General features: G+C 55.6%; 183 protein-coding genes and 2 tRNA genes (2 of these 185 running past the window's edge). 89 read left to right on the top strand and 96 right to left on the bottom strand.

From position 1 onward, the window contains the following. Nucleotides 1-922, bottom strand: the 5' portion of a protein-coding gene (locus PSR63_RS09010) for an arylsulfatase (protein ID WP_274332573.1). It extends 647 nt beyond the left edge of the window; 922 of the gene's 1,569 nt are visible here — the first part of the coding sequence; its start codon is at nt 920-922; its stop codon lies off the left edge, out of view. Nucleotides 923-1,250: 328 nt separating this feature from the next. On the opposite strand from PSR63_RS09010, the gene PSR63_RS09005 reads away from it, so the two are divergent. Then, nucleotides 1,251-1,880, top strand: coding sequence for a hypothetical protein (locus PSR63_RS09005; RefSeq protein ID WP_274332572.1), 630 nt, complete (start codon nt 1,251-1,253; stop codon nt 1,878-1,880). 56 nt (nt 1,881-1,936) lie between these two features. Further along, nucleotides 1,937-2,743, top strand: a complete 807-nt coding sequence (locus PSR63_RS09000; protein ID WP_274332571.1) for a hypothetical protein — start codon at nt 1,937-1,939, stop codon at nt 2,741-2,743. 3 nt (nt 2,744-2,746) lie between these two features. Here the strand turns inward: PSR63_RS09000 and PSR63_RS08995 are convergent, their stop codons facing one another. Then, nucleotides 2,747-3,097, bottom strand: a complete 351-nt coding sequence (locus PSR63_RS08995) for a hypothetical protein (protein WP_274332569.1) — start codon at nt 3,095-3,097, stop codon at nt 2,747-2,749. Between the two features lie 118 nt (nt 3,098-3,215). On the opposite strand from PSR63_RS08995, the gene PSR63_RS08990 reads away from it, so the two are divergent. Both PSR63_RS08990 and PSR63_RS08985 read left to right on the top strand, forming a co-directional pair. Next, complete coding sequence (locus PSR63_RS08990; protein ID WP_274332567.1) at nt 3,216-3,488, top strand: hypothetical protein; 273 nt, start codon at nt 3,216-3,218, stop codon at nt 3,486-3,488. A 174-nt stretch (nt 3,489-3,662) separates the two neighbouring features. Then, entirely contained in the window at nt 3,663-4,766 is a 1,104-nt protein-coding gene (locus PSR63_RS08985) for an alkene reductase (protein WP_274332565.1), read from the top strand. A gap of 82 nt (nt 4,767-4,848) precedes the next feature. On the opposite strand, the gene PSR63_RS08980 is transcribed toward PSR63_RS08985, so the two are convergent. The 3 genes from PSR63_RS08980 to PSR63_RS08970 form a co-directional block, all read right to left on the bottom strand. Further along, entirely contained in the window at nt 4,849-5,772 is a 924-nt protein-coding gene (locus tag PSR63_RS08980; protein WP_274332564.1) for a DUF1559 domain-containing protein, read from the bottom strand. Nucleotides 5,773-6,040: 268 nt separating this feature from the next. Beyond that, a complete protein-coding gene (locus PSR63_RS08975) occupies nt 6,041-6,421 on the bottom strand; it encodes a carboxypeptidase regulatory-like domain-containing protein (RefSeq protein WP_274332562.1) in 381 nt (126 codons plus the stop codon). 124 nt (nt 6,422-6,545) lie between these two features. Beyond that, nucleotides 6,546-7,463, bottom strand: coding sequence for a DUF1559 domain-containing protein (locus PSR63_RS08970; protein ID WP_274332560.1), 918 nt, complete (start codon nt 7,461-7,463; stop codon nt 6,546-6,548). Nucleotides 7,464-7,846: 383 nt separating this feature from the next. On the opposite strand from PSR63_RS08970, the gene PSR63_RS08965 reads away from it, so the two are divergent. From PSR63_RS08965 to PSR63_RS08955, 3 genes are all read left to right on the top strand, one after another. Next, nucleotides 7,847-8,359 (top strand): RNA polymerase sigma factor, encoded by a 513-nt coding sequence (locus PSR63_RS08965; RefSeq protein WP_274332558.1) that lies wholly within the window; start codon nt 7,847-7,849, stop codon nt 8,357-8,359. Between the two features lie 31 nt (nt 8,360-8,390). Further along, the gene (locus PSR63_RS08960) at nt 8,391-9,746 is read left to right on the top strand and encodes a FecR family protein (protein ID WP_274332556.1); all 1,356 of its coding nucleotides are present in this window, start codon (nt 8,391-8,393) and stop codon (nt 9,744-9,746) included. Between the two features lie 202 nt (nt 9,747-9,948). After that, nucleotides 9,949-10,179, top strand: coding sequence for a hypothetical protein (locus tag PSR63_RS08955; RefSeq protein ID WP_274332554.1), 231 nt, complete (start codon nt 9,949-9,951; stop codon nt 10,177-10,179). A gap of 82 nt (nt 10,180-10,261) precedes the next feature. Here PSR63_RS08955 and PSR63_RS08950 read toward each other — a convergent pair whose 3' ends face one another. The 3 genes from PSR63_RS08950 to PSR63_RS08940 all read right to left on the bottom strand — a co-directional run bounded on the left by PSR63_RS08950 (nt 10,262) and on the right by PSR63_RS08940 (nt 12,382). Continuing rightward, on the bottom strand, nt 10,262-10,705 hold the full coding sequence (locus PSR63_RS08950) for a hypothetical protein (RefSeq protein WP_274332552.1): 444 nt from the start codon (nt 10,703-10,705) through the stop codon (nt 10,262-10,264). A gap of 187 nt (nt 10,706-10,892) precedes the next feature. After that, a complete protein-coding gene (locus PSR63_RS08945; RefSeq protein WP_274332550.1) occupies nt 10,893-11,345 on the bottom strand; it encodes a hypothetical protein in 453 nt (150 codons plus the stop codon). A gap of 77 nt (nt 11,346-11,422) precedes the next feature. Next, a complete protein-coding gene (locus tag PSR63_RS08940; RefSeq protein WP_274332548.1) occupies nt 11,423-12,382 on the bottom strand; it encodes a DUF1559 domain-containing protein in 960 nt (319 codons plus the stop codon). Nucleotides 12,383-13,194: 812 nt separating this feature from the next. Between PSR63_RS08940 and PSR63_RS08935 the strand changes: the two genes are divergently transcribed. The 7 genes from PSR63_RS08935 (at nt 13,195) to PSR63_RS08905 (ending at nt 25,653) form a co-directional block, all read left to right on the top strand. Then, nucleotides 13,195-15,552, top strand: coding sequence for a methyl-accepting chemotaxis protein (locus tag PSR63_RS08935; RefSeq protein WP_274332546.1), 2,358 nt, complete (start codon nt 13,195-13,197; stop codon nt 15,550-15,552). A 211-nt stretch (nt 15,553-15,763) separates the two neighbouring features. Next, a complete protein-coding gene (locus PSR63_RS08930; RefSeq protein ID WP_274332544.1) occupies nt 15,764-16,882 on the top strand; it encodes a GTP-binding protein in 1,119 nt (372 codons plus the stop codon). Between the two features lie 300 nt (nt 16,883-17,182). Then, on the top strand, nt 17,183-17,383 hold the full coding sequence (locus PSR63_RS08925) for a hemin uptake protein HemP (RefSeq protein ID WP_274332542.1): 201 nt from the start codon (nt 17,183-17,185) through the stop codon (nt 17,381-17,383). A 77-nt stretch (nt 17,384-17,460) separates the two neighbouring features. Beyond that, a complete protein-coding gene (locus tag PSR63_RS08920; protein WP_274332540.1) occupies nt 17,461-18,201 on the top strand; it encodes an energy transducer TonB in 741 nt (246 codons plus the stop codon). A 158-nt stretch (nt 18,202-18,359) separates the two neighbouring features. Continuing rightward, the gene (locus tag PSR63_RS08915) at nt 18,360-21,335 is read left to right on the top strand and encodes a CHASE domain-containing protein (RefSeq protein ID WP_274332539.1); all 2,976 of its coding nucleotides are present in this window, start codon (nt 18,360-18,362) and stop codon (nt 21,333-21,335) included. A 322-nt stretch (nt 21,336-21,657) separates the two neighbouring features. Then, entirely contained in the window at nt 21,658-24,375 is a 2,718-nt protein-coding gene (locus PSR63_RS08910) for a phosphoenolpyruvate carboxylase (RefSeq protein ID WP_274332538.1), read from the top strand. Between the two features lie 195 nt (nt 24,376-24,570). After that, entirely contained in the window at nt 24,571-25,653 is a 1,083-nt protein-coding gene (locus PSR63_RS08905) for a TPR end-of-group domain-containing protein (RefSeq protein ID WP_274332536.1), read from the top strand. Between the two features lie 5 nt (nt 25,654-25,658). Here the strand turns inward: PSR63_RS08905 and PSR63_RS08900 are convergent, their stop codons facing one another. Both PSR63_RS08900 and PSR63_RS08895 read right to left on the bottom strand, forming a co-directional pair. Beyond that, nucleotides 25,659-27,407 (bottom strand): sulfatase-like hydrolase/transferase, encoded by a 1,749-nt coding sequence (locus tag PSR63_RS08900; RefSeq protein WP_274332534.1) that lies wholly within the window; start codon nt 27,405-27,407, stop codon nt 25,659-25,661. A gap of 43 nt (nt 27,408-27,450) precedes the next feature. Beyond that, on the bottom strand, nt 27,451-29,178 hold the full coding sequence (locus PSR63_RS08895) for a sulfatase-like hydrolase/transferase (protein ID WP_443111088.1): 1,728 nt from the start codon (nt 29,176-29,178) through the stop codon (nt 27,451-27,453). Between the two features lie 222 nt (nt 29,179-29,400). Between PSR63_RS08895 and PSR63_RS08890 the strand changes: the two genes are divergently transcribed. The 4 genes from PSR63_RS08890 (at nt 29,401) to PSR63_RS08875 (ending at nt 33,845) form a co-directional block, all read left to right on the top strand. Further along, nucleotides 29,401-30,858, top strand: coding sequence for an arylsulfatase (locus PSR63_RS08890; protein WP_274332532.1), 1,458 nt, complete (start codon nt 29,401-29,403; stop codon nt 30,856-30,858). Between the two features lie 462 nt (nt 30,859-31,320). After that, nucleotides 31,321-32,457, top strand: a complete 1,137-nt coding sequence (locus tag PSR63_RS08885; RefSeq protein ID WP_274332530.1) for a hypothetical protein — start codon at nt 31,321-31,323, stop codon at nt 32,455-32,457. Between the two features lie 188 nt (nt 32,458-32,645). Beyond that, nucleotides 32,646-33,401 carry a hypothetical protein gene (locus tag PSR63_RS08880; protein WP_274332528.1) on the top strand — a complete coding sequence of 252 codons (756 nt, stop codon included), beginning with the start codon at nt 32,646-32,648 and terminating at the stop codon, nt 33,399-33,401. Nucleotides 33,402-33,539: 138 nt separating this feature from the next. Continuing rightward, nucleotides 33,540-33,845 (top strand): hypothetical protein, encoded by a 306-nt coding sequence (locus PSR63_RS08875; protein ID WP_274332526.1) that lies wholly within the window; start codon nt 33,540-33,542, stop codon nt 33,843-33,845. A 28-nt stretch (nt 33,846-33,873) separates the two neighbouring features. Here PSR63_RS08875 and PSR63_RS08870 read toward each other — a convergent pair whose 3' ends face one another. Continuing rightward, nucleotides 33,874-34,806 (bottom strand): histone deacetylase family protein, encoded by a 933-nt coding sequence (locus PSR63_RS08870; RefSeq protein ID WP_274332524.1) that lies wholly within the window; start codon nt 34,804-34,806, stop codon nt 33,874-33,876. A gap of 264 nt (nt 34,807-35,070) precedes the next feature. Between PSR63_RS08870 and PSR63_RS08865 the strand changes: the two genes are divergently transcribed. Next, nucleotides 35,071-35,508, top strand: coding sequence for a hypothetical protein (locus tag PSR63_RS08865; RefSeq protein ID WP_274332522.1), 438 nt, complete (start codon nt 35,071-35,073; stop codon nt 35,506-35,508). A 56-nt stretch (nt 35,509-35,564) separates the two neighbouring features. On the opposite strand, the gene PSR63_RS08860 is transcribed toward PSR63_RS08865, so the two are convergent. Then, the gene (locus PSR63_RS08860; RefSeq protein ID WP_274332520.1) at nt 35,565-35,909 is read right to left on the bottom strand and encodes a histidine triad nucleotide-binding protein; all 345 of its coding nucleotides are present in this window, start codon (nt 35,907-35,909) and stop codon (nt 35,565-35,567) included. Nucleotides 35,910-36,299: 390 nt separating this feature from the next. On the opposite strand from PSR63_RS08860, the gene PSR63_RS08855 reads away from it, so the two are divergent. Further along, nucleotides 36,300-36,881, top strand: a complete 582-nt coding sequence (locus PSR63_RS08855; RefSeq protein ID WP_274332518.1) for a hypothetical protein — start codon at nt 36,300-36,302, stop codon at nt 36,879-36,881. On the opposite strand, the gene PSR63_RS08850 is transcribed toward PSR63_RS08855, so the two are convergent. Then, a complete protein-coding gene (locus tag PSR63_RS08850; RefSeq protein ID WP_274332516.1) occupies nt 36,878-37,240 on the bottom strand; it encodes a hypothetical protein in 363 nt (120 codons plus the stop codon). The genes PSR63_RS08855 and PSR63_RS08850 overlap by 4 nt on opposite strands. Nucleotides 37,241-37,361: 121 nt before the next feature. Continuing rightward, nucleotides 37,362-38,318 (bottom strand): DUF1559 domain-containing protein, encoded by a 957-nt coding sequence (locus PSR63_RS08845; protein ID WP_274332514.1) that lies wholly within the window; start codon nt 38,316-38,318, stop codon nt 37,362-37,364. A 499-nt stretch (nt 38,319-38,817) separates the two neighbouring features. Here PSR63_RS08845 and PSR63_RS08840 point away from each other — a divergent pair, with 499 nt between their 5' ends. After that, on the top strand, nt 38,818-39,132 hold the full coding sequence (locus PSR63_RS08840; RefSeq protein ID WP_274332512.1) for a hypothetical protein: 315 nt from the start codon (nt 38,818-38,820) through the stop codon (nt 39,130-39,132). A gap of 367 nt (nt 39,133-39,499) precedes the next feature. Further along, nucleotides 39,500-43,429 carry a family 10 glycosylhydrolase gene (locus tag PSR63_RS08835; protein WP_274332510.1) on the top strand — a complete coding sequence of 1,310 codons (3,930 nt, stop codon included), beginning with the start codon at nt 39,500-39,502 and terminating at the stop codon, nt 43,427-43,429. A 3-nt stretch (nt 43,430-43,432) separates the two neighbouring features. Here PSR63_RS08835 and PSR63_RS08830 read toward each other — a convergent pair whose 3' ends face one another. From PSR63_RS08830 to PSR63_RS08815, 4 genes are all read right to left on the bottom strand, one after another. Then, a complete protein-coding gene (locus PSR63_RS08830; RefSeq protein ID WP_274332508.1) occupies nt 43,433-44,668 on the bottom strand; it encodes a sulfatase-like hydrolase/transferase in 1,236 nt (411 codons plus the stop codon). 100 nt (nt 44,669-44,768) lie between these two features. After that, entirely contained in the window at nt 44,769-45,560 is a 792-nt protein-coding gene (locus PSR63_RS08825; RefSeq protein WP_274332506.1) for a WecB/TagA/CpsF family glycosyltransferase, read from the bottom strand. 7 nt (nt 45,561-45,567) lie between these two features. After that, the gene (locus PSR63_RS08820; protein ID WP_274332504.1) at nt 45,568-46,968 is read right to left on the bottom strand and encodes an O-antigen ligase family protein; all 1,401 of its coding nucleotides are present in this window, start codon (nt 46,966-46,968) and stop codon (nt 45,568-45,570) included. 62 nt (nt 46,969-47,030) lie between these two features. Further along, entirely contained in the window at nt 47,031-48,500 is a 1,470-nt protein-coding gene (locus PSR63_RS08815) for a GumC family protein (RefSeq protein WP_274332502.1), read from the bottom strand. Nucleotides 48,501-48,941: 441 nt separating this feature from the next. Here PSR63_RS08815 and PSR63_RS08810 point away from each other — a divergent pair, with 441 nt between their 5' ends. The 6 genes from PSR63_RS08810 to PSR63_RS08785 all read left to right on the top strand — a co-directional run bounded on the left by PSR63_RS08810 (nt 48,942) and on the right by PSR63_RS08785 (nt 55,476). Then, nucleotides 48,942-50,045, top strand: a complete 1,104-nt coding sequence (locus PSR63_RS08810) for a GNAT family N-acetyltransferase (protein ID WP_274332500.1) — start codon at nt 48,942-48,944, stop codon at nt 50,043-50,045. 7 nt (nt 50,046-50,052) lie between these two features. Then, the gene (locus tag PSR63_RS08805) at nt 50,053-50,922 is read left to right on the top strand and encodes a polysaccharide deacetylase family protein (RefSeq protein ID WP_274332498.1); all 870 of its coding nucleotides are present in this window, start codon (nt 50,053-50,055) and stop codon (nt 50,920-50,922) included. After that, nucleotides 50,919-52,445 (top strand): lipopolysaccharide biosynthesis protein, encoded by a 1,527-nt coding sequence (locus PSR63_RS08800; RefSeq protein ID WP_274332496.1) that lies wholly within the window; start codon nt 50,919-50,921, stop codon nt 52,443-52,445. Before PSR63_RS08805 ends, PSR63_RS08800 begins: the two co-directional genes overlap by 4 nt. 15 nt (nt 52,446-52,460) lie before the next feature. Further along, nucleotides 52,461-53,690 (top strand): glycosyltransferase, encoded by a 1,230-nt coding sequence (locus tag PSR63_RS08795; RefSeq protein ID WP_274332494.1) that lies wholly within the window; start codon nt 52,461-52,463, stop codon nt 53,688-53,690. 112 nt (nt 53,691-53,802) lie between these two features. Continuing rightward, nucleotides 53,803-54,414, top strand: a complete 612-nt coding sequence (locus PSR63_RS08790; RefSeq protein WP_196782251.1) for a lysophospholipid acyltransferase family protein — start codon at nt 53,803-53,805, stop codon at nt 54,412-54,414. 15 nt (nt 54,415-54,429) lie between these two features. Next, nucleotides 54,430-55,476 (top strand): phosphatidate cytidylyltransferase, encoded by a 1,047-nt coding sequence (locus tag PSR63_RS08785; protein WP_144970369.1) that lies wholly within the window; start codon nt 54,430-54,432, stop codon nt 55,474-55,476. Nucleotides 55,477-55,617: 141 nt separating this feature from the next. Here the strand turns inward: PSR63_RS08785 and PSR63_RS08780 are convergent, their stop codons facing one another. Continuing rightward, nucleotides 55,618-57,477 carry a pyruvate kinase gene (locus tag PSR63_RS08780; protein ID WP_274332490.1) on the bottom strand — a complete coding sequence of 620 codons (1,860 nt, stop codon included), beginning with the start codon at nt 57,475-57,477 and terminating at the stop codon, nt 55,618-55,620. Between the two features lie 258 nt (nt 57,478-57,735). Here PSR63_RS08780 and PSR63_RS08775 point away from each other — a divergent pair. The 3 genes from PSR63_RS08775 (at nt 57,736) to PSR63_RS08765 (ending at nt 62,103) form a co-directional block, all read left to right on the top strand. Next, nucleotides 57,736-57,818: transfer RNA gene (locus PSR63_RS08775), tRNA-Ser, on the top strand. A gap of 522 nt (nt 57,819-58,340) precedes the next feature. Then, nucleotides 58,341-59,642: an ABC transporter substrate-binding protein gene (locus PSR63_RS08770; RefSeq protein WP_274332489.1), complete on the top strand. Its 1,302-nt coding sequence runs from the start codon at nt 58,341-58,343 to the stop codon at nt 59,640-59,642. 22 nt (nt 59,643-59,664) lie between these two features. Continuing rightward, nucleotides 59,665-62,103, top strand: a complete 2,439-nt coding sequence (locus tag PSR63_RS08765) for a response regulator (RefSeq protein ID WP_274332487.1) — start codon at nt 59,665-59,667, stop codon at nt 62,101-62,103. Nucleotides 62,104-62,123: 20 nt separating this feature from the next. Here the strand turns inward: PSR63_RS08765 and PSR63_RS08760 are convergent, their stop codons facing one another. Then, complete coding sequence (locus PSR63_RS08760) at nt 62,124-62,633, bottom strand: DinB family protein (protein WP_274332486.1); 510 nt, start codon at nt 62,631-62,633, stop codon at nt 62,124-62,126. Nucleotides 62,634-62,655: 22 nt separating this feature from the next. Next, nucleotides 62,656-63,291 (bottom strand): molybdenum cofactor guanylyltransferase, encoded by a 636-nt coding sequence (gene mobA / locus PSR63_RS08755; protein WP_274332484.1) that lies wholly within the window; start codon nt 63,289-63,291, stop codon nt 62,656-62,658. A gap of 68 nt (nt 63,292-63,359) precedes the next feature. Here mobA and PSR63_RS08750 point away from each other — a divergent pair, with 68 nt between their 5' ends. The 3 genes from PSR63_RS08750 (at nt 63,360) to PSR63_RS08740 (ending at nt 66,854) form a co-directional block, all read left to right on the top strand. Further along, nucleotides 63,360-64,175: a formylmethanofuran dehydrogenase subunit C gene (locus PSR63_RS08750; protein ID WP_274332482.1), complete on the top strand. Its 816-nt coding sequence runs from the start codon at nt 63,360-63,362 to the stop codon at nt 64,173-64,175. 543 nt (nt 64,176-64,718) lie between these two features. Then, the gene (locus PSR63_RS08745) at nt 64,719-64,994 is read left to right on the top strand and encodes a DUF4212 domain-containing protein (protein WP_274332480.1); all 276 of its coding nucleotides are present in this window, start codon (nt 64,719-64,721) and stop codon (nt 64,992-64,994) included. A 3-nt stretch (nt 64,995-64,997) separates the two neighbouring features. Beyond that, nucleotides 64,998-66,854, top strand: coding sequence for a sodium:solute symporter family protein (locus PSR63_RS08740; protein ID WP_274332478.1), 1,857 nt, complete (start codon nt 64,998-65,000; stop codon nt 66,852-66,854). Nucleotides 66,855-67,005: 151 nt separating this feature from the next. Here PSR63_RS08740 and PSR63_RS08735 read toward each other — a convergent pair whose 3' ends face one another. The 12 genes from PSR63_RS08735 to PSR63_RS08680 form a co-directional block, all read right to left on the bottom strand. Continuing rightward, complete coding sequence (locus tag PSR63_RS08735; protein ID WP_274332476.1) at nt 67,006-67,284, bottom strand: hypothetical protein; 279 nt, start codon at nt 67,282-67,284, stop codon at nt 67,006-67,008. A 360-nt stretch (nt 67,285-67,644) separates the two neighbouring features. Continuing rightward, entirely contained in the window at nt 67,645-68,379 is a 735-nt protein-coding gene (locus PSR63_RS08730) for a winged helix family transcriptional regulator (RefSeq protein ID WP_274332474.1), read from the bottom strand. Nucleotides 68,380-68,473: 94 nt separating this feature from the next. Beyond that, nucleotides 68,474-69,169 carry a phosphate signaling complex protein PhoU gene (gene phoU, locus PSR63_RS08725; protein WP_274332472.1) on the bottom strand — a complete coding sequence of 232 codons (696 nt, stop codon included), beginning with the start codon at nt 69,167-69,169 and terminating at the stop codon, nt 68,474-68,476. A 20-nt stretch (nt 69,170-69,189) separates the two neighbouring features. Further along, on the bottom strand, nt 69,190-69,921 hold the full coding sequence (locus tag PSR63_RS08720) for a hypothetical protein (protein ID WP_274332471.1): 732 nt from the start codon (nt 69,919-69,921) through the stop codon (nt 69,190-69,192). Between the two features lie 140 nt (nt 69,922-70,061). Then, the gene (gene pstB / locus PSR63_RS08715) at nt 70,062-70,916 is read right to left on the bottom strand and encodes a phosphate ABC transporter ATP-binding protein PstB (RefSeq protein ID WP_274332470.1); all 855 of its coding nucleotides are present in this window, start codon (nt 70,914-70,916) and stop codon (nt 70,062-70,064) included. Nucleotides 70,917-70,968: 52 nt separating this feature from the next. Beyond that, complete coding sequence (locus PSR63_RS08710; RefSeq protein ID WP_274332468.1) at nt 70,969-73,479, bottom strand: phosphate ABC transporter permease PstA; 2,511 nt, start codon at nt 73,477-73,479, stop codon at nt 70,969-70,971. Then, nucleotides 73,476-76,190 carry an ABC transporter permease subunit gene (locus PSR63_RS08705; RefSeq protein ID WP_274332467.1) on the bottom strand — a complete coding sequence of 905 codons (2,715 nt, stop codon included), beginning with the start codon at nt 76,188-76,190 and terminating at the stop codon, nt 73,476-73,478. The genes PSR63_RS08710 and PSR63_RS08705 overlap by 4 nt, the downstream gene beginning before the upstream one ends. Nucleotides 76,191-76,326: 136 nt before the next feature. After that, complete coding sequence (locus PSR63_RS08700; protein WP_274332466.1) at nt 76,327-77,298, bottom strand: PstS family phosphate ABC transporter substrate-binding protein; 972 nt, start codon at nt 77,296-77,298, stop codon at nt 76,327-76,329. Between the two features lie 336 nt (nt 77,299-77,634). Next, nucleotides 77,635-79,386, bottom strand: a complete 1,752-nt coding sequence (locus PSR63_RS08695; protein ID WP_274332465.1) for a hypothetical protein — start codon at nt 79,384-79,386, stop codon at nt 77,635-77,637. 1 nt (nt 79,387) lies between these two features. Continuing rightward, the gene (locus PSR63_RS08690; RefSeq protein WP_274332463.1) at nt 79,388-80,707 is read right to left on the bottom strand and encodes a DUF1501 domain-containing protein; all 1,320 of its coding nucleotides are present in this window, start codon (nt 80,705-80,707) and stop codon (nt 79,388-79,390) included. A gap of 10 nt (nt 80,708-80,717) precedes the next feature. Then, entirely contained in the window at nt 80,718-82,361 is a 1,644-nt protein-coding gene (locus PSR63_RS08685; protein WP_274332461.1) for a DUF1549 and DUF1553 domain-containing protein, read from the bottom strand. A gap of 115 nt (nt 82,362-82,476) precedes the next feature. Next, a complete protein-coding gene (locus PSR63_RS08680) occupies nt 82,477-83,163 on the bottom strand; it encodes a hypothetical protein (RefSeq protein ID WP_274332459.1) in 687 nt (228 codons plus the stop codon). A 316-nt stretch (nt 83,164-83,479) separates the two neighbouring features. On the opposite strand from PSR63_RS08680, the gene PSR63_RS08675 reads away from it, so the two are divergent. From PSR63_RS08675 to PSR63_RS08665, 3 genes are all read left to right on the top strand, one after another. Then, nucleotides 83,480-84,961, top strand: coding sequence for a Gfo/Idh/MocA family oxidoreductase (locus PSR63_RS08675; RefSeq protein ID WP_274332457.1), 1,482 nt, complete (start codon nt 83,480-83,482; stop codon nt 84,959-84,961). Between the two features lie 206 nt (nt 84,962-85,167). Beyond that, complete coding sequence (locus PSR63_RS08670) at nt 85,168-85,824, top strand: SDR family oxidoreductase (RefSeq protein ID WP_274332456.1); 657 nt, start codon at nt 85,168-85,170, stop codon at nt 85,822-85,824. 153 nt (nt 85,825-85,977) lie between these two features. Then, entirely contained in the window at nt 85,978-87,840 is a 1,863-nt protein-coding gene (locus tag PSR63_RS08665; RefSeq protein ID WP_274332455.1) for a hypothetical protein, read from the top strand. A 17-nt stretch (nt 87,841-87,857) separates the two neighbouring features. Here PSR63_RS08665 and PSR63_RS08660 read toward each other — a convergent pair whose 3' ends face one another. Next, nucleotides 87,858-88,775 (bottom strand): cation diffusion facilitator family transporter, encoded by a 918-nt coding sequence (locus PSR63_RS08660; protein ID WP_274332454.1) that lies wholly within the window; start codon nt 88,773-88,775, stop codon nt 87,858-87,860. Between the two features lie 186 nt (nt 88,776-88,961). Between PSR63_RS08660 and PSR63_RS08655 the strand changes: the two genes are divergently transcribed. Continuing rightward, entirely contained in the window at nt 88,962-89,348 is a 387-nt protein-coding gene (locus PSR63_RS08655) for a hypothetical protein (RefSeq protein ID WP_274332452.1), read from the top strand. A 111-nt stretch (nt 89,349-89,459) separates the two neighbouring features. Further along, nucleotides 89,460-89,939 carry a hypothetical protein gene (locus PSR63_RS08650; protein ID WP_274332450.1) on the top strand — a complete coding sequence of 160 codons (480 nt, stop codon included), beginning with the start codon at nt 89,460-89,462 and terminating at the stop codon, nt 89,937-89,939. A 60-nt stretch (nt 89,940-89,999) separates the two neighbouring features. Here the strand turns inward: PSR63_RS08650 and PSR63_RS08645 are convergent, their stop codons facing one another. Then, nucleotides 90,000-91,796: an ABC-F family ATP-binding cassette domain-containing protein gene (locus PSR63_RS08645; RefSeq protein ID WP_274332448.1), complete on the bottom strand. Its 1,797-nt coding sequence runs from the start codon at nt 91,794-91,796 to the stop codon at nt 90,000-90,002. Nucleotides 91,797-91,954: 158 nt separating this feature from the next. Here PSR63_RS08645 and PSR63_RS08640 point away from each other — a divergent pair, with 158 nt between their 5' ends. The 4 genes from PSR63_RS08640 to PSR63_RS08625 all read left to right on the top strand — a co-directional run bounded on the left by PSR63_RS08640 (nt 91,955) and on the right by PSR63_RS08625 (nt 96,082). Beyond that, the gene (locus tag PSR63_RS08640) at nt 91,955-93,679 is read left to right on the top strand and encodes a pentapeptide repeat-containing protein (protein ID WP_274332446.1); all 1,725 of its coding nucleotides are present in this window, start codon (nt 91,955-91,957) and stop codon (nt 93,677-93,679) included. Nucleotides 93,680-93,951: 272 nt separating this feature from the next. Beyond that, nucleotides 93,952-94,929, top strand: a complete 978-nt coding sequence (locus tag PSR63_RS08635) for an HD-GYP domain-containing protein (RefSeq protein WP_274332444.1) — start codon at nt 93,952-93,954, stop codon at nt 94,927-94,929. Next, a complete protein-coding gene (locus PSR63_RS08630) occupies nt 94,899-95,378 on the top strand; it encodes a PilZ domain-containing protein (protein WP_274332442.1) in 480 nt (159 codons plus the stop codon). Before PSR63_RS08635 ends, PSR63_RS08630 begins: the two co-directional genes overlap by 31 nt. A 104-nt stretch (nt 95,379-95,482) precedes the next feature. Then, complete coding sequence (locus tag PSR63_RS08625) at nt 95,483-96,082, top strand: HD domain-containing protein (RefSeq protein ID WP_274332440.1); 600 nt, start codon at nt 95,483-95,485, stop codon at nt 96,080-96,082. 49 nt (nt 96,083-96,131) lie between these two features. Here PSR63_RS08625 and PSR63_RS08620 read toward each other — a convergent pair whose 3' ends face one another. The 8 genes from PSR63_RS08620 to PSR63_RS08585 all read right to left on the bottom strand — a co-directional run bounded on the left by PSR63_RS08620 (nt 96,132) and on the right by PSR63_RS08585 (nt 110,264). Next, the gene (locus tag PSR63_RS08620; RefSeq protein ID WP_274332438.1) at nt 96,132-98,081 is read right to left on the bottom strand and encodes a prolyl oligopeptidase family serine peptidase; all 1,950 of its coding nucleotides are present in this window, start codon (nt 98,079-98,081) and stop codon (nt 96,132-96,134) included. 28 nt (nt 98,082-98,109) lie between these two features. Then, nucleotides 98,110-98,478, bottom strand: coding sequence for a DUF1801 domain-containing protein (locus tag PSR63_RS08615; RefSeq protein WP_274332437.1), 369 nt, complete (start codon nt 98,476-98,478; stop codon nt 98,110-98,112). A gap of 31 nt (nt 98,479-98,509) precedes the next feature. Continuing rightward, nucleotides 98,510-99,505, bottom strand: coding sequence for a 3-keto-disaccharide hydrolase (locus PSR63_RS08610; RefSeq protein WP_274332435.1), 996 nt, complete (start codon nt 99,503-99,505; stop codon nt 98,510-98,512). A 101-nt stretch (nt 99,506-99,606) separates the two neighbouring features. Beyond that, nucleotides 99,607-104,016, bottom strand: a complete 4,410-nt coding sequence (locus tag PSR63_RS08605; RefSeq protein ID WP_274332434.1) for a DEAD/DEAH box helicase — start codon at nt 104,014-104,016, stop codon at nt 99,607-99,609. Nucleotides 104,017-104,096: 80 nt separating this feature from the next. Then, nucleotides 104,097-104,750 carry a 3-keto-disaccharide hydrolase gene (locus PSR63_RS08600; protein WP_274332433.1) on the bottom strand — a complete coding sequence of 218 codons (654 nt, stop codon included), beginning with the start codon at nt 104,748-104,750 and terminating at the stop codon, nt 104,097-104,099. A 79-nt stretch (nt 104,751-104,829) separates the two neighbouring features. Beyond that, complete coding sequence (locus tag PSR63_RS08595) at nt 104,830-106,812, bottom strand: hybrid sensor histidine kinase/response regulator (RefSeq protein WP_274332432.1); 1,983 nt, start codon at nt 106,810-106,812, stop codon at nt 104,830-104,832. A 238-nt stretch (nt 106,813-107,050) separates the two neighbouring features. After that, a complete protein-coding gene (locus tag PSR63_RS08590) occupies nt 107,051-108,961 on the bottom strand; it encodes a chloride channel protein (RefSeq protein ID WP_274332430.1) in 1,911 nt (636 codons plus the stop codon). Between the two features lie 175 nt (nt 108,962-109,136). Beyond that, nucleotides 109,137-110,264 carry a type I restriction enzyme HsdR N-terminal domain-containing protein gene (locus PSR63_RS08585; protein ID WP_274332428.1) on the bottom strand — a complete coding sequence of 376 codons (1,128 nt, stop codon included), beginning with the start codon at nt 110,262-110,264 and terminating at the stop codon, nt 109,137-109,139. A 185-nt stretch (nt 110,265-110,449) separates the two neighbouring features. Here PSR63_RS08585 and PSR63_RS08580 point away from each other — a divergent pair, with 185 nt between their 5' ends. Next, a complete protein-coding gene (locus PSR63_RS08580) occupies nt 110,450-110,923 on the top strand; it encodes a hypothetical protein (protein ID WP_274332426.1) in 474 nt (157 codons plus the stop codon). Nucleotides 110,924-110,975: 52 nt separating this feature from the next. On the opposite strand, the gene PSR63_RS08575 is transcribed toward PSR63_RS08580, so the two are convergent. Further along, on the bottom strand, nt 110,976-111,563 hold the full coding sequence (locus PSR63_RS08575) for a hypothetical protein (protein WP_274332424.1): 588 nt from the start codon (nt 111,561-111,563) through the stop codon (nt 110,976-110,978). A 354-nt stretch (nt 111,564-111,917) separates the two neighbouring features. On the opposite strand from PSR63_RS08575, the gene PSR63_RS08570 reads away from it, so the two are divergent. Further along, a complete protein-coding gene (locus PSR63_RS08570) occupies nt 111,918-112,760 on the top strand; it encodes a hypothetical protein (RefSeq protein WP_274332422.1) in 843 nt (280 codons plus the stop codon). A 116-nt stretch (nt 112,761-112,876) separates the two neighbouring features. On the opposite strand, the gene PSR63_RS08565 is transcribed toward PSR63_RS08570, so the two are convergent. Then, nucleotides 112,877-113,284, bottom strand: a complete 408-nt coding sequence (locus PSR63_RS08565) for a hypothetical protein (protein WP_274332420.1) — start codon at nt 113,282-113,284, stop codon at nt 112,877-112,879. Nucleotides 113,285-113,286: 2 nt separating this feature from the next. Then, complete coding sequence (locus tag PSR63_RS08560; protein WP_274332418.1) at nt 113,287-114,240, bottom strand: DUF1559 domain-containing protein; 954 nt, start codon at nt 114,238-114,240, stop codon at nt 113,287-113,289. 332 nt (nt 114,241-114,572) lie between these two features. On the opposite strand from PSR63_RS08560, the gene PSR63_RS08555 reads away from it, so the two are divergent. Beyond that, the gene (locus PSR63_RS08555; RefSeq protein ID WP_274332416.1) at nt 114,573-115,400 is read left to right on the top strand and encodes a c-type cytochrome; all 828 of its coding nucleotides are present in this window, start codon (nt 114,573-114,575) and stop codon (nt 115,398-115,400) included. Here PSR63_RS08555 and ilvA read toward each other — a convergent pair. The 3 genes from ilvA to PSR63_RS08540 all read right to left on the bottom strand — a co-directional run bounded on the left by ilvA (nt 115,397) and on the right by PSR63_RS08540 (nt 118,786). Beyond that, nucleotides 115,397-116,986: a threonine ammonia-lyase, biosynthetic gene (gene ilvA, locus PSR63_RS08550; protein WP_338000667.1), complete on the bottom strand. Its 1,590-nt coding sequence runs from the start codon at nt 116,984-116,986 to the stop codon at nt 115,397-115,399. The genes PSR63_RS08555 and ilvA overlap by 4 nt on opposite strands. A 43-nt stretch (nt 116,987-117,029) precedes the next feature. After that, nucleotides 117,030-118,103 (bottom strand): bifunctional transcriptional activator/DNA repair enzyme AdaA, encoded by a 1,074-nt coding sequence (locus PSR63_RS08545; protein WP_274332414.1) that lies wholly within the window; start codon nt 118,101-118,103, stop codon nt 117,030-117,032. Nucleotides 118,104-118,177: 74 nt separating this feature from the next. Beyond that, a complete protein-coding gene (locus PSR63_RS08540) occupies nt 118,178-118,786 on the bottom strand; it encodes a hypothetical protein (RefSeq protein WP_274332412.1) in 609 nt (202 codons plus the stop codon). Nucleotides 118,787-119,074: 288 nt separating this feature from the next. Here PSR63_RS08540 and PSR63_RS08535 point away from each other — a divergent pair, with 288 nt between their 5' ends. Further along, on the top strand, nt 119,075-119,467 hold the full coding sequence (locus PSR63_RS08535) for a GlsB/YeaQ/YmgE family stress response membrane protein (protein ID WP_274332410.1): 393 nt from the start codon (nt 119,075-119,077) through the stop codon (nt 119,465-119,467). A gap of 123 nt (nt 119,468-119,590) precedes the next feature. Here the strand turns inward: PSR63_RS08535 and PSR63_RS08530 are convergent, their stop codons facing one another. After that, nucleotides 119,591-119,929, bottom strand: a complete 339-nt coding sequence (locus PSR63_RS08530) for a P-II family nitrogen regulator (protein WP_105349883.1) — start codon at nt 119,927-119,929, stop codon at nt 119,591-119,593. 1,000 nt (nt 119,930-120,929) lie between these two features. On the opposite strand from PSR63_RS08530, the gene PSR63_RS08525 reads away from it, so the two are divergent. Then, a complete protein-coding gene (locus tag PSR63_RS08525; protein ID WP_274332407.1) occupies nt 120,930-121,511 on the top strand; it encodes a thioredoxin family protein in 582 nt (193 codons plus the stop codon). 39 nt (nt 121,512-121,550) lie between these two features. After that, nucleotides 121,551-122,000, top strand: coding sequence for a SufE family protein (locus PSR63_RS08520; RefSeq protein WP_274332406.1), 450 nt, complete (start codon nt 121,551-121,553; stop codon nt 121,998-122,000). A 19-nt stretch (nt 122,001-122,019) separates the two neighbouring features. On the opposite strand, the gene PSR63_RS08515 is transcribed toward PSR63_RS08520, so the two are convergent. Next, nucleotides 122,020-124,461, bottom strand: coding sequence for a serine/threonine-protein kinase (locus PSR63_RS08515; RefSeq protein WP_274332405.1), 2,442 nt, complete (start codon nt 124,459-124,461; stop codon nt 122,020-122,022). Nucleotides 124,462-124,669: 208 nt separating this feature from the next. Next, nucleotides 124,670-125,713, bottom strand: coding sequence for an aldose epimerase family protein (locus tag PSR63_RS08510; RefSeq protein ID WP_274332403.1), 1,044 nt, complete (start codon nt 125,711-125,713; stop codon nt 124,670-124,672). Between the two features lie 378 nt (nt 125,714-126,091). On the opposite strand from PSR63_RS08510, the gene PSR63_RS08505 reads away from it, so the two are divergent. From PSR63_RS08505 to PSR63_RS08485, 5 genes are all read left to right on the top strand, one after another. Then, the gene (locus tag PSR63_RS08505) at nt 126,092-126,646 is read left to right on the top strand and encodes an RNA polymerase sigma factor (protein ID WP_274332401.1); all 555 of its coding nucleotides are present in this window, start codon (nt 126,092-126,094) and stop codon (nt 126,644-126,646) included. A gap of 18 nt (nt 126,647-126,664) precedes the next feature. Next, nucleotides 126,665-127,375, top strand: coding sequence for a hypothetical protein (locus tag PSR63_RS08500; RefSeq protein ID WP_274332399.1), 711 nt, complete (start codon nt 126,665-126,667; stop codon nt 127,373-127,375). Between the two features lie 87 nt (nt 127,376-127,462). Next, complete coding sequence (locus tag PSR63_RS08495; RefSeq protein WP_274332397.1) at nt 127,463-128,428, top strand: PDZ domain-containing protein; 966 nt, start codon at nt 127,463-127,465, stop codon at nt 128,426-128,428. Nucleotides 128,429-128,583: 155 nt separating this feature from the next. Beyond that, nucleotides 128,584-130,512 (top strand): sigma-54-dependent Fis family transcriptional regulator, encoded by a 1,929-nt coding sequence (locus PSR63_RS08490; RefSeq protein ID WP_274332396.1) that lies wholly within the window; start codon nt 128,584-128,586, stop codon nt 130,510-130,512. A gap of 198 nt (nt 130,513-130,710) precedes the next feature. Continuing rightward, nucleotides 130,711-130,783: transfer RNA gene (locus PSR63_RS08485), tRNA-Lys, on the top strand. 1,448 nt (nt 130,784-132,231) lie between these two features. Here PSR63_RS08485 and PSR63_RS08480 read toward each other — a convergent pair. From PSR63_RS08480 to PSR63_RS08460, 5 genes are all read right to left on the bottom strand, one after another. Continuing rightward, nucleotides 132,232-133,377 carry a tyrosine-type recombinase/integrase gene (locus tag PSR63_RS08480; RefSeq protein ID WP_274332394.1) on the bottom strand — a complete coding sequence of 382 codons (1,146 nt, stop codon included), beginning with the start codon at nt 133,375-133,377 and terminating at the stop codon, nt 132,232-132,234. A gap of 13 nt (nt 133,378-133,390) precedes the next feature. Continuing rightward, nucleotides 133,391-134,245, bottom strand: a complete 855-nt coding sequence (locus PSR63_RS08475; RefSeq protein ID WP_274332392.1) for a rolling circle replication-associated protein — start codon at nt 134,243-134,245, stop codon at nt 133,391-133,393. Nucleotides 134,246-134,675: 430 nt separating this feature from the next. Continuing rightward, nucleotides 134,676-134,924: a hypothetical protein gene (locus tag PSR63_RS08470; RefSeq protein WP_274332391.1), complete on the bottom strand. Its 249-nt coding sequence runs from the start codon at nt 134,922-134,924 to the stop codon at nt 134,676-134,678. 127 nt (nt 134,925-135,051) lie between these two features. Further along, entirely contained in the window at nt 135,052-135,342 is a 291-nt protein-coding gene (locus PSR63_RS08465) for a hypothetical protein (RefSeq protein WP_274332389.1), read from the bottom strand. A 22-nt stretch (nt 135,343-135,364) separates the two neighbouring features. Continuing rightward, nucleotides 135,365-135,640, bottom strand: a complete 276-nt coding sequence (locus PSR63_RS08460) for a hypothetical protein (protein WP_274332388.1) — start codon at nt 135,638-135,640, stop codon at nt 135,365-135,367. Between the two features lie 637 nt (nt 135,641-136,277). Here PSR63_RS08460 and PSR63_RS08455 point away from each other — a divergent pair. From PSR63_RS08455 to PSR63_RS08445, 3 genes are all read left to right on the top strand, one after another. Beyond that, entirely contained in the window at nt 136,278-137,198 is a 921-nt protein-coding gene (locus PSR63_RS08455; RefSeq protein WP_274332376.1) for a hypothetical protein, read from the top strand. 70 nt (nt 137,199-137,268) lie between these two features. Next, nucleotides 137,269-137,892 carry a CDP-alcohol phosphatidyltransferase family protein gene (locus PSR63_RS08450; protein WP_274332375.1) on the top strand — a complete coding sequence of 208 codons (624 nt, stop codon included), beginning with the start codon at nt 137,269-137,271 and terminating at the stop codon, nt 137,890-137,892. 168 nt (nt 137,893-138,060) lie between these two features. Further along, on the top strand, nt 138,061-138,795 hold the full coding sequence (locus tag PSR63_RS08445) for a family 16 glycoside hydrolase (protein ID WP_274332373.1): 735 nt from the start codon (nt 138,061-138,063) through the stop codon (nt 138,793-138,795). 44 nt (nt 138,796-138,839) lie between these two features. On the opposite strand, the gene PSR63_RS08440 is transcribed toward PSR63_RS08445, so the two are convergent. Further along, nucleotides 138,840-139,505, bottom strand: coding sequence for a toxin-antitoxin system YwqK family antitoxin (locus PSR63_RS08440; protein WP_274332371.1), 666 nt, complete (start codon nt 139,503-139,505; stop codon nt 138,840-138,842). Nucleotides 139,506-139,933: 428 nt separating this feature from the next. Between PSR63_RS08440 and PSR63_RS08435 the strand changes: the two genes are divergently transcribed. After that, entirely contained in the window at nt 139,934-142,729 is a 2,796-nt protein-coding gene (locus PSR63_RS08435) for a hybrid sensor histidine kinase/response regulator (RefSeq protein WP_274332369.1), read from the top strand. Nucleotides 142,730-142,956: 227 nt separating this feature from the next. Here PSR63_RS08435 and PSR63_RS08430 read toward each other — a convergent pair whose 3' ends face one another. After that, nucleotides 142,957-144,618, bottom strand: coding sequence for a CRTAC1 family protein (locus PSR63_RS08430; protein ID WP_274332367.1), 1,662 nt, complete (start codon nt 144,616-144,618; stop codon nt 142,957-142,959). A gap of 39 nt (nt 144,619-144,657) precedes the next feature. After that, entirely contained in the window at nt 144,658-146,010 is a 1,353-nt protein-coding gene (locus tag PSR63_RS08425; RefSeq protein WP_274332365.1) for a hypothetical protein, read from the bottom strand. Between the two features lie 195 nt (nt 146,011-146,205). Here PSR63_RS08425 and PSR63_RS08420 point away from each other — a divergent pair, with 195 nt between their 5' ends. Further along, the gene (locus PSR63_RS08420; protein WP_274332363.1) at nt 146,206-147,651 is read left to right on the top strand and encodes a sulfatase; all 1,446 of its coding nucleotides are present in this window, start codon (nt 146,206-146,208) and stop codon (nt 147,649-147,651) included. Here the strand turns inward: PSR63_RS08420 and PSR63_RS08415 are convergent. The 3 genes from PSR63_RS08415 to PSR63_RS08405 form a co-directional block, all read right to left on the bottom strand. Beyond that, nucleotides 147,640-148,170: a hypothetical protein gene (locus PSR63_RS08415; RefSeq protein WP_274332361.1), complete on the bottom strand. Its 531-nt coding sequence runs from the start codon at nt 148,168-148,170 to the stop codon at nt 147,640-147,642. The two genes, PSR63_RS08420 and PSR63_RS08415, sit on opposite strands and share 12 nt — an antisense overlap. A 73-nt stretch (nt 148,171-148,243) precedes the next feature. Continuing rightward, nucleotides 148,244-149,089: a sugar phosphate isomerase/epimerase family protein gene (locus PSR63_RS08410; protein WP_274332359.1), complete on the bottom strand. Its 846-nt coding sequence runs from the start codon at nt 149,087-149,089 to the stop codon at nt 148,244-148,246. A gap of 697 nt (nt 149,090-149,786) precedes the next feature. Next, nucleotides 149,787-151,085 carry a hypothetical protein gene (locus PSR63_RS08405; protein ID WP_274332357.1) on the bottom strand — a complete coding sequence of 433 codons (1,299 nt, stop codon included), beginning with the start codon at nt 151,083-151,085 and terminating at the stop codon, nt 149,787-149,789. A 176-nt stretch (nt 151,086-151,261) separates the two neighbouring features. Between PSR63_RS08405 and PSR63_RS08400 the strand changes: the two genes are divergently transcribed. The 3 genes from PSR63_RS08400 to PSR63_RS08390 all read left to right on the top strand — a co-directional run bounded on the left by PSR63_RS08400 (nt 151,262) and on the right by PSR63_RS08390 (nt 153,703). Then, complete coding sequence (locus tag PSR63_RS08400) at nt 151,262-151,906, top strand: DUF2500 family protein (protein WP_274332355.1); 645 nt, start codon at nt 151,262-151,264, stop codon at nt 151,904-151,906. A gap of 105 nt (nt 151,907-152,011) precedes the next feature. After that, nucleotides 152,012-152,842: a purine-nucleoside phosphorylase gene (locus tag PSR63_RS08395; protein ID WP_274332353.1), complete on the top strand. Its 831-nt coding sequence runs from the start codon at nt 152,012-152,014 to the stop codon at nt 152,840-152,842. 18 nt (nt 152,843-152,860) lie between these two features. After that, on the top strand, nt 152,861-153,703 hold the full coding sequence (locus tag PSR63_RS08390; RefSeq protein WP_274332351.1) for a purine-nucleoside phosphorylase: 843 nt from the start codon (nt 152,861-152,863) through the stop codon (nt 153,701-153,703). Here PSR63_RS08390 and PSR63_RS08385 read toward each other — a convergent pair. The 3 genes from PSR63_RS08385 to PSR63_RS08375 are packed head-to-tail and all read right to left on the bottom strand — an operon-like array spanning nt 153,700 to nt 156,104. Beyond that, the gene (locus PSR63_RS08385; RefSeq protein ID WP_274332349.1) at nt 153,700-155,163 is read right to left on the bottom strand and encodes an ArnT family glycosyltransferase; all 1,464 of its coding nucleotides are present in this window, start codon (nt 155,161-155,163) and stop codon (nt 153,700-153,702) included. The genes PSR63_RS08390 and PSR63_RS08385 overlap by 4 nt on opposite strands. Nucleotides 155,164-155,178: 15 nt before the next feature. Continuing rightward, nucleotides 155,179-155,565, bottom strand: coding sequence for a VOC family protein (locus PSR63_RS08380; protein ID WP_274332347.1), 387 nt, complete (start codon nt 155,563-155,565; stop codon nt 155,179-155,181). Beyond that, nucleotides 155,565-156,104, bottom strand: coding sequence for a type 1 glutamine amidotransferase domain-containing protein (locus tag PSR63_RS08375; RefSeq protein WP_274332345.1), 540 nt, complete (start codon nt 156,102-156,104; stop codon nt 155,565-155,567). The genes PSR63_RS08380 and PSR63_RS08375 overlap by 1 nt, the downstream gene beginning before the upstream one ends. 197 nt (nt 156,105-156,301) lie before the next feature. Between PSR63_RS08375 and PSR63_RS08370 the strand changes: the two genes are divergently transcribed. Beyond that, nucleotides 156,302-157,951, top strand: a complete 1,650-nt coding sequence (locus PSR63_RS08370; protein WP_274332343.1) for a vWA domain-containing protein — start codon at nt 156,302-156,304, stop codon at nt 157,949-157,951. 243 nt (nt 157,952-158,194) lie between these two features. Here the strand turns inward: PSR63_RS08370 and PSR63_RS08365 are convergent, their stop codons facing one another. The 5 genes from PSR63_RS08365 to hemB all read right to left on the bottom strand — a co-directional run bounded on the left by PSR63_RS08365 (nt 158,195) and on the right by hemB (nt 162,852). Then, the gene (locus tag PSR63_RS08365; RefSeq protein WP_274332341.1) at nt 158,195-158,971 is read right to left on the bottom strand and encodes a DUF480 domain-containing protein; all 777 of its coding nucleotides are present in this window, start codon (nt 158,969-158,971) and stop codon (nt 158,195-158,197) included. A 174-nt stretch (nt 158,972-159,145) separates the two neighbouring features. Continuing rightward, the gene (locus PSR63_RS08360; protein ID WP_274332339.1) at nt 159,146-159,652 is read right to left on the bottom strand and encodes a DUF1569 domain-containing protein; all 507 of its coding nucleotides are present in this window, start codon (nt 159,650-159,652) and stop codon (nt 159,146-159,148) included. A 197-nt stretch (nt 159,653-159,849) separates the two neighbouring features. Next, nucleotides 159,850-160,761 (bottom strand): TatD family hydrolase, encoded by a 912-nt coding sequence (locus PSR63_RS08355; protein ID WP_274332338.1) that lies wholly within the window; start codon nt 160,759-160,761, stop codon nt 159,850-159,852. 68 nt (nt 160,762-160,829) lie between these two features. Beyond that, the gene (locus tag PSR63_RS08350; protein WP_274332336.1) at nt 160,830-161,699 is read right to left on the bottom strand and encodes an EboA domain-containing protein; all 870 of its coding nucleotides are present in this window, start codon (nt 161,697-161,699) and stop codon (nt 160,830-160,832) included. 142 nt (nt 161,700-161,841) lie between these two features. Beyond that, on the bottom strand, nt 161,842-162,852 hold the full coding sequence (gene hemB / locus PSR63_RS08345; protein ID WP_274332335.1) for a porphobilinogen synthase: 1,011 nt from the start codon (nt 162,850-162,852) through the stop codon (nt 161,842-161,844). Between the two features lie 403 nt (nt 162,853-163,255). Here hemB and folE2 point away from each other — a divergent pair, with 403 nt between their 5' ends. The 4 genes from folE2 (at nt 163,256) to PSR63_RS08325 (ending at nt 166,066) form a co-directional block, all read left to right on the top strand. After that, a complete protein-coding gene (folE2, locus tag PSR63_RS08340) occupies nt 163,256-164,266 on the top strand; it encodes a GTP cyclohydrolase FolE2 (RefSeq protein ID WP_274332334.1) in 1,011 nt (336 codons plus the stop codon). 36 nt (nt 164,267-164,302) lie between these two features. Beyond that, on the top strand, nt 164,303-165,241 hold the full coding sequence (locus PSR63_RS08335; protein ID WP_274332332.1) for a sugar phosphate isomerase/epimerase family protein: 939 nt from the start codon (nt 164,303-164,305) through the stop codon (nt 165,239-165,241). Continuing rightward, nucleotides 165,238-165,585, top strand: a complete 348-nt coding sequence (locus tag PSR63_RS08330; RefSeq protein WP_274332331.1) for a nucleotide pyrophosphohydrolase — start codon at nt 165,238-165,240, stop codon at nt 165,583-165,585. Before PSR63_RS08335 ends, PSR63_RS08330 begins: the two co-directional genes overlap by 4 nt. A gap of 268 nt (nt 165,586-165,853) precedes the next feature. After that, a complete protein-coding gene (locus PSR63_RS08325; protein WP_274332330.1) occupies nt 165,854-166,066 on the top strand; it encodes a hypothetical protein in 213 nt (70 codons plus the stop codon). A 208-nt stretch (nt 166,067-166,274) separates the two neighbouring features. On the opposite strand, the gene PSR63_RS08320 is transcribed toward PSR63_RS08325, so the two are convergent. Then, the gene (locus PSR63_RS08320; RefSeq protein WP_274332329.1) at nt 166,275-166,880 is read right to left on the bottom strand and encodes a hypothetical protein; all 606 of its coding nucleotides are present in this window, start codon (nt 166,878-166,880) and stop codon (nt 166,275-166,277) included. Nucleotides 166,881-167,042: 162 nt separating this feature from the next. On the opposite strand from PSR63_RS08320, the gene PSR63_RS08315 reads away from it, so the two are divergent. The 11 genes from PSR63_RS08315 to PSR63_RS08265 all read left to right on the top strand — a co-directional run bounded on the left by PSR63_RS08315 (nt 167,043) and on the right by PSR63_RS08265 (nt 177,641). Further along, nucleotides 167,043-168,476 carry a sulfatase-like hydrolase/transferase gene (locus PSR63_RS08315; RefSeq protein ID WP_274332327.1) on the top strand — a complete coding sequence of 478 codons (1,434 nt, stop codon included), beginning with the start codon at nt 167,043-167,045 and terminating at the stop codon, nt 168,474-168,476. A 615-nt stretch (nt 168,477-169,091) separates the two neighbouring features. Further along, nucleotides 169,092-170,048 (top strand): DUF1559 domain-containing protein, encoded by a 957-nt coding sequence (locus tag PSR63_RS08310; protein ID WP_274332325.1) that lies wholly within the window; start codon nt 169,092-169,094, stop codon nt 170,046-170,048. Nucleotides 170,049-170,158: 110 nt separating this feature from the next. Continuing rightward, a complete protein-coding gene (locus PSR63_RS08305; RefSeq protein ID WP_274332323.1) occupies nt 170,159-170,569 on the top strand; it encodes a hypothetical protein in 411 nt (136 codons plus the stop codon). Nucleotides 170,570-170,827: 258 nt separating this feature from the next. Next, nucleotides 170,828-171,466: a DUF4272 domain-containing protein gene (locus PSR63_RS08300; RefSeq protein WP_274332321.1), complete on the top strand. Its 639-nt coding sequence runs from the start codon at nt 170,828-170,830 to the stop codon at nt 171,464-171,466. Between the two features lie 181 nt (nt 171,467-171,647). Then, complete coding sequence (locus tag PSR63_RS08295; protein ID WP_274332319.1) at nt 171,648-172,388, top strand: SDR family oxidoreductase; 741 nt, start codon at nt 171,648-171,650, stop codon at nt 172,386-172,388. A 487-nt stretch (nt 172,389-172,875) separates the two neighbouring features. Continuing rightward, nucleotides 172,876-173,856 carry a DUF1559 domain-containing protein gene (locus PSR63_RS08290; protein ID WP_274332317.1) on the top strand — a complete coding sequence of 327 codons (981 nt, stop codon included), beginning with the start codon at nt 172,876-172,878 and terminating at the stop codon, nt 173,854-173,856. A gap of 23 nt (nt 173,857-173,879) precedes the next feature. After that, complete coding sequence (locus PSR63_RS08285; RefSeq protein WP_274332315.1) at nt 173,880-174,305, top strand: carboxypeptidase-like regulatory domain-containing protein; 426 nt, start codon at nt 173,880-173,882, stop codon at nt 174,303-174,305. 122 nt (nt 174,306-174,427) lie between these two features. Next, nucleotides 174,428-174,841: a hypothetical protein gene (locus tag PSR63_RS08280; protein WP_274332313.1), complete on the top strand. Its 414-nt coding sequence runs from the start codon at nt 174,428-174,430 to the stop codon at nt 174,839-174,841. 593 nt (nt 174,842-175,434) lie between these two features. Next, entirely contained in the window at nt 175,435-176,448 is a 1,014-nt protein-coding gene (locus tag PSR63_RS08275) for a DUF1559 domain-containing protein (protein WP_274332311.1), read from the top strand. Between the two features lie 171 nt (nt 176,449-176,619). Continuing rightward, nucleotides 176,620-177,033, top strand: a complete 414-nt coding sequence (locus PSR63_RS08270; protein ID WP_274332309.1) for a hypothetical protein — start codon at nt 176,620-176,622, stop codon at nt 177,031-177,033. 116 nt (nt 177,034-177,149) lie between these two features. Beyond that, nucleotides 177,150-177,641 (top strand): DUF1569 domain-containing protein, encoded by a 492-nt coding sequence (locus PSR63_RS08265; RefSeq protein WP_274332307.1) that lies wholly within the window; start codon nt 177,150-177,152, stop codon nt 177,639-177,641. Between the two features lie 5 nt (nt 177,642-177,646). Here the strand turns inward: PSR63_RS08265 and PSR63_RS08260 are convergent, their stop codons facing one another. The 4 genes from PSR63_RS08260 to PSR63_RS08245 all read right to left on the bottom strand — a co-directional run bounded on the left by PSR63_RS08260 (nt 177,647) and on the right by PSR63_RS08245 (nt 184,472). Beyond that, nucleotides 177,647-179,560, bottom strand: coding sequence for a M48 family metalloprotease (locus tag PSR63_RS08260; protein ID WP_274332305.1), 1,914 nt, complete (start codon nt 179,558-179,560; stop codon nt 177,647-177,649). A 117-nt stretch (nt 179,561-179,677) separates the two neighbouring features. Then, entirely contained in the window at nt 179,678-181,267 is a 1,590-nt protein-coding gene (locus PSR63_RS08255) for a methyl-accepting chemotaxis protein (RefSeq protein WP_274332303.1), read from the bottom strand. Then, on the bottom strand, nt 181,260-181,943 hold the full coding sequence (locus tag PSR63_RS08250; RefSeq protein WP_274332301.1) for a hypothetical protein: 684 nt from the start codon (nt 181,941-181,943) through the stop codon (nt 181,260-181,262). Before PSR63_RS08250 ends, PSR63_RS08255 begins: the two co-directional genes overlap by 8 nt. 276 nt (nt 181,944-182,219) lie before the next feature. Next, nucleotides 182,220-184,472: a glutamine synthetase III family protein gene (locus PSR63_RS08245; protein ID WP_274332299.1), complete on the bottom strand. Its 2,253-nt coding sequence runs from the start codon at nt 184,470-184,472 to the stop codon at nt 182,220-182,222. Nucleotides 184,473-184,973: 501 nt separating this feature from the next. Here PSR63_RS08245 and PSR63_RS08240 point away from each other — a divergent pair. Next, entirely contained in the window at nt 184,974-186,638 is a 1,665-nt protein-coding gene (locus tag PSR63_RS08240; protein ID WP_274332297.1) for a tetratricopeptide repeat protein, read from the top strand. 38 nt (nt 186,639-186,676) lie between these two features. Here PSR63_RS08240 and PSR63_RS08235 read toward each other — a convergent pair whose 3' ends face one another. Next, nucleotides 186,677-187,867, bottom strand: coding sequence for an FAD-dependent oxidoreductase (locus PSR63_RS08235; protein WP_274332296.1), 1,191 nt, complete (start codon nt 187,865-187,867; stop codon nt 186,677-186,679). Between the two features lie 183 nt (nt 187,868-188,050). Between PSR63_RS08235 and PSR63_RS08230 the strand changes: the two genes are divergently transcribed. Continuing rightward, nucleotides 188,051-189,295, top strand: a complete 1,245-nt coding sequence (locus tag PSR63_RS08230) for a PQQ-binding-like beta-propeller repeat protein (protein WP_274332294.1) — start codon at nt 188,051-188,053, stop codon at nt 189,293-189,295. A 93-nt stretch (nt 189,296-189,388) separates the two neighbouring features. Here the strand turns inward: PSR63_RS08230 and PSR63_RS08225 are convergent, their stop codons facing one another. The 4 genes from PSR63_RS08225 to PSR63_RS08210 all read right to left on the bottom strand — a co-directional run bounded on the left by PSR63_RS08225 (nt 189,389) and on the right by PSR63_RS08210 (nt 192,726). Next, nucleotides 189,389-189,931 (bottom strand): rhodanese-like domain-containing protein, encoded by a 543-nt coding sequence (locus tag PSR63_RS08225; RefSeq protein WP_274332292.1) that lies wholly within the window; start codon nt 189,929-189,931, stop codon nt 189,389-189,391. 69 nt (nt 189,932-190,000) lie between these two features. After that, nucleotides 190,001-190,324 carry an ArsR/SmtB family transcription factor gene (locus PSR63_RS08220; protein WP_274332290.1) on the bottom strand — a complete coding sequence of 108 codons (324 nt, stop codon included), beginning with the start codon at nt 190,322-190,324 and terminating at the stop codon, nt 190,001-190,003. Nucleotides 190,325-190,445: 121 nt separating this feature from the next. Then, nucleotides 190,446-191,828: a sulfatase-like hydrolase/transferase gene (locus PSR63_RS08215; RefSeq protein ID WP_274332288.1), complete on the bottom strand. Its 1,383-nt coding sequence runs from the start codon at nt 191,826-191,828 to the stop codon at nt 190,446-190,448. A gap of 85 nt (nt 191,829-191,913) precedes the next feature. Beyond that, entirely contained in the window at nt 191,914-192,726 is an 813-nt protein-coding gene (locus PSR63_RS08210; protein ID WP_274332286.1) for a hypothetical protein, read from the bottom strand. 223 nt (nt 192,727-192,949) lie between these two features. Between PSR63_RS08210 and PSR63_RS08205 the strand changes: the two genes are divergently transcribed. The 5 genes from PSR63_RS08205 to PSR63_RS08185 all read left to right on the top strand — a co-directional run bounded on the left by PSR63_RS08205 (nt 192,950) and on the right by PSR63_RS08185 (nt 200,428). Further along, a complete protein-coding gene (locus PSR63_RS08205) occupies nt 192,950-194,461 on the top strand; it encodes an aldehyde dehydrogenase family protein (RefSeq protein WP_274332285.1) in 1,512 nt (503 codons plus the stop codon). Between the two features lie 114 nt (nt 194,462-194,575). Continuing rightward, the gene (locus tag PSR63_RS08200; RefSeq protein WP_274332284.1) at nt 194,576-196,042 is read left to right on the top strand and encodes a sulfatase-like hydrolase/transferase; all 1,467 of its coding nucleotides are present in this window, start codon (nt 194,576-194,578) and stop codon (nt 196,040-196,042) included. A gap of 106 nt (nt 196,043-196,148) precedes the next feature. After that, the gene (locus PSR63_RS08195) at nt 196,149-197,684 is read left to right on the top strand and encodes a hypothetical protein (protein ID WP_274332282.1); all 1,536 of its coding nucleotides are present in this window, start codon (nt 196,149-196,151) and stop codon (nt 197,682-197,684) included. A 132-nt stretch (nt 197,685-197,816) separates the two neighbouring features. Beyond that, entirely contained in the window at nt 197,817-199,163 is a 1,347-nt protein-coding gene (locus tag PSR63_RS08190; protein ID WP_274332280.1) for an AAA family ATPase, read from the top strand. Then, nucleotides 199,160-200,428, top strand: coding sequence for a tetratricopeptide repeat protein (locus PSR63_RS08185; RefSeq protein ID WP_274332278.1), 1,269 nt, complete (start codon nt 199,160-199,162; stop codon nt 200,426-200,428). The genes PSR63_RS08190 and PSR63_RS08185 overlap by 4 nt, the downstream gene beginning before the upstream one ends. Before the next feature lie 86 nt (nt 200,429-200,514). Here PSR63_RS08185 and PSR63_RS08180 read toward each other — a convergent pair whose 3' ends face one another. The 3 genes from PSR63_RS08180 to PSR63_RS08170 are packed head-to-tail and all read right to left on the bottom strand — an operon-like array spanning nt 200,515 to nt 205,273. After that, nucleotides 200,515-201,861, bottom strand: coding sequence for a sulfatase family protein (locus tag PSR63_RS08180; protein ID WP_274332277.1), 1,347 nt, complete (start codon nt 201,859-201,861; stop codon nt 200,515-200,517). 44 nt (nt 201,862-201,905) lie between these two features. After that, complete coding sequence (locus tag PSR63_RS08175) at nt 201,906-203,528, bottom strand: arylsulfatase (protein ID WP_274332275.1); 1,623 nt, start codon at nt 203,526-203,528, stop codon at nt 201,906-201,908. 20 nt (nt 203,529-203,548) lie between these two features. Beyond that, nucleotides 203,549-205,273, bottom strand: a complete 1,725-nt coding sequence (locus PSR63_RS08170) for an arylsulfatase (protein WP_274332273.1) — start codon at nt 205,271-205,273, stop codon at nt 203,549-203,551. A 187-nt stretch (nt 205,274-205,460) separates the two neighbouring features. On the opposite strand from PSR63_RS08170, the gene treZ reads away from it, so the two are divergent. Further along, nucleotides 205,461-207,266 carry a malto-oligosyltrehalose trehalohydrolase gene (treZ, locus tag PSR63_RS08165; protein ID WP_274332271.1) on the top strand — a complete coding sequence of 602 codons (1,806 nt, stop codon included), beginning with the start codon at nt 205,461-205,463 and terminating at the stop codon, nt 207,264-207,266. A gap of 96 nt (nt 207,267-207,362) precedes the next feature. Here the strand turns inward: treZ and PSR63_RS08160 are convergent, their stop codons facing one another. Then, nucleotides 207,363-209,225, bottom strand: a complete 1,863-nt coding sequence (locus tag PSR63_RS08160) for a methyl-accepting chemotaxis protein (protein WP_274332270.1) — start codon at nt 209,223-209,225, stop codon at nt 207,363-207,365. Nucleotides 209,226-209,675: 450 nt separating this feature from the next. On the opposite strand from PSR63_RS08160, the gene PSR63_RS08155 reads away from it, so the two are divergent. Together PSR63_RS08155 and PSR63_RS08150 are read left to right on the top strand one after the other, a co-directional pair. Next, a complete protein-coding gene (locus PSR63_RS08155; RefSeq protein ID WP_274332268.1) occupies nt 209,676-211,145 on the top strand; it encodes an OprO/OprP family phosphate-selective porin in 1,470 nt (489 codons plus the stop codon). 73 nt (nt 211,146-211,218) lie between these two features. Then, the gene (locus PSR63_RS08150; RefSeq protein ID WP_274332266.1) at nt 211,219-211,833 is read left to right on the top strand and encodes a hypothetical protein; all 615 of its coding nucleotides are present in this window, start codon (nt 211,219-211,221) and stop codon (nt 211,831-211,833) included. Between the two features lie 161 nt (nt 211,834-211,994). Here the strand turns inward: PSR63_RS08150 and PSR63_RS08145 are convergent, their stop codons facing one another. The 11 genes from PSR63_RS08145 to PSR63_RS08095 form a co-directional block, all read right to left on the bottom strand. After that, nucleotides 211,995-212,237 (bottom strand): hypothetical protein, encoded by a 243-nt coding sequence (locus PSR63_RS08145; RefSeq protein WP_274332264.1) that lies wholly within the window; start codon nt 212,235-212,237, stop codon nt 211,995-211,997. A 361-nt stretch (nt 212,238-212,598) separates the two neighbouring features. Next, the gene (locus PSR63_RS08140) at nt 212,599-212,799 is read right to left on the bottom strand and encodes a hypothetical protein (RefSeq protein WP_274332262.1); all 201 of its coding nucleotides are present in this window, start codon (nt 212,797-212,799) and stop codon (nt 212,599-212,601) included. A gap of 353 nt (nt 212,800-213,152) precedes the next feature. Further along, on the bottom strand, nt 213,153-214,580 hold the full coding sequence (locus PSR63_RS08135) for a DUF1501 domain-containing protein (RefSeq protein WP_274332260.1): 1,428 nt from the start codon (nt 214,578-214,580) through the stop codon (nt 213,153-213,155). 48 nt (nt 214,581-214,628) lie between these two features. Further along, nucleotides 214,629-217,859, bottom strand: a complete 3,231-nt coding sequence (locus PSR63_RS08130; RefSeq protein WP_274332259.1) for a DUF1553 domain-containing protein — start codon at nt 217,857-217,859, stop codon at nt 214,629-214,631. A gap of 3 nt (nt 217,860-217,862) precedes the next feature. Continuing rightward, entirely contained in the window at nt 217,863-219,593 is a 1,731-nt protein-coding gene (locus PSR63_RS08125) for a FecR domain-containing protein (protein ID WP_274332258.1), read from the bottom strand. Then, entirely contained in the window at nt 219,590-220,159 is a 570-nt protein-coding gene (locus PSR63_RS08120) for a sigma-70 family RNA polymerase sigma factor (RefSeq protein ID WP_274332257.1), read from the bottom strand. Before PSR63_RS08120 ends, PSR63_RS08125 begins: the two co-directional genes overlap by 4 nt. 430 nt (nt 220,160-220,589) lie before the next feature. Continuing rightward, nucleotides 220,590-222,035, bottom strand: coding sequence for a sulfatase-like hydrolase/transferase (locus PSR63_RS08115; RefSeq protein WP_274332255.1), 1,446 nt, complete (start codon nt 222,033-222,035; stop codon nt 220,590-220,592). A gap of 37 nt (nt 222,036-222,072) precedes the next feature. Beyond that, nucleotides 222,073-223,566: a sulfatase-like hydrolase/transferase gene (locus PSR63_RS08110; RefSeq protein ID WP_274332253.1), complete on the bottom strand. Its 1,494-nt coding sequence runs from the start codon at nt 223,564-223,566 to the stop codon at nt 222,073-222,075. A 1-nt stretch (nt 223,567) separates the two neighbouring features. Continuing rightward, nucleotides 223,568-225,364 (bottom strand): arylsulfatase, encoded by a 1,797-nt coding sequence (locus PSR63_RS08105; RefSeq protein ID WP_274332251.1) that lies wholly within the window; start codon nt 225,362-225,364, stop codon nt 223,568-223,570. 34 nt (nt 225,365-225,398) lie between these two features. Continuing rightward, on the bottom strand, nt 225,399-227,003 hold the full coding sequence (locus PSR63_RS08100) for an arylsulfatase (RefSeq protein ID WP_274332250.1): 1,605 nt from the start codon (nt 227,001-227,003) through the stop codon (nt 225,399-225,401). Nucleotides 227,004-227,149: 146 nt separating this feature from the next. After that, a complete protein-coding gene (locus tag PSR63_RS08095) occupies nt 227,150-227,974 on the bottom strand; it encodes an alpha/beta hydrolase family protein (RefSeq protein ID WP_274332248.1) in 825 nt (274 codons plus the stop codon). Between the two features lie 484 nt (nt 227,975-228,458). On the opposite strand from PSR63_RS08095, the gene PSR63_RS08090 reads away from it, so the two are divergent. Then, nucleotides 228,459-230,686, top strand: the 5' portion of a protein-coding gene (locus PSR63_RS08090) for a DUF1592 domain-containing protein (RefSeq protein ID WP_274332246.1). The gene runs 199 nt beyond the window's last position; only the first 2,228 of its 2,427 coding nucleotides appear in the window; the start codon lies at nt 228,459-228,461; its stop codon lies off the right edge, out of view.

Genomic DNA, 230,686 nt, shown 5'->3' with positions numbered 1-230,686 from the left:
GCCAGGTGTTGTAGTGAGGGCCATTGTCGGTCGAGTAGAAGACGATTGTGTTGTCGGCGATCTTGAGTTCATCCAGCAGATCCAAGAGCTGGCCAACGTGCATGTCGTGCTCGACCATGCCGTCGTGGTACTCATCGCCGCTCTTGCCAGAGATGCCGGTGTGCTCTTCTTTGACATGCGTGCGGAAGTGCATGCGCGTAGCATTCCACCAGCAGAAGAATGGCTTGTCGTCCTTAGCTTGACGCTTGATGTAGTCCTTGGCGGCACCCAGCGTTTCTTCGTCGATCGTTTCCATCCGCTTCTTGGTGAGCGGACCCGTGTTCTCGATTGACTGTGTTCCGTCCGCGTTCACCTTGCACTTCAGGACGCCGCGTGGACCGTACGTTTCCAGGAAGGTCTTGCCACTTGGCAGAACGAGGTCTGCCGGGTAGTCACGGTTTTCCGGTTCTTCTTCAGCATTCAAGTGATACAGGTTGCCGAAGAACTCGTCGAAGCCATGCATGGTTGGCAAGTGTTCATCGCGATCACCAAAGTGGTTCTTGCCGAACTGAGCCGTACCGTAGCCTTGGCTCTTCATGATGGTGGCAATCGTACAGTCGGTCTTTTGCCAGCCTTCTTTGGCACCCGGCAAACCGACCTTGGTCATCCCGGTACGTACCGGCACGGTTCCGCCCATGAAGGCCGCACGACCAGCGGTGCAGCTTTGCTGTCCGTAGTAGTCGGTGAAGTAGAGGCCTTCCTTGGCAATGCGATCAATGTTGGGTGTTTGATAACCCATCATGCCGCGGCTGATATAGCTAACATTCCAGGTGCCAATGTCGTCACCCCAGATCACCAGGATGTTGGGCTTGTCGGCGGCTTGGGTAACGCTCGCTAACAACAGTAAGCTTAACGTCGTAGGCAGAGAGCGATGCAGATTCATGGGGACAGCCTTTCGTGGCAAAGAAAGAAACATGGTCTAGGTTCGATGGAGCGTCTGCTGGCTGTTGGAGATTTGCCTTTCGACTCGAGAGCGTTCAGCATGTACGGAAAAGTTAGGTCGAGTGACAGCGTGTCAGCGAAAAGCAACTGACATTCGAATCTAGGAAATGCCAAGCACGCATGCAACGCAATTCAGAGGAAATTCATGAAAGCATTGAATGAAGAAAAGCATCTGCGTTCCCGCGTGAATTTCCAAGTATTAACCCATAAATTGTCTATAATGAAAATGGCTTTGAATCTTGTCTCAATCCGTATTCGGGAGACCAGCCATGCGACGTGCCACGCTCCTTCTTATTGCCGTGCTATTTCTCGTTTCGGGCTGCAAACAGTATGCAACCCTATCTCCCCTGGCTGATCCAGACGCCCCTGTCTACGACGACCAACTGTTAGGGCAGTGGTATGGTACGAAGGACATTCAAGACCCGCAGACGGGCGAAAAGAAGAAGGTGCCCAACACCGATAGCCACCTAACCTTCAGCAAGTACGGTATCACGGGGTATAAGTTGTCGGTGGTGAACAAGAAGATGGACGCGACGATCGAGTTCGCGGTCTACCCGTTTCAGGTAGGCCAGCGCAAGTTCATGCAGCTTCAACGCCCCAAGTTTGAAACCAACGAGCAGAACGCCGGGATTCTGCGACTCTACTATTTCGCCCCGTACAAGGTCGAGGACGACAAGCTGTACATGCAGTTCACCAATGACGACAAGCTGAAAGGCTTGGCAATCGACGCGGGGATTCCCGTTGCCGAGACAGAGCAGACGGTTCTCTTTACCGGGACTCGCCAGCAAATGCTGGACTTGTTGGAAAAGCACATGGAGGAGCTTTTTCCGTCTGACAAAGAGCTGACACCGCTATTTCGTGCCGAGTCATTGGATCTGGATATGGCGGACGAAACCTGAATCTCGTAAGGTAGCACCATCTTGCGTTGACCACTTCAGGGATGAGGAGTCTCGCCATGTTTCGTTGCTATACACGCTCGGTTTGCGCGGTATTGCTCACGTGCTCTTGGGTCGCCTTTCTGCAAGCAGGCGAAACGTCGATCGAACGCTGGGACCGGGCAGTTTGCCTGGTCGAGAGACAAGTCGATAAGGAAAACAACAAGCAGCAGCATGATTGGTCGACGGCCTTCCTGGTCTCGGACGGGGAGCATATCACGCTGGTTGCCACGGCCCACGGAGCCCGCCTGACCAGTCGCGAAACGGCGGTCGTGTTCCGTCGACCTGGCGGCGAATCAGGCTCGGTGGTGCTGGGAGATCTCTATGCGGAAGAAGGGAACCCTTGGCGGTTCCAAGCCAACGCGGATGTCGCCGTGATGCGTATCGAGTCTCCTAAAGACCCCAGCGAAGTGATCACCGACCTTTTGAAGTTGGCCATTCCGCTGGAAAGCATTCAGACCACCTTGCCCATGCGTACCACCGGCGTCGAACTGACTGGCTTTCCCATGGGGTTGGGCGTCAAGGGTTTAGGAGTTCAGCCAGAGGTTTCGCCGATTGTGATTTGCGGAAAGATTGCTTCCCGAGAGATGCCAGTGCCGGCTAAGTGGGGGAATGAAATGGTCTTTCTAATTCAGCTCGCCGGAGCTGGCGGCATCAGCGGCAGTCCCGTCTTTTTAGAAGAGGAGTCGCCGCAGTCGGTTCAGGTCGTTGGCATGGTCATGGGGTATGTCCGCGAAGATAAGTCCGGTTTGATGATGAGCCGGATCATCCCTGGCCGCATTCTGGCCGATGCCGTGAGTAACTCTTACTCGCGGTTTTCAAAGTGAAGGCTAGTCGTCCTCTTGGCGTGGTTTCTCGATGAGCACTCGCCCCTGGTAGACGACTTCAAAGTCACGGGCAAATTCCATCTCAGGCAAGGCGAGCACACGCTCCATTAAAAGATGTACCCGCTCGTCTCCAAAGCCATTGTGATGCCGCAGTTCGATGTGTCCTGGTTTGACCACGCCGGCCAGAGCGTTACCGACTGAGTCTGGCTCGTAGCGGATCTCAGGTTCCGAGATCTGTTCATGTTCAATATCACGGGAAAAGAGCAGCACGCCATGGTCGTTTACCAGTAGCTTGAAGACGAAGCTTTCTTCTTCAAGAATCGTTTCGATGGAATCGCGGCCGTAAACGTGCATGGTGGGTCCTCCAGTGGTGCTGTTCAGCAAATCGCAGGACATAATTCTAGCGAATTGTTAAGCTTGATTCGGCCAGCCAGCGATCGCTTTGTCCTAATTTCTGTCAGGAAAATGTCCGATGGCCGACCTCAAGTCTCCCACGCTCATCTATCTCAAGGGCGTGCTGTTTGTCGTGCTGGGTGTATTCGCCGCCGGGATCTTGCTGGTGAGAGCTGGTGATTGGCAGATCGCGCTGCTTTTGGGGCTCGCGATCTGGGCTTTCTGCCGGGCCTATTACTTCGCGTTTTACGTGATCGAGCACTATGTCGACCCAGGCTACAAGTTCGCCGGACTAGGAGATTTCGCTGGGTATCTCTGGTCGAAGGGAAGGTGTGTGCGCCCTAAGTCTTGATATGTATATGGGTTATGTATGATTCTGGCTGGTGTATGGTAGAATTTAGTCCGTTGAACAACTTTTTACATATAATCTGAAACGCCCAGGTGTTCGGCGGCATCTACGAAGGAGATTGGGACGCTTTGCGATCGCCGCGGCACGTTTTCTTCCGACAAACCCAAGGACTCGACCATGAGCCAATATGATTCGCCACTCTTTCAGTCTTACGACTTACGAGGACTGACCCTTAGCAACCGAATTACCATGGCTCCACTTACCCGGGCACGGGCAGGCAAGGATCGGATTGCCAACCAGTTGATGGCCGAGTACTACCGGCAACGGGCTTCCGCCGGGCTGATCATCACCGAAGCAACGACGATCTCGCCTCAGGCCAACGGCTGGGTTCAGTCCCCAGGGATCTACACCGGCGAAATGGTCGATGGTTGGAAGCAGGTCACCGGCGCCGTCCATGAAGAAGGTGGCAAGATCTTTATGCAGCTTTGGCATACCGGTCGAGCTTCGCATAGTAGCTTCCATGGCGGCGAGCCAGCCGTCGCTCCGTCGGCGATCATGATCGACGATGGCGAATTGCAGCACACTCCCAACGGGAAGGAACCCCGTGAAGTTCCGCGAGCCTTGGAGACGGACGAAATTCCGGGCATCGTCTCCGACTACGCCAAAGCTGCGGCAGGCGCGAAAGAGGCAGGCTTCGATGGGGTCGAAATCCATTCGGCAAATGGCTATCTCTTGGATACCTTCTTGCAGTCGAAGACCAATCACCGCAACGATCAGTATGGCGGAAGCATCGAGAATCGATACCGCATCCTCGACGAAGTCGTTCAAGCGATCAGCCAGGTTTGGCCGCAAGAAAGAATTGGTCTGCGGCTGGCACCCAACGGAGCGTTCAACGGGATGGGGTCGCCTGATTACCGCGAGCAGTTCACGTACGTCGCCCAGCAATTGAACCAATATCAATTGGCTTATTTGCATGTGATGGATGGGACGGGCTTTGGGTTCCACGGATTGGGTGAACCCATGACGCTTTCTGAGTTCCGCAAAGTGTTTGACGGACCATTGATGGGGAACGTGGGTTATACACGCGAGTCTGGTGAGCAGACGATTGAACGAGGTGACGCTGACTTGATCGCCTACGGTCGCCCCTTCATCAGCAATCCCGATCTGGTCCAGCGATTCGCCGAAGAGGCCCCGCTCAACCCGGAAGCGGATATGAGCACCTGGTATTCGCCGACGGGAGCAGAAGGGTACATCGACTTCCCTACGCTCGACGCGGTTTAGTCGATATTCCAATAGAAAAGGTCCGCCAATGGCTAACCGTTGGCGGATCTTTTTTGTTTCTATTAGGAATGTGAACCGAACATTAATATTCGGGAATCACTTCACCACCGTCGATCGTACCCAAAGCGGCCTGGGTACGCAGGTTGATGGTCTCTGGCAGGAAGACCACACTGGCGTCGCCGTTTAGGAACTGAGCACCGCCTGGGTGGTTGCTGCTGGGGTTGTAGACCGAGTTACCGTTGATGTTGTAGTCGGTGTCGTTGGAAGCACGTTCCATTCGCAGACGAATCTGAAATTCGTACACGGTGATCGCACCACCAAAGTCATAGTGGTTGCCAACCCACAGCGAGCCAGCCGGGCCGGACGATCGACCGGTGCGGCGTTCAGCAACGATCACCGTGTTGCTCAAGCCGTCGGTAATGTCCGCAAACCTGACCTTCGAGTTGTCGTAGAAGGTCGCGTTGCGATCGGTACCACCGGCATTGTTGGTGGCGGTCGGATCGGTCGGATTGTGATATGCGGAGAAGACACCCACGTAGTTCGACTTGCCGAATTGGTTGGGCGAGGTGCCCAGTCGCTCGTTGATGCCGTCACCGGTGTCCGAGGGGCAAAGGTAGGCATCGACAACCGTTTTTGCCAGCGGAGGTGTGCCGGTATTAGTCATCGCGGCGACGTCTTCCCAAGGCTGATTGAATGCTCCGACGGTGGCAATCGCTTCGAACAGCGAGTTTTGCTCCAACTGCGGAAGAATCTGAACCTGCCAGCTGATCTGGTTGGTCGTCACGCGTCCCGGAGGCAGTTTTCCGTAGGTGTCGTGATAGTTGTGAAGTGCAATGCCGACTTGACGCATCTTGTTGCTACAGGACATTCGACGAGCCGCTTCGCGAGCTTGCTGAACGGCAGGGAGAAGTAACGCAATCAAAACGCCAATGATGGCAATTACCACCAGCAGTTCCACGAGGGTGAAACCAGGTTGGGGCGAACGGGACTGCGCAGCACGGACCATAGAGGCTCCTTGGAAACAATGTTCCGGAAATGGGGAGAAAGTAGAAAGGAAGTCGTTAGGAGGCAGTGATAACTTCAGAAAGAAACCTGTTCTTGTGTTTCCTGCCAATTGGTAACTTGTAGAAACCCGGAATGCGTAGGAAAGTTTCGCGGTTCTCCGAATATTTCGATTGCGGTCGGCTGGGCCGACCGAGCTGGCAAGAACGTATCAGCCCCCAGCCGATTTGGGGCAAACCGACTGGGGACTAACAAACGTCTTACCGGATTTCCTACTTCGATTGCAGGTCGAAGTTGGTGCTGCTTGAGCTGGAGGTTATGTCGACGGTCAATTCGGACGCGTCGTTGTACTTCGCAGGCAGCTTTTCTTTGGGAGCCCTAGCGGGTCCACCTTCACCTTGAACGGTAGCCGTGGTGATTTTTACGGTGTGTTTGCCGGTGGCCGCCCCTTTTTGGTCGTTGGTGTAGACCAATTCGTAATGGCCGCTGGCATCGGTCGTGCCGGTCGAGAATCGCTTTCCTTCTTCTTGCGGATAGAAAGAAACCAAGGCGCCGGCCAACGGTTCTCCATCCAGCGTCACCGTGCCGGAGACAGGAACGACGCCTGACCCGGAGCCGCAACCAACCAGCCCGATCAATGCGATCGCGGCCATGGTGGTCGCTGCAAGGCGACTAGATAATGCATAGGGGAGTTTCATCGAAGCGCTCATGACATAAATGGGAATGGGTAGCGAGCAGCCCGCTTCCACCCGAAGCGGGCTGTCGCTGTTGAAGAACTTAGTACTCGCCAATCACTTCGCCGCCATCAATCGTTCCCAGAGCTGCCTGGGTACGCAGATTGATGGTTTCCGGCAGGAAGACGACACTGGCATCGCCGCGGAGGAACTGAGCCCCACCGGGGTGATTGCTACTGGGGTTGTAGTTGCTGTTGCCGTTGATGTTGTAGTCGGTATCGTTCGACGATCGTTCCATTCGCAAACGGACTTGGAACTGCGAGATACCGCCCGAGATCGAACCACCAAAGTCATTGTGGTAACCAATCCACAGCGAGCCGGTTGGGCCGGAACCCTTTCTCTCAGCACGTTCGGCGACGATGATCGTGTTGCTCAGGCCATCGGTAATGTCGCTGAACTCGGTCGACGAGTTGTCGAAGAAAGTCGCATTTCGGTCACTGCCCCCGCTACCGTTGGTCGCGGTCGCGTTGGTTGGGTTGTAGTAGGCCGTGTAGACACCGATGTAGTTCGATTTGCCGAACCGATTAGGCGAAGTCCCCAGACGCTGGTTGATACCGTCGCCTGTATCGGAAGGGCAGATATAGCCTTCGATGATGGTCTTGGCCAGCGGCGTGCTGCCAGTGCTTACCATGGCTGGGACATCTTCCCAAGGCTCGTCAAAGCCACCCACCGCCCCGATTTGGTCGAAAAGTGCGTTCTGTTCAATTTGCGGTAGGATTTGGGTCAGCCAGCAAATCTGGTTGCTGGTCACGATGCCCGGCGGAAGTGTGCCGAAGGTATCGTGATAGTTGTGCAGGGCAATGCCAAGCTGCTTGAAGTTGTTACTGCACGTCATTCGGCGAGCTGCTTCGCGGGCCTGTTGGACAGCTGGCAACAAAAGAGCAATCAAGACGCCAATAATAGCAATCACAACCAACAATTCGACGAGGGTGAAGCCGCGCGGCCTCTGGAGATTTTTCATAGAAGAGGCACCTCTAACTAGATCAACAACGAAACGAGAAATAAAGATAAGTGCGAACCAGGCACCCTCCGACTTCTCCCAAGCCGAAAGGCCGTTCCACCCAACTCTCACGGACGACTTTTCGTTTCCTGACATGCCCGAAAGAAAAAAAAGGAAGAAATCGGGCATTTCGCATTGGAGGTCCTTTATTGTTGATACTTTTTTGTCAGGTTATGGGGCGCTGTTCGTTTCTAAGACTGAACGCAGACCCTATCCCTGTTGCACGCAGACTTCCGGTGTACTACGAATGGAGTTAATGCTTTTGGCCCTTTGGGGGGAGTGTGTTCGTCGACGACGTTTGGCGGCAAAACACATTTCCAGCCGTGCCACAAGGCAGTAAAGATATGCAAGAGAGCGATGTAGTACGTGTCTTGCTTGAGGCACGCATTCGATTGACCGTTCCGATCTGGTCAATCGTCCGTGAGTCTCAGGCCGTTGAGGACATCTTCCAGGAGGTCGTTCTGCGCGCACTGCGTCAGCGGGAACAAATCAACGACGAAGGGCACCTTTTGGCTTGGTCTCGCACCACGGCCAAAAATCTGGCGGTCGACTGGCTGCGGCAGCGCGGCAAGTCGCAAGTAATGGATGGCGGAGCGATGGACCGCATTTGGTCGATCTCGGACGAACAGGCCAAGGGCTTGTCCGACCGGAAGGATGCCTTGCGGTTGTGCTTGAAGAAGATGCCAGAACGCAATCGAGAGATGATTCAGTTGCGGTATGGAGAAGGGTTGAGCTGTATCGAAGTGGCCAAGCAAATCGGAGCTTCACTCGACGCAGTTTATAAACGCCTGTCGCGTGCTCATCGGGACCTTCGTCGCTGTGTCGAGGGAACGCTGCACGGGGAGGTAACGCAGTGACAGGTGAGAGCGCCCGCCGGGGGATCACGGCATGAACGATAACACGCCAACACATGATGAGCAGTCGATGTCGGATGACGACTTGATCGAATTGATCGTTCGCTACAACGACGGTGATCTCGACGAATATGAAATGACGGCACTTTCGGCTGCGCTGGAAGGGGATGACCGCGCACTGGAACTTTTCCACAGTATCTCGCTGCAGTCGCTGACCATTGCCGAAGTCACCTCACCGCGGAACAAGCCGACGCCATTTCCACGTCAAACGATCTTCTGGTGGTCGGCCGCAATGGCACTGGCCGCTAGTGTCGCGTTCGCTGTCTTTCTCGACCTGCGAGCCGGTCAGCTGCCGACGGTTGCCAAGTTAGTGCAAGTAACGGGGAAAGTAACGGTAACCATGCCTGACGGTGAAGCACGCGAGCTTGCCGTCGGAGACGATATTCCGGTAGGAATGCAGATCACGACCGATGCGATCGGAAGCTCGGCAACGCTCGAGTTTCCCGATGAAACACGCGTCAGCCTGCATGGAGCCACTGAGGCTGCTTTTCGGGAAGAAGATCATAAGCAAGTCGATCTGTTTGTCGGCAACGTCGTGGCAGACGTTCAGCCACAACTACCCGGCAAGCCGATGCAAATCATTACTTCACAGGCGGTCACCGAAGTTCTTGGGACTGTGCTTTCCGTTCAGGCTTCGCATCTGCGAACCGATGTGGATGTCGTCGAAGGCAAGGTCCGCGTTCATCGTACAGGCGACGAGAGTGCCGTCGATGTCGCAGCAGGGGAAAAGGCTACTGTGGCGCGTGATCTTCCTCTGAAGAGCCAGCTCCGTTCGCCGACCCCCAATCACTGGAAGATTGATTTCGAAGAGGAACTCCCCACCGATTGGCGAAAAGGTATTTGGGCCCAGGAGAAGCTCCCGCTTGGTTCAGCCGGCGCGGTGATGACCGAGACACGACCAGGATTCTTGGATCCGACTCATACGACCTGGTATCAGATCGAATCGTACAACCGCTGGAGTGAAGGCCTGTTTACGGTTGTCGAAGATACGCACATGAAAGTCACCTTCCGTGTGAATCGCTCGGATGATGTACAGGTCTTGCTGCTTTCTCGCGGGGCCGATTTCCATGGTTCCGATAGTGTCTATGAATATATGATCCATGACTTCGATCCAAAGAAGTCTAGCGACTGGCACACGCTGGATATTCCTGTTGCCAAATTCAAGAAGGTGGCCGCGGACTCGAAGGTTGGCTCAGAAGAGGCCCCGGCCGGCGCACCTCGCTTTGGGCAAGTGATCTACAAAGTGGTTCTCTCGACCCAGGAACGCGACGTCGACCTGATTGTCGACCAACTCGAATTCGTTCCGCAGCCGGTTGCCAGTCAGGACTAGGCCCGGTTCCTATAGGGCGTGGTCGTTGATTCGCCTCGCCCATCCCCGAGATAGCTTTTCTAGCTAACTTTCGGGAATTCACGCAACTTCTGGCGTTGTCGATCGATGATCTTATTGTCTGGAGGGAAACAAAACTAAAGGCAATGAGGGCCTGGTTTTAAGCGTGCTTCCGAGAAAGCACATCTTTACAAGGTTCCGAGCGATGATGACGTTCGACGTATTACAATGGGAAGAAGCGGTACGAACCGCATTGGGAAGAGGAGGGCACCTGGTTGCCTTCATAGTTGCGTTGTTTTTGATTGCTACTTACATGGGTGGCGGTCAACTTTTGGAAAACCCAGCCAAGTTGGTGATTGGCGGTTTCTTCATCGGTTTCACGATGGATATGGTTATCAGTATTTGCTGGCACCAGATGGTAGGTTCCAAGGCCTAAGCTCTCACCGTTTTCCCCGCCGATTTCCCACCCCGCCGCCCACCTACAAAAGCCGTCACTCTCGATACTGTTATAACGAGATCTAAGGCTCTAACTTACTGAGATCACGACGCCAACGCAGATGGTCTTCGTCGAGACTTTCACGAGCGTACCCTTGGTCGCCCAAAGTCATCCGGCTTAAGAACCACTTGTGATCGTTGAATTCTTTGCTGCGAAAGTACATTGCGCTAACGGTCACCTTGCCCGGAGTCCACTTCGTTTTTATTTCGTGGGAACCGTCTTTTCGGTAGCTGTTGCGGAACATGCCAACGCTTTGTCCCGACCAAGAACTAAGGCCGCAGCCTTGGCCGGCAAGCTCAAGTGTATGGAAGAACTTCTCAGCCTCTTTGATGTCGATCTGATCTGGATAGCCACTGGGCCGCATCGCTAGATCCAACGGGACATCATCATGTGCCGGTTCCTGGGCGAGAGCATCGGCCCCTAGGAGGCAACTCAGGGCGACAACGAAAAAGAATAACGGCTTCATCGGCACTACATTGAGATGAGATACAACAAGTGAGTAGCCGTATAGTAGAAGGCTTCTCCGCGCACGTCGAGCTATCGGCAATTTAGTCCGCGCTTCTGGCGTCTTCTTCAAGACAGTGCGCATAAAAATAGGTGGCTGACCCTGCCAAGTCAGCCACCTGTTCCGTTCGGGAAACGAACACAAGACGTTACATCTTGGCCGCCATACCGTCAGGAATCTTGCCGTCTTTCGTCAAATTGAACTCGAAGTTCTTTTGATCGGGAGCCACAGTAATGCGTAGCTTTGACTGGCGGTTGTACACGTTCGGAATGATCGAAACGCTGTCTTCGGTCAGTCCACGTTCGACTTCTTCCCGCGTAGGGTTCTTCTTTGTGACCATCTTGTGGGCGTGGATCTGGACCGCCATTTCGCCAGGGGACGACTTGGCCGTGTAGTACCCGTTCTCGATCAGGCCTCCGCCCATGCTTCCACCGTTGATTGGCATCAGCGAGATCGAGCCATCTTCGACCGGCTCGCCATCGAGGGTGACGCTACCAGAGATCGTGATCATGCCGTCACCGGCGCCGCAACCAGCCAGGAAGCTAAGCGAAGCCAACAAGACGACGAAACTGCTCAAGGAGATAAGGTGTTTTTTGTTCATGGTATGAATGCTCCATCAGGAGGTTCAGGGGAAGACTTGCCTTCGTAGCAAGTCTTCCCGGCACCTGCCAGATTTGGTTACTGACCGATGACCTCGCCACCTTGGGTCGACGTCCGGGCACGCCATGCCCAGATATCGATCGTTTCTGGAACGAAGCTTACCGAACCGTCGAAGTTACAGGCGTTGACACCGCCTGGGTGCATACTGAACGCGGCGAACGTCGCGGCCCACCAGTTATCGCCACCATTGTGACAAGGGATCTTCTGCAGATAGTCATCTGGATTCCAGCAGCGACGACCACCATCGATCGAGGCCTTGGTGTTCGGGGTCAGGTAACCAGTGAAACCGGCACCCGAAGCGTAGATGCCAGCGGCGTACATGCCTTGCCAGCCTTGATCGTTCTGGTTCATCGGAACTTCCGAAACCATCACGGTATTGCTGGTTCCGTCAGTAATCGAGGCCATGCTGCGAATGTGATCGCCCATCTTGAAGGCCGAACCGCCGTTGTCGTAGGTCCAGACACCATCCCAATTGTTGGCGTTGTGCTGATCGTAGTTCGTGTTACCAACGCAGACCGCGTAGCTGTAGCGTTGATGCGACCAATGATTGTTTCCGCTATTCGATTCGCCCAAGGTCACGTTTTCAGAAGGGCACGAGTAAACGTCGATCGGCGTCGTGCGATACAGTTTGTTGTTGCCGTCGTTGGCTCGCACGTTGAAGTTCAACGTTTCGTACATGGCCGTTTGTTCAATGAAGGGAAGCAGGCGACCAAACACTGAAATCGTGTCGCCATTCCAACCGGTGAAACCGAGGTATGGGAAGTTGCGGTAGGTGTCGTGATAGTTGTGCATCGCTAACCCAATGTTCTTGAGGTTATTGACGCATTGGGCACGTCGTGCGGCTTCACGGGCTTGCTGCACGGCAGGCAGAAGCAGAGCCACCAACACGCCAATGATGGCGATCACAACAAGCAGTTCGACGAGGGTAAACCCGCGCTTTGCTCGAGAGTATTCGGGAGATGACGAAATCAAGTTCATGAGTAATGACCTTTCACCGCCAAGCGGCAGAACAAGGGGATGAGTAAGGATGAGTTTGGTGTGTGGATGAAATCAATGAGATAAGTCCACCTGAGAGGCTCATCGGGTAAAGACTATTTTCAGTCTTTTTTGCCGAAAGTGAATGAGAAGCGACGTTTAATTTTTGAGAAGTATTACGCCTATTGGATCCGTGTTTGGCAGTGCTTGAGAGGTGATCTCCTGCCTAGACGGCGATTTGTGGGGCCTGGTCTTTCGTAACTCTTTGAGTGGTAAAAGAATTGCCACCTGGATTGTGATACTTATTTCGGGTGGTTCCGTGGGAAAGGAGTATGGGTGACTCTGAGAAGCTTGCGCAATATATCCCTCGCTAGGGGCGATAATGTTTCACCGTTGATGTGGAGTTTCTAATGTTTTAAACGATGCAATTGAGGATTTTTGCCTTTCAGGCAGGCTGCCTGGCGAGGTGCGTTGGCTCACGTGGCTTTTTGCCTGCGTTGGGGATGCTTCAAGGAGCCTCAGGGCTTCCGGTGCGAGAACTCGCCGGGCTCATTCACGAGAATCTTCAAGAACCCTTGTTCCTGTCCAGGAATATCCCTGATGTAAGCGTAAGTCGTTCTAGTGACACGACGTACGATCGTGATCAGTCGATCGTATGGGGAAATGCCCTGCTTATTTGGGGGACGAGATATTTGACTTCAGTGGGTTGAAACGTAGATAGCTTGGACGCCAAATGCGATCCACTGCGGCAGCAACCGCGATCGAGTTTACGTCTGAAGCTTTAAAAACCGCAATTCCTAGGGCAGGAGATCACGATGCCGACCAGTGCAACACTCGAGGCTACTCAACCATCGACGAAACCTTCCACGCGTAAAGCCAAGACGAACTCACGCTCTCGATCGGTGGAAGCTCAGCTTCGAAGCGAAATTGCGCTGCTGAAGGCCGAGAACGCCGCGATCCATAAGTCGCAAGCCGTGATCGAGTTCCAACCCGACGGAACGATCCTGACCGCCAACGACAATTTCCTGGGTGCCGTGGGCTATACGCTGGAAGAGATTCAGGGACAACATCATCGTTTGTTCGTAGATCCCGCCTACGCCCAAAGTATCGAGTACCGTGACTTTTGGACCAAGCTTGGCCAAGGGAACTTCGACGCCGGCCAGTACAAACGCGTCGGCAAAGGTGGCCGCGAAATCTGGATCCAGGCTTCCTATAACCCGATTCTCGACGAAGACGGAAATACGATCAAAGTGATCAAGTACGCCGTCGACATTACCGCACAAAAGATGCAGGATGCCGACTTCCAAGGTCAGATCAACGCGGTAAGCAAAGCTCAGGCCGTCATCGAGTTCAACATGGATGGCACCATCATCACGGCCAATGAAAACTTCCTGAGCACGGTTGGTTACTCGCTGGGCGAAATCCAGGGGCAGCACCACCGGATGTTCGTCGGTAACGAGTACGGCAACAGTGCTGAGTACCGTGAGTTCTGGGCCAAGCTGAATCGTGGTCAGTATGAAGCCGCCGAGTACAAACGTTTTGGCAAAGATGGTAAGGAGATCTGGATCCAGGCTTCGTACAATCCGATCTTCGACGCCAGTGGCAAGCCTTACAAAGTGGTGAAGTACGCCACCGACATCACCGATCAAAAGTTGCAGTTCGCAGACTTCTCGGGTCAGTTGGAAGCGATCAGCAAAGCCCAAGCCGTCATCGAATTCAACCTGGACGGCACCATTATCACGGCCAACGAAAACTTCCTGAGCACGGTTGGCTATTCGCTCGGCGAGATTCAGGGACAGCATCATCAGATGTTCGTCGAACCGGAATACGCTCGTAGCGGCGAGTATAAGAAGTTTTGGGATAAGCTGCGTCGTGGTGAATACGAATCGGCTGAGTACAAGCGTCTTGGCAAGGGAGGGAAGGAGATCTGGATTCAGGCTTCCTATAACCCGATTTTCGACGCCAGTGGCAAACCTTACAAAGTGGTGAAGTACGCGACCAACGTTACCGAGCAGAAATTGGCTACGGCGAATTACTCGGGGCAGATGGACGCGATCAGCAAATCGCAGGCGGTGATCGAGTTCAACATGGACGGCACCATTATCACGGCCAATGAAAACTTCCTGGGTGCGGTCGGTTATAGCCTGAGCGAAATCCAAGGACGCCATCACCAGATCTTTGTCGACAAGGAATTGGCTGCCAGCGGCGAGTACAAAGTGTTCTGGGAGAAGCTGAATCAGGGTGAGTTCGACGCCGGTCAGTACAAGCGATTCGGCAAGGGCGGCAACGAGATCTGGATTCAGGCTTCCTACAACCCGATCTTCGATCTCAATGGCAAGCCGTTCAAGGTCGTCAAATATGCCACGGACATTACCAAGCAAGTCCACATGCGTTTGGCCATGGCCGAGTTGATTGCCAACGTGAACGAGAGTGCCAACCAGTTCACCGAAAGTGCCGCGACCGTCAGCGAAGCGTCGCAGTCGGTTGCTGAAGGGGCTCAAACCCAAAGTGCTGCTGTCGAGCAGATCAGCGCTTCGGCTCAAGAGCTGACTCGCAGCATCCAAGGTGTCCGTGATCGTGCCAACGAAACCGATAAGCTGGCCAACGAAACGAACGTGATCGCTGTCGAAGGCGGCCAGGCTGTCACCAAGAGTGGTGAAGCGATGGACCTGATCAAGGCTTCGTCCGAACAGATCAGTGAAATCATTCAGGTCATCAGCGAAATCGCCAGCCAGACGAATCTCCTGGCACTCAACGCTGCCATCGAAGCGGCTCGTGCCGGGGAACATGGTTTAGGGTTCGCCGTGGTGGCCGACGAAGTTCGCAAGTTGGCCGAACGTGCCAGCAACGCCGCCAAGGACGTTTCGGCTCTGATCAAGGAATCGACGGCTCGTGTTGCCAACGGTGTCGAACTGAGTGCTCAGGCCGGTAGTGCCTTGGAAAAGATCGTTGCCGCGGTCGAAGCCACGTCGGGCAAGATCGCCGAAATCGCTTCGGCCACCGACGAGCAGATGAGCATGTCGCAAGAAGTCTACGGTACCGTTCAGCAAGTTGCCTCGGTGACCGAACAGTCGACCGCTTCCAGCGAAGAAATGGCGGCCAGTGCCGAAGAACTCGGTGCCCAAGCTAAGTCGCTCCGGGACCTGGTCGAAAGCTTCGACATGAGCGAGTAACTCGCTTCTCGAAAAACATGGGGAGGCTGAATGCAAGGGAATATTCAGCCTTGGGTGACAGGGGCTTGCCAGAAAACGGTAGCCCCTTTCGCCGATTCTTGGGGGCAGGCCTTGTGCTTATGCCCCATAGGCTCCATGTTGAAGCCTGGCATCTAATGCGATAATCTCAACTCGGTAAGAACGTTCTCCCCTTCCTGAAAGATCCCCTCCTATGTCATCTGAACCCCACAAAATCCGTTTCGTGATGTTGGGCGGCTTTCTGGGGGCAGGAAAGACGACAGCTATTGGCCGCTTGGCCAAGCAGTACCAGGATCAAGGGCTGAAGGTTGGTGTCGTCACCAATGATCAAGCGGCCGACTTGGTCGATACGAACTTGCTTCGTTCGCAAGGATTGAATGTAGGCGAGGTCGCCGGGGCTTGCTTCTGCTGTAACTTCAACGAACTGACGTCAACGGTCGAAACGCTGGCCGTCGACGAGCGTCCTGACGTGGTCATCGCCGAACCGGTAGGTAGCTGCACCGATCTGGTCGCTACGGTGGTTCAGCCACTGGTACAGCTATTTGATGCCCAGTTTGATGTGGCGCCGTACGGCGTGATTCTGAAGCCTTCGCACGGGCTACGGATCTTACGCAAAGAAGCCCAGGCAGGCTTCTCGCCCAAGGCGGCGTACATCTTCGAGAAGCAGTTGGAAGAGGCCGACTTCTTGATCATCAACCGCATTGATGAGTTGAGTACGGAACAAGTCGAGGAACTCGCGACACTATTGAGTGATTTTGCTCCGGAAACGCCCGTTCTGCGGATGTCGGCTAAGACCGGTGAAGGAATGGAAGCGTTCAGCGAAATGCTTGATCAGCGCGGTGCGTTCGGGCAAAAGATTCTTGAGCTGGACTACGAGCTCTACGCCGAAGGGGAAGCCGAACTGGGTTGGCTAAACAGCAGCTTGGATGCGACCTGCGACGAGCCGTTCGTGATGGATGATTTGCTGCTGGGAATCGTGGAACGACTGCGTGAACGCCTGGCAGCTATCCAAGCCGAGACCGCCCACCTGAAGACCATCGGTTTGTGGGAAGGAGCATACGGAGTCGCTAACCTGGTCAGCAGTGACACGCCGGCCGTGCTTTCGTTGCCTTCGCACTGCCAGACGAAACTGGCTCATGTGGTGGTGAATGCCCGAGTAGCCGTCGACCCGCAGTTGCTTCGCACCCACGTGGAAGAAGTGGTTCAGGAGGTCGCCGGCCAGCTGGGTGTCACGGTCACACTTCATCAAACCCAAAGCTTCCGTCCTGGTCGTCCTGTGCCAACGCACCGGTTTGCCAAGCCAAACGGTTAAGCGACATTGTTTGCGAATGCCCGCAAAGTCTTCCCTGCTGCTCGGCTTGCACTTATCGAGCTTCTAGGGGCTTCTCAGTGGATTGGTATGTTGCCGAGCGCGACATGCGTGTCACCTGGCGCGACAGTATCTTTCCCTAAATGGGCAAAAACCGCAGGAAAAGCGATCGGCGCGGTAGTTGCATTTACTGTTGAGGACTTTTTTCACGCGAATGTGAGGAAAGTTTTTCACAAAAAGAAGTTATCCGAACGCTCGTCAGGGCGTTCATCCGATTCCCTTAGCAGTGAAGTGTTCATCACCATGCATCGTAGCTATGATGACATGGGCGGTACCCAGGTAACGGACCGCCCCCAAACTAGCCCAAACGTAGACCAGCATCATCAATCGGCGATTGCCTCAGGCGATCTGCTTCAAGGCCGTCGCCAGGTATGGATTGATCATGACGGGACGCTCTATTGTTTGAAAGCGACCTCGAATGGTCGCTTGTATTTGACGAAATAAGAGCTCCGTGAGGTTCAGGGGCTCGCTTTTATGTGCCTGCCCCTGCGGTTGTTGTCAGCCGTATTGCGGCTGATTTCATGCGACGACTCACGACGACTCAGTTTGCCATCCATTTCTCGGTCTGGAGCCACGTGGCTTTGGTGACGGTTCTTGCATGGCAAAGCATGTCGTTGTTTCAGTCAGTTGACTTTGCAGGCCAACGCGAGGCCGTGGCCCTTTCGGCCACGTTTGCTCCTCCGGTTGTTTTAAGCGAACCGGAACCTGTCGAGCTACTTCAAAGCGAGATGAACGCCAGCGAGTCGACTGTCGACATTGAGCCGGATGATACGATCGCAAAAGAATCTCTGCGGATCATGCCAACTCGGCAATCGGCTGAGCTACTGGTCGAAGCGGTGCAGGCCACACCCAAGGTTCAGGTCGCCGAGCGTCGGCAGTTCAAACGGCAGCTGAAAGAGGCCGAGCCACAAGTGAAACCATTGCCTCGGCATTCGCGGCCGATTCCTGTAGCGGCGATGGCGATGTCTGTTCCAGTACCGGTGGGTACGACTGAAGAGACGCCGCCCGACTTCTCGATGAATTCGCCTCCCAGGTACCCGCCCGAAGCCGTTCGCAATGGCTGGGAAGGGGAAGTCCTGTTGCGGATTGCGGTGGCCCCTGATGGACAGGTCAGCCGAGTAAGCGTCGAGAAAAGCAGCGGATACGAAGTTCTCGATCAGGCGGCACTCAAAGCGGTACGTCTTTGGAAGGGAGTTCCTGCCACCCAGGCTGGCCAGCCGGTCGCGGTTGTTCGCCTGATGCCTGTCCGGTTCCTGCGCTAGGGCGGGCATGGCCCCATCTCTCATTACACCGAGATAATCGACACATTCGATACATCGCTTGTAAGCGCACTGCGTTAAGGCGAATTGCTGGCAGATAATTTGCGTTCTGGGCACCAAGTGCCTTCTGGGTAACCGATAACGATTCCGGCGGCTGGGCAATGGGTGCCCGGCGGAACGAATTGATGGTTGTCCGGGGCGGGGCAAACGTGCAGGCAAACAAACACCTCCTTCGAAGCACCGCAGAAGTTGTTGCTACGGTTGTGCTGGCAGAAGTCGTCTCGACGCTTCTGTTACCGCTGGTGATTCCCCAGTTGCCGACGTTCGCTACGCATCTGCTGGGTATGGCCGTTACGCTGCTCATCGCTGCTCCGCTGATCATCTACCGCTTGATGACCATCTGGGGCATGAAGTTTGCGCCAGTAAACCCGAACGTCTCGACCGGCGTCATGCGGCCGGTGATCCTGGTCCTTGTTTGCGGTGTTACCCTGACAGGGGCTTCTGCCTACTGGATGACGCGTGAATCACACCGTCAGTCCGAGGAAGCATTTGATGCGTTGAGTGAGCGGGTAAAAACCGAAGTCGCTCGGCGAATGAAAGAGTTCGAAGATGGCTTGAAGGCGCTCCGCGGTCTGCATGAGGTAAGCGAGGAACTTACGCTGGCTGAGTTCCGTGACTACTGCAAAGTGGTGGATCCCCAACTCTGCTTTCAAGGAGCTATGGGGCAGGGCTTCATCCGAAGAGTCCCCAAAGATAACGTTGGCCCGTTCATGTCTTGGGCCAAGAAGAAGCTCGGCGAAGACTTTCAGATCAAGACCGCAGGCAGTCTTGATCAGTACGACGACTATTTTGTGATCTGTCACATCGAGCCGATTGCTGACAACCGAGCTGCCTGGGGGCTGGATGTCGGGTCAGAAACTAACCGTCGTGTGGCTGCGGAGAAAGCGCGGGCCAATGGCGTACCGACGTTGACGGCGAAAATTAACCTGGTTCAGGATCAACTGAATCACAACGGCTTTCTGTACTACCTGGCCGTTTACAAGACCGGCGTTCCGCTCGAAACGGTGCAAGAGCGCGAGGACGCTTTCCTGGGTTGGGTCTACATGCCGATTACCTCGGAGTTGGCCTTGGACGGCATCCTCACTTCTGGTGACGGAAAGGTAGATGTCATGGTTTACGATACAATGGCCATCGACCCTTCCAACAAGCTGTTTTGCGACCATGGTTATCCATTCAGCAGCGAAGATGAGAAACACAGCTACCAGCCGGTCTTTTCCAAGTCTTACACGATGACTTTTGGTGGTCGGCAGTGGACCGTGCAGATCAGTAGTAACCCGAACTTCGATACCAGTAGCCTTTTCATGCGGCCATTTATTACGACGGCGATCGGCGCGACGCTGACTGTTCTCCTGGCGACAATGGTATGGAACCTGGGAACATCGCGATTGCGAGCCATGCAGTTGGCCGAGTCAATGACCGCCGATCTCAAGACGGCAAAAGAGGAAGCCGAAGAAGGCTTTCGCCGGTTTACGACCATTTTTGAGAACGTGCCGGTGGGCGTGAATGTGCTGGATGAAGATGGACTAGTTGTGGAAACCAATCCGGCTGGTCTCCGATTGTGGGAAGCTCAGGCCGAGGAAGAGATTCAAGGCATATCGCTCCTCGAGCAATTGCCCAAACAATCGCACAGCAAGGTCATTCGAAGTCTATGTGACGCCATGGCAGGACATCCGTGTTGCGTTGAATTTCAAATGACGGGACTTCGCGGAACCGATCGCCTAATCGAGTTGCACGCCGTTGTGTTCGAGAATCCTACGCTCGAATACAAAAGGCCATATTTGTTGGCTGCGATGCGTGATGTCACCGCCCAGCGCAAAGCCGAGGCTGATCTCCGCGAGGCTCGTGAAAAGGCAGAAGAGGCCAACCAAAGTAAGAGCGAATTCCTCGCCAACATGAGTCATGAAATCCGTACGCCGATGACGGCCATCCTGGGCTACACCGATCTTTTGGCAGAGCAGGGGCAACCTGATGACGAGCAGTCGGAGCGGAAGGAATACATCGATACGATTCGCCGCAACGGCGAGCACCTGTTAGCGATCATCAACGACATTCTCGACTTGTCGAAGATCGAAGCCGGCAAGATGACGGTTGAGTCGGTGCCGATGCGTCTTGATTCGCTTGTTCGCGATGTGATGGACCTCATGCATGTTAAAGCGGCGGCCAAGGGGTTGGCGCTTGATTCGATCGTGGAGAACAAGATCCCCATGATCATCGATAGCGACCCGATCCGCTTGCGGCAGATTCTGGTCAACCTGCTTGGGAACGCGATCAAGTTCACCGAGATCGGTCGAGTTCGACTTCGTGTGTGCTACGTGAAATCCGAGAACAGCCTGAGACTCTCCGTCGAAGATACGGGCATCGGGATGACCGAGAAGCAGATCGAGCGTTTGTTTCAGGCGTTCGTGCAAGCCGACAATTCGATGGCGAGACGTTTTGGCGGTACAGGGCTTGGTTTGCGGATCAGCAAGCGTCTGGCCCAGATGCTCGGAGGAGATATCAGCGTTACGAGCGAGCCGGACGTGGGTAGTGTCTTCTGCCTGTCGTTGTCGCTGGAAAAGATCAACGAGAACAACTGGTTGACCCCAGATGAAGCTTGCGCGACGACGACCAATCAGAAAAAGGAGGTCGAGGATTCGCCAAAATTGCCGAGCCATCCTCTCAAGGGGATGCGAATCTTATTGGCCGAAGACGGCCCAGATAATATCCGTCTGATTTCATTCCACCTTCGTAAGGCCGGCGCGGAAGTTGAGACTGTCGAGAACGGTAAGCTAACCGTCGAGCAGATGACCCAGGACGGAACGGTTGATGGTCCGTTGGAAGAGCCCGTTCGGTTCGACGTCATTCTCACCGACATGCAAATGCCCGAGATGGATGGTTATCAATCGACTCGGCTCTTACGCGAGAAAGGATGCACGCTGCCGATTGTCGCCCTGACAGCCCACGCTATGGCCGGTGACCTGCAAAAGTGCCTCGACGCTGGCTGCACGGACTACACCACGAAACCGATCGACCGCAAACGGCTGATTGAATTGCTGCAGCAGTACCACCCCGAGTCGATGGAGTCGGCGGTGATCTAAGCGGTCGTCGTCCAAGTCATTGAATTAAAAGTCTATTCTCTCTCGGGCTGTTTCATCTTCTTGACTGGATGAACCGAAGTGTCGTATCCGCCTGCCAGAATTGCCCAGCTTGTATCCAGCACGGTAATTGCCCGTTATCCATAATCTCTCCCCCCTACGGCACCACCTCTGGGGGCTTTTCTCTCGATGCTTCTTTCTGGGTTGTTTCGCGGGCCGTAAACCGGTTATCGGCAGAAAGCTCCCCCTACGAATCGCAACCGATTCGCGTTAACCTATTACCTAGGCGAAGATTAGGCATCCAAGAAGCGAGACGAGTACTGACATGTATCACGAAGAGCATGTGCCAGGATTGAATCTGTTGGTTGAACTGCTCGACCAGGTTGTCCGCGAGCAAGTTGGCGATTCGCTGGCCGAGACGATGAGTCGCATCCGCCGGATGTCGCTCGAACGTCGGTCTGGCTTGCCGGATGCCGAAGAACGCTTGCTGGCGGAAATCGGCCGCATCCCCAAGCAGCAACTTCGCAGCGTGATTCGCTGGTTGAGTCTCTATTTCGACTTGGCGAACCTGGCGGAAGATTACCATCGCGTGCGGATTCTCGATCAACGTGCCGAGGAAGCCGAATCGGATGGCTTGCCACGTAGTGAATCAATCGCCGATGCGATTCGCCAGTTGTGTGAGAGTGGCTGTACGGCTGCCGAGATGCAAGATTGGCTCGACCGACTGGCAATCACCCCGGTCTTCACCGCCCACCCCAGTGAAGCCAAGCGGCGGACAACGCGTGAACTGCTGCGGCGGCTGCGCGATCACTTGCCCTACTTGGAAGTCCACCCGCACGATGACGACTTCCAGGCAGCGTTGAGCGATCTGACCCTGTTGTGGCAAACTGACTCGCTTCGTCCGCAACGACCTGGCGTGATGGGAGAGGTCGAGCGTGGTCTGTTCTTCGCCGAGGCCCTGTGGGATGTCGCTCCGCAAATCTATCATGAAATGCGGATGGCTTTGGCCCGCTACTACCCCACGCACCAGTTCGAGATCAAACCGTTTCTTACGTTCGGCAGTTGGATCGGTGGCGACCGTGACGGACACCCGTTTGTCACGGCTAAGGTTACTAAGGCGACCCTGGGCCTTTTGCGTAAGACAGCGCTCGAACGGCATCTCTCTTTCTGCCGCGAACTAAAGAAGACACTGGTCACCTCCGACCGGCAGGCCGCCGTTAGCGATGAGATTCGCGAACGTCTGGCGACCGCAGCCGAACATTGGACCGAATTGGCCGAACGCCTGGGAGAGGTTTCGCCCAACGAAGTCTATCGTTGCTACTTGAAGATGATCGAGTTCCGGCTTGAGGTTTCGCTGGGCCTGGCAAGCGTCGATGGGGACGATCAAGTCGCCTACCATCAGCCAGAAGAGCTGATGGAAGAGGTCGAGATGTTGCGTGAAAGCATGCTCGAGCATCAAGGTCGCCGCGTTGTCCAGCGCTATCTGGACCCCTGGAAGGATCGCCTGCAAACATTTGGCTTCCACTTCTTCTCGCTCGATATCCGCCAAGACTCGGACATCCATCGCAATGCTCTACGCGAGCTGTTGTACGCAGATCTTCCGGAAGATCAAAAGATTGAAGAATCGGACTGGCTCAAGCGACTTTGCCAGCTCGAGCAGCCGGAGGTCGATGCGTCCCAGCTTAGCGAAATGACGCAGGAAGTGTTGGCAACCTTTGGTGTGCTGGCCGATACGATGGCTACCGGCGGACCGAAGCCATTTGGCGGTTACGTGATCAGCATGACGCATCAGCCGGCCGACGTAGTTGCCGTGCTGTGGTTGTGGAACTATGTCTGGAATCAGAAGTATCCCGGCAAGCCGCGTCCTTACCTGCCGATCTCGCCACTGTTTGAAACAATCGATGACTTGGAGCGAGCTCCGATCATCTTCGAGGCGATGCTCAAGCAGCCGGTCTACCGCGAGTACCTGGGACAGCAAGCACGGCTGGAACAGATGATCATGGTCGGCTACTCCGACAGTACGAAGGATGGTGGTTACCTGACCGCTTCCTGGAACTTGCACCAGGCTCAGGAACGTTTGGCCGAGGTCGCCGAGAAACATCATGTCGAGATGACGATCTTCCACGGTCGTGGTGGTAGCCTGGGTCGCGGTGGCGGTCCGGCTGCTCGTGGTATTCAGTCGTTGCCGCCGCAAGCCGTCGATGGCAAGCTGCGACTGACCGAGCAGGGTGAAGTATTAGCCGAACGATACGATAACGCCGTGATCGCCCACCGGCATATCGAACAGCTGACCAACGCGACGCTGTTGGTTAGCGCGTCGACTCCTTCGCCTGAGATGGAAAATTGGAAGGAGATGAGCGAGTCGATGAGCCAAGCCGCGCTCACGAAGTATCGCGAGTTGGTTTCGCACGAAGACTTCCTGCGTTACTTCGATCAGGCAACCCCAATTAGCGAGATCGAAGGCCTGCCGATTGGTTCGCGTCCAGCACGCCGTCGGGCTCGTAAATCGCTTAAGGACTTGCGGGCCATTCCTTGGACGTTTGCCTGGACGCAATCACGCCAACTGCTGCCGGCATGGTATGGCATGGGGACTGGTATTCGCACGCTAGTCGATGCCCAAGGCGGAGACTGGGAGCCACTGCAAGAGATGTATCAGGAGTGGCCCGTCTTTCAGGCCACGATCGACAACGCCGAACTTGCGCTGGCCAAGGCCGACATGGACATTGCTCGCGACTATGCCGAGCTGGCTGGCACGGCTCAGGAAAGCATCTGGCGGATGATCGACGAAGAGTATCGATTGTCTTGCGGCGTGATCTGTCTCATTCGCCAACAACATGAACTGTTGGAGAAGATTGGTTGGCTCAATCGCAGCATTCGCAGTCGTAACCCTTACGTCGATCCGTTGAACTTGATCCAGATTCAACTGATCAAGCAAAGCCGCGAGAGTGGCGAGGCTCCCAACGAAGAAGAAACCGATGGGTTAGCCCAGATGGTTCGTCTTACTATTCAGGGTATCGCTGCCGGCCTACGTTCGACGGGCTAATCAGAACGCGATATGTATCTCTTACCAAAGGGTGCGATGCGCTTCGTCGCCGCACCCTTTCAGGGGGGCCCTCTCTTATCGTTGGGTGTCGATTTAGCTTTGGTGTATTGGGAAGAAATGCTATGAATTTTATCGCAAAACGGTAGACTTACATTCCTAGCCAAATCCCTTATCCAAATCCCTCCGACAATTGCCATGAAATGCATCCACCCATTGCTGCTGTGGGGATGGTTCGTCCTTGCCGTTGGTTGTGGGCCTACAGCTGATTTGTCGATGCCTCGATTCGAGCCGAAGCCGGTCGTCTGGCTGAACAACTGGGAGCCAGTGGAATCGACGGAGTCTCGCAACGAGGCGGAACAGCTTTTGCAAAAGGGAGACGCCCTCAAGGCCCTCGGCATGTATGACGCGGCCGAAGAGATGTACGTCCGCGCGGCGAACGCCGATCTCCATTTCGCTTTTCCGATGTATCAGCTGGCCTGCAACTATGAGTTGGCTGGCAAACATGAAGAAGCGCTCGAAGCGTTCGACGAGGCCATGCAACGTGGTTTCGACGACTTCCCAACGGCGCTGCATGATGACGAACTTGGCAAGATTCGTCGCGAAGAGGATTTTATCGACTCGTTAGCAACGATCCGTACCCGGTACATCATCGTTGCTTCCGATCACGTAGGGCAACCGATTGCCGTGCGGCCAGAAACGGACAAGCCTCCGCAGGGATGGCCCATCATCTTGCTGATGCACGGCTATGGCGACAGCCACCTGAACTATCTCGACGAAGCACAACTGTGGGCTGAACAAGGATTCGTTGCCGTCGTGGTGCCCGGCAGCATCCCCACGCATGGCAGCTACTATCAGTGGTCCAATGACTCGATCGAGCCAACGCACGAAGACCTGCAACAGATTGTGAACTCGTCGTTGTTTGATGGCGTGATCGACATGGAACGCGTCTACTTGCTGGGGTTCTCGCAGGGAGCACTTCACGCGATGCTTGTGACCGAGGAGCACCCCAATCTGTACGCTGGCTGCGTGTCTCTTTCCCCCGGCGGAAGCTTGGTCAGCGATCTTGCGAGCCCGTCCCTTGATCCTGAAAAGGGGACGGCGCGGATTGTCTTAATTCATGGTGACGAAGAACCCCATGGCCCGCTGGTCAACATCTGGGCCCGCGAGTGCGGCAAGGCGAAGTGGATGTTCGCGAGTGAAACGCACCCGGGCGGTCATCACTTTCCCGATGATTGGGGACAACGTGTTCCGACCATTGCGACCTTCTTGCTGAAATAGCTGCGTTACTTGTCGGCAGCCATGGGACGATCGCCCAGGCGAAGGATCTCGTCATTTCGGCCGATCGTGATCAGTTCGTGATAACGTCCGTCTAAGCTTTCGATCGAGAAGACGTGACCGACGAACGTATTGAGTGGACGCTTCTCTTTCGCAGGGATATCAAACGTATTGCGACGTTGTCCCAATGGATTAATCCAGGTGACGCGGACTTTGCCGTCGTAGCCGTTGTTGAGCGTTACGTTGGTGCGCTGGGTGCCCCTGGCAGAGTGAATCCGGGGGCGAAGGACAATCTTGTGTGGGACGAGCACCTTTTGCACGCGGATATGCAGGTCGTCTTCTACCTCGGGATGCTGACCGAAGACGTTGACGTTCTCGTCAGGATCGTTTTTGTGATCGTATAGCTCCTGATGCTTGATCGTCGCATCATCCATGTCACGCCACTCGACGTAGCGCCAGCGATCGGTACGAATGCTGTTGCCGATCAACGGTCGCCAGATGTATTGGCTGTAAGCAACACCCGTATGTGGTGCTGCCGGGTCGTTGAGCAAAGACGCGGCACTATGACCGTCCAAGAATTCAGGAATAGGCAGGCCGGTCAAGTCACATAGGGTCGGAAATAGGTCGAGTGACTCGACGATGCGATTGGTATGCTGGCCGTTGGCCTTGGCTTCCGGAGCGCGGATGATCATCGGAATACGCGTGTCGATTTCCAGATTGGTCATCTTGCTCCATCCGTTGTGTTCGCCCAGCTTCCAACCGTGATCGCTCCAGAGCACCACGATCGTATTGTCCGCTAGTTGTTGCTCGTCGAGAGCATCTAGTAGCTTGCCAACCTGAGCATCGATGAACGAAACTGAAGCGAAGTAGGCATGGCGGTACCTGCGTGCATCGGCGTCGCTCACGCTTCCTTCGTGCGGTTTGGGGACGTCAATCGCGTCGGCATAGTGGGTCATTTCGTAATTCGTTCCGACCGAGACCTCCGGCGCGTTCTTGGGTGGATAGGGATTGTCCGCCAGCGGAAGAGAATCGCGATCGTACTTGTCCCACCATCGCTTGGGTGGGCACCACGGCAGGTGAGGCTGGATATAGCCCACGGCTAACAGGAAGGGCTGTTCGCTTTGCGAAAGCTCTTTCAGGCGATCGACCGCCATCACGGTCATCGCGCCATCCATGTGTTCTACGTCGTCAATATCGGGAGCATTCGCGATCACACCTCGCAAGTTGTTATGACGCCAATCATCTTCTTCAATAGTCTCGGCGACTTTGGCACGAAATGCCTTTTGTTCGGGCGAGTAGTGCGTTAGCTTCGCATCGGGCCACTGGTGAGGGCGACTCCACGAGCGTGGATCTTGCCATGGGTTGTGGAAGATCTTGCCGATGCCTTCGCACGTGTAGCCATGCTGACGAAAGTATTGCGGTAGCGTCACGGCGTCGGGCATCGATTCTCGAAAGTGAACCGGAAGCGTCCAGCATCCCAGTCGATCAGGCCGAAGGCCGGTGAAGGTGCTTGCCCGAGATGGATTGCAGACGGCAACCTGCACGTAGCAGCGATCAAAAACCACACCACTTTCCGCCAAACGATCGATGTTTGGGGAAAGGATGTGGCCTGCCCCGTAGCACTTCAGTTCCGGGCGAAGGTCATCGATGGAGATCAGCAGCACGTTGGGGCGTTCAGCCGCGTCGCACACCGCAACCACGAAGGGTGCTGCAAGAGTGCCAGCAAGCAGCATGCATTGAAAGAGTCGGCCGAACATACGCTAACCTTCGACTGGGGTGATCTTGTGGGGAGCTATAGAACTACTTCGTGGGAATGATTGCCTGGGCCGAGCGATCGTCGACCTTGAAATAGCCCAGTGGCTTATCCTGGAGATCCGATATCTGCCAGACGGCCCCGGGCCGTGTGGCTTGGCGAACCATCTTGGTCGGCTGGATTTCCTCATAGAATTTCGGTTCGCCTTGCCGATCAACCCAGGACAGCTTGACCGGATCTTCCGTTTCATTGATGAAGAAGACCGGGAACTGAGAACCATCTGGTTGCGACGGAGGAGCCTTATCTTTGCCAAGTCTTACCCACTTCAACTTGTTGAGCGACTGAATGCTAGGCTCAGGCTTATCAGCGAACTTGGTGGGACCTTTAGCGCGAAGTTCAGCCAACTTTTCGGCGTACTTGGGATCGCCGGCCAGGTTGGTCCATTCGTACGGGTCGGCTTCGATATCGTATAGTTCTTCATCGCCGTTGGCATAGTGAATGTATCGCCAGTGATTGTCACTCAGGCCGTAGTCGCCAACCCTATGTAAGCAGGTCACCGAAACATGAGGCCACTCGCCGTCGACATCTTGCAGCAGAGGCTTCAAACTTGGGCCGTCGTGCGCTTTGCTCGCTGGCAGGCCGCACAGGTCGAACAGGGTCGGAGCAAGACTCACCAGGTTGACCGGCTGGTCGCAAACGCCGGGCTCGGTTCCTTCCTGCAGGCCAGGGCAGTTCTTGGGAACGCGGATCATTAGAGGAACCCGCGTACATCTCCGCCAGGCGGTGTACTTCTGCCAATGCTCTTTCTCGCCCAGGTGCCAGCCATGATCGGACCACAGCACCACGATCGTGTTGTCGGCGTACTCGCTGTTGTCTAATGCATCGAGCACGCGGCCGAGCATCGCATCGGCGAAGTGAATCGAAGCGAGGTACGACTGGATCGCGTGTTTCCACTCGCCATGCTTGCGAATGTGGGCGAAGTAACGATTCGGGCCTTGGCGTTTTCCTTCAGGCGGCAGATCGGCCAGGTCATCTTTCTTGTACCCAGGCGGAATCTGAATCGACTCGAGAGGGAAGGGCTCGAAGTACTTCTCTGGCACAAACCATGGTTCGTGAGGACGATAGATGCCGCAGGCCAAGAAGAAAGGTCTGTCATGCTTCTTGCTCAGTTGCTCAGAGACCCACTGGCTGACCTTGTAGTCGCCGCCAAACTCTTCGTCCGTGGCATCGAGCCCGCCCCAGTCGGTTTCGATGTATTGCCATGGACCTCCTCGCGGCAAGCTGAGCGGTCGCTTATCGGGGTAAAGCGTGTCCGGAATCGGCATCTCCGAGGAAGGCTCTGGGAAGTAGTCGTCCCACGATCGGGCATCAATGATGTAGTGCAGCATCTTGCCGGAACCAGTGGAACGGTAGCCGTTTTTCGAGAAGGTCTTGGGAAGCAACTCGGCATCGGGCAGAACTTCTCTCAGGACCTGGTTGTTGGCGTAGACGCCGGAGACATTCGGAGCGATACCCGAGAAGATGGCGATCCGAGACGGATTGCAGGCCGGTGCCGCACAGTGAGCGTTGGTAAACAAAACGCCGGACTTGGCCAGCCGATCGAGGTTGGGTGTGATCGTCTGCGGATGTCCACCCATGCACCCAATCCAGTCGTTCAGGTCATCCATGGCGATGAACAAGACGTTCGGTTTGTTCTCTTCGGCGGCACTTGCTTGGCCGCGAAGGAGGAAGACGACAAGAATAATTGCAGCGGTTTTCAATAGATGGTATTTCATAGTTTCGATTGAACTTCGTTTCTGCGGCAGTATCAATGAACAAATCGCTAACGTTCACGCCGAAAAAGTACAAAAACACTAGCGAGGGGATGATCAAGTCACGTTAGACGCTGAAAGCGGGCTAACTTGTGGCTTTTCGTTGACGACTCGCGCGTAGTGGTCCATACTGAGATTTCCCCGGATATCTACTTCATTTACAAGTCACTTGACTGGTACCAGCTGATGAATCGTTTCTTGATTGCTTCCCTATCGACCGTGGTCTTGTTCGTTGTTTTTGCGGCCACGGCCAGCGCCGCTGACCGCGCGCCGAACATCGTCTTCATCCTGGCCGACGACCTGGGCTACTCCGAACTGGGCAGCTATGGACAGGAAAAAATCAAGACGCCGAATTTGGACCAACTGGCCAAGGACGGGATGCGGTTCACGGACTTCTATTGTGGAAATGCAGTGTGTGCTCCTTCGCGTTGCGTTCTGTTGACCGGCAAGCATGGCGGTCATGCCTACGTCCGCGACAATGGCGACCCCGGCAAGATGCTGCCAGAAACAAAAGCACTAGGTGCCGAGTTCCCTGGTCAGAATCCGATCCCCGACGAGGAAGTCACTATTGCCGAAATGCTCAAGCAAAAGGGATACGCGACCGCCGCGATTGGCAAGTGGGGACTGGGGCACTTTGGCTCGACCGGCGATCCTAACAAGCAAGGCTTCGACCTGTTCTATGGATTCAACTGCCAACGCCACGCCCACAATCACTATCCCAAGTACCTGTGGCGCAATCGTGAGAAAGAAGTGCAGCCGGGCAACGATCGCACACTGCATGGCGAGACCTATTCGCAAAGCCAATTCCGTGACGTAGCGATCGAGTTCATCGAAGCCAATGCCGACAAGCCGTTCTTCCTTTATCTTCCGTTCGCCGTACCACATCTCTCGATTCAAGTCCCCAACGAAGACTTGGACGAGTACGCCGACATGAAGGAAGACGATTACGTTCATCGCGGCTACCTAAAGCACCCCAAGCCGCACGCCGGCTACGCAGCCATGATCACGCACATGGACCGCGACATCGGTGCGATCCTTGATACGATTGAAAAGAAGGGGCTGACCGACAACACCGTGGTCATGTTCAGCTCGGACAATGGGCCAACCTACGATCGACTCGGTGGTAGCGACTCGGACTTCTTTGCTTCGGCAGACGGCTTTAAAGGATTGAAGGGCAGTCTGTACGAAGGGGGCATTCGCGTGCCGCTGATCGTGAAGTGGCCAGGGCACGTAAAGCCAGACACAGTTTCGCATCATCTGGCAGCCTTCTACGATTTGATGCCAACCTTCGCTGATATCGCAGGCGTGAAGACCCCCGAAGGAATCGATGGCATCAGCTTTCTACCAGAGTTGCTCGGCGAAGAGCAAAAGGAGCCTGAGTATCTCTACTGGGAGTTCCGCTCTTACGGTGGTCAGCAGGCAGTCCGTATGGGTGACTGGAAAGCAATTCGCCAAAACATGATGCGTCCGAAGGTGGCCAATGCCGGCAAGCTGGAACTGTACAATCTGAAGAGCGACCCAGGCGAATCGAAAGATGTTGCCGCGGAATATCCAGAAATCGTTGCCAAGGCGGAAGCGGCCATGAAGCAGTCCCACACCACCTCCGAATTGTTCCGCATTCCGATGCTGGACGGAAAGAAGTAATAGGTCATGCAGGGACCGATGTTTGGAATTGGGATAATGGAACTCTTGATCCTGGCCGTCATGGGAGGCGGCTGTGTGATCGGAGTGGGAGGCCTGATTGCGTTCGTTGTGCTCTCGGCAAAGAAGTCGAATGACGAGAAATAAGGTTTCGCCATCTACCGCCGTAGCAACGCTTTACTGCTACGGCTTTAGTTAAAATGGGCAGCTAGCGTGATTTTTGCGGGATTTTGCCCTAGGAACGTTACGTCCATTTGGTTAGCCTTTGAAAACTTTACAAGTCGGCGATACGCATTCCTGAGGCTGAACGGATTGATGCCGGGACTCGTATCGAATTGGGCTGTCTGTGCTCCGATGACCCCAACAACCCACGGGATGCACAGCAGCGAAGCCTGAATATGTTGCCGCCAACCACCGCATGATGCGACGGAGTGGACGGGAACCCATTTGCTTGGAGCCTGCTATATGAGCATGGATGCTCGCGTGACTCGTCACGCTTTGGTGACGATGTGCGTCTGGACCTTCCTGGTCGCCGTCGCTTCTGCCGCCAGTGTTCGCGGAACCAACTTCCTGGTAACCGCTCAAGACCCACAACTGGCCAAACAAGTTCTGGAACTCGCTGAAGTCTATCGTCGTGACCTGGCCACCGAGTGGCTCGGTCGTGAACTGCCTCCCTGGTCGCAGCCCTGTCCGATTTCCGTGAAGGTGGGCGGTGGTGCTGGCGGCCAAACGAGCTTCGCCTTCCATCAAGGTGTGCCGTTCAACTGGACCATGGAAATCTTCGGCCCGCGTGAACGCATCCTCGATAGCGTTCTGCCGCACGAGATACTGCATACGATCTTCGCTACGCACTTTGGCGGTCCGCTGCCTCGCTGGGCGGATGAAGGGGCGTGCACCACGGTCGAGCACACTTCCGAAAAAGATAAGAACACGACGCTGCTGTACCGCTTTTTGAAGAGCGACCGTGGCATCGCATTTAACCAGATGTTTGCCATGAGAGAGTACCCGGCCGACATCCTGCCGCTGTACGCTCAAGGTTACTCGCTGGCTCGCTTCCTGATCGCCCAAGGGGGTAAGCAGAAGTACGTGCAGTACGTCGGTGAAGGCATGCAAACCAACAACTGGACCGCGACCACCAACAAGTTCTACGGGCACCCCAGCCTGAGCAGCCTGCAGGTTGCCTGGTTGGATTGGGTTCGCGATGGCTCGAACGAAGGAATGATCGACAGCTACACACCCGCTCAGCTGGTCGCTAATCAGCAGCAGCCTGACAACGGTGTGGGACTGGTCCGTGGTCAAAGTCCTCAAGCTCAGGGTAACGAAATCGCTTCGGCCCGTGATGAGCAGGGCCGACCATCGCCACTAACCGGACCAATCATGCCAGTTGGCCATCAGGAAGACATCACGCCGCGTGAAGATGGTGTCAGCGGAGGTTTCTATTCCAATGGAGGCCGCGTGGCTTCGCAGGAATCGGAACCACGCACATCGTCGATCCCCAATGATCGCCGCGAGATCCGCCAGATCGACGCGATGCCAATCTCCAGCAGCAGCAAGAGTGCTCCGACGTTCTACCTGCCAGGCGGGACTTCGCTGTACCGCTAACTGCGAAGCAACAATCCACACGTGATGCTGGCGGCCGCTTGGGGTGACTCAAGCGGCCGTTTTGCGTTTTGACACGCGCCGGGTAATATGGAACGCGTCACTATAATGAGCCTGGGCGTTAGACTGCTGGCGTCCTACGCAGTTCAGATTTCTAAGTTCATCCTTCGAGCAGGTTCGTCACGAGCGAAATGATTACGCGTCGAAAGTTTCTCGCTAGTTCCGTAGCTGTGACCGCTCTTGCCGCAGGCTGCTCGAAGCGTGCCGAACCGACCGCGGCAACTTCCCTGTCACCGGAAACAACGCCCGACAGCGCCGATGTGGATGCGCTGTACTATGAAGCGTTTCAGGCTGACGCGCCGAAGATCGACGTGAACCTGCCGCTGATTGACGCTCTCTGGGAGCTTGATCCAATCATTCGCGAGCGGTTTCCCGAGGAGTTTGACGACGGCATCGCGGCGCTCGGAATTACCTTCTTAAAACCAAAGCATTTCGTCAACGGCGACTACTCCTGCACACCCAAGAACTCCGCTGCGTTTGCCTGGTCTGGTGGCGACGGAGAGCACTACAGTTTCATCGTTCGCGATTATCGAGTGGATGAAACCTCGCCCGTCATACTGACGGCACCTTCAAATTCTAACGACGAGAACCACTTGCTTGCGGAGAACTTCCGCGACTTTCTGCGACTTGGTCTTCGTCGTGGTTTTTTTGGGCTGGGGCAGTTCGCTTATGCTCCTGAGGTAGCGTTGGCCGCCTACGGGGATCCTGATTGGAAGCCGACCAATAGAGATCACTATAGTGTCGGCTTCGTTCCCGATGAGCGGCAACGCAAGATCCTGGCTTTCGTCGCTGAGTCACTTGAACTAGAACCGTTAAGCTACACAGCAGAAGAATATAACAAGCTACAGGAACGCCTCGAAGACTTGATCGAAATTGAATACGAATAGGCCGCTAAACAGCGGTAAGCGACTGATTGACATGCATGTTGTGCAGCGAACCATGACTAAGGCGAATTACAATAAGAATTTCGCTTCTGGGGGAATCTGAGACATATGCCAGCGAATGCCAGGACCAGCCTTCTCGCCGTGGCAAGCCTTAGCATCATTGCGATTTGGTATCTGCTCTGGCTGGCCTGTGTGATCTACGTCTACGTTATGCGAGGAGCGACGGGGCAGAGGTGGGATATGATTCCCATCATGTGGGCCTGTTGGGCAGGCTGGTATCCGTTCTGCGTTCTGGCGACTGTACTGGGGATTCAGTCCCTGCTACGTATCCACTCCTCGAATGGTCTGCTCCGAGGCAGCGGCATAGCGATCACCAGTATTGCATTGAGTCAGGCAAGCTTTGTTGTTGGGTTGGTCGGTCCATACCTTCCCGACTTCCTGCCGTAGCTAAAGCAGTCGCATTGTACGGTAACGTTCAGCCTGGCGACCAACTCTTCAGCATCGCTTCAGTTGTGTCGCAATGGATAGTCGCAATGTCTTCCAAGTTGTCGGCGTAGCCGCCGGCCATGGCCAGGGCGACGGGTAAATGATGCGTCTGACAAGCTTGAAAAACCATTTCGTCTCTTTGCAGCAGGCCTGCCTGGGTTAGCTTGAGCGTCCCAAGTCGGTCATGCTCGTAGCAATCCGCGCCAGCGAGGTAAAAGGCGATATCGACATCCGAGAGAGGCAAACGGGCGAGTGCCTCGGACAGGAGTTCCAAGTAGGTGCTGTCCGACGTTCCTTTGGGCAAGGCAATATCGAGGTCACCGTTGCATTTCGAGAAGGGAAAGTTCTTGTCTCCATGCATTGAAAAAGTGAATACACTCGGGTCTGCCAAGAATATCGACGCCGTGCCGTTTCCTTGGTGGACATCAAGATCGATCACAACGGCCGAACGAATCCGTTGCTCGGCTTGCAAGACGCGCACGGTGACCGCGACATCGTTGAAGACACAGAAGCCTTGCCCATGATCGGCAAAAGCGTGATGAGTGCCACCGGCCAGGTGCGCGCCAGCACCTTCAGTAAGAGCAGCCCTGGCAGCCCCCAGCGTTCCACCGGTCGACCGGCGAGAGCGTTCTACCATTTCTGGCGACCAGGGAAATCCAATTCGTCGCTGCTCAAGCGAGGAAAGCGTTCCGTGTTGAAGCTTTTCAAGATATTCGTTGGTGTGGACCAACAACAGTTCATCGTCGGTAACCGCGCTAGGGATGCAAAACTCTAATCGATCTTTCATCCCTCCACTTTGCAGCCGTTCTCGCAGCATGGCGTATTTGTCGATGGGGAATCGATGGCCACTGGGTAGCGGAAGTGGGAAGCTGTCACTATGGAATACCTTGAGAGTCTGGGTTGGATCCATGAGTGTTGTCAAACTCTGAGCACCTTGGAAATACTCTTTGCGAGAAGCAGTTCGAATTGTCTATCAGAAACACGAAGTCCTGACCTTACCCGACAGTTTAGACCGTTGTTAAGCGAGTGTCCTTAAGAGATCTTTCTGGCGATGCCAACGGTGTAAATCGCTCGCGAAGGTTATCGCCCTCCCACTTGTTGCGTTCGGGGGTAATCTGCGGTTCTTTCCCGGATCATCGTTGCCGTGTTGGTGTCCTGGAGAAAATCGGTTCAATTTTGAGTAGTCATGTTTGATCTTGTCCAAGCACTTTTTCTTCTGCACGCCGCTTCGACCTGGTACATGGTCGGACTTATTTGGTTTGTCCAGGTGGTTCATTACCCTTTACTTGCCGCGGTTGGAAGCGAGCAGTTCTCCGAATACGAGCGATGCCACGTCGCATTAACGACTTGGGTAGTCGGACCGCCTATGCTGATCGAATTATCCACCGCGGTCTCGCTCTTATGGATGCGGCCTGGAGCCGTTGAACTCTGGCAGGTCTGGGCGGGATTGCTTGCCCTGCTGTTGATCTGGGCGTCGACCATGTTCTTGCAGGTTCCTTGCCATGACATATTGTCTCGTTCATTCGACGAAAGTGCTCATCGACGCTTGGTCCGAACGAACTGGCTAAGAACGCTTGCTTGGAGCTTTCGTGGCTTCGTAGTACTACTCATGCAAAGCGTCTGAAGTTGGCACGAAGGCTCCGTACACGTGACTGGCAACCCATTCATTAAGGAAGATGATTAACCTGGCGGCCAGGTCATCTGACGGCCGCCCAGCAAGTGATAATGCAAATGCGGCACTTCCTGGCCTCCAGCTTCTTTGCAATTGACGATCACACGGTAGCCTTCTTCCAGGCCCAAGTCGCGGGCCAGGTTGCGAATGACGAGCCACATGTGGCCGATCAGGGCGGCGTCTTCGTCGGCGACGTCGTCAACCGTGGCAATCTCCTTTTTGGGGATGATCAACACATGGGTCGGAGCTTTGGGAGCGATGTCCATGAACGCCAGACAGTGGTCGTCTTCGTAGATAATGTCCGCTGGGATTTCTTTGTCGATGATTCGCTTGAAGATCGTCTTTTCCGACATCGTAGGTGCCTTTGGAATGGGGGATCAAATACGCTGTTCAGGCTACCACTTCCCCTTGGTAGTTCAAGCTGGCGAAAAAATTTTTCACACAAGCGTTCGTCGATGAAAGCACTCTCGCACCAGACCGCTTCTTAACAAACCTAAGTTGCCATGGTGACTTAGATTTCATCGGTGCCGTTGGATGCACTTGCTGGTGTGTAGTGACGGCATAGCTAGCGAGCGAATTTGTGTGAACTCGTGTGAAACCGCGTGCCGAAACGGTACTTAGGAGAAGCTGGAAAGCATGGCAAGATGCGTGCTCCCGGCGAGTTCTCTTTCGACTTGGCCTTCGCAAGGATGCGACGCGCCAACTCGTTTCTCAATCGATTTCGACGCAAGGGGGTACGCAGGATGCGCTGCCGCGAACTTGTCCTGGGGATGCTGTTTTTCGGGACCGCTCAACCACTTCTAGCCGAAGATGTTCGCTACGTCGAACGTAACGGAGTGACCTATCGCGAAGTCGTACAGAAAGTCAATGTGCCGGTCTCGGAGACCAACTACCAGACCCACACCGAGAAGTTCTACCAAGAGCGGCTGACGACCGATATTCAAGAGTCGCAGCGGGCCTACTATACCCCGGTCACCGAGTACCGCTGGGAAGCCTACACACCGTTTACCATCAACCCGTTCGCCCCGCCGCGGGTTGCCTATCGCTGGGTACCGCGGACGCACTGGGAGCAACGTACGGAAACCGTTCGCACACCGGTCACACGCCGCGAACTGGTCCCGGCCGAGCGAACGGTCTCGCGGCCTGTCACCACGCTAAAGATGGTCGAGCAGGAACAGGTAACGCGGATTGCGATTGCTCCGCCAGCTCAACCGGCCGCAAGTGTCGCTTCGCGAAATGCGATCGGTGGGGTTTCTAACTTGCAGAACGACCCACCACGGATCGGTTCGACTTCACTCACGCCGATGGGTAACCTGCGTCGCTAATTGCTCGGCGTCGGCAGTTCGCCGGTCGCTGAACGAAGCGATGCCATCTGCTCGGTGACTTCGTCTTTGCCGGCATTCGCCTCAAGCAGCTCTTGAAGCTTCTTCGCCTCGTCGCGGACTTTGGCAAACGCCTCGCTACGTTCGGCGCTTCCTTCCAGCGACTCAAGCAGTAGCGCAAGATCGCCTGCAGCTCGAGAAGGAGCTTTTTCGGCCTTAGTCAGGAAGGTCTCGACCTGATCCTTAGTCATTTGCCCAATTTCTCCGTCGGAAGTTCCGCCCCCTTGAGTCGCGGGACCGGAAGGGCATCCAGTAAAGAGAATCAGGCATGCGGCCAGAAGCAGAAAGTTGCGTGTGATCATGATGGTTGTCGTTACGTGTGTTGGGCGGAAGATGTCGGATGAATAAAGAAAGCCCATTTGCTGGACGAGCAGATCAAATGGGCTTTTCTGGTTAATGTTGGGTTCGGGGAAGTTGACCGAATTAAGGAAGTTGGGTCGGATTGCCGTCAGCGATGGCCAAAGCGTTAACGTAGATGGTTTCGTCAATCGTCTCGGCCACGAATTGGCAGCTGGCATCACCCAAGCACATAACCACGCCACCTGGATGGAAGCTGCGAGCGGCAACACAACCGTCGAGCGTGTCGGGGTTGCTGTTCATTCCATAGATGGTTTGCGAGGTCGAATTGAAGGAGTAGTGCGACGAGTCGTACTGCTGATTATCATTCGGTGTTAGGATGTTCGAGCCATTGCGACCATTGAATGTGGCACCGGTGTTCCAACCCCAGGCACCGCGGTCGTCGCCGCCGGAACTGACGATGAAGATCTCGCTCAATATGATCGAGTTAGAGGTTCCGTCGGTCATGTCACGAAAGTTGGCACCATACTGCTCGACGCAGCTGAACGCACCCTTGCGGGCGCTGTTGTTGAAGTCCGTTCGTCGCCATTGTCGCGCGGCACCCAGGCTGACGGCATAATTGACTTTGGAAAAGCCATTGAAGTCTTGCGTCAAGCGTCCCGTGACATCGGGATGACTTGGGCAAAGAAAAGCGTCGGGACGTTGACGAGTTACCTGGTTATTCCCACTGGTCGCATTGCCATTACGGGCGATGACCCCAAAGTTGTACTGAGCGTGAAGATTGTCCTGCTCAATAAATGGCAGCAACATCAACGCCCAAGTCGCTCCCCAATTGCCATCGCGACCGTTCTCTGGCGCTTGCGTGCCTGAACCCAGCCAAATGGCTGCGGGAGGAAAGCTGCCAAAGGTGTCGTGATAATTGTGAATCGCCAAGCCCAATTGCTTTTGTTGGTTGGTGCACTGCATACGTCGAGCTGCTTCGCGGGCTTGCTGTACCGCAGGCAATAACAAGGCGATTAACACGCCAATAATGGCGATCACTACCAACAACTCGACGAGCGTGAAGCCAGATTTCTTGTGCATGAAAGCGGTCTCCGAGCAAGGAATGGATAGATGAGGAATAACTGAATCGACCAGGACGAAGCAGGAATCTGAGGAGTGAATGTTGACTCGCCTTGGCCCGATAGCGGCTCCGACTTTGCGACTACCCAGGGCCGGTATAGAGGAAAACCGGAGTTTTTGACTATTTTACGTCCGATTTGTAAAAGTGCAACAAAAAAACACAATGGCGATGAATTCCGTTGCGGGGTGTTGTGCGGCACTGAGGAGGGGTTCTGCGTAGTCTGCGCGAATGGATATAGCGTCAGGCGTGTTGTTGCGACGGCTGTGCGAATGACTACCAAGGTACGCTTTACAAGTCTCTCTTCCGAAACTGCACGATATGCGGGCTGTTCGCTCTGTGCCTATGAATACTGATGTAACTTCCCATCAGAAAAAGGTTTGGCTTCGCTAGCACACGTTCCGATACCTGCTTGTGTGAAAGGCAATGTGGCCAGTTGGAATTGAGGAGGCATTGGTAGATATGGCAAAGAAAGACACCTTCCGAGTGGTGACCCGTGGGGCAAACGGCGAGATCCGAATCAAAGACTACGAATCGGCCGAGCCACTGCTCAAGATGCACTCCCAAGTCGGTACCGAAGACAGCAGCACCGATCTCGCACTGCGTGGCATGCCTGTTTTCCGTGGTTTGATCGGTCCTATGCCCGAAGGCAAGACGATCATCCGCTACGAATCTCCAGAGGTCTTTGAAACGCTGACCAAGGAATGGGGTGCCGCCAAGCCAAAGCGTCGCCGACGTCGTACCGCCGCACCCGATAGTGCCACAACAGAAAGCTAAACCACATTTGAACTTAACGCGGTTTCCCAATAGCCGGAAGCCGCTCTATGAGTCACCCTCCCGGGCGATCCCGCCGAGTGTCCTGTTCTCGGCGGTCGCCATAGCGAGAAGCGCGGATCACGGGTGGTTGAGAAATATCGCACGAGAATTCTCCAGAACTGGGTATTGGAGAGTTTCTCTCCTTTACCCTGTTTCTCAACCACCCGGCGCTCTCGCCGATCTAAAACAAGCACCTTCGCACTCTGTTGCGAGGAAGCGGTGACACGATCTAATTTCGCTCTGGCAGCGATTTCCGTTCTCTGTCTATAATCCGCGGCCATTGTCCAATCAGGACACATTATTCCGTTCCTCCGAGATATGCAGCGTTATGCTGGAACGACTGGTACAGGGAAGTCCCGGCCGACAGCACTCCGATCGTCTGCGCCGACACGCGAATAGGAAGTTCGCGCGACGGTTTGCGTCGTTCTGTGCGTTGCTCGTTGCGCTGTTGGCAACTGCCAAGTCGCATGCTCAAGCGGACGTACCGGTCGAAACCATTCGCAGCACCTTGCGAATCGCCTGGGGCGGTAATTCCGAAAAGCGTTGGCGAGGGAATATCTCGTTGACGGCCGGTAAGATTCGCCTGGTCCATCTACTCGGTATGGAAGCCGATGAAGCCAGAGCCGTCCAACCGGCTCGAGGGCGGATCGAGATTAATCATCTCACTCCGCGTATCTACGACGGATTTGATGTTCAGATCGAAGCTCCGCCTGGGGCTCAGCTCACGATCCAACTCTCAGGTAGTCCAAACGATCAGATCGCGCCCATTTCCATCCCCGTGACATCGCTGTTGCAGCAGCCCTACCAGGCGGCACTCGACGACCAGGGCTCACGCATCCTGGTGCAGCGTGCTCCCGGCGATATTATCCGAGCCGAGCTCTATCGCGATCACCTGGTCTTCTCACCAAAAGAACCGTTACGAGCAAGCATTACCGGCTATCGTACCCAGTTCCCCACCGGAACGACGGTCGAGACCTTGGTTCGCTTGCGTCCTGCGCGTGCCGGCCGATCGATCTGGGAAAAGAAGTTCACCAGTACGGTTGATGCCCAAGGGAAGATCGACCTGGGCGAGGCCGTCGAAGTCGAAGTACCGGCCGAAGAAGGCGTGTACGAACTCGCCATCACGATGACGGAACAGCGGCTGAGCAGCCTGGTTTTCGCTTCCAAGCCGACTCACCAACGCATCTTACAGTTTGTGGTGATCGATCCCGAGCTTCAGTACGTGCCCAGCACGGAAGAACCTCGTATGTTGGCCTCATTCGATCCAACGCATGCTGACTGGTGGCCAAGGCTCTCGAAGCTGGCTTCCTACAATCCATGGATCAAGTCGAAGACATCCGAGCTGCACAACAACCTGACAAAGACGGTTGATCATAACGATCGTAAGTGGCAGCAATTGCAGCCGGGCGGATGGCACGCGTATCCTTTGCCAATCGAGACGATGGGCACACCGTTGGTGGTTGAGGTGGAATACCCGACCGACCTGGCACAAAGCTTAGGCATCAGCATTGTCGAGCCCGACGCCGCCGGCATGATCACCCCGATTGGAATCGACTCCGGCGTTGAAGTTCCGCAGCCGCAGCCAGGGGATAAGCCAGGCGAAGCCAAGCACCGACTCGTCTTCTGGCCGCGTACCAACACGCCCATGCTGTTGTTGACCTGCCGTGATGCCGAGAAGCCTTCGACCTTTGGACGCATTAGTGTGTTGGCAGGTCGACCGGTCATGTCTGGGGATGAAAACGAAACACCAGCCGACGCCACCACGTCCGACGATGATCGTCTGGCGATTGCTTTTTGGGATAAGCCCCTGTTTGCCAAGGGATTCGGCGCCCCAGAAGACCTAAACGCGGCCTCTAACCGATCGCTGGAAGACTGGCTCACGTTCCTGGAAGGGAGCAACCGTGTTGTCGAGCACATGAAACGCGTCGGTTTCAACGCCGCCTGCGTAAGCGTAATGAGTGAAGGAGGAGCCCTTTATCCGAGCCCTCACTTCCGCTCGACTCCGAAATTCGACAAGGGGTTGTTCTTTGATGACGGTCGCGATCCCTTCAAGAAGGATATCGCCGAACTTCTATTCCGGCAGTTCGATCGAGCCAATTTGCGACTCATTCCGGCGATGGAATTGAATGCTCCGATTGTCCGCCTGGAAGAAGCCCGTGTGACTTCCGCCGATCCAAACTATGCCGCGCCGCTGAACCATCTTGGCCAGCCGGCAATGGATCAGCTCGGCTCGTCGGTGGGTGAAGGGGCCTATTACAATCCATTGAACGAAGACGTTCAGCAGGCCATTAGCGATCTGGTGCTCGACTTCGTCTCTCGATATGGCCATCACCCATCCTTCGCCGGCATTTCGCTGAACTTAGACGGCGATGGGTTTGCCTTGTTGCCGGGTCCCCAGTGGGGCATGGACGAGAACACCCTGTTGTTGTTCGCGCAGACCTTGCCGCCAGTGCAGCAGCAAGTCTTCGCGAATCTCCCTGGCGATGTGAAAACCCGCAGCAACTGGGTTTTGGAAGAACAATGGCAAGAGTGGCTCAAGTGGCGTGGCCAGCGGATGTTTCAACTGCATGCCCGCCTGGCGACCATTCTGCGAAGTGCCAACTCAAATGCCGTGTTGTACCTGAACACGGCTGGCTGCTTCCACGGACCGCATGCCAAAGAACGACTGACGCCTGAGCTGCCTCGTACGGTAACCACGACCGATGTTCTGCTGGAACTGGGTATTGATGCCAAGCGTTACAAGGCTCACCCAAACATCGCATTGCTGGAAACCAACTTCGTTCGCCCGAAAGGGAACGAGAAGCGAGCCCGCTGGTACGCTCATTACCAAGCGGCACGAGAAGAAGAGGTTTCCTACGGCGACGAAGACAATCGCAGCGTGATGCACTTCCATGTGCCTGATACGCTACATGTCGCCGGCTTCGATCAAGCCAAACCCTTTGGGCGTGACGGAACGTTTACCTGGATTGCTTCGCAGTTCGCTGGCAGCGGCGCCGAAGTGCGGCGTCCGCTGGTCGAGCATTTGGCCCAGGAAGACGATCTCTCGATCTTCTATGGTGGGTGGATGGTGCCGATGGGGCAGGATCAGTCACTGCACGAATTTCTGTCTGTCTATAAACAACTGCCGCGTGGCAACTACCATCGCTTGAACGTACCCCAATCGCAGCCGCTGGTGATCCGCAAGCTATCCGCCGGAAGTGAGACAACGCTTTACTTCGTCAACCCAACGCCATGGGATTTGAATGCATCTCTCACGGTGCAACTGCCTGGCAATGGTGTGATTACTCCTCTGGCGAACAGCCAGATCTCTCGCGGCCCGCAGCCCAAGGGAGAAAGCCAATGGAGCGTCACGATCCCGGCGTACGGTTTGATTGCCTGTAAGGTGAACGTCTACGATGTCGCCATCACCGGGGCGAAGGTGTATCTGCCTACCGGGGTGATGCGAACGATGCGTGAAAAGCTGGATGCGTTGGCACTACGCCTGCGAAGCATCCGGGCGATGCCTCCGGTTGCGATCCTTTCCAATGGCAACTTCGAGCAGGCATCGACTGGTGGCGAGATCCCCGGCTGGACGATCAGCAATCAGCCCGGCACAACGATTGGGCTCGAAAAAGTGAAGGTCTACGAAGGCCTGCAATCGCTACGAATGCAAAGTAATGGCCAGGTCGTATGGGCGCGGAGTGAGGAGCTCGAAATCCCCGATAGTCGGCGGATGATGCTCAAGATGCACCTGATGAACGATGGTCGCAACATTCAGCCCAACCTAAGGATTGTGTTGGATGGCTACATTGGCAGTCAGAATGTTTACCGTCCGGTCTCGGTTGGCTCAGGCACCCCGTTCCCGCTACAGTCGGAGTGGAGCGAGTTCGCTTACCCTGTGCTCGATCTTCCACCGGAATTGGAACGTGCCAAGATCGGTTTCGACATGATGGGCGAAGGCAACGTTCTGGTCGATCGAATCGAAGTCTATGATGTTGCTTTCCGCGACAACGAGATCAACCAACTCAACAAGTTGGTTACGCTCGCTTATGCCAAATACCAACAGGCTGACGTCGGCGATTGCCATCGCCTGTTGGGTAGCTACTGGGTGAAGTTCCTCGAGCGGCATGTGCCCATCTCTCCAGCCCTCGCGCAGCAACTCGAACAGACCCGCGCGGCATCGATGGCTCAGAAGAATGCTCCGAAGGAAGAGCCAGAAACCAAGACCTGGCTCGAGACCTTCCGCAGCTACACGCCACGCTTCCCACGCTTCCAGTAGTCGTTACTGCACGACCGTGCGAAGTTCTTCCGGCAGTTCCGGCAGCGGCAGATTATTGCGATAGGCGTGTTCCATCGCCAACGCTGTTTGCAGGCCTGCCTCCGCGATATTCTTGCAGCGGTCAGCAACGTTGTTCACATCCCAGCGATCGTCAGGTTTGACAAACAACTCAGTCGCAATCTGGTGGATGTCGATCTCATCCAGCGGAGTCTCTAAGTCAGGCAGGTGGTATCGCAGGCTCCAATGATCGCAGCGGAAACATCGCTGATCGGCCACCCCGCACAGGACGAACTCACGCTCGTCCCTCAGACGGACTTCAAGCAAGTTGAGCCCTTCCTGGGGGGATGCTTCCAGTCCGAATGTCTGTGCGATCGTTGGAAGAATATCACCCAGTCGTGCGAGGCCTTGGCAGCGAGCCAGGCCATCTTTCCCGCCAGGCAGACGAATCAAGAGAGGCACGTGCAGCGTATCGCTGTAGAGACGTACCGTCGATTCGTCATCGCGTCCGATCTGTCCATGCAAACCGAGCGGATAACCACCGGTCGAGGTCAACACAACCAGCGGCTGTTGGTCCTCAGGTAGCTCTTCGATGGTCGCCAGGAGTTCCCCAAGCAGCATATCGAGCACGGTGACCTGGCCAGCATAGGCCTGGGTGATGCCCAGGACATGGTCGGAATCGAACTCGCGGTTTTCACGTTCGAAGGGAGGGTGCACCATGGTTGGCGGATCGGGATCCTCTTCGTCGGCGAGATCTTCCCGAAAGCTGTACGGGGCATCCCATGGACCCAGCAGCCCGCGGGCATGAGCCCAGATGATCTCCTCGCGTGCTGGTTCTTCGAGCCAATCGAGAAGGACTCCAGCGAAGCGAGCGATTGTCGTTTCTTCTGGCGAATTAGCTGCCTCTTCGGCAACTCCGGGAAACGTTTCGACCGAAGTGAGCCGAGTTGTGTCGCGTAGCTCGAGTAAGCGCGGGTCGTCAGAAAGAAGGTGCACCGGAATGTCGGCATCGGCCAGGGCACTCATCAAGCCGTTGGGCTCGACGGGACCAATTGGATGAGAGCCTTCAAACAAATGCGGATAGAGGTCCAGTGGGGCAGGGCACTCCGACAGGCACTGCTCGAAGAGGACCGACTGGCAAGCCCACTGATCGAGCGCCGGTGTATCGAGCCACGAGTTCCCGTAACAACCGAGAAACCCGGCTCCCCAACCATCAACCACCAATACCAGCGCGCGACGCACGATCTATCCTTCTTGTTACTTGCAGCTCAGACTTCTGGGGGACTCCCCAAAAAGCGAGTGAATGATTCGACTTCCTTGTCGCAACTATAGAGGGATGGTGCTATTTGGAAAAGTCGGGGCGACGCAGGCCCGGCTTCATCCATTCGTTCCAGAGGATGCGTGGAAAGACGACCGCATCCTTGGCATAACGCTTGGCCAAGCGTTTCGGGTCGGTGCCGATACGGTAGGCCCACTCCAGGCCGGTTCGCTGCATCCACTTGGGAGCTCGGCTTTTTTCGCCGGCTAAGAAGTCGATGGTTGCACCAGCACAAACGGCCACTTTGGCGGCCACTTGGTGACGGACGTTATGGATCCACAGTTCTTGTTTAGGAGCCCCCAGCCCAATCACTAGCAGCTGTGGCTGGGCATCAGCGATGCGTTCCAGGATCTGCTGATTCTCTTCTGGATCGTTCTCGAAGCCCAGTGGCGGACTGTAGGTTCCCACGATCTGCACGTTGGGGTATTGCTTGTGGACATTGACGGCAGCTCGCTGAGCGACCCCAGGGGCAGCCCCTAGTAGGAAGGTTTTCAGCGGGGCCGATTTGTCAGCGGCGCGGAACAGGGCAGGGATCAGGTCGCTGCCAGTAACTCGCTCGGGAAGCGGTTTGCCAAATAGTCGCGAAGCAAACACCACCGGCCAGCCGTCGGCCAGCACGAGGTCAGCATCGCGGTAGGCATCACGAAGGGGAGCACTGGTTTGCAGCAGTACCGTGTGATCGACATTCGGCGTAACGACAAAGCGGCACGCGGCATCGGTTTCGCTGTTGCACCAGTTCATCAACCGATCGACAGCCCCACTCATGCGGAGCGAATCGATCTCGATACCAAACATTTCAATGCGGTCAGAACTCATCGTGCGGTTAACCTCGAGCAGCGGCCTGGTGTTGCCAGGGTGTAGGTGGGGTAGTTCGTTGGGTTCGCTTCACCAGGCCAAAGTCATAGGCCAGGGCAGCGTTCATGCCGGCGACCAGGAAGATCAATAGATGGTCGTACGGCATAAAGGTGATTTCGTGACCGATCATCTGGCAGACGGCAATCAGGACGACGCCGACGCCTAGGGTGCCGACGGCTTTTGCCCACTCAGGCGAATTGCTGCGGGCCTGCCGCCAGCCGTTACGCAACCACATTCCATACATCGCGAGAAACGGAATAAAGCCCATCAGGCCCAGGTCGCACAGCACACTGAGGAACGTGTTGTGATGGTCGTAGTCGCGAATCGATTCGAGAACCAGGTCGACATTGCGATCGGCAAGATACGGTAGCTTGGCCTTCTTGAACTGACTGAAGCCGTGTCCCAAGACCGGTCGATCGAGGAACATCTCCCATGAAACGTACGTAAAGCTGGCTCGCATACTGACCGAGCGACGCGTGTCTTGAACCGAGCCTTCCCGCTGCAGTCCCATGATCGCATCCGACTTGGCAACCACGGCCAGCAGACCACAGGCAATCATGCCGGTGATAAGCACGGTCCGCGTCTTACCTTGCATGGTCAGGAAGATGCCCGCCATCAAGCTCAAGCCGCAGCCAGCCCAGACGGTTCGTGTTTTCGTGAAAAATATGGCCGCCAGGAACAGCGGAATCAGGCTGAGGATAAACCACTTCCACTTGCTGGAGGCCCGCGTCCAAAGCAGGCACGTTGTCAGCAGGCATCCGCATAAGTAGACGCCGTAGCTCACCGATTGAACCATTGGTCCGCGAGCACGACCAAAGTGCAGACCAATCTTGGGATCGGCGATGTAGCGAGGGAAGACGAATCCATAGAGCCCAAGTCCTTCCAAGATGCCGATTACCGCGAGGTAAACACCAAACGCGGTCATTGCCATCAGAAACCAGTCGATCTGCTTTTCATCGTACTTCAAGTTTCGCGCGACGATGTAGACCGTCAGGGGAATCAAGTAGCCGTTGATCAGATGCTGAACCGGCGGAACCTGGCCTGGTTCGATGTTGCGAAAGTCATGGGTAAACGTATTGAAGAACAGCACGCCAAAGAAGATGGCGATGACGGTATCGATTGCCATCCAGGGACGGACCTCGATCTTTCCCAACTTCCACTGAAAGATAAACGCGGCAACCAGGCCGACAATCGCCAAGCGGTCAATCGAGAGGGTAATACCACCCAGGTCGAATTGCAGAAAATAAACACCGGCAGTCGCGGTCGCGATCAGCAGACCGACGCAGGCCAAGAGCAAGTTGCCACGCGTGGCCAGGATGGTTCCCCATACCAGGCCGACGAGAACAAAAATGGCAACAATGGCGGTCATGTCGATGTCTTCAGCATTCGGTTTTCAGGACTCGAGTCGCTCGAAAGTGCTGGAAACGCGAATCAGTTAGGTGAAGGGTTGCGATGTGCGAGGTTGAACAAAGCTTCCTTCAAAGATAGGCCATGCCCTGCTACTGGAGCAGGATGCTGACCCGCACCGGAAGCATTGCTCGTTGAGCTTGCCGATGGTATCGGTTGTGCTGATGGTGCGGCCGTCATGGGGACGGTCAGAAAGAGAATGCCCAGCCCCAAAGCCAGCCCGCCAACAACGCCGGCTCCAGCGATTGCCTTGCGGGAAGGACCAACCGGGTAGTCACTGACCTCGGGAGTGCTCACTTTAGTGATCAGAGACGTGGTGGTTGCCGCTTCCACCGACGACCGGGCATCGGCCAGATCGGTTCGGATTTGAGTCAGCTTGTTATTCTTTTCGCGAACTTCCGCCACCAGATTATTGTACCCAGCACGTAGGGAAGCCAGCTTAGTCATCCGCTCGCTTACGTCGTCAAGCATGGTCTGCAGCTGAGCAATGCGACTGGCATTCACGCTTCGTTCCGCATTCAGGCTACGAATGGCGATGGCGATTTCCTGGTGCAAGTGGCTACGAATCTCTTCTTCGGCATGATGAGCCGCGATGACGCCGGGATGGTTGTCGGTGCGTATCCCTTGCAGTTGAGCCGAACGAAGCTGGGCATCGATCAAGCCATCCTTAAGCCGACGCAGTGCCGGTTGCGATTCAAGTAGCTGGTTCGGCGTGGCAATCAGTTCACTCGTGTTTTGCTGGGCTGCTTCTAGAATCTCCAGCAGTCGCTGCGAGCTTTGCTGGTTGGCTAGAGCCGTCCGCAGTTCGTTCTTGATTTGCACCATCTGTTCGCGAAGGTTACCGTTCCCCGAGCCGACTTCGTTCAAGATTCGCAACTCTGCCAGGTCAGTTCCGACTTCTTCTTCCATGTCCGACAGGCGATTGGTTACGCCAGTCAGGGCCTGGTTGGCTTGTTGTTCGCGATAGTTGAGTTCTTCTACCAGGCTCAATGCACGGCTGTTTCGCATCTCGCCCAGTTGCTGATCGAGTTGGATGCAGATCAATTCGTTCAGCTTCTTCGCACGCTCAGGCGTATCGGCTTCGACCGTGATGTACAGCATTTCGGTCGTTCCGAATTCGGTGCCGCTGGGGGAATGAACACTGATCGATTTGCGAGCCGTGGCGATGTCGTCTTTGCTCGGCCAGGAACCGGTCGACCAGCGGCCTGCGGGTACTCCCAATTGCGTCAGCGCTGCCTCGATCACTTCTCGCGAACGCGTCAGCTGGAGCACGGTTTCCTGGGCGTGCTTCATGTCTTCAACTCGGGAGAACTGTCCTGGTCGGCCTAAACTACTGACCGCTTCGTCGCGCAGTACGATGCTTTGGGTGGCTTCCCAGGCATTCGGCTTGACGACGGCATACGCAAGTGCTGCGGTCGCTACCAGGATCGTGGGAATGATCCAACGCAAACGATAGCGAACAAGCGCGAAGAGGATGTCAGCCGGGTTGAACATAGCCATTGCCTCGAGAAAGGGCATATCGATAGGGAGTGAAAAACGTGCGGGAAGCAAGACGCAGCCACGTGGGCCGGAGGTCCTGCTTCCCACAACCCCGATTCGCTGGAGCTATAAGGCAAGCCGAGTGCCAATAATTGGGAATGCTCCGGCTATTCGAGGGGTAAAGGCCGTTTGGAAAAGCACTTAGGTGCGGTGAGGAGCGAGCTTCGGGTTGCCACCGAGATGTTGCCAAATCGCAAGAGACGTGGCGAAAAAGCAACACGTGATGTGTCTGAGAAACAATTGCCACTCGGTGGGTAAGCATCCCTTCTAAACCGGCGCAACTTTGTTTGCTTTTACCTAACAGTGGGGAATGTTTGATAGTCCGTTGTCGAGAATAGAACGGCCTGCGGTGCGCAATCGCGGGCCTGAACGTTAACTTCGGCCCCCCAGATATCTATGCACGTCGAACGGTTTTCAGATCCCCAATCCGTCGTTTCCTTGCGGTCAGCCTGGAATGCGTTGGCTGGCAATGTGCCCTTTCGCAGCTACGACTGGATGATGTCGTGGTGGAAGCATTACGGCGATGCCCATCAGCTATTCATTGTTGGCGTGTTTGATGGAGACGAACTGATTGGACTAGCTCCCTGGTATAAAGCCGCCGGAAAAACGGGCGGACGTACGCTTCGCTTTCTGGGTGATGGTGAGGTGTGCAGCGACTATCTCGATATTCTCGTGCACCCGGATGACCCGAATCGAGTGGCTCCGCTGTTGGTCGATTGGTTACAGGAAGCCCTGACGACCTCGAATGCCTGGGATGCGATGGAGTGGGAGAACCTCGAAAAAGGGGCACCCATCGCGGAAGAACTGAGTCAACGGATGATGCAGTGTCAGGCTATGGTTCATCGATTATCAGCGATCAATTGCTGGCGACTTGAGATACCCGAGACTTGGTACGACTTCGAGATGCAGCAGTCCAAGTCGCATCGCAAACAGATCCGCCGCCAAATCAACCGCGTGCTCGATACCGATCGCTGCCAGCTGCATGTGTGCGATAGCGCGACCGGCCTGGATGCCGCCATGCCGATTCTGATCGATCTGCACATGCGTCGACGAAAATCGCTCGATCAGCCAGGCTGTTTTGCGGACGATCGCTTCACGAAGTTTTTGTACGAAGCGGCCAGTCAGATGATGGCCGACGGCAAATGCGAGATTCTCTGGCTCGACCTGGACGATGTGCCTGTCGCGGCCGAGATTCACTTCCCCGGTCATGACATTTCATATGCCTACCAGGCCGGTATCGATCCTGATCGCCTGAATGATGAGCCTGGCAGCTTGATGCAGATTGCCGTCATTCGCCGTGCCATCGAACAAGGCAAGACAGCCGTCGACTTCCTCCGCGGCGACGAACCCTATAAAGCCCATTGGCGAGCCGAACCACGAGCCTGCGAGACGATCCGTGTCGTGCCCAATACGACCTTTGGATTGATCCGACAGGGGATCTGGACGACGAAAACCCAGGTCAAGAGTTGGCTCAAAGCGTCGCTTGGAAAGAGCGAATAAGACCAGCATGCAGCGACTGAAAGAACAACTGATCGACGGCTATTATGCCGCGACCTGGCCATGGCGAGCTCGGTTTCGCCAGGTCCGCGCGCGGGTCGGACTCGCACCGGTGATGGTCCTCTTTTACCATCGCGTGGCGGATCAGAATCTCAACGACTGGACCATTACCAACGACGGTTTTCGCCGTCACCTTGATTGGCTGCAAGCCAACTTGGAGGTGGTGACCCTGACAGAAGCCCAACGCCGCATCGCTTTGCGATTCAATCCCAAGCCTTGCGTGGCGATTACGTTCGACGATGGTTACGGTGAAAACTGTGATCAGGCCATCGGCGAGCTGATTCAGCGTCAGATGCCGGCGACTTACTTCGTAACGCTCGACAACGTCTTGACCGGCAAGCCATTTCCTCATGATGCGAAGCTAGGAATCGATGCCTCTCCCAATACGGTTGACCAGCTGCGCGAGATGGCGGCTAGTGGCGTGATCGAAATTGGTGGACATTCGCGAACCCATCCAGACGTTGGTGCGATCCGCGATACAGAGAAGCTGCATGACGAAGTCATTACGGCGACCCAGGAATTGGCGTCGCTGATCGATCAACCGATTCGCTACTTCGCGTTTCCATTTGGCCAACATGCCAACCTGAATGACGCCGCGATTAACATGCTTCGCGCGAATGGCATCCAGGGGTTCTGCTCGGCCTACGGTGGCTACAATTTTCCCGGTGACGATCCGTACCATATCCAGCGGATCCATGGCGATCCCGAGCTTTCGCGTCTGCGGAATTGGCTGACGATCGATCCGCGTAAGGTGAACGGGGTGAAGCGTTACCAGCCTCGGTATGCCAGGCAGGCCGCAGCGGCAGGAGGGAACGCATGAGCGCGTCTCCTACCGTCAACAACGCGGCAGAGATTCCCAGTACGCCGACCTACAAGACGACATCGCTTGCGGAAAGCATGCTGCTGTTGGCAATGCTGACCGTTTTTCAGCGCGGCATTGGGTTTATTCGCGGCGTGCTGTTTTGCCGATGGTTGCCGGCCGAACAGCTCGGGTTATGGGACTTGGTCTTTGGCTTTTTGATGTTGGCAGGCCCACTGGTTGTGCTGGGAATCCCCGGCTCGTTTGGCCGCTACGTCGAGCACTACCGACAAAAGGGACAACTGCGAACGTTCCTCTATCGAACCACGGTTGCCACCGTTGTCCTTTCGTCGATTGGTTGTGGACTGCTGTGGATATTTCACGAACAAGCGGCAGTTGTGCTGTTCAAAGATGCCAGCCTGGCTCCGATCATTCCGGTGGTCGCACTGACGCTGATCGCCGTTGTGGGCTTCAATTATTTCGTCGAACTGTTCATCGCTATGCGGCAGATGCGAATGGTTTCGGCGCTGCAGTTCGTCAATAGTGTGCTCTTCGCCGTGATCGGGTTAGGGCTCTTGCTTTGGTATGACACGTCCGCCGAAAGCGTCATCCTTTCCTACGGTATCGCATGCAGCGTGACCGTGGTGATGGGGGGCGTTGTCCTGGCGCGAGACTGGAATCAGGTACCGCTGTGCGATCGCGTTCCGATGCAGTCGGAGTTCTGGAAGAAGTTGCTTCCATTTGCTGCCTGGTTGTGGGCGATCAACTTGCTCTCGAACTTGTTTGAAGTGGTCGATCGTTACATGATCGTGCACTTCAGCGGACTGACCGCGGAAGAAAGTATTACCCTTGTTGGCGACTATCACAGTAGCCGCGTGGTGCCATGGCTGATGGTTGCCGTGGCGAACCTGTTTGGCGGGATCTTGCTGCCGCATCTTTCGGCCGATTGGGAACGAGGCGAACAGTCGAAGGTTTCCAAACAACTGAATCTGCTGCTGAAGGCCAGCTCGATGGTGATGATGGCTGGTGCCATTGTGATTGGGCTGACCGCTCCCTTGTTGTTCGAGTACGTCTTCGATGGCAAGTACAGCGGTGGTCTTGCCGTGTTGCCGTGGACGCTGACTTACTGTGTTTGGTACAGCCTGGTCGGGTGCGCGATGCTCTACTTCTGCTGTGCCGAGAAAACGCATGTCGGCGCAATCGTCTTTGGTGTTGGGCTTGCCGCGAACGTGGGGCTGAATGCCTTGCTGTTGCCGATGTGGGGACTCACCGGAGCCGTTGTTGCGACGGCACTAGCCAATGCCATTGCTATCGTTCTGGCACTCTTCCTTGCCCATCGCCATGGCATGGAGATCCAGAAGTCGACGCTGATGCTCGCCGCGGCACCCTTCCTACTTGGGCTGGGCTGGCCGGTGGCGCTTTCCGTGTGGGTCGTTCTGCTGTGGCAAGCCTATGCAGGCAACTGGGTTTTTGATGTCCAGGAAAAGCAGACACTGCAGGATGGCGTTGGCGTGCTAACAAGCAAATTCGGGTCACGAACCTAGAGGACCATAAAATCAATGATGCGACGACGAATCAATCTTCCGCTGGATGGCCGCGGCCCTTTGCGTGTGATGTACCTGGTGACGAGCATGCCAGTCGGTGGTGCCGAAACGCTGCTGGTCAATCTGATTCGACGGATGGATCGGAATCGATTTGCGCCTGAGCTGTGCTGCATGAAAGAGCTGGGACCACTGGGCGAAGAGATGCAAAAGGAAGTTCCCACGTTCCATAACATGCTCAGTGGCAAGTACGACCTGCGTGTCGTTCCGCGACTGACCGAGCTGTTTGCGATGCGCGAGATCGACGCCGTGGTTACGGTGGGTGCTGGCGACAAGATGTTTTGGGGACGACTTTGTGCCTGGCTGGCCGGCGTGCCGGTCGTCGCTTCTGCCATTCATTCAACCGGGTGGCCTGACTCGATCAATTGGCTTAACCGCCGACTGACCTCGATTACCGATCGCTTCATCGGCGTGGCGGCTCCCCACGGCAAGCACCTGGTCGAAGTGGAAGGCTTTCCGCAAGAAAAGGTCACGGTCATTCCCAACGGAATCGATACCGACCGCTTTGTCGCTAACGCTCAGACACGTGAAGAAATTCGTGGTCAGTGGGGTGTTTCGGAAGATACGGCCGTGTGCGGAATCGTGGCGGCTCTGCGGCCTGAAAAGGATCATGCATTGTTTTTGAAAGCAGCGGTCCGCGTTGTCGAGCAGGCCCCACAATCGCACTTTGTGATCGTGGGGGATGGGCCTGAGCGACCTGGGATTGAAGCACTACGTGATGAGCTGGGTTTGCAGGATCATGTCACGATGACCGGCAGTCGCAGCGATATCCCTGAGCTGCTTTCGGCGATGGACTGCTTCGCGCTCACGTCCAAAAACGAGGCCAGCCCGGTTTCGATTCTCGAGGCCATGTCGACCCAGTTGCCGGTTGTCGCCCCCCGCGTGGGGAGCATTCCCGATGCCGTGGACGATGGCGTGAATGGTTTACTCGTCGAGGCCAGCAATCTGGACGAAACGGCCGATGCTATGGCCGCATTGATGCAGGACGCCGATAAGCGGGCTGAAATGGGCAAAGCTGCACGAGAGAAAGTGCTTCGGTATGGCTCGCTCGATGCGATGGTTTCCGGCTACCAGGACTTGATCAGCGGTGTTTATCGTCAGAAAGTCCAAGCGGCTCTGCATATGGCTCGTCAGCCAGCGACAAGCCCGGTACTGGTTCCTCAGAGAAGCGACGCAAAAGCATCGTAAAGTACAGTCAGCACAAGAGTTTCGCAACAAAGGGCCGCTAGTCTTACGGGCGGTCGTGCGATACGATGGATAGATTCCGTTCGTGTCGTGCTGGGGTTAGGTTGCAGAGCAAGTGAAATTCAACTTCACGGGTCCGTTCTTGGCTGGTCTGGCGAAAGTGGTCGCCGGAAGCAGTGTTCGCTGGGTGGATTGCCATCCCGACACATGCCAACGGATCTATTTTGCCAACCACACAAGTCACATTGACGCGGTGATCATCTGGGCATCGCTTCCTAAGCATTGTCGCGAGCTGACCAAGCCAGTCGCGGCGAAGGATTATTGGGACCGAGGCTGGTTCCGCCGTTACCTGGCACATTCCTTGAATGCGATGTTGATCGATCGTGAGAACATCAAGGTCCACCGCAGCCCGGTGGAATCGATGCTCAAAGAGATTGGCGACAAGTACTCCGCGATTATCTTCCCCGAGGGAAGCCGCAACGACGGAACGAACCTCCGCGATTTCAAAAGTGGGCTTTTTTACCTGGCAAAGAAGCGACCTGACCTGGAATTGGTTCCGGTGTATGTCGACAATATGACACGCATCTTGCCTAAGGGCGAGTACTTACCGGTTCCCCTGTTGAGCCGTGTGATCTTCGGGCCGCCTATCTGGTTAGAGAACGGCGAGCCGAAGACCGACTTTCTCGTCCGCGCTCGGGAAGCGGTTTCCCGGCTGCGAGACGTCTGACGCTGATACGACATCATGGACTTGCTACACGCATCCCTTAGCACGATTCTTACGGCACCGTTGTTGGCTCAACAAACGGCGTTTCTGCTGGATGGTGCGACCGGTATCTTACTTGGGGTCGTGATCAGTTGTTTGTTGATCGCAACTGGGGCAGGGCAGATCTTACGCCGCCAGCCTGATTCAAGCGTGAACCCGGCCATCGTTCAGGCATTCATTCGCCGAGTGCGGGCCTGGTGGCTGATGACGGCGATCCTGGCTGTCACATTCACGATTCCTTCGCCGGTTGCCACGGTGATCTTGTTCTTCCTGATCTCGTTCTGGGCACTCCGCGAGTTCATTACTCTCACGCCAACGCGGCTGGGTGACCACCGTACCTTATTCTGGGTCTTCTTTATTTTGACGCCGGCTCAGTATGTGTTGGTGGCGATGGGGCAGTCGCAGTACGAACTGTTCAGTATTCTGATTCCGGTCTATGGCTTCCTGTTCATTGCCGCACGCATTGCCGTTGCGGGCGACTACAAACGTTTTCTGGAACGTATCGCGAAGATTCAAGCCGGACTTTACATTTGCGTCTACTCGCTTAGCTATGCTCCGGCACTCTTGTACCTGACTGATTGGACCGATCCAGAATACTCGACCAAGAGCACCGCTGGTCTGTTGTTCTACTTCCTTCTGATCGCTCAATTGAGTGATCTATTGCACTTTGTCTGCAGCCGCTTGCTCGGCAAGAATGTGATTGCTCCGAATATCAACGCCAGCCGAACCTGGGAAGGCTTCTTCGCAGGCACCGGCGTCACCGCAGTCGTTGGAGCTATGCTAAGCCTGACCGGGGCCACGCCGTTCAATCCCTGGCAGAGTGCCGTGATGTCGATTGTGATTGCCGTGATGGGGGCCGCCGGCAGTATGGCCATGAGTGCCATTAAGCGTGACCGTGGCGTTCAGGATTACGGCACGTTGGTGGAAGGGCACGCCGGCGTACTCGATCGTATCGACGCGATCTGCTTTGCCGCACCGGTCTTCTTTCACCTGACGCGTTATTACTTCACAACGGCCAGCGGCTAAGTTACGCAGCGACCAATTCTTCTTCCGTAGGCTGAGCACTACGTTCGTGTTGCCAGGCCCTGATATAGAGGCTTCAAATCGTTTGCCGAGCTTTTTCGGAGACGCGCGCGAAGGCACCCCTCTTCGATTGATTCATCGCAATTATGATGCCGAATCAATATTCGACACGCTGAGCTTTCGCAGAGTCGCCAGTTTCTTGCGTTGATGGTTTTGCATCCGTTCCAGAATATCGGACAGAAACTGGACTGTTTCGACGATATGCTCCCCTTTGTTCAGCATCACGCACTCGGCGCGACCACTCATGGCAGCATCCGTGACCTCGGCCCTGGTGGGAAGTCCTTTTTTCGCCAGGCTTTCCAGAACTTGCGTCGCCCAGATCACCGGTACGTGAGCTGCCTCGCTGAGCCAGAGGATCTCTTCTTGAACTTCCGACATACGGTTGAAACCGATTTCGACACCCATATCTCCGCGAGCAACCATCACGCCAATGGGCGGATGCCGGAGTGCGGCAAGTAGGAGTTCGGGGAGGGTCTGAAATGCCAGTTGCGTCTCGATTTTAAGAACGACGCCGATTGAATCAGCGTCTCGGGCGTTCAACTCGTCAATCAAGTCTTCCACGTCACGAACATGTCGCACGAACGAATAGGCCAGGATATCAGCGTTTGCCACTACGAAATCGAGATCCGCTCGATCTTTCTGAGTTAACGCAGGCAGATTGAAGTGCGTGTCCGGGAAATTGATTCCTTTATCACTTCGGATCTTCACCGAGTCTTTTCGTGTTTGCGTAACTTCGACGATGAGTTTTTCGGCGGACGCCTCGCGAACAACGGCTTCCAGTTCACCATCATCGTAGAAGAAACGATCGCCTGGCCGAACATCGCGGTAGATCTCGGGCAAATTGCAGCCAATACTTGCCGGCTCGGTAATCTTGCCATCCGCGTCTTTCCGCGGAGGATGACCAGGAATATCGCCATGAGTCAACGTGATAAGATCGCCGACATGAACGGTGAACTCATGTTCGGATTGCTTGACGAATGTGTCGGCGATGTTTCCTGCGTGTACCTGTTCGCTATTTCGAAGCACACAAAAATGTGCGTTCGGTTCAACGAATGCTTCGTCGTCTCCTTCCGCCCAACAGCCAGCTTCTTCTACCGAGCGAACCACAAGCGTTTGTTGTCGGCCGCGGGTGTCAGTCACGAATACCTTGTCACCTTGTTGAATCGACTTCAGAGCATCTGGCGGAAGTGGTAGAACTTCATCCGCCGATTTGTTGATAGGGGCCTCCGAAGAAAGCCAAACCTTTGCGGGTGAACGGATCTTCCCGACGTCATTCAATCGAGGACGCCAATGCAAAACCCTTGGCTTGGACTCAAGTGGGCTGGTTCGCGGATTGGGGCCAGCGAGGTCCATCTGGACTTTGCAGCTGCAGGCCGTTTCCTTTTCAGCGCGCCGGAGGTGTTCAATCATCTGCGCCCAAACCTGCTGGTCATCCTTCGAGCAATTGATGCGCATGACATCCATGCCGGCCTGAAGCAGTTCCAGGATCAGCCGATAGTTCAAGGCACCCTCGCTGGGAATTGTGACCATGATTCGCTGTTGGCGAGAGCTGTCTGGTTCGCCGAACAGGGTATTTGTGTTTCTTTCCAACTGGGCACGGCCAACCCGAAAGCCTTCGAACGAATTCTGAAGATCGATCTCTGGCGGTGTCTGATCTGCCAAGCGGTAAAGGGCTGTCAGAACAGCATCGATTGTCGGCAGTACGTACGCTTCCATCCGTCCCAGAGAACTAAGCCCTAAGGCATGTAGCTGATACTGCAACTCTCGGATGTCGTGCTGACGAACACTAAGGTAGTGCACCAGGTTCCGACCACACTGTCGTTGCGACTCTGGGATCTTTTCCAGCGAGGTAGCGAATTCCCCTTCGAGCCTGAGGGCTCCCTGACGAAGCTGAAGAAGGGAATCGATGAGGGTCGAGAATAGTTGATTGCTCGGAGTTTCCATCAGCAACCTCTTGGCGAGTAGATTCTCGCCAGAGCAGGGTTTTAATCAGCGATGAACCTGCATCTTAGGATGGTTAGGTTAATGGACAATTCAGATTCCAGAGAATGCGACACAAAAACCGAAAGATGTGAACTACTCCGCAGAGCCCCTACGCGAACCTCGGCTAGGTGAAACCGGTCCCAAGTTTTGTCCCAGGAACGATTTCAGGCCGGGTTGATAGAAACCCAAGAGTCGGTAAACTGAGAAGTTCCAAAGCCGGGAGGATACGCGAACTGGCTAGCAGCTTGACTCGAAATCAAGTGCCGGGTAACCGGTTGAGGGTTCGAATCCCTTGTCCTCCGCTCAAAGGCAATATTCGAGCACATAAGGACTTACGTCGATCTGACGCGAGTCCTTTTGTTGCTTCTTGAGGCTGGCTGTTCTTGGCTTGGCGGGTTTTGCTTTTGGGGACGAATGCCCCCAGGTTTTCATGCTGACCCTGCCGGTCGCTTGTCTTTCATGGACTGTCTCTGCATGGTCTTTTGCTTTGGGCCGTGACGGCGACATCTAGTCGTATTAGGGGCCAGTAGTGTGGATCAAACCGAGACGGATGGCAGCCTTAATGTGAGCTAGCAAATCGTTTGTAATTTGATCACCTTGTCGTCTGCCGGGTGGTAGGCAGTTGCATAGGTGGCAGGGGGGCTCTGGCCATACGAAGCGTTTTTAAGCGCTTGCGGTGGCTGTTGAAGCAGGTTTTTGCGGGGTTTTCCAGGGAAAAACCTTGATTTGCCCACACGCGCGTTTCTGCATCCCATATTACTTTGCGGCCTTTTGTTCCCGGCTTAGCAGCCATGTATAGGCATCAACATGAAGAGGGGCGCTTCATGGGTATCACAAGTAGCGTTAAACAATCAAAGCGAAACAATCCGATCTCTCGACGCCGGTTTGTTGGTCAGGCTGCTGCTGCGGTCGTTGGGCTTTCGTACCTAAACTCTCCGCCTGCGGTGCATGCCAAACAGAAGGCGACGCTACGCGTGCTTGGGACCGATGTTACTCTGCAAGAAGATATTCGCCGCCAGGCCGAACAAGATCTTGGCATTCAGATTATCTTTGAGCCCCGCGGTAGTGCAGGCGTTCTGCAGAAGGCTTCGACGCGTCCGGAATCGTTCGACGTTTACGAGCAGTGGTCCAACAGTATCAACGTTTTGTGGTATGCCAACGCGATTCAGCCGATCGACAAGTCACGCATTCGACGCTGGGACGAGATCAATCCACTCACCAAGACAGGCCGACTTGCGCCGGATATGAAAATCGGGGCAGGCGACGCACCGCACAAGATCCTGCACGTTCAAAGTGATGGTAGCCTTGGTCCCCGGTCAACCAGTCAGCTGAGCTTCCTGCCGTATGTGCACAACGTCGATTCATTCGGCTACAACACGTCGATCATTCCCCAAGGCGTACCGTACGAAACTGAGAGTTGGGGATGGCTTCTCGACGACGAGTATCGAGGTCGCGTTGGTTTAGTGAATGAGCCAGCGATCGGGATCTTCGATGCGGCATTGGCTGCGCAGGCCAAAGGCTTGGTCGAATTCCAAGACATCGGTAACCTCTCGCGGTCAGAGATCGACAACCTGTTCAGCGTTCTGGTCGACTACAAACGCCGCAAGCACTTCAACGGAATCTGGAACTCGGTTCCCCAGTCGGTTCAGTTCATGAAAACCGGTCGGGTGGTCATCGAGAGTATGTTCTCGCCGGCGGTGTCCACGCTCAACGGGATGGGCATTCCCGTTACGTATGCGGCTCCTAAGGAAGGCTACCGTGGCTGGCATGGCGTGTTATGTCTTTCCAGCAAAACAACCGGATACACGCGGGATGCGGCCTACGAGTACATGAATTGGTGGCTCGATGGATGGGCCGGAGCTTACATGGCGCGTCAGGGATATTACATCTCCATTCCCCAGCGAGCCCAAGAGTATCTCACTTCCCAAGAGTGGGACTATTGGTACGAAGGGAAGCAGGCCGAAATGGATTTGCCAGGTGCTGACGGAAGCACCGCAGTCAAGGCAGGCAGCTACCGAACAGGTGGTTCCTACCTAGAGCGTCTAGGAAATGTTGCGGTTTGGAACACGGTGATGGATTCGTATGAATACAGCCTTGTTCGTTGGTACGAACTATTAACGGCTTAGTCAGGTGTGAAGAGGATCAAAAATGAACCAACAACATACTGATCACGAGTCGAAAGGCTGGAGCGTAAGCGCGAAAATCTCGCTGGGGTTTTCGATCGTCCTGTTGTTGCATATTTCCATTGCGGTTCTCAGCCACTACGGGATTCTTAAGTCGCAGCAAGACTTCAACACCTACAGTCAGCTTCGCGGCGAAGTCGATCGTTTCTACGAAATTGATCGCGCCGTGGCAGCCCTTCAGCGAAACGTACTCTTGTTTGCATTCACAGGGTACGAGGGGCCGGAGCAGCGAGCAGAAGAGCTACAAGTGGAGTTGGATCGTCTCCTTGCCGAAGCCGCCAACAGCGATCATCTAGGCGAACGCGAAGACATTCAAGCGATGCAAGCCCACTTGAAAGCCCATCGCGAAATCTTCTCGGCAGTTGAAGCCGATCGAGCGAAACGTCGCAAGCTCGTCAATGAAGACCTGCAAAGTCACGTGGAAGAGTTTCAGCACGCCATTGTGAAACTGTTGGAGAATCCCACCACCCAAGAATTTGCCGAAGAGGCGGACGCGGCATTTACGGCCGCTCAGCTGAATGTCCTGAAGTTTGTCAATGGACCCGACTCACTGCACTTTCGAGAGGCCAAGTCGCAGTTGGCGAGTACCAATCGGTATCTTCGTCCGCTGACGGAAATCCAAGATCCCAAAGTTCAGGTCGACGCGAAAGCATCCATTGACGCGGTGAAGAAGTATGAGGATGCCGCAATTCAAATGGTTCAGGCAACCCGCGGATACCTGCACTTGGTGAATGTTGTCCTGGCAGGGGAATCGGTCGAGTTTCGCCGATTGGCGGGAAAGATCCGTCGGGAACAGACCGAACATGTGAGCCAACTAGCGGCCAGCATGGCCGAGGATAATAAAAGCTTCAAGGCGGCAAGTAACTTGTTCTCTTTGATTACGATCGTTTTGGGGATTGCCGCTGCCTGGCTGATCGGTCGTGACGTTGTCCCTCCGCTCAATGCGATTGCCGACACATTCGACGGCCTTGCTAAGGGTGAAAGGATCGAGTCGATTCCCGCACTGGATCGCAATGATGAACTAGGGCGTCTCGCTATGGCTGCACAGATCTTCAAAGACAAAGCGGCCGATACCGAACGCCTTTTGAAGATGGCTGAGTCGTCCCAGCAGAAGCTCAATTCCGTTAATCACGAATTGGCGAAGCAAAGTGCTTTGGCAGAGAAGATGGCCGAAGACGCGACAGCGGCCACGCTTGCAAAAAGCGAATTCCTGGCGAACATGAGCCACGAAATTCGAACCCCAATGACGGCCATTCTCGGATTTGCCGAAACCCTAACCGAAGCAGCCCAAGATGAAGAGAGCCAACAGGCGATTGAGACTATTCAGCGAAATGGCGCACATCTCTTGGCCATCATCAACGATATCCTCGATCTGTCTAAGGTTGAGTCTGGCAAGTTGACTGTCGAAAGACTCTCGACGTGTCCCTATACGCTTGTCAATGAAGTGATCTCGTTGGTACAGGTCAAAGCCGACGGGGCTGGCCTTAAGCTTTCGTCCAAGTTCAGCGGTCAGATTCCGAAGTCAATTCACACCGATCCGACTCGGCTGCGACAAATCTTGATCAATGTCCTTGGGAATGCAATCAAGTTTACAGAGGTCGGTGGCGTGGCCTTGAATGCGGAACTTGTAAAGTACCACGACCGAGCCATTATGCAGTTCGACATCATCGACTCCGGTATCGGGATGACACACGAGCAGATTGCCCGCTTGTTCCAGCCGTTTTGCCAGGCCGACTCGTCCATGACCCGAAGGTTCGGCGGAACGGGGCTCGGGCTGACGATCAGCAAACGTCTGGCGGTGATGCTGGGAGGAGACTTGATTGTTTCTCACTCTCAGATTGGACAAGGAACTTCATTTCGTTTGACCGTCGATGTCGGTCGGATCGAAGAAATTGAGTTTCTGGATGCCCCGGCTGCCAGGGCACTCGGCAAGACGAAGGCCCAGAGCTCGACCGATCGTATTAGTCTCCAGGGAATTAACCTGCTCTTGGCCGAAGATGGTCCCGACAATCAACGACTCATCAAGTTTGTCTTGAATAAAGCCGGGGCGGAAGTCGAGGTCGTGGGTAACGGTCAACTCGCGGTCGAGGCCGCCCTGAATGCCGAGAAGGCCGGTAGTCCGTACGATTGTATTTTGATGGACATGCAAATGCCGGTGCAGGACGGTTACGAAGCGACTCAAGAACTACGAAGCCGTGGGTACGACCGTCCGATCCTGGCACTGACAGCCCATGCCATGGCGCGCGACAAACAGAAGTGCATGAACGCCGGTTGCGATGGATTCCTGACCAAACCGATTGATCGTAAGCAACTGCTGATGACCATCTGTCATTGGGCGAGCAAGGATGGCAGCGATTTAGCTGCGGAACGAGAGCAGGCCGTCGGGGAAAGTCGCGACGGCTAATCAATGCGGCCATTTGCTTCTTAGCGAATCGGCGGTTTACCGGAGAGACGTCGCAGGAGGCCCATCTGCCCGAAGTGCATCATCACGTGATAGGGAAGGAAGACAAGCGTCTCGAACTTGGTCTTGAAAAGTGGATGATCCGGTAGGCTCGGTTCGTCCAGTTGTTCGAGCGTGTAGGACTCGAGTTCTTCGAGCAGTTTGTCATTGACCCGTTTATAGATCTCAATAAAACGTTCCCGCGAAGGGTAAATCGTTTGGTCTTTCGACGGAACGCTGCCGCGTCCGAAACTCGCGGAATAGCTCTCAGGGATCAGGCCTGCGTCTTCGGCTCGCTTGCCTCGGATTCGCAACATCCCCAAGCCATAGTTGGCAATGGTGATGTGCCCTACTTGCCAGGCAATGTGCGTGACTCCTTCTTCCGGCATGCGAAACCAAAGGTCTGGCTCCAGGCCGTCGATGAACTCGCGGAACATATTGTCGGTGAAGGCGATCCGTTGCTTCGTCAATTCCCATTGAGCTGCGTCAGCCATGCTATTCATTCCCGAATCGGAGTCAATCTTCCAGTGGATGTTTCAAGCCGGCGATCTGTAACGCTTCGCGGTAGGCGTCCGGCGTGTTGACATTTCTTAATAAGCCCAAGTTTGGATCGATGCCAGCAAGCTCGCTGGCATCGATCCAACGAGTCTTCAGGGGTTCGATGCAGGACAACAGTCGATGGTTACCTGTCGAAAGAATTTTATCGAAGGTTTCCATCGCTCGATTGGCATAGACCGCAGCCAAGGGCTGAGGCATTTCCTCGTGAAGTGGGATGACTGCATCGTTGGCCGAAAGCTGCCCGAACAGGTATTCGATCGACGGTTGTGTTACCAGTGGCAAGTCGCACCCCAGTACGATGGTAGCTTCGGCCCATCCCGTAACAAATTTAAGTCCCTCATAGATCGCCGCTGCGGGGCCTTGCTGTTCGACGCGGTCTGCCAGTTCAACGTATTCATACGGCAGCAGCGGAAGTTCTTGCACCTTGCTTGTCAGCAGGACGACTTCTTCGACCACGGGCGAAACGATCCGCACGACGCGCTCGAGCATGGTTTCGTTGCCGAAGGGGAGATGCGGCTTGGATTGCCCCATGCGGCGGCTTTCACCGCCACAGACGATCAAAGCGGCTCGCTGGGAACGGGGCAGGGTGGTCATGTCGCGTCGGTTGGTGTCGGTTATATTAAAGGGCGTCGCTTATCGCCCTGGATCAACGCAATAGTTTCATGAGACTTCGCTTACGTCACGATATCACGGTTGGCCTCGATCTACGAGGTGTGCTGCCTTCGCGCCTGTTGCCGATGTCGCTCGAAGAGGCGGCCAAAGTGACGGTATGGGAAGGGAACCAACGCGTTCAGCTGGGCGAGCTTTTTGACGTTGAAATCGAGACGCGCAGAGAAGACACGCTCCGGATCATCGGCGATCTTTCGAAGGTCGACAACGTAGGAGCAGGTCTGGATGGCGGAACGCTGTTCGTACAGGGCTCGGTTGGCAATCACGCCGCTCAGGAGATGTGCAAGGGATCGCTCTATATTCATGGACACGTCGGAAACAATCTCGCCGAAGGCATGAAGAGCGGTTTTCTGAAGGTCTTGGGCAATGTCGGAGATCGTGTCGGTGGGCCACTTCCTGGCGAGAATCGCGGGATGGCCGGAGGAAACGTTTTCATTTTGGGCTCGGCCGGAAGCGAAGTTGGGCATCGCATGCGACGTGGAACGATCGCCATCACCAACGATTGCGGTGACTACGTCGGATACGAGATGCTGGCCGGAACGATCTTTGTCGGCGGCAAAGCGGGAGCCAACGCAGGGCTGATGATGCGACGCGGGACCATTATTCTGCATGGGAATCAGCGTCGCGATTTGATGGCAGGCTTCGTTCATGCCTGTCGATTTAAGCCGGCCATGATGCCGCTATTGGCCAGGGATTTCTCCCGGCAGGAAGTGCCGGAAGTCGCTCGCCTGATTGCCCAACAGGACTACGATCTGTTCCACGGCGACGCCGTGCAGATGGGACGAGGCGAAATTCTCTTGCCGGCGTAGCTCTCGCGCGTCCCCCGCAGGTACCGTGTAAATCTGCGCGAGTCGGTACATTCGTTACAACCCGGTGCGGGACAGGCAACCCCTGGCGCGTCTATTGCCAAGGATAGTGGGGTCGTAGGTAACGTTTAATCCATTAAATCCGAGGCGGACCAAATTCTGAATAAAGTGGTCATTTGCTGTCCGATAACTGTTACTAGCCACGGATGGGTGAAGTTACTCATGGATGGGCAAAGCGAAACCACGTAGTTGGGACCGTAGCATATGCCTGTCGAATTACTCCATGCTTGGTTGGGCGTCGCGTTTGTGGCGACCTGGGCCATGATTGGTCAAGTGACCTTGGAGCGGAACTAGCTGCTTTCGGATCGTATCGGGAAAGGACACCAAAGCCACACGCTTTCCCCGGATCGTTCTCGATTTGCAGCTCTTCACCCCCTTTTAAGGTGATTCTTATGGATGCGTCTAGTTGACAGACGCTCCGGAATTGATTTTCCTAGCGACAACTTTTCTTTTCTTTTGAAAATTGTTGTCCCCGGAAAATCCCGCATGTCTTCTTCCCCACCTACGAATCGCCCTGAGCCTAAGGTTGCCTATTGGCGGCAGAACCTGATGGTCATTGGCGCTCTGCTTACCATCTGGGCTTTTGTGGCCTTTGGTTGCTCGATTTTCTTCATCGAGTGGCTCAATCAATTCCAGATTGGCAATCTGCCCTTGGGCTTTTGGTTCGCTCAGCAGGGTTCGATGTACGTATTTCTGGTGCTGATCTTGGTCTACGCACTGGTGATGGACTATCTCGATCGCAAACATGACGTGAAGGAGTAGTCCGTGGACTTTATCGAACAGATGCCGCTTCTAGGCGCGGCCATGACGGCGACACGAGCGTGGACCTTTGGGTTCGTTACTATCACCTTCATGATTTACCTCTACATTGGCTGGCGAAGCCGTGTGAAGGAGTCAGGCGAGTTCTACGTGGCTGGGCAGGGGGTTCCTGCGATTGCCAACGGTGCCGCCACCGCCGCCGACTGGATGAGTGCTGCGTCGTTCATCAGTATGGCGGGCCTGATCAGCGGGTTGGGTTCGGATGGTTCGGTCTTTCTTTTGGGCTGGACCGGAGGATACGTGCTGCTGGCGATGTTGCTGGCGCCCTATCTGCGGAAATTCGGTCAGTACACCGTGCCTGACTTCGTGGCCAAACGTTACTACAGCGAGACGGCTCGTATTGTTGCCGCCGTATGTGCGGTGTTCATTTCCATTACCTATGTCGCCGGTCAGATGCGTGGGGTGGGGATTGTGTTTGCCCGCTTCCTGGAAGTGGAAACATGGCAAGGGGTCGTGCTGGGGATGGTCATCGTCGGCGTATTTGCCGTGCTCGGCGGTATGAAAGGGATTACCTGGACCCAGGTGGTGCAGTTCTTCGTGTTGATTGCGGCATTTTTGATTCCGACGTTTGCCCTGTCAGGAATGTTGACCGACAGTTCCGTTCCCCAAATTGGCTTTACGACCGGGGATATCGCCGAGAAGGTCAACTTGATTCAGGAAGACCTTGGCTTTTCATCGTACACACAACCATTTACCAACTACGACATGGCGAATGTGTTCTTCATCATGTTCGCACTGATGGCTGGTACGGCAGGCCTGCCGCATGTGATCGTCCGTTTTTACACGGTGGCGAATGTTCGTGCCGCTCGCTACAGCGCTTTCTGGGCGTTGCTGTTCATCTGCTTGCTTTACACGTCGGCTCCCGTTCTGGCGATGTTTGCCCGCTATTCGATTTTGAACACGCTGGAAGGTGCCCACATTGGCGAAGTCGCTAAAGGGGAAGACGAAGTCGAGTACATTCCCGTGTACCGAATCAACGACGAAGGCAAAGAAGTTCCCATTCAGTGGGTTGATACCTGGCAAAAGACCGGGTTAATCAAGATTGACGACAAGAACAAAGATGGCATTCTTTCGCTGAGAAACGTCAATGGTAACTTTGACGAAGTCACGATTGATAAGGATATCCTTGTTCTGGCGACCCCTGAAATCGCGCAGCTTTCCCCTTGGGTGATTGCGATTGTCGCGACCGGCGGGCTGGCTGCCGCCTTGAGTACGGCTGCCGGTTTGCTGTTGGTGATTTCCAGTTCGATGGCTCACGACCTGTATGTGCACTTCTTCGAGCCGAACGCCTCGGAGCCTCGGCGGTTGTTTATCGCTCGTATCATGATCATCGGTGCGATTCTCGTTGCTGGTTACTTTGGGATTGCTCCGCCAGGGTTTATTGGTGAGGTGGTCGCATTCGCGTTCGGCTTGGCGGCGGCAAGCTTCTTCCCGATTATCTTCCTGGGGATCTTCGATAAGCGGATGAATCGCCAAGGGGCGACCTCGGGGATGATCGTGGGCATTCTATTCACGGCCATCTACATCATTCTCTGCCGCTCGGATCGCGTGCTGGGCTTTGACGAGCCGCTGATGACTCCGTGGTTCCAGGGAAGCAGTTGGATGCCCAATGGGCTCCGACCGGAAGGTGTCGGAGCAATTGGCCTGGCACTGAACTTCATCGTGGCGATGACGATCAGCCGCCTGACGGCTCCGCCACCGGAAGAGGTTCAGGATCTGGTCGAGAGTGTCCGTGTTCCGCGTGGCTCGCACGCTCCAGAAGCTCACTTCGACGAAACGGATGCGGAAGCCGACAATCCGTAGTGAAATCTTAGATGCGGCTGCTGGTAGAAGATCGGCAGCCGCCACGGCACAATGGGATCAATCCAAGAAGGTTTCGTCCGTGATTTAGCCACAAGCATGGGCTAAATCTACCGATCGAAGATCGCCAGTCTGGTAGCAGCCGAACTGGCGACTAGACGAGTTCCAGCGACGGATTAGGCACATCGACCCCGTCGCGGTACTTTTCGAGCGTTTCTTCTTCGACGTAGTACGTCAGACCGTCTTCTTCGCTGAACAGGCCCTTCAGGCCTGCAGCCGACTCGTCTGCTCGAGTAATCTTGCGGCACGAGACCGCTAAGGCACAAAACTGTTCGGGATCGACAAATCTCGCATTCGCCTGGCTTCGTAGAAGCTCGCGACGCTCCCAAAGGGTCTTACCGCTCAAACCGTTGTTCGCTTTCAAACCGACCATGATTTTTATGTTCCTTCCATTCTCTATCGACAATCCGAGAGAGAATCATCATGGGAAGGAAATCCGTTCCATGTCGCGGGGTCTTCAATGACGCCCGAATCAGCACGATAATCCGCCGTGCTTTCCATCGTTGAGGAGGAATCCGTTCCGACTGGCAAATCCGGCCAGCCGTACTTGCTAGCACGACATCCTTGGCGAAGATGATTGTCTTCGGGTTAAGACCCCAAGCAAGCTTCCCCACGTGCGATTAACGATACCTTAATCGCGCGTTCATCTTCAAGTACGTCGTCCCGCAGATTGCGCCAAAGATTTTCGGCGGGAATACTCACCCTCACTAGAGTGGTTTTGAGTGTAAAGGTATTAATTCAAAGCGTTTATGTTCCAGGCCGCTTCGCGGAAGCGATAACCAACCCCCCGGACGGTCTCGATGAGAATTCCCTTCCGGTTAAGCTTGCCGCGGATCGATTTGACGTGGACATCAATCCGGCGAGTTCTGCTGGCGTTCTCAGTGTCGGACTCAGGCTCCCGGTCCTTGGCTGGAAGTCCCGCTGCTTCTTCCAACTGGGCCCGCGTAAGTACATGTCCAGGACGTGCTAGCAGGGCTTGTAGAAGTCGAAACTCGGTCGGCGTCAGATCGAGTCGATTGCCGTCCATTTCGACCAAAGAGAAGCGAGGATCAAGGCGGATGCCATGGCATTCGAGAACGGCTTGGGTATCGATGGTATGCCGCGCACGAAACGTCAGCGTTTTGACCGATTGAGCAAGCAGGTCGAGTGCCAGTGACTCGGCCAGGCGGGAATCGTGGGCCGGGTCTTCGATGCCACTCAGGTCTCCGCCGGTCGGAGCAATCAAGATCGCAGGCGTCGAGTCTTCGCCTAGGTTCCTTAAGATCGAACGACAGAGATCAAGGGTTTCCACTTCCGTCAGCGAGCGAGACAAGACGACCACATCCGGCACAAATTCCATCGCGTGTTGCAAGCCATCGCGCGTGCCGTTGGCCAGATAGACTTGGCAGCCAGTTTGCTGGAGGTTGTGCGCGACCGTGCGGAGCGGTCCTCCTGCTTTTTCGACGATCAAGATGCTACGTTGAGACACGGCTCGTCTTCACGCTTGAGTTGAAGGGAACAGGGGATTAGGTCAATCCGACCCGAAAACGTAAAGCCTTCCGTGTGTTTCATGGCTTGCCGGATCATGACGCCGCATCCTCGTCGCCATCGCTTGATTGACGATGGCGGACGATTTCGCCTTCGACCCAATAAATGACAATCTCGGCGATGTTGGTGACGTGATCGGCAATCCGTTCGATGTGTTTGGAGATACCGGTGATCTCAATCATCCAGTCCAGGTCGGCTGGATTCTTCGAGATGCCCTCTTTGAGCCACTCAAATATCTGGCGATGCAGGCGATCGAGTTCTCGGTCTTGCAGAATCAGATCTCGGCAAGTCGATGCATCTTGTTGAATGAACGCATCCAGGCTCTTGCGTAGCATCTCAGCGGCTTGATGATTCGCTTGCTTCAAACATTCCGGCAGCACGATCTGGCTTGTGGCCACCCCACTGTCGCGAAGTCGAACGACGCTTTCGGCAATGTTCACCGCAAGATCGCCAATCCGTTCCAACTCGTGCCCAACCGACATGGAAGAAACGATCAGGCGAAGGTCGGATGCCACCGGCTGGAAGAGAGCGATCGAATGCAGGCACTCTTCTTCTAAAGCAATATCCATTTCGTCCAGTTGATCATCTTCGGCGATGACATTTAGGGCGCGATCTCGATCGAGATCATGCAGTGCCCGCGTCGCCTCGTTAACCTGGGTTTCGGCATGCGTACCCATCGAAAGAAGGTGCGAACGAACGGCTTCGATCTGTCGGATCCAGTGACGAGTCATGGGAGGTAGCTTTCGAGTCTCTACTTGTCGGTTTTACCGAGGAACATGTCGATCGTTTCCGAATCGGGAGCCTTGATGGTGGTTCGCATAGGACCCGCACCGATACGCGTGACGTGCTTTTCGGGAAGTCCGTCTTTCCGGAAATGTACGGCGGCATCGCTCTTCTTGGCGAAGACCCAAGCCCGACCGTCTTCGAAGTAGGTTAGGTAGCCTGGTTTGGCGAAGAGGTAGTGGATAGCCGTATCCCGAGAATCGGTCTTGAGGGTCTTACGATCCGGGCCAGCGCCAGGCAACGTGACGTGCTTCTCAGGACCTTCTCCTTCGACCAACGCTGCTAGGCTGGGGCTATCTAAAGGAAGTACCCACAGGCGTCCGTCAATCACTTTGGTAAGAAACCCGCGGCGGTTGTACGTGGAATGATCGGCCGAAGATTTGACGGCCGTCCCATCGGTCAGGTAGTAAAGTTCGTACCAGTCGTCGTTCTTCGCGTTGACGCCAGGACGGGCACGAAACAGAGCCGTCAGGGCATAGGGTTTACCGTCACGTTGGTGTTCGACAACGACAATCGAGCCGAAATCGAGCTTGGCGACGTCGTTGGCAGCGACATCGTTGACGTAGATGGTACCTTCGGTGCCGGCCTCGGGCATGGGAGCATGTTCAGGGAAGGCTTCCAACTGCTTCCAATCGCCATACTTGTCTTGCAGGTAGGTCCAAAAGTCTTCCGTAAACTTCTGGTGATCAGCGGAACGCACGGCAGTTTCGTCAGCGCAGACATTCGATCCGCACCAAACAAAACTCGTCAACGCCAAAAGCGTGAGCAGTCTGGCGAGAACTGGCAATCGAAGCATCATTGTCGGCGTCCTTTCGCAAATAGTGGGAGGAGAGGAGTGTCTTAACCAAAACGTCCCGTCACATAGGCGTTGGTTTCGGATAGCTTGGGCTTGGTAAAAATGTCGACGGTCGGACCATATTCGACGAGTCGACCCAGGTACATGAACGCGGTGTAGTCGCTGATTCGCGAGGCTTGCTGCATGTTGTGGGTGACGATCAAGATCGAATACTCACCACGCAGTTCACGAATCAGATCTTCAATTTTTCCGGTAGCGATCGGGTCGAGCGCTGAGCATGGTTCGTCCAACAGCAAGACCTCTGGCTCACTCGCGATCGCGCGTGCGATGCATAGGCGTTGTTGCTGACCGCCAGAAAGACTGAGTCCACTTTCATGGAGACGATCCTTTACTTCACTCCAGATCGCGGCACCTTTCAGGCTATGTTCGCAAACGCCTTCGAGCACACTGCGGCTTCGTTCGCCGTCGATTCGCAAAGGATAGACAACGTTTTCGAAGATGCTCATGGGGAAGGGGTTAGGTTTCTGAAAAACCATGCCCATGCGTTTGCGAAGTTCGATCACGTCGACTCCCCGGTCGCAGATCGATTGATCGTTCAAGTAGATATCGCCTTGGATGCGAACGGTGTCGATCAAGTCGTTCATGCGGTTCACGCATCGCAGAAGAGTCGACTTGCCGCAGCCGGATGGGCCAACCAGCGCGGTTACCTGACCGCGAGGTATCGGCATGCTGATATCGAACAGAGCCTGCTTGTCTCCGTACCAAAGATTGAATTTCTTGATCTCCAGGACTTTTTCTTCGCGAAAGACAGCATCGTGCACGACAGGAGCAAAGTTGTGCCCCTGGGCGATCAATTCGAGCCGGCTCGTTTCCGAAGTTCCTGATGTTGGTTGACTCATGGAGTGTGTCTTCTGCTAGTCGCGAAGGCGAAACATGCGGGCATAAAGCTGATTAAAACTGTCCCGACTGGAAACGTTTTCGGAGTCGGGCACGAAGCCAAATGGCGAACAGATTCAACGTGAAAATCACGGTGATCAGCAGCAGCGTCGTTGTAAAAACCATCGGTTTGGCAGCTTCGCTATTGGGGCTCTGGAAACCTAAGTCGAATATATGAAAACCGAGATGCATAAAGCTTCGGTCGAGGTGGACAAAAGGAGCGCTCAGGTCGACCGGCAACTCCGGAGCAAGCTTCAGCACGCCGACCAGCATCAACGGAGCCACTTCACCAGCTCCGCGAGCCATGGCCAGAATCATGCCGGTCATGATGCCAGGCAGCGCGTGCGGCAGGACGATGCGGCGAATCGTCTGCCATTTGCTCGCTCCGCAGCCGTACGAGCCTTCGCGGAGCGAATTGGGAACGGCTGCCAAGGCTTCTTCCGTGGCCACAATCACGACCGGTAAGGTCAACAGTGCCAGCGTTAAGCTGGCCCACAGCAGTCCCCCCTTGCCGAAGGTCGGGTTGGGCAGGCTGGCCTGGTAGAAGCCGCTAAAGTTGGGTGTAAACGCCACCAGGGCCACGAAGGCGACCGTTGCCATAATCCACAGCAGCAGACTCGCGATCCCAAGGGTTGGTGTTCGCATCCGCGTGAGTACTTTTCGACTCCCTAGGGAGTACGAGGTGGTGATGAAAGCCGAGAAAGCAACAATGGCCAGGCCGGCCGCAGTTAGCCACCACCACAGCTTCGGCATAGTCGGTAGATTGGCATTGCCAGGACCACCGTCGATGTAAGCGCCCACAACGAGAATCAAAAAGCCATAGCCGAACACACCAAACACAATGCTCGGTACGCCGGCCAGGTTGTTAATGCTGATGCGAATGATGCTGACAATTGGGCCGCTCTTGGCGTACTCCCGGAGATACAACGCGGCCAGAACACCAAATGGGACCACGATCAACGACATGATCATTGTCATGGCGATCGTGCCCCAAATCGCGGGGAAGACGCCGCCCTCCGAGTTCGCCTCGCGTGGGTCGGCCAGCAGAAACTCGCCCCAGCGCGACAAGTAGACATTCAGACGTCCCATCCAATCGAGTTGATTGGCGGGAAAGGCGCGGACGATGTCGCCCAGCTTAAGCTCGGCTTCGGTGCCTTCGGCCGTTGTGGCAAACAGGCCGAAGCGATTGTTGCGCTCCTCGATCTCGTTGATTCGTTCCTGCAGCGCGGCAATCTGGTTGTCGACTTCAAAGCGAACGTCCACAAAGTGATACACGGCTTGCCGGGCATCGGGTGGCACCTGGTCCAAGAGGCGTTCGATTTCATCGAGACGAGCCTGAATGCGTGATTCTTCCGTCGCCCGTTGCGTGTTTAGAACGGCAACAAGATCGGGACCGACCTTGGCCATGGCAGAGTCCTTGCCAAGAACGCGCGTTGCGCGTTCGACGATGCGGCTATCCTTTTGGTTGTCTTGTTGGATCGCGTTCAATTCGATCTTCAGGTTGTAGATTTCATTGGCCAGGCCTTCCACGAAGACGTCGTGAGCCAGTTCTTGCGAACGTAGATCCAGGCGAGCCTGCTCCTGACGCCGGCTGCTTTCACCGACTTCGTACTCGGCGATGCGATCGATCGCGTGAACACTTTCTCGGGCCGAGTCATGATGTTGCCGATAGGCGTTGTAGGTTGCCTCGGGCCCTTCCAGAACTTCTCGAATAGCGACAAGGTTCTGTCCGTATTCGACATCGGAAAGCGGAATGACTTCGCCGTTTTCAGTTACCCCGACCAGGTCTTGTTGGCCATTACGATTCTGGGTGATAAAGCTGTCGGTGTTCTCGGCTTCCAGGTCATCAAGCTTCTTTTGAATCGATTCGATCTCTTGCTGAAGCGACTCGAGTGTGGCAGCCCATGCCGCTTGAGCATCCTCATCTTGGGCATCTGGCCCTGACAAGCTTGATTGGTTGTTGGCGAAGAAAGCGTGGATATCGCTCAGGTCATCTTCATCGGAAGAGATGGGACGAGCCTTCGAAGTCACGAATCTCTGCGGCGTTCCGATGAAGCGTCCTAGTTTCGTCCGCTCAAACAGCATGGCCCACTCGGGCATCGTGGGAGGCGTATTGGCAAGTTCCTCTTGGGTAACCCACTGATAGGTACCGCTTTGGGGTGCTTTGAACTCGAAATTATCGGTGCGATACTGCCAGCGGTGGGATGACTGGGGTGTGGAAGGATCGTTTTCCGTTTGATCCGCCGATGCACTACTGAGCGTGTAGTCTTCCTCGGCGGTCAGTTCCCCCATCAGGACCGAGCCATCTTTGAGCGTCACCTGGTAAAGCCGGCCGGGCCAAAAGCTGGCCATGCCTTGATAGATGATTAGCCCCAAGAGACCGAAAATCATCAACAGAGCCAGGGTCAAAGCTCCGCCAGAGAGCCAGATCATCGGCTCTCCTTGCGAGAGGATCGTGAGCCCAGGGCGTACCTTCCGCTCGTACTTCTTGACGTGGCTATTTGCGTTTTCCTGAGGTTGGCTCATAGCTGGTAGGCCCTCCTCCGGAAGTAAAGTCGGACGACCTCGGCGACCGTGTTAATCAGAAAGGTCAGCAGGAAGAGGACTAGCGCCGACAGGAACAGCACACGATAGTGCGAGCTTCCCTGAACAGCTTCAGGCAGTTCAATGGCGATGTTCGTGCTGAGGGTTCGGAAGCCGTTGAAGATGTTCCAGTCTTCAATCGGTGTGTTGCCCCCGGCCATGAGTACGATCATCGTCTCTCCGGCGACGCGTCCCAGGCCAATCATCAGTGCCGAGAACAGTCCGCTCATCGCTGTCGGAATGACTACCCGCATGGCCGTTTGCCAATGCGTAGCACCACATCCTAAGGACGCCGATCGTAGGTGAGACGGCACGGTGGAAAGGGCGTCGTCCGACAGGGTGTAAATAATGGGAATGACCGCGAAGCCCATCACAAAGCCGACGATCAAGGAGTTACGTTGATCGAATTCGCCGATGTAGGTTCCGCGCGGATCCCAGCCAGCCAGGTCTAAGAGGCTTCCCAGGGCATAGGCCAACGAAAAGGTCGCGATCGATAGCAGCAAAAACTTCACCAAGCTCAATAGCGCGAAGGTAAACCTGGGTGCCCTGGCGACGGTGCCTCGCCAAAACGAATTCAGGGCATAAACATCCAGGGCAAGCATAACCAACGTGCAGAAGGGGATCAGGATCAACAGCCAGCCACCGACCCCGGAGCCTTGTTCGGGATGGACGAGCCAAAACTTGATGTTGCCCAGGAAGAGCCACTGCTCGATCGATGGCCCCATTCGGTAAGCGAGATAGATGCCCAGAACGAGCACTGGTGCGAGAAACCAAAGTCGATAAGGCTGAAGGCGAAGCGTAAATGCTTGTGGCATGACTTGCCAGATAAACGCTCCTAGCAAGATGGTAAAGGGTATCGTGAACATCGCCGCCAGGCAGGCCGGAACCACTTCCTCGACCACTGGGGCAAACACCAATGCCGCCAGAAAACCAAGCACCACGCTCGGCAGACTGGCCATCATTTCGACGGTGGGCTTTACCATCATGCGGGTACGCCGCGTGCTGAACTCGCTGGTGTACACGGCCGCCAGAAGTGCCAGCGGCGCGCCGAACAGCATCGAGTAAAACGTTGCCTTGAAGGTGCCTGAGATGAGCGGATAAAGCGAGAACTTGAGTTCGTCTTCTGTCTTGGAGGAAGAGCTTTGCCACATGTTCAGTGGTTCGGCGTAGCCTTCGTACCAAACCGGCAAAAAGAGAGAGGCCAGTGTAATGTCCGGAAAGCCGGGGGACAGAGCATAGTGAGCGATCTTGCCATCGGCCTCGATAAACAGCCCGTCGTCTCGAGGAGCGATCCTGGCCAGTTTCACGAGGCCACCCTCAGGCATCATTAAATCGGCCACGTACTTTTCCGTGGTCATATGAAACAGCGAGCATTGCCCGGTCGCATAACCAACAATGAACATGCGACTGCGGGACGAAGCACCAAACGAACTGACCGGGCCGGGGCCTTGGGGAAACGCATGAGCACGTACCAGCGCGAAGCCATCGGAACTCTGGCGATTGGCGAACTTCTCATCGGTGCGATCCGACAAGCGAATTTGAAACCAGCCAGAACAGTTGCCATCGCTGTCTCCGACGAACAAGGTTTCACGGCCCAAAATCCAGTCGCACGAAGTGATCGACGCTTCGGAATCAGGCGTCAGGTTGACCGTTTCGGCAATACTGATGTTATTCTTGTCGCGAATGTCATATCGGCTCAGTTGTCCCAGTTCTTCGACGGCCAGAACGTTGTTTCCAAGATCATCGATAAGAACGAACTTGGGAACACGGCCGTCTTTCGCTACCGCAGGGAGATCATAGAGCTTGGTATCTAATTTGACTTTGCCGGTAAGGAGACTCTTCTTTTCGCTGACAACGACTAGCTTTAACTGGTCATCGTCAGTCAGGGCTGCAAACGTGGTCGACGTTCCACCCAGGCTCGATCTTGCGCTGGCTTGAGGCAGATGGTCCAGCAGAACGATTGCCGATTCACCCACGGTAATGGGATCGCCAAGCGTCCAATCGACATTCTGAGCGCGATACTGCCCCTGGGGTGTCATCTGGACGACCCCGTCTTTGTAAATGGCAGTATCTCCGGGATGCGACAACTGTTTGCCGCTGGTGTCGCCGGTCTGGTCGACAAACCAATTTTTGATTTCGACCGGGTCGACAAACGTGGTTTTGAATTCCACGTTACCCACGCGAGCCGTTCCGTCGTTCAGGCCTATGACGAAGTCGGTTTGCCCGGTCGATGTCGAGATTGCCGTGATCTCGCCATCGTCGACCAATTGGGTCTCGGTAACCACCTCAAATGCCGATGAACTCATCGATTCCGCTTCGGCGTCTTTCGGGGCCGGTGGAATCAGACGGACGACCTTAAGCTTTCCGTCCTTGGTCAGCAGCCAGCCCATCGTCTGGTATTCGTTCAATTCAAAGTGAACGACCTCGCCAGAACTCCAAGGGGCTTCTTGAATGTCCAGCGGCTTGATCGAAGCGCCGCGAAACAGAGGAATGACCTCCATCACCAGAACGAGCGCCACCAGGCAGACGGCGACGATCGTACCAATTCCACCGACCGTGATGACGCCTTCGCACATAAGGTCCGACCAACGCACGCTCCAGTGAGTCTTGAGCCTGCGTTTTCTTCCGGTGAATCTTGGCTGGGTGCCACTCATGGAAAAGCGAGAAACCTTGGTTTAACCATCAAGGGCGAAACAGGGAATGTGGAGGGAAGTCGGAAAAAGCTCCGCGACTCTCAAGTCGACTTGGCGACATCAAGCTGCGGAGCTCTTGCGGTAGCAAGGTGAAGGATCAGTTCTTGATGCCGACCTTTTCCAGCTGGACTTCCGCAATCACAGCGGGGATGGGCAGATAGCCGTCCTTCACGACGGCCTTCTGTCCTTGTTGGCTATAGATGTATTTCAAAAACTCACGACGCAGTGGATCGAGCTCACTGCCGGGGCGATGGTTCACGCTGATAAACAGGAAACGCGACAGTGGATAGTCGTCGGCGTTTTCGGCAGTCGCTTCCACGAAGTCGGTGCCTTCGACCGAAAGTGGCAGAGCACGAACGTCCGACGTCTTGTAACCAATACCGCTGTAGCCGATGCCGAACTTATCGGTTGCGACGCCTTGCACGACCGAAGAACTACCAGGCTGTTCTTTGACCGACGGCTTGTAGTCGCCGCCAAACAGGGCGTTTTCCTTGAAGAACGCATAGGTGCCGGAAGCCGAGTTGCGACCATACAGGCTGATTGGCGACTGGGCGAATGCACCCTGCAGGCCAAGTTCTCCCCAACGTGTAATGTCCTTGTCGGCACCGCCTTTGCGATTGGTCGAGAAGATCGCATCGACCTGAGGTAGCGACAGGCCTGCGATTGGATTGTCCTTATTCACGTAGACGGCCAACATGTCGATGCTGGTGCCCAGTTCAGTTGGCTTGTATCCGTATCGCTTTTCAAAGTCGTCGATTTCGTTGGCCTTCATCGGACGGCTCATGGGACCAAAGGTTGCCGTGCCTTGGATCAGGGCTGGAGGAGCAGTCGAGGAGCCTTTGCCTTCGATCTCGATTTGAACGTTCGGATAGATCTCCTGGAAGCCCTCGGCCCACAGGGTCATCATGTTGTTCATCGTGTCGGAGCCGATGCTTTTGATCGTACCCGAGACACCCGAAACTCGCTTATATTCCGGCAGTTTTGGGTCGACTTGCAACTGAGCCATCAACACACCAGGGCAGAGACACGCCAGGAGCGAAGTAAGCACGAATAGGTGGCAACGGGACATCAGGTCAAATCCTTCAAGAAGCAGGGCAAACAAAATCGGAGGTGATCCAATGGCACCACGATTTCGCATGGGGGAGAAATTCGCATTAACAATGCGCTAACACTCGGAAAAGCTCTCCGCGGTATGGCCAATTCAGAAAGGAATCGGTGGTTTTCTCGGGGATTTAGGGCAATTCCAGCGAAAGTTAATCTTCTGGCATAACCTCAGCTAAAGAAAGCCCTTACGTCTTTTGAGTGGTCATATTTACAAAACGTTAATATTTCAGGCAATGCCTGCGGTGCTTTCGGGGGGAGGATGGAGGCCGGATTCGGCACTGCCAACCACCACAGGTGGGCCCTAGAATAGGTCCGGGCTCGAGAGGACCTCGGCGTCGGTGATGAAGCCATCTTGGTCGGTATCTAATGTCGAGAACTGCGCTGGGGTACCGAGGAATTCACGCAGACTGATATCGCCATCGCCGTTGTAGTCCATGCCTTGGAACCATGCCGGGGTCAGGCTATTGGTGGCTGTCGAGTCTTGCGGCTGATTGTAAAGCTGAGGCGCTTGCAGGTTATCGTCTTGGTCTCCTCGGAAGAACTCGAACACCAAGAGCGCCGGGATCTCGTCAAATTCGATGGCGTGCGACTGGTCGACGTCCATCCCGCCTAGCTCGGACTCGAGTTGCTTGAGTTCCCGAGCTGAAAGCCGAGTGTCTCGATTTGGGTCGATCGCACGAAACAGGGGGTCATCTCCGTCGATGCCCTGCAGGCAAATATGGCAACGCTGAATCCAGTTCCGCTGCAGCAGTGCCGCTTCGATTTCCTCGACGTACAGCTTCTCGTCTTTGTCTTTATCGGCCATGGCAAAGTTGATGTTGGTGCCTTCCTCTGGCAATTCATCGTCCTCGAGATAGCCATCCTGGTTACCGTCATAAACTTGTAACAGGTTCTCGGCTTGTAGCGTGGCACCCGAGGAGCCGACATTGTCCCGCACACGAAAGACCAGCCAGTCGGAACCCAGATTAACGGCTACCTCGTTGGACCTGGTAATCGGCTCGGCAGAAGACTTTTTGGCAGGAAGCATGACCATCCGCCGCTTATCCTCGTCGCCACCAAAGCGAATGGTCAGTTCGTACTCGGCAGGCAGGCTGGCCAGCTTGGGAAGTTCCTCGCTGCTCAGCACACCATCGGCGTCGGCATCGATCGTATGCAACAGGTTGTCTTGGGGAAACTTGTTAAGCTGAAGCTGCCCGCCGCGTTCGTAGTTCTCCTGCATGGCATAACGTAGATCATTCCATGGGGTATTTTCGTCCAGGGTGAACATGCCTTGCCCGCCAAAGAAGCGGCGTCGATCACCTCGTCGCGACATATCGTCCATCGAGTCACCGGAAGCTGTGATCAATTCCATTGGGGTGACAAGCTCGTCGTCGTCCAGATCACGCAAGCGAAGTCGATTGGCAGCCGAGGTAATTTCGTCACTGTCGATCACCCCGTTACCATTCTCGTCGAGCAGTTGCCGCATGGGGGAATCGGTTCGACTGCGATCCACAGCGTACGACGTTCGGCGAACGGAGAATGCCTCAGTTCGTGCGCTGCTGCGACTAACCATGCGGGGCACTTCGGCACGATCGACCCAGCCGTTGCGGTTCGTGTCGTATCGATCGATGTTTTGTTTTCGTTGCCGCGGATCCTCGAACGAAAGGTTGCCAAACTGACCACTGCGAAGTTCCGGTTGGTTGGCCAATTCATCCCAGGTCGCTTTGCCATCCTGGTTAGCATCGGCCAAGGCAAGCACATGATCAACCAGTTCTTCCAGGGCGTGATCGTACGGCTTGTCGTCGATCCAAAGTAGCACATCCACGCGGATCGGCCCCTGCGACGTGAAGACAAGTAGACGCTGCGGCTTGACGTACGGTTCCAGCTCGAACGGCAGGCCTGCCTCCGGAACGGCCATCTCTTCCAGGGAAATCAAATCGATTGGATCAACCGTCGGAGTTACGGCCACAGGCGGGGCAGGCTTGGCTGGAGGTGCTTTGGCGACGCGCTGGTTGCATCCGCCAATGACGACTGCCAGGGAGAGCCAAACGAAGGTGGAAAGAATCGCTCGCATGTTACGCCAAAACCTGATCGATGGAAGTCCCTTCCGAAATCTTGATAGGACGGGCCTGAGGCGAATAGTGCTCGGTCGCCGGGTCGACACCCACGGCCCGGCATAGTGTCGCCAGCAGGTCTTGAACTTCGGTCTTCCCTTCGGTCACTTCACGGCCGGCTTCGTCAGTCTTACCGTAGGCCTGCCCGCCAGCGATTCCCCCGCCCGATAGAACGCAAGTCCAGGCGTCGGGGAAATGATCGCGACCAGCGGTGCCGTTGATGTTAGGGGTCCTGCCAAACTCGCCCATCCAGCAGATGGTGGTCGTTTCCAGCAGATCACGCTCAGCCAATTCGCGCAGGAGAGTACTCCAGCCTTGGTCGAGTTCTTTCGAGAGCCGTTCGACGGTGGGGAAGTTGCCTTGGTGGGTATCCCAGCCCAGGCCATTTCCGCCTAGGGTCACTTCTACAAACGGAACGTCACGTTCGACCAGACGCCGAGCAATCAGGCAGCCTTGGCCAAAGGTGCCCTTGCCGTACGATTCACGGACTTCGGTTGACTCCTGCGAAAGATCAAACGCCGAGGCCGCATCGGGGTGCATCATTTTAACCGCCGATTGAAAGATCGTGGCTTGCGCTTCGGCTGCCCCAGAAGGATGCCGGGCCAGGAATTGGTTCTGTTGGTCTTTCCACAATGCCAGCCGCGCCTCCTGCCGCTTCGTGTCGATGCCAGGCGGAAGCGAAAGGAAGTCGACACCCAGGTCAGCCATCTCATCCGAGCCTTCTGCAGCCGGCGCGCCTCGCGTGCCCACGGTGGCCGCCGCATAACGTGGCCCTAAGAAACCAGGACTCAGCGCGCTGCCGCTAAGCAGGCCACTAGGGTTGACGGCGACATAATTGGGAAGCGTCGACTGATTGTCCTGCATTGCTTTGGAAAGCGATGCACCGATCGATGGGTAATTGAGCGGGCCACCAGGTCGCTGCCCGGTGTGCATCAGGTAAGTGCCTCGCAGATGGTCCCCTTCGCGGGTACTCATCCCTCGCAAAATGGCAAGCTTGTCGGCCTGCTTGGCCAGTCCGGCAAAGTGTTCGCTGAAGCGCAGGCCCGGCACGTTGGTTTCCGTTTCCTTGAACTCGCCACCGTTGGCATGCCCTGGCTTCATATCAAACGTATCGGTTTGCGTCGGACCGCCAGCCATCCACAACAAGATGCAGCTTCGCTTGCGGTTCGGGTCCGATCCGGCCGCGGTGGCCAGTTGGGGAAGCCAAGAACAACTGGCAGCGCCCAACAGGCCTGCGGTCGTTTGTAGGAATCGACGTCGCGAATGAGGCAAGGCGTTCATCGGATATCCCTTAATGGTTCAACATGAATTCAGCGCTATTGGCCAACACCCACAGCACGTCTCCCAGGGCTGCCGACTGCTGCTCTGGTTCTGCTTGTTGCAGGAACGCTTGGTACCGCATCAACTCTTCGGCATTGGGTGGGCGGCTGTAGGCTGCCAGAAACAGCACGTTCAATCGCTGTTCGTCCGAGAGGAACGGAGCAGACAAGGCCTTGAGCAGGCCACTCGTCTCAGGCGAAGTCGCGGTGGAAACAGGCGGGCCATTCATCACGGCCAGTGCCTGCGGCATGCCGGTATCGAAGAACGTACGGTCCTTGCTCGCCGTTCGCAGCCGTGCCACGAATTGATTGCGTTGACCGTCCTGCTGCATCATGGTGACGTTACTCTTCAGCAGTCCGACCTTTAAGAAGGCATCGTAAAGCTGTTCTGGGGTGAGCGATTTAACAGCCATGCGAGCAAAAAGTTCTGGCGGCGCTTCCGAGTCCGATACGGCTTCGCTGCTGCGGGCATAGGTGTCAGTCAGGGCGATCGTTTGCAGTAAGAGTCGCAGGTCGAATCCGCTTTGAATAAAGTAACGCGTCAGTTCATCCAGAAGCTCGGGATGGCTGGGAAGGTTTTGCGGCGACATGTCATCCGCCGGGTGAACAATGCCGCGTCCCATCATGTGCGCCCAGGCCCAGTTCACTGCCCGCCGTGGCATGAAAGGGTTGTCGCGTGAGACCATCCAGATAGCTAACTGCTGACGCCGCGTGCCACCGAACGAAGCGTAGTTTGCTTTGCTGCCAGGAAACGCTGGCGGAACGACCTCGTCCGTTTCCGGAATGGTGACTTCTCCCATATCACGATCGACGATGTCGAATCGGCCCAAGCCAACAATGTTGTCGTTGGCTGGCCGTTCCAGCTGAGCAAAGAAGGCCGCCAGGCCCCAGAAGTCGTGTTGCTTCCAGCGATCGAAGGGGTGGTCATGGCACTGGGCACATTCCAGTTGCAGACCCAGGAAGATGCGAGATGTTTCCGAGGCCAACAATTCAGGCTTCAAGTCTTGGGAAGCATAAAAGTAGCCAGGGCCGTCACTTCCCTGAGTTGCCGTTAGAAACTCTTCAACCAGCCGATCGTATCGAACATTCTCACTAAACTTACCACGCAGCCAAAGCTGAAGGCCTTGTTCGTTCTGCAAACGTTGCGGATCGTCCGAGGGCTCAAGCACCAGTGCTCGCCACGTGTTGGCCAGGTGCGTTGGGTGAGCCGGCGACTTGAGCAGTTGGGCAATCAACTGTTGCCGTTTGTCTGGGGCGTCGTTGTCCAGGTAGGCCCGCGTCTGGGCGACGGTGGGGATGCTGCCAACCAGGTCGAGATAGGCACGGCGAATGAATTCGCCATCGGTTGCCAGCGGTGCAGCACGGACCTTTTCCTGGTCGAGTCTGGCTTGTACCAGCTCATCGATCCGAGTGGCCATCGCCTGCATCTTCGCCGTTTCGTCCGACACATCTACAGGCGTATCTTGCGCTACAAGAGCCGTGGTCCACGCAAGCAGCGACAACAGAACGCAGCTCGCGGGCACATGCGCGATGCGAAGCATGGTTCCGCCTCGAAAAATAGACAAGAGAGGGATTAGGTCGACCAAGAGGTAAGGACTACCTCTTAATGCGGGCATTTTATCAGGTTCCTTTTCCCCTGATAAGAAAAATGCAGTGATTTACATGGAATAATATCACTGCAGGAAAAGGGTGCCGCCAAGCTTGTTAGCGGCACCCACATGTGGCGCTCGATTACTTCTTTTCGCGGGCCTTGGCTTCCGCGGCTACGGCCTTGCGACCTTTCACCGCTTCGACTTCCTGTGCCTGACCCCAGAAGTACAGCATGATCCCCAGGATCAAGCCGAGTAAGCTAGCGGACAACACCGCGAACGGGCTTTGCGTGAAGGTCGAGTTTTGGGCTGCGGCCTGCGTGGTCAGCACCAAACCGACCAGGCTGATCACAAAGCTGAGCACGTCGGAGAGGATCTCGCGAAGGCTAAAGCCCAAGTGGGCGAACACCACTAGCTTGCCGATCACCAACTGCAAGGCAAAACCAATCACGCCGGAAAGCATCAGCGCGAAGGCCAGCCAGTGAAACGCGGGGAACTCGAGCGATTCGGCGACCATATAAATCGGTGTCAGGATCCCGGCGCTCGTGTCTTTCGCCGTTTCCGAGTCGTCAACTTGCTTGGCGATTCCTTCCAGTTGTTCCGACAATTCTCCGCTAGGATCAGTCGCTTCTTCTGGCTTGGCGACAGCTTCTTCGCTTGCGGCTTCCTCTTCTTCTGCCGCTGCTTCTTCAGCATCCGGCGTACCAGCTTCGACCGCTGCTGCTTCCTCGGGCTTGGCCGGAGCTGCGTCCTCTTGTGCCCAAACCGCGGGCGCAGCGACGCAAAGTACAAGTGTGACGAACAAGATCGAGGCAATTAGACGAGACATAGTTTCCACCTCCGCGTAACAAAAGAGCTGCAATGACGGGGAATGCTGCACAATCGCATTCTATCCCTTGCAATGGGTAATAAATCGTTGAGCTCAGGTGGGTATTCGGTTATTTCTTCGGAATCTTGGCGAAAACTAATCGAATCATGATCTGCGATCTGCGTCCCATTCGCCGTCCGATTCTGCCGAGAAGCGAGAGAAGCTTGCGCAAATAGGATATTGCGTTTGCTCGGCTGGCTTGGTTTTATAGAAGATGCGATCTACCTCGCCAGAATCCACTTTTACCCCTGCCTAACAAAGATGGAGACCATCGCTCATGAGTTCTTCCGATGCTACGCGTCGAACGTTTCTTAAGTCCACGGCGGCCGGTGTAGCTGCCACATCCCTTGCAATGCACGCCCAGAAGTCGCAAGCCGCCGATGCCAATTCGAAGCTGCGGATTGGTTTTGTCGGCGTCGGTGGACGCGGTTTTGGTGCCCACGTGAAAAGCCTTTCCAAGATCGCCAAGGAAGGGGCCAACATCGAACTGGTTGCCGTTTGTGATGTATACGAAAACAATCGCAATCGCGCCGCCGACTATATCGAAAAAGAAAACGGCGGCAAGGTTGCCCGGTACGTCGACTTCCGCGAGATGTATGCCAAGGAAAACCTGGACGCCGTCAGCATCGGTACGCCAGACCATTGGCACGCCATTCAAGCCATCGAGGCAATGAAAGGCGACATGCACGTCTACTGCGAAAAGCCGATGGTCAAGCAGGTCGAAGACGCCATCGAACTGGTCAGTGTCTGGAAAGATACCGGCAAGGTGATGCAAGTCGGTGTGCAGGGAACCAGCCTGCCGGTTTGGGATGCCGCCCGCGAGAAGATCGACGAAGGTCTGCTGGGCAAGGTGCTGATGTATCAGACCGAATACTTCCGGAACTCCGACATCGGTCAGTGGCGTTACTACAAATTGTCCAAGGACATGACGCCCAAGACGATCGACTGGAAACGCTTCCTCGGTGTGGAAGAAGGTTTGGCCGAAGACCAACCATTCGACCGGGCCGTGTTTGCTCAGTGGCGCCGCTTCTGGGAATTTGGTAGTGGGATGTTCACTGACCTGTTCGTACACCGCACCACGCAGATGATGAAGGCAACCGGTCTCCGGTATCCAGCTCGCATCACCGGTAGTGGTGGTTTGTATCTGGAATACGACGGTCGCCAAGTTCCGGACGTGGCAACGGTTGTGGCCGAGTTCAACGAAGGTTGCCAAGGCCTGGTCACCGCGACGATGGCCGCTTCCGAAACGCCAGTGCAGCAGTTGATCCGTGGTCACAATGGTTCGATCGTGTTCGAGAACCCGAGTGCTTCCGAGTTCACATTCGTACCGGAACGTCCGCAGGTGACGCACATCAGTCCGACGGAACTGCCGTACGAACGGACGGTCATCAAGACCGAGAAGGAGGCGCCGAAGGATCAAACCAAGGCTCACTTCGAGAACTGGATTGCCGCGATCGAAAACAACACGCCGCAGTCGTGCAACAACCCGCCAGACTTGGGTGCTGCCGCGATCGTGTTGGTGAACCTGGGTGCTCGTAGCTACCGCGAAGGGAAGATCTATCGCTTCGACGACGAAACGATGACCATCAGCGAAGCGGATGGTTCGTGGTCGAAGAAGTGGGAGCAGGTTTCCAAGGAGCGTGGTAAGCCTGAGCACGTGCCTGGCTGGAAAGCCGGCGACAAGGGCTCGACGATCAACGATCCTGACCATCAGAGCCTGGAAGGCCCCTGGATCGACGGTAAAGATCCTGCCGCTTAATCGTGAGCCTGTTCATAAGAAGAAAGAGAAACGGCACCTCGTGTGAGGTGCCGTTTTTTTGTGCGCAGTTCAACGTGCCTAAGATGCGAGCGTAAGCCGGTGGGTATGATCATGAAGCAATGCGCTCTACCATTGGAAGCTCATGCAGGAACCCAAATTGGATGCAGTGGATCGTGCATCAAGCTTGAGAACGGAAAGGAGAAGCCATGAGTCACGTCTTTATCATCGGTTCGACCGGAGGTGTCGGGTCGCGCCTGGTACCCAAGCTTGTCGCCACAGGGCACGCGGTCACCGGCTTGCATCGCAAGCCGGAACAAGCCGAGACGCTTACGGCCGCGGGAGCCGGTGCGTACTTGGGCGATATCATTGACATGACGGTTGAGGACCTCACGGCGGCGACCAAGGACTGCGACGTGATCGTCTTTTCCGCCGGGGCTGCAGGCAGCGGGCCTGATCGCACCACGGCAATTGACGGAGGCGGCGTCATCAAGATGATGGATGCCGCCAAAGCCAACGGTATCAAACGCGTCTACCTGGTGTCAGCGTTCCCCGACGCTCGACGCGATGCCGAACGCAAGGAAGGCTTTGAGCATTACATCCGTACCAAGCGGATGGCCGACAACGCATTGGCCGCGACTGATCTCGACTGGGTCATCTTGCGCCCCGCGACGCTGGTGACCGAAGAAGGGGATGGCAAGGTCAAAGCCGGCCTGGCAATCCCTTACGGCACAGTCGCGAGGGGAAATGTCGCTGCGTTCCTGGCCGAACTGATCGCACGCCCTGAGATCCGCCGCGAGATCATCGAACTTACCGATGGAGAAGTGCCGGTTCGAGAGGCCGTAGCTGCGCTGGTGCGCGGTTAGGTTTTAATGCCAATGCTTCACGTCGCGTGAACTCGCACTTGTCGTCGTTTCATTGGACAAGATAGGATCCTTGTATCGCGCTGACACAATCCGTGGTTTTCACCCACTAGCAGCCATAAGGGACAGGAAGCAATTACACCGACGCCGACAAGGATGTTGTTTCGTCTTGGCCTGTCGCGATTGGTTGCGATCGTGGGTCGGCATCTTGCGTTTCTGGTAGGGCTGTTGGTCCTTTTCGGACTGCTGCTGTGCATCGAATGGTCTGCTCCCTATTTCTTTGGCATTGATGACAGCTACCAACAGTTTCTGCCGGTGATCCTCGACTCGATTCACCAGGTTGAATCGGGCAGCTTTCCCGCGATGACGCCGCATCAGTCGATGGGCATGCCGGTGTTCGCTACCGGGACGTATTCCGTGACTTATCCTGGCATCTACCTCGCCTGTTGGATTGCCCGGCTCTGTGGGTCGGAGCAGTACTTCATGGAGATCTACGCCATCCTGCACATCGTGGCAGGCTACGCGGTGACGTACGTGCTACTTTGCCGGATGAAAGTCGAGAGCCTGATCGCCGCGTGTGCGGCAGCCTCGTTTGTCCTGGGGGCTTATGTCATCTTTCAAGGGAGAACTTGGTACTACACGTACCCCGTGCTCGTCTTCTTGCCGCTGCTTGTGGCCGCGACGATCGCACTACTCCAACGGCCGACGACACCAGGCCGCATTGCCTGGTGGGGCTTTCTATGCGGCGTTTACTTTCATGCCGGCAATTCCCAGTTGTGGGTGTATACGATGTTCTTCTGCGGGCTGATTTTCCTCGCGAAGGTCACGGTCAGCAGAGTCTGGATGCAGAAGTGGGTTGCCTTGGCGGCTGCGGCAATCTTGGCATTTGTCATTGCCTCGCCCCTGTTGATTGCCCAGTACCAGCTTGTGCATGACGTGGATCGAAGCGGTACTTCCTGGGCTAGCATGCAGAGCTGCTTTTGGAATTACGTGCTGTGGGGCAGCGAAGGGTATCCCGCTTATACGGGCAGCCTGCTATTCGGGGCCGCGTTGGTGTCATTGATGCTTCGAAAGTGGAACGTCTGGGCGGCGATGGGAGTCGTCGCGATCCTTTGTTCGCTGGGGAAGCCAGGTGGGATCTGGTACATCATGGCCGACTCGCCGGTGTTTGAGAAGTTTCAGCATCCTTTCAAGTTCGTCCTCTTTGCGACCTTCTTCATGTTGGTGCATGGAGCCGTCTACGTCGATTGGACGAGAACTCTTCGGCTGGCGGCCGTGTTGAATTTGGTCCTACTCGTCCTGTTCGTTGCCCATCATGCTGCTGGCTTTCAAGGTGACCTGCCGTATACTCCGATAACACAAACCACCGAAGAACTACTTGGCAGCGAACGTATCTACAGCTTCGCCTCGATGCGGCGGGTTGGTGATCGGTACGCTCAATCGATGACCAATAACTTCGCGTCGTATTACGGAAAGAATTCAATTTCGAGCTACTCGGATGGGCTCACGTACGAGCTTGCTGAACAGATTCAACAGCGCCAGCACATTGAAACCCGGCCTCTTGAGGCCCTGCAAGCTTACGGATGCCGGTGGATCATCGTGCACGAGTCGTTCGAGATGGTGCAGGCCGAACCGGAGCAGTACGCTTTTTCGCTGGAAGAAGTGCAGCGGCAACGACCCATCTTCAAAGCACTAGAGCCGCATCTAACCAAGCGGCATCGCGAAGCACACTTCACGATCTACGAACTGCCTGATGTCGCTCCGCTGGCTTTTCCGCAGGGAAGCCCGCGGCAGCCGCTGCCAATCGAGGTCACTGGATCAGGGATGAGAGTTCAGTTGGAAGGCCTCGCCCCGGAGCAAAACGACGTGGTGGTCAACTTCCTGATGCGCCCCGGTTACGCGGCAACGCAGGGAAAGAAACGACTGGCAATCATGCCGGACGAGTGGGGCCGGATTCAGGTCACGCTCGACAATCACAAGGAGGACGTGGTAATCAGCTATGGGCCGATCCACTGGTGAGTTTAGTCGGATGTTTCCTAAGAAGAGTCTTCGTGGGCCTCACATGGCTCGTTCGGTTCGAGATGGACAAGCACATCTCGCAGCGTCACGAATTTTTCTAATAACTGGTCTTTGACGCGGTGACCGATGCGGTGCCCTTCGGCTACCGAGAGCGTGGGAGAGACTTCGATGTGAATGTCGGCAAAGAACTCAAGACCCGATTTGCGGACCCAGAGAGTTTCGACATCTTCCACGCCAGTCACTTGCAGGGCTTCACTGCGAATGGCGTTTAGAAATTCGGGATCGGCTTGAACGTCCATCAATTCATTCGCAGCCGATCGAAAGAGTTGAATCCCTGACCAAATGATCGCCGCCGCGACAATCAGTGACGCAACTTCATCGGCAGGCATCCAGGCCTCGCCGCCAAATCGTATCGCCCCCAAACCAACCAATACGGCAAACGAACAAAGCGCATCGCTGCGATGATCCCATGCATTGGCGATGATGGCGGCGGAATTGGTGCGTCGTCCCACGCGAACTTTGTATTGATAAAGACCTTCTTTGATCACAACGTTGATGCCAGCTATCCATAGTGTCCATGTGGCGGGAATTGCGTGTTGGATGTGAATCCGCTGAATCGCTTCCCAGCCGACCAGTACCGCTGACAGGATAATCAGCAGGGCCACGTTCGTCGCGGCGATTGCTTCTGCGCGCGAGTGGCCGTAGGGGTGTTCCTCATCGGCAGGACGCTGAGCGATTCTCAACGCAAACAAGATCACCACAGTTGTGACGACATCGCCAATCGAATTTACCGCATCTGCGATTAGTGCAAACGAGCTTCCAACGATGCCAGCTGTCAGCTTGACGACGCCCAGCAGTAAGTTGACCACGAGGCCGAGGACCGCGGCGCGGGTCACTTCGCTATAGACTTGTGCAATAGGGCAGGGACGGTCCAAGGGGTTCTCTCTTTGGGATAGATTCACTTCGCTTGCGGCGAGCATACCTGCTTGCAGGATAGCAGTCCCTGGCTTTCCTCGCGACTACCGATGATCGCGCCCAGGGTGGATCAGGTAGCTGGTAGCGGCTTCCTGTTTGAACTAAGATGAGAACGAGTTGTTACTGGTTCGCGGAGCGTGTGTCTCTTGGTTTGGCTCGTCCGAATTCTGATTTTTACCATTTTGGCAACAACCGGTGTCGTGCCGCTGCCTTGGGGGCATTCCCATCGAGGGATGCAGCAAGCAGAGCTAGATCGGCATCGCGAACAATTCCATTGGGCGGAAGCAGCCGACGAAATGCCCCGTGGTTGGCATTGGCATTTCTACGGTAGTCAGCAAAGCCACGATCGTGCGATCCTCCGTGGTAACGACCGTTTTGCGGGCATGGACTTGCAGTTCGTTGAAGGATCGGCGGATCTGGCGATTTCGACCTTCGCTGAGTCTTTGGATCGTGGTCGTTGTAAGCTCGGTGCCACTGCTCAAGCAGTCATTGGTCCGAAGATTTACCTCCAGTTCTTAGTCTTGCGGAATTAACGACCGAGGGGTCGTTCTCTTATCTTCCTGTTTCTGTCTAAGCGTGATGGCTGATACCTAAGCCCTGTCGGTCAGCTGCGCGCGATGATTTGTTTTTCTAGGAGTTTCCTTATGAACTTGCGTTATTCCCTCGCAATCGTTTCCTGCTTTGTGTTTGTTACTTGTGCCGCTTTGACCTTTGCCCCTGGCGTTCAGACAATCGCCGCGGCTCCCCCAGCATCGACGGACGCACCGACTCCCGTCGAACCCGATATGCACGAATTTATGGAGTATGTGTTTCAGCCGACGTTCAAGCAATTAAAGCCAGTCATGGCCCAGGCGCCTGAGAACAACCAGGGCTGGAAAGCGATGAAGGCCGGTTCTCTGATTCTGGCCGAAGGAGGCAACCTGCTCCTGATTCGTCAGCCTGAGAAAGATGCCGCGGACTGGAACAAGCATAGCACCGAAGTCCGCGATTTTGGCGGCAAGTTCTACCGTGCTGCCCAGGCCAAAGACTTTGAAAACGCCTCGGCGAACTACAAGTCGATGGTACAAAGTTGTAATGCCTGCCATCATCAGTTCGCCGGCGGCGAGCACATCCTGACTCCGTAGGGCAACGAGCGATAAGCTGGAAGGTAAGCCGCCAGGCACTGCTTGGTGGCTTACCTTTTTTTAGCTGTCCTCAATATCTTCCAGCTGTTCCTGGTACTCAAGCCACTTCACTTCCAGCTCCGTGATTTCATCGACGATAGCGGTGAATTTCTCGTGCACTTTTTGGGCTTCGATCGGATCCGTGATGGCCATCAGCTGGTTGTTGAGGTCTTTCCGTTCGTCATCGAGCTTGGCGATCTTGCTTTCCAGCTTGTTCACTTCCTTGCGAGCGGCCCGGGCCTCTTTGTTGCGCTGCTTGCGTTCTTCCTTGGCCAGGTCGGCATCGCGACCATCACCGGAGATCGTGGCGGCGACCTCGTTGCCATCTTCCTGTTCAATTTCCTGGCTCAAGCGATAGAGGTAATGCTCGTAGTCGCTGGGGATGTGGGTTACCTTGCCGCCACTGACTTCGATGATCTGGGTTGCGATGCGGCGAACGAAGTAGCGGTCGTGGCTGGTGAAGATGACCGTGCCGTTGTAATCGTCCAGGGCTTCACACAGCGAGTCGACCGTTTCCACGTCTAAATGGTTGCCTGGTTCGTCGAGGATCAGGATGTTGTATTTGCCCAGCAGCAGGCCTGCGAGGCAAAGTCGAGCACGCTCACCACCACTGAGGACCTTCACCTTCTTCTGCACGTCGTCGCCGCGGAACAGGAAGCTACCGGCGACGCTTAGTACCTGTTGATGATTGATCGACGGATCGCGTACACCTAGGAGGTATTCCTCCACCGTCTCGTTGGCTGGCAGCGTCGAGTAGACATGCTGAGCGTAGATGCCGATGTCGGTGTTGTGTCCCCATTTCACTTCGCCTGCTTTGGGTTCCAGAGAGCCGACCAGCGTGCGCAGAAAGGTCGTTTTACCCTGGCCGTTGTCACCCACGACCGCGGCTCGGGCACCGTGTTCGATATCGAGCGTGATTCCATCGGCGACCACGCGATCGGGATAGCCAATCGACAGTCCTTCACAGCGGACGGCCGTCCCTTTCTTCACGTCGACCTGCGGCACGCGAATGTAGGCACTCGCTTCGTCTTCTTCGATCTCGATGTACTCGAGCCGGTTGAGCTGTTTCTGCTTGTTCTTCGCCTGGGCGGCCGTGTTGGCACCGGCCCGGTTTTTGTCGATGAAGCGTTGCAGCTGCTTGGCCTTGGCCTTGGTCGCGGCGTTAACCCGCTCGTCATGCAGCTTGCGTTCGTCGCGGTATTCGATGTAGTCCTCGATGCTGCCGGGATAAAGAGTCAGCTTGCCGCGCGAAAGCTCCAGCGTTTCATTACACGTTTGCTTCAGAAAGCCCCGGTCGTGGGAAACGATCAGGTAGCCCCCTTTGTAGCTCTTCAAAAATCGCTCAAGCAGCATCTGGGTACGAATGTCGAGAAAGTTCGTCGGTTCGTCCAAAATCAGGAAGGAGGGGTCGTGCAGCAGCAGGGCCGTCAGCTTGACACGCGTTTGCCAACCGCCTGATAAGTTGTGCACGGGGGCATCGAGCATGGCCCCTTTGATCTCAAAGCGAGCAGCGACTTCTCCACACTTCCAATCGGGCTGATGGCTGTCGCGCATCAAAAAACCAACGACCGTTTCCCCTTCATGAAAGGGATCGTGCTGGCGGAGATATCCCAGGCGAGTCTTAGGATGGAGGACCACTTCGCCTTTTTCGAGCTCTTCGTCCCCTAGGATGGCTCGGCAAAGGGTGGATTTTCCGGCACCATTACGCCCGACCAGGCCTACTTTGTGATCGTCGGTGATGGCGGCACTGGCGCTATCGAGAAGCACCTTGTGGCCGAATCGCTTCGTCGCGTTTTGGATATTAATAACGGGGGGCACGGTCGCAGTTTATCGCTTTAAAGTGGGTTGCAAACAAGTCGTAACATGATCTTCACATAGTGCGACTACCGAATCTTGCGCGATGGCCGTATCCTGGTGGATCCTAGGATCTTAACACCTTAGTGGGGTCTATAAGACCGCCCTCAGACATCGCTCCGATGAATAAGTCGCAATCACCGGTAATTGTTGCGGAATCCGCTTCCGCGTCCAAGACGGCCTACAACGAAGGCAAATTAACGCCTGCCACGTTGGCCGATCTGAGGGGGAAGCATCCGAGCTTCACAGGGGATTGGGTGCATCTGGTTCATCTGGAAACGGCACTTCGTAAGCCGAAGACCGATCCCGACCGCTTCAAGGCCTGGAACCACTGGCGGCAGGACTCTTTGGAAGGGACACAGCCACAGGATAAGGTGGTTCACCTTGAGGGCATCACGCTGCGAAGCGCCGATTTGCGCGGTATCCATCTCGAGGGGGCCGTGCTGCGGGACGCGACGATCGCGGCCAGCGACTTCCGAGGCGCTCGCCTGGCCGGTGCGGTCTTTCAGGAAGCGAATCTTTCCTTCTGCGATTTTGCAGAAGCCGATATGACCAGCACTCAGCTGCAGGATGCCAACCTCGACCATGCCAATATGCGCTCGGTCACGCTCGACCATGCCAATTTAGATGGGGCAGTGCTTTCCTCCGCCAAGGTCAAAGAGGCCCGTTGTCACGATGCATCGTTTGAGCGAGCCAAGTTAACCGGTGCTAATTTCATGCAGTCGGATGTTGCCGGAGCCAGTTTTCATCGCGCCAACTTGGCCGATGTGGTCTTCGATGGAACATGTCTCGATCGGGCAACGTTCACCGAGGCCGACCTCAGCTATGCGAACCTGCAGAACGCCACTCTCAAGCAAACTTGCTTCGAGCGAGCCAACCTGCACGGGGCGACGGCTCATGGTGCCGATTGCGAAGGGGCGGACTTTACTGCGGCCATCTTGCGGCAAGCGAACCTGGGCGACTGCAACCTCCGTGGAACGCAGGGTCTGCTGTTGGATCAAACGTTCGTCAGCGGCGGAGAGTTCGACGCCAAGGCACAAGATCCCTGGACCAAGTTGCTGCAAAACTACACCTGGAAGAAGCTGGGAATCATCACTCTCTTTTTCTGTGTCTTGTTCGTGCCTTACTTCCTGGGAAGCTATTCCAAGTCGCCCCAGCAGCTGATCGAACGACCGATCCCGCAGCGAGTCGAAGAGATCTCGGAGAACTTTTTCAAGGTTCCCCACACCGACTACGAAATCGATGAGTTCCTGCGGTTTCGCTACGACAACTATTACGAGCCGCTGGTGAGCAACCTGAGCAGTCGGTCTACGTGGGTCTACTTGGCGCTCGGGGGTGTCGACGGAATCATTTTCTCGATCACCTTCATCGCGATGATCGTTTGCCTGTTGCAGCGAATTGCCCTGACGCGGAGTATTCATAGGCTGCACGCGGCGAACGCGGTCTTTCGTCGTACCCCAAAGCTGGTCGAGTACATGGGGCCTTACAGTCCTATTGGCGAGGAGCCGTGTGGATGGCCATATGCGATGCTCAAATGGTTCCAGGGGCACTTCGTCGAGAGGACTCTGGAGAATGACCAGACGCCGTTAAGCGTGCGTCCTTTTCGTTGGCTTCGACTGCCCAGTTGGTGGCTCGAAGGGATGCAGGCCATCAAACCGCTATGGAAAGTGACCCCCGGCATCTTGAAGCGAAATCCGCCTCCTTCGTGGATCGACACGCTAGGCCTCACGCGGGTTGATCGCATGAATCAATGCCTGACCTGGGCGATTCTCGTCATCGTTTTGTTCATGCTTTGCCGCGTAGCGATCGAGCTGATTCTCGGCAACCAACTGCTGCTGGGTGGTTAAGCCAATTTACTTGCGTCAAATGTGCAGCAAGCATGGCTGCCGTTATCGTCATCTGGACCAGGTAGGTGGCCATGGCGTGGCCACTTAATCGATACGACCGTTACCACTAAAACGGTTCAGCCCTGTCTGCAGGTGGGTTTGCCGCAAGCCCATGGGGAATCAATACCAAGAGGTCAGACCGGTTGTCGTTGTGACCTAATCTTGAGAAGTATCGCATCACCCGGCGCAACGTGTTTTTGCCCCGGTACGACACTTAAGGTTAGTCCTGAACCATGGCATCCACTTCGACCATCGCGACTCAATGCCTCGGCTATACGCCAATACCTGTGGCATTGTTATCTGCCGACGAGGTACCTGCCGTAGATCTTTACCGCAAAGACTCGGAAACCGGTCGCCTGCGCCTGTATCGCGCGGCAAATCTGCCGATGCAGCCGGAAGACCTTCAGCGGCTAATCGAAAGCGAAACCAATTGGCTTTACGCGACCGATATCGATCACGACGAAATGCAGCGGTTTATTCGTCGCAAGCTCGATGTGTTGATTCGCGACGAAACTCTCTCGCTCAGAGATCGCTTCGGTAAGCTTAATCAGGTGGTTGAGGGGCTTCTCACCTCCGCGTTTCAGACGAACGACACCGACGAAGTCATGCGTAGCGCAGGCAATATTTCCTCGCTCGCCGTTCGACTGCTGTGTCGCGACGACATGGCGGCCGGCGACTTGATTTCGCTTTTGCATCACGACTACCTGACAGTCACACATTCGCTGAACGTCTCGTACATGATGGTCGCCCTGGCACGCGACCTGCGACTGGTCGGCAACGACGAACTTACAGCGGTTGCTACGGCCGGTATTCTGCACGATATCGGCAAGTTGTCAGTAAGCGAACGCATTCTGACGAAGAACGACCGACTACAACGACGCGAACAACGCGTCGCCCAAAAACACCCAGCCCTCGGCTTTCGACGTTTGGGTAAGCGAACCGATGTTTCGTATGCTCAGTTGATGGTCGTCTATCAGCATCACGAACGTACCAACGGCAAGGGCTACCCGGTCAGTGCCGTCGGCGATGAGATCCACCCGTGGGCACGTCTGTGCAGCGTGGTCAATGTGTTTGAATCGCTGATCAGTAATCGCCCGTACCGCGCTCGTTATTCGTTGAACGAAGCTTTGTCCATGATGGATCAACACCTATCGGACGGCTTGGATCAGGAAATGTATCAATGCTGGAAACAGTCTATTCGCAAAAAATGAAGTTGCTCTTGGACCGGCTTCGCTGCCGGATTCAATTGCCCGATCAATTTGCGGACTTAGAAAACCGCCGTGGGGTGCTGCCTGCGCAAGCACTCGATATGCGTCGTGCCACGCGGTTGTACTGTCCCGGTAAGTTGCTAATTGAATCGTTCGCTTCGTTGCCTTCGGTACCGCGGAATCATCAGTACGTAGTAGGCTACTCGATCGATATTTCTTCGAGCGGCATCCGTTTTCTCCACGATACGGAACTCTACCCCGGCGAACAGGTAACTCTTTGGACTTCCGCTCAGCGTCTGACATGCACCGTCATCCGCTGCCGCCGCTTGAATGAGCTTTGCTTCGAAATTGGGGCATCGTTCACGGAAGAAGACCCCTGTGTCGAAGGTCCGGAAGACGTCGAGAGTCCCGAACACGATCGCGTCCACCAAGGCGAAGACTTCTTGAACTGATCCCCTCTCTACGGATCACCATCTTCTTTATTGCAGTGCGATAATGTTGACTGACAGTCATGTCCCGGGTATGCCTAAGACTCACCCTGATCTTAGGAAAAAGGATGGAAGCGGACATGAACCTGCCAGGCCGTTTAAAGCAGAGCGACTCGCAAGATATCGTCGCTGAGATTATCGATCTTTTGCGTGCCCGCGGTGATTCAGGTTACGGTCACGAGGCGGTCACCCAGCTCGAGCACGCACTCCAGGCCGCCACGTTGGCGCTGGAAAACAACGCCACCTCCGAATTGATCGCGGCCGCACTGCTGCACGATATTGGTCATCTACTGCACGAACTGCCAGATGACGCTCCTGATCAGGGCATCGACGACCATCACGAGCGAGTCGGCTTTCACTTCCTCAAGTCGCACTTTGGCCCCGCAACCTATGAGCCCGTCAAGATGCATGTCGACGCCAAGCGATACATGTGTCTGGCTCGGCCAGGATACTATGAAACGCTCAGCGAGCCGTCACAGATTAGCCTAAGACTCCAAGGAGGGCCGATGGACGCGGAGGAAGCTACCCAGTTCGAGAGCAACCCGCATTACCAGGCAACCGTCGAACTCCGGATCTGGGATGATACGGCCAAAGATCCGGAGAAGAAGACACCACCGCTGGAAGCATTCGAGCCGCACCTTCGCCGCGCATTCGCAGCGAAGGCGTAAGATCGAAAAGCACGGGTGATCCGGCAGCTAAGATCAGCCTGAGAAGGGCTTACGGCTGCCACGCTTCGTCAAAGAAGTCTGCCGCAACCACTTTGCCTGGCGAATCGCCGTCAGGGTCTTGGCGAAGGTCAATAAACGCCCAGTCCGGCAGTTTTGGGTTTTGCAGGCTGTTGGTGCGGTCGTGGTTCTCGCGGAACGTCGGACCACTGTTGATCACCAAGTACTTCTGTTGGTTCAACGGATTCGGGTAGATCATCAGCGGAACATGATTGGCCGAGTCGACCTTGTGCTTGCCGAGCGAGATCTCCTTCTTGTCCCATCCCAGCGGCAACTCGCCGATCGTCTTTTTCAAGATCGAGTTGGTCTCCGGCGTGCCCCAGCAGATCAGGTTGTACTTCTGAATGTCTTCGTCAGTCACGTCTTTATCGAGCTTGGTACGAAGCTTGCCGCGGAACAGTGCCTGCCAACGGTCGGCCAGGTGCTTCGACTCGAAGTCGATCCAACGCTGGAGCTTGGCGTTTTCAGACTTGCCCGAAGGCAGAACGACCAGGAAGGGTGCCATCAAGGCGTCGTCAATCGGACCTTGCAGGCCTGGGATCTTGTGCAGCTTGTCAGTCGAGGCCACACGATCGGTGACCTCCCAGTCGTTGCCATTCTTGACCAGGATGATCGACTCGGCCGGTTCTGCACCATCGTTCACGACAAGCTTCTGGCCGTCGATTTCGAGGTTGAATTTCTTGGCCTTGTCGAGGTTGACCTTCATCTTGGCGACGTTCAGCGTGACAACGAAGAGTTCGTCGTCCGACTTCCACAACGCACCGACTCGGCTATCTTCCCAGTGCCGCGTCAGTTCCAGAAGTTCGACCCAGTGCATCTTGCCGTAACGCAAGGTGGGCGTTTGGATGGTGACGTTCTGCGGGTATTCAGCTTGACCTTCATCTCGGGCCGCTTTCACCATCGCCAGGATTTGTGTGAGCGTTTCCGGGGCGTACTTGTGACCCATCTTGGGGCCGATCAAGTGGGTCAGCATTTGCCCTTCTTTCTTGAAGGCTTCTTCCATCACCCGGGCAGCCTGGATTTGCTTATCGTTCTCGCCGCTGTAAGCCACGACCGGCAGATTGAACAAGTTGGTTGTGTAGTTCGGGACGTCGTACACCTTCCACAGCGTTTGCTCGTATTGGGGCGGATAGTCTTCTTTCTTCAGGTTTTGGTAGCGGGCCGTTTCGGCGAAGCCAGCCCCAGGGCTCATCGCCACGAAGTTCTCGGCATAGTGGGCACCAATGTGCCAGCAACCGGCACCACCCATCGAGAAACCCATCAGCACGATGCGGTCGTCGTCAATGTTGTATTGCTCTTTTACTGCCGCAATCGCATCGAGCACGTCGATCTCGCCGGCCGACTTGAAGCCGATACATTGACGGCCGAACGGATGCAGGACGATGGCGTCGTCGGGAGAGATCTGGCCGACTTTGGTCGAGCGTTCGTGAATGAAGTGCAGGTCGGTGGCCTTGTCGCCGCGACCATGAAGCCAAATGTACAGGGGCTGAGGCTTGGAAAGATCCAGGTCCTTGGGAATCACCAGGCCATACGGCTGTGAGCTGCCATCGATGCTGCTGGTGTAACCGCGAACGACCAGGCCCGTTTGTTCTTTCCAATGTGTGCTGTTCTTGGCCAGGCTTTCGGCACGATTACGAGCCATGGTCAGGCATGCCTGGGCCTTCTTGATGTCTCCTTCGCCGTAGAACTCGCCATGCTTGATGGCGAACTCGACGGCCTTGCGATAGACGTCGACATCGGCGAACAGCGGGTTGTCTTTCACCGGTGCGGAAAACTTCTCGATTTCGGCCAACCGAGCTTCCAGGTTCTTCTTGGTCGGCTCAGGAAGCGAGTAGTCGCTCTTGGCCGGCAAGCGGCGGGCGATTGGCTTGATTGCATCCTGGGCGAAGCCCGAGGTGGCAAACAGGCAAACGAAAAGCAGGCAAATCGAAGCGCGATTCATGGCAGGTTGGCTCGCAAGGAAAGAGAGTTTACTTGTGGCAGCTGGCGTACTGAACAAGGCGGGTAATCGAATCGACGGGGATATCCAAGGACGACTCAAACGGCACGTATCGAATGTGCGAAAGGTCTTCTCCCTGGAGCAGGCCTTCCTCATCCGGCAAGCGTGTTCCCCATTGGAAACCCAGCCGGACATGGTCGGTCTTCGGTTGGATAAAGGCAAAGTAAAACGACTGGCGATAACCAATGATGCGCCAGCCGGGATAGGCTTTTTCTCGAACGTCTGGAACGGCCTCTTTCACTAGCTTTCGCAAGGTTTCGGCCGTGTCTCGCACCGAGAGGGGAAAGTCGGCCAGCAGATCCTTGGGAGAGAAGACTCTGCTGGGCCGACGAATTCCCATGTCTCGTTTCACTTTCAGGGTGCGAAAACGCTTACTTCTTCACAACCCAAATGTTGCGATAAACAACCGGGTTACCATGACCTTGCAGGTAGATCGCATCCGCTTCAGGACCTTCCTTGTGACGACCAGGCGTGTTGCTTGGCAGTTCCAGGTCTTCGTGGATCACGACACCGTTGTGCTTGATCGTAACGCGAGCGTTTTCGGTCTTCTTGCCGTCGGCATCGTACTTGGCCGCGGTGAAGTCGACGTCGTAGGTTTGCCAGGTGAGTGGCGGGAAGCACATGTTCACCTTCGGCTTGGAAACCTTGTAGATACCACCACATTCGTTGTCGGCACCGGTCAGGCCAAACGAATCGAGGACCTGGGTTTCGTAGCGGCTTTGAATGTACAGACCGCTGTTACCACGAGCCTGGCCGCGAGCGTCTGGCTTGAATGGCGTGCGAAATTCGAGATGCAGCGTGTGATCGCCGAACTTCTCTTTCGATTCGCAATCGGCCAGTAGCAGATCTTCCTGAACGATCTTGCCGTTGTTCCAAGCATCGGCGCTGGAGCCATCGAACAGAACGATTGCACCTTCAGGAGCTTTCGCACCCAGGGTAGGGCTCTTGCGAACGACCTTTTCGAGCGTGCCGATGTCGGCGCCGCCCTCACCCAGGACTTCGATCTTGCCGTCGTGCAGCGTGGCGACGAAGCCTTCGCCTTTGAATTCAACCTGGCCACCGCTGGCGGTGCCTTCGACCTTCAGCAGTTCGTCGTAGTTACCACCGGAGTAACCTTCGCCGGGCAGACCGCCTGGGTAGGTGACCGCTTGAAATTTATCGTTGCCCAGGGCGATGACCTGAACGCCGTACTTCACTTCCGCGCCGTCGACTTCTACTTTGCCGACGTATTCGCCTTGAAGCTGGTAAGACGCAGGAGCTTCTTCCTGAGTGGTGTAGGTTTTGGAGTCGTCCGCGGCATACAAGGCCAGCGGAGCGGCAACGGCCATAAGGGCGGCCAGAATGAGGTGGGCAAGGGGACGCTGCATGATGAACTCCCAGCAGTTGGTCAGGGGGTAAAAAAACAAGGAGAGGGACGTTCCATTGTGGTTCGCCGCACGTCGAGATGCAACCAGCCTCAATAAGTGGGCTAACTGGCCGTCGAACGGCGTCGCGGGAAGCCGATCGGGATGGTTTGCGGCGGTAATCGCCGTCCGGCATGCAAAGCACGGGTCATTTCCAGCTGGTCGTTGGGATCGACGGGACGCAAAAACTCAATCTCGCCTCCCCGTTTTGTCGCCACGACCTGGCCGTTCTGCCAGATGAGGGCATTGGTGTGAATCGCCGGAACCTTGTGATTCTCGGTCAGAACACCGGCCAGGTTCAGCGGATCGGTCCCGCTGACGGCTACCCAGGGATCTTCCTGCTTGGCATCGCGAAGCTTTCGCAGGGCGTAAATGGATTGTTCGGTGCCATACTGCTCGCCACCGGCATTCTTCACGAAGCGGCCGCCTCGGATCTCTCCGCGACGTTCCATCCGCCGCAGCATCGGAACGAGTTGAGCCCACGACGGCGCGGCCGATTCGCGGTGCAGCAGGTCGCGGAAGATTACCCCGTAACGCGCGATCAGCTGCAAGCACCAGCGGTGCAGATAATCTTCGGCCGAGACTTCTTCGACGATACCAGGGAAGAGCGACCAACGGCCTGCCCGCGAGGTGGCGCTGGCCTTGCGCCGGGTGCGTGCCTTCTTGGTGCCGGACTCGTCGACGATCTTCCGCACGGCACTAAAGCTGTCGCACGTGATCAGCCCCAGGGCGGCCAGCTCACGCAGTGCTTCGTCCAGGTGGGTTGGCAACAGCTTGGTAAGGATCTTGAGGTCTTGATGAAACAACGCCCCGCGCGAGGTTAACGCTTCGAGCACGTCCTGCGCGTTGCCGCGTGCCAGGGCTTCGGCCGATTGCCGCACGTCCGGAATCAGCCAGCCCAGGTTCTCGCGCTGCACGACCGCCATTGGCACGCTGCGGCGCAGCGATGCCATGCTGGGACCTTCTTCGGCGTCACCTTGTGGTGGTCGCAGGCGTCCCCAAACCAGTTCGCCGGAAGTCAGCTGTTCGTCCAGCCAATCGGGATCGTAATCGTCCATGCGAGCCGCCAGGAGACTGCGTTCCCAGCTGCCGGCCGAAGCTTCGAAGCCTTGCAGCAGATTCATAACCGCGTTCAGGCCACGTGCTCCGGACGACTTCGTTTCCCGCTGCAGCAACTGATGCCGCACGAGGAAACGCAAAAAGACGTCACGCTCGACCGGTTGAATCTGCTGACGCAGGCCATTGACCGTCAAGCGATGAATGCGAGCCAATAGCCGCCGGTCGCACCACTGCAGATCCCCTTCGTGGGAAGAGCCTGCGGTCGAGTAGTGACCTCGCAGGATGATCCCTTCGGCCTCCACGGCTTCGCAGGCAGCATGCACGCTGGAGGTCTTCAGTCCCCAGGTCTGGGCCAGCTCTTCCGTTGAAAAAGGCCCTAGGCACGGGGCCGCGCTGCGCACCAGTTCGACCCACGCCTGATGCGATTCCAACTCCTTGCCGACCCCTTCCGGCACGTTCACGCTCGGCTCGGCGGTTCCGCCTGGTAGGGCGGCTTCGAGGATCGAAAGGGTTTCGGACGCGGTCCAGAGCGGCTCGTGGCCTTCACGAACGTAGCGAGTCGCACGTCCTTGCTTTACCAGGCGATCAAAAAGGCTCTGCCACTCCTGGCCTTGCGACTCCGGCAAAGCGACCATCGAGCTCAGCACGTCATGCAGTTCGTCCGGATCGCGTGCGGTCGGCCATGCCTCGCGGCGGACGGTGGCGATCGCTTCGGGAGAGAGCTGCCCGAGTTCTTTCATTTCGCCAGGGGCTAACGTGCGACGCGTGGTGACTGCCCGGGTGCGACGGTCTTCGAGCCCCGCCGGGTCGAGAAACGAATAAGGATTCGCGTTGATGCGTTCGTGGGCAAACGGCGAGGGCTCGCGAGTTTGCCGGGCGATGAACTGGACTTCCCCCGCTTCCACGGCCCGCAAGAGGTCCTTCCACCGCTCGACGTCCATCCCTTCGGTCAGGCAGTCGTGCAAGGTCTGCTGCACGAGAGGATGGTCCGGGTACTTGATGTCCTCGTTGTGGTTTTCCAGGCACCCGACTTGATCGGGGAACGCGGCCGCCAGTAGGTCGTCAGAGCGGAAGCGAACCATGTGAGGCGGGACCTTCTTGCCGCCCATGAATCGCAAGATTGCCAACGAACGAGTTGCGTTCCAGCGCCAGCGAATACCGAACATGGGAAACGCCAGCAACGCTTGTTCGAGCAAGGCCTGACCGTTGTTGGAGTTCAGCATCTTGAACATGTCTTCCAGCGGGAAGCTGTGCTGCGGTCCCAGTGAAAGGACCAGGCCGTCGTCATCGGCACTCGCTTGCAGCTCGAAGTCGAACGAGCGACAGAAGCGTTTGCGAAACGCGAGTCCCCAGGCTCGGTTGATGCGGGTACCCAGCGGAGCGTGAACGACCAACTGCATGCTGCCGGCTTCGTCGAAGAATCGCTCAAAGACGATCTTCGTTTGCGTTGGCACCAGTCCCATTGCCGCGTGCTGAGCAGCGACGTAACGAACCGCTTGCAACGCTGCCCAGGCGGTGGCATGGCACTCGGCTTGAACCCACTTCACGATCTCGACATCGATCTGATCGAACGAGGACTCCAGCATTCCGCCGTCTTGCGACTGAATCTTGAAGCGTTCGCGGGTTGGGTCATCGGCAGCGGCAACAATCTTGTCCGCGATTTCCTCACGCAGGTCGGCGACTTCTTTGGAAAGCTCGATCGTGCGACCGGGTGACTCGCCAAACCAAAATGGCACGCTGGGTGGCTGGCCTTGGGCGTCCTGCACAATCACGTCGCTACCGCGAATGGCCAGTACGCGCCACGAGGTGTTCCCCAACAGGAAGACGTCGCCGGCTTTGCTGTCGACGGCGAAGTGTTCGTCGACGGTGCCGACGACTTGCTTTTCGGGATCGGTCACCACGCGATAGATCGGCATGTCGGGGATCGCCCCGCCAGAGGTCGTCGCGCTGATCCGGGCACCTCGCCGCGGTCGCAGTTTGCCGTTGATGCGATCGCGATGGATGTGGGCGCCAGTCTTGATCGAACGGGTGACCCCTTCGTTGACCATTTCCAGAACGTCCTGGTACTTCTTGAACGAAAGCTCACGGTAGGGCCAGGCTCGTTTGAATCGTTCGTACAGTTCGGCTTCGTCTTGTTCTTCGGCAGAAACTTCGGCCACAACCTGTTGGGCCAAGATATCGAGCGGGGCGACCGGGATTTCAATCCGATCGAGCTCCCCTTTCTCGACGCTTCGCATCAGAGCCAGGCACTCGATTAGTTCGTCCCGCGTTAGTGGAAAGAGGCGCCCTTTGGGCGTGCCATGCAGCGAGTGGCCTGAGCGCCCGACACGCTGCAGAAAGTTGGCGATGCTGCGGGCCGAACCGATCTGCACGACCAGGTCGATATAGCCGATGTCGATCCCCATCTCGAGCGAAGCGGTCGCGACGATCGCTTTGAGCTTGCCTTCTTTCAGTCGCTGTTCGGCCGAGTGGCGGATCTCTTTGGCCAAGCTACCGTGATGGCTGGTGATCACCTCTTCGCCGAGTACTTCGGTCAGACGATGGGCAACGCGTTCGGCCATGCGGCGGGTGTTCACAAAAACGAGCGTGCTATGATGCGACTGGATCAGCTTCACTAGCTCGTCATACACTTCGCCCCACTGTTCGTTGGAGCAGACCGCTTCCAGCGGAGAAGGGGGGACGCTCACTTCCAGGTCGAGCTGGCGACGGTGACCCCCGTCGACGATCGCACAGTCAGGCACATTATTCTCGTCGACGCGCTGGGCACCGACCAAGAAGCAGGCAATCTCTTCGATGGGCTTTTGCGTAGCCGACAAACCAATGCGGGTCGGGGGCTCGATGCATAGCGTTTCGAGCCGTTCCAAGGTGAGCGTCAGGTGCGAGCCGCGCTTGTCGCGAGCCAGCGCATGGATTTCGTCGACGATGACCGTATCGACATGCCGCAGGGTCTTGCGGCTGCGCTCGGCGGTCAACATCAGGTAGAGCGATTCCGGCGTGGTGACCAGGATGTGGGGTGGCCGCCGCGTCATGGCTTGCCGCTGCGACGACGGTGTATCGCCAGTTCGCACGGCGGTACGAATCTGGGGCGGAAGCATGCCCATGCTTTCCGCCATGTCGCAAATCTCCATCAGTGGGACATCCAGGTTGCGATGGATGTCGTTGCTAAGTGCTTTCAGCGGAGAGACGTACACGACGTAGGTCGTATCAAGCAGGTTTCCGGCCAGCCAGCGGCGAAACAGACGGTCTAAACAGACCATGAATGCCGCGAGCGTTTTACCGGAACCGGTGGGGGCCGCGATCAGCGTGCACCGGCCTTCGGCAATAGAGGGCCAGCCAGCGTTTTGGGCCTCGGTGGGCTTGCCAAACCGCTGGGTGAACCAGGCCTGAACCACAGGATGAAATAGCTCGAGCGACATGCTGAAGCATTATATCGAACTGTACGGATGTGCATAGGTAAAAGTCGCGAAAGAGACGTATGCAATCCCCTGGAGTGGCTCTAAAGTGTTTCCAGCTCTAGGTTTCGCAGTGCGGCACCGGTGTTCCAAGTGCCAATGCCCAGTGGCTTGGTCGTATCTTGCTCGATCCAGATATCGAGCCGACGACCTTCGGGGTCGTAGTGGATGATCTCTTCGCCATCGAGCCATACCTGTATGTGCTTGGGCTTCACGCGAACGCGGATCTTGTACCACTTGTTGTTCTCGAACTCGGTGTAGCCGGTCGTTTCGTTTTCGACAGCCGACATCCCGTCGATGCTGGTGATGCCGGTCACGCCGCCGCCCCAGCCGCCGATGATCAGCGTTTGGTGGGCGTCACCAACCGGGAAGGTCATACCGCAAAAGAAGTCTCCACCCTCGACCCGCTTGGCCTCCAGGCGAATTTCGTAGTTCATTTTCGGCGGGTTGCCATCCAGCACGATCCCAGTGGCCGGGTCCCCTTTGCCGAGCAAGATCTCGCCATCTTTGACGGAAACTTTGCCGTGGTCTTCGTAAAAGCCTTTGTCGTTGACCTTCCACCCTTTGAGGGATTTTCCGTCGAACAGCTTCTGGACCTTCGATTTCGCTTCCTGCGGCTTCGCGTCCTCTTTTTCTTCCGCGGCGAGCGGCAGGGCGAAGCAAACACAACAAATCAGTGGCAGGAAAGTACGAAGCATCGAGCGGACCTCAACAGGCGAATACGGAATCGGGATGATTCAATCTTCGCACGCACCACTGCCCAAAGCAACGGTCGGTTCAGATCCCTTCGCCAATCGTCACCAAATGCTGAGCATGATTCCCGTATCCCTTGACGAATTCGAGAAACGGAACGCGCTTGACCGGCTTGGTGAAGTAGTCGTCGCAGCCAGCATCGAGGCAGCGTTGACGATCCCCTTTCAAAGCATGCGCGGTAACGGCGAGAATCGGTTTGTGGAAGCCACTGTCACGCAGGATACGCGTTGCCTCGTAACCATCCATAATCGGCATCTGCATGTCCATCAGGATCAGGTCGACGCGTGGGTCGCTGTCGCAGCCAGTACCACGAGTCTCGCGGCGGTTGGCGCTGATCCACTCGACCGCTTCCAGGCCATTGTTGGCGACGGTGACGGTAGCTCCGGCTTTGCGTAGGAATGCACTGAGGACCAACTGATTGTCGATTCCGTCTTCGACCAGCAGCACTCGATAGCCGTCGAGTCGGGTTTCCTCAGGACGCTTCCCAGGGCCACTGGCAGAAGTTGGTTCTTGAGGCACGTTTGAGGTGACTTCCACCGGGATGCGAAGCAGGAAGGAAGTCCCGTTGCCAATCTCGCTTTCCACATCGAGTGAGCCTTGTAAGGTATCGACCAGGCGCTTGCAAATCGACAGCCCCAGTCCCGAGCCAGCATAACTTCGCGACGTTGAATTGTCGGCCTGGTTGAAAGGCTCGAAGATGGTCTTCAGGCGATTGTCCGGAATTCCGATGCCGGTGTCGCGGACGATCAGCTGAATCGTTGGCTTGGGAAAGCGATGAAAGCTGGCTTCGACCGTGACTTCGCCTTCGGGCGTAAACTTGATCGCGTTGTCGATCAGACGCATCAGGATCTGGCGCGTACGCTTGGCATCGGTAACAAACTCGGACGGCATGTCGGGTTCGACGTGAACGTAAAAGTCGAGACCTTGCTCCTGCGCTTTCGCTTGATAAACTTCCCGGGCTTCTCCCAACAGCTGGTCGACCGACGTCTTTTTCATATTGGCCAGCGGCAATGCCGATTCGATGCAGGACAACTCGAGGATATCGTCCAGCAGCTGCATCAGTTGATGGCCGTTGCGACTGATCGATTCCAGCGAACCAGCCTCTTGCTCTTCGGAGCAGTCGTTGCCCAGCAGATCTGCGTGGCCCAGGATCGCCGTGATCGGGGTGCGCAGATTATGGCTCATGTTCGTCAGGAATTCGTTCTTGGCATGCACGGCCGACTTGGCAAGCTGGTTCGCCGACGCCAAGGCGATTTCTGTTTCTTTCTTGTCGGTGATGTCACTGGCGGCGCCCAACACTCTTCCGCGACTGGGGCCACTGGATTGCAGTTGTCCACTGAGGGTAACCCAGCGGAAGTGGCCCTGGGCGTGACGAATGCGGCACTCCAATTCAAACCGGCCGGCATCCTGGGAGTACTGCTTAGCGATGGTATCCGTGAGCTTGAAGCGGTCGTCGGCATGAACGCGACTTAGCCACTGATTGATGTTTCGTGGCAACTGATCCGACTCGATCCCTAGCATCTTCTGGAAGTGCTGCGAAAGATACACGAAGTCGAGTTGCCGGTCCCACCACCAGAGCCCCACGTTCCCTTCGGCAACCGCCAGGCGGTACCAATGTTGGTGCTGCCGAAGATTCTCACGAACCTGAGCTTCCTCGATCAGGTGCTTGAGCTTCAGGTCGACCTGCGGACTATCCAGCTCTTCCCATCCTAGAAGATAAGGGGAATGCGATGTCGCTTGGCCTGCCTCGATATAGACGTTCAGGCATTGCCCCAAGATGGCGGGCGAACGGAGTGGATCTGGTAAGTTCTGCTCGCCATCACTTTGCGGAGAGATCCCCCAAAAGCAAAGTCCGATCGACTCGTGCATCAGATTGGACCAACAGCCTGGCTCGACGCAGACGATGTTTTCTGCCGAGACACCACAGTCATGCAGGTGCGGAAGAATCCTGGCGGATTCCGACTCATCAGCAACAATTGCGATACGGATCTTTTCGTAGTCCATCATCGACTGCCCCCACGACCTATCTGAGTCGTGAATCAATGTGTGGTTTAGAAAACGGCCTTGTGAGGGGGAAGACCCCCTCTCGAACTACCCAATCGTAGGTTTCGAATGCGGAACATGTCACTTCTACTTCTGCATTGCGGGAAGACAGGGGGCAACTCGCGCGGGTCGTATCGATTGCGCGGCCTTCGAGACAAGCGTTGTCATTACCACTAGCAATATGGCAAAGAAAAGGACCGCCTTAGTTCTTCAGCAATTCTTCACGGTAGCGAGCCATTACGTCGGCCCGGATCAGTAGCCCGATCAAAACTCGCTTGCCGGCAGTTTGGATTTCGACCGGTAGCGTTCCGACGTCACGCGTACCGAAATCGCGGAGGGCTTCCAGAAGATTCTCGTCCGGAGAAACGGCGATCGGCGAGACCATCGCAATATCGTGCGCGTTGACCAGGTACGGAGAAACATCCGTATCCAGTACGCGGTGCAAGTCTTCGGGACGAATGATTCCGTGCAGCGTGCCGTCCTCGTTCATCACCGGGATGCTCTCGATGTGAGGATTCTCGCGGGCGATCTTGATGATCTGCATCACGTTGTCGGTGTGCTTCACGGTGGGGAACTTGCGCACCATCACATCCCGCACGGCGATGTTCTCGATATGGTGCAGATCGTGACTGCGGGCAATCGATTCGCCGCGCCGCGAAAGCTTCTTTTCGTAGATACTTTCCGGATCGACCCAGCGGGCAATCAAGCTCGCGATCCCAGCGGCTGCCATGATCGGCAGAATAATGCGATAGTCGTCGGTCAGCTCATACACCACGACGATCGCGCTTAGCGTTCCATGGGTGGTGCCAGCGACGACGGCTCCCATACCAACCAGCGCATACGCCCCCGGATGATCGCACCAACCGGGCGCAAACAGGTTCAGCGCAAGCCCGATCACCGCGCCGGTGGTCGCGCCAATAAACAAGCTGGGCGCAAAGATACCGCCAGAACCACCACCGGCCAGGCAAGCACTGGTAAGAAACGGTTTGACCAGCACCAGCGGCAACAGCCAGATCAGGTGCTGCCACATCTGATCGCGCGAAAGCCGGACGGTTTCTTGATGCGAGTCGCTTTCCGTTTCGTCGGCATCGCCAGGCTTGTCGGCGTTTTCCAAGTGCAGCGTATGACTGATAGCCGCGTAGCCGGTTCCGTATAACACCGGGATGGGTTCGCGACGTTCAATATCTTGCTGAGCCGCCACCGACTGCTCTGGCGCCACCGGGTACAGCACGTAGTACGTCGTGCCGACCACCCCGAGCAGCAAGCCACACGCAATCGAGCGGACCCAGTGCTTGGGGATCCAATATTCCGATTCGTCTTCAAACCAATACAGCAGCTTGGTAAAGCCAACTGCCATCAGTCCGCAGACAATTCCCAGAAAGATATACGACGGCAGTTCGTGATAGGCACCATCAAACTTATGGGCGATGTGGGGGAACTCCGGCGCGAAGCCATGAGCCCCTTGGTTCTGCTGCACGACGTTGGCCAGCACCGAGGCAATCACGATCGCCGAAAGACTTTCGACGGCGAAGTTTCCCAGAATGATTTCGCTGGCAAAGATCACCCCGGCAATCGGAGCATGAAACGTGGCCGAGATACCGGCGGCCGCGCCAGCCGCTGCCAGCACTTTGATGTTGCGGGCCGAAAGCTGAAAGATCTGGGCGGCCGTACTGCCAAACGCCGCACCGATCTGCACGATGGGACCTTCACGCCCGATCGAACTACCGGTCCCGATACATAGCCCACTGGCCAGCAGCTTCACGATGGCCACCGGAGGACGAATGACACCATCCTTCCGGGCAATCGCTTTCACGACTTCTGGAACCCCGTGACCGACCGCTTCCGGATAGTACTTGCGGGTATACCACGAGACGATCACCAAGCCCACAACCGGGCAAATGATCAGGGCAATTAAGCCTGCCCAGTGCAGGTGAGCCAATTGCATGGCAGGGCGAATCGTCCAGTCTTCAATCCAATGAATCATCAAGGAAAGAAAGATCGAACTGTAACCGGCCAGAATGCCGACGATACCCGCCAAGGTGATGGTCAACGGCTGCGCAGGGATCGTCCCACGCTTTAAATGCAGGGCGAGCCAGTCCTGAACCGGCGCCATCCACCCACGTATCCGAGACCAAGGCATAGCACTCGTTGGGAAAAATCCCCCGAACCCGACCACCGGAGGAAACCAAATTGGCAAGGAAAGAGATTCAGGTTATCAGGGATGCCTCTCAGGTTAAAGGGTGGCCCTCCCAACGAGCTTGTAACAGTCGGAAATCCAAACTGCTGAGCTAAGCTTCAGCGTTCCCATTGTTTTCGGCTGATTCCTCCGAAACGCCAGGTGAACCTTGGTCGTAACCAAGGGCTGTTGTTTTCAAAGCCTCTGCGAATTTGTAGATGTCGTCAATCGACTCAATATTTTCCTTGGAGATGTTCTTTTCAGCGTCAAAAAGCCCAATCGACTTCTTGCTTGTGTTGAAGAAAAGGCGACAGATCGGTTTCCGATTGTTGTCATCTAAGAGGATTCCGCAGTAGCTCAGCGTATCCCGCATGAATACGCGGCTTGGAGAAACGACCTCTCTTAATATCGATTTGACTGCATGGTAGCCTTCGATTTCCTCCTCTGTCGTTACGATTCCTTTTTCTTCGGTTATCTCTTCAGCGATTTCTTCGTAAGGTTCGACTTCGCCGACGGACGATGAACTGTCAGCACTCAGGGCGGAACTAAGGCGGCGGCTGAACATGTCCTGTACGAATTCGTGGAACGCTTGCTTCGTTAGTCCCGTAAACTGTTCCTTTGCAGATTGTGTTAAGCGTCCATCGTAAACTTTAGAAGCGAAATGTTTTACGAATTCTTCAGAAGGGTTTTGCCACTCTTCTGCAAAGACACGTTTGATTCCCTTCGTATACTTGAGTTGATTAGCCGTTGAGAGGATTTCTTCGAGATCGAAAATCTCTTTGGCGAACTTCTTGATCTCGCCAACGACCTTTTCTGAGAGATCCGTGATTCGAAAGTCCAAAAATGGTCGGGAATCCATTTTGTTGGGAGAATCGAGATCAGAATAAAACTGATAGTGAACTCCATCCGTGAGAATTCCAAACCTTGCATCTGTCACGGAAAAGTAGCGATACAATTGCGATGGAGTGATCTTGGCTAAATCTGTGCCGATCATCTTGCACTCAAAAAGCATCGTTACCTGTGCTTCTTGCATGATCGCATAGTCGACTTTTTCACCCTTCTTGATGCCAACATCTGCCGTAAATTCTGGTACGACTTCGAGAGGATTAAAAACGTCGTAACCTAATGCTCCGATAAACGGCATCACCAACGCGTTCTTAGTTGCTTCCTCTGTCTTAAGTTGGGGGGCCAATTTCTCAGCACGCGAAGCGAGCTCTTTCAAACGATCGATCAAGTCCATTTTGGCATACCAGTAAGGAAAGGTGGATTAAGGCCCCTAGAATTTACCAAAGTGCTCAGCCATTTCAATTAAGCTGCCGTCGCCACTTCACTGCAAATTCAACTTCTCTGCACGAAATGCCAGCAATCGACGTGGATATTTCGGGATTAGTTTGAACCGACACCCATCTCTTGGAAAGGTCAGCTGTGAACGCCGAAGACTTGCGAAAAATTATTGGAGCGTCGAAGGAACCGGTCGAGTACGCCCCCGTCGCGTTGCTTTTGAAAACGGGCTATGCCTGTTTTGGTCACTACAACGGGAACGTGAACGAAGACCTCGATCAAACGCTGGTCGTCTTGAACGCTCAGCTTATGGACCTCAAAGCAGAATCCCATCGCACTCGCCCAGCCGCGGAAGACTTTCGGGAATTCCTGCTTGAGATTGTCGGGGCTTACGACTCCGATGAGCAAGACGATCTGCCGACACGCGAGTTCCTCGGCAAGCCCATTCCCCTGGTGGCGATTCCTCTGGAAGAGATCGCGATTGTTTACCCCGTGGCCCAGATCGTCACGATGCTGCAGCGGGTCAGCCCCGAGAAGCGGGAAGAGCAAGCGACGCCGGCGCTGTTCGATTTCAATCGCAGCGAAATCTTGACCGTGCTGCGCATGAAGCTGTGGTAAACGACCGTCCGCGTGACACTGCTGGCGCGACCAGCAGTGTCCGCCTGGCTGGTTACACGGCGTCCACCGCCTGGTAGATGCGCTGGGCGGCATCTTCTTCGTGGGGCAGGGCCATGATTTCCCCTTCGTCTTTCCCCGTGGCCAGGCAGGCGATGACTCGGGTGAAGGCCGTATGATCCGGAATGCGATCCCGTTGCAGCCAAGTGTCGGTCATGTACAGAACGTGCCCGCGCGACATCTCGGGAACCACGCGAGTACGGCGGCCTTCCTTGTAGCTGTCCTGCTTGATCAACTCGCCCATCGTTCTCTGCGGCTTGGGCAGCCGGGCGATCTCGGACTCTTCGGATGTGTACAGTTCAAACAGCTCGCTCGCGACCTCCTTCATATCTTCCGCCAGCGGCACCGATGGTGGCGCGAAGGTGATCAGGGTCAGCGCCGGTGCTGACGGGATACTCGTATCATTCAGGAATTGGGAGTTGGCCATCACCAGCACGGCGAGAACGGGCTGACCATTCTCACGCACGCGTTGCTCGGTCGCCTTTTCGTCGTAGGAAGCCCAGACCAGGAACGCGATCACCAATAATACCAAGACCACGAAGACCCCAACGCAAACCAATCCGCCAATCGCCAACCAAGTCATCGAACCGCCCTAATGAAGTGCCATGAGCAAGAGAAGGAACGTGCCCATCGTAGTAACTCCCATGGGGCGAATCCAGTTTTTTCTCGCCCGCTGTCTCGGGTGAGTTTCTTGGATTCTGCTAGACGGAAGAAGGAGAGGACCAACCACGGATTTCACCGATCGTCACGGATAGAAAGTAGGGCCCGCGCCAGCGCGGGTCGCGAAGTGGGTACCAGGGTTCCGACTACAAAAAACTTCTCGCGCGCACTATCTCGCTGAAGCACTTCGCTGATAGATTGCACGTACGCCCAACGAAGCAATCTTGCTTCTTGGGCGTGCGAACTTGTAACCAATCATCAACACACAACAAACGTCATGTCCCATCACCACATCGCACAACTTGAAACACACGGAGCAGGCTCAACCGAGCACGCTCCGCTGGTTGCCGTGCGCGATGGGAACCGGCTTCTGTGCCCCTGCTGCGGGGAAGTGTTGATGCATCTTGCGGTCGAGGAACCACGAGAAGAACCCTCGCCGATGCCGGAACCTTCTTACCCCAAGCCGCCCGGCATGAGACCTTCCCCCTGGGAAGCCATCGCGCGTCGCCAAGACGCCCTCAAAGAGGCAGCATGGGAAGCGTTTCAGCAGGCCGAGCGAGCCAAACAGGAAGCACGTCACGCCCAGTATCTTGCGTCTGACGATCCTGGTTTCTGCGCCGACTACCTGACGGTGCCGATCGATCCCCATGTCGCGGCCTACGACTTCCCCGAGGAAGATCCACCGCAGTTGCCCAGTCCGAAGAGGACGAAACAAGATCGCGACGAAGACTCACCAACACGCCGCAAGCGGCCAAAGCGTTGGAAGGATCTTCCCCTCGAACAGCCGTACACGTACCAAGAGAAACGCTACCTGGCGTGGTCCTTCTATCGGCTGAAGCTGCAAGACTTGGTACTGCAAGAGAAGATCCATACGAAGCAGACCAAGATTGAGTGCCTGCGTCGTGAGCTGGGCGCTTCGCACGAAGTGCCTTTGTACGAACAGCACTTACCCAGCGAAGACATGCCCAAGGTACGACCTCATGTCGCGGTGGTGGAGTTCGATCTGCTGTACTGGATTGATCAGGTAAGCGGCGCACCACACGCCCAAGCAGACTTGGGCATGGCACCCCGTCTTGCAAGGAACGAGAATCACGCCAACGAACGCGGCCCACCACGCTAATCCTGTCCCCTCTCCCTCGCAGGGAGAGGGCTAGGGTGAGGGTTTTCTGAGCGAAGTTTGACGAGCATCGTCAGACAAGAGTTCCGCATGAATTGGAACGCCGTTGGCCCATGCGCTCAGCGAGATTTCTTCGTGCTCGTGGAGATCTCGAAGTCGTAATCGCCGGACTCCATCGGGAGGTCGTAGCTTTCTTCGTGCGCGCGGAACAAAAGTTTGCCGTCGCTGTTGTCACCATGCGCGATGCCGTCGAAGCCTTCGATCCGTACCACATGCGGGCCGCCGACCAGCCCAAAACTTTCCCGGGTCGTGTAGGTGCCGTCGTTGATGATGGCCTTGCTGCCGTGCCCTGAGTTGCCTTGCTGGGTGTCGGGCGAAAAGGTGATCGTGCCACGCGGGACCGGCTTACCGTCGTAGGTCACTTTGCCGGTCAGGTGGACGGTTGAGTCGCCGAAGTTGCAGCCGCCGACTGCCTGGCAAAGAAGCAAGCTCGCCGCAATTGTTATGCAGGTTAGTCGCGCACGCATGATTACAAACTTCCCAAGCCGCCGGTGGGCAGACCGTCGTCGATCTTGCCCAAGGTTTGATACGTGGCCAGGTCGATCGTTTCGGGAATGAAATGGACCGATGCGTCTCCCATCAGGAACATGCAGCCGCCGGGGTGATAACTGCCAAACAGCTTGGTCATCACGTTGAGCGTGTCGTTCTTCATCCCATCGCGTGGGTCCGAGTTGATCTGCTCGCGCGTGGCGGCCAGCACCAGCGGCGTTCCCCAGGAATCGAGCTTCGTCGCCGAAGCCCATCCGCTGTGGAAGCCATCGGAGCGACCGGCCGGTGTCAGGCAGTAGCGAGTTTCGCCAACCATGAAAACGTTGGTCGAACCATCGGTAAGATCCTGGAAGCCAGTATCCGAGTTCAAATGCAGCACGCCATTGCGATAGAACACACGCTGTCCCGACGAGGTCGAGCACGATTCTTCCGCAGCCGGGCCACCACCTTGAACGCCGAAGTAACTGATGGAGTTCCAGTCGTCGCGGCTGGCAGGGCTCGAAGGGCATTGGTACGCCGCGTTGTTCTGCAGGAACAGGTTATGGTTGACCGTCACGCCAGCCACATTGCTGGTCGCCGTGAACCGTCCATCGAGATCGAACTGGTCGTAAAGATTGTTCTGTTCCAAAAACGGAAGGATCTTCACCGTCCACGGTTCGCGTGTGCCGGTCGTGCCGGTGGCCGAACACCAACTGCTGCTGGTGAAGTCGGGCTCAGGCGTGTACCGAACGCCGGAAGGAAACTGGCCGTAGGTGTCGTGGTGATTGTGGATCGCAAGTCCGATCTGCTTCAGCTTGTTGGTACAAGTCATCCGCCGGGCGGCCTCGCGGGCCTGTTGAACGGCGGGCAAAAGCAGGGCAATCAGAACGCCAATAATGGCGATCACAACCAGCAACTCCACCAATGTGAAGGCCGTGCGACGAGTAGCTAACATAGCGCAACCTGAGAGAAGAGAAGATAAGAGAAATATTGAGGTATATCGGTTTTTTATCTGTGTAACCCCTAGTATTCAAGAAGGAAATGGATCACTGCAATCAATATGTGTAAATTCGCAACCCTTATAGCACTTGTAAGTGAATCGAACTTGGTCTTCGGATGGTTCAGCAAGATTAGGTAAGATCGACCGAAGCAGGGCTCGTCGATGCGAAAAGAAACCGATCGGCCGGCTTTGGGCTGGGGTGTGATCCATTTCACAGATCGCCCCCGGGGCAATCGCAAGGATGCAATGCCTGCCAAGTGTTCCCACCTTCACGCCAGAAAGAGATCATGTCGCTCCGCCTACCGATCTATCGAATCGTTTTCTGCTTCTGCTTGCTGTTGGCGACCAGTGTCTGGCTGCATGCCGCCGAGGAACCCACGCCGCCGGACGAGTATCCGGAAGGTCCGCTGGGCGAGGTCGTGCAGCTGGGTGAGAAGCTCGTTTACGAAACGAAAGATCATCCGCTGAGCAAACCGTTCGTCGGCAACCAGCTGAACTGCACGTCGTGTCACTTGGAAGGAGGTACCGATCCAAACGCAGGAAGCTTCCTGCAAACGGCTGCGGCCTACCCGGCCTGGTCGCCACGTGAGAACCGCGTCATCACGCTTGAAGACCGTGTGCTGAACTGTTTCATGCGAAGCCAGAACGGCATCCGTCCACCCAACGGCAGCCAGGTCTCGGTCGCGATCACGACTTACATCACGTGGCTATCGACCGGCAGCAAGATCCAGATGAACGAGAAGAAGCCCCTCGGCGTGCGGCATGTGCCGCCGCTGGAGTTCGATTGGAGCAAAGCCGATCCGGTGCAGGGCAAAGAGGACTACAAGACCTACTGTCTCGACTGTCACGGTGAAGCAGGCCAGGGCACCGCCGATGGCCCGCCGGTCTGGGGACCGCAATCGTACAACGATGGTGCCGGCCTGAGTCGCATTCCCAAGCTGGCATCATGGCTGAAGGTTGGCATGCCGCTGGGCGACCCTTCGCTCACCGAAAAGGAAGCAGCCGACATCGCGGCGTACATCAACAGCCACGAGCGGCCCAAGTTTGAACTGGAAGAGCATCTGCCGAAGGCCGAGCGGCTCGGAGAATACAACGCCGATCCGGCAAAGCCTTAGGCGAGGAACAGCCGGTAAGCCGGGTTCTCGGTTTCTTCCACGTACGGATAGGCGATGCTTTCGATGAAGTCTTCAAACTCGGTGGTCGCGTCACTGGGGATTTGCAGACCCACGAGAATGCGTCCGTAGTCCGCACCTTGATTGCGGTAGTGGAACAAGCTGATATTCCAGTCGCTCGGCATGGCGGAAAGGAACTTCATGAGCGCCCCTGGCCGCTCGGGAAAGACAAAGCGGTACAGGTGCTCGTCGGCAGCCATTTTGCTGTGCCCACCCACCAGGTGCCGTACATGCAGCTTGGCAAGTTCGTCGTCGGTCAGGTCGAGCGTGTCGAAGCTGCTCGAGCGAAGTTCGTCGGCGATCCGCTTGGCCTCGTCTCGATTGTTGACCGCCAGCCCGACAAAGACATGGGCTACGTTCGAGTCGGAGATGCGGTAGTTGAACTCGGTCACGGCACGCGGGCCGATCAGTTCGCATAGCCGCTTGAAGCTGCCTTTGCGTTCGGGAATCGTGACGGCGAACAGGGCTTCGCGGTTTTCACCCACTTCGGCACGTTCGGCGACGAAACGCAGTCGGTCGAAGTTCATGTTTGCCCCGCATGTGACGGCGATGAGCGTATCGCCCAACAAGTGGTGCTTAGCCGCATACTGCTTGAGACCAGCCACGCTGAGGGCACCGGCAGGTTCCAGAATGCTGCGGGTGTCTTCAAACACATCCTTGATCGCAGCACAAACGGCGTCGGTGTCGACCACGACGTAGTCGTCGACCAGGGCCCTGGTGATGCGGAAGGTCTCTTCGCCAACCTGCTTCACGGCGGTGCCATCGGAGAAAAGACCGACGTCCTGTAGTTGAACGCGTTTGCCTTGCTTCACGCTGCGGACCATCGCGTCGGAGTCGTTCGTCTGGACGCCGATGACTTTGATCTCTGGGCGAACCGCTTTGATGTAGGCGGCCACGCCAGAGATCATGCCGCCACCGCCGATCGCGACGAAGATGGCATGGATCGGCTTTTGATGCTGCCGCAGAATTTCCATCGCGATGGTCCCTTGGCCGGCGATCACGTCGGGATCGTCAAAGGGATGCACGAAGGTCATCTCGTTGGTTTTGCTCAGTTCGCCGGCGTGCTGATAGGCGTCAGTGAAGCTTTCGCCGTGCAGGACGACATTGCCCCCGAGGGCTTTCACCGCTTCGATTTTGAGCTTGGGAGTGGTCTTCGGCATAACGATCGTCGCCGTGCAGCCGAGGTGCGAAGCGGCCAGCGCGACCCCTTGGGCATGGTTGCCGGCCGAGGCACAGATCACGCCGCGTTCCAACTGCTGCGGGGTGAGCTGAGCCATTTTGTTGTAGGCTCCACGCAGCTTGAAACTGAACACCTTCTGGCTGTCTTCACGCTTCAGGTAGACGTTGTTTTGGATTCGCTCGGAGAGCTTGCTGGCTCGCTCGAGAGCCGACTCGTGAGCGACGTCGTAGACCTGGGCATTGAGGATTTTGCGAAGGTAGTCCATCAGCCCGAGATGCGTGCCATCTCCGACGAGGCCACGTTTGGCAGGGCCGCTTGGACCAGACTTCGGTTTAGGTGATTCGTTCATGCCTTCCATTGGAAGCGAAGAACGCGGAAGGGTCTAGGGCACATCAAAGAGGCAACCGCGTTTGACGGGCCTTTTGTTCGTGCTCCAAAAGCCAACGCTTTCGCCAGAGACCGCCAGCGTAGCCGCACAAGTGGCCATCGCTGCGAACGACGCGATGGCACGGAACGACGATCGCCAGGCGGTTGTCGCCGTTGGTGCGTCCGATGGCCCGCGAAGCACTGGGCTTGCTGACCTGCTCGGCCAGTTCGCGGTAAGAGCGAGTCTGGCCGTAAGGGATTTCCGAAAGCTTTTTCCAAACAATCTCTTGAAAGGAGGTACCATCCAGACGCAAGGGCAGGGTGAACTCGGTTCGCTTGCCTTGGAAGTATTGATCGATCTGCTCGGCGGCTGACGTCAGCACGGGGTGCTTGCCTGGCAGGATTGGCTGGGCGAAGCGTTTGCTGATCCGCTCGAACTGCTTCGACAGCATCTTGCGATCGGCGAACTCCAACAGGCACAGCCCGGCGTCATTGCCGGCAGCCAGCATCGGGCCCAGCGGCGTCAGGAAGCGATCAACCAGGATTGGCTCGCCGTGCTTGATGCTCGTGGGCGTCTGGCCGGTCCATTTTCGGAGGCTATCGCGAAAGCCACTGAGCGACTCGTAGCCGCTTTCCAGAGCGACCGAGGTGACATCACTGCCGGTTTGCAGCATGTCGACAGCCAGGCCAATTTGCCGCATGCGGAGGTACGCATGAAAGGTCATCTGGTAGTGTTCTTGAAACCAACGGCGAACACGGCTCGGCGACAGGCCCATCTCCGTTAGGTCGGCATTGGTCCAGCGGCGCGTCGGCTCGGCTTCCAGGGCATCGACCAGCTGCGTGAGCCAGGCCGGCACGCTGCCAGAGAGCTCGGTCGGGCGGCAGCGCTTGCACGCACGATAGCCGGCGGCGAGCGCTTCGCTGGCGGTGGCGAAGAACTCGACGTTCTCACGCTTGGGTGCTTTGGATTTGCAACCAGGGCGACAGAAGATGCCGGTCGTTTTGACCGCGAAGAGGAAGAGACCTTCCATCTCGGCATCGCGGTCGACGATGGCCTGGTACATGGTATCGGGGTCGGGCAGGGTGATTGGTGCGTTCATGGCATTACTGTAGGAACGCGACGCGAGCCTGGCGACCGAAAACGGAACAAACAATTCAGAACGCGAGATTCTCGTTAGTTCAGAATCTCGCTGGTCTGGCCAACGATCTCGGAGATCTCTTCCTTGGAAAGGTGAGCTCCCAGCGGCTTGTTGACCTTCAGGCCGTCGTCATTCCACATCATGACCTGGATCCGCGTGTCGGGGTTCAGGCCGTAGCCGGCGGGGCCTTCCTTTTCGTTGAAGACGGTCAGCGGAGTGTTCTCGATGTGCTGGGCGACCTGAACTCGCTGTAAGGTCGGTTTGATCTCCTCGGTATTATCGCCCACGACGACCATGAACGCGGAGAGCTTCTTATCGGCGTTCTCGGCGACCTTGCGATCGATCTGCTGAACCAGGCTGGTGACCGAATCGTTCACTTCCCGGGCAAAGATGACGACGGTCGGCTTGCCGCTGTATTTGCAGCGATAACAGAGGAACTCGCCAGCGGCCGGGCCGGTGACGTCCTCAACCTGAAACGCGCCAGGCTGTTGGCCGAGTTGCAGCGAAACAATCTGATTCGAGCGAGCATCCGAGGCCAAGGGGCTACTTGAGCTGTCGGGAAGATCTGGGGCTTGGAACTTCGTGCATCCAATGGCAACTGCCGCACACAGCGACAAGGCGAACATAGGGATAAGAGTTCGCATGTGACACCTCCGCGAAGGAAACCGTGCAATCGCAAGATAAGGGGCTGATCTGTCCGGGATCGAGCAAAAGGTGCGACGTCTGACGATCCATTCCGCCGCACACTTTCGTCCTTATTATAGTCGATTTCTCGCGATTGCCACTTCCTGGCGCCGGGCGAATGCTGCCTTTTCCGTATCGATCGGCATAATCGGCAAATTTTTGGGCCGCACCTGACGACACCTATTCTTAGGTCGACTTCTCGCGGGGAAACTCCTCCCCGGTTGCTAGCATGGTGAAGGTAGGCGGTTATGGGTGACGAGGCGTTACAGGTATCCGAGCATTTTGAAGTGTGGGCCAATCTGTTCCTGACGTGGGTCGGTTTCGGTACGCTCACCGGACTGTTTGCCAAAGCGATTATGCCTGGTCGAGATCCTGGTGGGCCGATTGCTACCTTGGCTATGGGGATTGGCGGATCGGTGATCGGCTGCGGAATGCTGTCCCTGTTCTTTGAAGGCTACAAGGTTTCGCCGCTAAGTCCGCTGGGCTTTGCCGTGGCGACCGGCGGAGCGTTCATCATTCTGTTCTTCTACCGACTGCTGTCGGGGCACGTGATCGACGAAAGCCAACCGGCTGCTCCACGGCGAATGCGTCTTTACTCGCATCGTCGCCGTTCGACCCGTTCGACCGCTGATCATTATTAAGACCCACCGTTCTCTTCTCCAATAAAAAAAGCCGACCCAGGGGGCCGGCTTTTCGAGAGAGAGATTGACTTGGTGGTCGAATGGCTGTGCGCTGAGCCGCTTCGACTTGTTTTCGATTGAGGACTAGATCGCGGACGATCCAGTTTCGGCAGTACGAATGCGAACAGCGTCGGTGAGTTCGGAGATGAAGATCTTTCCATCACCGATCTGACCCGACTGGGCCTTCTGGATGATGGTATCGACGATTTCCTGGCACTGTTCGTCCGTGCAGACGATTTCAATCTTGATTTTAGGAACGAAATCGATCGAGTATTCCGCACCGCGATAGGTCTCCGTCTGTCCCTTCTGACGTCCAAATCCCTGGACTTCCGTTGCGGTCATACCACCAAACCCTTTAGTTACCAGGGCTTCCTTGATTTCGTCCAACTTGTGGTGGCGGACGACGGCTTCAATCTTCTTCATTAATGCATACTCCAACAAACTGACGTGACGTTATAAGGACAGGTCGCAACGGGATGCTCTTACAAAGTGGAGCCATGCACTAAACAAGGCGGAGAGCGAGTGCATGATGAGCGGGTGACCTAGTTGTCCATTGCTCCCGCTTGTTTGCAACCACTATGCCAAATAAGCTGTCAGTGCGTGCCGTCATTCTGTAAATATCAACGACATAGTGGTTTAAGTCAACGAAACTTTTCCCAAGTTGCTTTTCTCTAGTAAACTTCTGCGTGACAAATCAGCAGCGAAAGAGAAAACTGCCTAAGATGGTGACAGGAAAAAGTTCCGTAGAATATCCTTTAGCGCATAAAAATAGCCGAGGTTAAGGAGGCAAAACCTCCTCAACCTCGACTACCGTTCGCGGCAGCCCCACTGCACGCGAACAACACCCCATCATGCTTCCACACTGTTCGGGTCAGATCACTTGGAGATGATCTTGATTGTCTTGTTCGGTTGGAAAGCGAAGTCAATAAGCTTGTCCCACTTCTGTGAGCACTCCCTGTTACAGAAGCACGGGGCAAGCGTATGCTTTTCAGAAGCGAGAATTCCGAGTTACACGATCCTTCGTAACCGGTTCCGAATCTCCTTCTGATTCGCTTTCGCTCTACCTTAGATGCATTCGGTGTGCCAATTCTTCAGCGCGCCGCGAAAACGCGCCAAAATCGGCTCATTTCCCGGTTTTCGGGTAGGAAACTGCTTGTAGTTTTTTTGACCGCCCCTAATCAGCCAAGCACTTGCTGCCTAAAATGCACGCAACTGCTGCCTCCGAAGGCATCGACCCGGTTGCGATTCTGCGGGTAGCCGTGGTTACAGCGGCGATGCCGGCAGATCGAAGTTTTCAGCGTTCAGTTTTCAGTGGGAAAAGACCTTGGTCTGACTGAAAACTGAACACTGAAAACTTGGCCATTTTGTGGCCACTGACACACGTGTTCACCGAACCGTCCATTTTTTGAATTGAAGTAAGAATATGTCCCTCGACTGGCCCACTCTTTTTTCCTCTGGCCTCTCCTACGAAGACTTTCTGGCGAAGTACGCCAACGACAATCAGAAAGAACGCTGGAGTGCGAAACTTCAGACGCTGTCGCTTAGTGATGCCCAGAAGACGTTGCTGGCCAGCTTCACCCGCGAGATGCACGTTCTTTGCTTGAGCGGGGCCTGGTGCGGCGATTGTGTTGATCAGTGCCCGATGCTGCAGTTAATTGATCAGGCATCCTCCAATATCCACGTTCGCTACATCGATCGAGACGATGCCCCGGATGATTTGAAGGAAGCGATCAAGGTGTGCGGCGGAAATCGTGTTCCGGTTGTTGTCTTTTTGAACGAAGATGATCAAGTGACCGGCATGTATGGCGATCGGACCCTGGCCAAGTATCGTCAAATGGTCGAGAAGCTCGGCGGAGCTGCCTGCAGCACCGGCATCTCGCTACATGCGGCCGGCGAGATGGATGCCCTGACCACCAGCGTGTTGGCTGAATGGGTCGACCAGTTTGAACGCCACCAGTGGATTTGCCGCACGTCGACCCGTCTTCGCGAGAAGCACGGCGACTAGAATAGAAGTAGTGGTAGTAGACGAATTATTCGATTGAAAATGAAGAGACTCACGTTGAACGAACCGCCCACCTTAACCGCGGAAGAATTGATCGATGACTTCGAGTTCGCTGAAACGAAGGAAGAGCGACTCAAATTGATCATTGAACTGGGACGCGAACTTCCCGATCTACCAGACCAGCTGCGGCGCGACGAATTCAAGGTGCAAGGATGCCAGAGCCAGGTTTGGCTCGTCCCGGAAGTTGTCGAGGCCGAGGGGCAGGAAAAGAAAATCGTCTTCCAGGCCGATAGCGATGCCCATATCGTGAAAGGCTTGGTCGGCATCCTGGTGATGTTGCTCTCAGGCAAGAGCCCTCAAGAGATTCTCGACTTCGACCTGCGAGGGTTATTCGATACGCTCAAGCTCGAAAAGCACCTGGTGCCAGCTCGCTCGAATGGCCTGCATTCGATGGTACGCAAGATCCACGAGATCGCCGTCAGCGTTCGCTAACGTGCGAAAAGGGCCGGTGCTACGGCAGCAGTCGTTGTTCCGGCTCTTGGATGACCATTTCAATCAGCTCGTCGACAGGGATGTTGTTCTCCCACCAGTCTTCGGCATCTTGTTGGGTCCAGGGGAAGTCGTCCATCAGCTTCTCGACTTCCTTCAGGACTTCTTCGGCTGTCTGAGGACGATCTTTCGGGTCCTTCGCCAGGCAGCGTGAGATGAGGTCTTGCAGGGCATCGGGGATAACCCGGTCAGAAGCTTCTTTCACCGACGGAATCGACTTGGTCACGATCTGCACCAAGACATCCACAGCGCTGGCAGCGTTGAAGATGGTCTGCCCGGTCAGCATGAAAAACGCCGTTGCGCCCAGGGCATAGATGTCAACGCGAGGATCGGCCTGCGTTGGATGCTTGACCCGTTCTGGCGGAATGTACATTGGCGTGCCGCTGATCTCGGTCGTGTTGGTGACGATGGTCGCCCCGGGATCGGCCGAAAGATTTTTCACCAGTCCGAAGTCCAAAACCTTAGCGACGTCGTACTCGCCACCGACACGGCAAAGCATGATGTTGAGCGGCTTGATGTCGCGATGGATGAGGCCGCTCTCGTGGGCTTCGCGAAGCGACGCGGCCACTTGTCGCATCACCCACAACGTGCGGGAGACGGGCTGCCAGCCATACTGCCGCACGAGGACTTCGATCGTGATGCCGTCCAGGTATTCCATCGCGTAGTAGAAGATGTCGTCCGGCGTCTTGCCGTAGTCGTAGATCTCGACCGTGTTGGGATGCTTCAGCCGGCTCGAGAGTTGAACTTCTCGTTCGAACCGTTTGAGCAGTGAAGCGTCGGTTTGCTCGGGACGCATCAGCTTGACGGCCGTGGGACGCTTGAGCATTTGATGCCGGGCAAGGTAAACCTGTCCCATGCCCCCTTCGCCAATTTTGCGGAGGAGTTCATAAGCACCGACGACCGTGTGTTCGCCAATAGTGCGGCGCATTTGCACCAGCGAAGATGCGGCGTAATACGCGAGCCCGGCAAACCCGGCGATCAATAGCAGCAAGGCGTACTGCGTATATGAAATGATGGTGAAGGGGCGGAACGACTCCTGCGATTCAATCTCGTACGCGACCCCAAAGTTGTACTCGTCGATCCACTGCCACGCGCCGACGACGTAGTGTCCTCGGTAATTGAGGTAGGGCGTCATCATCACGCCTGACTTCGGCCCACTGCTGTGTTCGGCGATGGCTTCGCCGATCATTCGCGTGAAGCGGCTATGATTTTCGGGGTTGGGGTGCTCCATGGCGAAGGGAGGACGGAGCATGAGATTGGCCCGCGTCGGTTCTCCTTCCGGCAAGATCCCCATTCGCCACAGGTCTTTCGTGAAGCGGCTTTCGGTCAGCATCAGGCCGTTGGCATCAAATGCGTACGCTTCGCCTGTCATGCCGGTTCGGGCACTGATGAGCGACTTGGTAAAGTTGCCGACAGAATAGTAACCGAAGCAAAGGATCGCCGTCGGCACGTTGAAGTCGTCGTAGATGGGTTGATAGACCCAAGTAAACGCAACATCGGGACGCGTACCGGGAATGGTCATTTCGTGTTCGGGACGCATCGGCGGAATGAAGCCAGCTTTGTTTTGGAAGATATCCGAAAAGACCTGCGTCCGGCGCGTGCCTGCCAGCTTCTGATTGATTGCTTCCTCTTCGGTGGAAGCGAGGATCGTGCCGGCGGCGTCGGCGACGAAGTAAACGCCTTCATCGGCAATCAGGCCCGGCTGATTCCGAGGGGTTGGCCCATTGCTTAGATCGAGCTCGATAGGCTCGTTCTCTTCAACAAAGCGTTGCGCCTCGCCGCGAAGGCGGGTGAACTTCGGGAAACGCTCGCGAAAGAAATCGAGTTGTTCTCGGACATCCGCGGCCGAGTACTTGTCGCGCAGGGTTCGCTTTTCATTGACCAGGCTGAGGATCGCTTCGCGCACGTCTTGATCTTTGGCGACGACCGAAACGTGCTCTTTGCGAGTTTCGATCCACGAGGTCAGGGCCTGAACGTCGGCCGACAGCAGCGCGGTGAATTCTTGCTCGCGGACTTTGCTGAGTTCGTTCCAGACCATGTAACGCGCGCCGATACCCAGCAAGATAATCAGCACGATGAAGCTGACAATCGCGATCTTGCGATACAGACTCGAAGCCCAAACGCGCACCAAAAAGCTTGTGCCTGGCAGGTAACGCGTAGTCAGCCCCTGGCGAGGATGCAACGAATGCTTAGAGGTGGGCTGCGCTTCGACGGTCGGGCTGACATTGGCTTGATCAGGTACCAACGTGCCTGCCGGCTTAGGGCGGATCTTGTCTTCGACCAGCTTGCGAAGGACCTGATCGGTGCCGCACGTATCATCCAGAAACGCTTCGCGGGCAGCACCTTGGCGGCGCCGAGCTTCCGCGGCGATCTTTAAAACAACTTCGTTTTCTGGCTGATTCATGCTTGTCGGCGATGGTTGGCGTGGGTGGCTGCCAATATGTTACAAGCAAGCGGGCCGTAAGGAACGAGCCAGAACGAAAAAAAACTCAGTAGACTTCACATTTTATGCGGCGCTGTGAGGGGGTTGGGTTGCTGGAAAGCATGGCCACAAAAAAAAAGCGGCCCCATCAACGAGGCCGCTTTCTTGATCGATTGCTTTGTTAGCTTAATTACTTTTCAACCGAGAACGTATGGACGGTCGTCTCGTGGAAAGTTTCCCCTGGCTTCAAGGTAGCCGATGGGAAGTTAGGCTGGTTCGGCGTATCGGGATAGTGCTGTGTTTCCAGACAGAATGCTTCGTGCTGGTTCAGCCCAGCGTTGCCGTCGCTGCCATCGAGGAAGTTACCGCTGTAGAACTGGATGCCGGGCTGGGTGGTCCAAACTTCCATCACGCGACCCGAGGTGGGTTCTTTGACGGTCGCGGCCAGGGACAGCTTGTCGGTCTGATCGTTGAGCACGTAGCAGTGGTCGTAGCCGATCGGATCGCCGCCGGTCTTTTGGATGTCCTTACCGATCGCCTTGAACGAGGTGAAGTCCATCGGAGTTCCTTTGACCGACGCCATGTCGCCGGTAGGAATCAGCGTTTCGTCGACCGGCAGGTACTTGTCGGCTTCCAGCTTCAACTCGTGATCGTAATTCTTGCCACTGGTGGCACCGGCCAGGTTCCAGTAGTTGTGGTTGGTCAGGTTCAGCACGGTTTCGGCGTCGGTCGTGGCTGTGTAATCCATCACCAATTTGTTGTCTGGAGTCAGGGTGTACTTCACGGTGACCTTCAGGTTACCGGGGTAGCCTTCTTCGCCATCTTTGCTGGTGTAGTCGAACTGCACACCAACGGCTTCTTCGGTTTCGATCTTCTTGGAATCCCAGACGACCTTGTCGAAACCCTGTTCACCGCCGTGTAGCGTGTTGGGGCCATTGTTGAGAGCCAGAGAGTATTCCTTGCCGCCGAGGGTGAACTTGCCCTTAGCGATGCGATTGGCGTAGCGGCCCACGGTGGCGCCAAAGTAGGGCGTACCGCCCAAGTAGCTTTCCAGGTTGTTGAAACCAACGTTGATGTTGGCCGACTTGCCATTTTTGTCAGGCGTGGAAAGGCTGGTCATGATCGCGCCGTAGTTGATCAGCTCCATCACGACGCCGTTACCGTTGTCGACCGTGTACTTGGCAATCACGGTTCCATCCGGCATTTGGCCGAACTCGCTCGCGGTCACATTCATGGGGGTGTCACTTCCTTTTGCTGCAGGCTCCGCGGCCAGAAGGCCAGAAGCACTCATTACAATCGCCGCAAGGCATAGTGCGGCAGGGGCTAAGCAGCGTTTCATCATCGGAACTCCAAGCAGTTGGGGCTAGTAGACTGACGGCCGAAGGGGCCGCACCGGGAAAAGAAAAAGGGACGTGCTTTGAGAAACATTATCAAGCCGAAAATTCCGGAAGTCTAGCGTTCTCCGTGATTTACGAAACAAACCAACCCACATTTTCGTACGTAGAACAAGAGTTTGAGTTTGCTTGCACAAGCACCTGAGATTTTTTGCGAAAATTATCGGTCCCGGCCGCAAGGTTTTCAGCCCGGCGGTAACTAACCCTCTGAATACAGGATGAACCCCATCGAGTTGCCAGGAGACAACGTGAAGCCTGAGCCCGCACAACTGCTACAGCAGCATGAGCGATGGCTGAGGACTGCGCTTTACGCCCGGCTTCGTAATCCGGTGGAGGTTGACGACGTGATGCAGGAGACGGTCACCGCAGCGTTGGAAAATTGGCAGCAGATAAGGGACCCCAACGCTGTGGGACCGTGGCTCTACAAGATCGCCATTCGCCAGGCTCTCTTGTATCGCCGCAAGCAAGGCCGGATTCGTAAATTGCACGATGCGGTCGAGCAGAACCTGCCCCCGAAAACAAACGCCGAGGCGAACCCGTTGGATTGGCTGCTGGCCGAAGAACGCAACGAGTTAGTCCGTCAGGCGATGAACGAATTACCAAGACGCGATGCTGAAATCCTGCTGCTCAAGTACACCGAGCAGTGGAGCTATCGCGAGATCAGCGAGCGACTGGGCGTAAGTACCAGCGCCGTGGAAGCCAGACTTCATCGTGCTCGTCAAAGATTACGAGAGCGATTGGTGGCCCGAGAAATTGTTTCGACGGCAACCTGAACCACAGTGAACCAACCCATGAATGATTCATCCGATCCCATTGACGACCGTCAGTTCGACCGCCTGGTCGATGGAGAACTTTCGCCCGAAGAATACCGCGAGGTTCTTTCGCAACTAGATCAAATGCCAAATGGTTGGCGACGATGCGCCCATGCGTTCCTTGAGTCACAAGCGCTGGGGCAATCTCTGCCGATGGTGATGCAGACCACTCCGTCATGCCCCCAGACTGAGTCGGCACCTTCGGCAGAGAAGTCGTCCACCCACCACGGTACTGCCTCCTTTCGCCGTATGGAAACCCTGGCGGCCATGGCGGCTTCCGTAGCGATTGCGTTCGGCCTGGGGTGGTACATCTCAGGCATGGAGAACACCACGGTCGATGCGCCCGGCCCAGGCGGCTATGCCCAAAACGTGCCGGACCCCATCGGGCCGCCTGATGCACCCGTGCACACGGTGCAGAAGCCCCAGTTCGTCTACGTCAATCAATGGGATGGCAATCAAGGCGGCGGCATGCCGATCCCTATCGACCACAACAAGCAATACGATCCGAAGGCCACGTGGGATGCTTCGTGGGGGATGAGCCCCGAGCAACTGCAGAAGCTGAAGGATTCCGGGCAACCGTTTCAAACCAAGAACCGCTTGATTCCTGTTTCTCTGGAAAACGGCGAGCGGGTCGTGGTTCCGGTGCAGGATGTGATTGTCTACGAAAAGCCAGATATGCCTTATCACTAATTCACGATTCGCCCCACGGGCACCAGCACGCATTAACTACCCGAACTCAAACACACTTGAACCCCCACACATAAAAGGAGTGAAAGCATGAAGGTCAGAAATTGGTTCATGGCCGCGATCTTAGCAACCGGCGTCGTCGCCGTACCTATGATGCAGGTCGCCACCGCCGATGAACCGGCTCAAGAGGAAGCCAAGGTCGAAGCCAAGCAAGAAGAGCCAGCGGCAAAGAAGTATTGGCTTGGCATTCAGTTGGCTCCGACACCTGAGATTTTGAAGAAGCACGTCGAGCGTCTGAAGGACGGCGGCGCGATGGTCGCCGGAGTCGCTCCGGAAAGCCCTGCCGAAAAGGCCGGACTGAAAGCAGGCGATCATGTTTTGAAGATAAATGACGTCACGATTAGTTCGCCTATGCAGGTGATCAAAATCGTGGGCGATAGCGACGGCAAAGCCCTCACTGTACGTCTTCTGCGTGGCTTGGAAATCGAGTCGCTGACCGTTCAACCGGAAGAAGCTCCTGAAAACTTGATCTCGGCCATGCAACCGCAAATTCAAGCCGTCCCAGGCGTTCGCGTGCAGCCAGCCAAGCCAAGTCAGCGTCTGCGTTTCTTTGGCCCTGGTCAGGTCGTCCCACCTCAAGTGCGACTGCAGGCCCTGGAGCAGGACATGCCTCAGAACATGATGATCCGCGTGGAAAAGAAGGGTGACGGACCGACTAACTTGCACATCGAACGCGAAGGCAAGAGCTGGGATGTGACCGAAGAGAACATCGACGAGTTGCCAGAAGACCTGCGTCCGATTGCGAAGCGTTATCTCGCTCAGGGTGCTGCCGGCAACAACATCATCATCGGTGGTCAGGATGTTCCGTTCATCGAACTTCAAGAGATGATCAAGGACATGGGACCACAAGGGTTGCCTGGCAACGCCGACTTCGAGAAGCGTATCCAGGAAGAGATGAAGCAAATGCATGAAATGATCCGCAAGATGCACGAGCGGATGGAACGCATGCCAGTCCCCCAGCAGCCCGCCCCCAAAGACGCACCTAACGAAGTGTAGTCACACACGAAGACTGCTGATTGATCCTGGTCCTGCCTTTGTTAGCCAGGAGACGACGGAGCCGCCGGCCCACAATCGTGGACTGGCGGCTTTTTTTGTATAACGTAGGCGAAGCCTGAACTCCGTTCTTATTCGCCGAGCTGCTGTCGTACCTTATGAACGCTACCGATCACGATCCTTTTCAACTGCTGGGCGAAGCCATTCAGGAGAACCCGCGTCTGGCCACCATGCTGACGCAGCTCTGGCGACAGCTCGATACGGCCCAGGATTTGACGCAGCTGTTCGATGGGATCTGTAAGGCACTCGCCAAGTCGTTTCCCAACTCGGCGGCTCAACTTCTGCGGCAGCAAACGACCGGGGATTGGAAGGTGGTCGCCTCGGCCGGCAAGATTCGGCAAGTGACTTCCAGCCAGACCCAAGCGTGGATGCAGTCTGACATCTCTCCCGGAGACCCGGCCGCCTTTTCGCTGGCCCTGGAAAACGAACCGCATCGCCTGTTGGTGATCGAAGGCGTACAGGACCTGCCGACTCGGTCACTGCAGGCAATCGCCCAGGTAACGCGTTTTGCGGTCAAACGCTTCATTGAAAACCAGAACAAGAACGACCGCTCGCGACGTCTCAAGGCCATGCTGACGATGGTTCAGCGGTGGCAGCAGACCGACGATCTCATTTCGCTGCTCAATGAAATGGCCGAGTCGTCGACCGAGTTCTTCGGTGCCGAGCGGGCCAGTATCTTTCTGTGGGACAAGCCCAAGCATCAACTGGTCGGTCGGCCGGCCCTGGGGGTCGAAGATGGCAAGCTGGTCGTGCCGGATGACAAAGGGGTTGTCGGAGCGGTCGTACAAACGGGCGAACCGCGCCGCGTTGATGACATGCTGGGGCATGAAGTTAATCGCGACATCGATAAGAAGCTCGAGTTTCATACCCGCAGCTTGTTGTGCGTGCCGTTGTTGGATCGCAAAGGCAAGGTGTTCGGGGCGTTCGAGCTAATCAACAAAGTCGACGGCAACTTCACGACCAAGGATGAACAAGGTCTCGTGGAAGTGGCTGTCCACGCGGCAGCCGTGTTGGAAAGTTCGCAGCAGATCGCCGAGCTGGTCGAAAGCCGCGATCGCATCGCCCAGGCCCAGGCCGCCGAGATCCAACTGATCGGCGAGTCGCCAGCGATGATGGAGCTACGCAGGAACATCGAACGCATCGCCGCGACCAAGCTGCCTGTCTTGGTGCTGGGCGAGAATGGTAGCGGTAAGGAAGTCGTCAGCCGCATGATTCACTACAACAGCGACCGCCGCAGCCAACCGCTGGTCGCCGTGAACTGTGCGGCCCTGCCGGATACGCTTTTGGAAAGCGAACTGTTTGGTCACGAGAAGGGAGCGTTCACCGGGGCGCACGAAACGAAGGCCGGTAAGTTTGAATTGGCCTCCGGCGGGACACTTTTCCTGGACGAGATTGGCGACATGAGCTTGCCAGGGCAGGCCAAGCTGTTGCGGGTACTGGAGAACCACGTCGTCACGCGGTTGGGTGGGCAGACCGATATCGAGACCGATGTCCGCGTCATTGCGGCCACCAACCAGGACCTGCCCAAGCTGGTCAAAGAGAAGAAGTTCCGCCAGGACCTGTTCTATCGGTTGGATGTCGTCTCGATTAACTTGCCGCCGCTGCGCGACCGCGGGAACGATATCTTGATTCTCGCCCATCAGTTCCTCGAGCAGTTTTCGCGAAAGGCCCACCGCGAGATCCCGATGCTGTCGGCCGATGCCAAGGACCGCTTGCTCCAGCATCCCTGGCCCGGCAACATTCGCGAACTACGCAACACGATGGAGCGAATCGCGTTTCTCTGCGATCGGGAAGTCATCACGTCCGAGGTCCTGCCGCTGGAAACCAATACCGGGCCGCAAGTGCAGCAGGTTTCCGCCCAACTGGACCTGGCCGCCGCCACCGATCGCTTTCAGGCCGACTTCATCAGCTATCACCTCGGTCGAACGGGCGGAAACATGGCCCAGGCCGCCAAAAACATGGGCGTTCACCGCTCGAACCTGCACCGCAAAATGAAGCAGCTAGGGCTGTTAGAAGAAAAAGACTAGCGAAGGATTGCGACCATTCGCACCTGTTTCCGCCCGCAGGGCACCCCCGAGCCCGATTTTCTTCAAGCGGCCCCTTCACCCCAGCCGAGAAAAGCGGTAAAGTATGCGTTTCGCCCACGGCCCCCCTGGCCAATAAGGCGAAACTGAGAAGACCAAGCGAACCCAGACGGCCGCGAAGGTCTCCTTGCTAAAACAAACGCTCCCTTAGCTCAATTGGCAGAGCAACTGACTCTTAATCAGTAGGTTGTTGGTTCGATTCCAACAGGGAGCACTTCTTAAACCTCGTAGGTGTCAGCACTTGCGAGGTTTTCTTACGCGCTGAAAATCGGTGTCACGAGGGAATTGTCATCAAATTTGTCACTTCAGGCAACTCCATTCCTTGTAACATTTGTGTAATTGCGTAACGTTTATGTAGTGTTTGAATTTTGTATTGCAATAATCAAACACTTCTCTGTTGCATCGCAACCGACAACCCCGATACAAGAAAGGCAACCCCGGGAACTAAGTCGCGGGGTTGCAGTTTTGCTCATTCATTTTCTAGCGTCGTCGACGCCAGTAGCCGTTTACGAATACAGTTTTTAGGCCAAAGCCATAACTGTACGGCGGCCGCCGAAAGTGAGACCGTACGAATTCAATCATTGTGGTCTGTTCCCTAAATGGGTCTACGAAGAGCCATTCGGAACTCGACCGCGAACTTACGATACCCCTACCGGTTGTTCGCAATCGGTCCTCGTCTGCTGGTTGGCTCGCCACCACGGACGATAAAGAGCCGCAAGTTACTACACTGCAATGTAGTGCTTGCGGTTTCTTTTTTGGATTTGTGCTATCGAAATCCCTTGTCGCATGGAAACAGCGTTTCCTAAGCCTCCTGTGTTATCTGACTTCTTGTCGCAAAGAATTGGCTGATTGAGCCTGGCCATTTACCGTAGTAGACCAGGGATCGCTTGGTTAAGTGGACAAAATTTTGTTTAGAGAGTCCACCGAAGTCAGATTGACATGCCGGCCGCTAAGCCGTTTAATGCAGCAATGCTGAGTTTAGTGTTATTCTCTAACTCACTACATGGATTCGAGCTAATTCGTTTGCAGCAATTCAGCTCAATCCGCCAATTCAACTGGCCGCAGAGTTCCCCCTCTGCGGCTTTTTCTTTGGACCCATCCCGCTAGGCGGCGTTTTTCCTCGTCCCGCGTGATAGCATCCAACTCTTCTACTCGGATTTTGACCGAGGTGCCATCCTGGGAAAAGCCCGCTTTTTCCTCTGGGGAAAATTTTTTCTTAATTAACCGTTCCCGTTCACGAGTTAAAGCTTGACCTTTCTCTGCCGGTTCTCAACGAATTCGTGTTCCTTTTTGTACAGGTGTTGACACCGGCTTTTGCATCTACTATCCATGCCGCCGATTATACCACGGTGGAACCGATTGAAAACAGCAACGCCAATTTGGATGTAGTAAGCCCATTTTATATTCTGGGATTGACACCAAATAGCATGAGAACGGCGATGGACTCGAACCAGGTTATTGTCACTTGCATATCTCCCGAAAAGAACTTGACAGTCGCTGTCACATGCCATCGATGTGGTACGGTAGAGAAATTTATCGTGCCTTCATTTCACGCTTGGGTACCAGAAGCTCGGTCTGCAGGATGGCAGGTTTCTCAAGGGCTTTCGGCTGAGAATGCTTGCCCTAAATGCGTATCTGACGATGTCCCAGCTACGTTTTAACTCAAGACTGTTCCGTCGGTATCGACAATCGCTCTGCCTCAACAACGTTCCAAAGTAGCTCAGCTGTGCGTTGTGCATCTATCCCGACGTAAAACTTCAGAGTCGTCTCAATCGATTCATGCCTCATTAACTCTCGCAACTGCTGAGGTAGAAGCCTTTTCGACCACCGTTCACCGAAGGATCGCCTGAAGTCGTGAATGCTGGCAAACTTCTTCTTCCCTGTTCGGCGATCGACATTAACGACGATTCCGGCAGTTCGGCCAAACTCGGAAATCATCTTTGATACCCAATCGACCCTTGGGCGTTCACAAAGATATCCGAGGGGATCAAATACGAATCCTTTCCGCTGACGCTTAGGCGTTTTCAAAAGAACCTCGACAAACTCAGGGGCTAGGGCACAAACTCGATCCTGGTTCCCTTTCTCGAATTCAGCGTCAATTCGTAGCAGCGGCCAGGTGCCAGTGAGGTCAATTGAGAGAGCACCATGAGATTCCCACGAAAGTAGCAGCGACTCGGAAAGCCTTAGGCCAGACCACCACATTCCCTCAAGGTAGTGCTTCCACGATTCCACGTGTTCAGGTTTCACGACTTCGTCTACCGCTTCCAGCATGTCTTGGAATTCGGCATCGGAGATTGGGCGGCCCTTCATAACCTTGCTGCCTTTGGCCCGCTTGGGCATTTGAATCCGTGGGGTCTCGTCCATGATTCCCATTGAGACGGCCCAGTTAAAAATCGCTTTCAGGTGGCGAAGGTAGGACGCAATTGTGCGTTCCGAGAGTTTGTCGCGTCGCATCCTGGTTTGAAATTCGCTCAGGCGAATCGAAGTAATGTCAATGAGCTTGTGTGGCCGCATTCGCGTCTCGAAAACGTTCATCGACGTCTTGTAGCCTTCCTGTGATTTCTTCGCCAGGCTGGGAAGCTTCTCCGTTTCGTATCGCTCACGCAGCTCCTTCCAGGTCATCTTGTATCGGTCAACATTTCGACCGGCCCAGAGATCCGATTCCAACTTGTTCGCAGCCTTGGTTGCTTCGGCCTGGTCACTCGTCTTGGCGGATCGCTGCCGCACCTGGCCGGTAAGCGGATCTTGCCAACGCAACACCAGGTACTTGCCTTGCACCTTAACGACTTTCACTTTCGGAGCACTCATTGCAGCCTGGTTCCTAGATGCCTGCCTTCAGGTCTTCTTCATGCTCGAACTTCGCGATGATCCAATCGAGCTGATCGAGTTCCTCATTCGTGACATAGAGCGGCAACGACTTTTCAATCTTCTGATTGAGGGCCTTGGCGATCTTCCAAAAGGGCGTTTCCACGTTCCGCACGAATCGCCTTACTTCCTCAAGTTGGCCGTCGTCGCGAGTCACCACGGCAACATGGATGATGACGGCCTCTTGTTTGCATTTAGCCAGGCGTTGGCGGATCGTCGATTTTGGCACCGCTTCGCTTTCGTCTTGCTTGGCCGTGCACTCAATGCACACACAGCCCTCGGGATGCTCGAATTCGGTACACCATTCAATCTCTGGCGGCTCATCGGTGGCGATGTCTTCGGTGGGTTCTGCCGGTGGTGTAAGGAGGCATCGGCTTGTTTCGTAGCGTCTGATTCGGCGTGTTGAATCGAGCACCCAATCGGGGTAGCCGTGATCGGGATGCTTGATCATATATTTGCATGCGTAATGAGCGGCGTGCTCTGCACCGACAAAATTGTGATCGGTCGCAGAGAATCGAATCGAACCGAAGCCAGGTCGCGTACCTTCAACGGGCCCTGCCCAGCCAGGCCGGAACGAGTTCCAGATATCGCACATAACGGAAAAGGGAATCCGCGTGGCATCCAGCAAAACGTGCCAATGAGGCATCCCGTTCTTTTGCCACTCGACGACGCAGAACCAGCGGCCTGAATGAAGGTGGCCGAGATCTTTGAGTCTGTTGATAGTTCGCGATACGGCTCGTTGTTCCTTGACATACCAATAGGCATCTTTCGGAGAGTTGAAGAGCTGAGGATCGACGGTGAATGTCCACATTTGAAGATTCGTAAATGTTGAAAGCACGGGAATGAGTTTCTCACGCAGCTCGAGCCCACGGCCTACGCAGCATTGAGGGCAGAAGCGGCTCTTGCATTTGCAGGAATGAATCTCGAAACGTTGGTTGATCGTTTGGGGGAGTTCACTATTTCGCGTCTCTCTTGGACAGTATTCCTGTCTTGATTCAAGATAAGGCGACGGGTCGTCGGGGCCGGGCGTCGCTTCGCTCCGCCCGACCCGCTCCTCCCCGTCCCTCGCAGTTGAAGAACGGAGACAACCCGTCACGGCGTCCCTTTCGTGAACGCATTTTTGATCTGCACAAGCGCAGCAATCCCTGGTATCCTTGATGGACATGAAAAGGTTTCCTGAATGGGAGACGCCATGCGGCCCCGGAACGTCAGTTTGCCGACAGAGTTCCGAGGGCCTTTTTTTATGCGGCGTGCCTGGTGATGGTTTCCTTGGAAATGAACGATTGAAGCTCTGCGACCAGGTGCTTGGCGTCCTTCACGGTCAGACCGTCAACACCGAGTGATCGAAGGGACATCTTTAAGAGCACGGCCTCACCTGGCCGGTAGACTAGGCTGAGATCCGGTGTGATTTGGGTCACGTGTCGCGGTGGAGGCATGAACTCGGCAACCGATGGCACGCGTGGAAATGAGATCGTGCTTACGACAGACATCAGGCTTTTCTCCTTTCGCCCTAAGCAGGCTTGATTGAATTGGTAGCGTTTCCATACGGGCGACCAGGGGAACCATAGAGCCTCAAGGTTCCCCTGGACCCCTCCTTCTCCAACAAAGCGCGACGGGCTAGGCGGCTCGCTGCCCTGCACTGCGAAGGCCGAGAGCGAAAGGAAGCTCACCGAGCGTGGCGACCCTGATTCGGCGAGTACCTAAGACCTTTCCTTCCTCGTGAATGAGTTGATGACCACACCAGCCTCTGTTGGGCGGCTCTTGCGGATGAATTACCGAGAGGCCAATTGCTGCGGTAGTGAACGCTTCGATGAGTTCGTCGGGTTCGCGCCCAAAGTGGTCTCGCATCGCGATGAGCGTTTCATAAATCGGACGAGTAACGAGGACTTTTTGCATTGCCGGGTACATGATTCGAAACTCCTTTTCGAAACTAAGAACTGGATTCTGAGACGTAGGTGTCCCTGCGTTCTTCTTGCTTTTCGCGGAACCGATGGGGCTCGGCTTCTAAGGCAAGATCCCACTTAAAACGCAGGCCAGGTCGCTTCGGAGTTTTCAGCTTGATGCGTCCATCCGCGACGGCTGCGACGAGTTCCAAGAGAGTTGCGTTGACCTGGCATTTCTTGCTGTCGCACGCTGTCCGAAACTTCTTCCAAAGATCATCAGGCGCGTAGAACGACCGCTTTTTCATGTCGAGATCGTAGGGCATCACGGAACCTCTAAGTGAGTTGAGGGACCGACGTTCAGAACGGCAACGCGAGCGTAGGCTGCATTGATTTTGGCTAGCAAGAGTTACCGGTCAGAACGTCATGAAATTCAACAACGTTCTTGGACTACCGGTAAAAAGCCAGGGCCATCTTGTCGTTTAATTCGACGCTAGTTTCACCCTTTTGACTCGTTGTCCTTACTCGGGACCTTTCGAGGGCGAATCTAACGTCATTTGCTATTATTTGATGGTTCCCTGGCTCCCGCCCCAGAAGGGACGAATAGCCTAGATGGGAGTACTGATCGACCATCTGATTCTGAATCCTTAAACAGTCGTGGTAATTTTTTCCTTCGCTGCCGTTTGTGCGGCTACGGCGGTGTCACCTAAAACTGTCACCGGATGATCAGCGGGAAAGAGATCGACAGGCGTTTTCGCTCGGGAAAATCACCCATCTTTTTCGGAAATACTGTCCTGGAGCCAACTCTTAATCAGTAGGTTGTAGGTTCGATTCCTACAGGGAGCACTCAGAAGCCGGCCTTTTGGGCCGGCTTTCTTCGTTCTTGCCTGATAATTCCGGGGTTTCGTCGCTTTCTAGCGTTTCCTTCGTCGGTGCGGCCTTGGCGACATCAAGGGCCATTTGATGACATTCGGAGTCATCTGTCGGTGCAAGCTTTTTGGCTTCTTCCTGCTCACGCTCGAAAGCCGGTGGGGCTGGCAGGTTCCCAATTGCGGAAATCTGCTGCTCGTACTGCTGATGGGTGTAAACCTATTCCATCAGGAAGTTATATTCGGGGCACTCTTGCTCATCGCCGAAAAGTTGCTTTCCATCTGTCATGTTGGGATACTGACTTACCTTGCTCTTGATGTATCGTTTGTCACCTCTCCAATCAGCTGGGCGGGCCTCGATGTGGTGGATGAAGGTACCGAATCTTGTTTGACAGCGCAAAGCTCACGTCGCTGGTCGATTAGCTATAGCCTCTTTGCGCTAATGTTCATCGTGCTGGTGTTAGGGTTTTGTTGTGGGTGGCTCGCCTTAGCGATGCGTCAGGCAGACCAAAACCGGCGAGCTAACGCGCGAGTTGAGGAGCAAAATGTTGCAATTGGCAAGTTGGACTTTTTAGTACTTACGCGAACAGCTCGTAAGCCGAGCATGCTGGGTAGGTGGATTGGCGATCCTGGCAGAAAAGAAATCCATTGGGTGCAAGCTGCAGAACGTCCGTTGGATGATGCAACAATTACAGAACTTGTCACATTGTTATTGGATGTGCCAAGTGTGGAAAAGCTTGATCTGCGCTTCACCGCGGTTTCAGATAGAGGCTTAAAACGCGTTGGTGAACTTGATCATTTGAAAGAATTGTTTCTCGGCTACGAGCAAACTCCCACGGGTGCCAAGAATGCTTCTCAAGGCATCACGGACGTTGGAATAAGGCACCTGACCCGTCTCAAGAATCTGGAATTCCTGTCTGTACAGAACACAAATGTAACGGAAGAAGGGCTAAGAGAATTTGCTGAGGCGATTCCCGATTGCCGCATCGTTACCCATTTGGGTTTGTTGCGTTGAGCACGACTCGACAATACGCGTGCGCAGCAGTTTTCTGAAAGCCGGTTATAGTGGGCTAGGAGGAAGTGCCTTGGATAGTAGCCCAATCGAACCACAGCAGAACCGTTGGCTGACGGCGCCGAACGTGGTCACGAGTCTCCGAATTATCGGTTCGCCTGTGATGATCGTTCTGGCCTATCAGCAGCAATCGATGGCGGTGGCCATCTTGGTTGCGTTTCTGGTTTTTACGGAGTGGCTCGATGGCGTGCTGGCCCGTACGCTTCATCAGCATTCGGCACTGGGGGCTCGCCTGGATACGGTTGCCGACGCAGCGTTCTACACGTCTCTGTTGATTGCCATCGGGCTGATGTTTCCTGACGTGACGGTCCGCGAGGCGTGGTGGATTGCCGCGGCGATTGTCAGCTACGCGATTAGCTGGCTCGTCGCACTGATCAAGTTCCGCACGCTTCCCAGTTACCACACCTGGCTGGCCAAGGGAGCGTGGCTGATTGTGGGGATCGGCATTGTGTCGCTCGTGGCCGATTGGAGTCGTTGGCCTTTTCGGGCCGCGATGCTTTGCGTTGTGCTGGCGAACCTCGAAGCGATCGCGATTTCGCTTGTCATTGCTGAGCAACAAGTGGATATCCCCACGATTTGGCATGCCTGCCAACGGCAATCCGGTGGCACGTCCAGCCCACCCGATGCGCCGCATTAAACGACAGGGGCAAAACGCGACCGTGTAGCGAATAACCTTAGCGCGGCAAGAAAAGAGCTTTCTCCGGCAATGAAAGAGGATTTATTGCTTTTGCCGCGCGCTAAAACATGCGAATCTAGGACGGTTCCATACGCTATCTGCACCTGTCCCCATCAAGAGTAACCCACCATGCTACGCACGCTCGTTTGCCTCTCGTTGTTTTGGATCACCACGTTTTCGTTCGCCACGGCTTTCGCGAATGAGAAGGATCCGTCTTCCCTTGGCGAGTTGCAGTTCTCGGATCAGTTCGAGCGAGACGAATCGGTTCCTGGAAAGGAAGAAGTGGGCGAAGGTTGGACAACCAACAGTCCCTGGCGGGCCGATGGCAACCAGCAGGTCGACCTGGTGGACGGGGCCATTCACATTACCCGGTATCCAACCGCCGACCATGGCGTGGCCGTTTTCCATCCGGTTGATTTCGAGGATGGAGCCGTCGAGCTACGATTCCATTTGCGCAAAGGTGACCAGCTCGGAATCGACTTCGCCGACAAGCAGTTGAAGACGGTCCACGCAGGCCATCTTTTCATTGTCAAAGTCACGCCGACGAGTCTGATCCTCCAAGATTCCAAAACGGGCCAGATGAATTTGAAAAACCGCGAGCGAATTGCGGCGGGTGATAAGTCGCCCGAGTTGAAGAAGTTGTTGGACTCGAAGAGATTCAAGGCTCCTCTCAACCTGACGCCTGATAAGTGGTACACGCTGCTGATGCAAGTCCAAGGAGACACGCTGACGGTCTCGATCGATGGTAAGCAGGTTGGCCAGTTCAAGTCCGAAGGCATTGCCCATCCCACGAAACGCCACATCTCTTTGGCCGTTCCCAAAGAAGCCTGGGTGGACGATGTGAAGATCTGGAAGGCGAAATAGCTGGCGCGTCCTGGCGGCCAGCGGCCCCAGTGATCCCCGATGCGTTACTTATTCAATCGCTCGGCCAGAAACTGCATCAAATCGGTTTTGTTGGCAAACTCCGTCTCGGTGCCGTCGGGGTCGAAGCCGGATGCTTTCAGCAGGTGGCCGCCGGAGAACTTGCCTTGGATCAGCGGCTTGCCGTCTTTATAGAAGTACGTGCATTCACCGTGCAGACGGTCTTTGATCGTGTGACCACGGAAGAGCAGATTACCGTCCGCATAGTATAGCTCTTCCTGGCCGACCTTCTGTTGGTTGGCGAACTGCGCTTTGAGCAGCATTCCGCCGCCCAGGGAAAGCTCGGTTGGCCCGTCGAGAAATAACTTCTTGGTCTTCGGATCCAACTTTGCCAGCATCAGCTGCTTCTCGATTGGAAAGCCATGGGACTTGAGCTCGTTCGGTTTGTAGAGCATGTAGAACAGATAGTCGTCACGGTCGTTGGACGCGTAGACATAGGCCTTGGCTGGCACATTGTCGGTGGGGTCTTCCTTGACGCGAATCCACGTTGCGCCATCGAAATCGACGGTCGGTGGAAACTCGTATTCTTGCCCATCTTTCTTCTCCACCAGGGGCTCGGTCGGCAGCTTGGCAGGGATCGGATAAGGGTCGCTCGGACCACAACCGATCAGTGGCGACATCACCAAAAGCAACAGCAGCAGACGATACGACATCGCGAAATCCTACGCAGAGGGCAATCAAGGGTGTGAGACAAGCGAAACTTTGTAACGGTTCCAAGGCCGGCAAGCAATTTGTGATGCCTGATTTATCGAACGAGTACTTGAGGTTTTTGCCTCAAGAGCTTCCAGTTGATGTCCAGGCTCAATTCGACGTAGATGAGTTCCGGCCTCTTGAGACAACCCGACGTCGATCTGGCCGGGCCGAATCGGCAAGGGTCGCTCGATTGTTGCTCGTGGGTCGAGACGACGAGAGGGGCCGATTACAGGCTGATCGTTGGAGGCTGGCCAGCATGGGGTAACTTTCCTTTGTTGCCAAACTTAGGAGGCATTTTTGTTGTCCATCAAATCGATCCGATATAAGCTTTAAGAGGGCACTCGTCGACTTTTCTGGGGCCTTTTTCCAAGTGAGAGGAGTGTAAGTGATGCACTCCCAATTCGAGTTTTCTAAACTACCTTCGCCAATTTCCTGGTTGGACGAGCGGCCTTCCGGTGAGATGCCGGAAGCGTTGCGGCAGGCCCAGATCGCATTTCAATCTCTGGTCGATAGCCTGCCCCTGAATCTATTGATTAAAGATGCCAGTGGGCATCGCGTTTTCGCCAATCAGAACTACCTCAAGTTTCATGATCTGAAACTCGACGAAATCATCGGCAAGTCAGACGCCGAACTGCTTCCCCCAGAGGTTGCGCGCAAGTTTACCGCGGATGATCAGCAGGTGCTGAGAACGGGCGAGGTGCTGCACAGCGTCGAGGAGCATCGCGTGCCCGATGGCACGTCGCGCTGGATCGAACGTCTCAAGAGTCCTGTTCGTGATGTCGACGGTTGTATTGTCGGGGTCCAGGTCTTGTTTTGGGATGTTACGGAAAGCCATCAGGCCCAACAAGCACTCGCCCACGAACGCTATTTGCTGCAGACGTTGATGGACAACGTGCCAGACTCGATCTATTTCAAAGACCGAGAAGGCCGGTTTCTTCGTGTCAGTCGTGCGAAAGCAGCGAAATCTGGACTGTCGGACCCCAGCGAGGCCGTTGGCAAAACAGATCATGAGTTCTTCTCGGAAGAACATGCCAATAAGGCAGATCGCGACGAACAGAAGGTGATGGACTCAGGGGAACCTCTGATCGGCCAAGAGGAACAACTTCATTGGCAGGACGGAAAGGTAACCTGGTCATCGACCACCAAGCTTCCGCTTTGTGATACCAACGGCAAAGTCGTTGGGACGTTCGGAATCTCGCGCGACATAACACAGCTGAAACTTGCTCAGGAGGAACTGCGTGAAGCTCGTGATGCCGCCGATGTGGCGAGCCGAGCCAAAAGCGAATTCCTCGCGAATATGAGTCACGAGATTCGCACGCCCATGAATGGCATTATTGGGATGACGGAACTCCTGCTCGATACGAGCCTGACATCGACCCAACGCGAATACTTGCGGATGGTGCAAGAGTCTGGCGAATCGCTGCTTTCGATCCTCAACGACATCCTCGACTTTTCCAAGATCGAAGCCGGCCGGCTGGAACTCGACTGCCATCCCTTCGATCTTCGCGATGCGTTGGGGGACACGTTGAAGCCGCTCGGCCTGCGCGCCCATTGCAAAGGATTGGAACTCGCCTATTCGATCGACGCGGACGTTCCTTTCGTCTTAGAGGGGGATTTGGGTCGACTTCGCCAGGTGGTTGTGAACCTGATCGGAAATGCCATCAAATTCACCGAGCAGGGAGAGGTCGTCCTGAACGTGCGATGCGTCGAGCATGCGACGTCGCAATGTACATTACTGTTTTCCATACGGGACACGGGCGTCGGAATCCCGGAAGAGAATCAAGCCTTGATCTTCGAAGCCTTTCAGCAGGCAGATCGATCGACGACACGCAGATTTGGAGGCACAGGCCTGGGACTTGCCATTTCTTCCAAACTCGTCGAACTGATGGGGGGCAAAGTTCGCATGGAGAGTGAGGTTGGACGTGGGAGTACCTTTTCCTTCACCGCTCAATTTGGCATATCAGATATTGCTCCCAGCGATGGAAAAGACCACTCGTTGTCGCTGACGGACACTTCCGTACTCGTCGTGGATGACAATGCCACCAATCGCCGTATCCTCTGCGACATGTTGTCCAGTTGGGGTCTGAAGCCAACGTTGGCATCCAATGCCCATGACGCGATGCAATGCTTGCGATCCGCCGAGCATCGGGGCGATCCGATCTCGATCGTCCTCACCGACGTCAATATGCCCGAGGCGGATGGATTTGACCTGGCAAAGTGGGTTCGCGACGAACAAGCCGTTGCCCAAACGCCGCTGATTATGCTCACCTCGGCGGCCAAGCTAGGCGATGCGGAACGCCGAACGGCACTGGGGGTTGCTGCGCATCTGATCAAGCCGATCAAGCAGTCGGAACTGTTTGAGACCATCGTCACGGTGTTGGGCGTCAAAACATCCATCGATTCTCCCAGTCCTGATCAAGAAAAGGTGCTGTCGGAACTGAAGGGGCTGCGTGTACTTCTCGCGGAAGATAACATCGTTAATCAAAGACTCGCAACGGGCGTTTTGAATAAGCTTGGCTGCCAGATTACGATCGCGTCGAATGGGGCGAAGGCGATCGAGACTTGGAAGTCGGGTGAATTCGACGTTGTGTTGATGGATGTGGAAATGCCTGAATTGGATGGGATGCAAGCAACGGCAGAGATCCGCCACCAGGAAGAAGGTACCGGCCGGCACATTCCGATTATCGCCATGACTGCCCACGCGATGGTTGGCGACCGAGAGCGATGTTTAAGTGCTGGGATGGACGACTATCTTTCCAAGCCGGTCCGCTTTCGTGAAATCAAGCAAAAGCTATTTCAAATCTTTGGCACCAGTAGCGAAGCTCCAAGTCAGCCGGTAAGTACCAACAGCCTGATCAACTGGAAATCGGTACTGGATGCAGCGGATGGTGATCGAGAGTTGGTCGGAGTCGTGATCGATGCGTTTCTGGAAGAGCTCGATATGCTGATGCCCCGAATTCGCACTGCTATTAGCGAGGGCAATAGCGAATCGCTGCGACGAGCCGCTCATACGCTCAAAGGTAACTTGCTGTCCGTGGGGGCTAACGATGCCGCCGAAGTCGCGCATAAGCTCGAGCAGATTGGTGGCTCGGGAGACTTAGACAGTGCCGACGAGACGCTTACGTCGCTTACGCAGCAATTGGATGCCGTGCTCCCCGAATTGAAGAGCGGACCACCTTCCTGAACCGAATTCGATGATCAATAGGACCAACCGCGCCCAGCCTATCGAGCGAGCTTGCTGACATCGGCAAAATCGTCAGGGAAATTATGAAACGCGATTGACTCTGGGATTGCGAGACTTGCGTGAAGCGGTGCATCCCAATCCGTGGGTGGTGGGATTGATTCTCAAGGGCGATCTTTCTGGCCTCTAGCTTGAAACAGCTTGGTACTTCTCGCTGCTGATGCACGTGCTTACGGCATCTTCATGTCAACTCGTCGATTTACCGTCAGTTCGGTGCCAGTGGTTCGTCCGCTATCGTGTGGATGGATGAACTCCAGATCAACTTTCTCGATATCACCGAGCCCAAAGTGTACGACCGCTTCCTGGCCGGAGCAGTAGCCGTAGCCGATGGCGATCTCGCGCGAGCCGATCAGGTGTTCGTTCTGTCCCAGCTTGCCGGCAGGGTAAACGTTCACACGCGTGCCGATGCCCATGCGATTGATTGGGTCGCTTCCTTGCACCGTGACCTGCAGCCAGTTGCCGCCGGGCGTTTCGTTCTTCAGCAGTAGCGATGGCGACTCGATCCACCAGTTGGGCAGAAACATATCGAGCTTGCCGTCGCGGTCGAAGTCGCTGGTCGGGCCGGGGGCCATGTAGATGATCTGATGATCAGCGATCAGCTTGTCGAAGAACGCTCCGGTTCGTTTGACGGCCAGGTCTTCCTTCGTAGGGAAGTCATTCACGTCCCAGCCGGTCACTTCAAACTTGGGAACGCCATCCTGCTGGCCCAGGTTTCGATAGATGATGGGGCAGGGCTGGTCCCCTTTGAATTTGACGATACTAACGTAGATGTCCGGCCAGCCATCGTTGTCGAAGTCTTGGATCTCGACGTGCGGGGCTTTCATCTGCAGTGGCTCGAGGCCTGCGGCGGCGGTGATCTCCTCGAACCTAGGCACGCCGTCGGTGACCCCTTGGTTCAGGTACAGACGAACCGGTGCCGGTGACTTCCATGGCGAGCTGAAGTGATGACCGATGACGATATCAGGCAGTTGGTCGCGGTTAATGTCGCCGATCGCCACGCCCGCCGGGGCATCTTCCGGATTGTCCAGCGTCCAGCGAAAGACTTCCCGAGCACCGGGTGCTTCGCGAAAGACCCCTTCTTTCGATCCCAACAGCAAGCGATGTTCGCCTTGGCCGTGCGTCAGGAAAATATCGGGAATGGTGTCGCCGTTCAAATCGGCTACGGCCACGCCCAGTCCGCCGAGTCCAACCGGCAGGCCGGCTTGCTTCGAGACGTCTTCGAACCGCATATCGCCCAGGTTGCGATAGAGAACCGGGCCGCGTTCGACGTCCGACGAGTAGTACTGCTCGCAGGTCAACAGGTCGAGCAGTCCATCCCCGTCGTAATCGAGGGCCGCGGCACCTCGCCCGGCGTAGCCTGGGGGGCACGTGCCGCTTTGCTCCGAGACATCGGTGAACTTGCCGTCGCCATCGTTGCGAAACAAACGACTCGGATTAGCGCGGACCCCTTCCTTGCGATTCACGCAGTTGGCGACGAACAGGTCAAGATTGCCATCGTTGGTGAAATCGGCCATCAGCGCACCACTACCGCTGCCGGATGTTTGCACGGCTTGCTGCGGGTCTAACGTGAACTTCCCTTGATCGTTTCTCAGCAGCATGCCGGCCTTCGAGCCGGAGTCGTGGAAGGTGCCAATGAATAAATCGGGATAGCCGTTGTTGTCGACATCGCCCCAGGCCGCGGCATGCCCTCGGATACCAGCGGCGGCCGGCAGTAGGCCTGACTCGCTGCCCACGTCACGGAATGTGAATGGCAAGTCTTGCCCGAGCGTGAAGGACGTCGCCAGGCCGGTCAGCAGCAGCGATAACATGCCAATGGTGATGCAGGTTTTCATGAGTAGGGCTCCAGCCACGGACGTTCGCGGCGATTGGGACTATCGCTCGGAGGCAGGGATTTCGATCTCGACGACGGCCAACGCTCCCCAGGCTTTTTTCAAGTCATCGACTTTTCCGTTGAACCCAACGAGCGCCTTCGAGCCGTCTTTGCTCAGTTGCAGGCAATAGGTTCCACCGAGATTGAAATTGGTTTGATTCCAAACGGCGTCATGCAGGAAGGCGATCACCTTTTGTGAGCCGTCCTTAACGTTGACTTGAATCAGCGGCGTACCGGACGAGGGGCCATGCCCACCGGGGATCGTGTAGAGGAATTTCCCGTCTCGGGTTACATCCATGGCCGGGCTATCGGCCCAGGCTTCGGTGAGCGTGCGGATCTTGTCCTTGGCGGGATCGAACTGGAAGATCTTGTGCGTGTCGTTGGTGACGCCGTACAGCATGCCGTTGTCGTCCGGGCCGACGGTTCGGCGAATTTTAGAGCCAGGCATCTTGGCTTTGGACGTGGTGACCTGGTTCGTTTCCGGATCGTACTTCTGCAGCGAGCCGTCGCCGTTGTTCCAGTAGGCGTTGCCGTCGGCATCGACAAAGAAGTCACGCCCGTAGCTCAGGCCTTGGTGTTCGCCTTGGAAAACGACCTTACGTGTGGCCGTGTCGTAGACGAGGAACTCGACGTGGTAGGGATCTTTGTAGCTACTGTACTCGGTGGCGACGTAGTTGTTCTTCGGGTCTCCTTTCGAGTTGCCTTTGCGCTGATGGGCTTCGGCGTACAAAAGGTTGTGCTTCGCGCTGTAGTGGGTCGATGGGTATCCCCAGCCATACTTGGGCATGCCCAGGTCGCTCAGCTTGCCCGTTTCTGGACTATAGCGAAAGACGCGATCCCCTTCGTAGCGGTCACTCTCGTTCCGCCACTGCCCCCAGTAGGTTGCCATGTAGATGTTGCCGTCGGCCCCTTCATTCAAGCGGCCATGGATCTTGCCGAAACCAAAGTCGCCGGACTGGAAGTTCTCGGCCCCGGACTGAAGGTCGGCGACCTGGCGAATGGAGTGCGTGTCGGGATCATACTCATAGAGATACGAGTTGGCATCGACGCCCAGGTGATCACCCAGGGGGACGTAGAACTTGCCGTTGGAATGCACGAGGCCATAACCCCAGATCGACCACGGATCGGCCGGCGTGTTGGGAAGCGGGATCTGCGTGAAGTGCACCGTCGGCTTCGCCTTGGCGATGACGTACTCGGTGGCCGCGGACAACTTCGGCGGAGCTTTGAGGAAGTCCCCTTGAATGGTGATGGCTTCGGCAGGCAGAGGTTTTTCAGCGAACACGTCGGCTTGAATGCAGAGCAGCGACAAAGCTGCCAGGCAACTAGAGACCAACCATGAAGTAGGTGCGGGCATGCGGTTTATCCTGCGATGGGAAGGGCGAAAAGAGGGAAGGCGATAGGAGCAGGCTGCGTAGATTCTAAAGGAGCCCAGCGACGAAAACAAAGCTTTTTGCCCAGCAACAAACTTGCCTCGTGTAATCTTGGACCTCTAACAGGCGGACAACTATAATCAGGCTGCCTTCCACCTAACTCTCGTCTCGGAGTAATCATGCCTGCGACTCGCTTTCCATCGCTCGTCTTCAGTTTGCTGCTGGTTTTCCCGTTTCTTTGCCAGATGGTGCAAGCTGAAAAGCCCAACGTGTTGTTCATCATTTCCGATGACCTCGGCAGTCAGTCGCTGGGTTGTTACGGCAATCAGCAGTGCCATTCGCCCAGTATCGATGCGTTAGCCTCGCAGGGAATGAAGTTCGAGCGGACCTTCACGCAGTATCCGGTCTGCGGGCCATCGCGGGCCTCGCTGATGTCGGGCATGTACGCCCAGGCGATCGGGGTGACCTCGAATGGTGCTTCGGACAAGTTCACAGGCAACCTGGGTGACCGGCCTTCGATGTCTCAGCACTTCAAAGACAACGGCTACTACACGGCCCGCGTGAGCAAGATCTATCACATGCGTGTGCCCGGTGACATTACGGCTGGCGTCGATGGTCCCGATCATGCCGCGTCGTGGACCGAGCGATTCAACTGCAAGGCACCAGAACAGTGGAGCGAAGGCGAGCACACGCACCTGACCAAAGAACGTTTGAAGCCAGATCCAAAACGCCAGATTCATTATGGATTGGGTTACGGGGGTGCTTTCTACGTCGTGAAGACTCCTGGTGATGGTGCCGAACAGGCCGACATGAAGGCCTCGGCCAAGGCGATCGAAATCCTGGAAGCCAGGGCCAAGGACAAGCAGCCATTCTTCCTGGCGGTTGGCCTGGTGCGTCCGCACGTTCCGCTGGTTGCCCCGGCTTCTTTCTTCGAAGACTACCCTGCCGAAAAGATGAACTTGCCGAAGCAACTGGAAGGGGACTGGGACGACATCCCCAAGGCCGGCATTGTGAAGAACAGCCGCGGCAGTGGTCTTGATACGCAGCTCAAGAAGCAGAAGGTGCTCGAAGCGTACTACGCATCGGTTACGTTCATGGATGCCCAGGTTGGCAAAATGGTTGCCGCACTCGATCGATTGGGTTTGGATAAGAATACGATCGTCGTATTCACCGCCGACCATGGCTATCATCTCGGTGAGCATGAGTTCTGGCAGAAGATGAGCCTGCACGAAGAGTCGACACGCATTCCGCTGATCGTGCGTGTGCCTGGGAAGGACGCGACGGCGACAACGGCACTCAGTCAGCAGATCGATATCTATCCAACGCTCGCCCAGTTGTGTGGACTGAGCATTCCCGAGCATATCCAAGGGAAGAGTTTGGCATCGACGTGGAGCGATCCGCAGGCGATGATTCACGACGAGGTGTACACGCTGCGTAACCGCAACGATCACTTGCTGAGAACGGATCGCTGGGCGCTGATTCGCTATGGCAACGACAGCGTTGAACTATACGACATGCAGAACGATCCGCAGCAGTTTCATAACCTGGCCCAAGATCCACAGCACGCTGCTGCCTTGGCCGAACTGCAATCGCGCCTAGATAAGAAGCTCGAATCAATCCAATAGGATCGAGCACAGGAATGCTTCGACTTGATCAATAGTCGTTGCGATCGTCACATCGTCAGGCAGGTCGGGGATGCTGCCGCTGGTGCCCAGGAAAGCCACGAGCGGTTTGCCATAACGTTTGGCCAGTTGCACTTCGCTCGCCGTGCCGTGCCCGCCGGGCAGGGCGACGATTGCGTCGGACGACAAGATGTTAATGTGATTGCGGGACAGCGGATCTGTTCCGCGGTCACCGCTATGAGGCAAGTGCGTCACGATGGGAATCTCGACCCACGGGTTCGGATAGCCGGGCTTCGGCTTCATGCCGGTATCATCTGCCGGCAGGATCCCCAGCACCATGCCTTGGCGACGATGCGTTCGGGCGAAGGCCTCGCTGACGGCGGCCATCGTTCCGCTGCCTCCACCGGTGAGCAGATGCACCTCCATGGTTCCCAGCAGCCAGCCAAGCTCCAGGGAGAGTTCAAGATAGTCGTCCTTGCCGGAGCCCATCACGCCGACGATCGGTAGTCGCTGCGTCGTCATCTTCGCGTCACTCCAAAAAGAAAGGCCGCCGAGGTCATTGCCATCGGCGGCCTGATCTTCGTTGGCTCTAAGGTTACGAAGCGGCTGCCTTGCAGGCCTCGGAAGCGATCGCCAGGCATTGGCGAATGTCTTCGGTGGGATCCTTAGGATTCTCTTCGTATTCCAGCGACAGGCAACCATCGGCTGGGAAGTCGACCTGCTTCAGAGCACGGAAGACACCAACCACGTCGAGGTGGCCTTCGCCCAGAATGACGCCCTTGGTGCGTTCTTTCTGTTCGGCGAAGTCCTTCAGGTGGATACCGAACAAGCGGCCCTTCAACAGGCGAATCACTTCCACGGGATCTTCACCACTGCGAATGTAGTGTCCCAGGTCGGCACAGGCACCGATGCGAGGATCGTGATCTTTGACCGCATTGAGCACGTCGAGGGCCGTGTTGTAGCGATGCGAAGGACCATGGTTATGAATGGCGATGCGAACGTCGTACTTGTCGACCAGCTTGTTCAGACTCTCGAACGCGTCGGGCGATGGGTCGGCCGAAAGATTCTTGATGCCGGCTGCTTTGGCGAACTTGAAGAGGGCTTCGTTCTTGGCGTGGTCCTTACTGAAACCGTGGACGCCATGGCCCAGCATCACCATGCCGTGGTCGGCCATCTTCTTCTTCATGGCCGCGATGTCGTCAGCCGAAGAACCTGGCGAGAAGTGACCGCCGTAAAATTCGAGGTGAGCACAACCGAGTTCGCCAGCGGTGTTGATGGCTTTGTCGACGTCGAATCCACGCAGGGAATAGCTCTGCAGACCAACCTTAAATCCCGGGAAGCGATCGGGATCGTACTTGGCCCAGCTACTGCGGACAGGAATTGCGGTCGCGGCAATTGCTGCCGAGGCCGCGGCCAGGAATTGACGACGAGAGAGCACCATGATGGTCGGTCCTTTGTGGAAAGGGAGGAGGGTTTGCGATGGACGGCTCATTATAACTACCCATCTTGGCGGTTTCATCCTGACAGGGAGGTTTCGTGCGTCTTTGTGGTTTTCCTAGCTTCCCACGACCAGCGGCCGAGAATGACGTGTTGATTTTTCGCAACATCCGACGGTTAGAATCGATAACCTGATTGCCTCTGATTCCGAAGGCGAGAAACGGACAGCCACGAGTCCAGCACGCCGGTTGGAATAGGAAGGTTCGGACTACTTTGCGGAATGCGTACGATTCTCCCCTTACGAGCGGAAAAATCGGGATAAACTCGGCGTTTTTCGTAGGAAGAGCAAGTTGCAAACTTGGTGTAAAAGTACGAAAGCGAAGTCGTTTACAGAAATATTACCGCCGAATTGTAAAAGGGCCTTAACTTGGAGCCGCAGATGCCTATAGTGGAGTTGGCTTACAGCATCCCACCTTTCGCCATGTCGCAGGACGCGATTCCTACCCCCCAGGAAGCGATTTCAAGGAAACGGCTTCCCTCGGATTTTCTCTTGGATAAGGAGAACAAATTGCGTCCTGTTACTCAGCTTGCCCAAAAGCCGGAAGTTCGCCAATATGCTGCGTTCCTCGTGATTCACGCATTGGTTTATGGCATTGGCTTCACAATTGCCTTTTTGCCGTAACGGCAGAGCCCATTCTTTGTCAGGCCGAAATTCTCTCCGAAATGGCCTGAACTGCTTCCTCTGCCGCCGGTAGATCTTCTTGTGTCAAAGCTCGGACCGGGAGCGGCATATCATCCATGCGAGACATCGTCCCGCTGTCGGAATAGCCAGGCCGCTTGATCGGAATAAACACGCTCGGTGTGAGGTCTGTCTCTAAGGGGCGATGCCCTAGGACCACGGTCGGAATGTTTGCCAGCGCCTGACGAGCAGCCTCCGGCAGATCGGCCAGCCAAGGACCTTCCCATAAAATGGCCGCATCGACGCGGCTTTGCGAGAGCAGCTTGGCAGACGCCAGGTTGTCGGGATCGAACTGGGGAATACCTTGCGTCAGAGTGGCACCGCCTGGGTAACCTGTTCGCGAAGCCACCACGCCTGCGGCGCCGACCCAGTTGGGGCCTGGCCGCAAGATTGAGATCGCCCCGCGGGTTTGTTCATGCATGGGCCGCACGAACTGGGCGAGCAGTTCCAGGGGAATCCGACCGGCCTCTTTCCGGAGGAAGCCTTCTCCCAGCACAAACACAAAATACTTCGAGTTGGTAATCTGCTGGTAGAGCTGTCCAAGTTGCTGCGTCGCATCGGCCATCGCGGCGTCGAGCACACTTGGATTATCCGGCTTTCCTTGAGCCAGTGCGATCAGATGATGCAGCACTGCGATTTGCTGCGACGGTTCAAGCGAGATGAACGTATCACAAGCGTCGGTGGTCTTGTTCTGGCTGCCGATACCGACCAGCGTACGATCACTTCTTCCGCCAGGCACAAAGCGGCCGGTCGCTTCGGCGCTGTAACGCTCCCAGTGACGCAGGTGGGTTGTCTTCGGATCGCATCCCCAGAAGATCACCAAGTCGGCACGTTGGCGGATTTCACCTAGCGAGCAGGTGACCAGTCCGGTCGTTTGAATGGTGCGTCCCGTGGGATCGTAAAAGGTCGGGTGCGAAGCATCGACGATCCCGCCAGTGCGATCCGCCAGGTCGATCGCTTTGCGGACGGCTTCGCTTGAGGTTTCTCCGAGTCCGAAGAAGAGGGGCGCCTTGGCGGCTTGCAGGATCTCCGCTGCACGCTGGTAGGCGTTGGGAACGGTTGTCGTGCTGCCATCGATGCGACAGTCGTCTGCCGTAGCGTGCTGCTGTCGATAATAGGCCGTCGCCATCGCGCATGACGGTTCGATTGATTTCACCTCGGTTCCATCGAGGCCAATCGTCAGGTCGTCGCACAAGCATCCACAGCCGGGGCAGGGGACATCGTGATGCAGCTGGAGCTGTGAAGTTTCCGTTTCCGTCATTCGATTCGGCATGTCTTGGGGGGCGACAAGTGCAATACGATTTTGCCAGTATAACCGGGCTGCAGTAAAAATCGGGGCCAGTCATCGAATCGAACGGCAATATTCGCTAACTTGAAACGAATACCCGCTTGCCGATAACTCTCACAGTCGAATGACCATCAGGAGCCCTAAGCCCCATGAAGTGCCCCAGTTGTGGAGCCAGTTTGCCGGAAGACTCGTTGACGTGTGAGTATTGTGGTTCACGCACGACGCCACCCAGCCAACAGCACGATCGGGATATTTTCCGGCGCGTGAAGGAGTCTCCTCTTTACGCGGATCGTCTTTCGGCAGCGCGTATCGAGAAATTGCCCAAGCCTGGTGTCTGGTCGCTAATCCCAGTCATTATCTTTTTCACCCTTTTTTGTGGTGGCACGCTCTTCATGTCGATCATGGTGATCGCCGTGGGTGGCATGTTCAGTCTGAGCGAACAATCCTTTTCCTTTGCCTTCATTCCGTTTTGCATGGGACTTGTGCCACTGGGCATGTTCGCCTTTGGTATCTTCATGGCGGTTTCGATGTTTAAGCGGTTCAAGTTGATGAACAGCGGGAAAGTCGAAGCCGTACCAGCGATTATCGTCGGCAAGCGTACACAAGTTTCTGGTGGAAGCGGAGATAGTTCTGCGAGCACGGCCTACTTCGCGACGGTCGAGTTCGAGGATGGCGAGCGTAAAGAGTTCACGATCTACGACGGAAGTTTATACGGTCGAATTTCGGAAGATGACGCGGGTATTCTCTTTTCACGCGAGCAATTTGCGGTAGATTTCGATCGCGTTCGGATATAGCAAGTCCCCTCCAGAATAGGCCGGGACTTGTCGCTCGAAGGGAACGTGGCATAATCGGGGGCTACATTTGCCCATCTATCGAATTTAAAACGGGAACGCCCGCACATGCTCGATCTGTACGACAAAATCCAGGACGCGCTGAAAGTTATCCAAGCGAAATGGAACAAAACCCCTGCCGCTGGCATCATCCTGGGCACCGGGCTGGGCGGCCTGGTGGAAGAGATCGAAGAAGAAGCCTCGTTTGAATACACCGACATCCCGCACTTCGCGGCTTCTACCGCCACCAGTCATCGCGGCCGGCTGGTTTGCGGCATGCTCTGTGGTGTTCCCGTCGTGGCGATGGAAGGCCGTTTCCACATGTACGAAGGGTACTCGCTGAAGCAGATTACCCTGCCGGTACGCGTGATGAAGGCCTTGGGCGCCGAGCTGCTGCTGTGTTCGAACGCGGCCGGCGGTATGAATCCCTTCTACAACTGCGGCGACATTGTCCTGATCGACGATCACATCAACTTGATGGGCGATAACCCGCTGATCGGCATCAACGACGATCGCCTCGGACCACGCTTCCCTGATATGTGTGCCCCTTACGATCACGAGCTGATCGACAAGGCGCTGGGGATTGCTCGCAAGGAAGATATTGTCGCGCACCGCGGTGTATTCGTTGCGGTCGCCGGGCCGAACCTCGAAACGCGGGCCGAGTATCGTTTCCTGCGAGCGATCGGCGCGGATCTCGTCGGCATGAGCACCGTTCCGGAAGTGATTGTCGCTGTACACTGTGGGCTGAAGACGGTCGGCTTTTCGATTGTCACCGACTTGTGCCTGCCCGATGCGTTGAAGCCAGCCGATGTCGCCGAGATTATCGCGATCGCGAACCAGGCCGAACCGAAGCTGCGAACGCTGGTCAAAGGTGTGCTGACGGAGTACGCCGGGAAGTAACAAGCCAGAGGGAAGAACTTGTTCAAGCTTAAAGCCCAGGTCGAGGATTTGGCTGCTGCCATTCGGCGTCGATGGAACGAACGCCCTTTGGCCGGAATCATTTTAGGAACCGGGCTCGGTACACTAACCGATGGCGTCGATGTCGAAGTGACGATCGACTACGAAGACCTACCGCACATTCCATCTTCTACCGCCCTGAGCCACAAAGGGCGACTCGTATGTGGACGACTGGGCACTGTCCCAGTGTTGGTCATGGAGGGCCGTTTTCATGTTTACGAAGGGTACTCGATGGAGACGATTACCCTGCCGGTTCGCGTGATGAAGGCGCTGGGGGCCAGTATCCTGGTCGTCAGCAATGCCAGCGGCGGCATGAACCCGCTTTATCAAAGTGGCGATATCATGCTGATGGAAGACCACCTCAACTTCATGTGGGGTAATCCGCTCACGGGACATACCGATCCGAATCTCGGCAAGCGTTTCCCCGACATGTCGAGTCCCTACGATAAGGACCTGCTCGACGCCGCGGCACGCATTGCCCGGCGGGAAGGGATCAAGCATCATCGCGGCGTGTATGCGGCGATGACCGGACCGAACTACGAAACGCGGAGCGAGTACCGTTTTCTCAAGAAGATCGGGGCCGACGTGGTCGGTATGAGCACCGTGCCAGAAGCGATCGTGGCCTCTCAGGTTGGCCTGCGAGTGTTGGCGCTTTCGACGGTGACCAACATCTGCCTGCCAGACAACCTGGGATGTGTCGGCAAGTACGATGTCATCCGAGCCGCTCAGGCCGCCGAACCTCGCCTGCGTTACATCGTGAAAGAAGTTCTCTTGGAACAGCAAGGGCAACTGGCAGCCGTCTAAGGCGTGTCTCTTTTTCGCCAGAGCTGGAAGTCGTTATTCGACCAGTCGACCTGGAAGCCATCGTGCTCGAGTAGTCCCTCAAGTTCCGGCAGTTGTTGGCTCTCGGTGATGACGACATCGACCGGAGCTATTTCCAGCGTGCGATCGAGTGACTCAGGCGTCAACTGGATGGGATAACCAATCGAACTGCGACCGGTGTAGAAGGCCAGCACACGCGGTTTGAAAAACAGGCACACTTCTTCCGGCGGGACGTTGCGCCGGACTTCCGCAAACAACTCTTGCGCGGCTGGAGTCTCGGGGCCGGGAAGGAGTCCGAACTCGGAAGAACTGTATTTGCTGGCATAGCATGCCAACGTGAAGACAACGAAGCCTGTCAGGAAGATCTTTTGCTGGCGTGTCGACGGCGAAAGGTTTTCCAGGGCATAAAGAATCCAAAACAAAAGGCCTGGGAGCAGGGGCCAGGTCATGCGAATGCCATTCGCCCCGGGCCAGATAACGATCAGTAGAAAATAGGACACGCTCGCAACTGCCAAGAGTTGCGGCTTGGGCCAGCTTTCTTTGTAGAAACCTGCGAGACCGATGAGCACGAGGAAAAGCCCGGTCACTGCGGTGAACGGTTTGAAATAGCCATTCTTCCAGATGTAAACAAGCGAGACCGAGTCCTTGAGTAGGTTCACAGTAATGGAATGAACGTTGATCTCGGCAAGCTGATCGGTGTAGCCTGAGCCGCCGACAGGCAGCACGAACTTATGGATCGCGTAGAAGACAATCGCTGCCGTGATGCTGATCGCGGTGAATCGTGTCAGGCGACGGTAAAGAATGGCTTCGGTCAGCAGCAGGGCAGGGGGAAGGACAATTCCCACGGTCCGCGTTCCCACGGCAAGATAGATCAGCAGGCCTGTCAGGAGAGCCGGGCCGATGCGCTCAGATGGTTGCTGCGGATCTCCTCGGTAGCGTTCGTAGACCAGGAACGTCAGCAGCCACCACAGCATGAAGAGGTGTTCGGATAGGATGCCCTGGTTAAAGTCCCAGAAAGCTGGGCAGACACCCAGCAAGCCGGCAAAGCAAAGGGACGCCGTAGCCGACAGTCGCCGCGCAAAGAGCATCGTGGCAATAGCCACGGTCGCCACAAACAACACAATCATCGCCACACGAAACGCCGTGTAGTTCGTGCCAAAGATCGCATAAATCGGCGCGAGAAACAGGGGGAAGATGGGTGGGTAGGCTCGCGGTCCGATGACGGCCGCATCAGGGTTGTAGACGTAGCCAGTGTCTGCGTAGTTGTGCCCCGTGGCCAGATTGCGAGCGTGGCTTAGGTACTGGGCGAAGTCACCGCCCCAATCGTGTCCTTCGCGCATCAAAGCAAGTTGAAAGAAAAACGTGCCGATCAACAGGGCTGCGAAGATGCTTTTCTGCAGCGTTGTCCATCCGTGAACATGTTGGCAATCCGTTGCTTCCACTGCAGTACCGATGTGTTATGTCTCTTGGATGAACTTATCCTGATCAATCACTTCGAACATGTACCCGTTGGGGTCCTGGAAAAAGAATCGCTCAAACGGCGTTGGGCGAATCGGTGGAATGACCTCCACGTCTCTTTCGGCGAGTCGCTCGCGGATGGTCACCAGCTGTGCCGCGGGAAACAAAAAGGCGAAATGGCGGCCGAATTCTTTCTCGAATGGCGACACCTCGAAGTCATCAACTTGCAGCACGTGGACTTGTTGTCCTTGGCCGATGTCGAGCCAATAGGTCGTCAGGTCGACATTGGCCGGGCGATGAACTTCGTCCCAGTCGAAGATCTCTTGGAAGAACTTCGCCGTCGTAGCGGAATCTTGTGTGGCGATGGTGAGGTGAGCGAGCGGCATCAGGCTTGTTTCTCCAGCACGTCTATCAGTGCCCGGCAGAACGCAGGTAGATCATCAGGGCGGCGGCTGGTAACGATATGTCCATCCACGACAACTTCGGCATCTTCCCAGGTAACGCCAGCATGGATCATGTCGTCTTTGATACCCGGCGAGCCCGTTTGTCGGGTTCCGCGACAGATGCCGGCCGAGGCCAGCAGCCAGCCTCCATGGCAAATGGCGGAAACCAATTGGCCTTTCTCGTGGAAATGCCGAATGAGCGATTTCACTTTTTCTTCGCGTCGCAGCTTATCCGGCATGAAGCCGCCGGGGCAAACCACGCCATCGAACGTGCTGGGATCGACATCGGCGATCGCGACATCCGCTTTCGCGGGATAGGTGTGCTTGCCGGCGTACGTTTCGCCTGCGGCAAGACCGGCCAGAACGGTTTCGGCACCGGCCTCTTTCAAACGAAGGTGGGGATACCAGAGTTCCAGATCTTCGTAGATATCACCTACGAAGATCAGAACCCGTTTTCCGGTGAGGGTTTGCTCAGAGGGCATGAAAAATCCTTATTCGTATTGTCAGCTGAATATTGTTTCGAAAAATCGTCTCAATTGCCAGTCCCTTAAAAATCAGCGCTATGGTGGGGATGCTGGCAAGGTTAATCTTGAACATCGACTCGACCCGACTGAAATGAGGGGTAGAATAAAAGTCGGTCGTCCTGCCTTGTTTCTCTTCTCTGGGAGCCTCTGAAGACATGCCTCGCCGAATGAATACTTTGAATAACGCCGCATTGGGATGGATCTCCGCGACGCTGATGGGCGTGGTGTTGTTGGCTGGTTGTGGTGAAAACGTCAAGTTTCGCAATCCACTGGCAAAGAAAGAGCCGGTCAAGCAGGCAGCTCCTGCGGCCAAGCCGGCTGCTCAGCCGAAAGCCGCCGCGAAACCGGTTCAGACGAAGGAAGCCCAGGCACGAAATACGATGATCCGCACGACCTCGCTGCGAGGTGGCGGTGCCAGCCGATTTGGCAGTGGCAAAACGGTGGGAGCCAATTCAAGCGTGGAAGAGAACGTCGAACGCTTGCGGACCGAAATTGCCAGCAGCATCGACTTCTCTCCAACGATGATCGTCTGGATTGTTGACTCGACCCTCAGCGCTTCCGAGTTGCGGGGATCTTGGGCAGGTGCGGCGAAGAAACTATACACCGACTTTCAAACCAATGGCCTTCCCGGTGGCAAGTCGGCCGAGGCGCTTTCGACGGCGATTGTCAGCTTTGGCGAGAAGACCGAATTCGTACTCGAACAGCCCACCACCGACTTTGGTGAAGTGATCGGCAAGCTTGGATCGATTCAGACCGACAACTCAGGCAAAGAAGCCACCTTCGCCACGATCGGCCAGGTCTTCGATAAGTATGGCCCCATCAAGCAGCAGCAAGCTCGCGAGCTGATGGTGGTCGTGGTTACCGACGAGGCCGGCGATGACTGGCAGCAGGTCGACGCCGTGGTCGAAAAGGCGAACTCAACCGGCGTACGCGTTTATGCGATTGGTGTGCCGGCCCCGATGGGACGCATGATGGCAGGCGTCGCTCCGCAGGAATCGCGTACCGATGGTATGCCTGCAATGTTGCAAGGCCCAGAGACTCGCTACTCGCAGCGGGTTGATATGAAGTTCAACAGCGGCGGTTTTGGTGGCGACGACGTCGACAGCGGTTACGGTCCTTTCGGCTTGAACTTCCTGGCCTATCAAACGCGTGGATCGTTTCTCGTGTCGCGGCTCCGTTCGTCTCCTTGGCCTGGCAGCGCCATTCGGTTTGATGATGAGGTGATGCGAAAGTATCCACCGCAGTTCCTGACCGATGCCCAGTATCAAGCCAAGCTGTCCGAGAACAAAGCCCTCGCGGCATTGCATCAAGCGGCGTCGCAAGGTCAGGTCGAAGCGATGACCTATCCAGCTTCTCAGTTTGTGGTGGAAGACGAAGCCCGACTGAAGAATGCTTTGGATGGCGCCCAGAGAATCGCGGCTCGCTTGGAACCAATGATCAATGCCATCTACGAGCCATTGGCCGAAGGGGAGAAGGATCGCGACAAGATCACCGACAAGCGTTGGCAGGCCAGCTACGATCTGGCTCTTGGTCGTGCTGCCGCGGTAAAGGCTCGCGTCGATGGTTACAACCAGATGCTCGCGATCTTGAAGGGGGGGCGAAAGTTCGAGGATCCTTCGCACGACACGTGGAACCTGGAGCCTGCTGATACGCTGGAAGAAGCCGGTAGCCGACTGGAAAAGACACGGCTTCAGGCCAAGGAGTATTTGGAGCGTGTCATCAAGGATCATCCCGACACGCCATGGGCCTACTTCGCCGAGAAAGAGCTCGAGACGCCCATCGGCTGGAAGTGGGTCGAATACTAGTCGACCTTCATGCCAGGTGTCGCTGCACTTGGTAAGTAGCGCAAAACAAAGGTCGACACCGCATACGACGGTGCCGACCCAAGCGGAACGCTTCACAGCGAGAGCCATTCTCGATCAAGGCCTCGCGTTCAGCAATTGGCACAGCGTCATACACCGGCTGATTCGTCAAAACTAAAACGCACCTTAAAGCGAAGTTAACCCGCAGTCAGGAACTACTTCTTTGTGGGGGAGGGTTGCTTGCTCTCAGGTCATGCTCGACCACAGGTCTTCCACGTCTTTCTTGACCCGCTCGAGTTCCGCTTTCAGGGCGGCTACTTCCTCGCGCAGCTGAGCGATCTCCGAGTTGTTAGAAGAGGGAGATGCCGCCGCAGCCGCTGGCGGAGGCGACGTTGGCTCCGGGTTCACCGGGCGCTGGACCGGTTGGGCAATGGAGGTCGCATCCGGTGGTTCGACAGGGGATTCGACGACACGGCCGCCACCATGCTGATTACGCTGTTCGGTCAGTTCCTTTTCCGAGAAGAGTCCGTGCGTAACGATTTGCCCTCGGCCTTTGGGGGTCAGCGGAATGACCAGTTTTTTGCGCTGTAGATCATCCAGGATCGGCTGCAGCGAGCCCATGTCCGGAATCTTGCCCATGCGAGCTGCCCGACCGCGAAGCTCGCCCACGGTTTGAGCGCCACGCAGTAGCAGTTCGGCCATCACAGCCAGCTCGTTGCCATCACAGCCGAGCCAATCCTTGGCATAGTGCCGAAACTTGACGACGCGACCGTCTCCGTGCACTTCGGCAACCGCACCCATATCGCGCAGCTGCTCGATGGCTTCTTCGACTTCCCAGCTTTCCAAGCTCAGCTGAGGATCGCGATTGCTCTTCTGATTGCTACCGGTCGTCAGGCCGTTAAGCGACATCGGGTAAGCGTCCGGCGTCGTCTTGGCCTTCTCGATCAACACGCCGAGCACGCGACGCTGGATCTTGGAAAGGGGACGCCAGGCTGGCTCAGGGGTTTGCATATCTTCAGACATGAGTGGGGTCTTTCCTGAAACGACACAACGAGGTTTGTCGCGCAGGATACGACGCTCCATCCCAAATGGCAAGGTCCGAAGGGGATCAACCTGAATAACGGCACAACGAATAGCGCGCGATTCGTTGTGCCGCGCATGATGGTCAACCGAGCTCGAACGGTGCGTCAGGTCCGCTTAGGCGGAGGCCTCTTTGGCAGCCGGAATCAGAAATTCCAGGTGATGCTGGCAGTGCCAGAGGTGCACCTTTCGCCACTCTTCGGCGGTCAGATTGCCAAAAAGTGGGGACGGCACAAACTGGGCGTTGGGGTCCATAATGCGCGAGATCGCGGCCTCGAGTTGAGGAATCGCATTCTGGTCCTCGGCCCATTCCCCAGGCGTAAACTCGGTCAGAGTTGGCAACTTGGCCGGCATCTGTTCATTCCGCAGGATCTTGCCAAGATGCATCATGCGGGCAAACGGGCGAACGATCACAGCATAGAAAGGAGCTGGCGGAAACCCGTCGAGCGACGCATCCATGAATCGCGATAAGTGTTCGCAGATTTGCCCAAGCGACCACTTGGCAACCCGGTGGTAACCTACGCGAGAAAGACTTCTTGCCTCACCAAGAACGTCTTCAAAGTTCTCGAGATGAAGCTCGCGCCGCGTCAATTTGTCGCTAGCGCCGTTGCGATGAAAGCTCATAACACACCGTAAGTAAGCTGGTCCAGTCATGGGGCCGCAAACGTAGCGTCCCCCAAAGGCAAAGTGCTGGGTGCCTCTGGATAGCGAAAGCCTGCGCGGTTCCGAACGCGCTTGCTTTACTTTGGTGCCTGGCGTCTCTGTTCAGTTGCTTCCCTTGCGGGAAACCGTTCCTTCGCGTAGCTGGAAGACGTATGAGCTTATTGAATGATACGATCGTCTTCTGGCTTATCGACTCGAGGAGCCTGGCCGCCCCGCAGAACGCTATTCCCTTCAAACAACGTACGTTGATCGATGGGTTCTGGGTCCAACCAATCCGATTCCTCGAACTGACCGCTCGGACTATAAGCAGCCAAAGCGTTCTTGTAACAGGTTAACTCAACGTGTTCTTCGGGGACACCCCGCTCTAGCATCAAATTGCCAGTTTTCGGGACGGCTAACGGATCCGAAACACCCCAATCGGCGGACGAATCGACAATGATTCTCTCCGGACCATATTTCTTTACGATCTCGACCATGCGTTCGTTCCCCATCTTGGTCTTGGGGTAGATGGTGAACGCGGCCCAGTAGCCTCTACGAAGGACCTCTTCACAGGTCTCCTCATTGTTGTGGTCGATAACCACCAAGTGGGGTGGTATTTCGTGTTCCTCGATAATGTCCATGCTGCGGTAGGTGCCCTGCTTTTTGTTGCGGTGGGGCGTGTGGATCAGCACCGGCAGATCGACTTCCTTGGCCATCTCCAACTGCAGCCGCAGGTACTTTTCTTCCAGAGCGGTCATGTCGTCGAAGCCAATTTCACCAACCGCTACCACGTTCTCTTTGGCGAGAAACAGCGGCATGATCTCCATGACCTGCTCGGCGAGCGCTTCGTTGTTGGCTTCCTTCGAGTTCAGCCCGATCGTGCAGTAGTGGCGAATGCCAAACTGAGCCGCGCGGAATTTCTCGAAGCCGACCAGGCTGCTGAAGTAGTCCTGGAACGAACCGACGTTGGTCCGTGGCTGCCCCAACCAGAATGCCGGCTCGATAATCGCCGCCACGCCAGCAGCAGCCATCGCTTCGTAGTCGTCAGTCGTACGCGAGGTAACGTGAATGTGGGGGTCGATGAATTTCATGATTAGTTTTCAGTTTTCGGTGTTCAGTTTTCAGCAAGGCATCCAGCGGCATGGGTACCATGCAGGTGCTAGTATGCTTGCTGGGCAATCTCGCGCCAGGTGATTTCACCGTTCTCGGCACGCTTGGCAATCTCTGGATTCGTTTTCAGGATAACGTCGGCTTCGTCTGAGGCGGTGGAAACCAAAGCCAGTGCGATAGCAGATTGTTCGAGCTGCTCGCCGGACGCATACAGTGCTTTCATGTCTTCTAATGCTATTTCATCGGCAAACGGGGCAGCGACTCGCCACAACTCTACCGGAATCGGTCGCTTGGCCGCGCGGCGTTCGTGGGCGAAGTCGATCAGCATGCGAGCCAGTTCCGGGTTCACACGGCGGTCGAGCCCTTCGATCGGATCTAAAGCGGCACCGATGAACAACGCCTTGAGAACCATCTGGTTCCAGGACTGCTCCGACATCAGTTCCATCGGCAGCGGATTGTTGTGGGCTATCGACTCGAAGATCGACTTAACGTTGGTGCGGGTGCCATCGCATAGGCGATCGTCGAACAGCTCTTGATGAGGCAAGAGTTGCAGCGCCTGGTATAGACAGATCTGCTCGCGAATCTCGGCCGTCTGAAAGAGCTTCTCGAGCGTCGCATAAAACGCGGCGTCATCTTCCGACGGCAGCGACATCAGTAGCAAAACACGTGCTGCCTGATCGATCGTCCATGTGTGCGGCATCCAGCCTGGTCGCGCCTCGGCGGCGTCGTTCAAATCGCGCTCGGTCAGCTGAAGATCGGCTTTGCCAACCTTCCGCGGAGCAAACCCAAAGGACATGTACAGCGATTTAAGATCGCCGGTAGCGACCGCTTCGCGCTGCGTGTCGAGCCAGGCTTGGCCTGCATCAGAAGCCTGACGCAGAATCCAATTCTCTAACAGTTGAACCGGGGTGTAAGACATATGGTCGACCTGATCGTCAAGTGATGGTTCCCTGGCCGCTAAGTCAAACGCTGGGGGACCTCATTTAGCCTAAATCTTGAAACACCGAGAAGCAAGGTCGCAGGGGATGCGGCGTGAGTTCCCGTTGTTGGATGTAAAATGTCTAACCCTTCTTCAGCATTTCGGCTGCTTTAGGGGCGAAGTAAGTCAGGATGCCATCGGCACCGGCACGCTTGAATGCCATCAGGCTTTCCAGCATGGTCTTGTCGAGGTCGAGCCAGCCGTTGCCGGCCGCGGCGTGCAGCATGGCGTACTCGCCGGAAACCTGATAGACGTACGTGGGTTGACCGAACGTTTCTTTCACGCGCTGCACAATGTCGAGGTAAGGCATCCCTGGTTTGACCATCACCATGTCGGCGCCTTCCTTGATGTCGAGGGCTACTTCCCGCAGCGCCTCGTCGGTGTTGGCTGGATCCATCTGATAGGTCTTCTTGTCGCCGCCGCCAAGATTACCGGACGAACCCACGGCATCGCGGAACGGGCCATAGAATGCCGAAGCATACTTGGCCGCGTACGACATAATCTGTACGTGCTGATAGCCGTCACCATCGAGCGCCTTGCGAATGGCGCCGATGCGTCCGTCCATCATGTCGCTCGGGGCGATGATGTCGCAGCCGGCCTGGGCCTGGACGATCGACTGTTGGCACAGCATCTCAACCGTTTCGTCGTTGACCACATAGCCATCTTTGACCAAGCCATCTTGCCCGTGGCTGGAATAGGGATCGAGGGCCACGTCGCACAGGATGCCGACATTCAGCTTCAGTTCTTTGATCGCTCGAACCGACTGACAAACAAGGTTATCGGGATTGACCCCTTCTTCGCACTCAGGCGTCTTCAGTTCGTTGGGGGTCGCGGGAAACAGAGCAACTACCGGCATGCCAAGCTCCTCGGCACGTTGGGCTGCTTCGACCGCGAGGTCAATGGTCAGGCGGTCGACGCCAGGCAGCGACGGGATGGCCGTCTTGGTGGCCTTTCCGGGTTGAACGAAGATGGGCCAAATCAGATCGTCAACGGTCAGATGGTTCTCTCGCACTAACCGCCTCGACCATTCGGTTTGCCGATTCCGGCGAGGGCGATAGTTGGGGTAATCTCCGAGCGGACCCGTGGCAGTCATAATTGCGATCTTATGCGTGGGGTTATCAGGGGTGGATTGACTTTTGCAGCTGGTTGGAAACGATTGTCAATAAATAAGTTATCGACAATTCAGGCGATCGGCCACGAAAGGAATTGTTGAGCCCAACGAGACCTCAGACAACAATAGTAGGTCGGAGGTGGGATACTACTTAGTGTACTCAGTTTTCCGCCCCGGGGGCAGCATAAGTTGCCTGTAACGCTCTGGTTGGGGGTGGCATCCTAACATGGGCATCCTGGTATGGGTTATGATATAGCCCCGCCAGGCCTAGGCTGCCATCTGAGCGAATGCCCGAGAATTAGCGGTTGCCGAGATTTGAATTTCCCGGTCTTGCACTTTGGCAAGTTCCAACCGCACACGAATATACTCCGCCAAGGAAACGTAGATGTCCACCGATTCGCCCCTATCCTCGCAATCGCCTTCGGCCACCCCACTCACGGCAGATGCGACTCGACCACTGGCAATGGATACGTCCCCACGGCTGCTGCCGGATGTCGCTAACGACACCGCTCCGCAGTTTCAATCGTCGATCGACCGCGTGGGTATGTCCGGCATCGAGGTAGCCATTTTGGTGCGCGGTGAAGATGACGTGCTGATGCGAACGCCGGCCAAAGTCGACGCGTACGTCAGCCTCGACGATCCCGCGACCAAGGGCATCCATATGTCGCGGCTCTACCTGAGCCTGCAGAACGAACTGCACACTGAGTTCTCGCGCAAGCAGATCGAACGCATTCTGGGCCGCTTCCTGGAAACGCACAGCGAGATGAGTCAGTCGGCTTACTTGCAGTTCTCTTTCGAGCACATGATTCAGCGGGCCTCGCTCCTGTCGGACAACACCGCTTGGCGAAGCTATCCGATCCAGGTCGAGGCGCTCAAGCAGGGTGACTCGGTCAAGTATCGCGTGCACGTGCGGCTGACCTATTCGAGTGCCTGCCCGTGCTCGGCGGCGCTTTCGCGACAACTGCTGCAGCAGCAATTTGAAGAACAGTTCTACGGTCACAACTGGATGAGCGCGGCCACTGTGCTCAATTGGTTGGGCTCGAACAGTACGTTGATCGCGGTTCCGCATAGCCAACGAAGCCATGCCGATATTACCGTCGACCTGGACGACTCGCGCGAAGACTTGCCGATCGACGAGATCATTCAACGCGTCGAAGGTGTTTTGAACACGGCCGTTCAAGCCGCGGTGAAGCGAGCCGATGAACAAGAGTTTGCTCGACTCAATGGCGAGAACCTGATGTTCTGCGAAGACGCCGCACGACGCATGAAGTCGGCCATCGACCCCATGCCAGGCGTGATCGACTACCGCGTTCAGGCAAGCCACTTTGAAAGCCTTCACCCGCACGACGCGGTTGCCATCGTTGTCAAAGGTATTCCTGGCGGCATGGTACCGTAGGAAGCTCACCGGCCTTAACCAAAGATTGAGAAGCTCATGCTCAGTCGCCGTGCATTCACCCAACAAGCTGCCGCCCTGGCAGCTTGTTCGCCGTTTCTTGCTACCAGCTCACTACTGAAGGCCGCCGAAGCAGCCGACGTTCCGATCTTTACGCAGCAGTACCCTTGGGGCACGTTTTATCGCCGCAGCAAAAAAGACGCGAGCGATCTAAACACGATGCTGGCCGAAGTGAAATCGTGCGGCTTGGTCGGCTACGAGCCGATCGCTGGTTCGCCACAACAGATGAAAACCATTGCCGAGGCAGCGAAGAAACACGACCTGAAAGTTGAGTCGCTGTACGTCAACAGTACGCTGCATGATCCTGCCCAGGCAGCGGCGAGCATTCAATCTGTTCTCGACATTGCGGCCGCGGCGAAAGATGCCTGCGGGACTCGGATCATCGTGACCAACCCAAGTCCTATTCAATGGGGTGGCAAACAGAATAAGTCGGACGAGCAGCTGCGAACGCAGGCTGAGTCACTCGATCAGCTGGGAGCCCAACTGCGTAAGAATGGTCAACAGTTGGCATATCACAACCACGATATTGAACTACGCGAGGGTGCCCGAGAGCTGCATCACATGCTGGCATCGACCGATCCCAACAACGTCAAGTTCTGTTTGGATGCACATTGGATCTTTCGCGGGTGTGGTAACTCGGAAGTCGCCGTGTTTGATGTGGCTCGGCTTTACAAGAACCGCATCGTCGAACTGCATCTGCGGCAATCGCACGATGGGGTCTGGGACGAAGCCTTTGGTTCCGGCGACATCAACTATGATCAGCTCGCCGACATGCTGTTGGATCTGGATACGCCACCGCTGTTGGTGTTAGAACAGGCAGTCGAAGGGCAATCGCCCAACACGGCTACCGCAGTCGAGGCCCACACGGTTGGCCGAGAATATGCTCAGAAAACCTTTGCGAAACTCATTGCCCAGTGACACAGCCTGAAAACTCTCTTACGCTTCGCCAGGCCCAGGACGACGTCGATCAGTGGATTCAGACGATCGGCGTACGATACTTCTCGGAGCTCACGAACCTGGCCCAGTTGATGGAAGAAGTGGGCGAAGTTGCTCGCGTCATTTCACGAACCTACGGCGAGCAAAGCTTCAAAGCGTCTGACGAGAAAGTCGAACTGTCGGACGAACTTGCGGACGTGTTGTTCGTGGTGATCTGTCTAGCAAATCAAACAGGTGTCGACCTGACCGAGGCCCTACGCCGGAACCTGGAAAAGAAGACCAAGCGTGACGCGACCAGGCACCAGGAAAACGAGAAGCTGAAGTAGCATTCACACGGCATGATCGCCCCAGATCGCAATATCCATACTTTCGGGGTACTGGCTTTTGGCTGTGAAAAATGGTACGATACGTGTTGCTGTGGAAAAACTGGCGCATTCCTACCAGGGGCATGAAGCTATCTTGGGGGCAAAGCGTTCTTTTTTCCGGCCCAAATCGCATGATTGCCCGGCAGCAGCAACCCCGACTTTATGGATAGAGTCGCCAATTTAATAGCAGGAGGCTGAGCTCTTCGAATCCTTCTCATAGGAGCTTCCCATGCTGACCGAAGGCGAAAAGAAAGTCCTCAGAACATTCCGCCAGTACTTGATGGATCCAGGCCGAATGCTCTGCTTCACCGGTCCGATGCTCGCGACCCACAGTAAATCACTCACCAAGCTGGTCAAACGGGAATACTTGGTTCCTGAATCGTTCAAAGGCGCTTACAGCCTGACGCAATCTGGCTTCGAAGCCATGCGAACTTGCAAGTAACGACCCAGGCAAAGGTCGCTTTACCATATTCGGGTGTCGGGATGACTTCCAAAAAGGTCGACCCGACACCCGTTTTTCGTAATGATTAAAGGTACCTCACTGCCACCTGGCTACCCGCATACCCGGGTCAAGTGGCAAGGAAGCCACTTGTCTCTTTTTCAACCGGTGATCTCTTAATTTTGATCGCATGCGATCATGGAAGTGTTACTTAACGTTCCGCGTAATTCTTCCACATTGCAAGATACTCATGTGCGGCTTGGGACTGGGAAGTCTTTGCGATGCGTTCCATCTGGTGCAGCAGGGCTCGCTCGACTCGTTTCAGCCACAGCGACTCAGGATTGTCGAACGTGAACTCGGCGGCGAACTCATTCGTTTTGATCGCCAGGTGATAGTTGATTCCATCGAGCGAGTAGCCGCTGGTGTTCTCGGTCAGATCGATTTGATTGAGCTCAGCCCAGAGGGCATCGTTCGGGATGGTAGCCACCGCGATCTCTTTCAACTCTTGTCGCTCTCTATTGGGAATCGCAAATAGGCCTTTCCATTTGCCTCGCCCTAGCTCGCCGGAGTCGTCGAATCGTTGGGTATGAATGATCGTCATTAGGCCCATGCCATCAAAGGCCGGCATGATCGCGACTTGCCAAAAGTACATCAGCCAGTGGTAGTCGGAGTCCGGCACTTTCCATCGCCCCAGACGCAATTCCGAGAGTTCCAAAGCCTCGGCGATTTGCGAATGGTAAGGCTGGAAGACTTCGGACAAAATCGACATGATGGCCTGGCCATGAAAGTGTTCGACATTGCAATGGCTGTGATTCACCAGATGACTTATTCTAAGGGGCTGTTGTCGCGTGTGTCTCTCATTTTGCTGAGGAATCGGTGACACGCGACTCATGAAGGGCATTAGCGAGCAAGCTTGATTGAGCTCGAAGAAATTCAATTATCTGTGTCCAATTCGGCGAAGTTCGGCTCTAGGACTATAATGACCGGAGTCCTCTTCGCACCTCTATTGCCCAGCCCTGCCATGTTTTGCTTGCCCAAACTTGTTCGTTTGTCCGTTCTGGTTCTCTGTCTGCTTAGTACTACTTCCCTGCGTGCAGAAACTGCCAAGCCGAACATTGTCTTCATTCTGACCGACGATCACCGCTGGGACGGGCTCACGGTCGCTGGCAACGAGAAGATCAAAACACCTAATCTCGACAAGCTATGCGAGGCAGGCACGCGCTTTGAGAACGCCTTTGTGACGCTGGCTATTTGCTCGCCGAGCCGGGCTGCTTGTTTGACGGGGCGTTACGGGAGCCGCAATGGAGTGACGGCCGTCGGGCATGCTTCCCTTCGTAAAGGAGAACCAACCTTTGCACGTGCACTGAAGGAAGTTGGCTACACGACCGGCGTGACCGGGAAGTGGCATTTGGGGAATTCACCCAGTGCGTGTGGTTTCGATTTTGCTTCCACATGTTGGTCCAATGGCACGTGGTACAACCGCGAGTTCACGATTGATGGTAAGAAGCGAAAGATGCCTGGTTTCGTCGACGATGTGGCGGTCGATGAGTCGCTGTGTTTTCTGGATCAAGCGGCCCAGGCTGACAAGCCGTTCGCGCTGTGGCTATGTACACAGGTTCCGCATATGGACCACAAACATACCTGGCCGGCGAAGCAGGAGTACATGGATCAGTACGATGTCGAAGCGATGCCGCTGGCCGAAACGTGGGACGATGACCTGTCAGGCAAGCCGGCATATCTGGAGACATCGCGTAGCCGTACTCAGGCACTGAAGTATGGCTATGATGACCCGCAGAACATTCGCAAGCACACGCGAGACTACTACGCGAGTGTTCATCAAATGGATACCGCGGTGGGGAAGTTTCTGGACGAACTCGATCGACGTGGACTGCGTGAGAACACGTGGATCATTCTGATGGGCGACAACGGCTGGATGCTGGGCGAACACGGCTTCACCAGCAAGGTGCTCGCCTACGAAGAATCGATGCGAGTTCCCATGGCAGTTGTTGGGCCAGGACTAAAGCCACAGGTTCGGGACGAGCTGGTGCTGAATATCGACCTGACGGCGATGATCTACCAACTGGCCGGGCTTGAAGTACCAAGTTCGCTGCATGGCCGCAGCGTCTTGCCGATCGTGCAGGGAGAGACACCCAGCGACTGGCGAACCAGCTTCCTTTACGAAGCTCCGACACCGCAGCTAGGAAGCAAGCCACTGTGGGCAGTGCGTGATGCGCGGTGGAAGTATATCGAAACCGAACTGGGTAACGGTCAGGTCTTTCGTGAACTCTACGACCTGAATTCCGACGCGATCGAAACCAAGAACCTGGCAGACGAATCAAGTCATGCCGATCTTATTGCTGAATTCAGTCAGCAGCTTAAGGCCTATCTGAAGGGGCTCGCGCACAGCAATTAGCCAGTTGGGGGTCGATTGCGGAAAAGCGAGAAACGCGTGCGCAAAAAATAGTTGTACCTCCCTGCCGTTTCGATAGAACGTTCTTAGCGTAAGTGACTTTCTGCCCCGCTAGTGATTTTTCGATCAGATTTCCCTTAGGTGATCAAACAAAAGTCTGGTTCTCTGGCGGGGGGAGTGTGGCGCAATCGACACGGCAAGATTTGAAGATCAAATCGATGTTCTTTGCGGTCATCTCGAAGAAATGAAGAAAATTGCGCAGAAAAAGATTGCAATGCGATTTCGAAACAGATAGCTTCTGAATTCGTAGATATCACGGGTTAGTTTCGGTCAACTCGATCCTGGAACGGAGATGAGACCGACGTTCAACCGCACAACTGGTCCTGCAAGGCCTGTGCGGTCGTTTAGAAGCGGCCTACCTGGCAGTGTGTGGTCATTTTATGGCCACACATTCCTGTGGGTAGCGTTTAGGCGGTCGGTTTGAGGGTTGTTGGTGAAATAGCAACGGGGGATTCTTTTACCCAGGGCGAGAAGCTCAGGTAAAGCTTCTGTCCCCACGCTGTTATCCCCATCGACCATGTTTTCATCTTTTAATTCATCGTTTCGTTGGAGGTTTCTATGAAATCAACTAGACCCCGAAGCCTTGGCTTCACGCTCGTTGAACTGTTGGTGGTCATCGCCATCATTGGTGTCTTGATCGCACTTCTTTTGCCTGCCGTCCAGCAAGCACGCGAAGCCGCGCGGCGGATGCAGTGCACCAATCATCTCAAGCAGATCGGCCTCGCGTTTCACAACTATCACGACACCTTCGGCAAGTTCAGCTGCGGTGCCCGCGGTATGGATGACTGGGCCCTCAAGAACGGGTCGAACTGGCGAACGGCCATTCTCCCCATGATGGAACAGGGGAACATTTACGACCAACTCGATTTCAGCGGAAGCTTCGCCGGCAATAACTATTCCGGAAACGAAGTTCTGAAGGATCTGATCGTGGATGGGTTCTTGTGTCCGTCCAGCACGCTTCCTGCCATTGATACTTCGGTTGGGAATAACACGTGGGGCATGTGCCATCACTATGTCGGCTTGCAGGGTGCGGCACCAACGGTGCCAGGCAATGTCGGCGGTTACCAAGACTGCAATCACGGTTGGTCATGCAACAACGGGTTGCTCTCGCCCAATGAATATCGCAGCTTCCGAGATGCCACCGATGGTTCGTCCAATACGCTCTTGATCGCCGAGCAGTCAGGCCTGACCAACAAGTTGAATCGCACAGCGAACTACTATGGTGGTTGGCACGGAGCACGTAATTATGGCTACGTAGGCAATAGCACGGTCGGATGTAGCGACTTGTGGCAGTCGGGCACGACCTGCGTGCGATTTGCGATCAACTCGGACATTATTCAAACGGGTGCTACCGATACGACGTATCGCAATAACACGATTCTGAATTCATTTCATCCCGGGGGTATCAATGCGATGTGCCTGGATGGGAGCGTGCACTTCATTCCCGAGACGATCGACTTCGACATGTTGAAGCGGCTTGCCGTTCGGCATGACGGTCAATCGGTAAGTTTCTAGTCTCGTGGAATTGTTCTTTGGGTTATCTGAGTCATCCATCGCAGCCTAAGGCGAAGCTCCGATGGATGGCTTGTGTCTCATCAAGCCTGAAGCAACCGAAAGGAAATGTGATGAATCAGAATCTATGGAAGCTCTCACTTCTGGCGATGTTCACGCTGGTGGCCGCCGGGTGCGGTCAAGGCCCTGGCTATCCTGTAGGAAAGGTGCAGGGGACGCTGACCCTGAAGGGAAAGCCCGTCACCGAGAACGTGGAAGTCTTCCTCATGAACCATCAAACGGGCTTTGCCTACAAAGCAGCCATTGGTGACGGAGGCGCGTTTGAAGTCGAAGAGCCAGTGCGGGTCGGCGAGTACATCGCCTACCTTCAGCCGGCCGTCGATATGAGCCTGGATATGAATGGGCCCCCGACGCCAACCTCGGCGATCTCGAAGATCCCCAAGAAGTACACCAACGATGTGGGTAGTGATCTGAAGGTCGCCGTCGTCGAAGGGGACAACGAGGTCATGCTCGACATGAAATAGCCAATTCTGCGCTGCACCAAGGTTGGAAGTCACGGCCAGGGCCCATCGAAGGAAGATGGGCCCTGGCTTTTTTATTGAAATCTCCTGGACATGTGGCGCTATTTTGAACGATCTTACGCGAATTCGTTCGCTCTGTTAGCATGTTTCCGGACATTGCCGACCCGGCAAAACGTCCTGCGTCGAGCGAAATCCCCCATGCACGATTGGCCGCGTACCAACGCCCAGTTGCTTTCTCAATTCCCGAAGATGGAACGAATAATGGAACCTGAGACAATCCGCAAGCAAAGCTTGACCAAGTCAAAGAAGCTGGGCTATCCGATCAACCCGGATTTGCCGCTGTTGGGCGATATCGCCATTCGTCGGACGCAAGAGGAACTGCTCGACCGCATGCTGTGCCTGTTTACCTGCGTAGCATGCTCGTTTGGGTTTCCCAAGCAGTTGGGATGGTCTTGGCTGGCCCAGGAAGGGCTGCTCGAAAAGGTCACGCCAGAGGAATCGGCCTTTTTGCGAAACAAGGATGACAGCCTGCTCGACAAGTACGCGCCGCATGTTGAGACCGTATGGACGCTTGCCTGGATTGGGCAGGTACACGACTCCCTGGAGTTCGATCAAACGTGCACCAACGATATGGTGACGATGTTTCCAAATTTGAAGGCTTCGGCGTCGAGTGAGAGGTTTCGCAATAAGTGTCAGTTGCGATCGATTGAAGAAATCGCTCCGAAGCTTGATCTGGCCTACTGCATTCACTGGGCAATCCAGCACGAAACCGACAACCAACTTGAACTGCCCAAGAAGCCAATGCGACTGCGGCCGTATATCATCATCAATCGACGGCATGCGCTGGAGTGGCTGTTCTGCGAAGAAGCCTGGGATGATGTGCCCATGGATATTGATTAGCGCGTGGCGAACGAACGGACGATGGCTGCGCGATACGGTGGACGACGAAGTGTGTTCTTTCCTGTCCAAGCCATGATTCCAGCTGGCGGATTCGAAACGTACGACTTGGGTTGATTGGCTGCCGAAAAGCTTCATCATTTCTCAATACAGCCCAATGTCTGGAAGCAAGGAAAGAGTCGGTATGCGCAAGTTGGAAAACAAGGTAGCGATCGTCACGGGTGGTTCGCGCGGGATCGGAGCCAACATCTGCGAGAGCCTGGCGGCCGCCGGTACCAGCGTAGTCGTTAACTATGCGAGTAACGAGAATGCGGCGGCTGAAGTGGTCTCTCGCATCGAGTCCGCTGGTGGTAAGGCAGTCGCCGTTCAGGCCGATGTCTCTCAGTCTGCAGATGTGGCGAAGCTGTTTGATGTTGCCGAAAAGGAATTCGGGAAGGTCGACATTCTCGTGAACAACGCCGGCATCGTTCATTACGAAACGATCGAAGATACGACCGACGAGCAGTTCGCTCGGCTCATCGAGGTCAACGTCAGCGGCGTTTTCTACGGGATGCGAGAAGCGTCCAAACGCCTGGCCGATGGTGGAAGGGTCATTTCTATCTCTTCATCGGCGGCACTCATGTTCCTGCCGACCTATGGCCCCTACTGTGCGACGAAGGGAGCGATCGAGCAGCTTTCGCGAAGTCTGGCCAAGGAGTTGGGGGCTCGCGCGATTACGTCGAACATTGTCTCGCCAGGGCCTACGGAAACAGATTTGTTTCTGGGCAACAACGAAGAAGAGAAGATCGATCGCATGCGAAAGTTGGCCGCCCTAGGACGCCTCGGGAAGCCAGAAGACATGGGGCCGGTCATCGTTTTTCTCGCCAGTGAAGATAGCGGCTGGATCACGGGGCAGGTCATTCCAGTCAACGGCGGTACTGCTTGAACGCTGGCGAAATCTTCAATTGCCTGCCGGCGCGCGAAAAACAACAGAGGTGTGATAATTTCCCTTGCCCCTCTTTTGGCGAGCTGGGCTCATGGTTTGTCCTTTGGCAGCTGCGGATGGCCCTGTTCCCCACAGAATAATGGGTTTGTGCTCGATGATATCTCGGGGAAGCATCCTTTTTGGGCAGTTGTCGAACTTGCGTGCTACCGCCCTGGGCATGCCATGTCAGGGAAAGTCTCGTTGCTAACTATTCTTGTGTAAATTTGTCGCTATGGATGTCACATCAGCGGGGCGCATGCCTTCTCTATGTCTATTGTAGTGGCGTTCGCATTTCCCGTGATGATAAGTTTCTACGGGAATCCTCAAGCGGAAGCGATGTTTTTCATCAAAGGAACAAGATTTGAATATACGTCGTGCGGCAGATCCCCTAATGGTACCGCATATGCCATTGGGTTCTCGAAATCATTCTTACATCCGGAGAAGAGACATGTCCCGCATCACTCGAAGTCGTCACGGCTTCACCCTCGTTGAGTTGTTGGTGGTGATCGCCATCATCGGCGTCTTGATTGCCTTGTTGCTGCCGGCCGTTCAACAGGCTCGAGAAGCCGCCCGCCGCATTCAGTGCACCAATCACCAGAAGCAGATTGGTCTGGCGCTGCACAACTATCACGACACGTATGGAAAGCTACCGTACAACGCGGTGCCACAGAGCGACACTGGCGCTCGACAGCGCGGCCCATCGTGGCTGACGCGTCTGCTTCCGTTCATGGAGCAGAACGCGGCTTACGATCAGTTCGAGTTCAGCGGCGACTGGACGATGCAGGACGGTCCGAGTCCGAATGCTGCGATTCTTGGACAGCTTCGTGTGCCTGGATACAACTGTCCTTCCAGCCCACTGCCAAGCGTCGAAACGCAGGCGACCAATTCCAATGGAAATGTGGAACTGCAATTGACCAACTACGTTGGCATCACGGGTTCGTACTACCAGGGCGGCACGACCGCGACTGTTTCCACCTCTCCGCAAGACAGCAGCTACGGCGACTCGGTCTACAACGGCATGATCGTTCCGTTGAACGGCAAGAGTAACGCGATTAGTCTGGCGGCAGTCACCGATGGAACCAGCAATACCATGATGGTGAGCGAGCAGAGCGATTATTTCTACAACTCCTCCGGCAGCAAGGTTTACCGTCGAAGCTCGGGGCATGCGGGACGTACCTGGGGCAACGGTGGCGGTGCTGGAACCTGGACGGCCAACGTCACAACCATTCGTTACCCGATTGCCACCGAAGGTGGTAACGGTAATGCCGCGCACTACAACGTGAATGTTGCTCTCGTCTCGGCTCACCCGGGAGGTGTCTTGATGACATTGGGCGATGCTTCGGTCAGCTTCCTTGCCGAGACCGTCGACTTCGCCGTTCTGACGGGCCTTGCCGATCGCCAGGATGGAAACGTCCTGGGCGAGTACTAAAGCTGGTATTTTGATGGAGTCAAATGAACATCATGCGTTTTACAGCCAGGCAGTTCGGATTCTGTGCAGCACTGACCATCGTTCTCGTTGCCGTCGGTTGCAGCCAGGAGGATTATGGAGACCTCGGTAAGGTCACCGGCACGGTTACTTTGGATGGCAAGCCGTATCCGAATGCTGTCGTTAGGTTCTCGCCTGAGAAAGGTCGTCCTTCAACTGCGGTTACCGATGACACGGGAAGCTACGAACTCACCTATATCCGCACCACGAAAGGGGCGGAGCCTGGTGAGCATCGCGTTGCCATTTCGACCGAACCGCCAACGGTCGACGACAACTACAAAGGTCCAAAATTCAAAGACCCGATTCCCGTTCGGTACAACCGCCGCAGCGAACTGACTCGCACGGTGGAGTTGGGACCCAACGAGTTTGACTTTGAATTGAAGTCCAAATAACCGACTTGAAATCTGAATCTCATGAAGACGCCTTGGCATCTGATGGCCAAGGCGTCTTTTTCTTTCTTGCCGTTGGGCATTAGGATGGAGCGACCGCTTCCCAATAGTTGCACGGATTGCCAATGATTGAAGAACAAGAACCTCTGCCGAATGTGCCTGAGCCAGACGAGCCTTATCGGCGGCCGGTCGATACGATGAGCTTGCCCCAGGTCGAAGCTGAACTGCGAGACCTTTTTGGTGGGGCGATAATGTATCTTTTGATTCCCATCTTTCTGGTGGCGCTAAGCACGACGACGATCGTCGCCACTCCCTTCTTTGTACGTGTGCTGCCTGCGGCCGCGATCATCTTCGTGGGGTATTGGGTTCTGCAGAAGGCTTACATACCCATGCTGAAAGAAGCGCCAGAGACCTCCTTGCAGTACCTCCGGGTGGTGTCTTGGTTGGGGGGTGGCATTATGAGTACATCTCATGAAAGAGTGCTATCTCTGTGTGCGAAACGGGCTCAATTTATGGATAGCGATTCGTCCGAATCGTAAAGGATTGAAGGGCGCGTGATTGGCCATAAGCCAGGTTGTGAATCGTGTGCTTGTGGCAACGTTTGTTTCGACGCATTTGGGTCTACCAGGCAGCTTTTCACAGAAGAAGCAGATGCCTGTCAATGGGGAGTTAAGCTGCCTTAACTCCATGATATCTATAGATAGTGGGCTATCATGCGGAACGGCCCAAAATTTAGCCACCCGGCAGTTAGGCAAAAATTGCAGAGAATGGGAAGAATGTTATCGCAACAATTCACAACCATCTTTGGCGGCTGCAAGACTCCTGTTTAGGAAGGCATCTTCTCCATTAAGGGGATGACAGGAGTGTCAGAGAAATTAGTTTTTTATAGTTGGGTGATTGATACTCGTGAAGATAAGAAACTCGAGTATAAAGAATCACGCAGCGCTTTTCATGCAGTAAGATTCTTCATCAATCTCTCTGCTTATCGCTGGGTTGACCGGCCAATAGAGGCACGGAGGTTTTTAACCTTCGGGGTCGGAATTCCGGTTCTCGCTTTTGGTTTCGCGGGGGCTCATTTCCACATCTCGGTTCTATTTCTTGTATCTCTCTGGGAACAGAGAAGGAGACGTACGTGACTCATTCTTGGAATGCCCGCCGGGGTTTTACCCTGGTGGAACTGCTTGTTGTGATCGCCATTATTGGCGTGCTGATCGCTTTGCTTCTGCCAGCCGTTCAGCAGGCTCGTGAAGCCGCCCGTCGTATCCAGTGCAACAACCAACTGAAGCAACTCGGTTTGGCCATGCACAACTACCACGACACCTACCTGAAGATGCCATTCAATGCAGCACAGATCGGATCGAGCGGTACCGCTCCATCGTTCTTCGTGCGTCTGCTTCCATTCGTCGAGCAGGGTGCTGCTTACGACCAGCTGATCTGGACCGGCTTCAACGGCGGTTCGTTCATTGGCGACAACAGCTCGACGACCAATCCTGTTTTGACTCAACTGCGTGTTGATGGTCTTTACTGCCCATCGAGCCCGCTGCCCGAAGTTGCCAGCAATTTCCAGCTGACCAGCTACTGTGGCATCGGTGGTACCGCACAGAAGTGGAACGGTACCGCTGTTGTGAACATTGACTCGACCAAGAAGTCGCAGTACTACAACGGTATGGTTGTGGCTCGCGGTGACGGCTCGAATGCGATCAACATGTCTGCTGCTACCGACGGTACGAGCAACACCATGATGATCAGCGAAAACAGCAACTACTTCTACGATGCCAATCGCGTGAAGCAGTCGGACACCATTCGTACCACCTACGGTACCGGCGGTGCCTGGAACGGTATCGGTTTCACGGCTACTTCGTCGTCCGGCAGCTTGGCTACCGCTCAGAACATCACCACGATCGACGTCGATCCTAGCTTCACCGCTCCTTACACCGGTGGTATCAACTCGGCCGCTAACAGCAGCAGCCCAGCCAACGGAAGTGCACAAAACGAGGTTTCCATTCCTCTGAACTCGGCTCACCCAGGTGGTGTGCTGACCGTGCTGACCGACGGTTCGTGCCAGTTCCTTTCGGAAACGGTTGCTAACCAAGTGCTGGTGAGCCTGGCCAACCGCCAAGACGGTTCGGTCATTCCAGAATATTAATGTTCTGACGACCGCTGATAGATCAATAAGAAGCGAGGATGCCGCTGGTGTCCTCGCTTTTTTCATGCGCCGAGCGATTTGCCTGCGATTGATTTGAACGTGGCTGAGACGAAGAATTCCTATGTAAGGGGGAAGGTATCGCAGGCACTCTCATCGATTTGAGGCTCTCTTATGGTCCCCCTGTTGCTAACATGTGCGTGGCTGGGCGCAATCCCCACCGATCCGGCTGTCTTGGATCGAGTTGATCTTGTCGAGCTGAATCACGTCTACGACTCCTCAGGACGTCCGGTTCTGGACCAGGTCATCTTCTACCAGTGGAGCCACGTCGATGCTCGCTATCAGGTAATCGCCTGGCGTCTACTACGCAGGCCGGGGCAGATTCCGCGGCGCGATTGGAACCAGCGAGTCTACGTGTCTCGTTGGTTCGATACCGACCTACTTCGCAAAGTGATTGCATTGCAGCGCCGCGAAACATGGACCACCTACGATCCAGAAATGGCCGAGCGAACCATCTATCCGATCGAATACCGCCGCGAGCTGGCGACCAGAACGCGTTGGGATACTAAGTCTGATTCGCGAAGGTAGGTTTCTTTTTCACCGCTTGATCGTTAAGAAGTGTATCGTGGGCAACAGACGTTTGGGTGACGAGGAGCGATCCTGGAATCAACGGCAAGGCTCTTCAGATTCGGGGAACAGAAGGCATGACGATCAATACGAAGAAGGTAGCAGGGCGACGGGATCTGCATTACTCGACCCTTCAAGATGTTCTGGCAGATGCACAGGAACTGGCAGCGGCTGGCTCGGTGCAGACGCTTGGGAACTGGACACCAGCTCAGGTCTTCGAGCATCTGGCCAAGGCATTCGAGATGTCGCTGGACGGAGCCACGTTTCAGGCACCACTTCCGCTGCGATGGGTCGCTCAGACGTTTCTCAAGAAGAACCTGCTTACCAAGGGAGTTCCTTCCGGTTTCAAGGCCAACGGTCAGGTCATGCCGGGTGATGTACCGACCGAAGAAGGGCTGGCTCACTTGGAAGATGCGGTCGGGCGGTATCTCCTGGAGCCTCAGAGAGCGAAGCATCCGCTGTTGGGCAATTTAAGCCAGGAAGAGTGGACGCAATTTCACTTGCGACACTGCGAGATGCATATGAGCTTTCTGAAGATCGGGGTAGGCGAGCCGTCCGAGGTCTCTTGACCGCTTTATTCCATGGAGAAGGTCTCGTTGCTCAGGGGGGCATCGGGCAGGGGGTTGTCCTCCTGTTGCAGGCTTGCCTGGTAGGCGATCGCAGTGGCCGCGCGACCATAGTACTGCTCCATGGTTCCGATCAATTCATTCATCTCGTTTTGCTTCTTGCTCACGGGCAACTTGATCGTTTGGCTCTTGCCATCTCGCTTCACGACTATATCGAGACGTGTTCCCCATTCGGTTTCCAGAGTGATCCCTTCGATCTCTCGGTAATACAGAGGTTGGTCCCAGTCTTCGTAGACAACCCTTTCAAAGTTAAATTGGACCGCGCGATCTTTGGCGGCGGTTCGTTCAACAGGCGGGAAGAACTTCTCGACGAGTTCCTGTTCCGCTTCGTTCGAGGGAATGTAGCGGTAGGCCAGAACCTGTTCGTGAAATTGGCGGAAGCGTTCTTCGTAATGATTCCACTGGGCACGCTCAAGCTCATCGGCCCCATCAATCTTCTCGAACCAAGGACCGAGTGAATCGTCGTACAACGCGTCACGCATCGCGTCGGGGGATGCGCGAAATCCGAGTGCTTCTAAACGTTGCTGCAGTGGTGGATGAGAATCGAAGGGATGCGCGGTTGCCAGTTGTCCTACGTCTCGCTTGTCAACAAACGCAGTAGTAAAGCCTTGAAAGCCACCGTCGATCCGCTGGGACAGATTCACTTGCTCGTGCGCTTCTTCGGCCTCGAAGAACTCTTGTTCTAGTTCATTGCGATACTGAGAGTAGGCCGTAATGCGTAGCAAGGCATGGGCCATCGACTCCGGCGAGGTCTTTTCCGACGCCAGACGATCGGCCCTGAATTCACGCTGACGACTCAGTTTGCCCAGCGAGAGTTCGTACAGGGCGCGGAACATGACGGCGAAGTAGAAGACCGGACGCGAGATGCCTCCTTCATACAGCCCTTGCAAGTAATGACCATATCGTGACAAGAGTGGGGAGATCTTCTGTGTGTACGTGGTATCGTTTCCGCTGAAGTGGGCCAGTTCGTGAAGCAGCACGGCGTCGGCTTCCTGGTGAGGTAGTTTCTTTAGCAGCGAAAGGCTGACAAACAGCGTACGTCCGGTGACCGTGCGTAGGTCTTGATTTGCATGACCGGCAACTTGAACGGGCATCTGGGTGACGAAGAAGTTGTCGTCGATGCCCGCGATCACGTGGTCTGGCGGAGCGGTCCCCATCGAGTCGCTTAGTCGCTCCAGGTCGTGCCATAGCGCCGGAGCCATCTCACGTGTGATTTCTTCTCCTTCAATAACAAAGTTGTCGTCGACCTTCTTGAAGATGGCTGCGATCACGGCACCGACCGCACAGAGACCGATGATGCCGATGATAAACAGCAGCTTGACGATAAAGATATTGAAGAAGAACGCTGGTATCCAGAAGGAGAGGGAAAAGACAAGCAGCGCCTGGGCGATGACTTCCAGCGTGCAGAATATCCGCAGGGTATGCCAACCAAGTAGCAGGCTGTAATACTGCATCCACTGTGATTTGAGCGACAGCAGGACGGTCAGCCCTGTCAGCATGAACGCCCCGATACCAGCCAGAATGCAGAACCAGGAGATACGAATCGCCCAGATGATCGACAGGTTGTAGTAAAGATATTCGGTAGGGAGTTGGGATCGCCAGGCGGCAACTTCCGGATCGTCGATGACCAACAGCCACGAAAGGGGCGTGTTCTGGGCCGCCTCGATGTTCTGCGCCTTCTCTGCCGGCGTCATCGTTGCGTCCGCGTTGATCTCGGCGATCGCCGCCTCAAGAAACTCCTGGTCGTACGTCGACTGGACGTATTCGTAGAAGAACAGGCAAACGATCGGAATCAAAAAGAGAGCAAGCGCCGGGTAGACATATGTTTTGACGAACCCGAGGCTAGATACGTCATTTTGCATGGGACGAGCCTGGTGATGAGGAGGAGACTGCACGAAGCCGTACAACGTGCAGTATAGGAAACCCTCCGTCAACAACAAGCAAAAGCCGTATCTTGCCCGATAGAGCCTTGGCCCACCCTAGGTCACGATCGAGTTCTCCGGCGTTGGGTCATTCTCCAGGAACTGGAATTGATGGACGCAATCGCGAAGTTCCCTGGCCAGTTCTGCTAGATTGTCGCCTTCACTGGAAACCTGGTGGCCATTCTGCTCTGTCGTGAGATGAATCTCCTTGAGGCTGCCAACTCGGGTTTGCAGCCGTTGGGAAGATTCTGATTGGGCAGCGGTAAGCTTGGCGATGGCATTCGTTTCCGAGCTGATTGACTGCACAGCCGAGCAAACGTCTTTGAATTGACTTGCAGTGCGACTGCTCTTCTCGACGCCAACTTGAATGTGCTCTCGGGTTTGTTGAATCAGCTGAGTGACCCGAGTGATGTTTTCATCACAGCTGCCCGCGAGTTCTTTGACTTGCTGCGCAACCACGGCGAAACCGCGTCCCGCTTCGCCTGAGCGAGCGGCTTCGATCGAGGCATTGAGCGCCAACAGGTTGGTTTGCTTGGCAAGTTCCTGGATCGTTCCAATCGTGGCGATCATTTCGTCGGCACTGGCTTCGATGTTCTTCATCGAAAGCTCGGTTTCGGAAAGGCTGGCTTCTCCCTGTTGGGCAATCTCGCTGGCCGAGGTGGTCACCGATTCCGTTCGCATGACATTTTCGCGAATGGCTTGAATCGCTTCGTTCAGGGTGGAGACTTCCTGTTGGATCGCTTCGAGCGATTCGCCTTGAGTTTGGATGCCATACGATAGGGTCGACGAGCTCGAATGCAAGTGTCCCGAGCTGGCAGAGACTCCGTTGACGCTACGGCTGAACGTGGCAATCACACGATTCCACGACTCAATCGTACGACTGAGATCGGTCCGCAGGGACTGGACCAGCCCATCCTGGACGTTGGGGATTTCGACGGTCAAGTCGCCATGAGCGGCACGGTCGAAGACAGGTCGTAGCTGATCGATCGCTTCGCGTAAGACGGTATGTTGGCGGCGGTTAGCGATCTGCTCGCGAACTTGCGTATTGGAAGTTTTCAGTGACGAATAGATACCGACAAGCAAGACGGCGTCTTCAATCACGACCCATGCCGCGTGTTCCAGGGCCAGGAACAAAGCTGGGTCCGACATTCCGAAGATCGAATCTGGCCAAAGCAACGCACGCGTCAGGTGATCGACGGCGGTGAACAAGGTGGCCGTGAGCAAAACAAGTGGGTCGCGATACAGCGATAAGAATGCGAGCGAAGCAAACACGTGAAAGTGGACTTCGGTGCGACCACCGCTGATATGGATAAACAGAGCCGAGAAGCCTGCTTGCGAGATTGCCATGACGTAGCGAGTCAAAGGTTGCTCACCACGATACCAGCCCAGATAGGCAGGGATAACGCCCAGCAAGACGGCCAGGATCGAGGAAGCGATCACATGTACGTGGATACTTGCTTGAGCACCCGCCCAGGTCGTTGGCGTAAGGAAGATCGCCATGCCCAACGCGATGATCGCTTGAAGGATCATCAGTCCCGAAAACAGGCGATTGGTATGGGCATCGGCCTTTTGCTCTTCAGCGTGTAAAAGGCTGGCTTCTTCCTGGTCGAGTCCAAGGTATTGTGGAAACAGGAGCTTCTTAAGCACGGCAACGTCCTTTACAGCAGGGCGGCAATAGGGGCTTGTTGACTTCATTGCGATCGTCTTCCGATGGTTCGGGAGACTCCAGGAATAGAGGGCACCCAAAAACAGGGTAGGTATCGTTCGTTTGTTGGCCATTCAAAGCGGCTTGAAGACTCGCTAGGCCGGCACTAGCGCCCTGATGTCCGCGACTGGATGTGACGCCTCCGCTGAACTGCAAGGCTCCGTTGGCATCGAACAGTAAACAGTGGCCACTGGTCATCGCTTGAAAGCGGTGAGTTTCCTGGCTATCGGTGTCGTGGAACAGCGAAACGTTGTTTCGCATTTGCCAGTCGTTCAGACGCTGACGGCACGAACCGAAGTCGTTAGTATTCGCAGAGCTTGTTTCCTCGTCTCCGATGCACACCAGGTGGATCGACAGCGACGGATCCGATGCGATCGTCTCCAGGTTATCCAGGGTCGCCCGACTGCACGGGCAACCGGGGTGGACAAAGACGAGCAAAGTCGGTGAATCGACAGATCGCTCGAGGCTTGAGTTCGCTGGCCATTGGCTGGGAGGTAATGACTCGGGGCCCTGCTTGCTTCCATAGACCCCCAGCGAACCAAAAACCAGCGTCACCGCGGCTAGCCAGATGGCAAACGCGACAACGGAAGACTTCGATTTGGAGGTTGCGGAGTTCACGGCGGATGTTCCTACGAATGAAAAACGTATGCACGAACGTAGGTTAAATAATGCCGCGTTGAGAAAAATTGCGGTGAACCGGGAGTCAATATGGTCCCTGATTTAATGCCAGAAAATAGGTGGCATTTTGCTTAGTGTGGAAGTAGCGGTGAGGCAGGGCATGCGAGAGGGGCCAAGGCCGTATATGGTGGGGGTAACAATAAAAAAGCGAGCCAAGATGTAAAGTCTTGGCTCGCTTTCAAGGGAAAGATTGTATCAGCGAATGCTGTCAGCCGCTTAGCGGATGAAGAGCATTTCTTGATAGGTTGGCAGTGGCCACAGGTCGTCGGCAACGTAGCCTTCCAACGCGTCAGCATACTTGCGAACGTCGTTCATTGCTGGAAGAACTTCGTAGCAGTAAGCCTTGGCGTGACCCTTGGAGCAATCGCCTTCTTCGGCCTTCTCGGCAGCGGCTTCCAGGGTAGCAATGCTATCCTGCAGCGACTTGACGAGGCTAGTGACCGTGTCCAGAGTGTTCTTGTCGAACTCGTAGCCCAGAGCTTGCAGGTTCGCACAAGTGGAAGCCAACTCGTTCTGGTAACGAATCGCTGCTGGGAAGATCATGGTGCGAGCCATCTCGATGGTGAGATTGGTTTCGACCTTGACGCTCAGGCAGTATTGTTCCAGGTAGGTTTCCAGGCGACTTTCCAGTTCACGTTCCGACAGCACGCTGTACTTCGTGAACAGCTCTTTGACTTCTTCCTTTTCCAGGAATGGCAGAGCGTCGGCGGTGGTCTTCAGGTTCAGAAGGCCACGCTTTTCAGCTTCTTGGTGCCATTCGTCGGAGTAGCCGTCGCCGTTGAACACGATGGTGCCATGCTCATTCATGATTTCGGTCATGAGCTTGGTCAGGGCAGTGTTCAGCTTCGCTGGATCACCGCCGGTTGCTTCTTCCAGCTTGGTCGCACAGTAGTCCAGCGATTCGGCAACAATGGTGTTCATTGCGACGAGTGGACCAGCGATCGACTGGTTAGAACCAACAGCACGGAACTCGAAGCGGTTACCGGTGAAGGCAAACGGGCTGGTACGGTTACGGTCGCCAGCATCCTTCGGCAGTGGCGGAAGAACGTCGGCACCGATTTCCAGAGTGCCCTTAGGAATCGAGCTACTTGCACCGCCGCCCTTGATCTGTTCGAAGACGTCCGTCAATTGGTCGCCCAGGAAGATCGAAATAATAGCTGGAGGAGCTTCGTTGGCACCCAAACGGTGATCGTTGGAAGCCGTAGCAACCACGGCACGCAGCAAGCCTTGAAACTTGTGTACGGCACGAATAACGGCAGCACAGAAGACCAGGAACTGGGCGTTCTCGTGAGGCGTGTCGCCTGGATCCAGCAGGTTGCCCTGCGAGGAGCTACCCATCGACCAGTTGACGTGCTTACCGCTACCGTTGACGCCAGCGAAAGGCTTTTCGTGTGTCAGGCAAGCCATACCGTACTTCTCAGCAACCTTACGCAGCGTGATCATGATCAGCTGCTGATGGTCGGTCGCGACATTGGCGAACTCGAACATCGGAGCGATTTCGTACTGGCCAGGGGCCACTTCGTTGTGACGCGTCTTGACCGGGATACCCAGCTTGAACAGTTCACGTTCGCTTTCCAGCATGAAGGCGAGAACGCGATCTGGAATGGCACCAAAGTAGTGATCGTCGAATTCCTGACCCTTAGGAGGTGCAGCACCAAACAAGGTGCGACCAGCGTTCAACAGGTCAGGGCGAGCGAAGAAGAAGTTGCGATCGACCAGGAAGTATTCCTGTTCAGGACCGGCGGTCGAGCTGACCATGGCACCATCGGTATGACCGAAGAGAGCCAGGATACGTTGAGCTTGCTTGTTCAAAGCCTGCATCGAACGCAAGACCGGGGTCTTCTTATCGAGAGCTTCGCCCGTCCACGAAACGAACGCAGTGGGAATGCACAGCGTGGTTCCGTTCGGGTTCTCCATGATGTAGGCAGGGCTGGTAACGTCCCAAGCCGTGTAACCACGAGCCTCAAACGTCTGGCGAATACCACCCGAAGGGAAGCTGGAACCGTCCGGTTCACCTTGGATCAGTTGCGAACCGCTAAATTCAGCAATTGCACTGCCGGTGCCGTCTGGGCTCAGGAAGCTATCGTGCTTTTCAGCAGTGCTGCCGGTCAGCGGATAGAAGACGTGGGCGTAGTGCGTGGCACCCTTTTCAATGGCCCAATCCTTCATTGCGGAAGCAACGTAGTCGGCGACGGTCGTATCGAGCTTCTCACCCGTTTCGATCGTCTTCATCAGCGTCTTGAAGATTGGCTTGGGAAGACGGTCCTTCATGACCGATTTGCTGAAGACATTCGCACAGAAAAGCTCTTGGGTGGGAGTCTCCAAGAAGTTCATGGCAGGGGCGGAGGGCTTGTAGTTGGTAACTGCCGCGATGGCTGCCATTCGAGCCGTCCCGCCAGCGTACCCGCTACCGTTGCCTGTGGTAGTTGTTCCGTTGGAACCCGCCTTACCTTTCGATACCGTACTCACTAGTGTGTGACCTCCAAAGCCTAGCGCGAACGGCGAGCCCCACCAGGGATCCGCTTCACGCTTTTCGTTGTTGAAATTCCCTTACGATCTTTCGCTTCGCGATCCCTGCGAAAGCATGGTGCGGACTGATAGCAACTACCGTGCCGCGTCACTATAAGACGTAAAATCCCTAGAAAATGACCCCCGAAGGAGCATCCTCTGCGCGCAAAAACAGCGTGACCTGCATAGAAATATAGCAAAAAAGACTTGCCGAGGCCTGTTTTTTAAACTTTGCAAATAGGGTGCCGATAGCACTAGCGAGGGAGATCAATTTTTGCCCACCTTACTCAAGCGGAAGACCTGCAACTCGGCGAAGTTTAATTTCGGGCCGAACATTTCCGCCGCTGAAAGCTCTTATTCAGCGGCCACATCCGCTAAACTTAAAGCGCCTGCCAACCCATGTGAAGTAGGCAAATTGGCCAAATGGCCGAAGGGGCAAAACTATCTCGGGGGATCCTATCGATGAGAGTTTGCAGTTCGCCAGCCATGTTCGTGGCCTTAGCTGTTGCTGCGTTACTGAGTGCCGGCTCAAACGCCTATGCCGCGAAGCCAGGTTCTGAAGTCCCGTTGTTTCCCGGGTTAGGGGAACATCGCTGGGAGATTTCAAGCGACAATCCACAAGCCCAGGCCTACTTCAATCAAGGGCTGGCGTTCATGTATGGCTTCAACCATGACGAAGCGATTCGCAGTTTCCACGAGGCGGCCAGGCTCGATCCCAATTGCCCCGCGCCTTGGTGGGCTATCTCCCTGGCCAACGGCCCGAACATCAACTATCCGCTCTTGGACGAGAAGCATGCTCCACTGGCCTGGGAGGCCCTGCAGAAGGCGAAACAACTGGCCAGTAATGGCTCGCCCCTAGAGCAGGGACTGATCGCCGCACTCGATCAACGCTATGCCCAGCCGCCACCTGAGGATCGCAAGCCGCTCGATCAAGCCTACGCCGATGCAATGCGCAAGCTTTGGAAAGAGTATCCAGGCGAGCCAGACGTAGGGGCCGTCTTCGCCGAGAGTTTAATGGATCTGTGGCCTTGGGATCTTTGGCAGCAAGCCGGCACAGCCAACCCGGATACCCGAGAGGTCATGGAAACGCTCGAAGCCGTTCTCAAGCAGTCTCCCGATCATCCTCTGGCGTTGCACCTGTACATTCACACGCTCGAGGCCTCGGGTGAAGTGGCGAAAGCAGCCGACGAAGCCGATCGCCTCCGTAACCTCCAGCCTGGGCTAGGGCACATGGTCCACATGCCCAGTCACATCGATGTCCGCTTAGGAGCTTGGCGCAAAGCCATTGCGGCCAATGAGAAGGCCATCATCGCCGACACGGCCTACAAGCAGCAGTCTCCTGAGCAGGACTTCTTCCGGATTTACATGGCCCATAATCGCCACATGTTGGCTTTCGCCGCGATGATGATCGGACAGGAAAAAGTCGCGACCGAGCAGATTGACATGATGCTGAAAGAGATGCCTGAGAGCTGGGTGGTGGCAAACGCTCCGTTTGTCGATGGCATGCATAGCATGCCGTATGAGATGCATATTCGCTTTGGGCGTTGGGATGCGATCCTGGAGGAGCCTGAGCCTGCCGAACACTTCCCCATTTGTCGGGCGATGCGGCACTTCGCGCGTGGTGTTGCTTATGCCGCGAAGAAGCAACCGGCCGAAGCACGTAAAGAGCAGGCAACGTTCCGTGAGCTAAAAGCGGCGATTCCGGAAGAGGCTTTTTTCGCTCAGAATCCGGCATCGGTCGTGTTGGACATTGCCGACAAGATGCTCGAAGGCGAGATCCTTTATCGCGAAGGCAAAACGGATGAAGCGGTTGCCAGTTTGGAGAAAGCAGCCGAGTTGGAAGACTCGCTGCGATATACGGAACCGCCTGATTGGATCCAACCAGTTCGCCATGCTTTGGCCGCGACCTTAATGGATGCAAAGCGATACAAAGAGGCCGAGAAAGTCTTGCGAACCGACTTGGAAATCCATCCTCACAATGGATGGGCACTATACGACCTGGCACGTAGTCTGCGGATGCAAGACAAGTTCGACGAAGCCGACAAGGTTCAAGCCGAGTTTGAGGTGGCTTGGAAAGACGCCGATGTGAAGATGAGTTCGGCGTGTATGTGTTTGCCAGCCGAGTAGAAGACGAAGCGGTAGCCCATCGTCGCTATCGGCGAGCGCTACGTTGATTCTCGTTCCCGCCGTCGCGAGGCACGCTTTTCGGCGGGATCTTCTTCTGGCTCTGGTTGGAATAACGGGAGGGGATGGTCCAGTCCGCTTACGGTCTTGAGCATGGTTTCCCGCACACTCTTCCAGTGCAGAAGTCTGGGTGCGAGCAAGTTGCGAAGGGTTCGTTTGAAGAACGACTCGGCCTTCACGAAACCGGTCATCGTACGAATCCGCTGAATAATCGCATTATCAACCGGCCAACGCTGTTGGTGATAGAGGGCAAGCTCGTCTCGTTTGGCAAGCTCAGCGAACACCCAGGCATCTTCAATGCCGAGGTTCATCCCACGCGCCCCGACCGGCGAGTGAAGGTGAGCCGCGTCCCCGGCGAAGTAGACTTTGCCGACATTCATCGATTCCACTAACCGGTGGGCAATATGAAAGGACGAGTTCCACTGCGATTCGCCAATCGGATTGGACTCGGTCAATTGGGCAATTGGTTCGGGGTAGTTACCCATGACGCGCCAAATGGTCGGCTCGCCAGGTTTCTCTTCGCCGGTATGGATCGGCATCATGAAGAGAAAACCATCGTCCTGCAACTTGATATGTGCCCTGTCGGGAGCGAAGTCGGTCGCCAGGGGAATGTCATCGAGCACCCACGCACGGTCGTAGGTTTCTCCTGGAAAAGGGACATGAACTGACTTGCGAGCCACGCTGTGGGCACCGTCCGATGCCAGAATCCACGGAGCCGTGATCGACTCGTTGGCCTGGGTTTCAACATGAACCAGTTCTGCTTTGCCTTCGGCCAGGTTAGGGGAATCGACGAGTTCGATTTGACGCTCGATCTCGATTCCCCGCTCGCCAAGATCTTTCCTCAGGACACCTTCGGTAGCTGCTTGCGAAAGGGCCAACATAAACGGGAAGCGATGCTCAAGATCTTTGAAATCAACTTCCGCGACAATGCGCCCATTGCGGTGAATGGTGGTCCCGTAAATCTTCCGCCCCAATGACAAGAGCTTGTCGGTGATTCCGGAAGCCTCGAACAGTTCCAGCGTGCGTGGATTAATGGCCAGTGCCTTCGAGAATTTCGAGGGCTCAGCCCGTTTGTCCACAATCCTCGGAATGATATCGTACCGCGATAAAAACGCGGCAGCCGCCATGCCGACAGGTCCAGCGCCAATTATGAGAGGGGGTGAGTGCGTCATGCAAAGGTATGGGTGAAGTGGGTAGCGTTGTAGCGGCTCTAACAACTAACTATCACACTAGGATGCTAGACGTTGCTCTGCAACTGAGGATGTCGGACAAAGTTTGAGAATCACCGCGGAAGATCGTTAGAATAATCGTCGCTGGTGTATCTGCCCTAAATTCTCATTCCGGGAAAGCATCCGATGTCTACGACGCTTCGACTCTTGCTTTGTATCGCCTCGATCACAATCTTCTCTACCAAGCTCCATGCCGAGGACTGGCCGCAATGGCAGGGGCCCGCCCGTGATGGTATTTCTGGCGAAACCCAGTTAAAGGCCAAGTGGCCGGAAGATGGTCCACCATTGGTTTGGCAAGTCAACGAGTTAGGAGATGGGTACGGCGCAGTATCCGTGGTTGGCGGCGTGATTTACCTGGTTACCAACGAAGGCCTGGATGACGAATCGGTGAAAGCACTGAACGCGGCCAACGGGCAAGTGCTGTGGGCGACCCGAATCGGAAAGGTCGGCAATCCGAATCAAAAGCCAAGCTACCCGGCCGCACGCAGTACTCCGACTCTTGATGGCGAAATGCTGTATGTCTTGGGTTCCGACGGTGACTTGGTTTGCTTGAAGGCAAAAAGTGGCGAAGTTGTTTGGCAGAAAAATATTCGCGAGGCGTACGATGGCAAGCCAGGCACATGGGCTTACTCAGAGTCTCCGTTGATCGACGGAAACAAAGTGGTTGTCACACCTGGTGGCAAAGATGTGGGCATCGTGGCCGTTGATAAGGCAACCGGCGAGACGATCTGGAAGGCGAATACTCCGAAGATGGGAGCCGCAGCCTATGCCTCGATCCAAAAGGTGACCGCCGCAGGCAAGCCGCAGTATGTCGCATTCATGGCCAACGGCCTCGCTGGTGTCGACGCCGAAGATGGGACATTTCTTTGGTCTTACACACGTACCAAAGGGATCGCAAATATGCCTACGCCGGTGGTGGCTGGCGATATCGTTTACAGCGGCGGTTCACGAACCGGCGGAGGTGCCGTCCGGCTAGTGGCTGAGCAGGTCACCGTATTACCGGAAGAACTGTACTTCAATCCGAAGCTGCCCACTGCAATTGGCGGGGCAGTGAAAGTCGATGGCTATCTCTATGGTTGCAGCGGTTCGACACTCATGTGCGTCGATTTCGTATCAGGCGAGATTAAGTGGCAGGAACGTATCAGCGCGGCCGCTTCGATCCTTTATGCCGATGGGCGTTTGTACCTGCACACCGAAAATGGCAAGGTCATGATGGTGGCTGCCACCCCAGAAGAGATGAACATCGTGAGCGAGTTCACTTTGCCTGATCAGCCGGAAGGAACTGGGAAAGAATGGGCCTATCCGGCTTTGGCTGACGGCAAGCTCTTTCTACGGCAGCACGGTACGATTTGGTGCTATGACGTGAAGTAGCTTGCCTGGGGAGGGAGGGCAGCAAAACATTGCCAGCGAGCAATGGGTGGAATTGCTCGCCAAGGTTCCTGTCCTGCTGCCCCTGCCCCATAGCTATCTCGAGCAGCTAGACGCTTGATTCCACGGCATCTTGGCCAACATCATGGCCATGCCGCAGGTGTCGGTAATGCCGGCGAACATCAGGCCAGCACCAACAAACGCCGAGAGTCCAGCGAAGTAGGGGTGAACGAAAATACCCAGCAATGCGCCCACGAGGACGAGGAAGCCAGCGGCGATTCTCACCTGGCGTTCCAGGGAGATCGTCTTCTTGCCACGCACTACAGGAAGACCTGCCGAAGCCCAGGCATCCGTTCCGCCTTCCACGTTAACAACGTTCTCGTATCCCGCTGCAACAAACTTTTCGCAGGCCTTGCCGGCGCGATTACCGGACTTGCAGATCACGTAAAGGGGCTTGTGTGCCGAGCCGTTGCGGGCCTCCATGACTTCGTTCGGGGCAAGTCGATCCAGGGGCTTGTTCACGGCCTTGGTGGCGTGCACCTCTTCGTATTCAGCTGGCGTGCGAACATCGATCAGGTCGCAGTCGCCTGACTCGCAAAGCTTATTCAGTTCTTGGGGAGAAATCGTATTAACGCTCATTCTTTCCTCCTTTGATTTGTTGTCCGTAATGTCGTGATGTGACGATATGTTAGGTCAAAAAAAGGCGGGCTATTTGCCGGCCTCTGTCAAGAATCGGCTTTCGATACAGGCCATGATGTCTTCCAGGTGGGGTTCTGCCACCGAGTAATAGACTCGTCGACCGTCTCGCTCGCTTGTGAAAAAGCCACAGCGTTGCATCAAACGAAGATGCTCGGATGCTAGGTTCTCGGCAATGCCACAATCTTCGGCGATCTCGCCAACCGTAAACCTACCATGGAGCAAAAGCTGGACCATCCGAAGACGAACCGGATGCGCTAATGCTTTTAAGCACTCAGCAGCTTGGCCAAGTGCATCCATTTCCAGAGGTGGCTTGTTAGGTGTCTTTTTGGGCATATTCGAGGCTCCTGTGTTAAATATATCGTCAGTTCGCGAGATGTCAATAAGTGAAAAGATGGGAGAATCGAATGTTTTCCTCTTTTTTTCTTAGCCTGCTAAGTGAGTGGGAATTGGTCGTCTAGAAGTCCCGAAAAGGCCGACGAGGTTCGGCGGCTTCCATTTCCTGTTGCCACTCGGTCAGTCGCTCTTTTAGCGCAAAAGCTTTGTCGGGATGCTTTTCCGACAAGTCATTCTCTTCGCCGATGTCTTCTGGCAAGTAGTACAGACCCTTTGCCCTCTTGCTGTCGATCCACTTCCAGTCACCGCTGCGAACCGCGACTTCATTTCTTCGTTGCCAGAACATCTCTTTTCGAGGGGACTCGGTTTTTCCCTGGAGCACCGGCAGCATGTCGAAGCCATCGTAGGGCACGCCGCTAGGAAGTGTTGTCCCGGCGGCTTTGCATGCGGTCGGAAAGACCTCCAGGGCGGTCAGAAACTCGTCGCTTGTCTTACCTGCGGGTACCTTGCCGGGCCAGCGGACGATACAGGGAACGCGAATGCCACCTTCCCACATGGTCGACTTGCGACCTTGCAGCGGTTGATTATCGGCCAGGCCACTGCCGCCATTGTCGGAAAAGAAGATGACGAGTGTGTCATTGGCAATTTCATAACGCTCAAGTCGATCGAGGATCGCGCCGATGGCCGCATCCATTTCAGTGACGGCCGCCATGTAGCCACGTCGACGTTGTTCTGAGCGGCTCGTTCCTTCAGGGTACATGGCCAGGTATTCAGGCGACGCCTGCACGCTGCCGCGAATTTCACGATCGAGGTTGGACGCCCCATGTGGTGCATTGAACGGGACATACAGAAAGAACGGTCGCTCGTGATTCTGATCAATAAACTTCACTGCGTGGTCTCGAAACAGCGTGGTGCAATACGTGCCTTGATCCTTGGTCGTGAGCTCGTTCCCATCAAACATCGACGGAACGCCGTACCGCTCGTGGGTGAAGTAGTCGATGCCCGTATTACAGAAGCCGTAGAAATCATCGAAGCCGCGCTGTAGCGGCAGGAATCGTTTGAGTTGGCCGCCATCCCATTTGCCGTAGCATCCACATGCATAGCCGGCGTCCTTCAAAACATTCGATAGGAAAGCCTCACGTACGTCTGTCCCCAGAATGTGTTCGGGCGACACCGCATATTCTTCAGGCGAGTAGAGATGCCCGTCATCGACACGATCGTTGCGGATCATATCGTAGGTGCCATTTCGCTGTGGGTAACGGCCTGTCAGGAAAGCAGCCCGCGAAGGCGTACACGCATTCCAGGCAACATAAAAACTGGTCAGTCGCGTCCCTTCCTGGGCCAGTTGATCCAAGTGCGGTGTGCGGACATCGGTCGCTCCGAACGAGCCCAAGTCGTGATAGCCTTGATCGTCCGAGACGATTAACACGACGTTGGCTGGGCGCTCGGCAGCCAGCAAAACCGCAGGAACAAAAAGCAGGGCCAAACCAATCAACGCACGCATGGAAGCCATCTCGAAAACGGAAGGAATGGATTCAGGTAGGTGCGTTTCAGGATAGCTGTTATCATGGACGAAACAAGCTTTTCCGCTATGCCGCAGTTAATATCTCGTGCTTCATGTGAGAGAAATGGCCAGTTGAATCGGCAAAAAACGCTTCGGGAAGTATCGCGTAACGATCGAGCGTCGCCTCGGTATGATTCCAGCCCATGTTGGCAGCCACGTCGAAGGCTTTGAGTCCACGAGAGATGCGTTCTTTTGTCCGATCAAACTTCCAGAATTGAAGCCAGGCACCAGCTGGAAAGTAGGCAAAGCGAACTGCAGGCATTAGCGCCAGTGATTTCATCAACGGCCAATCGAACTCGTCGACTGCCTGTTCAATCCGCGGACCAACAATCGTCTCTTGTTCGTCGAGAAAATGCGTTTCAAAGATCTCACGTTTCGCTTGATCCGTTAGTTGCTCGCCATTGCGGTTGGCAGCATGAACACATTTCAACGCGGCAAGCAAATGGGGCGCTACCAGTCGATCGGCATCAGGATGATCGCCGTGAAGTTTTGTGAAGTGGTAGGTCGTGTAGATCTGCACACACACGCGGCGATTTACCTCGCGAAACGCTTCCGCGAAAGCTTCCAACGCGTTGAGCTTTTGCTGGCGAGTCTTGGGAGTGAAGCAGTACTGAAAGGAAAGGGCTTCGCCTAGTTGCATGCCGAATGCGAAGTACCCGCGAGCCCATAGGGCCCCATGAGCGGCGATCAGCGGAAAGATATGATTACGGCCAGAGTCTTCATAAACGTGGTGATAGGTAGCAGCACGTTGTGATAGCTGACGAGTCGTGCCGGCCAGGCGTACGGCCTCGGCGTGAAGCGCGTCATAAGTGCGCTTCAATTGGGCAAACGTTTTCATAGCCCTAAGCCTTGTACTTGGAGAGATGTGTGGGTTGTGATTTATTTCACAAAGTGTTGACCGAACGATAGAGATCGCTAACAACCCGGAAAAACTTTTATTTCTGTCGTTTGTTCAGAAACGCGTAGAATGGGATGTGGCCTGCGTGACTCGCGCAACAGGCCCAAGCAAAGCACCGCCAGCACTCCCCAAGCTGCTTACCCCATCGACTAAGGAGAGATCTATGATTTTGACGACGACTGCCCCTGTCGCGCGTCCGGAAACACAAGCATTCATTGAACAGGACCACAAGCTACTTATCGATGGACAGTGGCTGCCTGCGGCAACGGAAAAGAAGTTTGAAGTGGTGAACCCGGCCGATGGCAAGGTGATTGCCCAGGTTGCCGAAGGTGGTCAGCAAGATGTCAATAAAGCGGTAGCCGCTGCCCGCAAGGCATTCGAGACCGGACCTTGGCCGGCAATGACCGCTTCCCAGCGCGGCAAGATGCTCTGGCGACTAGCCGACTTGATGGAGCAGCACATCGAAGAGTTCGCCGAGATCGAATCGCTTGACAATGGTAAGCCAAAAGCGGTTGCTGCTGCCGCCGACGTTCCACTGGCGATCGACCTGTTTCGCTACATGGCCGGCTGGGCCACCAAGATCGAAGGAACGACCATTCCGGTCTCGGTGCCGTATCTCGACGGGGCCGAGTTCCACAGCTATACGCTGCGGGAACCAGTCGGTGTCGTTGGTCAGATCATCCCTTGGAACTTCCCCTTATTGATGGCAGCCTGGAAGTTGGGACCGGCTCTGGCAACGGGATGCACCGTTGTGCTGAAGGTTGCTGAAGAAACGCCGCTGAGCGCCTTGCGTTTGGCGCACTTAATTCAAGAGGCAGGCTTTCCGCCCGGCGTTGTGAACGTAATTACCGGCTTCGGTGAAACTGCCGGCGCGGCACTTTCGGCCCATCCCGATGTCGACAAGGTTGCGTTCACTGGATCGACCGAAGTGGGTAAGCTGATCGTCAAAGCGGCTGGGGAAACCAATCTGAAAAAGATCTCGCTGGAGTTGGGCGGCAAGAGCCCGAATATCATCATGCCGGATGCTGACATCCCGGCAGCCATCGCGGGATCGGCCAACGCCATCTTCTTTAATCATGGTCAGTGCTGCTGTGCCGGATCTCGCTTATTCGTTCATCGAAAGCACTTCGATCAAGTCGTCGAAGGGGTGGCCGAAGAAGCCAGCAAGATCAAGCTCGGGCCTGGCATGCATCCCGATTCGGACATGGGGCCGATGGTCTCTCAGATTCAACAGGATCGAGTTTGTAGCTATCTCGACATTGGCGAGAAGGAAGGAGCGAAGGCCGTCTGTGGCGGCAAGCGAGCCGACAGCGAAGGGTACTTCGTCGAGCCGACCGTGTTGGTCGATACCAATGCAAACATGAAAGTGATCAAGGAAGAGATCTTCGGTCCGGTGGTTGCCGCAGTGGCCTTTGACGACATCGAGGAAGTGATTGCCACGGCCAACGACAGCATCTACGGGCTGGCCGCGGCTGTCTGGACGAAAGATATCAGCCTGGGGCACCGGATCGCCAAACGTATCAAGGCCGGCACCGTTTGGATGAACTGCTACAACGTGTTTGATGCCTCGCTTCCGTTTGGCGGCTACAAGCAATCCGGCTGGGGCCGTGAAATGGGGCACGAGGCGATCAACCTCTATACCCAAACGAAAGCGGTCACGCTGCAACTGAAATAGTTGAATTGCTGGAAAAGTTCTTTTTAAAGGCACGGTTTTCCCGTCAGAAAACCGTGCCTTAGGCTTTATAAGTAGAACCAAGCCAGTTTGTTTTCTCCTAGAGTCACCGAGTCCATGTACCGAACGATCGTCACGCTCTGCCTGTGGGTAATCTGTTGCACCGCCGTTTCTGCCGCGAAGCCCAACTTGCTTCTGATTGTGGCCGACGATATGGGGTACGGCGACTTGTCGTGCTATGGCTCGAAGCAGATTCAGACGCCCAATCTCGACCGTCTGGCCAGCGGCGGAGTACTTTGTACCGATGGCTATGTTTCAGGTTCGGTTTGTGCTCCCTCTCGCGCCGGCCTGATGACCGGGCGCTACGGATCCCGATTTGGATTTGAGCACAATCTTAGCAATCCAGCCGGACTCGAGGATGAGTTTGCCGGAATCCCCTTGGATGAAACGCTTCTGTCGCAGCGGCTTCAAGAGCAAGGGTACCGTACCGGCTTGGTTGGAAAATGGCATCTGGGAGAGTCAGTGCCGGGGCATCATCCGCTGGAACGTGGCTTTGACTTCTTCTTTGGAATGTTGGGCGGCAGTCATGCTTACTTTCCAACCGTGGAGAAGAATCGACTACTGATCAATCATGAACCGCCCCACGAGATTCGCACGCCGTACCTGACCGATTGGTTCACGCTCGAAGCGATCGACTTCATTCAGGCCGAGGGGAAGGCGAAAGAGTTGGATGCCCAGCAGCCATGGTTTCTTTATCTGTCGTACAACACGCCTCATGGTCCAATGCAAGCCAAGGAGGAAGATATTGAGCAGTACGCACACATCCATGACAAGACACGCCGAGTCTACTGCGCTATGCAGGCCTGTATGGACGAGAACATTGGCAAGATTGTTGACACGCTCGAGTCGACGGGCCAACTCGAAAACACGCTGATCGCATTCATCTCCGACAACGGTGGTTCGGTGGAAGTTTCTCACGCGGTGAATGCTCCTCTGCGAGGGACCAAAGGAACGTTCCTGGAAGGTGGCATTCGCGTGCCAACCATTTATCACTGGCCGGCTCAATTGCCCCAGGGCAAGGTTTATGACCAACCCGTGATCTCTTTGGATGTAATGAAAACGTTTGTTACGGCTGCTGGCGGCCAGGCTCCTTCTGCCGGGGAAACGGAACCTCGCAAAGGTCGTAGCAAGAAGAATCTGCCGATCTACGATGGCGTCGACCTCGTGCCACATTTTCGAGGAGAAAGTAAAGAGGCTCCGCACGAGTCGCTCTACTGGCGGATGGCTCTCCGCGGTTCGGCAATTCGAGAAGGTGATTGGAAACTGCTGATTCCCAACTCGCAGTTGCCTCAGTTGTACAACTTGAAAGAGGACGTCGGCGAGACAACCAACTTGATTCAGGACCAGCCTGAGATGGCGGCACAACTCTTGGAGAAGTTGAACGAGTGGGAAGGGACGATGGAACGGAACCCGCTGTTCATTTCTGCTCCGACTTGGTCCCAGTACAATAAACGCTTGTACGAGAAGACCTTCTCGCTTGAGCAGCCGCTGCCGGACAGTGAGGAAGATATCTGGTCGTTTTGATGGGTGTTGCTTTCCGGGGGATTTCATTTTCCTTTCCCCTGGCGGCGCGATACAACGATAGGTGCGCGGATGCCCCAACCGTCCTCATCCTCAGGAGCCTGTCCCCATGCCCCTATCTCGTCGCCAGATGCTTCAGTCGAGTGCCGTTGCCGGTGGTCTACTTTCTATGGGAGACCTCGGGCTGCTCTCTCAGCTTCGTCCGGTATCGGCCGCGGAAGCCAAGCTGGACCCAAGCGTGGTGCGGCTTGACCCAAGCATCGAGCCCCTGGTTCGGCTGATTGAAGAGACGCCTCGCGAAAAGCTATTGGAAGAGATCGCGGCGAGAGTGAAAAAAGGGACGAGCTATCGCGAAGTGCTTGCGGCGCTGTTGTTGGTGGGGGTGAAAAATGTCGAGCCGCGACCAAGTGTCGGTCACAAGTTCCATGCGGTATTGGTCGTTAATTCGGCGCATCTCGCGAGTATCTCTTCGCCGGACGAACATCGCTGGCTGCCGATCTTTTGGGCGTTGGATCACTACAAATCGGCCCAGCGCCGCGATGTGGAAGAGCGGGGCGATTGGACGATGTCGGCCATGGACGACGGCAAGATCCTCTCGCACGGCAAGGCCAGGGCTCAGTTCATCGAAGCGATGGACAACTGGGATGAAGAGAAGGCCGACGTAGCCGCTGCCAGCCTGGCACGCACCGGTGGTGCGAACGAGATCTACCGCTTGCTGTTTCGCTATGGATCGCGCGATTATCGCAGCATCGGCCATAAGGCGATCTACGTTGCTAATAGCTATCGCACGTTGGGTTGTATCGGCTGGCAACATGCTGAGCCTGTGCTGCGGAGTTTGACCTATGCGTTGCTGATGCATGAAGGAAGCAACCCGGCTGAGCGAGATGACGAAGCCGATCGTCCTTTCCGACGCAACGAAGAGATCGCCTCGAAGATGCGCGACGACTGGACCAACGGCAAGCTCGATCCGGATGCGACACAGACCATGATCGAAACGCTGCGCACTGGTTCCAACGACGATGCTTGTGATCAGGTCGTTCAGTTGATCAACGGAGGAGCCCATCCGCAATCGATCTGGGATGCCCTGCACGTGGTGGCAGGCGAGATGGTCATGCAGCAGCCAGCGATCGTGCCCCTGCACAGTGTCACCACGACCAATGCTCTGCGGTATGCTTACGAAACATGCGGTGATGATGAGACGCGTCGACTGGTGATGCTGCAAAACGCAGCCTTCCTGCCGATGTTCCGCAGTGGGATGCGCGGGCGTGGTGGGGTCAAGGACGTTAGCATCGCCACACTTGATCCACAGAAACCAGAAGGGGACTCGACCGAGGCCGTCGAGAACATTTTCTCGGAACTGGGAAGAGACCCACTCACGGCCGCCAAGATGACACTCGGGTATCTACAGGATCAGGAAAACCACTCGGCCAAGGCGAAGCAATTGATCGATGCGGCTCGGGTACTTGTCTTCCGCAAAGGAAGTAATGCCCACGACTACAAGTTTAGTTCTGCGATCTTGGAGGATTACTACCACGTGTCACCCAAGTGGCGGGATACGTACCTGGCCTCGAATATCTTCCTGCTTAGGGATTCTCAGCGGGCAGACAACCAAATTGTTCAGCGAATTCAGGCCGCATTATCCTGACAGGCTTCGGTCTTGTGTTTTCGAGGTTCGATCTCGGAAAAATGCCCGAGGGAGAGTGGGCAAGGCATCCCCCACATGGCATCATAGGGGGAATCCCTCGAACTGGCTTTTCGCTGCAGATAATGGGTGTCTATGAGTTCTTCTGAAGAATCGCTCCGCGCGCTGGAAGAGGCGCTGCGCTTTAGCCCGGACAATATCCCTTTGCGTTCTCACTTGGCCGATACGCTTTTCCGCTTGGGAAAGTTTGAGTCGGCGATCGACCATTTCAAAGAGCTATCGCGGATCGAGCCCCATAACCAAGACTGGCCGCTCCGCTTGGCCGACTCGTTTCTGCAAAACAATCAGATTGGTGAAGCCGCCGTGGTCATCGAACGTGTTGTGCATGGCAGAGACGCTTCGCCGGCAGCGCACCTGTTGGCTTCGCGGATTGCCATGGCTGAGGGGAACATCTCTTCAGCCGTTTATCACTACAAGACAGCGATTGATCTTGATCCGGAACTGGAAGATGAAGAACTAAGCGAACGCCTAGGCGTGGGTGCCCAGTTCGAGGAGAGCGAAGTCGTTGACGGGCGAATTCGCATAGGTTCGGGAGATGGGCAGGGGGATGTCAGTGCATCGGTAGAACGTCCCAAAATTAAGTTTGCGGATGTCGGCGGCATGGAAAATCTCAAGGAAGAGATCCGCATGAAGATCATTTACCCGATGCAAAACCCCGAGATCTACAAGGCCTACGGCAAAACAATCGGCGGCGGGATCATGATGTATGGCCCGCCGGGTTGTGGAAAGACGCACCTGGCCAGGGCCACCGCTGGTGAGATCGACGCGAATTTCATCAGCATCGGCATCAACGATGTCCTGGATATGTGGATGGGTAACAGCGAACGCAATTTGCATCAGCTGTTTCAGCTTGCCCGTAACAGCAGCCCGTGCGTGATCTTCTTTGACGAGGTCGATGCACTGGGTGGACGTCGCAGCGATATGAACGGCGGTAGTGCCCGGCAGCTGATCAATCAGTTTCTGGCCGAGATGGACGGCGCCGAGCATTCCAACGAAGGCGTGCTGATTCTGGCCGCGACGAATGCACCTTGGCACGTCGATTCCGCGTTTCGCCGGCCAGGACGTTTCGATCGCGTGATCTTTGTTCCGCCACCGGATCAGCCATCGCGGACCGAGATTCTTCAGGTTCTTTGCCAGGGCAAGCCGACCAAGGATGTCGACTTTGCCTACCTGGCCAAGAAGACCGATCAGTTTTCGGGGGCGGATATGAAGGCCGTCGTCGATCTGGCTGTGGAATCGAAATTGAGTGAAGCACTCAAGACCGGAAAGCCGGTGCCGGTATCTGGCAAGGATTTGCTCCATGCGGCCAAGCGGCACAAGCCGACGACTAAGGAGTGGTTTGCAACCGCGAAGAACTATGCCCTGTATGCCAACGAAGGCGGGCTGTACGACGACATCCTCAGCTATATGAAATTGAAATGAGCCAACGACTCCAGCGTGCCTCCATGCTGATCCAGATGCGTCGCTACGATGAGGCGAAACGCGAGCTTACTCTCAGCATGGCGGACGATCCTGAGAACCCCAGCAATCATATGTTGATGGGGTTGTGCCATAGCGAGCTGAAAGAGAACGACCAGGCGATTGAGCATGGTGAATTGGCCGTGCGGATGGCTCCCGACTGGGCGAGGACACATGCCACGCTCGCTTGGATCTACATGAAAGCCCATAAGAACAAAGACGCTAGGTTGGGCGCTGAGCATGCGCTGCAGCTTGATCCGGCCAATACGATGGCGTCCAACGTGATCGCGATTGTTTGCGCCGAGAACAAAGATTGGGAGGGAGCACTCCGTGCGGCGGAAATGACCCTTTCTCACGATCCGGATGATACCGAGGCACTGAATATCCGGGCACTTGCCCTGCGAAGTCAAGGCAAGGCAGGCGCCTCCGTCGAAGAGCTGAAACGCTCTTTACAGATTGATGCCGAAGATGCCACGTCGCACGCTAACCTGGGGTGGACCTATCTTCAGAAGGGCGAGCTCGACAAAGCCGAAACACACTTTCGTGAAGCACTGCGGATCAATCCCGAATTAGATTGGGCACGCCAGGGAGCTCTGGAAACCCTTAAAGCCAAGGTGCCGATCTATCGTTGGATCTTGGGCTATTTTATTTGGATGGCCACCAAGACTGCCGGTATGCAGTGGGTGATCATCATCGGGCTCTACTTCGGCTATAAGGTCATCTACGTCGCCTTGGCCGCCAATCCGGCCACGCAGGTATTCGCCTACGCGTTCATGGCGTTGTATCTGCTATTCTGCGTGACGACTTGGTTCGCCGGGCCGATCTCAGACGCGTTTCTCGTCCTGCACCCGTTTGGACGCATGGTGCTGACCCCGTGGGAACGCTGGGGCGGACTCGCGGTCGGTGCGGCGATCGTACTGACGTTGGCAGCGCTGGCCAGCGAGATTGTCTTGCAGAATGAGCTCGGCCTTGTCCTCGCCATGTGCGTGGGCTTCCCGGCGATTCCAATGGCCATGATGTTTCAATCGCGCGAAGGAACACCACGCAATGTGATGGCCGCGGTGACCGTGGCCGCGTTTGCGATGTCGGTAGGATTCGGCGTAGGAGCGATCTACGGAATGGACAACCTGCCAACGGCAGTCGCTTCGGTTTGCGAGACATGTTCCCGTGGTTTCGTTTTCGTACCACTAGGATCGATTGTCTTGGCGAATATGTTGAGCATGCGGTAAACGATTCCTGACAGGAGGGATATCGAGCAACCTCATGTTTGGCAAGTTGTCCGATACCGCTCCGATGGCCAGGCAAGGCATCGACACTACTCAGCACTGAGCAGGATAGGTTCTCCGAACACCTTCTGCTGATCCCCTTGCTCTTTCATCCAGGTATCTAGCTGATCGCTCATCTTGGCCAGGGTTTCCGCGTGTGCGGGGTCAGTGGCGAGGTTGTTTTGCTCGGTGGGATCGGCCTGCAGGTCGTACAGTTCGACTGCGGGACGTTGGAGGTATCGCTTCACCTTGCGGGCTGCCTCGGGGACGTTCTGGGCCTTCGCGACCCAGCTTCCCCAGTAGGGTTGAGGACGGTTGTCTCCCAGGATGTGTGACGTGAACTTGAACTCAGGGTGAAGGTTGCGGATGTACTTCCATCGCGCCGTACGGATACTGCGTGTGGGATAGACATTCTTATTGCCGTCGCCGCTATGCACGGTGAAGATGACGTCACGATGCGTATCCGTTTCGCCTGTGAGTACCGGTAGGAAAGAACGCCCGTCGAGTTCTTCCGGGGCCGTTTGACCCGCCACGGCGTAAAGTGTTGGCAGGATGTCGACCCACGAAACCATCGCATCGGTACGCTTGCCGGTGGCGATCTTGCCGGGCCAGACAGCAATCATGGGCGTGCGGATTCCTTCGTCGTAGAGGGTCCACTTGCCGAAAGGCCACTGAGCACCGTGATCGCTCGTGTGCAGAAACAGCGTGTCGTCGCCGAGCTTCTTGTAGGTGGCGTCGAAGACTTCTCCCAGTTCCCGATCCATTGTCTTGATGGCCTGGTAGTAGCGAGCACGAGCAATGCGAGTCTGGGGTGTATGGACGTGGTGCAGCGGGATCTTGATCGATTCAGGATCGATGTCTTCCGGCTCGGGCCAGGGAACATGCGGCCAGTTGGTGCCGACGAACAGGAGGAGCGGTTTGTCGCTCTCGCGGGCATCAAGCCACTTGAGCGCTTCCGGCACAGCAACGTCTTCGTGGTAATTGAAGTGCCGGGCGATATCGAAGCCATATTCAGGCGTCTGTCGATAGTGCCCCACTTTGCCGAACGAGACTACCTCGTACCCTAACTCTTGAAAGTAGGCCGGTAGCTTCTTGATCTCTTCCCTGGGGCGCGAGTGATTCGGCTCGGCGCCGTTTCGCGACGGCATCAGTCCGGTCAGCAAGGCCGCACGACTGGGGGCACATGACGGCGAGGCCACAAAGGCCTGATCGAATGTGAGACCCTGCTTGGCGATTCGCTCCATGTTGGGCGTCTTCAAGTCAGGCGAACCATACAGCGACGAATCGACGATTGTATGGTCATCCGAAAGGAATACGACAATATCAGGCAGATCTGCCGCCGATAGCTGGCTGGCGGAACATGCCAAGAAGAAAAGTCCGAGAAGAGCGAAACGCATGAAGAGGCTCCTTGCAGGGAGAATCAATTCGAGGAATGGGGAAGCTAGTTGGCTGGTTTTACGCGGTCAAACCAGGTTTGCCATTGTTGCTTCATTTGTTGAAGTCGCTGGGGATGATCGCTGGCGACGTTGTTAGTTTCCGTGCGATCTTCGGCCAGGTGGTACAGTTCCCATTTGCCGTTCTGCTTCGGTTGAACGAGCTTCCAGCCATCGGCAATCACCGCTTTGCCCCCTTCGTGCTCGAAGAAGAGTTGATCGTGACCGGCACGCTTCTCGCCGCGGAGGATCGCCGAGAGTGATTGGCCTTCCAGTGGCGTGATTTCATGACCGTCGAAGCTCTTTGGGTAATTAGCACCAGCAATTTCGAGACACGTTGGCATGATGTCCATCACATGGCCAGGCTGATCGGTCAGTGAACCAGGCTCGGTCTTCAAGCCACTTGGCCAGTGAGCGATCATCGGCGTATGGGTGCCGCCCTCGAACGACTGCGCCTTCCAGTAGCGGAACGGCGTATTGGCGGCGTTGGCCCAGTACGAGCCAATGTAGCCCCAGGTCGCTTCACTGCCTGGATTGAAGACTCCTTCGTACTGAATGCTACGCCCATCGCGAGTTTCGTTCGGACGATCGAAGCCTGGGTTGAGGTAGCGTTCCGGCGATGCGCCATTGTCCGCGATGACCAGGATCAACGTGTTATCGAATCGTTCGGTTGACTTGAGTGTTTCCACGATGCGACCGATGCCTTGGTCGACGCAATCGACCATGCCCGCATGGACGGCCATCAGTTGGGCCATGTGCTTACGATGTTCGTCGTCCATGGCCTGCCAGTCAGGTCCTTCGCCTTGCAGTTGCGGCTTGGGGAAGGTCTGGGGATCGATCAAACCCAGTTCAATCATGCGGGCATAACGATCGTTGCGCAGCGTTTGCCATCCTTCAACGTAGGTCTTTTCATACTTGGCGATGTCCTCTGGCTTGGCATGCAAAGGCCAATGGGGGGCCGTATGGGCGACGTAGAGGAAGAATGGGGCGTCCTTTCGCGACATCGTCTCGATGTACTCGACAGCTTTGTCGGTGATGGCATCGGTCATGTAAAAGTCATCCGGAACGTCTTTCACGATCTTCGTTCCGTCGACCAGCGAAAAGGGATCGAAGTAGTTCACGACACCCCAGACCGGTCCATAGTGACGCTGGAATCCTCGATTGGCCGGATAGGTTTCGAGTGGAGCAAATGGGCGATCGAAGTCGGCTTGGTGATTGAGCCAATCGAGTTGCTTCTGTCGATCATCGATCGGATTGGTTTGACTCAGGTGCCACTTCCCGGCCATCGCTGTTTGATAGCCTGCTTGTCCCAGGGCCTCCGCGATGGTGACACCATTCTTCGTAAGGGAACGTCCATTGCGGATGAGACCCACCTGATGCGGATACAGTCCTGTGAGCAGGGCCGCACGTGTCGGACAGCATCGGGCACAATTGTAAAACGAGGTAAAACGCAAGCCATGTTGGGCCAGCGAATCGATGTTGGGCGTCTGGATTTCACCGCCGTAGCAGCCGAGATCGGAGTACCCCAAATCGTCGAGCATGATCACGACGATATTGGGGCGATCGTCGGCTTGAACGATCGACGAAAGTAGTAGCACGCACAGACATGCCAAAGAGAAACGGAATTTCATGGGGAATATTCTCGAGTGATTTACTTCTTGCCTAGATGCCCCCAAGGCCATGGGAGAACGTCCGATGCTTCCGCCCAGGCCTGCCATTGATTGGCCATCTTCTGGACGCGTTCGGGGTGCTGACTAGCCAAGTCGTGTTGTTCAGTACGATCGGCTTCCATGTCGTACAGTTCCCACGGGGTGGTTTTGCCAGTGCCCATCTTGCCGTAGCGAACGATCTTCCACTTGCCATCACGCACAGCACAATTTGCTTCGTGCTCCCAGAAGATCGGTGTCTTGCGTTGGATCTCGTTGCCGGTAAAAGCGGCCGCCAGGCTCACGCCTGGAAGTGGCGTGATGTTGTTGCCGTTGACCTGTTCGGGGTAACTGGCTTTCCCGACATCCACGCAGGTAGCCATGATGTCGATCAGGTGGCTGGGGGTATGGTCGAGCTTGCCATTCTGCTCGGCGTCGATTCCTTTCGGCCAATGAACGATCAGCGGTGTCGAGATGCCTCCTTCGTGAACCCAGTGTTTGTATTCGCGGAAAGGAGTGTTGGAGACGTTTGCCCAATCTCGACCATAGGCAATGTACGTATCCTCGGCACCTGGCATCGTTTCCGGGCCATGACGAACCGGTCGTCCGTCACGAGTGAACTTGGGAATGATATCCAATTGCAATTCATCGCTTGCCATGGCCGGGCGGGCCTCGGGCAGATTCTTATCGCTGCCACGTCCGACCCCTTCGGCACAGCCACCGTTGTCTTGCATGAAGAAGATGACCGTGTTGTCGAAGTCGCCCGATTCTTTCAGGCTGGCCGTGATCTTGGCAATGTTTTGGTCCATGCGATCGATCATTGCCGCGTAGACTTTCATGTTGTGGATTTCCCACTCTTTGTGTTTTACTTTGTCCCAGTCGCCGGCTTGTTGTGACATTTCCCAGGATGCGTCGATCAGTCCCAGTTGCTTCAGCTTGGCGAGACGATTCTCACGGATCTCGGTGAAGCCGTTGTCGTACACGCCGTCGTACTTGGCGATATCTTCCGGCAAAGCATGCATCGGCCAGTGGGCGGCCGTGAAGGCGACATAAAGAAAGAAGGGGTTGTCGTCAGTGGATTGCTCGTGATGCTGCTTCAGGAAGCGGACTGCGTTGTCTCCGATAGCATCGGTGTAGTAGTACAACTCAGGCTGGTATTCGGGATCGTTCTCGGGAGTGATCAGCGTATTGTCACGACATAGAGCAGCCGGATCATAAAAGCTACCAGCTCCGGTGATCGTGCCATAGAAGTGATCGAAGCCACGTTGACGCGGCCAATTCTTCTTGGTGCCTTCGGGGCGAATGTTATTGCAGACGTGCCACTTGCCGGTCATGTAGGTTGTGTAGCCTGCTGGCTTCAGGACCTCAGCAATGGTCTGGCAACGTTGATTCAATCCCATCTGAAAGCCTGGGAACTTGCTGATGTCGTAGTTGCCGGTCACCATATGTCCGATACCAGCCTGATGCGGATAAAGACCGGAGAGCAACGATGCCCGCGTCGGACAACATCGGGCCGTGTTATAGAATTGCGAGAATCGCAAGCCGTTGTCGGCTAAAGTGTCGAGTGTCGGTGTTTGGATTTCACTTCCGTAGCAGCCAATATCCGAGTAGCCCATGTCATCGGAAAGAATGACGATGATGTTTGGTTGGTCGGCAGCAAACAGGGAAGCGGACGTGACGAAAATCAGAGCGAAGGTCCACGCCGGGACCCAGGAGGAAAGCTTGGTCATGGTGAGTTCTCGAAAAGCAGAGTTGAGAGTGGTGGCTCTGATTGTAGCTAAAAGAAAACCAAAATACGAACCACAAATTATCGAGAAAATGAATCCTTGTCGAATCCGTCCGGCAGCTAAATAATCGAATCTCGGTATTAGATATTTTGCCGTTATTGAAATCCTTTGCATTGGAATTGAGTTCGCTATGCTTCGCGCCTTTGGCCCCCGCCGTCTGGAAGATGGCAACGTCCTGTTCACTGTTCATGCACCAGCGTGTGAGCAGCTTACGCTGCGGATTGAAGGTGAGCACGCACAAGAGTTGCCCATGGATGCGACGGAGGATCGCGTATTCACCGCCACGGCAAACGTAAGCCCTGGGACGCGTTATTGGTTTCGCGTGCCAGACGGAAATCCCAGGCCAGACCCGGCCAGCCGATTTCAACCGGACGGAGTCCATGGCCCATCCCAGTGGACCGATCCAGCCGCTTATCACTGGCGTGATCAGGCATGGAGCGGGCTGCCCAAGGATGAGATGATTCTGTACGAACTACACATCGGTACGTTTACCAAGGAAGGAACGTACCTGGCTGCGATCGATCGATTGGAAGAGTTGGTCGATCTGGGTATTACGGCGATCGAGATCATGCCGGTTGCTCAGTCGGCCGGAAGATGGAACTGGGGATACGACGGAACGAATTTCTTCGCACCACGAAACACTTTCGGAACTCCAGATGAACTGAAGCAACTGGTGGACGTGGCCCATCGGCTAGGGATCGCCATGATTCTGGACGTGGTCTACAACCACTTTGGAGCCGAGGGCAACTACCTGCATCCTTTTGGTGGCTATGTTTCGCCGAGACACCAAACAGTATGGGGAGATGCCCCGCACCTGGATGGTGAAGGCAGTGCGATGATGCGGGACTACATTATCGCGAACGTCCGCTACTGGATTGAAGAGTTTCACTTTGATGGTCTCCGGCTCGATGCCACGCACTGCATCCTGGACGAATCTTCGTCGCACATTGTGGCTGAAGTGGGGGAAGTGTTCGCCCAGATGCAAACGGATCTGGGACGCGAGCTACATCTGATTGCGGAAAGCAATGTTTACGATCCAGAGCTTCTCACGCCGCTTTCCGCCGGAGGGTACGGTTTCGATGCCATCTGGTGCGACGACTTTCTGCATGCGGTAGCTGCCGAGACTCGTCCCGAGGAGCATATGTCGGATCGGCGTTACATCGCCGGCGAGGACATCGATATGGTTCTGCGACGTGGATATGCGTTTCGAGGAACGTTCGAGGAGAAACGTCGCCGCATTCCGCTGGCAGAAGACGGCAACGCAGCGGACTGGGAGTCGTTGATCTTTTCGATTCAGAATCACGACTTCATTGGCAACCATCCCGATGGTCGACGTTTGCATCAGGTCACGTCACATGAGGCCCATCGCGCGGCGGCTGCTTTGATGTTGCTGTTGCCAGCGATTCCGATGCTCTTCATGGGAGAAGAGTTTGCGTCCGAGAAACCTTTCTACTTCTTTGCCGACTTCGGCGATGCGCACCTTCGCGATGCGGTCGAGAAGGGACGTCGTCGCGAGTACCCGCAGCACGACTGGACCGATACCGTGTCTTGCTTGTCGAAGGCTGCGTTTCGGAAATCGCAGATCGGTCTGCGAGAGAAGGGGAGTGAGGAGACGCTACAGTGGTACCGCGAGCTGATTGGTCTCCGAAAGACGTGGAAGAAGCGAGGACTCTTCGGCGGTCCGAATCTTCAGGCACGTTGGGACGCGCTATCCCACGCAGCACTGATACAATATCAGCATGCCGGCGAGTCAGCGTTTGCGATTGTTCGGCTGGGCTCTCCGGACGAAGTGGCCGGCGATGTCCACGTCGAATTGACCGGCGATGTTCTCCTTTCCCAGTGCACACTGCCGATGCCAGATCAAACAAATACTTGGGCAATTGGGACGCTGGGAGTATTGATTGGAGAAGGAGAGATTCGCGGCATCTCGGTATAAGGCCACTTCGCGGTCGGAAGTGAACAAGAAATGGAAAGACTCGGTCGGTAGATGCCGGCCGAGTCTTTTGTTTGCTCCTATCTTCGCTGGGAGTGCTTAGTAGCTGAACTCACTCAACGTTTCGTTCAGCTTCGAGGCCAGCGATGTCATGCGAGTTCCCACGCTGCCGGTCTTGGCGGCGTCGCCTGAGGTTCGCTTGGCAACATCTTCCACCTGGGCGATATTGCGGCTAACTTCGGCACTGGCTTCGGTCGACTGATCGAGACTGTGCGAGACCGATTGAACACCGCCAGCGACGCTGGTGAGCTGCTCGGAGATGCTCTGAGCGACGCAGCGTTGTTCTTCCACGGCGGCAGCGATCGTTGTCGAGATGTTGTGAACTTGCTTCACGACATTGTCGACATCCGAAATCGTTTCCACCGCGAGGCTGGCCGACGACTGAATGCCTGCGATACGCGAGCGAATGTCGTCAGTAGCTTCGGCCGTTTGGCGAGCCAAGGCTTTCACTTCCGTAGCCACCACGGCAAAGCCTCGTCCGGCTTCACCAGCTCGGGAAGCTTCAATCGTCGCATTCAAGGCCAGCAAGTTGGTTTGCTCGGCGATGTCCTGAATCACTTCCGTCACTCGTCCGATCTCTTCAGCGGCTTGACTCAAGAGCTGCATCTTTTCATGACTGCTGCCCACGGTGATTTGAGCCGAGTTCGCAATGGTCGACGACTGCTCGGTGTTATTGGCAATCTCGGAAATGCTGCGGGTCATCTCTTCCACGGCGGTCGAAACCATCGAGAAGCTGTGGTTCATGTCGTGCGTCGTACGCTGAATGTTGGAGATCGACACCGACATTTCTTCCGCCGCTGCAGCAACCGAAGAACTACGTAGCGAGGTGTCTTCCGCACCCTTCGAGAGGCTGCCAGAAGTCTCGTTCAGTTCTGCGGAAGAGGAAACAAGGACTTCCGAATCGTCGGCGATACGGCTGACAACGTTTTGGATCTTCTCCACGAAACGATTGAACGAGTTAGCCAAACGGCCAAATTCGTCGCGTCGATTCATGACGAGACGCTTCGTCAGGTCACCACCGCTGGCGGCAATGCCATCGAGCATGCGAATCGTTTGGTTGAGTGGAGTGATAATCGAGCGGGCAATGAGCACGCCCAAGACCATCGTCAGAGCGATCGCCAAGCCGCCGATGATGAGAAAGCTACTGACCGAAGCGGAAGCCGTTTCTCGAACTTCCTGCGAGGTGGCCACGACCGATTCACGGCTCTCGCTGGCCTTTTGCTCACTTTCGTTGATCAGTTGCTTCTTCTTATCAATCGCTTGCAGAGCGGCAGAAATATCGAGTTGAAGTTGCTCTTTGGCTCCATCCAGTGGATCTCGGAAAGCTTCAAATGCAACAAGCGATTCTGCGGTGAGACGCTGTATCTCTTCTGGATCGAACTCTTGTCCTGGTGCCGATAGCGAAACAATCTTGCGGGTAATGGCTTTCCAGGCATCCAATCGGGCCAGAGACTCATCGAGATGAGCCATGGCTTCGTCACTGAAGATGCCCTCACGAGCTCCGGCAATGCGGCGATCAATTTGGGACAGGTTGTCTTCATGATCCGTGACAAACTGTTGGTATCGTTTCTCGTCCTGGTCACCGGAACGAGCCATGTTGCGGGCCTCGATTTCGGCGATCAGCACCTGGTAGGCATCGCGGTCGGCATCCAGCATCAGGACGATGCTGCCTTGCATCTCTTGCGTTTCGACCAGTTCTTCATTCAGAAACGGAAGGATCTCTGTCTTGAGCAGCGGCGTGATCTTCTCGTCGATCAGCACCAAAAAGTGGTTGTCAACGATGTCGTTCAGGCTGCGGACCTGCTGGGAAAGCGCGGACCACCCGATACCGATCAGCAGTACCAAGGACAGGCAGCTGATCGCTACCAGCCCCCCGATTTTCCCCTTCGTGTTAAGCATCATTCAATCTCCTGCCCCATGGCCATTTTCTGGCCGTCATCATGAATCGTTCGATCAGATTCGTCGCCGCCAATGGCAACGAGACTGCGGAACCCTAGGTTACGTGGTTTGCGCATGGTGTGGATGGATACGAATTCACGCAAATATGACCCTGTTTTTGGCATCTATTGCGGGAATCAACACGAGTTTTGAACCATGAGCAATGAGGAATCACACGAAATGGTGGGTAGGTAGCAATGGACAGGTGGTGCTCACCAGAACCCCACTTGTGGGAATCATTCGTTAAGCTCACCGCAAGTGGCATAACGGCGATTTGCGCTATGCGGGAAACGCCATCCGGCCGCTTTCCGCGCAAATTTGTGTGTTGGCATTGATAGCAATTCGTCGAACCCAATGGTGCCGGACAACGGATGGACCGGCAGACATCTGAAATTCAAATTGGGGCAGACTTCTATGACACGATGGATCGTGACGGCCACCGCTCTGCTGGTGGTCTTAGGCATGCGTACGGCTAGGGCACAGTACGACGTACCAGATATGAGTACTTACGCGCCGCCAATTCCAACTTCTCCTTCGGATCATGTGATTTCCGCCGATCAAGCGGCCGCTTTGCAGCAGCAGATCGACGAGTTGAAGCGTGAACTAGCTCGCCAGAAGTTCAATAACAACGGCGGTGTGCCTGCCATGAACGTCAGCGCGCCGCATAATGGGGCGCCGGACATCGTCGAAGATGTCGATAGCCTGATGAAATGGCGCACTTCGGTTGAAAAGGCCGAGGAGAAAGCGGCAGCGTCCGCGGCCTTGAAGCCGTCGGTTAAAGTTGGTGGACGATTCTTCTATGACGTCGCCAACTTCTCGCAGAACCAAGCCAGCCTGGATCAGGTGGGTGATGCCGAAGATGAATTGAAGCTTCGTTGGTGCTGGGTTGAACTGGGAGGCAATGTTCTCGAGAACACGACCTACCGACTTTGGTTCGATGTAGCGGCTCAGGTAAACCTGCTGGACGTCTATGTCGACTTCGGAGAATTGCCCTATATCCAGAACTTTCGGGTTGGGCACTTCTTTGAACCGTTCAGCATGGAGCAGCTAACGGCCAACAAGTACCTGGAAACCATGGAACGCTCCAGCCCGTTTCTGTTGGGACGTAACATGGGCGTGATGGCTCATTCGGACAACTCCAAAGCGAATTGGACTTACGGTGTGGGTTTGTTTGTGTCCGAGCAAGGTGCCAAGCCACCGTTTTACGAATCGGATACCGACGCTTCGGCCATTACCGGTCGCGTGACTTACCTTCCCTGGTACGACGAAGCCAGTGACGGACGCGGGCTGATCCATACCGGTATCGGCTATAGCTGGCGTCACCTGGGCGATGGGAACACGCAGTTCCGAAATCGTCCCGATTCGGCGCTTGCTCCTTACATTGTCGATACCGGCGTGATCGATGCCGACTACTATCATCTCGCTGGGTTGGAAGCCGCCTACGTCTATGGATCGTTCACGCTGCAAACGGAGTACAACTGGGTCTCGGTAGACACCGATAACTTCGGTTCGGAATCGTTCGATCACTACTACGTTCAGGCAAGCTACTTCCTGACCGGTGAGAATCGTCCGTACAACCGTCGCTCTGGTTCGTTCTCGAATCGCGTCGTCCCCTACGAAAACTTCTTCCGCGTTCGCACCGAAGATAACTATATCTGCAACGGGGCGGGAGCCTGGGAAGTCGTCTATCGCTATGCCCATGACGACTTGAACAGCGATAACATTTTCGGTGGTGTCGACGATCGGCACTTGGCTGGACTGAACTGGTATTTGAGCCCGTTCACACGCGTCATGTTCCAGTATGTTTACTCGAATACCGATGACCCGGTCGCTTCCAATGGCGAACTGCACGTATTCCAAACACGTTTGCAAATCGATTTCTAGTCGATGCTCAACTTAGGCGATCGTCAGCGATCGGAACTACAAACAACATTGCCCATATGGGAAGAGAATAGCCATGCGATACCAAGTAACCATTGCCATACTGCTTGCCGTGTTAGCAAGCTCGATCGGTCCTGTTCGAGCTGAGGATCCGGTGATTGTTCCGCCGGTTCCAACCCAAGTGGAAGGCATTCCACCCATCGAATCGATGGAACAGATGGTCTACGGCGATCCAGGCTGTTGTGCTCATTGCACGCAGCAGTGCGCCTGCCAGAAGCGAACACACATCGTTTGCGAAATGAAGAAGGTCAAGAAGACGGTCTTCAACTGCGAGTGCGAAGATGTCTGTGGGCTGAACCCCAGCTCGATGTTTCCTGATTCCTTGTTCGGGATTTCGCTGTGGGGTCATAAGAAGATGGGTTGTGGCGAGGCCGGCTGTGGCGACTGTGCCGCAGGGTGCTGCACCAAGGCCCCGGTAGCCAGTCATTGCCGAACCCGCAAGATCCTGGTGAAGAAGACCATTACGGTGGAAGTACCCGTTTATAAGTGTGTTGTCGAATACTGCTGCGATGGTTGCGGCGGAGCCATTGAAGTCGCTGGTAGTGACTTGAATTCGCAGACCGCGGCGAAAGAGCAGGACGTCCCGCATGTGGCGACCCTTCCACGCCACCAGGCAGGCTACGGCGAATAGTCGACGCTGTTCCCCGAGGAGTTGTCCGGCTCCCAGTCCCAGGTCCATGCCCGCACTTGTGCGGGCATGGTTTGTTCTTGGACGCCCTTCACGAAATAAAAGAGCCCTGGTCACTTTGAAGCGATCAGGGCTCTGTTCATTGTGCGGATGGTTTGGGGTGTTTAGCTTTCCCCGTAGCCTGTTTCATCGCGGTAAAGCGATGGATCGTTTACGTGACGCATCACGCGAATGCTGGGGGCGTAGTAAGAAGGCATCGATTCGTAGGTTCGATACTCTACGCGAGGAGCGTGGTGGTAATGCGGCCGATAGGCGCGGCGACCAAACAGGCCGGCGTCGGCGGTCGAGATAAACGTGGTGCCTACCAGTGCGGCGAAGACTACGGAAGCAACAATGCGGGTCATCATGTTGAAGTGCCTCTAAAAATCAAATGGCAGTGGACTAGATTGCTAAGTTGGGGGCGATGAACGTCTCTATGTCATCGTAATCAGCGCGATGGCCGGATCCAACTCGATTCGCTGCGCGCTACCAGATTGAGGCGTGCGAGTGGGAGAGTCCTGAAGAACGCTAGCGCGATTGTCTAGCGGGTATCCGCGACATTCTAGGAGATTCGGTTCGGTCTGAATCGATTGCACCGAAGTTGATCCCCCTGGCATCGGTTGAGATGCACCTGGAGGGATGTGGCACAAATGCGAATGTCGCGGAGCAATTTTTTTTGGAAAACCAATTGCCGATAGGGCTTTGCCCAGGGCAGTTAGTTTAGAGTTACTAAGCCTGCAGGGCTGCGTGATCCGCGTTTTCGGGAAGCATCTTGAACAATGCCTCACGAGCTTGATCGTACGACCGATAGGTCGATGGATCGATGAGATAACCCCGTTCCTGGCGAGCGGTGTCTTCGGGTAGCTGTCCTGGTGTAACTTGCGCGATGGTGAGGCTTTGGTTGACCTCAATGATGGCGAAGCGGACCATGTTGGACTCCTTTGTGTTAGCAGATGCACAATTAAAATCCAAATGCCGAGCGTCCCAAATTCCGCCTAAGAACGTTGCGACATCGTCACTATTTCCATGTGACGAATACTCTTTACTTCGGTAGTTTCCCAAGAGTCCGAGAAGCTGTAAATGGGAAAAATTTCACGAACTCCGAATTTCATGAACACTGCATATTGGGTGGCAATCTTGTAGTCACTCACGCGCGAAACGATACGAATTCGTGCCGATTCTGGAGAGAAAATGACCATGCCTGCAGTGCAGCATTGCGGCTACCCGCAGTGCGTTTCGGTGCTGGTCCAAGCTGAAAAAGTGAGAGCCTGGAAGCTGGCCACTTAAGCCAGCCCAAGGACCTTCATTTCAGCGCGACCTTCATTCATGTCGATCCGCTCAGGTCGACCCTTATGACGGTAGATAAGCTTGGTGTGATCGACACCTAGCACACGCATGATGGTCGCATGCAGATCGTGAACATGCAGAGGATTCTCGACCGCTTTCAGGCCGAGATCGTCGGTTGCACCAATGGTGCGACCGCCGGGGATGGCACCACCGGCCATCCACATGGTGAAGCCGGTCGGGTTGTGATCCCGGCCGTTTCCTTTTTCGGACATGGGCGTGCGACCGAACTCGCCGCCCCAGATGACGAGCGTCTCGTCCCAGAGGCCGCGGCGTTTGAGGTCCTTCAGCAAGCCAGCAATCGGCTTGTCGACCTCTTTGCAGAGCTTGCCGTGGTTTCCTTCGATGTTGGTGTGGGCGTCCCAGCCGCTGCCTGCTCCGCTGTAAAGCTGAACGAAGCGGACGCCGTTTTCGACCAGTCGACGAGCCAGCAGGCAGTTGTTGCCGAAGACGTTCGTTTCCTTTTGGTCGATTCCATACAGCTGTTTGGTCTCTTCGGTCTCGCTGCTCAGGTCGACAATGTCTGGTGCCGCGGATTGCATGCGGAAGGCCAGCTCGTACGACTTGATGCGGGCTTCCAACTCGGTATAGTCTTCTCGCTCAGCTGCGTGTTCGCGATCCAGCTGGCTCAGGAAGTCGAGTTTCGACTTCTGGCGTTTGGGCGTGATATGGCTGGGCGGATTGAGGTTCAAGATTGGGTCAGCACCGGACTTGAACTGAACCCCTTGATAGGCGGCCGGCATGAAGCCGCTGCCCCAGTTTCGCGAGCCGTTGACCGGTTGCCCCTTGCCGTCGGTCAGCACCACGAACGCAGGCATGTCCTGGTTTTCTGTCCCCAGACCATACGTGGCCCAGGCACCCAGGGAAGGTCGACCACCAATGACGTGACCGGTATTCATCTGGCAAACGCCGGACGAGTGGTTGATGCCGTCGGATACGCACGATCGGATCACGCACAAGTCATCGGCACATGTCGCAATCTCAGGGAACCAGTCGGAAACCCACAGACCACTTTCCCCGTGCTGCTTCCACTTACGAGGGCACCGCATTAAGGGAGCATCGTTTTCACCCATCGCCAGGATCACTTCCCCGAAGCTTTCGGGAAGTTTCTGACCGGCCAGCTCATTGAGCAGCGGCTTGGGATCGAACAGGTCGATATGGCTCGGGCCACCTTCCATAAACAGGAAGATCACGTTCTTGGCCTTGGCAGGAAAGTGGGTAGTCTTTGGAGCTCGAGGATCCGCAGGAGCTGCCGTTGCGGATTGACCCATGAGGGCTGCCAGGGCCATCGCACCAAAACCACCGCCTGACTTGGCGAGGAATTCGCGGCGCGAGGTAGGGACTTCAATATGTGGTTGGTTATTCATGGCGATTCTCCCTTCGGAGTTTCGGTCGGAGGCATGTACGGGGCAGGGTTAGTCGACGAATTGGAACTCGCCGGAATTCAACAGGACGTGACAGTAGTCACTCAGGGCAATCAAGACCGGTCCCATGCCGCGTCGATCCGAGCGTCGCGACAGTTCCAGCTCTCGCCTGGAATTCGCGGCATCGGCCAACGGACCGTTGGGATTGGAGCGGACGAATTGCCACATGCCGACCGTGTCCTTGGTGACAGGATCGTTCGGAGTATTAATCAGGATCTGCGATTCCTCTTGGATCGCGCCGTTGGTCAGTCGAACTTCGTCGATGAGGCCATCCCAGTTGTGTGGGCTTTGAGCATCTCGGCCGCCGACGCTGAATCGAAGCGAATCCGAGCCGCAGTCACTCACGATTGAGTGCTTGACGACAACCGTTTCCAGTTCCGATTCGTCGTACGACATGTCGCGTGCGTAAAACGTAGCCGTGCCGGCATCGAAGTCGACAGAAGCGGCAACGTAGTACGGCTTGTCGGAAGGGATTCGGATGTTGGACGGAACCACTTCATACTTCACCTTGCCGCTCTTGTCCTTGCCAATCAATTGCAAGATCAGGTTCCGCGGGCGATAGGCCGACTTTGTGCTCGTGACACCAAAGTTCCAGCCTGGCGTCGAATTCGATCCATTCCAATGAGCTGCGATCGTACGGACCGAGGCATCCTTGAATAAGGTTCGGTTGAAAACCAAAGCTTCGATCGTGAAGTTGTTCGACGGCAGGGCCTTGGTGTCTGGCAGCGTTAAAAACTGATGAGGTGTTTTATCGCTGATATTGAACGCCGTATTCCAGCGCTGCATCTGAGGTTCATCCAGCAGGGCCGTGGAAGGGAGTTCGCCAGCGTCCGCCTTGGTAAGCTCGCGGTTGTAGGCGACTTGTTCTTCGATGAACGCTACGGCTGATTCGAGTTCTTCCGACTGAGGCAGTCTGCCGAAGCATTCTCGGAAGCTTTCACGAACGATGGCTTCATAGTCGGTGCCATGCTCTCGGTTAAGCCGCTTGGCCATGGCTTCCGATCGTTTCAATGTCCAATCGCCATTGAACATCAACAGCGATTGCGTTGCGGTTGTCGTGGTATTCCGCTGAGCGACACTGGAAAACCCGGTTGGAGAGTCGAAGCTTTCCAGCAGGGCATCCGGAGAGTTACGCATCTTCTTGGTGAAGACGGTACGCACGGCACTATTGCTAGACGAGGCCGGACCGCCGGTCTTCTCTTGAAGCTCTCCACTGACAGCCAGCATGGCGTCGCGGATTTGCTCGGCTTCCAACCGATGGGCTGGGAATCGCCACAGCAGGCGATTCTTCGGATCGACCATCTTGGCTGCTTCCGGAACATCGATCAACGAGGACTGACGGTAGGTCGCTGACAGCAGGATCTGACGATGAAGCGGTTTGAGTCGCCAGCCGTTTTCAATGAATTGACTCGTTAACCAATCCAGTAGCTCGGGATGCGTCGGTGGTTCGCCCAAGCGGCCAAAGTCGCTGGCATTGGAGGAAAGGCCCACACCAAAGTGATACTGCCACACCCGATTCACGATCACGCGTGGAGCGAGTGGGTTGTCGTCTCGACACAGCCACTTGGCCAACGCGGCACGTCGACCGCTACTTTCCTTGTTGGCAATGGACGAAGGATTAATTTCTGCATCGCCAGGCTCGAGAATGGTTAAGAATCCAGGCTTGATCTCTCGCTGCGTACGTTCATCGGGAATGGTGGTGGGGACGATCGTTCCTTCCGCATCTCCAATGATATCGGCGACTGGCGGTCGCTTCGGTTTGCTGCCCAGGACATCCTGGAGCTTCTTCTTCAGGTCTTCCCACGTCTGCTTCTTGTCTTTGGGAATGCGGCCTGACAGGCGGTCGTATTCAAACTCGACCTGCTCCTCAACGAGGTAGAAGATTTGGTTCTCATACGTGTTCCGTTGGTCTGCCGGCTTCCAGTACATTTTCTGGACTTCTTCCGGGAACATCTCGACCGCTTTTTTCTGAGCACTTTCCCGCGGCTTCTTTTCGATCTCAGCAATCTGATCTAACAGGTCCTGATGCTTGGCCTCCCATTGAGCCAATTCGTCCTCGTACTTCTTGAGTTCTTCTTGGCTGGCTAGTGGGTGGGAATCTTTCCAGACCAGGGGCTTAAAGAAAGCCTGGAGGCGGTAGTAGTCGTCTCGCAAGATCGGATCAAACTTGTGGTTGTGACAGTGGGCACAGGCGATACCCATCCCCAGGAACACATCACCGACGGTGTCGGTCAGTTCATCATTGATGAGGATTTGTTGACCTTCGGCATCGCGGCTGTTGTACTCGTAAACGCCACCACGCAGAAAGTATGTCGCCGTCAGAGCGTCGGGGTCATGAGGGGCGACTTCATCCCCAGCCAACTGCTCGGTCATGAACTGCTTGTACGTCTTATCGTCGTTCAGGCTCTTGATCACATAATCGCGGTAGCGATACGCCAACGGTCGATAGGCATCCTGGCGATAGCCGTCGGAGTCCGCATAGCGAACGACGTCCAGCCAGTGAGTTGCCCAGCGTTGCCCATACCGAGGATCGGCCAAAACCTTGTCGACAAGCTCTTCGTAGGCCGCAGGACTGGGGTCGCTGACAAAAGCGTTCACTTCTTCCGGAGTTGGCGGTACGCCGAGCATGTCGAAATAAAGACGCCGAATCAGGTCCCTCGGCTCGGCTGGTGGTGCTGCGGAAAGCTTTTGTTCTTTCAGCGTGGCCAGAATGAAATTGTCGATGGGGTTGTGGGTGATCGCTTCCGCATTAACCTGCGGCACGTCAGGACGTTCTACCGGTTGGAAAGCCCACCAGGCGCGGTCTTCCTTGGTGAAGAGCTCGTCTTCACGGGGTTCGCCTGGGTGCTCTGGCCAGTAGGCACCATTCTTGATCCACGTTTCCAAAATCGCGATCTGCTCGTCCGGGAGAGGCGCCGAAGGAGGCATTTCATAGCTTTCGTACTTCACGGCGGCGAGAAGTTCGCTTTCGTCCGGTTTGCCAGGCACAACGATCGGGCCACTGCTACCACCTTTCATGAAGTGATTGCGGCGGTCGAGGCGCAGATCCGATTTCTGCTCTTTGGCACCGTGGCATTCAAAGCAGTGCTGAGCGAGCAGTGGACGAACCTTCGTTTCAAAGAAGATCGCTTGCTTATTCTCATCCGCGGCTAGTGCGGGTGAAATCATTCCCGCCAAAAGCAATAGTGCGAGGGACGTGAATGAGCTAAGGGTATTAGGCATGACTTACTCTTCCGTTGAGTTAGGCTCTTCGGGCGAGGTGGTAGAAACAGGTGGGAAGCCCCCGATAAACACGGGGTCAATGTAGTTGTCGTCGTCCATCGCATCTTGGATGAACAGTTCGCGAACCTCGGCACCTTCCGGATACCCAAGGTCGGACAAATCGATGCCCGCTGCGATCACTTTGGCAGGGACCGCGTGAGGTACACCGCCGTTGTGATTCGATTGGCACAGTTCGTCCACGCTACGAATGCGTCGGTCGAAACCGTACAAACGAAAGCTGCTCAATTGATGCGAGCCGTGGTCGACGAGCGAGATGTCGTATTGACGAATGGTGTGAGATTTCAGGCCGGGTTCAAAGTGGGTGGGCGAAACATGGAACGGATCGCCATCCTCTGGGTGCACGACCACATGCAGGTCAAACAGCACGATATCCGGGCCGGGGCCATTGACGATCGGCTCGTGAAAGCGAACCGCCAGGCCAGGCGTGCGTTGGCCTAGGTCTTCATTGGTAATGTCGGGATCCGAGTCCAACGGGATTTCGCTGCCACCGGGGTTCAAGATGCCGGTGCACAGACAGTGGTCGCGATCGAGGTACTCGGCTCGGCGACGTGTGTCATCGCCGCTTTTCGGGTCAACACTTAGAAGTGGCGTCGTCAGGTTGTTGATGTTTTGATTGACTTTGAAGTGAATCAAATCGAAGCCAATCAGCTGGTCTACGTCGTACGAAAAAGTCTTGCCGCCGCGCTGTGCCGTGACGCCCAGCAGCTTGTCGGGCTCAGGCTCTCCGTCCGGTGAAACGTCAAACGAAATGATGCGGTCAGGCAGGATCGACTTGTAGGTGCGACCGAACTGGGAACCATCGCCCGCGGCGACTTCCCCCATCGAGTTGATGACGCGGCCTTCGCCTGCTTCGAGAAGCAGCCCTGCGTGAACAGGGGTAGTGGCTTCCTGGGCGGTAAAGACTTCGGCGGCTCCTTCGATCACTTCGACATCCGCTTCGCCTGATTCATTGACGCTGATGGAGAATCGAGTTCCTTTGTCGACCACTTCGGCCTGGGGCGTCAGAACGCGAAAGCCTTCGGCGCCATCAGGAGCGTAAACCGAACACTCGCCCACTTTCAGCAAAACTCGTTCGGCCGACTGAATCGCAAAGACAGCCGGAGCCTGAACGATCATTTCCGCACCGGTACGGCTGCGAAGCTGAACGCTTCCTTCGACCAATGCATAGTCATGATTCAGGGCAAGCGTATCACCAGGAGCGAATGCACGTGGTTCTCCAAAGAAACGACTCCTTGCCAATTGCATGATCTGCATGTCCGCAATCGCAGGACCCGATTGGCCGCCGTCCGGGTTTCCTCCCGTTTGGGGATCGGTGTGAGCCACCGGCTGCTGATTGGCGGCCCAATACACGACCGGGGCAACCAACAGGCCAAATAGAGCCAATGCCAATAGCGGCCAGTAGCCAGCAGATTGGGACGCTGGGGTCGGCTCGGTACGCTGCATGTGCGCAGGGCGAACGACAGCTTCCGGCAAGCTAAGCGTTTGGCGTCCGGTTTCTTCGACGGCTAGTTTGGCCAAGCCGTATTCCAGATCCAAAAGAAGGAAATACTCGTCCCGTAGCTCGGGACTGGCCAAGAGCATTTCTTCCAGCTCGGCATGTTCTTCGGCCGTCAGGCTTTCATGAACACTGCGATGCACTAAATCGGCGAGTCGTTTGTTGAGTTCGTTTGTCATGCGTCCTCTCCTGCGGCGGTGAGTCGCATCTGGACACATTGGGCCAGCTTGCGGCGAATGGTTGCCAACTGATTGTAAAGTGTCTGAGCCGAACGACCGGTGGCAGCCGCCAGGTCGGCCACGGTCGTGGCACCACCGTAGGCTTTCCAAACCAACTGTTGCTGGTGTTCGGTTAGCTTTTTGACGCACAAGCGTAGTGCTGCCAGATGATCCGGAACACTCGCAAGATCGTCGGTTCGTCTCTCTGCCAAAAGGTCTAGCAGCGTTTCGCTGAATTGCAGTCGATCACGCTGGGCAGTGCGGAGGAAGTTCTTCACCTCGTAAAACGCTACGCCACAAGCCCACGAGAGAAAGTCTCGCTGCTGATCGAACGTGTCAAACTTCTTCCACAACAGCAGGCTGCAGCGCTGGAAAACGTCGTCCGCATCCGCATGGTGCGGCAGTAACGAGTAAATGTAAGCGTGCAGCCGGTCGCAATCCGCCGAAAAGTATGCCAGAAAGTCTGCATAGCGCTGATCTTGCGCCGCGTCGTCGGTCTGAGATTGTTCTGGGATTTCGTAGGACATGTATTGGGTAGGGCTGTTTCAGGTGGGGGGCCCAAACCAAGAGAATCAGTTCAGGACTTCACCTTGAGATCGTACGTGGAGTCGCCACTTTACTACGGAAAATACATCAAAGTCGATCGAATAACGGGGCTACCTCGGACCTTGAAATGCAAGAAGCCATCCCAGAGGTAGCTTGTAAGCGTGCTATCACGCCCCAATATGCAGAATAAACACGGGCAGTAGGTTACGTAACGTCTAACGAATTGCGGCGCATGGAGAGCAAGACAAGGAATATACCCTCCACCAAGAAATCGTACGCTCAGACCGCAGTTTACCCCTACTTCTCACGAAAACCAGGAGAAAAATATCACACGTCGCCGCTGTGTATTGATCGCCGCCGTTATTGGGCCAAAGGTGCCTTTTAACGGAATCGAGGTTAGGTATCAGAGGGTTAGTCTTTCAGGACCTTTTGGATGTACGTTCGATACTCCCAGCGGTCCTTCCACTCGGGCAGATACTTCTCGTAACGGGGATCAATCGTCCAGTAATGGGGTTCGGGATCAGGTTCGGTCAGCTTGCCGGCGGCGTAATCTTTGCCAGCAAAGCTCGCCTCGACCGCGGCGTCCCAGGCCTGGTAGGCCGATTTGAGTTTCTCGAACTGGGCAGGCTCGGCCTTGGCCAGGTCATTCTCTTCGTGCGGATCATCCTTCAGGTTATAGAGCTCAAACTTGTTTGCTTGGTCGCGGTTAGATGTCACTAGTTTCCAGTTGTTGTCGACCCAGGCTGCCTGTTTCTGAAATCGAAAGCCAATCGGTTGTTCGCGTGCTCCGAGCTCGTCCGCAAGAAGCGGCTTTAAGCTGACGCCATCCAGGGGCTTAACAAAGACATCGTCCGGTAGGCCAAGCACGTCGGCGACCGTCGGAAAGAGATCCATCGTGCATGCCGGATAGCTGCTGATGCGAGGCTGAACCATCGATGGCCATTCGATGATCGCGGGAACCCGAAGGCCCCCTTCGTAGACGTTTCCTTTGTTACCACGCAGGCCTCCAACGGTGTCTGGTTGGATCCGGGGTAGCCCGCCGTTATCGCTGCAGAAGACGAACAGCGTATCGTCGGCGATCTTCATGTCGCGTAGTGCCGATCGAAGGGTGCCGATACTGCGATCCATGGCAACGAGTTCACCATAGTGATTCTCGGAATCCGCTTTGAGGTTGCCAAAGGGAATCTTGTCGTCGTCGAGAGCTTTGAATGGACTGTGAGGCGTACCAAACCACACAACGGCGAACATGGGTTTGCCGCCGTCTTTGTGCTTCTGAAGGAACTTGATTGCCTCGGCCATGGCGACTTCGGACGAATCCCCCTTCATTTGCTCGAACTTGCCTTGCCGGCTCATCAGCGGATCGACATCAAAGAAGTTCGTCACTGAAACCCATTCATCGAAACCAAAGTGACCTGGGCCGTAGGTGTCTTCGGCAAGGATTGGTGCACCGGGGCCACGGAGCCCGTTGAGATGCCACTTGCCAAAGTGCCCGGTGACGTACCCGGCATCTTTCAGGGCCTGGGCGATCGTCTTTTCCTGATGTCGCAACGCGTAACCATGCGTCAGGACACCACTGCGGACTGGCGTGCGGCCAGTCATCACACTGGCTCGGGTCGGAGAACAAACACAGCAGCCCGCGTAGAATCGTTCGAGACGCAGACCGTTGGCGGCCATCAGGTCCAGGTTCGGCGTTTTCAAAACCGGATGATTTCGATAGCCTGTTTGCCCCCAGCCCATGTCATCGGCCATCACGAAAATGATGTGAGGGCGATTTTCAGAATCTACTGTTTGGGCGTTGGCAACGGTCAAGCCAGAGGTCATCAGGCAGGCGATGGCGAGAACTAGGATGCGCGTCATGAGAGCACTCTTTGTTTTGGAGTCGTCAACCGGGAATCTAGCGAACCTGGCCGCTGGCTTGGATCGATTTAAGCTTCTGCTTTAATTGTTGCACGAGTTCCGGCTTGCTTTCGTAGAGGTTCTTTTTCTCAGCCGGATCATTCTGCAAATCGTAAAGCTCGCCGGGCAGCTTGTCTTCTTGGTAGCCTCGCTCTTGGTCAAACCACTTGGGGATTCGATTGTGCGAGCCAGAGGGGGCATCGACCAGCAGCCAATTGCCGTCCCGGATCGCATAGGCTTTGGCCGCTGTGTTGTGCACGATCGTTTCACGGGGACTCGCTTCGCCTGACAGCCAAACTTGCAACTGATCGTAGCTGTCGTGCGCCGTATCTACAGGAAGCTGGTAGTCGACAATCGCTGCAATCGTGCCCATCAAATCGACTTGGCTGATGAGGGCATCGCTCGTGCTGCCCGGTTTGATTTTCCCTGGCCACTTCACGACAAACGGAACGTGATGTCCACCTTCATAAAGGTCGCGTTTGACGCCTCGAAATGGGGCCGAGCTCCAATGATCGAAATTCTTGACCCGCTCGTAAGCGTAATTCTCGGCGCCATTGTCGGCCGTAAAGATCACGAGCGTATTATCCTCGAAGCCGTTCTCCTTTAACGCGGCCAATACCTTTCCGGCCATCGCATCGGTCATGTGGACAAAGTCACCAAACGGTCCTGCCTGGGAAGATCCAATGAACTCCTCGGTCGGGACGATTGGCGAATGTGGTGAGTTGAATGGTACGTAGAGGAAGAACGGTTCCTGCTGGCCTTTCTGTTTAGCGATCCAATCGACCGCTTCATCGGCCAGCTTGGGGACGACTGCCCAGAAGTCCCAGTCTTTCATTGCCGGGCCAGGTCGGGCACTCCAACGGCCTTCCGGCGTCTGGGGAGTTTTCGTCAGCATGACCGATGGTTGGCCAACGACTTGATCGTCCTTGAACCAGGCATAGGGTGGAAAGTTCGGGACATCGTCACCGAAGTACTCGTCGAATCCGTGTGAGGTTGGGCCACCAGAGATCGGCTTCGACCAGTCGAATGCTTCTGGCTGAATCACTCGGTTGCCACGATTTGATTTGACATCCGCATCAGGACGGAGGATTTCGTCCCAATTCCAACCGAGATGCCACTTCCCGATGCAAGCGGTCCGGTATCCCTTTTCCTTGAGGATTTCCGGCAGCGTCAGTTCTTGGGGGTCGATAACCGGCGGACCAAACGCTTGGACAATGCCGTGAAACTTCCGCCAGTGGTATCGACCGGTTAACAGCGCATAGCGGCTCGGGGTGCAGATACCTGACGAGCTGTGTCCGTCGGTCAGGCGTAAACCTTCCTTCGCCAGACGATCCAAGTGGGGCGTTGGAATCTTGGAATCAGGGTTGTTGGCACCTAAGTCGCCAAACCCCATGTCATCCGCATAAAGGATGACAATGTTGGGCTTGTCTGCGGCGCTAAGCGGCCCTGCGAACCAGACGGTCAGCACGGCGGCGAGAAGTAGGCGCTTCACGTTAGTCTCCCACGTAGCGAACTACGACGTAGTACGCACCCAGTTCACTACCATCGTCCATGACAAACAGGGGTGACAACTGACGTGACCCGGCCTTGAGTTTCGTCGTGAAGGTAACTTCATGCGCATCCGAAGAGACGGGCTTGGACTCCAGGTCTTTCCCGTCGATGCGGAGGGTGGCGGATGCAATCGGCAAGGCGACGCCGGGGCGAGCACGCATTGCTTTGCTGGCACCTGGCACGTCCGCTCCCGGTGGCAGATTGGTCAGGATCGATTGATCCGCTTCGACCGGCCAACGGCGAAGGCTGACTTCATAGGTGCCGTCGCGAATGACTTTGACGGCCCAGTGACCTTCGTGTTTGACGTTCTGTTTCTTCGCGTTGTAGCCATCACCACTTCGGATATGGCCCTGGTTCCATGGCGGATAGGACGACTGAATCCAATCGTGTGCGGTCAGCGATGCTTCTGGAGCATCGGGATGGCCGATGTAGATCTCTGTGGGCACAGCGAAGGTTGGCTCAAGTTCAGCCCACCAGCCATCGTAGAAAGCGGTCATCTTAGCGACCACATCAGGATGGTCCTTGGCGATATTATTCTTCTGGCCTGGATCCTTCTGGATGTCGTACAGCTCTTTGCCGTTGATCAGTCGCCACTGCTGCGACATAACGGCTGTTTGCTTCCACTTTCGTGGGTCACGGACGCGTTGCGAGTCGGTCACCAGGTAGCGGTCTGCCCAGTCGACATCGACCGCAGGGTCGAGCAGAGCACGAATCGACTTTCCGTCGAACGTATAGTTCGCAGGAGCCGAGCCTCCGGTCATTTCCAGAAGCGTCGGAGCAACGTCGACGGCATGGGTGAGCCGATCGTTCACGTGCTTCTTATTCATGCCAGCCGCTGGCCAATAGCACATAAATGGGACGCGATGGCCACCATCGTATTCGCTACCCTTTTTGCCACGCATGCCGGCGTTGAAAACCGATCCACCGGTCGCCGTGCCGTTGTCGGTCGTGAAAATGAAGATGGTGTTGTCCGCAACGCCTAGCTCATCGAGCAGCTTGCGGGTTTTGCCAACGTTGTCGTCAACGTTGGTGATCATTCCAAAGAACGCCGCAATATTGGCATTTTGATCGGCGTACATGTCCATGTAGTTCTGTGGACAGTGCAGGGGACCATGCGGGGCGTTGGTGGAAATGTAGGCAAAGAAGGGTTCGTTCTTCTTAACGCTATCGCGAATGAACTGATTCGCTTGACGGAAGAAGACGTCGGTGCAAAAACCCTTGGCCGGTGCAATCTTGCCGTTGTGGAAGTATTGGCCATCGAAGTAAGCGTTGTCCCACAGGTCAGGCGTTTGGCCGACGCCTCCTCCACCGTGACGATAAACTTCGTCGTAGCCGCGGTCTTCAGGGCGATAAGGATAGTTGTCTCCCAGATGCCACTTGCCGAACATTCCCGTGACGTAGCCGTTGTCTTTCAATAGCTGGCCAAGCGTTGCCTCTTCCGCACGAAGCATCGAACGTCCCATGATCGTGTGCCAGGCACCGGCACGATCGGTCCAGTGACCCGATTGAAGCGCCGCACGGGTAGGAGAACACGTGGGGGCAACGTGGTAGTTCGAAAGCTGGGATGACTCCGAGGCCAGTTTGTCGATGTTGGGTGTCTTGATGACCGGATTGCCATAGCAGGCCAAGTCGCCGTAGCCTTGGTCGTCGGTGATCACCAGGACGACATTCGGCTTGGCTGCCAACAGGCTAGTACAACTCAATGCCGTGATGATCGCGGCGAGGAATAGCTGTTTCATAATGGTAGACCCTCAGGGTGAATTCGATGTGAGATTATTTCTTGCGTCGCTGTTTCTGAAGCTCATTCCAGTCCCAAACTCCGCAGCGCTCAGCCCAGGCTTCCCAGGCTTGGGCAAGCTCCTTGGTTTTCTCAGGATGGGCCTGGTTGAGGTTTGTCGTTTCCGTACGATCGTCTTTCAAATTGTATAGGGACCAGGGACCGTTTTTGATTCGAACGGCTTTCCAGTCGCCTCGGCGAATGGCCTGGTTGCCTTCATGCTCCCAGAACAGGTCACGAGCAGGGACTGTCTTGGTCGCGGCAAACTGATCGGCAAAGCTTTGACCTTCGAGTGGGATCGTTGTCTTACCGTTTTGTTTGTCTGGATAGGTCGCGCCGGCAACATCTAAAAGCGTTGGCATGACATCAATCACGTGACTTGGTGCATCCACCAAGCGTCCGTTGTGTTTGACGCCCTGGGGCCAATGAATAATCAGTGGCGAAGAGATGCCTCCTTCGCGGGTATCCATCTTGAACTTGCGAAATGGAGTGTCGTTGGCATTCGCCCATTCCAGGCCGACGCTGGCATACGAAAGTCCCGTGCCGATCGGAGCGTCTTTTTTGCCGCGACTGAATCCGCCCGGGCCACCTTCGGCCGAACAGCCATTGTCAGAGAGAAAGATAAAGAGCGTGTTCTCGTACTGGCCTAACTCTTTGAGTTGTGCGACTAGTTTGCCAACGTTTTCATCAATACAGGTAATTTGAGCGGCATAGATCTCCATGCGGTGTGCGAGGTCTTCCTGGGCAGGTTGTGGCATCTTCTCCCAAGCTTTGGCGTCTTTGTCACGATCGCTCAACTTGGTACCGCTAGGGAAGAGTCCCATTTTTGTTTGTCGTGCGAAGCGTGCGTCGCGAGTCGCATCCCATCCGGTATCATACTTGCCTTCGTAGTGAGCGATGTCTTCCGGCTTCGCTTGCAAGGGCCAGTGAGGTGCGATGTGTGCCAAGTACAGAAAGAATGGCTTCTTGGTTTCGTTCACCGCTTCGTCGATGAACTCCATCGCATGATCGGTCAGGTCATCGGTGATGTAGAAGTCGTCTCGTAGCTCGATCCGTTCTTCGTTTTCGACAAAGAAGACCGTGTTGCGGATCTTGAGGGTGTCTTTGAAATAGACACCACCTCCCGACGGCGTTCCCCAGTAGCGATCAAAACCTCGCTTGGTGGGCCAATGTTCGGGTTGGGAACCGACATGCCATTTGCCGGTCATCAGGGTCGTATATCCAGCCCCGCGAAGTGCTTCGGCGATCGTGACGCATTGATCGTTCAGATAGCCTTGGTAGGACGGCACCCCATAGTTGCCAACCATGTGGCCAATGCCGGCCTGGTGTTGGTAGAGGCCCGTCAGCAAGGCGGCCCGCGTCGGACAGCAGCGGGCCGTGTTATAGAACTGAGTGAAGCGAATGCCGCTATCGGCGAGTTGATCCAGGTTGGGCGTCTCGATTTCGCCACCATAGCAACCAAGATCCGAGAAGCCCATGTCGTCGGCCATCATCAAGATGATATTGGGCTTATCTTGAGCAGAGACGAGTGATGGAAAAACGGATGCCATGAAGACGAACATCGTCAGTGGCACGGCGCGCAGGGCGAACCGGTCAAGCATGATTGATTCCAGTGCTTTGGGAAGCCAGATTAGAAGGCAAGGGGAGTAATAGCGCGGTCTCCTATTGTCCTCGCTATCGAGGGCCGCGTCAAATTATCTCGTCGATCCGAAAACGTCGCCAAGTGCCAGTCACTGCAGGCTCCGCCTTAGGACTTGGTCGCATGCTTTTCGATGAAGTCGGCCACGCGTTTGGGATCGGGATGGGTAAAATGGTGTCCTTGCGACTTCTCAGTCCCTTCCTGGACCTCGATGATCTCCATTTCCCCGCCTAGTTTGCGATATCGCTCGGCCAGGATGAAGGTGTTCTCCGTTGGGGGAACCACCACGTCGTTCAGCGAAACAATATGCAGGATGGGAATCTTGGCTTCGGCAATCGGAGCCAGGATATCGATCGGATTCTTCTTGTAGGCCAGGGCTTCGGCTTCGGTAAAGTTGTATTCCTGCAACAAGCGTTGCCAGGTGCCGCTGCTACCGACTCCTTTTCCCTTGCCGCCTGGCCAGCTTTTGAAGTCGCAGACCGGAGTGTCGGCATAAATGCATGCCACGCGATCTGGATGTCGAGATGCCCAGCCGTAGACGAACAGGCCACCGCGGCTGACTCCTTCCAAAGCAACACGCTTCGACAGCCCTTTTTCCGTCAGGAAGTCATAGAAGTTGTCCCAGTGCTTCATCGCCGTGGGGCTGCCAAGCATGTCATTCGTATTGATGTAAGCGATGTGGAAACCTCGCTCCAGAAGCAGCAAGTCTGCCTCGGCGTGAAACCCTGGGAAGCGAGCTCGCCAGACCCAGGGATTGCCTTCCGCCGCTTGCTTGGGAACGACAACGTAGGCAGGCCGATCGTCGACTTTGAAGTCGTATTTCGCATTCCCATTCCACTGGGACTCCTGGCCGGGCCAATCGGCGGCCGAAAGAGAACCAAGGAAGGTCATCGTGAATAGAACGGTCGTGGTCAGCAAATGAATAGGATGCACGGTCGAGGTTGTCCTGGTGTTTAAGTTGCGAGCGTTGAATGGCCGGATCGGATCTTGCTATTCGCGGCCGGATGGCAGGGATAACAGTTTGAGATGTGTCCTGTCAGGCAATCAAACTGAGGTGGGTTCGTTGTGCTGCTTTGGGAGCATGCTCCAGTTTGACCACGAGTCCAGCAGGCCGCAAGTTCGTACGATTGATTGTAGTGTGCGCATTATCGCCTTGCTGGTTATGGACATACGTCCTTCTGTGGGCCTTCCCCCGGCCTATGATAGTCTACCTGGCCGAGTAGCCACCCGTTTGGGCTAAATGTGACGAGAAATAGCACGCTAGCCACCGCAAAGCTTCTCGCTTTTCTTGAACATATTGGCTAGAATTCACGGGAGATGCCGAAGGAATAGAGAGGCCTCCCATCGGCATCGACACCCTCCCAAAACTTGCCGTGATCCCACATTACGGCTCCTTCCTACCTGCCTAGCGACTGCCATGAAACTTTCCCTCCGTGCTTCGACATGCGCGTATCACACGACTATTGCTTGTGTGACGGGGCTGATTCTATCGCTGATTTCGACGGTTGCCACGCAAGCGGCCGAGCCCAAGTCGCCCAATGCGGTCCGCAGTTTCCTGGAGAACAACTGTTACGATTGCCATCAAGGCGATTCCGCTGATGCAGGGCTCGATCTTGAGAAGCTGTCTTTCGATCTGGGAGACGGTAGCAATCTGAAACGCTGGGTACGTATCTACGATCGAGTTCAACTAGGCGAGATGCCGCCGGCCGATTACGGCGAAGCGGACGCAGAAGCACGTCAGGCATTTCTAGCGACGACCAATCACGGATTGACCAACTTTCAAAAGAATATCCATACCAAGTACGGTCGCGTTCGTGGCCGTCGTTTGACCCGAAAGCAGATCGAGCGGTCGATTCAAGATCTGCTGGCCATCGACGTTCCGCTGCTGGACTATCTGCCGGAAGAACAAAAGACAGACGGATTCACCACCGTGGCTTCCGGGCAGGGGATGTCCCACTTTCAATTGGCTGCTCATCTCGAAACTATCGATGTCGCGCTCGACGAAGCATTCCGTCGTGCGTTGAGTCCTGAAGATGAATACGAGCGGGACTTCGATGCCGAGGGTGTCGCACGAACGAATCCCAAGCGACGCTGCCGCGAACCAGAGATGCGAAAAGGCAAGGCCGTCATTTGGAGTTCCGGCATGATCTATTACGGTCGTCTGCCGGCCACGACTGCCAAGACCGATGGGTGGTTTGAATTTGAAGTGACCGTCTCTGGGCTCAAGTTGCCGAAGACCGGAGGCGTATGGTCAACCGTTCGAAGTGGCCCCTGTGTTTCGAGTGCTCCGCTGCTTGCCAACGTGACAACGTTTGAGGCCATGGAAGAGCCGAAAGTGGTTAAGTTCACAACCTGGCTGCCCAAGGGGCACATGCTCGAAATTCGACCAGGAGATACGACCTTGAAGAAGGGACGTTTTGCCGGCGGTCAGGTAGGTGTTGGCGAGGGCGAACCGCAAGACTTGCCTGGTATCGCGTTCGACCGCGTGACCATGAAACAGATTCACCTCAATGGTAATGACGACCAGGTCCGCGAGTACTTGTTCGGTGATTTGAAGGTTGAGCCTCAAAAAGACAAACGCAAGCCCTGGCAAGTCACTAGCAAGAATCCCAAGGCGGACGCAGAACGTCTGCTGACGCGATTTGCCAGTCGTGCCTTCCGGCGTCCGGTTACCTCCGACGAGATGAAGCCCTACCTCGAAGAGGTCAATGCAGCCATTGATGACAAGGCCGCGTTCGTCGATGCGATTCGCTTAGGTTACCGGGCACTTTTGTGTTCGCCTCGGTTTATCTACTTTGCTGAAGAACCGGGTTCGCTGGATGACTACGAAGTCGCGACTCGCCTCAGCTACCTCCTTACCGGTAGCACGCCCGATGAACAGCTGATGCAGTTGGCATCCGCGGGTAAGATGCGTGACACGGAAACGCTGAAGCAGCAAACCCGACGACTGTTAGCAGGTAGCAGTGGAGAGAAGTTCCTCCACGACTTGGCCGCCGAATGGCTCGACCTGGACCAGATCGACTTCACGCAGCCCGATTCCAAGCTGTACCGAGACTTCGATCCGATCGTCGAGCAGGCCATGCTCACCGAAACGGAGACCTACCTCAGCGAGATGCTGCAGAAGAACCTCAGTGTCTCTCATTTGATTGATTCCGACTTCACCTACCTCAATAGCCGGTTGGCCCGCTACTACGGTATCGACGGGATCGCAGGCGATGAGTTGCAACGTATTACATTGAAACCACAAAGTCGACGTGGCGGTCTGATCACCCAGGGGGCGATCATGAAAGTGACCGCCAATGGATCGAACACCTCGCCGGTGGTTCGCGGTGTCTGGGTCTCCGAGCGTTTGCTGGGTGTCGATGTACCACTGCCTCCGAGCAACGTGCCGGCCGTCGAGCCGGATATTCGCGGTGCCAAAACGATTCGAGAACAGTTGGCCAAGCACCGCAGCCAAGGTGAGTGCGCCAGTTGCCACACGAAAATCGATCCAGCTGGGTTTGCCCTGGAGAATTATGATCCGACCGGCAAGTGGCGAGACTTCTATCCGCAAGTTCAGGGGCGTAGTGTTAAGAACGGCCCGAAGATCGATGCGAGTTACGAACTACCCAGTGGGCAGGAATTCAAGAATATCGAAGGCTTCCA

The organism is Bremerella sp. P1 (genome assembly GCF_028748185.1).
Taxonomy (GTDB): Bacteria; Planctomycetota; Planctomycetia; order Pirellulales; family Pirellulaceae; genus Bremerella.
This window is presented reverse-complemented; position numbering and strand designations above follow the sequence as displayed.

Excerpts from the sequence above, each read along its gene's own strand:
- PSR63_RS08750 (WP_274332482.1), top strand. The coding sequence starts at position 63,360 with ATGAGACTTCGCTTACGTCACGATATCACGGTTGGCCTCGATCTACGA.
- PSR63_RS08985 (WP_274332565.1), top strand. The coding sequence starts at position 3,663 with ATGAGCCAATATGATTCGCCACTCTTTCAGTCTTACGACTTACGAGGA.
- PSR63_RS08475 (WP_274332392.1), bottom strand. The coding sequence starts at position 134,245 with ATGTGGACATTCACCGTCGATCCTCAGCTCTTCAACTCTCCGAAAGAT.
- PSR63_RS08950 (WP_274332552.1), bottom strand. The coding sequence starts at position 10,705 with ATGAAGCCGTTATTCTTTTTCGTTGTCGCCCTGAGTTGCCTCCTAGGG.
- PSR63_RS08680 (WP_274332459.1), bottom strand. The coding sequence starts at position 83,163 with ATGTCTCGTCTAATTGCCTCGATCTTGTTCGTCACACTTGTACTTTGC.
- PSR63_RS08840 (WP_274332512.1), top strand. The coding sequence starts at position 38,818 with ATGGCAAAGAAAGACACCTTCCGAGTGGTGACCCGTGGGGCAAACGGC.
- PSR63_RS08970 (WP_274332560.1), bottom strand. The coding sequence starts at position 7,463 with ATGAAAAATCTCCAGAGGCCGCGCGGCTTCACCCTCGTCGAATTGTTG.
- PSR63_RS08360 (WP_274332339.1), bottom strand. The coding sequence starts at position 159,652 with ATGAGCTTTCATCGCAACGGCGCTAGCGACAAATTGACGCGGCGCGAG.
- PSR63_RS08940 (WP_274332548.1), bottom strand. The coding sequence starts at position 12,382 with ATGAACTTGATTTCGTCATCTCCCGAATACTCTCGAGCAAAGCGCGGG.
- PSR63_RS09005 (WP_274332572.1), top strand. The coding sequence starts at position 1,251 with ATGCGACGTGCCACGCTCCTTCTTATTGCCGTGCTATTTCTCGTTTCG.
- PSR63_RS08935 (WP_274332546.1), top strand. The coding sequence starts at position 13,195 with ATGCCGACCAGTGCAACACTCGAGGCTACTCAACCATCGACGAAACCT.
- PSR63_RS08600 (WP_274332433.1), bottom strand. The coding sequence starts at position 104,750 with ATGCTTCGTACTTTCCTGCCACTGATTTGTTGTGTTTGCTTCGCCCTG.
- PSR63_RS08310 (WP_274332325.1), top strand. The coding sequence starts at position 169,092 with ATGAAATCAACTAGACCCCGAAGCCTTGGCTTCACGCTCGTTGAACTG.
- PSR63_RS08375 (WP_274332345.1), bottom strand. The coding sequence starts at position 156,104 with ATGCCCTCTGAGCAAACCCTCACCGGAAAACGGGTTCTGATCTTCGTA.
- PSR63_RS08205 (WP_274332285.1), top strand. The coding sequence starts at position 192,950 with ATGATTTTGACGACGACTGCCCCTGTCGCGCGTCCGGAAACACAAGCA.
- PSR63_RS08735 (WP_274332476.1), bottom strand. The coding sequence starts at position 67,284 with ATGGTCGGTTTGAAAGCGAACAACGGTTTGAGCGGTAAGACCCTTTGG.
- PSR63_RS08890 (WP_274332532.1), top strand. The coding sequence starts at position 29,401 with ATGAATCGTTTCTTGATTGCTTCCCTATCGACCGTGGTCTTGTTCGTT.
- PSR63_RS08565 (WP_274332420.1), bottom strand. The coding sequence starts at position 113,284 with ATGCGTGCGCGACTAACCTGCATAACAATTGCGGCGAGCTTGCTTCTT.
- PSR63_RS08300 (WP_274332321.1), top strand. The coding sequence starts at position 170,828 with ATGGAACCTGAGACAATCCGCAAGCAAAGCTTGACCAAGTCAAAGAAG.
- PSR63_RS08525 (WP_274332407.1), top strand. The coding sequence starts at position 120,930 with ATGTCCCTCGACTGGCCCACTCTTTTTTCCTCTGGCCTCTCCTACGAA.
- PSR63_RS08595 (WP_274332432.1), bottom strand. The coding sequence starts at position 106,812 with ATGATGGACTACGAAAAGATCCGTATCGCAATTGTTGCTGATGAGTCG.
- PSR63_RS08190 (WP_274332280.1), top strand. The coding sequence starts at position 197,817 with ATGAGTTCTTCTGAAGAATCGCTCCGCGCGCTGGAAGAGGCGCTGCGC.
- PSR63_RS08955 (WP_274332554.1), top strand. The coding sequence starts at position 9,949 with ATGATGACGTTCGACGTATTACAATGGGAAGAAGCGGTACGAACCGCA.
- hemB (WP_274332335.1), bottom strand. The coding sequence starts at position 162,852 with ATGACTGCCACGGGTCCGCTCGGAGATTACCCCAACTATCGCCCTCGC.
- PSR63_RS08695 (WP_274332465.1), bottom strand. The coding sequence starts at position 79,386 with ATGCGAGCGATTCTTTCCACCTTCGTTTGGCTCTCCCTGGCAGTCGTC.
- PSR63_RS08785 (WP_144970369.1), top strand. The coding sequence starts at position 54,430 with ATGGACTTGCTACACGCATCCCTTAGCACGATTCTTACGGCACCGTTG.
- PSR63_RS08640 (WP_274332446.1), top strand. The coding sequence starts at position 91,955 with ATGAATAAGTCGCAATCACCGGTAATTGTTGCGGAATCCGCTTCCGCG.
- PSR63_RS08990 (WP_274332567.1), top strand. The coding sequence starts at position 3,216 with ATGGCCGACCTCAAGTCTCCCACGCTCATCTATCTCAAGGGCGTGCTG.
- PSR63_RS08365 (WP_274332341.1), bottom strand. The coding sequence starts at position 158,971 with ATGTCTGAAGATATGCAAACCCCTGAGCCAGCCTGGCGTCCCCTTTCC.
- PSR63_RS08420 (WP_274332363.1), top strand. The coding sequence starts at position 146,206 with ATGCCTGCGACTCGCTTTCCATCGCTCGTCTTCAGTTTGCTGCTGGTT.
- PSR63_RS08215 (WP_274332288.1), bottom strand. The coding sequence starts at position 191,828 with ATGCGTGCGTTGATTGGTTTGGCCCTGCTTTTTGTTCCTGCGGTTTTG.
- PSR63_RS08495 (WP_274332397.1), top strand. The coding sequence starts at position 127,463 with ATGAAGGTCAGAAATTGGTTCATGGCCGCGATCTTAGCAACCGGCGTC.
- PSR63_RS08145 (WP_274332264.1), bottom strand. The coding sequence starts at position 212,237 with ATGATGACCCGCATTGTTGCTTCCGTAGTCTTCGCCGCACTGGTAGGC.
- PSR63_RS08295 (WP_274332319.1), top strand. The coding sequence starts at position 171,648 with ATGCGCAAGTTGGAAAACAAGGTAGCGATCGTCACGGGTGGTTCGCGC.
- PSR63_RS08280 (WP_274332313.1), top strand. The coding sequence starts at position 174,428 with ATGATTGAAGAACAAGAACCTCTGCCGAATGTGCCTGAGCCAGACGAG.
- PSR63_RS08745 (WP_274332480.1), top strand. The coding sequence starts at position 64,719 with ATGTCTTCTTCCCCACCTACGAATCGCCCTGAGCCTAAGGTTGCCTAT.
- PSR63_RS08325 (WP_274332330.1), top strand. The coding sequence starts at position 165,854 with ATGCTGACCGAAGGCGAAAAGAAAGTCCTCAGAACATTCCGCCAGTAC.
- PSR63_RS08335 (WP_274332332.1), top strand. The coding sequence starts at position 164,303 with ATGCTCAGTCGCCGTGCATTCACCCAACAAGCTGCCGCCCTGGCAGCT.
- PSR63_RS08900 (WP_274332534.1), bottom strand. The coding sequence starts at position 27,407 with ATGTTCGGCCGACTCTTTCAATGCATGCTGCTTGCTGGCACTCTTGCA.
- PSR63_RS08700 (WP_274332466.1), bottom strand. The coding sequence starts at position 77,298 with ATGTCCCGTTGCCACCTATTCGTGCTTACTTCGCTCCTGGCGTGTCTC.
- PSR63_RS08185 (WP_274332278.1), top strand. The coding sequence starts at position 199,160 with ATGAGCCAACGACTCCAGCGTGCCTCCATGCTGATCCAGATGCGTCGC.
- PSR63_RS08835 (WP_274332510.1), top strand. The coding sequence starts at position 39,500 with ATGCTGGAACGACTGGTACAGGGAAGTCCCGGCCGACAGCACTCCGAT.
- PSR63_RS08815 (WP_274332502.1), bottom strand. The coding sequence starts at position 48,500 with ATGTTCAACCCGGCTGACATCCTCTTCGCGCTTGTTCGCTATCGTTTG.
- PSR63_RS08915 (WP_274332539.1), top strand. The coding sequence starts at position 18,360 with ATGGGTGCCCGGCGGAACGAATTGATGGTTGTCCGGGGCGGGGCAAAC.
- treZ (WP_274332271.1), top strand. The coding sequence starts at position 205,461 with ATGCTTCGCGCCTTTGGCCCCCGCCGTCTGGAAGATGGCAACGTCCTG.
- PSR63_RS08435 (WP_274332369.1), top strand. The coding sequence starts at position 139,934 with ATGCACTCCCAATTCGAGTTTTCTAAACTACCTTCGCCAATTTCCTGG.
- PSR63_RS08130 (WP_274332259.1), bottom strand. The coding sequence starts at position 217,859 with ATGCCTAATACCCTTAGCTCATTCACGTCCCTCGCACTATTGCTTTTG.
- PSR63_RS08180 (WP_274332277.1), bottom strand. The coding sequence starts at position 201,861 with ATGCGTTTCGCTCTTCTCGGACTTTTCTTCTTGGCATGTTCCGCCAGC.
- PSR63_RS08560 (WP_274332418.1), bottom strand. The coding sequence starts at position 114,240 with ATGTTAGCTACTCGTCGCACGGCCTTCACATTGGTGGAGTTGCTGGTT.
- PSR63_RS08505 (WP_274332401.1), top strand. The coding sequence starts at position 126,092 with ATGAACCCCATCGAGTTGCCAGGAGACAACGTGAAGCCTGAGCCCGCA.
- PSR63_RS08675 (WP_274332457.1), top strand. The coding sequence starts at position 83,480 with ATGAGTTCTTCCGATGCTACGCGTCGAACGTTTCTTAAGTCCACGGCG.
- PSR63_RS08795 (WP_274332494.1), top strand. The coding sequence starts at position 52,461 with ATGATGCGACGACGAATCAATCTTCCGCTGGATGGCCGCGGCCCTTTG.
- PSR63_RS08290 (WP_274332317.1), top strand. The coding sequence starts at position 172,876 with ATGTCCCGCATCACTCGAAGTCGTCACGGCTTCACCCTCGTTGAGTTG.
- PSR63_RS08585 (WP_274332428.1), bottom strand. The coding sequence starts at position 110,264 with ATGGACTTGATCGATCGTTTGAAAGAGCTCGCTTCGCGTGCTGAGAAA.
- PSR63_RS08545 (WP_274332414.1), bottom strand. The coding sequence starts at position 118,103 with ATGAACGCACCAATCACCCTGCCCGACCCCGATACCATGTACCAGGCC.
- PSR63_RS08520 (WP_274332406.1), top strand. The coding sequence starts at position 121,551 with ATGAAGAGACTCACGTTGAACGAACCGCCCACCTTAACCGCGGAAGAA.
- PSR63_RS08905 (WP_274332536.1), top strand. The coding sequence starts at position 24,571 with ATGAAATGCATCCACCCATTGCTGCTGTGGGGATGGTTCGTCCTTGCC.
- PSR63_RS08490 (WP_274332396.1), top strand. The coding sequence starts at position 128,584 with ATGAACGCTACCGATCACGATCCTTTTCAACTGCTGGGCGAAGCCATT.
- PSR63_RS08710 (WP_274332468.1), bottom strand. The coding sequence starts at position 73,479 with ATGAGCCAACCTCAGGAAAACGCAAATAGCCACGTCAAGAAGTACGAG.
- PSR63_RS08610 (WP_274332435.1), bottom strand. The coding sequence starts at position 99,505 with ATGCAGCGTCCCCTTGCCCACCTCATTCTGGCCGCCCTTATGGCCGTT.
- PSR63_RS08355 (WP_274332338.1), bottom strand. The coding sequence starts at position 160,761 with ATGAAATTCATCGACCCCCACATTCACGTTACCTCGCGTACGACTGAC.
- PSR63_RS08690 (WP_274332463.1), bottom strand. The coding sequence starts at position 80,707 with ATGAACGCCTTGCCTCATTCGCGACGTCGATTCCTACAAACGACCGCA.
- PSR63_RS08195 (WP_274332282.1), top strand. The coding sequence starts at position 196,149 with ATGCCCCTATCTCGTCGCCAGATGCTTCAGTCGAGTGCCGTTGCCGGT.
- PSR63_RS08930 (WP_274332544.1), top strand. The coding sequence starts at position 15,764 with ATGTCATCTGAACCCCACAAAATCCGTTTCGTGATGTTGGGCGGCTTT.
- PSR63_RS08760 (WP_274332486.1), bottom strand. The coding sequence starts at position 62,633 with ATGGCTGACGCAGCTCAATGGGAATTGACGAAGCAACGGATCGCCTTC.
- PSR63_RS08160 (WP_274332270.1), bottom strand. The coding sequence starts at position 209,225 with ATGATGCTTAACACGAAGGGGAAAATCGGGGGGCTGGTAGCGATCAGC.
- PSR63_RS08770 (WP_274332489.1), top strand. The coding sequence starts at position 58,341 with ATGGGTATCACAAGTAGCGTTAAACAATCAAAGCGAAACAATCCGATC.
- PSR63_RS08230 (WP_274332294.1), top strand. The coding sequence starts at position 188,051 with ATGTCTACGACGCTTCGACTCTTGCTTTGTATCGCCTCGATCACAATC.
- PSR63_RS08590 (WP_274332430.1), bottom strand. The coding sequence starts at position 108,961 with ATGGCGCCGGTTCAGGACTGGCTCGCCCTGCATTTAAAGCGTGGGACG.
- PSR63_RS08885 (WP_274332530.1), top strand. The coding sequence starts at position 31,321 with ATGAGCATGGATGCTCGCGTGACTCGTCACGCTTTGGTGACGATGTGC.
- PSR63_RS08460 (WP_274332388.1), bottom strand. The coding sequence starts at position 135,640 with ATGCCCTACGATCTCGACATGAAAAAGCGGTCGTTCTACGCGCCTGAT.
- PSR63_RS08170 (WP_274332273.1), bottom strand. The coding sequence starts at position 205,273 with ATGACCAAGCTTTCCTCCTGGGTCCCGGCGTGGACCTTCGCTCTGATT.
- PSR63_RS08810 (WP_274332500.1), top strand. The coding sequence starts at position 48,942 with ATGCACGTCGAACGGTTTTCAGATCCCCAATCCGTCGTTTCCTTGCGG.
- PSR63_RS08945 (WP_274332550.1), bottom strand. The coding sequence starts at position 11,345 with ATGAACAAAAAACACCTTATCTCCTTGAGCAGTTTCGTCGTCTTGTTG.
- folE2 (WP_274332334.1), top strand. The coding sequence starts at position 163,256 with ATGTCCACCGATTCGCCCCTATCCTCGCAATCGCCTTCGGCCACCCCA.
- PSR63_RS08575 (WP_274332424.1), bottom strand. The coding sequence starts at position 111,563 with ATGACTTGGTTGGCGATTGGCGGATTGGTTTGCGTTGGGGTCTTCGTG.
- PSR63_RS08820 (WP_274332504.1), bottom strand. The coding sequence starts at position 46,968 with ATGACCGCCATTGTTGCCATTTTTGTTCTCGTCGGCCTGGTATGGGGA.
- PSR63_RS08225 (WP_274332292.1), bottom strand. The coding sequence starts at position 189,931 with ATGAGCGTTAATACGATTTCTCCCCAAGAACTGAATAAGCTTTGCGAG.
- PSR63_RS08685 (WP_274332461.1), bottom strand. The coding sequence starts at position 82,361 with ATGCCCGCATTAAGAGGTAGTCCTTACCTCTTGGTCGACCTAATCCCT.
- PSR63_RS08115 (WP_274332255.1), bottom strand. The coding sequence starts at position 222,035 with ATGACGCGCATCCTAGTTCTCGCCATCGCCTGCCTGATGACCTCTGGC.
- PSR63_RS08455 (WP_274332376.1), top strand. The coding sequence starts at position 136,278 with ATGACATTCGGAGTCATCTGTCGGTGCAAGCTTTTTGGCTTCTTCCTG.
- PSR63_RS08995 (WP_274332569.1), bottom strand. The coding sequence starts at position 3,097 with ATGCACGTTTACGGCCGCGATTCCATCGAAACGATTCTTGAAGAAGAA.
- PSR63_RS08315 (WP_274332327.1), top strand. The coding sequence starts at position 167,043 with ATGACCGGAGTCCTCTTCGCACCTCTATTGCCCAGCCCTGCCATGTTT.
- phoU (WP_274332472.1), bottom strand. The coding sequence starts at position 69,169 with ATGACTCGTCACTGGATCCGACAGATCGAAGCCGTTCGTTCGCACCTT.
- PSR63_RS08540 (WP_274332412.1), bottom strand. The coding sequence starts at position 118,786 with ATGCGAACTCTTATCCCTATGTTCGCCTTGTCGCTGTGTGCGGCAGTT.
- PSR63_RS08855 (WP_274332518.1), top strand. The coding sequence starts at position 36,300 with ATGCGCTGCCGCGAACTTGTCCTGGGGATGCTGTTTTTCGGGACCGCT.
- PSR63_RS08470 (WP_274332391.1), bottom strand. The coding sequence starts at position 134,924 with ATGTCTGTCGTAAGCACGATCTCATTTCCACGCGTGCCATCGGTTGCC.
- PSR63_RS08395 (WP_274332353.1), top strand. The coding sequence starts at position 152,012 with ATGCTCGATCTGTACGACAAAATCCAGGACGCGCTGAAAGTTATCCAA.
- PSR63_RS08480 (WP_274332394.1), bottom strand. The coding sequence starts at position 133,377 with ATGAGTGCTCCGAAAGTGAAAGTCGTTAAGGTGCAAGGCAAGTACCTG.
- PSR63_RS08105 (WP_274332251.1), bottom strand. The coding sequence starts at position 225,364 with ATGAAACAGCTATTCCTCGCCGCGATCATCACGGCATTGAGTTGTACT.
- PSR63_RS08860 (WP_274332520.1), bottom strand. The coding sequence starts at position 35,909 with ATGTCGGAAAAGACGATCTTCAAGCGAATCATCGACAAAGAAATCCCA.
- PSR63_RS08405 (WP_274332357.1), bottom strand. The coding sequence starts at position 151,085 with ATGACGGAAACGGAAACTTCACAGCTCCAGCTGCATCACGATGTCCCC.
- PSR63_RS08665 (WP_274332455.1), top strand. The coding sequence starts at position 85,978 with ATGTTGTTTCGTCTTGGCCTGTCGCGATTGGTTGCGATCGTGGGTCGG.
- PSR63_RS08705 (WP_274332467.1), bottom strand. The coding sequence starts at position 76,190 with ATGAGTGGCACCCAGCCAAGATTCACCGGAAGAAAACGCAGGCTCAAG.
- PSR63_RS08510 (WP_274332403.1), bottom strand. The coding sequence starts at position 125,713 with ATGAATGTGACCGCGAGCGAGTTCGGCCAAATGCCGGATGGAACCGTG.
- PSR63_RS08370 (WP_274332343.1), top strand. The coding sequence starts at position 156,302 with ATGCCTCGCCGAATGAATACTTTGAATAACGCCGCATTGGGATGGATC.
- PSR63_RS08410 (WP_274332359.1), bottom strand. The coding sequence starts at position 149,089 with ATGGTGCTCTCTCGTCGTCAATTCCTGGCCGCGGCCTCGGCAGCAATT.
- PSR63_RS08440 (WP_274332371.1), bottom strand. The coding sequence starts at position 139,505 with ATGTCGTATCGTCTGCTGCTGTTGCTTTTGGTGATGTCGCCACTGATC.
- mobA (WP_274332484.1), bottom strand. The coding sequence starts at position 63,291 with ATGACCACCCTGCCCCGTTCCCAGCGAGCCGCTTTGATCGTCTGTGGC.
- PSR63_RS08800 (WP_274332496.1), top strand. The coding sequence starts at position 50,919 with ATGAGCGCGTCTCCTACCGTCAACAACGCGGCAGAGATTCCCAGTACG.
- PSR63_RS08155 (WP_274332268.1), top strand. The coding sequence starts at position 209,676 with ATGACACGATGGATCGTGACGGCCACCGCTCTGCTGGTGGTCTTAGGC.
- PSR63_RS08805 (WP_274332498.1), top strand. The coding sequence starts at position 50,053 with ATGCAGCGACTGAAAGAACAACTGATCGACGGCTATTATGCCGCGACC.
- PSR63_RS08175 (WP_274332275.1), bottom strand. The coding sequence starts at position 203,528 with ATGAAATTCCGTTTCTCTTTGGCATGTCTGTGCGTGCTACTACTTTCG.
- PSR63_RS08120 (WP_274332257.1), bottom strand. The coding sequence starts at position 220,159 with ATGTCCTACGAAATCCCAGAACAATCTCAGACCGACGACGCGGCGCAA.
- PSR63_RS08430 (WP_274332367.1), bottom strand. The coding sequence starts at position 144,618 with ATGAAAACCTGCATCACCATTGGCATGTTATCGCTGCTGCTGACCGGC.
- PSR63_RS08825 (WP_274332506.1), bottom strand. The coding sequence starts at position 45,560 with ATGAGTTCTGACCGCATTGAAATGTTTGGTATCGAGATCGATTCGCTC.
- PSR63_RS08100 (WP_274332250.1), bottom strand. The coding sequence starts at position 227,003 with ATGCTTGACCGGTTCGCCCTGCGCGCCGTGCCACTGACGATGTTCGTC.
- PSR63_RS08635 (WP_274332444.1), top strand. The coding sequence starts at position 93,952 with ATGGCATCCACTTCGACCATCGCGACTCAATGCCTCGGCTATACGCCA.
- PSR63_RS08220 (WP_274332290.1), bottom strand. The coding sequence starts at position 190,324 with ATGCCCAAAAAGACACCTAACAAGCCACCTCTGGAAATGGATGCACTT.
- PSR63_RS08975 (WP_274332562.1), bottom strand. The coding sequence starts at position 6,421 with ATGGCCGCGATCGCATTGATCGGGCTGGTTGGTTGCGGCTCCGGGTCA.
- PSR63_RS08920 (WP_274332540.1), top strand. The coding sequence starts at position 17,461 with ATGCGACGACTCACGACGACTCAGTTTGCCATCCATTTCTCGGTCTGG.
- PSR63_RS08620 (WP_274332438.1), bottom strand. The coding sequence starts at position 98,081 with ATGAATCGCGCTTCGATTTGCCTGCTTTTCGTTTGCCTGTTTGCCACC.
- PSR63_RS08140 (WP_274332262.1), bottom strand. The coding sequence starts at position 212,799 with ATGGTCCGCTTCGCCATCATTGAGGTCAACCAAAGCCTCACCATCGCG.
- PSR63_RS08445 (WP_274332373.1), top strand. The coding sequence starts at position 138,061 with ATGCTACGCACGCTCGTTTGCCTCTCGTTGTTTTGGATCACCACGTTT.
- PSR63_RS08960 (WP_274332556.1), top strand. The coding sequence starts at position 8,391 with ATGAACGATAACACGCCAACACATGATGAGCAGTCGATGTCGGATGAC.
- PSR63_RS08350 (WP_274332336.1), bottom strand. The coding sequence starts at position 161,699 with ATGTCTTACACCCCGGTTCAACTGTTAGAGAATTGGATTCTGCGTCAG.
- PSR63_RS08200 (WP_274332284.1), top strand. The coding sequence starts at position 194,576 with ATGTACCGAACGATCGTCACGCTCTGCCTGTGGGTAATCTGTTGCACC.
- PSR63_RS08260 (WP_274332305.1), bottom strand. The coding sequence starts at position 179,560 with ATGCAAAATGACGTATCTAGCCTCGGGTTCGTCAAAACATATGTCTAC.
- PSR63_RS08265 (WP_274332307.1), top strand. The coding sequence starts at position 177,150 with ATGACGATCAATACGAAGAAGGTAGCAGGGCGACGGGATCTGCATTAC.
- PSR63_RS08400 (WP_274332355.1), top strand. The coding sequence starts at position 151,262 with ATGAAGTGCCCCAGTTGTGGAGCCAGTTTGCCGGAAGACTCGTTGACG.
- ilvA (WP_338000667.1), bottom strand. The coding sequence starts at position 116,986 with ATGAACGAATCACCTAAACCGAAGTCTGGTCCAAGCGGCCCTGCCAAA.
- PSR63_RS08910 (WP_274332538.1), top strand. The coding sequence starts at position 21,658 with ATGTATCACGAAGAGCATGTGCCAGGATTGAATCTGTTGGTTGAACTG.
- PSR63_RS08305 (WP_274332323.1), top strand. The coding sequence starts at position 170,159 with ATGAATCAGAATCTATGGAAGCTCTCACTTCTGGCGATGTTCACGCTG.
- PSR63_RS08630 (WP_274332442.1), top strand. The coding sequence starts at position 94,899 with ATGCTGGAAACAGTCTATTCGCAAAAAATGAAGTTGCTCTTGGACCGG.
- PSR63_RS08850 (WP_274332516.1), bottom strand. The coding sequence starts at position 37,240 with ATGATCACACGCAACTTTCTGCTTCTGGCCGCATGCCTGATTCTCTTT.
- PSR63_RS08380 (WP_274332347.1), bottom strand. The coding sequence starts at position 155,565 with ATGCCGCTCGCTCACCTCACCATCGCCACACAAGATTCCGCTACGACG.
- PSR63_RS08650 (WP_274332450.1), top strand. The coding sequence starts at position 89,460 with ATGAACTTGCGTTATTCCCTCGCAATCGTTTCCTGCTTTGTGTTTGTT.
- PSR63_RS08980 (WP_274332564.1), bottom strand. The coding sequence starts at position 5,772 with ATGGTCCGTGCTGCGCAGTCCCGTTCGCCCCAACCTGGTTTCACCCTC.
- PSR63_RS08555 (WP_274332416.1), top strand. The coding sequence starts at position 114,573 with ATGTCGCTCCGCCTACCGATCTATCGAATCGTTTTCTGCTTCTGCTTG.
- PSR63_RS08780 (WP_274332490.1), bottom strand. The coding sequence starts at position 57,477 with ATGGAAACTCCGAGCAATCAACTATTCTCGACCCTCATCGATTCCCTT.
- PSR63_RS08895 (WP_443111088.1), bottom strand. The coding sequence starts at position 29,178 with ATGAAATACCATCTATTGAAAACCGCTGCAATTATTCTTGTCGTCTTC.
- PSR63_RS08530 (WP_105349883.1), bottom strand. The coding sequence starts at position 119,929 with ATGAAGAAGATTGAAGCCGTCGTCCGCCACCACAAGTTGGACGAAATC.
- PSR63_RS08615 (WP_274332437.1), bottom strand. The coding sequence starts at position 98,478 with ATGGGAATTCGTCGGCCCAGCAGAGTCTTCTCTCCCAAGGATCTGCTG.
- PSR63_RS08270 (WP_274332309.1), top strand. The coding sequence starts at position 176,620 with ATGGTCCCCCTGTTGCTAACATGTGCGTGGCTGGGCGCAATCCCCACC.
- PSR63_RS08670 (WP_274332456.1), top strand. The coding sequence starts at position 85,168 with ATGAGTCACGTCTTTATCATCGGTTCGACCGGAGGTGTCGGGTCGCGC.
- PSR63_RS08135 (WP_274332260.1), bottom strand. The coding sequence starts at position 214,580 with ATGAATAACCAACCACATATTGAAGTCCCTACCTCGCGCCGCGAATTC.
- PSR63_RS08605 (WP_274332434.1), bottom strand. The coding sequence starts at position 104,016 with ATGTCGCTCGAGCTATTTCATCCTGTGGTTCAGGCCTGGTTCACCCAG.
- PSR63_RS08210 (WP_274332286.1), bottom strand. The coding sequence starts at position 192,726 with ATGAAAACGTTTGCCCAATTGAAGCGCACTTATGACGCGCTTCACGCC.
- PSR63_RS08865 (WP_274332522.1), top strand. The coding sequence starts at position 35,071 with ATGTTTGATCTTGTCCAAGCACTTTTTCTTCTGCACGCCGCTTCGACC.
- PSR63_RS08625 (WP_274332440.1), top strand. The coding sequence starts at position 95,483 with ATGGAAGCGGACATGAACCTGCCAGGCCGTTTAAAGCAGAGCGACTCG.
- PSR63_RS08535 (WP_274332410.1), top strand. The coding sequence starts at position 119,075 with ATGGGTGACGAGGCGTTACAGGTATCCGAGCATTTTGAAGTGTGGGCC.
- PSR63_RS08235 (WP_274332296.1), bottom strand. The coding sequence starts at position 187,867 with ATGACGCACTCACCCCCTCTCATAATTGGCGCTGGACCTGTCGGCATG.
- PSR63_RS08150 (WP_274332266.1), top strand. The coding sequence starts at position 211,219 with ATGCGATACCAAGTAACCATTGCCATACTGCTTGCCGTGTTAGCAAGC.
- PSR63_RS08465 (WP_274332389.1), bottom strand. The coding sequence starts at position 135,342 with ATGTACCCGGCAATGCAAAAAGTCCTCGTTACTCGTCCGATTTATGAA.
- PSR63_RS08240 (WP_274332297.1), top strand. The coding sequence starts at position 184,974 with ATGAGAGTTTGCAGTTCGCCAGCCATGTTCGTGGCCTTAGCTGTTGCT.
- PSR63_RS09000 (WP_274332571.1), top strand. The coding sequence starts at position 1,937 with ATGTTTCGTTGCTATACACGCTCGGTTTGCGCGGTATTGCTCACGTGC.
- PSR63_RS08515 (WP_274332405.1), bottom strand. The coding sequence starts at position 124,461 with ATGAATCAGCCAGAAAACGAAGTTGTTTTAAAGATCGCCGCGGAAGCT.
- PSR63_RS08570 (WP_274332422.1), top strand. The coding sequence starts at position 111,918 with ATGTCCCATCACCACATCGCACAACTTGAAACACACGGAGCAGGCTCA.
- PSR63_RS08425 (WP_274332365.1), bottom strand. The coding sequence starts at position 146,010 with ATGCCCGCACCTACTTCATGGTTGGTCTCTAGTTGCCTGGCAGCTTTG.
- PSR63_RS08285 (WP_274332315.1), top strand. The coding sequence starts at position 173,880 with ATGAACATCATGCGTTTTACAGCCAGGCAGTTCGGATTCTGTGCAGCA.
- PSR63_RS08125 (WP_274332258.1), bottom strand. The coding sequence starts at position 219,593 with ATGACAAACGAACTCAACAAACGACTCGCCGATTTAGTGCATCGCAGT.
- PSR63_RS08765 (WP_274332487.1), top strand. The coding sequence starts at position 59,665 with ATGAACCAACAACATACTGATCACGAGTCGAAAGGCTGGAGCGTAAGC.
- PSR63_RS08880 (WP_274332528.1), top strand. The coding sequence starts at position 32,646 with ATGATTACGCGTCGAAAGTTTCTCGCTAGTTCCGTAGCTGTGACCGCT.
- PSR63_RS08925 (WP_274332542.1), top strand. The coding sequence starts at position 17,183 with ATGCATCGTAGCTATGATGACATGGGCGGTACCCAGGTAACGGACCGC.
- PSR63_RS08500 (WP_274332399.1), top strand. The coding sequence starts at position 126,665 with ATGAATGATTCATCCGATCCCATTGACGACCGTCAGTTCGACCGCCTG.
- PSR63_RS08845 (WP_274332514.1), bottom strand. The coding sequence starts at position 38,318 with ATGCACAAGAAATCTGGCTTCACGCTCGTCGAGTTGTTGGTAGTGATC.
- pstB (WP_274332470.1), bottom strand. The coding sequence starts at position 70,916 with ATGAGTCAACCAACATCAGGAACTTCGGAAACGAGCCGGCTCGAATTG.
- PSR63_RS08415 (WP_274332361.1), bottom strand. The coding sequence starts at position 148,170 with ATGACGACGCAGCGACTACCGATCGTCGGCGTGATGGGCTCCGGCAAG.
- PSR63_RS08965 (WP_274332558.1), top strand. The coding sequence starts at position 7,847 with ATGCAAGAGAGCGATGTAGTACGTGTCTTGCTTGAGGCACGCATTCGA.